Below are 164,473 nucleotides of genomic sequence, written 5' to 3'. Positions count from 1 at the left end.
TAGGCTCGGTGTGCCCTCACTCCGGCATTGCTCCGTGGGCCGCCGCGAAGGGCCATCCATGGCCCAGCGCGGCTACCTCGGCATCCATGCCGAGGTGCCCACTGCGCAATGCCTGCGTTCGGCCAGCGTGGTTAACGGGGCGCCCGAGATCAACGTCCGAAACGAGGCGGCCTGATAGCCGACCTGGTTCTTAGTGGTATCGCGTTTTTTCTGTGGGAGCGGGCTTGCTCGCGAAGGCGGTATTGCTGTCGACGAGGATGTTGAATGTGCTGGCTTCTTTGCGAGCAAGCCCACTCCCACAAAGGAACTCCGGGTGCACACGAATATCGTGTCTGCTGAAGATCCAATGTGGGAGCGGGCTTGCTCGCGAAGGCGGGGTTACAGTCAACGAAGAGGCTGGATGTACTGGCCTCTTCGCGAGCAAGCTCCCACAGAAGGACTCCGGGTGCACACGGATATTGTGGCTGCTGAAGATCCAATGTGGGAGCGGGCTTGCTCGCGAAGGCGGGGTTACAGTCAACGACGATGTTGGATGTGCTGGCCTCATCGCGAGCAAGCTCGCACAGAAGGACTCCGGGTGTACACGGAGTTTGTGGCTGCTGAAGATCCAATGTGGGAGCGGGCTTGCTCGCGAAGGCGGGGTTACAGTCGATGAAGAGGGTGGATGTGCCGGCCTCATCGCGAGCAAGCTTTGCTCTCACAGGGGGCGCCTACATATCCCGCGCCACCCGAAAACCGATCCAGTCGCCGCGGTCGCCTGGCACCAGTGCGTTGCGGTTGCCGGAGCGGGAGAACACTGGCGCCTCGCCCCAATCATTGCCGCGGATGCGTTTGAATTCGCACTTGCCGGTCAGCCAGGCGCTGCCGTCGCTCGGGGCGCCCACGTAGTTTTCGTTGTAGCAATCGGCAGTCCATTCGTAGATGTTGCCGTGCATGTCATACACGCCGAAGGCGTTGGGTGCGAAGCTGCCGGCCGGGGCGGTGAAGTTGTAGCCGTCGGCCGCGCCGTAGGTGTTGGCGTGCTGGGCGATGCTGTATTCCTTGCCCTCGTCAAACGGGAAGGGGAACGGCCCGGTGCTGCCGCCGCGTGCTGCGTACTCGCGCAGGGATTCGCTGACCAGTCGGTAGTGTTTGCCGGTCTTTTTCGACAACCACGCGACGTAGGCATTGGCCTCGGCGAAGTCCATGCACACCGCCGGGTGCCGGTCGGTGTATTGCTTGCGCGGGTCGCTGCCCTGGTAGTCGGGGATGCCGGCCTTGCAGGCCCGGCCGGGGCGCTCATCGCCGTCGGGCATTGTGTAGCCGGTGTCGCGCAGGTAGGCGAACCATTCGCCCTTGAGCACCTGGAAGCGACTGATCGCCAGCGGTTTGGCGAACGTCACCGGGTGCATCGGGCCTTCGTCGGGCTCGCGGCCTACTTCGTCTTCCGGGGTGCCCATCTGGAAGGTACCGGTGGGCAGCACGACCATTTCCGGGCAGTCCTTGCAGTCGCGAAAGACCTGGCCCGCTTGAGACGCCTGGGCGCCGGAGGGCAGCAGGGCGGCGACGGCCAGTGCCGGGAATAGCTTCAACAAAAAACTGTTCATCCATCTCTCTCGATAAGTCAGGTTCAGAGTGTCTTGCCCAGCAAGCCCATGAAGCGATCGATCTCGGCTTCGGTGTTGAGCAGCCCCGGCGCGGTGCGGACCACCGGCCCCGCATCGCGATGCACGGCATCGGCGATCACGCGGTTCTTCATCAGGTAAGCGGCGACCTCGTCGCTGTCGCGGTCCTTGACCCGGAAGAAGGTGAAACCGGCGGACAGGTCTGGGCTCAGCGGGGTGACCAGTTCGATCTGCGGCTGTGCCAGCAGCTGTTTTTTCAAATAGCTATTGAGGGCATGGATGCGCGCCTGCACCTCGGCCTTGCCCAATTGCAGGTGCAACTTGAACGCTTCGTCCGCCGCCCAGCGATGCTCGAAAGCGTGATAACCGCCTGGGGTCATGGTGGTGGAAAACGCCGTGGCTTCGGAGAAGGTCGGGATGATTGGCGTGACGTACTTGAGCTCTTCGCTGCGGCTGCACACCAGGCCCGTGCCGCGTGGGCCGAACATCCACTTGTGGGTGCCGGCGATGAAAAAGTCGCAATTCATGGCGGGGAAGCTGAGGTCTTCGACGCCGAAACCGTGCACGCCGTCCACCACATAAATGATCCGCTGCTCATCGCTGCGGCCCTGGTTGTGCTTGTCCACCAGGGCGCCGATCTTGTCGATCGGCAGCTTCACGCCGCTGCCCGAGTGCACCCAGGTCATGCCCAGCACCCGGGTTTCGGGGCGGATGTTGCGGTCGATGGCCGTGAGGATCTGTTCATGGCTGGCGTCGTGGGCGTTGTCGAACAGCTTGATCTTGCGCACCCGTGTGCCAGTCCGTTGGGTGCGCAGGTCGAGAATGGTGTGGGTGGCGTAGTGTTCGTGGACGGTGGTGAGGATTTCCTGGTCGGCCGCGACATGGGCGCCGCCGTAAATCATCGACAGGCCTTCGGTGGTGCTGCCGGTGAGGGCGATCTGCTTCGGGCTCGCTTGCAGGTAACAGCCGGCCCAGGTGCGGACGTTTTCCTCGCGTTCTTCGGTGACACCCAGGTCCCAGTCCATCAACAGCCCCGGGTTTTTATCCAGGGCGGCGCGGTGCCAGTCGATGGCCTCGCGCACCGGGCGCGGGTGGGTGGTGACCAGGAAATTGGAGAAGTGCAGGTAGTCCGGGTCCTGGTTGAACAGCGAGCGCAACTGTACCCATTTGTCCTTGGACAGCGGTGGCAGTGGATCGGCGCTGGCCGTGACGGGCAGGCTGGCAGCGAGCGGCAGGCCGGCGGCGAGGATCCCGGCCTGCTTCAGGAAGGTGCGACGCTCGTTCATGGCTGGACGGCCTTTTGGGTCGAGGCGAGGGCGGGGCGGGCGGCTTTCTGGACCTGGTCCCAGACCCGCAGGAAATTGCCGCCCCACAGTTTGGCGATGTCGGCTTCGGAGTAGCCGCGGGTCAGCAGTTCGGCGGTGACGTTGCGGATGTCGCCGACGTTCTCCCAGCCTTCCACACCGCCGCCTTCGTTGAAGTCCGAGCTGATGCCGACGTGGTCGATGCCGATCTTGCGCACGGTGTAGTCGATGGCATCGCCCAGGTCCTTGAGGCTGGCCTTGGGCTCTTCTTCGAGGATGCCGTAGAGCTGGCCGGCGTATTCGCCGAATTTCTGTTCCGGCCAGGCGGCGATGATCGGGTCGCCGGGCATCAGCGCCATCGCCAGGTTGGGCAGCGGCGGCAGGTCGAAGCGTTCGCGCAGGGCGTTGAGCTTGTCCTGGGTCTTTTGCGTCAGCGGCCGCAGGTATTGGGAGAAACCGACGACCTGCACCACGCCGCCGCTGGCCTTGATCAGTTGCATTTCCTTGTCGCTGAGGTTGCGTGGAATGTCGACCATCGCCCGTGGCGCCGAATGGGAGGCCACCAGCGGCGTGCGGCTCAGTTGCGCGACTTGTTCCAGGGCCTGGGTCGACATCTGCGACACGTCGATGATCACGCCTAGGTCGTTCAGGCGCGTCACCGCTTGCTTGCCGATGTCCGACAGGCCGCCGAGGGCGTCGGGCGAGTCGTTGAAGAACGGCAGCGGGCGCGAGGAGTCGGCCCAGTCGTTGTTGCCGATGTAGCTGAAGCCGAACATGCGCATGCCTCGCGCGGTCCACAGGTCCAGCAGGCTCAGGTCGTGGCCGAGGGGATAGGCGTTGAGCATGCTGATGAAGATCGCGAACTTGCCTTCGCCGTGCAGGCGGCGGAAATCATCCGGGGTGTAGGCGATGGCGACCTGGTTGGGGAAGTCGCGGACCAGGCCGGTGATGATTTTGTAGCGCACTTCCTGCTGGTTGCGCGCTTCCTCGACGAAGCCGGCGGTGGGCTTGTGCGGCGCGTTGGGGCCGTTCCACAACTCCGGCCAGCCAAACACCGTCAGGGCCGCGCCGGACAACTGCCCGCGGTTGGCTTTCACCAGGTCGAACTGGCCGCTGCCGTCCTTGTCGGCTTCATTGCCCGCGGTGCCGAAATCCAGCGGTACGGTGATGTGGCTGTCGAAGGACAGCAGGCGTTCGTGCAGCTCCCTGGCTTCGTTCATGACTTTGACCGGGTAGCCGGGATTGTCCCGCCACCAGTGATCCCAAGCCGCGACGCCAGCACCGACGGCCAACGCCAGGGCCAGGGGCAGGCCGATGAAAAGAGCCTTTTTCGAACGAGGTGTTGTCATTGCCGATCTCAGTCAGGTTCGCCTTGGAAGGACAGGCACGGGGGCCTTTGCTATCTGGGGAGAACGAGTGATCGGCGGGGAAATTTAGGTGTTCTCGAGGCCGCCATCGCGAGCAAGCTTTGCTCCCACAGTGCAACTGCAATGGGCTCCACCTGTGGGAGCAAAGCTTGCTTGAAACCAACCCATTTCTTGCGAATGTATTCAGATCCCCTGTGGGAGCAAAGCTTGCTCGCGATGAGGCCCTCACATCTGCCTATAAATTTGTCAGCCCACCCATCGTTCTAGCTTGGATAAAGCCCGCTCCAGGGCTGGACACAGGTAAGGCAATGACGATTTCTCGACGATGGTTCATGGCAGGCCTGGCGCTGACCGGTGCCGCCGTGCCTGCGGTGTATTACGGGCATCGCGAACTGACCCGGCCGGACCCGACCATTACCCCCGGCGAGGCCTCGTTCGACGTGGCTGACGTAGAGGGCCAGCGCCGGGCCGATACGTTGCGGGGCATCTGGACGATCCGTTTCACCGGCCGTGACGCCGGTCTCGAAGGCTTGCCGCAGGACGATTTGCAACTATTGCTCGATATCGGCCAAAGGGGCCGTGGCCTGGTGGGCTACCTCGACAGCGCCGAAGGCTTGCGCGCTACCGATGAGCCGCGTTATCGGGTGTTGGGCGACCTGACCGGCACCGACCCGAAGCAACTGAGCTGGCGGCTGATGAGTGCTCGCCAGGACGCGCCGGACTACGAATTCATCATGACCCTGGACGAAGTCTGGGCCGGTTTCGGCAATGCCGGCAGCGCCACCCTCAGCGGTCGTGTGTTGCGCCTGGACCGCCCCATGGCACTGCCTGAACAGGACAATCATTTCATCGCCCTCAAGCAGCGCTTCCCCGAGGCCCGGGAGCGCACGCCGCTGAGCCCGCCGTTGCTGGCCTGGCTGGTGTCGCCCGAGCATCGGCTGTTCCACCAGCTCTGGCACGCCACGCGGGACAAATGGCACACCCTGGACGAGGACAAACGCAATGCCCTGCGCGGCATCGGTTGGCAGCCCGGCCCACGGGACCAGGAGCGTGATGCCCGCGGCCCGCGCAAGGATCGCAACGGCTCGGGCGTGGACTTCTTTTTCATGCACCGGCACATGCTCGGCACGGCCCGTTCGTTCCAGCCGCTGCCGTCGTGGCCGCGCTTTCCCTTGCCGCAACCGGAGCTGGAACGCGATCGCCTTGGGTTTGCCCGCTACCTCGATAACCACGATGGCACGGCCTTGCCGCCGACCTGGTTGGCCGATGGCGACGAGCAGTACGCCCAGTGGGTCAGCGACATCAAGACCGCCGAGACCTACCACAGCAATTTCCAGGTCTGGGAATCGCGCTACCGCGACCCGCGCTACCTGTCGAAATTGACCTTGGGCCAGTTCGGTTCGGAAGTGGAATTGGGCCTGCACGACTGGCTGCACATGCGCTGGGCCTCGGTGCCGCGTGACCCGTCCAACGGTCACCCGGTGCCGTTCGCCCGTGACCCGGACGACTTCGCCGCGCGCTGGTACGCCGCGGAAAACGACTTCCTCGGTGATCCGTTTTCCTCCCACGTGAGCCCGGTGTTCTGGGCGTTCCACGGCTGGATCGACGACCGCCTCGAAGACTGGTTCCGCGCCCACGAACGTTTCCACCCGGGCGAAGTGAGCCGGCTCGACGTCAATGGTGTGCCCTGGTACGCCCCGGGCCGCTGGGTCGAAATCGCCGACCCCTGGCTGGGCCCGGACACCCACGGTTGCAGCACCACGCCGGGGTTGCAGGTTGGGCGTTCGGTGGAGATGGACCCGGAAACCATGAAACTGGCCCTGCGCATCACCTTCGGCAGCGATGACAAAAAGCTCTCCGAACTGTTCCGCCGCGTGCCACAACGGCCGTGGTATGCGCGTAATCTCAAATCCAAGCCGGTTTAACCCTTCCTAGCTGGATGAACATCATTGTGGCGAGGGGATTTATTTGTGGGAGCAAGGCTTGCCCGCGATGCAGGCACCTCGGTCCCCCTGAAACCGTGTCGCCTTCATCGCGGGCAAGCCTTGCTCCCACAGGGGATAAGTTTCCCTCTCCTTCATTTGTCACTTGGCTTGAAGGGAGGGGAGCGCTTATCGCGGCGCAGCGATGTCCAGGGCGCGGTTCGCCAGCAACTCACTCAGCTCGACCATCTGCTGAATCCCCAGGGCAAAACTTCGTCGCGCGCCTTCCAAATCAAAGGCCAGTTCGTTGGCCATGGCATTGACCGAGGCGAGGGTTTCGCTGAGGTTGGCCAGCAGGCATTCCAGGTCCGCGTCTTGCGCGACAGTGAACAACTGGCCCGGTGGTGGAGTGGGTTTTTCAGGTTTTGGATCGAGGTAAAAGGCGAGGGCGCGGTCGGCGGCTTCGTCGAGTTTCTTGGATTCGTCTTCGGGGGGATTGGGGGTGATCTTGAACATGGTGTAACTCCTAGTATTCATTTTCAGGAGCCGACACCCTCGCTACCAAACGATTGGGTGGCGGCCGTACGCGGGTTGGTAGACCGGAGCACTAGGAACCCGGCGCGCCCGAAGACGCCCTGCGCACGGCCACCATGACACAGACGCGAGAGAGCATCTGTAGAAGGTGGCGCTTGCGCCTAGTTGACTCGCGGGCTACCAAACCCGATCGCTGAAATCAGCGACCCGGAAACAGTAAAAGCCACGAGCCAAGCGCACAAGCCGGCGGATTCTGGCGTAGTTGTAGGCAATGACGCAAGGCAGCGTAGCCTCGCTCGGGAGTCCTACATGGCCCGATAAACAGAGCCAAAGCCGGACACACAATTTGTGGCTAGGAGATTGATCTGTGGGAGCAAGGCTTGCCCGCGATGCAGGCACCTCGGTCCCCCTGAAACCGTGTCGCCTTCATCGCGGGCAAGCCTTGCTCCCACAGGGGATAAGTTTCCCTCTCCTTCATTTGTCACTTGGCTTGAAGGGAGGGGAGCGCTTATCGCTGCGCAGCGATGTCCAGGGCGCGGTTCGCCAGCAACTCACTCAGCTCGACCATCTGCTGGATCCCCAGGGCAAAACTCCGTCGCGCGCCTTCCAAATCAAAGGCCAGTTCGTTGGCCATGGCATTGACCGAGGCGAGGGTTTCGCTGAGGTTGGCTAGCAGGCATTCCAGGTCCGCGCCTTGCGCCACGGTGAATAACTGTCCGGGGGAGGAGTCGGTTTTTTCAGGCTTTGGATCGAGGTAAAAGGCGAGGGCGCGGTCGGCGGCTTCGTTGAGTTTTTTGGATTCGTCTTCGGGTGGGATTGGGGGTGATCTTGAACATTGTGCAGCTCCTGGTTATTTATGAGGCGCTGCCAGACATCACTTGCAGATGATGGGTGGCAGCTATGCGCGGGTCTGCAAGACCGGGAAACCAGGAACCCGGCAGACCCGAAGGTCTCCCGCACACAGCCGCCATTGAGCGACACGGGTGTGTCGATTGGCTTGTGGCTATGCGCCTGGTATTTCGTCGGGCTTGCAGACCCGATCACTGATGGGCAGTGACGGGAAACAAGTTATCGATGGGGTGCCAAGCGCACAAGCCGGCGGATGCTGGCGTAGCTGTAGGCAATGAAGCAAGGCAGCGTAGCCTCGCTCGGGAGTCCTACATGGCCCGATAAACAGAGCCCAAGCCGGACACCGTTTATGAAGTGTGGGACTTATCTGTGGGAGCAAGGCTTGCCCGCGATGCAGGCACCTCGGTCCCCCTGAAACCGTGTCGCCTTCATCGCGGGCAAGCCTTGCTCCCACAGGGGATAAGTTTCCCTCTCCTTCATTTGTCACTTGGCTTGAAGGGAGGGGAGCGCTTATCGCGGCGCAGCGATGTCCAGGGCGCGGTTCGCCAGCAACTCACTCAGCTCGACCATCTGCTGGATCCCCAGGGCAAAACTTCGTCGCGCGCCTTCCAAATCAAAGGCCAGTTCGTTGGCCATGGCATTGACCGAGGCGAGGGTTTCGCTGAGGCTGGCCAACGGGCATTGTTTGATAGCGCTTTCAAGGGTGGCGCTATTGCGCGTGTAGGTTTGACATGCATACATTGTAAAATCGGTGGATCTGGAGCCCGCTTCGTTTCACAGAAAAACTAGGTCAGGTAGGTAATTGAGCATGCTATGTGGGACGGGGAAACTAGCGGCATGCCGGCAACAGGGAGCAGCCTTGATCTTCGTGCTATGGGCTGTCGCGGTTCTTGGTTTATTGATGGCCGGTGTGTTGTCGGGCGTTCGTATTGAGAATCGCCAGAGCCATAACGAGTTACAACGAAGCAAGGCCCTGATCGCCGCTGAAGGCGGCATAGCGTTAGCCGTAAAAAATTTGTTAAACGACCCTGCTGCTTTCATCGCCGATGGAAGAGAGCATCGATACGATCTTGATGGGATTCGCCTGACATTCTCGGCTCGCAGCGAACATGGCAAGCTGGATCTGAATTTCTGTCAACTGGAGCACTTTTCCAGCTTGCTTCGATTCATGGGGGCTACGCAGCACGAGGCGGTCTCATTCTCAGATCTGCTGTCTCAGCGCCGAATCGAAGGAAAGCCATTAGGCCATTTGGAAGAGCTTTTAGACGTCACATCGATGAATGTCGATCTGTACCAGCGAATTCTGCCACTCGTTACTTTGTGGAGCGGCAGAGGGGTACCGGACGCCGCATTTGCCGCCGAGCCATTGCTCCAAGCACTGCAAAACAAGATATCCCCAGGCGTGGTGAGCAATTCAGGCTCTGTTATCAGTATTGAGTCTTCTGCCGAACTGAGCAACGGCTTCAAGGCAGGCCTTTTTGCCACGATTGCGCTGGATCGTAGTGCAGACGGAAGCGCGCTTTATAGCGTGTATCGCTGGCAGGAGCGCTAGGTAGGTACTCACATTTGGAGTGGTAGTGAAGCTAGGGGCAAACTGATATCATTCGCGTCTTCTAACGTGCTTTCTCCTCGGGAAGCACCCATGTAATCCCTAGTTCAGTGGCGAAATGGATATCACCGCAAGCCTAGTAGAGCGTCTGCTCCAGCAAGGAAGCTTAAGTGCTGATGGGTTAGAGCACCTGGCTCGTTTGCGCAGTTCCCAGTCCGAAACCCCTGTTCCAGACCTGCTTAGTCGGCTCGGACTGGTATCAGAAGGGGACCTTGCTGCTGCATGGTCCAGCTCGCTAGGTTGGCCACTATACAGTGGGCAGCCTTTGACTGAAATTCCTGAAGATATCCCTGCGCTTCCACTGCGCTTTTTAAAACACTACGCCGTGGTCCCCGTTGGGTTCACCTCGGACAACGCGCTAGAAATTGTTAGCTCAAGGCCATTGAATGACTATCCATTCAAGGCCATTGAGTACGCGACGGGCTTTAGTGTTAGACCGCTGGTGGGCTTGCAAAGCGAGGTCGAGCATTTGATCGAGCACTTATATGGGCAGGGTCGAACGGCAATGGGGTCGTTGACTGATCAGTTTGATCATACGGCGCAACTTGACGACATCGACCATCTCAAAGATCTGGCCTCTGAGGCGCCGGTAATTAAGCTGGTGAACCTGATTCTCCAGCGAGCCGTCGAGATGTTCGCCTCTGACGTACATATCGAACCCTTCGAAAATCGTTTGAATGTCCGCTATCGCGTTGACGGTTTATTGCGAGAGTCCGAATCACCTCCGGTCAGTTCCGCAGCGGCGGTCATTTCCCGCATCAAAATTATGGCCAAGCTGGACATCGCCGAGCGGCGTTTACCACAGGACGGTCGAATCGCTTTCAGGGTTCAAGGACGACAACTCGATTTGCGTGTGTCGACTCTGCCAACCAGTTTTGGTGAGTCGGTGGTCATGCGTCTGTTGGACCGGCAAACCATAGCGTTCGAATTCACAAAATTGGGTTTTGATGGCGAGCGCCTTGACCGGTTTCTCGAGGTTCTGCAGCGTCCGCACGGCATCCTGTTGGTCACGGGCCCTACCGGGTCAGGCAAAACTACAACCCTTTATGCTGCGATTTCTCGACTCAATACGGCGGAACGCAAGATCATTACTGTTGAAGATCCCGTGGAGTATCAACTCGAGGGGATCAATCAAATGCAGGTTAAACCGGCAATAGGTTTGGATTTTGCCGGAGCGCTACGCTCCATCGTTCGTCAGGACCCTGATGTGATCATGATTGGCGAAATCCGCGATTTGGAAACTTGCCGTATCGCGATTCAGTCGGCGCTCACCGGGCACTTGGTTCTGTCGACCCTACATACCAACAGTGCCTGTGCCAGTCTGGCTAGGTTGCTGGATATGGGCGTAGAGAGTTACATGTTGGCCTCCACCATCAATGGAGTTTTGGCTCAACGCCTGGTGCGCAGGCTTGATCCGGCTCAGCTTGAGGCCTTTGACGCGCCTGCTGCAGTGATCGCTGAGCACAAACTTGATCAATACACCAACGAGCGCCCAGTCCGGCTATATCGGCCCAGGTCGGGTGCATCGAATGGTGGGTATCAAGGGCGTGTGGCTATTACTGAATTGCTGGTCATGTCCGACGAGATTCGTACACTGCTGATGGAGAAAGCCGACAGCACTACTATCGAGCAGGCTGCGCGCAGAGGCGGCCTGCGTACGCTTTATGACGACGGTCTGCGCCTTGCTTTGGCTGGTGTCACCAGTTTGGAAGAAGTCTTGCGAGTTACGCGGGACGACGGGGCGGTTGTGTCATGACCTTATTTCGCTACCGAGTGTTGGATCGTGACGGCCTGAGTACACGTGGTCAAGTGCAGGCCAAGACCATTGAGCAAGCAATCAGCAAATTGCAAGAATCAGGATTGCTGATCGTGGACATTCGTCCCGCAGTGACGACATTTTTGTCAGGTGGGCTCTTCCAAAAAAAACAGATTCCTGGTGTCGAAATTGTTCGATTCACGCAGCAACTCGCGACACTCCTTGATGCTGGACAGCCTTTAGAAAGTGCTCTGGCACTACTGGCACGCCAATCAGATAAACGACCCGTTGGCGAACTGATCAGTCGATTACGGGAACAGGTAAAAGGTGGGAGCCTGTTGTCGGCAGCGATGGAGGAAGAAAACGGTACGTTTTCGAATTTTTATCTTAGCCTGATCCGAGCGGGTGAAGCGGCTGGTATGTTGGCTCAAACGCTGGTGCAGTTGTCACATTACCTGGAAAGAACTCAAACCCGAAACCGTGAGTTGGTCAGTGCTTTAATTTATCCGGCTTTCTTAATAGTTGGTGTAGTGGGCTCACTGGCTCTTTTGATGGTGTACGTTGTTCCGCAGTTTGTGCCAATTTTTAGAGATCTAAACATTACACTTCCGCTGCTCACCGAGTTAATTCTTGTATCGGGTGACTTTCTCATGCAGTGGGGGCTCTATCTGATATTGCTGGCGGTGATCGGTGCGTGGTGGTTCAGCCGGCACTTGCGTGACCCAATTCGACGCTTACCTCTAGATGCACGTCTGCTGCGAATGAAGGTTTGGGGAACGTTACTGCAGGGCATTGAGACGGCACGCTTTGCGTTGACTCTGGGCACGCTTTTGGAAAGAAAAGTTTCGTTGCTCTCAGGGATGAGCATCACCCGGCAAGTCGTTAGCAATCTTGCTATTCAAGGTGCTTTGGAGCGAGCAACCCTTCTGACTAAAGAAGGTTGTTCATTGTCTACGGCCTTGGAGCAGACAAAAGTTTTCCCCGAGTTGGCCGTGCAGATGATTCGAGTGGGGGAACAGGCCGGGCAATTGAGCGAGATGTTGCTAAAGTTGGCTGATATTTATGATAAAGAAACGCAAAGTACTTTGAAGCGCTTTATGGCCGCGCTGGTTCCCGTTTTGACATTGATTATGACGCTCTTGGTTGCCATCGTCATGTTGGCGATCATGCTGCCGCTGATGAGTTTGACTAGCAATATCTAAGGAAAGAGAAAACAAAATGCGTCAGATCTATCGTATGAAAAGTTTTAGCAACCGTAATAAAGGTTTCACCCTACTGGAAATGCTCGCCGTCATCGTGCTGTTAGGTATTGTTGCGACTCTTGTCGTGCGCCAGATCGGTGGTGGCGTCGACAAGGGTAAATACGGGGCTGGCAAGGCGCAGTTGGCCAGCCTGAGTATGAAAATCGAAAATTACGCCATGGATGTAGGGAGCGCCCCGGCCAGGTTGGAGGATTTGGTAGTTAAACCCGCAAATGCTCAGTCCTGGCAAGGACCGTACGCAAAAAAAAGTGACCTACTTGATCCGTTCGGTCATGCATTCGATTACCTAAACCCGGGTGAGCATGGAAGCTTTGACTTGGTGTTCCGGGGGCGCGATGGGAAGCTTGGCGGAACGGGGCCGGATCTGGATTTGGGGAGCTGGGAATAATTGCGCCAGAGCGGTTTCACTCTCCTCGAGATGTTGGCGGTTCTAGTACTGATCAGTATTGCGTTCATGCTACTGGCGTCGGGGATTACACGTGGCCTGGCTCATGCGCGTGAACGCCAGAGCATCAATGAGTTGCTGCAGAGTTTAAGGCAAGCGCGAACGCAGGCGATAGTTGAAGGGCGTCCTATGTCCCTGCTATTCGACCTAGATAGCACCTGTTATCGCGTCGAGCAGTTTCCACCCCGTTGTTTGAATGCCGGTACACAATTACGAATAGAAACAGCTGAGGGTCTGGGCAAAGACGTTACGATGATTTTTTATCCGGACGGCAGCTCAAGCGGCGGCAACCTCAGCTTGAAAAATGAGTCCCGTGAAGCACGTATCGATGTGGGTTGGCTTACTGGCAACGTCAGCCTTGTCGAGCGTGTTCAATGAGACGTGCTTATAACCCCCAGTCCGGCTTCACCCTTATAGAAATATTGGCAGCGACAGCCCTATTGGCTGTGGCCCTTGGCATTTTCATGAGTAGCATGGGGCAGTCCATGCAGTTGTACACGAAGGACGAGTTAAAAACGCGGATGGGGTTATTGGCCCGATCTTTGATCGTAGACAGAGCCTCCGGCCGACTGGAACCTGGTGTCACCACTGGTCAACAAAGTGGGATTGACTGGCGGCTTGAGTGTACGGAAGGAGAGGTGCAATCGGGCGTTCAGTTGTTCCAGTTAAAACTGATTTTACGCCACGCGGACACTATTGAGAGCTTCAGTACCTTGCGTGTTCAGCCCTTGAATCAAGGGCGATATCCGTGAGGCGAATGAGCGGCTTCACCCTCCTCGAAGTGATGGTGGCGATCAGTCTTCTAGGCATTCTGTTGATGTTAGTGAGCGGAAGTCTTTTGGCCACCCATCGAACCGTCCAAGGTACCGAACGCTATGCCGTGAGGCTTGACGAGGAGAGAGCGGCTCAACGATTTTTACGTCAGGCATTGCAAGAAACAAGACCTATCGCCTTACCTGAAAAGCGTATTCCACAACATCTGTTTGAGGGGGATCCTCAGAAAGTACGTTTTTTTGCACCAGTACCGTTGGGTGTTGGTGGCAAGTTGAAAATTCACCAACTTGAATCGTTCAAAACGGAAACAGGTGATTTACAGCTGCGTATTACGTTTTTCGAATCTGATGGCGTGCAGCCTTGGGGAAGCCCTCAAGTGTTGATGGGTAAGTTGCGTAAGGTCCACTTCAGCTACCGCGGACTCGATGAAAAAAATTTCAGCACCGGATGGTTGGCGCAATGGCCGTGGCCAGAACGCTTACCACAATTTATCCGAGTCGAGCTTGACGCCGATGGACCAGTGCAATGGCCGTCGATGAGCGTGGCGGTGCGTACAAACCAGCAGTTGGGAGCGGCTCTGTGAAGAGGGGAAATGATGATGATTCCTTTATTTAGCTCACTTCGCTATCACCTGCATGAGCGTTGGGAAGGGTCGCCTATACCAGCATTCTTTAAGTGGTGGTTCAACGAGCTCTTGGCATGCGTGCCATCTACATGGCGCCATCGGTTGAGCGATCGGAATTTAACTCCGATCGTTCACTGGCCATTAAAAACCCCCTTGGATCATGAGACCGATAGAGCGGTTGTCTTGCTGCTGGCTGCCGATCAAGTTTTGTTGTGCCAACTGCAGTTGCCCCCTCAGAGTGCACGCAGTCTCAAATCAGTACTGACCTTCGAACTAGATAAATATACGCCTTTCAAGGCAGAGCAGATCTACTTTGATGCATGGTCCCATGCATCTGAAAACCAAGCTCTACTGCAGATATCTCTGGTGCTTATTGAGCGCAGCCGTCTAGATGTGGCGGTACAGTCGGTCGAAGCACAGGGATCGCGAGTGGTTAATGTGGATGTAATGGATGAGACGGGGCGCCCGTACGGGGTCGACCTGCTGCCAAGGCATCATCGCGACATTCGGGCTACGCGTTTACGGTATACCAAATATGCATTCAGTGCAGGCATTGGGTTTCTGGTCCTGCTACTTATGATGACTTGGGTTGGCAATCGCGAAAAAGAGCTCATTGAGATGCGAGAGCAGGTAGTTTCGCTTCGGACTCGAGCAATGGAAGTCGACAGGATGCGCAAGCAGTTGCAGGAACGCACAGAAATAGAAAAAGCCTTAGTTCTGCAAGATAAGCAAAAGCAAACAAGCGTTGCTTTTCTCAATGAGCTTACTAACTGTGTACCTACAGATACCTGGCTGGAGCAACTAGAGATGCACCTTGACGGAACTGTCACTCTCAGCGGGCTGAGCCGTCAGTCAAACTTGTTACCCGCTGAGCTTGTGCGTTGTGCAGGCCTTGAGAAAGCAACCTTTCAGGGCGGAATTCAACCCGATCGTGAAAGTGGCCTGGAGCGTTTCAATATTGTGGCTCATCGTCGGAAAGCGGGAGTGTAACGCGTGTACAGGACTCGACGCGCACAGCGATTCTACGCGATCACCCTGGTTGTCTTGATGGGTATTCTTTTGTATTGGGCACTTCTGCATTGGTGGTTCATCGCGCCGCTACAGCAGATGACCGAGGAAGAGGAAATTCTGCAGGCGTCGTATCAACGTTTTTCAACGCTGGAAGCACAACGTGGATTTATCCAGGCTCAACTTGAATCAGTAACCCGACGTCCTCTCTCTGACGAAGGGTTGTTAACGGCAGGAGAGCCTGAAGTCGCAACCGCTCAACTTATGCAATTGGTTTCGGAGCGGCTATCACTTGAGCCAGCAACAGGGATCGCTTGTACCGTACTGAGTCGTACCCCTCAAACAGCGACCCCGAATGGTCAGCTTCTACAGATCAAGGTCAACGTCGATATGGAATGCGGTATCGAGTCGTTGGCGGGTACCCTTCATAGGCTCGAGAGTGAACAGCCCTATTTAGTCGTGGACACGCTAAGCATTCAACGTGCACCCAATTCAACGGAGGCACAGGATCAGCAGGGTCGTCTAGCGGTGAAGATGCAGGTGAGTGGACTCCTGAGCGCTATGCAGGTTGCTGGACATGAATGAGCGCCAGTATATCTACAGAACGCTGCTGCCCCTGGCTGGCGTCGCAACCACATTACTGGTTCTCTGGATCGTAATGCTTAATGGTGCGGGGGCGACAGTAGAGTGGCGACCTCACGTTACCGTGCCTGCGAAGTTTTCACCGATGGCTGATCAGTCTGAAGTCACGACCTATCGATCCCAACCGACTCTACAGGAATATCTTCAGGTTTGGTCCGCACCACTGTTTAACTTCGAACGCCAACCCGACGCTACAAACGCTGCGCAACTGATTGAGGCGCCAGCGCCTGCACTGGATAACGTGATACTCACCGGTGTGGTGATTGCCCAAGAGTTGAAGGTTGCATTGCTCAGGATAAACAACGAAGCGCTTGCGCTGAGAGAAGGGCAACCTCTTTCCAATGGTTGGCTGGTCGAGCGTATTAGTGAACGACAGATCGAACTAGTGCATGGACAAACCCGGCAAAGCCTGGAGATCGAAAGCCCCAGGTTACCGATGACTCTCCCCTGAATTCATTATTACTCGTTTTTATCAAGGACAGAATTTCGTGGTCAATCGTTTGGCTCTTTCCTGCGTAGCAACAATGTTGCTGCAAGGCTGCATTAACCCTGCTGCTCAACAAGATGATCGCCTCCTTCGCGAAGGTCTCGCCGGAACCGAGGGTGACAATTCGTCGGTTAGACCGCTGGGTAAAGTTGCTCCAATCGACAATGCACAGGTTTCCCCACAGCCTCCAAGACAGCAAATTATTCGCGGAGGCCAGCACTTTGTCAGCAAAGTGGCGGCTCGCCCAGAGCGTAAGTCTGAAGAAGGCCAGAGCAAGGTAACGTTCAATTTTACCAATCAACCTATTGCTGCTGTGATCAACACCATCCTTGGGGATCTGCTAAATGAGGACTTCAGCATCTCCCAAGGTGTCAGCGGTGATGTTTCATTTTCGACAGCAAAGCCTGTAGACAAAGATCAAGCCTTATCGATCCTTGAAACACTGTTGTCTTGGACCAATAACGCGCTGGTACGACAAGGAAATCGTTACTTAGTGGTTCCCGCCAATCAGGCGGTGGCTGGGCAACTGACACCACAATACCGTATGCCAGCTCCAAGCATTGGGTTGAGTGCCAAGTTATTCACCCTTGACTACATCTCTGCCGTGGAAATGCAAAAGCTGCTCAAGCCATTCGCTCGGGAAAATTCATTTCTCCTGATGGATTCTGCTCGCAATATTTTAGTCATGGCCGGTACGGCCGATGAGCTGAATAATTACCAAGACACAATTGATACCTTCGACCTTAACTGGCTCAAAGGAATGTCCATTGGAGTCTACGGTTTGCAGCGCGCCAATGTCGCCGAGCTGATACCTGAGTTGAACCAACTTTTCGGCCCGCGCAGCGGCACGCCCTTGGCTGGGATGGTGCGTTTTCTGCCAATTGAGCGAACCAATGCGATCGTCGCTATTTCCTCCCAGCCGGAGTATCTGGATGAAGTCGGTCGCTGGATCGATACAATCGATCAGGGCGGGGGATATGAGCCCCAAATGTATGTGTACGACGTGCGTAATATGAAAGCCACGGACTTGGCTCACTATCTGCGGCAGATCTACGTCAGCAACGCGGTGGAACATAAAGAACGTGCTCAGATTGCGCCGGGGTTACGCACAATTACTCTGTCATCGAATAAAGATACGGGAGGCCTTGGTAGTCTGTCTTCTACACCTACGAATAGCGATGAACTAGAGCCGAGGGTAGACTCTTTGGAGTCTGAAGAGTTGCAAGAGCAACAGAGTGAGGAGACCCCTGAAGGTAATTCTGCGACCGTAGGTCAAACCGATAACCCCGTACGTATTACAGCTCAGAAAAGCAGTAATCAACTGTTAGTACGCTGTCGTCCGACACAGTGGCAGGAGATTCAGGCCGCGATTCGCAGATTGGATAATCCTCCTTTGCAAGTACAAATTGAGACTCGGATTCTTGAAGTCAGTCTTACAGATGGTATGAATCTCGGCGTGCAGTGGTATCTGGGCCGGTTAGCCGGTAAGTCAGGAACTCCTGGAATTCAGAATGCTTCAGGCAGTCAAGGAGCTCTGGGGGCAGGCGGCGCTGCACTTAAATCCACGGATACGCTTTTCTACTCTTTTGTCAGTGATAATCTGCAAGTTGCACTGCACGCTTTGGAGAGCAACGGTAATACCCGTGTGCTTTCGGCTCCATCTTTAGTGGTAATGAATAATCAGAATGCGCAGATCCAAGTTGGGGATAATATTCCAATCAACCAAACTACAATAAATTTGGATAATACGTCAGTTAGTACTAGCAGTGTTCAATACATACAGACAGGCGTCATTCTTGACGTCGTGCCTCGGATAAATCCTGGTGGCTTGGTATACATGGATATTCAACAGCAGGTTAGCGATGCTAGCAAGATCGTAGATAGTAACGGTAATCCAAGTATTTCCACTCGTTCCGTATCCACTCAGGTTGCTGTGCAGAGTGGGCAGACAGTTTTGCTTGGAGGGCTTATCAAGCAGGACGAATCTCGGCAAGACCGCCGTGTACCGTATCTTGGAGCCATACCGGGACTAGGCTGGTTGTTCAGCGATAAGCAGAGCAGCCATGGCCGAACTGAATTGATCGTATTAATTACTCCAAAGGTCATATCGGATGGTGACGCAGCAAGGGGAGTGACTACTGAATATAGGCAAAAAATGCAGCTAATTCAACCGCTCTAATCACGAAGCTAAATTTAAAAGGAGAGTTTGTGCAGTGATAAAATTGAAATTTTTCTAGTCTTGCAATGGCTGTCAGTTTTATTAAATGGGATTTGCGGGTCGAATTGAGGGTGCAAAGGAATGATTGATATATTTAGTGGTTTTGTTTTTATTAGGTCGTGGGTAGTGTTTGGTTTATGGGGTATGTTGTTTTTTTCGAATTTGGCACTGGCGATGGGAGTGACGGGGGGAGGAGGGAAAGGTGGGGTCGATTTCTTGCCAGAGTTCGCGGATGTTAATAATGGACCAGAGATTCCCGACTCAGTAGATCCCCGGAGCGGTAATTTATGGATTAAACACAAGGATATGATATTGCCAGGAAATGGAGGGTTGGATATTGTTTTGTGGCGGACTTATAGCATGGCGCGTGTTTCTGCTGCCTTGACTGCGACGTTATCAAACTCATATCGTTCGGCTCAATTAGGTCCGGGCTGGTCCATTGATGTAGCCCCTAAGCTCAGTGTGGAAAATGCATGGAATTATGGGTCGGCGTATAATACATTGTTAACTTTTTATAAGCGCAATCTATTGGTGGATCTATGTGCTACGACAACTTCGCATGCCCAGTTTTCGGCTTTGACTGATAAGCTGTCCAATCAAGGACCTTTGCCTGTTATCGAGTTTCCTGATGGGACTGTTGAAAATATATACAGTATAGGGAATCATGAGGCGCGTACAAAGAACAACTGGCGAATTCGCTGTGATAGTAATATAGTCAAAGTCACTTCTCCTGAGGGTGTGATCTACGATTACGGAAATATTTCTGAGCGGCGAATCGGTCAGCGATATTTAAACGATTTTGACTCTTATCCTGCAGATGAGGGATATACCTTCGTAGCGCCACGTACGCAAACCTATATGGTTGCAAAAACCGCTACTGATGCAAACGGTAACAAACTAACTTTTACATATAAAACGTTCGGAACTCCTTTCTCTCTCTGGGCAATGCCCGCAATGGTTGACCTTCCCCCTCATCGGGGCGCGGGGCCTGATTCGAAAGGGGATATATCCTCCGTTGAGAAGCCTGCGACACTATTAACTAAGATCGTTGCTAGCGATGGGCGAATTGTCGATTTTTCTTATGATGATGCATCGGCAAAGTTGACTAAGGTCGCTAGCGGTTCTGGGTTTTCTGTGACTTATGGTTATTTAAAGCCTGATGCTCTTAATTCTCGTGTGCTTAACTCTGTAACATATAGCACTGGTGAAAGCTGGAAGTATAGTTATTATCCGGGTGCTTATAAGCAGTTAGATATCTATAAAAGAGATGTTCCGACGCTGAGCGCAAGAAAAATCAAGTCGATTACCTATCCTGCTGGGGGCGTAGCATCCTACGAGTATACTTATACTGCGCATCGCGTTCGGGCTACCCAAAAGTCGAGCTCTTGGATTTTGGAAAGTATGGGTGAGAAAGTTTTGAGTCGAACTTTGTCTTCGGGTGAGAAGTGGAGCTATAGCTACAAAAAAGGACGGAGCGGGGTGTATGATGTTACTGTGGAGGTTGGCCCAAAAGGCCAGACTACTTTTAAGTACATAGGTGCTTCGTATAAGGTGGCACTAAGCCCCTTGGGCACGGCTCCGGAAGAAACCGTTTGGATGATCGGCAATCTTATGGAAAAGACCGATCCTTTAGGTAATACAGAGGTGTATACTTGGCAACCTCGGACTATTGCTGGGGGTAAAGATGTAGTTGTGGATCTGGGTTATGCAATGGATACAGCGATTCGTGCTGCTGATATGCAGAGTAAAAAAATAGTTATAGGGGGAGCGGTTTATGTTACTCAATACAGCAACTATGATGCATATGGGAACGCACAAAGTAGAGTGGAGACTGGCCCAAATGGTGGCGCTCGTATCACTTCACTTGGCTATTTTAACGATGCTAATAAATGGATTGTTGGGAAGTTAAGGAGCGAGGCTTCCCCAGGCATATCTTTGTCCCGCACCTTCGACACCAATGGTAAGGTCCTGACCGAAACACGTGATGGGGTAACCACAAAGTTTACCTATGACGTTCAAGGCAACATCGCCAGCAAGACGACCCCTGGCGGCGGAGTTTATGCCTACTCAAACTACAAGCGCGGCATTGCACAAACCGAAATTCGCCCCGAGGGTGTCACCCTCACCCGCGTGGTGGACAATGCAGGCAATATTACCTCTGAAACAAATGGTGAAGGTAAAACCACGACTTATACCTATGATGGTCTGAACCGTCGTACATCGTTCACCCCTCCGGTGGGCAACCGCCAAACCATTGCCTACACCTCCACCTCGAAAACCGCCACTCGCGGAGCTTTGGTGGAGAAAACGCTATACGACCCGTTTGGCCGTCCCGCCAGTGTCACGTTGGCAGGTGTCACCAGAACTTTCACTTATGACGGCCTGGGTCGTAGAACCTTTGAGTCCAACCCAGGCGTGGTGACCGGTACGCGCTATCAATATGATGCCTTGGATCGCCTGACTCGCCAGAGCAATGCCGATGGCACTTTCCAATCTCGCAGCTATGGTCCGGCCAATATGTCGGTCGTGGATGAGCGTGGTAAAACCACGACCTACACCTACCGTGCTTATGGTGACCCCGACAAACAGTTGCTGATGGCCATTACCGCTCCCGAAGCGTCCGCTAACGTGAGTATTGAACGCAGCCCTAACGGTCTTATAACGGCGGTCACACAAGGCGGACGAAAGCGCACTTACGGCTATGACGTTCGCAATTACCTGATCAGTGTCACCAACCCTGAAACGGGTGTCACAACTTATGGTCGTGACATCGTCGGCAATATGATTACCAAAAAAGTGGGTGCTTCGGGAATTACAAAGTACACCTATGACGCCTTGGATCGCCTTAAGTCAACCGTCTACCCTGGCGCCACACCTGCGGTTACCAACACCTACAACAAGGACAGCAAACTGGTGACCAGCAATACCAGCGGTGGTAATCGCAGCTTTGCATACGACGCCGCAGGTAACCTGATCCAAGAAAGTCTGGCATTGGACGGCAAAGTGTTCACTGCCAAATATGCTTATAACGGCAATGATCAGTTGAGCAGCATCACCTACCCGCAATCCGGCCGTGTGGTGAGCTATACGCCGGATGCACTGGGACGGCCCACCATGGTTTCAGGCTACGCCACCAATGTGAAGTATTGGCCGTCCGGGTTGATTCAAAGCATCACCTACAGCAACGGTACCGTCTCCACTTATGGCCAGAATGCGCGCCTGTGGCCGACTAGTTTCATCACCCAAAAAAACGCCCCTGCCAGCGTCTACCTCAACAGTAGCTACACCTATGATGGCGTCGGCAACCTAGCCACAATCAGGGACACCGCTGACAGTAGCTTCAACCGCACGCTGGGCTACGACAACATCAACCGCCTGACCAGCGCTGTCGGCTTCTGGGGCCAGGGAAGCATCACCTACGACGGGGGCGGCAATCTCACCAAGCAAACCCTCGGGCAATCCAGTCTTGCCTACGCCTATGACACCAGCAACCGCCTAAGCAGTGTGAGTGGATTGCGAGCCAGTACCTTTGGCTATGATGCCTATGGGAATGTCAGCAGCAGCCTAGGCAACACCTATACCTACAACGACGTGCCAAACCTCACCTGCATCAACTGCTCTGTTCCTGCGAAAAAGGTGGAATACAGCTACGACGGCCTCAATCACCGCAGCGCCGTGACTAAGGCCAGCGGTAAGGTTTACGAGATGCACGATTCCAAAGGTAAACCATTAATCGAGATGAATGCAGGTGTGCTTACCGAATACTTCTATCTGGGTGACAAGCGCATCGCACAGCGGGTCAGCCCATGAGCTGGGATAAAGGAGAGGAACACATGGATGCTCTGAGAACGTTGATCAAGAGACTCGGTGTAGGTCTGCTGGCCTTAATGCTGAACAGCGCTGCTATCGCCGACACTGTCACCTATTTCCACAACGACATTTCCGGCAGTCCGATGGCTGCCACGGATGCTGCGGGCAATCTGCTGTGGAAGGAGAACTACAAGCCCTATGGGGAGAAGCTGAACCGATCAGCACCCAGCAGCAATAACAAGATCGGCTATCACGGTAGGGCCTATGACGATGCCACAGGGTTGTCATACATGGGGGCCAGATATTATGACCCAGTGCTTGGTAGATTTATGGGCGTTGATCCGGTCGACTTCCAAGCAGATAACCTGCATAGCTTCAATCGTTACGCCTATGCTAACAACAACCCCTACAAGTTTGTCGACCCTACCGGTGAGTATGCTGATCTTGCCATCGAAACGATGAGTCTTGCGGCTGGTATGTTTAGTTTCCAACAAAATATACAAAAGGGAAATTATAGTGCAGCGGCTGTTGATGGCGTCGGTATCGCCGCTGACGGCATACTTGCTATGGTTCCTTTAGTACCGGGAGCAGCGGGGCTAGCCATTCAAGGAGCTCGCGGGCTGGAAAAGACCGCGGAGACATCTCTCCAGGTTGAGCGATCTGCGGCTGCCGCACCTGATTTTGTCGTTTCGCCAAACGGTACTACCTTCCCAGTGCCAAAAGGTGCTTCCGGTCCATCACCTGTTATTAACCCCACTGGAAAGACCACGGGCTCTGCTTTCACGAACGGTAAAGGCGGCGATAATCGCCAAGTGAGTACTATGCGCCTTATGCAGCCGACGCCACCGAAGGGTAATAGTCCAGGATATTCTAATGGTTACATTAAGTACGAAAATAAATCAGGCCAGGGTGTCGATCCCTATAGTGGTAAGACGTTACCACAGTCGAAAAGTCATTTTGAAATTAAATAATGGGATTTTTAGTATGAGTATTCTTGAATGTCTTTGTGGAAGCGACGTGCTGCGCACAGTTTGCGATAGTGAATATTTGCAAATTTATTTTTCGAGGGGCGAAATTTTAAATATTTACAACTCCTATTCTCTTGCAGGCGCTAGTTTGGGTTCTCTTGTCGGGAAAAAGCTCCGGAGCGTGACGGAAGATTTAGAAGTGATAGAGCTGAAATTTGATGATTTAGCTGTATTAACCATTGATATGAAACCGGAGGCCTTCAATGGCCCAGAGGCGATGCAATTATTAAGGGACGGGGAAGCTACAGTGATTTGGAGTTAGGTTGGCGAGCTGTGCTAGCGGCAGGCTTGTGCTCATAAAGCACAAGCCTGCCTTGAATGGCACTTACTTAACCTTCTACGGGTGTTCATCCTTCCGTAAGCGCGCCATGAACCCTACATTCAAAGCCACCACCTAACCCCGGATGCCGTACTCCTGATTTCTGGCTGCGAAGCGGCCCCATGGCCACCACCTCGGTGTCAGATGTTTCGAGGGTGCTGGTTTTGGGGCCGCTTCGCAGCCCAGCGGGGATAAATCCCCTCGCCACATGATGTCACTAGGCTTGAGGGTGTGTTTGGGGCCTACATCACCCGCCAACCCCCACCCAACGCCCTGTACAACGCCACACTCGCCTGCACCCGCGCCAATCGCAGTTGCACGTTCATGTCCTGGGCGGCGTACAGCGTGCGTTGGGTTTCCAGCACGGTGAGCAGGTCTTCGGCGCCGGCCTGGTAGCGGCGTTGGGCGAGGTCGAAGGCGGTCTGGGCCTGGTGCAGTTCTTCGCTTTGCCATTGCCGTTGGCGGTCCAGGCCGTTGATGCCGTTCAGGGCTTTTTCGACGTCGGCGAAGCCGTTGATGATGGCTGCGCGATAGAGCTCCAGCAGTTCCTCCTGGCGCGCGGTGGCTCGGTCGCGTTCGGCGCTCAGGCGGCCGTTGTTGAAGATCGGCGCGGCCAGGCCGGCGGTGAGGTTGTAGACGTTGTTGCGCAGCAACTGGTTGGCGATGTCGGCGCCGGTGGCGAGGCTCAGGCCCAGGGTCATGCTGGGCAGCATGGCGGCGCGGGCGACGGTGATGTCGGCCTGGGCGGCGGCGAGGCGGGCTTCGGCGGCGGCGATGTCCGGGCGGCGGCTCAGCAATTGGCTGGGCACGCCAGCGTCGATGGCGGGCCAGTGCAGGCGGTCGAAACTGTCGTCGTCGAGCCTGACCGACTGCACCGGTTGCCCCAGCAGCGTCGCCAGGGTGATCAAGGCTTCGCGGGCCTGTTGCTGCACCTGAGGCAAGCGGCGTTGCTGGGCTGCCACCAGGCTTTTTTGCTGGGACAGTTCCAGGGCTGTGGCACTGCCGGCGTCGTAGCGGGTCTGCACCAGGTCGAGCACGCGTTGGGCGTTGCCCAGGTTCTGTTCGGCGATGCGCTGTTGCTCGCGCAGGGACAAGGCCTGGGTGTAGCTGTTGGCGACGCCGCTGAGCAGGGTCAACTCCACCGTCGCGCGGTCGAACTGGCTGGCCGACAACGTCTTCAACGCACTGTCCCGGGCCGCCCGTTTGCCGCCCCAGAAATCCAGCTCATAAGTGGCACTGAGGTTGGCGTCGTAGTAATCGATGGTGCGGTTGTTCCGATCCACATCCAGCTGGCTGTAGCCCTTACCCCGTAGCAATTCCTGGCGATTGCCGTTGAGCCCGGCCGTGACCGCTGGCAGCAACGGCGCGCCGGCGATCACGGCGCTGGCCTCGGCCTGGCGCACCCGGGCCATGGCGGCGGCCAGGTCGTGGCTGTCCAGGCGCGCTTGCTCGATCAAGCGGTTCAATTGCGGGCTGCCAAAGTGTGTCCACCACTGCTGGTTATCCGCCCGGGCGTTGGGTGTATCGAGGTTCTGCCAGGCCGGTGGCGGTTGGAGGCCGCTGTCCGGGGCCGACGCAGGGGTGGCGCAGGCCGCCAGCAACAGGCTGGCGGCCAGGAGGGTCAGGTGGACTTTCATAGCGTGGGGTTCATTCACTGGTAAGGGCCGCGACCGGGTCGAGGCGGGCGGCCTTGCGGGCCGGCATGAAACCGAAGACAACGCCGGTGACCAGCGCGCAACCGAAGGCGCCGAACACCGCCAACCATTCGAAGGCCACGGCGATCTTGCCCAGCAGCAACGCGCCGCCCACCAGCAGGGCCAGGCCGATACCAGTGACCCCACCGACCACCGAGAGCATCACCGCTTCGGTGAGAAACTGGCGCAGGATGTCGCGCTGGCGGGCGCCGGTGGCCATGCGGATGCCGATCTCGCGGGTCCGTTCACGCACGGTCATGAGCATGATGTTCATCACGCCGATGCCGCCCACCAGCAGCGAAATCGCCGCAATGGCCCCGAGCATCAGCGACAGCGTGCCCTGGGTGCGGGCCTCGGCCTGGATCATCGCGGCGTTGTTGGTCAGCTCGAAATCCTGCTTGCCGTCGTGCAGGCGCAACAGGGTGCGGGAGACCGCCTGTTCGGCCTCCTTGACCTTGCCGGCGTCCCGGGCGGCGATCACCACGTACTCGGGATGGCGCGTGCCGAACAGCCGCACGCTGGCGGCAGAGTAGGGCACCGCGACGCGGTTGTCGGCGTCCGAGTCCCCGGAGCTGGCGCCTTTTTCGGCCAGTACGCCGACCACTTGGAACGGCACGTTCTCGATCAGGATGTAGCGACCGATGGGGTCGGCGACATCCTTGAGCAGTTTCTGTCGGACCCTGTGGCCGATCACCGCCACCGCCGCCGCGCTGCGCTCGTCGGCCTCGCTGAAGTAGCTGCCCTGGGCCACCGGCCAATTGAAGATGATCGGGAAATTAGTGTCGTTGCCGCCGACGTAGCTGGTGTGGTCGAGGTTGCCGAAACGCACGCTGGCCTCGGCACCGTTGACCGGCATGATCCGCTGCACCTCGGGCAGGGTGGCGAGGGCGGCCAGGTCGTATTCGCTGATAATGCCCTTGGTAGCGCGCGGCGTGGGCGCGATGCCGTTGAGGTAGATGATGTTCGAGCCGAAGGCGCCCATCTGGGCCATGACCTGGCGCTTGCTGCCTTCGCCCACGGCCAGCATGACCACCACCGAGGCCACGCCGATGACGATGCCCAGTAGCGTCAGGGCGGTGCGGAAACGGTTGATCCACATCACCCGCCACGCCGCCTGTACCGCGTCCACCAGCTCACCTTTCCAGGCGCCGTTGTGTTCGCTGCCGGCACTCAGGCGCTGGCGCAGGTCCACGGCTTGCAGTGCCTTTGGATTGGCTTGCACGTCAGTTGGCAAAGAAGTGGCGCTGTCGCTGATGATCAGCCCGTCGCGGATTTCGATGATGCGCTTGGCCCGGGCCGCCACTTCGCGGTCGTGGGTGATCAGGATGACCACGTGGCCCTGGCTCGCCAGTTCGTCGAGCAAGGCCATGACCTCGATGCCGCTCTGGCTGTCGAGGGCGCCAGTGGGTTCGTCGGCGAGGATGATGTGGCCGCCGTTCATCAAGGCCCGGGCTATCGACACCCGTTGCTGCTGGCCGCCGGACAATTGATGGGGACGGTTGCCGGTGCGGCTGGCCAGGCCCAGGCGGTCGAGCAGGGCGCTGGCCCGGGCGTGGCGCTCGGCGGCCGAGGTGCCGGCGTAGATGGCTGGCATCTCGACGTTTTCCTGGGCGGTGCCGGAGGGGATCAGGTGATAGCCCTGGAACACGAAGCCGAACGCTTCGCGCCGCAGCCAGGCCAATTCATCGCTGCCCAGATTGGCGACGTCTTCGCCGGCGAAACGGTACTCGCCGCTGGTGGGGCGGTCGAGGCAGCCGAGGATGTTCATCAAGGTGGACTTGCCGGAGCCGGACGCGCCGACAATCGCCAGGAATTCCCCGGCGTGAATGGCCAAGTCGATGCCGCGCAGCACCTCCACCCGAGGACTGTCGCCACCGCCGTAGGCCTTGCGAATGTCCCGCAGTTCGATCAGGGGCGTGTTCATTCAGCCTCCGCTGCCGGTGGCCGGGCCGATCAGCACCCGGTCGCCTTCGCTCAGGCCGTCGACAATCTCGGTGCGCAGCCGATCGCTGACGCCGGTGCGAACGCTGCGCGGCTGGACATCGCCATTGTCGGCCAGCACCCGCACCTGGCTGGCGTCCTGCAAGGCGGCGATGGGCACGGTCAACACGTTCTTGGCCTGGGCGGCGACGAAAAACACCTGGGCGGTCATGTCGGTCATCAGCGCGCGGTCGGCGTTGTCGACGTCGAGTAATACGGTGTAGAGCACCACCCGCTCGCTGCCGCTGCGACCGCCCGTGGGGCTGCCGCCCTGGCTGGCTTCCAGCGGGCGTGGCGGCACCGGGAGGATCTGGCGAACGGTGCTGCTCCAGCGCCGGTTGCCGCCGGACAGGGTGGTGAAATAGGCGGTCATGCCCGGTTTGACGTGGCCGATGTCGGCTTCCGAGACTTCGGCCCAGACCGTCATCGGCGATAGCCGGGCGATGCGCAGGATCAACGGGGTTTGCTGCTGGGCGTTGAGGGTCTGGCCTTCCCGCGCACCGACGGCGACCACGGTGCCGCTCATCGGCGCATAGATGCGCGTGTAGCCCAGCTCGGCCTCGTCGCTGCGCAGGCTGGCCTGGGCCTGGCGGATCTGGGCCTGGAACATGTCGATGCGCGCCTGGGTCGCCCGCACTTCGGCCTGGGCAGTCTGCACGTCTTCCTCGCGGGTGGCGCCGCCGGCCTTGAGTTGCTGCTGGCGACGGGATTTCTGCTGCGCCAGGTCGTGCTGGGCGCGCTGTTCCTGGAGCTGGGCCTTGAGGTTCTCGATGGAAAAGCGTCCGGCGTCGAGCTTGGCTTTTTGCGTGGACGGGTCGATTTCGACCAGCAACTGGCCTTCACGCACCTCGTCGCCGGCTTCCACGTGAATCTTCTGGATCTGCCCGGACGCCTGGGCGCCGACGTCGACATAACGCCGCGGTTGCAGGGTGCCCAGGGCGGTGACGCTGTTTTCTATATCGCCCCGGGTGACGGGTGCGGTGACCAGGGGCGCACGGCTTGGCGCCACCGCTTGCCACGCGGCGAAGGCCACGGCCGGAAGCAGGGCGAAGGTGAGAAGCCAGGCGCGTCGGGTAGGGCGGGGACGTTTCATGCAGGGTTCCGGCCGGTGATATCGGGCCCGTCCGAGGAAGGGCAGGGATGGGAGGCTGTTCTGGTAAACGAGCGTTCCGGGCGGGAATTTACTGGTGTGAAACACTTGGTAGCAGTTGGCGGAAGGGCAACGCAATAACCAAGTCAGGTGATGTGGTGGCGAGGGGATTTATCTGTGGCGAGGGGATTTATCCCCGCTGGGCTGCGCAGCAGCCCCCCATCGCCAAGCACTCGGTGTGCCAGATGGTTCGAGTAACAGGTTTTGGGGCCGCTTCGCAGCCCAGCGGGGATAAATCCCCTCGCCACAACAGCGGTTCTCGGCGCCACTGGAAATGAACGAATCAGCCCGGATACAAACCAAAGCTTTAAATCTATATGAGAATTACTATAAATTACGCGATTGAATCTGCCACTATCGTGCCATTGCCTGTCCCGGGCATGCCGATTGGGCACAGGGATAGCGGTCGCAGTCATTGCGCACGGGAGTCATGTTGGAAAACTACTATCGCGAGCTGGTGTGTTTCCTGAACGCCAGGCTAGGTAACCGCCAGGCGGCCGAGGATGTGGTGCATGACGCCTATGTGCGGGTGCTGGAGCGTGCCAGCGACGTCCCCATCGAGCAACCGCGGGCGTTTCTCTACCGCACGGCGCTGAACCTGGTGATCGACGGGCATCGGCGCAATACCCTGCGCCAGGTCGAATCCCTGGAGGTGCTGGACAACGAAGAACGCTTCTTCACGCCGTCGCCCCACACCAGTCTCGACCATGGCCAGCGCCTGGACATGCTCCAGCGCGCCCTGGCCGAGCTGCCGCCGCTGTGCCGCGAGAGTTTCCTGCTGCGCAAGCTCGAAGGCCTGTCCCATCCGCAAATCGCCGAGCGCCTGGGCATTTCCCGGGCGCTGGTGGAAAAACACATCGTCAACGCCATGAAGCACTGCCGCGTTCGCGTGCGACAGTGGGACGCGCCCTGATTCGGTCGTCACCGGTCACCCGGCGGTAAATTTTTTTTCATTGTCCTCGTTCCTCTCAACAGACGACTTGCCGGCGCCTCGAACGCCGGTCAGGTTCCCCAGGCTTTTCGTGCCCTGTTGAGGGGCTTTTCCAGAGGACACTGGACATGACACAGGCAATTGCATCGCCCATCGTTCACGACTTGATCGGCATTGGCTTCGGCCCTTCGAACCTGGCGTTGGCCATCGCGCTGCAGGAGCGGGGGCCGGTCCAGGGTGAACTGGACGTGCTGTTCCTCGACAAGCAGGCCGACTACCGCTGGCACGGCAACACCCTGGTGACCCAGAGCGAATTGCAGATTTCCTTCCTCAAGGACCTGGTGACCCTGCGCAACCCCACCAGCCCGTATTCGTTCGTCAATTACCTCAAGCACCACGGTCGCCTGGTGGATTTCATCAACCTCGGCACCTTCTACCCGTGCCGCATGGAGTACAACGACTACCTGCGCTGGGTGGCCGCACAGTTCGCCGAACAGAGTCGCTACGGTGAAGAAGTGCTGCGCATCGAGCCGGTGCTGCACAACCAGCAGGTCGAAGCGCTGCGGGTGATTTCCCGTGATGCCCAGGGCGAAGAGTTCGTCCGCACCACCCGTGCGCTGGTGGTCAGTGCTGGCGGTACGGCGCGCATCCCCGAGGCGTTCAAGGCGTTCAAGGATGACGCGCGGGTATTCCACCATTCCCAGTACCTGGAACGCATGGCCGGCCAACCATGTGTGAAGGGCCAACCGATGAACATCGCCATCATCGGCGGTGGGCAGAGCGCGGCGGAGGCCTTCATCGACCTCAACGACAGCTTCCCTTCGGTACAGGTCGACATGATCCTGCGCGGCTCGGCCCTCAAGCCGGCGGATGACAGCCCGTTCGTCAACGAAGTGTTCTCGCCGGAATTCACCGACCTGGTGTTCCAGCAACCCCACAGCGAGCGCGAGCGCCTGGTCAACGAATACCACAACACCAACTATTCGGTGGTGGACATCGACCTGATCGAACGCATCTACGGGATTTTCTATCGCCAGAAAGTCTCTGGCGTCGCCCGTCATGCGTTCCGCACCCTCACGACGGTGGAGAAAGCCACGGCCAGCGACGCCGGCGTGGAGTTGGCAGTGCGCAACAACGCCACGGGAGAGCTGACCGTGCGCCGTTATGACGCCGTGGTGCTGGCCACCGGTTATGAGCGGCAGATGCACCGCACCTTGCTGGAACCCCTGGCGCAATACCTGGGGGATTTCGAGGTGGATCGCAACTACAAGCTGATCACCGACGAGCGCTGCAAGGCGGCGATCTACATGCAGGGCTTTTGCCAGGCCAGCCATGGCCTGAGCGACACCCTGCTGTCGATCCTGCCGGTGCGCGCCGATGAAATCGCCGGCTCGCTGTATGAACACGGGAACCATCGCGGGCAGGCGCGTCCGGTGCCTGATTTGCGGTTGGCCGCTGTGTAGGAGCTGTGTAGGAGCTGTCGAGCGAAGCGAGGCTGCGATCTTTCCCCAAACACTTGAGTCCCAAGTGAAAGATCAAAAGATCAAAAAATCGCAGCCTCGCTTCGCTCGACAGCTCCTACAAAACAACCGCAAGCCAATCAGGAAATTCTTCAGAAATTTCCTACACTCATTTCACAGCCTCCTGCTGTTTGAAAGGCTTGGTTCGCTGTTCCCTCGTATTGGCAGTCTGAACCCCTCAGCCGGTCCACCCTGACTGAACGTGCAGTCGACGGTGCGCCGGGCCGACTACGCCAAACGAAACACCCTGATCAGATGATGCTGCTTCTACGCACAGGCCTGGTGGCGCTGTTGTTGGGCTCATTGAGTGTGGCGCCACCGGTGGGCGCGGCGCCCGAGGCGCTGCAGGTGCTCGGGCGCTCCAATGTGAGCGATTATTCGGTGTCCCTGGACGATGCCGACTGGACCTGGCTGCGCCAAAAGGGCACGTTGCAGCTGGGCGCCTCGGCGCCGGACTACGCGCCGTTCAGCATCACCGGCAATGGTCGCGACTATGAAGGCCTGACCGCCGACTACGCACAATTGCTCGGGCAACTCTTGCACGTCCAGGTGCAGGTCCAGCGCTATCCGTCCCGTGCCGAATCGCTCCAGGCCCTGCGCGGCGGCGAGATCGATATGCTCGGCACCGCCAACGGCTTCGAAGCCGCCGATCCGGACCTGGCGATGTCCCAGGCCTATGCCGATGACCTGCCCACCCTCGTGGCCCGCATCGACGACAGCCAGGATTTGCCCACCGACCTGGCGGGCAAGCGCGTGGCGATGCTGTATCACTACTTGCCGCCGGAGACGGTCGAGGCGTTTTATCCCGAAGCCTCCTTGCAGCTGTTCCCCTCGACCTTGAGCGCCATCGGCGCCGTGGCATTTGGTCAGGCCGACGTTTATCTGGGGGATTCGATCAGTTCCAACTACCTGATCAGCAAGAATTACCTGAACAATATTCAACTGGCCGATTTCTCGCGCATGGAAGTGCAGCCGTTCGCCTTTGCGGTCAGCCGCGATAACGCGCGGCTGTTGCGCATCGTCAATGCCGCGCTGCAAGCCATTCCCGCCAGCGAACACATGAGCATCCTGAGGCGCTGGAGTGCCGGCGGCGCGAGCATGCCGGGTCAGCAGGCGCTGCATTTCAGCGTCAAGGAGCAGCGCTGGCTGGATGCCCACCCACGGATCAAAGTCGCCGCCAACGAAAACTTCCTGCCGCTGACGTTCTTCGATGAACAAGGCCATTTGCGCGGCATCGGCGCCGATGTGCTGGCGAGGATCAGTTTGCGCACCGGTTTGAAATTCGATGTGCAGCGTGGCGGTTCGGTTGACGATTTGATCGGGCAGATCAAGAGCGGCAAGGCCGATGTCCTGGCGACCGCCATACCCAGCACCGAACTTGAAGACGAGTTGCGCTTTACCCGACCGTACCTGACGAACCCGTTCGTGCTGGTGGTGCCCGCTCGGGCCAAGGGCCCGCTAACCCTGGACCAGATGGCCGGCAAGCGCCTGGCGCTGGTGCGCGGCAACGTGTTGCGCGAGTTCCTGCTGGAGCAATTCCCCCGCGTGCAGTTGGTGACGGCACAAACCACCGCCGACGCCATGGCCATGGTCGCCGCCGGCACGGCGGACGCTGCGATCAATCCGCTGATCAGCGCCCGCTACATGATCTCCCGCCAGTACCGCGACACGTTGCAGGTCACCAGTACCGTCGGCACCTTGCCCGCGCGCGTTGCGTTGGCGACGAACCGGGGCGCATTGGAGCTTTACTCGATTCTCGACAAGGCGCTGTTGAGCATTTCTCCCGAAGAGATGGACGAGCTGACCAACCGCTGGCGCAGCGAGGTGGTGATCGACGACAGTTATTGGCTGCGCAACCGCACCACGATTCTGCAAGGGTTCACCGTCGCTGCGCTGCTGTTGCTGGTGACCTTGGGCTGGGTCATTTACTTGCGGCGCCTGCTGGAGCAATTGCGCGTCGCCAAGGAAAGCGCCGACGACGCCAATCGGGCCAAGACCACTTTCGTGGCGACCATGAGCCATGAGATCCGTACGCCGATGAATGCGGTGATCGGCCTGCTGGAACTGGCCCTGAAAAAAGCCGACCAAGGCATCGTGGACCGCTTCGCCATCGAGGTCGCGTCGGGGGCCGCCCATGGCATGCTGGACTTGATCGGCGACATCCTCGACATCGCCCGCATCGAGTCGGGCAAGTTGTCGCTGGCGCCGCAGCGGGCCAATCTGCACGAATTGACCGAGTCGGTGGCGCGGATTTTCGAGGGCCTGGCCCGGCAGAAACACCTGCGCCTGCAACGGGTATTGGATGCCGGGGTCAACCGTGACGTGTTGATCGACCCGTTGCGCTTCAAGCAGATCGTCTCGAACCTGTTGAGCAACGCCATCAAATTCACCGAACAGGGTGAGGTGCGCCTGAGTGTGCGCGGCGAGCTGGACGTTGAACACGGACGCCTGGGCGTTTGCCTGCGCGTCGAGGACACCGGCTGCGGTATTTCGCCTGAGGACCAGCGTCGCCTGTTCAGCCCCTTTACCCAGGCCAGCCACACGACCCAGTCGGCGCGCAGCGGTTCCGGGCTGGGGCTGGTCATCAGCCGCACCTTGTGCGAAATGATGGGCGGCACCCTGACGTTGCGCAGCGTGGTGGGGGCGGGCACGCAGGTCGAGATCCTGCTGGACCTGCCCCTGCTCGACGCTTTGCCGACCGCGCCGCCTGTCGAGGCCGAGGCGCCGGTGCCGGACCGGGCGTTGAGTATCCTGGTGGTCGACGACTACCCGGCCAACCGCTTGCTGCTGTCCCAGCAACTGGGCTACCTGGGCCATCGTGTCCAGGAGGCGCAGAACGGTGTCGAGGGTCTGCAGGCCTGGCGCAGCGAATACTTCGATGTGGTCATCACCGACTGCAACATGCCCTTGATGAGCGGCTACGAACTCGCACGGGCCATTCGCGACGAAGAGCGTGCGCAAAACCTGTCGCCCGGGGTGATCCTGGGCTTCACGGCCAACGCCCAGCCTGAGGAAAAGGACCGCTGCGCCGAGGCCGGGATGGACGATTGCCTGTTCAAACCCATTGGCCTTCGGGAGCTCAATGCGTGCCTGGCTTCGGTCACGCCGCACGCGGCGGCGCCTCAGCCCAGCGATGGCTTTGATTTGACCAGCCTGGAACAACTGACCGGCGGCGACACGACCGCCATCAGGGCGCTGCTGGAGGAACTGGTCAGCAGCAATGCCGACGATCTAGCGCGACTGTTGCACCTGTCCGGCCGACACGACTTGCCGGGCCTGGCGGACCTGGCGCACCGGATCAAGGGCGGGGCGCGGATCGTCCAGGCGCAACGCCTGATCGCCGCCTGCGAGGCGCTGGAAAGCGCTTGTCGGGGCGGCGACACGTTGCTGCTCGCCCAAACCGTGGAAGATATTCGCCAAGCCATCGAGCACCTGGCGGAGCAACTGAAGACCTAACAAGGGCTTCGTCTGGCTTCATTTTAGGAATAGTCCTACATCGTCTTTCAAACGCTTCCTCTAGCCTGACGGCCCTTAATGTTCTGAGCCGGTTTCTACCTGGCGCGTTGCTATTGGAAAGCTTGCCATGCCGAACAAAGCACTCCGTATCCTGATTGCCGACCCACACCACGCTCATCGAATCGTGCTGGAGCGCCTGTTCAATCAACAGGGCTATTTCCGGATTGTCCCCGTGAGCCATGTGCAAGAGTTGCTGACGCTGGTGGAGTACGGCAGCGAGCCCTTCGACCTGATTGTCGTCAATGCCGGGCTGGCAAGCGGGGCGTTGGACTTGCACGATTTTGTTATCTATAACCCACAGGTTCGTCACGGAATGATTTACAACGCGCCACCGGCCAGTCGGTCGTCGGTGCCCGTTGCGCGTCGATCGAGCCTGCACCTGAGCCAGGCGCCACTGCCTGACCTTGCCTCCCTGCGACGCCTGATGGAGCGGGTCGACCCTCATGCCAGTGAGTCGCTGCAACCGTGGCTCCACCCTCTCAGGCAGGGCCATGGACGCTGAGGAAGACCGCTGGTCTGCACTGTCGGATCTGACAGGTGGCAGGGCTTGGGGCTTGTGCAAGAGTCCGGTGCAGTCATGGCGCCGGTGCCGTTTGTAATGACCTGGGGAATTGCCTTGAAAGACGTGTTGATCGTGGATGACCACCCTGTCATACGAGGGGCGCTGCGGCTTATTTGCCAGAATGAGGCATTCACCCATATCCGGGACGCCAGCGGTGTGGCCGATGCCAGGGCCCTCATCAAGGAGTGTGCGCCAGACCTGGTGATCCTGGACCTGGTGATGAACGGTTTCGATGGCCTGGACCTGCTGGTCTGGATCATGGCCCAGTTCCCTGAGTGCAGCGTGCTGGTGTTCACGGCCCAGGATGCGCAGCATTTCTGCAACCGCTGCATCTCGGCCGGTGCGCGGGGCTTTGTGACCAAGAAAAGCGACCTCAAGGAGCTGACCAAGGCCATCCAGGCCTTGAAGTCCGGTTATGCCTATTTTCCGCAGATGTCCGTCAGGCTGGATTTTCAGCAGCGCAGCGAACAACAGGCGCTGGAAAGCCTCTCCACCCGCGAGTTGTCCATCCTGCGCATGCTGGCCATGGGCATGCGCGGCAAGGACATCGCCGAAAGCCTGTTCCTGAGTCCAAAAACCGTCAGCACCTACAAGACTCGGCTGCTGGAAAAGCTTGGCCTGCAATCCTTGGTGGGGCTGTCGGAATTTGCCAAGCGCAATCATATTTGAATGAGTTACACCAAATAATGTGGGAGCGAGCCTGCTCGCGATAGCGGCCTGACAGTCAATCCATCATCGGCAGATGTACCGCTATCGCGAGCAGGCTCGCTCCCACAGTTTTTTGATCGCTGTTCTCCAGATAGAACGCTAAAGCCGATTTTTGCAGTCTAGTGCTGCAAAGGTGTCGGTTCTAAGCTGTCTCCATTAAATCGCAGCACCTGATTTTTGGAGACACAGCATGAAAAACATCATCGGCCTCTACACCAGTCCACGGCCCCATTGGGTCGGCGATGGCTTCCAGGTTCGCACGCTGTTTTCCTATGACAACCTGGGCAAGCACGTCAGCCCGTTCCTGCTGCTGGACCACGCCGCCCCGACTGAATTTACGCCCACCACCGAACGTCGTGGCGTCGGCCAGCACCCGCATCGCGGTTTCGAAACCGTGACCATCGTCTACCAGGGCGAACTGGAGCACCGTGACTCCACCGGCAGCGGCGGCAAGATCGGTCCCGGCGACGTGCAATGGATGACCGCTGCTTCCGGCATCATCCACGAAGAGTTCCACTCCGAAGCCTTCGCCCGGCAGGGCGGGTTCATGGAGATGGTCCAGTTGTGGGTCAACCTGCCCGCCAAGGACAAGATGGCCCCGGCCGGCTACCAGACGATCCTCAAGGGCGACATTCCGAACATCGCCTTGAAGGATAACGCCGGCAGCCTGCGCCTGATTGCCGGGCGCTTCGAAGGGCAGCAAGGCCCCGCCAGGACCTTCACGCCCATCGACGTCTGGGACATCCGCTTGAATGCCGGGAAAAACCTCATCCTTGACCTGCACGAAGGCCACAACACCGCATTGGTGGTGCTGCGAGGCTCGGTCCAGGCCAATGGCCGCGAACGGGTCGAGGCCGGGCAAATGGCCCTGTTCGACCGGGCTGGCGACCAATTGAGCCTGCAAGCCAATAACGATGCCGTGGTGCTGCTGCTCAGTGGCGAGCCGATCGACGAACCCATCGTCGGTCATGGTCCGTTCGTGATGAACAGCGAGCAGGAAATCCACCAGGCCTTCAACGATTTCCACTCGGGGCGTTTTGGCCGGATGGACGATTGAACGCGAAAACAACAGCCACTCCGATCCAAATGTGGGAGCGGGCTTGCTCGCGAAGGCGTTGTGTCAGCAGACATTTACTTCACTGACACTCCGCCTTCGCGAGCAAGCCCGCTCCCACAGGAGTTTTGCGGGGATCTCTACAGCCTGGTCAATCTGTGCCAATCTTCGCCAATCGCCTTCCTGGAGCTGTCCCGATGCTGTCTCTGATCTCCGAGCACCCGCTGCTCTGTGCCCTGGCGCTGCTGGTGCTCGACCTGTTGATGTGGCATTTGGTCAGTGCGGCTCGGATCTATTGGAAAGTCGGCGCAAGGCTGGTGATTTTTTCGTTGTTCAGCGTGCTGCTGTTCAACGAGGGTCTCAACCCCATGGTCCCGGCGCAGTGGGTTGACGATGTGCCGCGGCACCTGGCGGCTACCGGTTTGCAGATCACCTGGTGGCTGTTTGCCGCGCGAACCCTGACGGTGCTGATCGGCGCGGCGATGATGCAACGGGTCGGCCATACCGGGCGGTTGCTGCAGGATTTGCTCGGCGCGGTGATTTTCCTGATCGCCGTCATCGCCGCAATGGCCTACGTACTGGATTTGCCGGTCAAAGGCGTGCTGGCGACGTCCGGCGCGATGGCGATCATCGTCGGCCTGGCCTTGCAGAGCACCCTCAGCGACGTGTTCTCCGGGATCGTGCTCAACACCACCAAGCCTTATCAGCTCGATGACTGGATTTCCATCGACGGCACCGAAGGCCGGGTCACTGACATCGATTGGCGGGCCACGCGCTTGCAGACCGCCCAGGGCAGCATGGCGGTGATTCCCAACTCGTTGGCGGCGAAGGCCAAGGTCATCAACTTCAGTCGACCCAGCGACGTCCATGGTCTGTCCATCAGCATCCAGGTCAGCCCTCATGCGCGGCCACAAACCGTGATCGACGCGTTGGAGCGGGCGATGATCGGCTGTCGTTCCTTGCTCGCCAGCCCGGCCCCCTGCGTGACGCTCAAAAGCAGCGGCAGTGGCGGCGCGGAGTACGAGATCAGCGGGTTCGTTGCCTCCATGGCCCAGAAACGCACGGTGCGCAACCAGCTGTTCGACCTGGCGTTCCGGCATTTGCAGGCGTCGGGCGTGAGCCTGTTGTCCACCAGTGAAAGCGCGGCTCCCCAGGCGGTGTCGCGGCCCCGGGCGTTGCTGGAAAGCTCGAACATTTTCTCTACCCTGCGCCAGGACGAGAAAGACACCTTCAGCCAGAACATGACCCTGCAGACCTTCCGTGCGGGTGACGTGATCCTGGCGGCCGGGGAGGTCAGCGATCATCTGTTCATCATCGAGTCCGGGGTGGTCAGCGTGACCCTCATGCGCAACGGCCAGCCACTCGAGGGCGGGCGCATGGGGCCGGGGGAGGTGATCGGCGAAGCCGGGATCGTCGCCGAGCAGGCGGCGCTGGCGAATTTTTCCGCCAAGACTTTCTGCACCCTGTACCGCATCGAGAACAGCTACCTCAAGCCATGCCTCGAGGCCCGTCGCGACATCAACGACGCGATGAAAAACCTGCTGGACGTACGTATGCACCTGGCCCAGAACCTGACCCGCGAAGCCCCCAAGCCCATCGCCAAGAAACGCTTTTTGCAATGGTTGCGCAGCCGGGCTTGAACCGCGCTCCCTCGCTGTGTGGGAGCAAAGCTTGCTCGCGAAACAGGCGCCTCGATCTCTGAAGGACTGCATCGCACCCATCGCGGGCAAGCCTTGCTCCCACAATTCCCTCGCCACGATAGATTCGTGTTCTTCCCAAAGGATTAGCATCGGTCTGCCATTGGCCACCCGAACTTCCCAACAATTGGCTATTTGTACCGCGTCACTGCACGGCTAACGTAGCGCTACACCCAATTGTTCTGGAGTTCACCATGCAACCGCGTATCGATTTCTACACCGCTTCCCCTGACGCTTTCAAAGCCATGCTGGCCCTGGAAACCGCCGTCTCGAAGCTGGGCCTGGAGAAGTCCCTGCTGGAGCTGGTCAAGCTGCGCTCCTCGCAAATCAATGGCTGCGCTTTCTGCATCGACATGCACACCGCCGATGCCCGCAAGGACGGCGAGACCGAACGTCGGCTGTACGCCGTGACCGCTTGGCGCGAGGCACCGTTCTTCACCGGTCGTGAGCGCGCGGCACTGGCCTGGACCGAAGCCCTGACCCGCCTGAGCGACACCCACGCGCCGGACGCCGACTATGCCTTGCTGAGCGAGCATTTCAGCCCCAAGGAAATGGTCGACCTGACCGTGGCGATCAACGCCATCAACGGCTGGAACCGCTTGGCAGTGGGCTTTCGCAAGATGCCTGAAGCGTAGTCAGCAGAAAAATACCTGTGGGGGTGAGCCTGTGGGAGCACACCTGTGGGAGCAAAGCTTGCTCGCGATAGCGGTCCAATAGTCCATGCCCCATTGACTGACACACCGCCATCGCGAGCAAGCTTTGCTCCCACACGGATTTAATCGGTTTGCTTCACATTAATAGGAAGCATTACTATTCGCGCCTCGTTCCCACAGCGCGCCGTGATGACCCCAAAGCTGCCCCGCAGACCCGGCTTTTTCGAGCATTACGAAGAATTGATCGGCACCTGGACCCGTCGCCTGCGCAATCGCCAGCAGGCCGAGGACCTGGCCCACGACACTTTCGTGCGAGTGCTTGAGTCCGATTCGAGCGCGGTCGAGCAGCCGCGGGCCTACCTGCACCAGACGGCGCGCAACATTGCAGTGGATGGCTATCGGCGCGAAGATCGACGGGGGGCCATGGAAGAGGCTGTCATCGACCCTGGTCAGTCGTTTTCGGGCGACCCGGAGCACTTCATGCACGCGATCCAACTGGCGGACGCCATCGAGCAGGCGCTTGCCGAGCTGCCGGCCAACTGCCGCACGGTGTTCGTCTGGCAGAAGATCGAAGGCCTGACCCAGGCGGAAATCGCCGAGCGCCTGGGCCTGTCAAAGAACATGGTGGAAAAGTATATGATCCGCACCCTGCGGCATCTGCGCGATCGTTTGGACGGGCCTGGCCAATGATCCGTCGCCTTCTTTCACCTGAACCACAGGACCTTCCATGATGGATAGCCGTGAATGCCCGTGCGGGCAGGACAAGGTTCGCGACGCGGCGGCGCAATGGTTCGTGCGTTTGCAAGCGCACGCCATGAGTATCGAGGAGCGCCGGCGTTTCGAAGCCTGGCTGGACGAACATCCCAATCACCGCGACGAAGTCCAATTGCTGCAGGGCATCTGGAGCGCCACCGACCTGTTGCCCAAGGAACGCCTGCAAGCGCTGTGCGAACCGCCAGCCGAACGTCCCAAGCACCGACCGCTGTTGCGCTATACCGTCGCCGCGGGGCTGTTCGCGGTGGCACTGGGATTGGGGCTGTTCAGCGGTTTGAGTTCTTCCACCGACTACCGCGGCGAATACGCCACCGCCCTCGGTGAGCGTCGGCATATCGCCTTGCCGGACGGCTCGGTGATCGACCTCAACAGCCGCAGCCGCCTGCGTATTGAGTTCGCACACCATCAACGCCGGGTGGAACTGGCCGAAGGCGAGGCCTTGTTCACGGTCGAGCATGATGCCGGCCGGCCATTCACCGTCGATGCGGGCAACGGCCAGGTGACGGTGACCGGGACGCGCTTCGACGTGCGTCGCGATGCCGACCAGACCCGGGTGGTGGTGGAGCAGGGCAGCGTCAAGGTCCAGGGCCGCGCCGCGCCCTTGGCTCAATTCGTCAGCCTGACGGTGGGCCTCGGCACCCAGATCGATGCCCAGGGCAAAGTTGCCACACCTTACGCGGTCAACGCCGAGGCGCTCACCGCCTGGCGCAGCGGCAAACTGGTGTTCGACAACGCACCGCTCAAGGAAGTGGCTGAAGAAGTCTCCCGCTATCGCGCCCATCCCCTGCGGGTCGGCAGCGCGGCGGTGGGCAACCTGCGCCTGACCAGCGTGTTCCGCGCCGACGATCCCGAGGCACTGCTCAAGGCGCTGCCGAACATCCTGCCGGTGGCCGTGCGCAGCCTGGATGACGGCAGCCAGGAAATAATTGCGAAATAAATTCAGGTTTTTTCCGAGCTCATCGTCTTCTTGTCCAACTGCAACTGGTTTGCATTAACAGACGCGTATTCTTGCGATCAACAGGACAAGGTTCGACGTGAAAACCCTCGCCAAAAACAACAACCGGACCCCGGCACGCTGGCTGCCACTGGCGCTGACCCTGGCGCTCAGCGCCGCACTGCCCCAGGCGTTCGCCGACCAAGCCGCCACCGCTATTCACATCCAGGCGCAGCCGTTGGGCCAAGCCTTGAGCCAGCTCGGCCAGCAGACCGCGTTGCAGGTGTTCTTCAGCCCCGAGCTGGTGGCCGGCAAGCAAGCGCCAGCGGTGGACGGCAACCTGTCCCCGGAAGCGGCCTTGCGCCAATTGCTGCAGGGCAGCGGCCTGCAATACCAGATCGATGACGGTTCAGCGACCGTGTTGCCGGCGCCCTCGGCCTCCAACGCTGGCCCGCTGGAGCTGGGCGCCACTGAAATCCAGGTGGTTGGCGACTGGCTCGGCGATGCCAACGCCGAGGTGGTGCAGAACCACCCCGGCGCGCGTACGGTGATCCGTCGCGAAGCCATGGTGGAGCAAGGCGCGATGAACGTCGGCGACGTGCTGCGGCGCGTGCCAGGTGTGCAAGTGCAAGAGGCCAACGGCACCGGCGGCAGCGACATTTCCCTGAACGTCGGCGTGCGCGGCCTCACCTCGCGCTTGTCGCCACGCTCCACGGTGTTGATCGACGGCGTGCCGGCAGCGTTCGCGCCCTACGGCCAGCCGCAACTGTCCATGGCACCGATTTCCTCGGGCAACCTGGACAGCATCGACGTGGTGCGCGGTGCCGGGTCCGTACGCTATGGGCCGCAGAACGTCGGCGGGGTGATCAACTTCGTGACCCGCGCGATCCCGGAAAAAGCCACCGGTGAAATCGGCACCACCCTGGAAACTTCCCAGCGCGGCGGTTGGAAGCACATCGACACGGCGTTCCTTGGCGGCACCGCCGACAACGGCCTGGGCGTGGCGCTGCTGTATTCGGGTGTCAACGGCGACGGGTATCGCCGGAGCAACCAGGGCAACGACATCGACGACGTGATTCTCAAGACCCATTGGGCGCCGACCGATGTCGATGACTTCTCGCTGAATTTCCACTACTACGACGCCAAGGCCGACATGCCCGGTGGCCTGACCCAGGCCCAATATGACGCGGACCCTTACCAGTCCGACCGCGACTGGGACAACTTCAGCGGCCGGCGCAAGGACGTGTCGTTCAAGTGGATCCGTGAAATCAACGAGCGCACCCAAGCCGAGGTGCTGACTTATTACTCCGACAGCTACCGTGGCAGCACCATCGCTTCCCGGGACCAGCGCAACCTGGTGTCCTACCCGCGCACCTATTACACCTTCGGCATCGAGCCTCGGGTGTCTCACGTGTTCGACCTGGGCGCCACCACGCAGGAGGCCAGCGTCGGTTATCGCTACCTCAAGGAAGGCATGCACGAAGAGGCCAGCCGCCTGGCGTTGCGTAATAACGAGCCGGTGGTGCGTCCGGGTTCCGACGGTCACGTCTACCAGGATCGCACCGGTGGCACTGAAGCCCACGCGGTGTATATCGATGACAAGATCGATGTCGGCCAGTGGACCATCACCCCGGGTATCCGCTTCGAAAGCATCAGCACCGACTGGCACGACCGCCCGGTGCTCGATACCGCCGGCCGCCCGGTGCAGGAAAAACGCCGCAGCATCGACAGCAACGAACCGCTGCCGGCCCTGAGCGTGATGTATCACCTGTCCGATGCCTGGAAGTTGTTCGCCAACTACGAGACCTCGTTCGGTAGCCTGCAGTATTTCCAGCTCGGCCAGGGCGGCGACGGTAACAACACCGCCAACGGCCTGAGCCCGGAAAAGGCCAGGACCTATGAGATCGGCACGCGCTACAACGATGACGTGTGGGGCGGGGAAGTGACGCTGTTCTACATCGACTTCGACGACGAGTTGCAGTACATCAGCAATGACGTGGGCTGGACCAACATGGGCGCGACCAAGCATCAGGGGCTGGAGGCTTCGGTGCATTACGACATGGCCGCGCTCGACCCACGCCTCGAAGGCCTCACCGCCAACGCCGGTTTCACCTACACCCGGGCGACTTACGAAGGCCAGATCCCGAGCTTCAAGGGCCGTGACCTGCCGTTCTATTCCCGCCAGGTGGCCAACGTGGGACTGCGTTATGACGTCAACCGCTGGACCTACAACCTCGACGCCTTCGCCCAGTCCAAGCAGCGCTCACCGGGCAACAGCGTGAACGCCGATGGCAGCTTCAGCGGCGACTACATCACCGATGGCACCGCCGATGGGCAGTACGGCGACATGCCGGGCTACGTGCTCTGGAACGTGCGCGCCGGCTATGACTTCGGTGCGCAGCTGTCGAACCTGAAAGTCGGTGCCGGGGTGAAGAACCTGTTCGATCATCAGTACTACACCCGCTCGAGCGACAACAACTCAGGCATTTATGTCGGCGCACCGCGCACGTTCTTTGTGCAGGCGAGTGTGGGGTTCTGATCGGGTCAAGGGTTGAGTGAGCTTTACGCTGTGGGAGCAAAGCTTGCTCGCGATGCAGACGCCTCGGTCTCAAAAAGGACCGCGTCATCTTCATCGCGGGCAAGCCTTGCTCCCACAAGGTCTGTAGAGAACTCAGACCTTCAACACCTTCCCACTGGCCGCCACCGCCACCAGCGATAGCGCAATCAGCCCAAAGGCAATGCTCAAGCTGCTGCCATGGGCGACGAAGCCGATCAGCGCCGGGCCGGCAAGGATGCCGGCATAGCCGATGGTGGTGATGGCCGGTACGGCGATCGCTTCCGGCATCAGGGTCTGTTTGCCGACGGCGGTGTACAGCACCGGCACGATGTTCGAACACCCGGCGCCTACCAACGCATAACCCAGTAGTGCGGCTTGCCACATCGGTGCGAGGGTTGCCAACAGGAACCCGGCTGCCGCGATCGATCCGCCATAGATGATCACGCGTTTGGCCCCCAGGCGATGCACCACTGAATCGCCGGTCAGCCGGCCGACGGTCATGGTCAGCGCGAAGGCGGCATAACCCAGCCCGGCATAGGCGGTATCCACCGCGCGCTCGGTGGTCAGGAACACCGCGCTCCAGTCCAGCACCGCGCCCTCGGCCAGGAACACGATGAAACACAGGATGCCGATAAACAGCACCACGCCGTGGGGAATGGCGAACGCCGGTCCCGAGCTTTCACTGCCGTAGGGCAGCAGGTGCGGCGCAGCCTTGAACAACGCCACCAGCAGCACCCCATTGACCACCAGCGTCGCCCCCAGCGGCGAAAGCCCCAGGCCAAGCAGGGCGCTCACACCCGCCGCGCCAATGATCCCGCCGAGACTGAACATGCCGTGGAAACCCGACATCATGGTCTTGCCACTGGCCCGCTCGACGATCACCGCTTGCAGATTCACGGTCGAGTCCACGGTGCCGAGCCCGGCGCCAAACAGGAACAAGGCGGCCACCAGCCAGGGCAGGGAGGTCATTGTCGCCAGCAACGGCAACGCCAGGCAGATCAGAATCGTGCCGCCGCTGAGCACCCGTCGGCAGCCGAACCGCGCCGCCAGCGCACCGGAAATCGGCATCGCCAGGATCGACCCGACGCCAAGGCATAACAGCAGCAAGCCGAGGGTGCCTTCATCCAGGTTCGCCCGCGCCTTGGCATACGGCACCAGCGGCGCCCAGGCGGCGATGCCGATGCCGGCGATGAGGTAGGCGATGCGGGTGGACATCTGTTCCAGGCGTCCGGGGATAAAGGTGGGCGGGGGCGTAATGGCAGTCATGAAACGTCCTTGGCTGTCGTGCGGTGCGGTGCGGCGGGTAGGGGCCTATGCTTGCATATCCACTGACCGCACCGCGACCCCAAGGTGCTGGCTAAAGCGTGGGCTTTGCTCCCTCAGCCTTCGCCAGCATAAAGTACCGGCCCTAGCTGGCTGATTTCGGGTCTGGTCCATGACGCAGTTTTATGATGCACGCGGCAATATCTATGGCGTCGTTTCGCCGAAACAGGTGCGTGACTACGGCATTGATTTGCCGCCGTCAGCCGCCCTGGCTGCACAGCGGCGCGAGTCCTGGGCCTCGGCTGCCGTGCTTGCTTTCTGCAGTTGGGCGCCGGGCGAAGCAGCACCGGACGCCAAGGCCCATCGCAGTGACGGTCTGTTGATCGGCCCGTTCCAGAGCGAACCGCCCTTTGATCTGTTGATCGTCAACACCGACGGGACACTGGCCGAGCGCAGCGGCAATGGCCTGACGATTTTCTCCCAGGCGTTGCAAGCGCAGGGCTTGATGCCGGGCGCGGGTGATTGCGTGCTGCAGGTCCATCACGATAGACCCGACGGCTTGTCACCGCTGCAAACCTCGGTTCGCGCCGCTGAACTTGAAGGGAGCCAAGGTTTTTGGCTGGACTTGGGCAAACCGCTGTTCGGGCCCCAGGTTGTTGGCGCCCAGGAGGTCGAGAGCGTGCTGTTCAACCAGTGCGACGTTAGCCGTGTAGCGGCGCTTGAACGGTTGAACCCGGCATGGGGCAACAGCCAGTTCGTGAACATTGGCAATCCTCATTGCGTGACGCTGGTGGCCGGTGCCGAAGGGTTGCCGAGCAATTCGCAGATGCGTGCTACGGCGCTGTCGCAAAGCTTGACTCGCATCGCTTATGCGACGCCCGTTGGGGCCGGTATTCCGTGCCCGAGGGGGGTGAATCTGCAATGGGCCAGTCTGGAAGCCGAAGGGCGAATCGCGGCGCGGGTGTTTGAGCGGGGCGAGGGGCCCACCGCGTCCTCGGGCACCAGCGCCAGCGCGGTGGCCAGTGCTGCGTGGCGGGTAGGTTGGGTGAAGGCGGGGGCGGTGAGTGTGGTGATGCCGGGGGGGACTGCGCCGATTTTGCTGGAAGAGGAGGCGGGTGAGTTGCTGCGGGTCAGGTTGTTTGGGACGGCGCGGTCTGTGCCCTAGAGCTTTCTGGAAGTTTTGCGGTGTGGCCGATGCCGTCTTCGCGAGCAAGCCCGCTCCCACAGTGGATCGGTGTTGGACACAACATTCATGTCCACTGAGGATCCCCTTGTGGGAGCGGGCTTGCTCGCGAAGGCGGTAGCACATCCAACATCAATGCAACTGACCCGCCGCCATCGCGAGCAAGGGGTTGTGGAAATCAGCCTGGCTGCTGCGCAAACTCCACCACCGGCATCTGCCGTTTCATCAGCACTTCGCCGTTGCGAATCGAGTAGAGCGGCAAGCCCTGGCTGCGGATCACTTCGTAGTCACTGTCCGCCGACAGGATCAGCAGGTTCGCCGGGCGCCCGGGTTCCAGGCCGTAGCGCTCGCCCAGGGCCATGGCCTTGGCGCTGTTGTCGGTGACCAGGTCCAGGGCGCTTTGCAGGTTGCGGTAGCCGAGCATGTGGCAGATATGCAGCCCGGCTTCGAGGACCCGCAGGATATTGCCGTTGCCCAGCGGGTACCACGGGTCGACGATGGAGTCCTGGCCGAAGCACACGTTCATCCCGGCCTCGAGCAGTTCATTGACCCGGGTGACGCCGCGGCGTTTGGGGAAGTTATCGAAGCGCCCTTGCAGGTGAATGCTTTCGGTGGGGCAAGAGACAAAGCTGATGCCCGAGTGCCCGAGCAGGCGAAACAGCTTGGCGCAGTAGGCGTTGTCGTAGGAGCCCATGGCCGTGGTGTGGCTGGCCGTGACGCGCGCGCCCATGTCGCGGCTGCGGGCTTCTTCGGCGAGCACTTCGAGGAACCGTGAGTGCGGGTCATCGGTTTCGTCGCAATGCACATCCACCAGGCAGCCGGTGCGCTCGGCCAGGTCCATGAGGAACTTCACCGAGCTGACGCCCTGGTCGCGGGTGTACTCGAAGTGGGGAATGCCGCCCACCACGTCGGCGCCCATGCGGATGGCTTCTTCCATCAGCTCGCGGCCGTTGCGGTAGGACTCGATGCCTTCTTGGGGAAACGCGACGATTTGCATGTCGATCAGGTGACGGCTTTCCTCGCGCACTTGCAGCAGCGCCTTGAGCGCCGTGAGCTCGGGGTCGGTCACGTCGACGTGGGTGCGCACATGCTGGATGCCATGGGCGGCGAGGGTCTGGATGGTTTTCTTGGCGCGGGTCTTGGTGTCTTCTTCGGTGATGGTGGCCTTGCGTTCGCCCCAGCACTCGATGCCTTCGAACAGCGTGCCGCTCATGTTCCAGCGCGGTTCGCCGGCGGTGAGGGTGGCGTCCAGGTGGATGTGCGGTTCGACGAAGGGTGGGACCACCAGGTTACCGCCGGCATCGAGGTCTTCCGGGCCGAGGCTGGGGGCTTCGGTCTGGCGGGCGATGTTGGTGATCAGGCCGTTTTCCAGGTGCAGTTCATGCAAGCCTTCGCGGTTGCGCAGGCGGGCGTTGATGATGTGCATCGGGCGAATCCTTTAGAGGTCTTGTAGGGGCGCGTCAGCGGTGCGAGCACCCATTACGCCGATCAATAGCACATACGTTAGCGCGCCGGCAGCGATTCCTACCAGTGGCGCGACCCATGGTGAATTGAACGCCGCGACGGTGCCAACCCCATAGGCCAACAGCCCGGGCCAGTTGAACGCCGGCAGTTGCGCCTCGGCCAGGCGCGGGTAACGACCACGCCAGCGGAAGAAGAAATCGGCCATGATCACCCCGCCAATGGGTGGGATCACCGTGCCCAGCAGGATCAGGTACGGCACCAGCAGATCGTACATGCCCAGCAGCGCCAGCAGCGTGCCGATCACCGCGCCGCCCAGGGTCACGGTTTTGCGCCGGCGGGTGCGCAGCAGGTTGCAACCGGCCACGGCGAAATTGTAGATGGTGTTGTCCTGGGTGCTCCAGATGTTGAGCAGCAACATGGCCATCGCCGCCATGGCGAAGCCCTGCAGCAACAACACTTCGACCACGTCCGGTTGTTGATAGACGATGGCTCCGTAGGCGCCGATCAGCACCATCAGGCCGTTGCCGAGGAAGAAGCCGATCAGGCTCGCCAGCACCGCGACCTTCGCCGAGCGGGAGAACCGCGTCCAGTTGGTCGCCTGTGTCGCGCCGCTGACGAAGGTGCCGAACACCAGCGTGATGGCGGTGGACCAGTCGAGGCTGCCCGTCGGCACGATCGCCAGCAAGCCATCGAGACCGCCGACCTTCACCGTCGCGACCCACATCGACAACATCAGCAGCAGCATCATCGCCGGCACGGCGATGTAGGAGAGGATTTCCAAGCCGCGATAGCCGATGTAGGCCGTGGCGCAGAATCCCAGGCCGAACAGCACCATCAACCCCAGCACGGTGCCTTCGCTCAATTCGAAATATTTGCCCAGCACCACCGCGGCCGTCGCCGTGCCCCAGGCGTACCAGCCGATCTGGGTGAACCCGAGGATCAAGTCACTGAGCTTGCTGCCCACCTCGCCGAAACAGAAACGGCCCATGAGCACCGAATTGAGCCCGCTCTTGAAGGCGATGTAACCCAAGCCAGCGGCATACAGGCCCAGCAGCATATTCCCGATGATGATGACCGTGAGCATCTCGGCAAAACCGAACGCCACCCCCAGCTTGCCGCCGGCAAACATCGTGGCGGTGAAAAAGGTGAAACCCAGCAGCACCATGGCCGTGGAGGCCAGGCCTTTGCGAGCGTGCATCGGGACTTCGCTCAAGGGATAGTCATTGCCCGGGTCGTTCTGAGTCATGTGGCGGTCCTTGCGGATGAGGGATGTCGCAAGCGTGCAGCGGCCGTGCCAAGCGAGTGATCGCGAGGTTATTTATAGACAATCCTGGGGATTGGGTGGGCGCAGGGATCGAAAGCGGTGCGGCGGTGGTTCAAGTTGGAACACAGTTCTCACTGCCCTATGCGGTTTCCTTGTGGGAGCGGGCTTGCTCGCGAAGGCGGAGTGTCAGCCAATGTATTCATAACTGATACACCGCCTTCGCGAGCAAGCCCGCTCCCACAGGGGGATGCGGTTTCTTCAGGTGGAGGGAGGCAATGCCAGGAACCGCAACACCGCCGCGACGACGGCTTCCGGCGCATCTTCCTGGACCAGGTGCCCGGCGTTCGGAACGGGGTGAAATTGCGCCCCCGGGATCAGCTTATGCAGGGCCCGCCCGCGCTCGATGGGGATCCACTGGTCATCCTCGCCCCAGAGAATCTGCGTCGGGCAGCGCACGTTTGGATAAAGGTCCTGGACCTCGCGGGTGTAACGCTCGTCCATCTGCGCAATCTGCCGGTAGAACGCCGCCTGGCCCGGTTCGCCAAGCCACGGCTGCACGTAGGGCGCCAGTTCGGCGTCCGGGATGTCCCGTTTGATCGCGCCGCGGATATAGGTTGGCACGATGGCTCGCTGGATGTAGTCGGGCAGGCCGCTGAAGGCGGCTTCATGCTGGCGTACATGCTGCACAAAGGATGAACCCCAGGGCGACAGCGCCACGGGGTCGATCAGGGTCAGGCTGCGGTAGTCCTTGCCATTGAGCAGGTGCGTGCGCAGGGCCGTGGCGCCGCCAAAGTCATGGGCCACCACGTCCGGGCAGTCCAGGCGCCAATGCTCCAGCAGTTGCGCGAGTAGCTGGTTTTGCACGCCCAGGGACACATCGGCATCGGGTTGCGCGGACTGGCCATACCCCAGCAGGTCGAAGTAATGCACTGTGTGGGTGGCGAAGAACAGCGGGGCGATGCGGTGCCACACGTAGGAAGAGAAGGGTGTGCCATGGACAAACACCAGCGGCGGGCCATCGCCGTGGATGGCGTAGCGGATGGAGTGTCCGTTGAAGTCGTATGTTTGATCCAGCGGCCAGTGGGTCATGCTCGATACTCCCCTGAAAATGGCTCAGGGGACCAAGCATAGGCCAATGCTGACGGGGTAGGGTAACCCCAATGGTGGTGCTAGATTTTGTGGGAGCAAGGCTTGCCCGCGATGCAGGCGCCTCGGTTCCAGAGAGACTGTGTCAACTTCATCGCGAGCAAGCTTTGCTCCCACAGGCAAACCCCACAGGTGGGACCCTACAGGCGGATCCCACAGGTTTTACTCGCCGTGGTAGATGCAACCGCTGGTGCAGGTCTCGTGGATGCGGATGGCGCTGAGTTCCGGCAGCAACGGCTTCAATTCATTCCAGATCCACTTGGCCAACACTTCGCTGGTGGGGTTTTCCAGGCCAGGAATGTCGTTGAGGTAGTTGTGGTCCAGGCGCTCGTAGAGCGGCTTGAAGATCGCCTTGATCTCCGAGAAGTCGCGAATCCAGCCGGTGTGCGGATCGATATCGCCGCTCAGGTGGATCGCCACCTTGAACGAGTGGCCGTGAAGGCGGCCGCACTTGTGGCCGTCTGGCACGTGGGGCAGGCGGTGGGCGGATTCGAAGGTAAACTCTTTGAAAATTTCCACAGGTTCGGGCTCTTTAGATAGCGGTCGCGAGGCAGGCGGCGCAGTTTATCAGTTTGATAACGGCGGTGCGCGACCGTGCTGACTAAAGGGTCAGCAAACGCTCGCCCAAGCCGCCGTTGGCCGTCAGCTCCAGGAACTCATCACCGAGCCGGCGGCTCTCGTCCATCGCCGTGCGCCAATACTGGCGGCGGCTCGGGTCATCGCCCATGAAACGCTTGAAGTCGTTGCGGTCCGGCAGTTTGCCGTAGGGCAGGCGCGCCAGGTATTCGCGGGACGGTGCCAGCAGCAACACGTCCTGCAGGCGGTCGACGTTGCCTCGGCGCCACGGCAGGCCCTTGTCGAACCAGCCGGGAATGACCCGGTCGGTGAAGTGCGGATAGAGTACGATGTCCTCGCCGCTGTAGGGCAGGTCGAGGTGATAGTCCAGCAAGCCGCCGTCGCGGTAGGTGCCAGCCCCGGCGCCCGGCAGGTCGCGCACGCCTTCCATGACCATCGGGATCGAGCCCGAGGCCAGCAGGGCCTGGCGCAGGTTGCCGGCCGCCAAGGGAACGAAGCGCGACGGAAAGTCATTCAACGGATGCAGGGGCGGGGCCAGGCGCGGGTCATGGATGATCAACCGTTCGAAATGCCGCGACAGCCGTGCGCGGCCTCGCAGGTTGTCCGCGATCACCGACGACAATCCCAGCCCCAGCCGGCCGCGATGATCCTGGGCCAGCAGGCCGTGGCTCTTGACCACCATGATGTTGAGCCGGTATCGCGGGTTATCGAGGATCGAAGCGTCGCGGCCGTCGAGCAAGTCTTCGAGCATGCGTTGCGAGCTCTGGCTGACCCCGGCCATGGTCACGCCTTTGGCGAAGCTTTGTTCGTTGTACAAACTGCCCAGGCGCCGGATGCCCTCGGCGGCGTCCGGCAGGCAGGCGCTGGCGAAGCGCCAGGCACCCACCGAGGCCCCGATCAGCGAGCGTTCCCGGGGCGCGGCGGGCAGCCACTCGCCGAACAGCGCCAGGTCCAGCCCCTGGATGCCCAAGGCCTTGGGGCCACCGGCGGCGCCCGGCAGGATGCCGACGTCGGCGGCGTTCAAGCCGGCTTGGCGAATCCTTTCGAATGCACGCGGGCCGGCCTTGAGGGTGAGGGCGGGAAACTTGATGTGGATGGCGGTCATACCGGCCTCGAATACGGCTAAGCGGCTGATTATAGCGACACAAAACCCTGTGGGAGCGAGCTTGCTCGCGATGGCGTCAGTTCTGTCACATCGATATCAACGGATAGACCGCTATCGCGAGCAAGCTCGCTCCCACATTGATGTAGCTTCCATGATGGCCATTCAGTTTCAGTTAAGTTCACCCCGATACAGTCCCCCCCCGATGAAGATTATAAAAAGGAGATAACCCATGAACCGCCTGACTGCCTTTATCATCGCGACCCTCATGGCGCTCGGTACGAGCCTGGCTCATGCACGAGACCTGAACGCGGACGAAGCCCGCAAACTGCAAGACGCTGGTACCATCCTGTCCTTCGAAAAACTCAACGCCGCCGCCCTGGCCGAGCACCCTGGTGCCACCTTGACCGATACCGAGCTGGACGAAGAGTACGGCAAGTACATTTACCAGGTGGATCTGCGCGATACGAAGGGCATTGAGTGGGATCTGGAATTGGACGCCACCAACGGCAAGGTGCTCAAGAATCATCAGGATACGTAATGAAGCTTAATCTACGCGCCCATAGTCGATGGACGCTGGCGCTGCTGGCGTTTTGTTCGCTGGCCGTGGCCCGGGACCTGGATCAGGACGAGGCCCTGCAACTGCGCCAGCAGGGTGTGATCTTGCCGCTGGAGCAACTGCTGCAACAGGCGCTGGACCTGCACCCCGGCGCCAAACTGCTGGAAGCCGAGCTGGAGGAGAAACACGGCGTCTATATTTATGAGGTCGAGCTGCTGGACACCGACGGCGTCGTGCGCGAATTGGACCTGGAGGCCGCGACCGGCCGCCTACTCAAAGATAAGGAAGACTGATGCGCCTGCTTCTGGTGGAAGATCACGTGCCCCTGGCCGACGAACTGATGGCCGGGCTTGCGCGCCAAGGTTACGCCGTCGACTGGCTCGCCGACGGTCGCGACGCGGTGTATCAGGGCAGCAGTGAACCCTACGACCTGATCATCCTCGATCTCGGCCTGCCGGGTGTGCCGGGGCTCGAGGTGCTGGCCCAATGGCGTGCCGGTGGCCTGAGCACGCCGGTGCTGATCCTTACCGCACGCGGGTCTTGGGCCGAGCGCATCGAAGGCCTCAAGGCCGGGGCCGACGATTACCTGACCAAGCCTTTTCATCCTGAAGAGCTGCAGTTGCGGATCCAGGCGTTGCTGCGCCGCTCCCACGGCCAGGTCAACCAGCCGACGCTGAAATCGGCCGGGTTGCACCTGGATGAAGGGCGGCAATGCGTGGTTCGCGACGGCACCGACATCCAGCTCACGGCGGCTGAATTTCGCCTGTTGCGCTATTTCATGCTGCATCCCGAGCAGATCCTCTCCAAAAGTCATCTCGCCGAACACCTGTACGACGGTGAAACCGAGCGCGATTCCAACGTGCTGGAAGTCCACGTCAATCACCTGCGGCGCAAGCTGGGCCGCAGCGTGATCGAAACCCGTCGCGGCCAGGGTTACCTGTTCGGCGGGCAGGCGCAGTGAGATCCATCCAGCGGCGCCTGAGCCTGGGCCTGATCGGTGTGATGGTGGTGGTCGGCCTGATCCTGGCACAGACCAGTCTGTGGCTGTTCGAGCTGGGCTTGCAGCGTTACCTGGAAGCCGGGCTGCGTAACGACAGCGAGAACCTGCTGGTGGCCCTGGTGCGCGGTCCACAGGGCTTGCAACTGGATGAGCGACGGCTGTCTCCGGCCTATCAGCGACCGTTTTCCGGGCATTATTTCCGCATCGATTTTGCCGACGTGCACTGGCGCTCCCGTTCCCTGTGGGACCAGGAATTGCCCCGGCTCGACCACCCGGGCCTGCACAGCAACCTGCAACTGGGGCCCGAAGGTCAGAAGCTGCTGGTGCTGCGTACCGACTATCGGCGGTTGGGCCAGGCGATTTCCATCAGCGTGGCCCAGGACTACACGCCGGTGCGCGACAGCTTTCGCCGAATGCAGCAGATCGGCCTCGGGCTGGGGGTGGCGGGGCTGCTGCTGATTCTGTTGCTGCAACGCATCACCGTGCGCCGTGCCTTGCGTCCGCTGGACCGGGCGCGGGAGCAGATTGCCCAGTTGCAGCGCGGGCAACGTTCGCAACTCGACGAACAGGTGCCACGGGAACTGGAACCGCTGGTGACGCAAATCAACCATCTGCTGGCCCACACCGAAGACAGCCTCAAGCGTTCACGCAACGCCCTGGGCAACCTTGGCCATGCCTTGAAAACCCCCCTGGCGGTGCTGCAAAGCCTGGCGTCGAACGAGAAGCTCGCCCCGTATCCCGAGCTGCGCAAACTGTTGCTCGATCAACTGGAGCAGGTCCGCCAGCGCCTGAACCGCGAACTCAACCGCGCCCGCTTGTCCGGCGATGCCTTGCCTGGCGCGCACCTGGACTGCGACGCCGAGCTGCCGGGGCTGCTGGCCACGCTGAACATGATCCACGGCGAACACCTGCACCTGAGCTACGTCGCCCCGCCAGGCCTGCACCTGCCGTGGGACCGTGAAGACCTGCTGGAACTGTTGGGCAACCTGTTGGACAACGCCTGCAAATGGGCCGACGCCGAGGTCCGCCTGACCATGACCGAGACGGCCGAAGGGTTCAGCCTGGTCGTGGAGGACGACGGCCCGGGCATCCCCAAGGATCGCCGCGACCAGGTGTTCAGCCGCGGCACGCGACTGGATGAACAGACCGATGGACACGGCCTGGGCCTGGGCATCGTGCGGGACATCGTCGACACCTGGGGTGGCCTGCTGGCGTTGGACGACAGTGAGTGGGGTGGGTTGAAGGTGGTGATCGAACTGCCCAAACGCTGAAATCTATTTCATGGCACCCCTCTCTGTAGGGCGAGCCTCTGTGGGTGGGGCGGGCCTGTGGGAGCAAAGCTTGCTCGCGATAGCATTTTTAAAGCCGGCACAGATGTTGTAGGTGACGATGTCATCGCGAGCAAGCTTTGCTCCCACAGGCTCGCTCCCACAGGGGGAGTGATGGCTGCAAATATTACGAGACTTGAAAACCCGCCCCACGGCCCTTGCAGCTTGCCGCCGCTTGCTGCAAAGTCGCGACCTTTTTGTCCGGTGGCTTTCCATCGCTGTGCTTTGAGGTAATGATGATAAATGCAGTAATTGCCGCGGTTGGCGTCATGCTGGTGCTCAGCCTGGCCCGCGTGCATGTGGTGATCGCGCTGATTATCGGCGCGTTGGTGGGTGGCCTCACGGGCGGCCTGGGGATCGAAGCGACGCTCAAGGCGTTCAACGCCGGCCTGGGTGGCGGTGCGACGGTGGCGTTGTCCTACGCCTTGCTCGGTGCCTTTGCCGTGGCGATTGCCAAGTCTGGCATGGCCCACGCGCTGGCGGATAAAGCCCTGGCCCTGGTGGATCGCCAGGATGCCGCGGGTGGTTCGGGCGTCAAGTGGGTGCTGATCGGTTTGCTGGGGACGGTCGCGGTCGCTTCCCAGAACATTCTGCCGATCCACATCGCCTTCATTCCGTTGCTGGTGCCGCCGCTTCTGTATGTGCTGACCAAGTTGCAGTTGGATCGCCGGTTGATCGCCTGCGTCATGACCTTCGGCCTGATCACGCCCTACATGTTCCTGCCAGTGGGTTTCGGCAATATCTTCCTCAACGAAATCCTCCTGGCCAACATCGCCCGCAGCGGTGTGGACGTCAGCGGCATCAACGTCACCCACGCCATGGGCATTCCGGCGTTGGGCATGGTGTTTGGTCTGCTGTTGTCGTTGTTCTCCTACCGCAAGAAGCGCGTCTACGACCTGAAGAAAATTGCCCGGGTCGAGCAAGTGGCCGTGCGCTACAACCCGCTGAGCCTGATGGTGGCCGGGTTTGCGGTGGCGGCGGCGTTCGCGGTGCAACTGCTGGTGGACTCGATGATCATCGGCGCTCTGGTCGGGTTCCTGATTTTCTCGCTGTCGGGGGTGGTGCGCTGGCGCGAGACTGACGACCTGTTCACCGAAGGCATGAAGATGATGGCGATGATCGGCTTCATCATGATCGCTGCCTCAGGGTTCGCCGAAGTGATGAAGGCCACCGGTGAAGTCCAGAGCCTGGTGGAGTCTTCGGCGGCCTGGATTGGCCACAACAAGGGCATTGGCGCGCTGATGATGTTGCTGGTGGGGCTGCTGGTGACCATGGGCATCGGCTCGTCGTTTTCCACGGTGCCGATCCTGGCGACGATTTTCGTGCCGCTGTGCCTGCAACTGGGCTTCAGCCCGCTGGCGATCGTCTGCATAGTCGGCACCGCCGGCGCCTTGGGCGATGCCGGTTCACCTGCCTCGGACTCGACCCTGGGCCCGACCTCCGGCCTGAACATCGACGGCCAGCACCATCACATCTGGGACACCGTGGTCCCGACCTTCATCCACTACAACCTGCCGCTGCTGGCGTTTGGTTGGGTGGCGGCGATGGTGTTGTAGTTCAGGACCGCGTCGCCTTCATCGCGAGCAGGCTCGCTCCCACAGGGGATCGGTGTGAACACAAGTGTTGTGGACACCACCGAACCCCTGTGGGAGCGAGCCTGCTCGCGAAGGGGCCCCAAATTCAACCCTTCTTTGAAGCCCTGTTCACCTTGCCCTACAGTTTTGCCGTGCGGTGCCGTTAATACAGCTAACCACGCCAATAACACCTACAAGAGTGAACAGCATGCGCCTGAGCCTGAAGGCTAAAGTCCTGTCCCTTGCGATACTGCCGGTATTGCTGTCCGCCGTGATCATCAGCCTGACCACGGCTTTCATCTTGAAGGAGCAAGCGAGTAAAGAGGTCCAGCAGACCCGTGAACGCTTGCTCAGCGAGGCCAAGGCCACGCTGCAGAACTATGTGGCGGTGGGCCTGACCGCCATCAAGCCGCTCTACGATGCCGCCGCGCCTGGCGATAACGAAGCGCGCGCCCAGGCGATCAAGCTGTTGTCGAATATCAGCTACGGCAAGGACGGCTATTTCTTCGGCTACGACTCCGAGACCATTCGTCTGTTCAAGGCCAACAGTCCCGATGGCGTGGGCAAGAGTTTCAAGGACAACCGCGACCCGAACGGGGTCTACGTCAACCGCGACCTGGTGAAAGTCGCCAAGGACGGGACTCACTACCTCGAATACAGCTCGCCACTGCCCAACAGCAAAGACCTGGTGCCCAAGCTCGGCTACACCGAATACTTGTCCAAGTGGGACCTGGCAGTCGGCAGTTCGGTCAACCTGGACGGCATCGAAGGCCAGGTGGCGTTGGTGGAAGCCAAGGTTCATGAGCGTCTGCAAGGCGTGATCTTGAGCATCGTCGGGATCGCCGCGGTGGTGTTGCTGGTGATCGCGGTGGTGGGCCTGGTGCTCGCCAACACGATCCTGCGTCCCTTGAACCTGATGAAGGACAACCTCGATGACATCGCCGCGGGTGAGGGCGACCTGACCCGTCGCCTGGCCATCACCAGCCAGGACGAGCTTGGCCAGTTGGCCGGTTCATTCAACCGCTTCGTCGACAAGATCCACGGCCTGGTGCGGCAGATCACCGACATGACCTCGCAACTGACCGGCCTGGTGACGCAAGTTTCCGAGCAGGCCCAGCGCTCCGAGCAGGCCATGGAGCGCCAGCGCCACGAAACCGATCAGGTCGCCACGGCGATCAACGAGATGTCCTCGGCGGCCCAGGAAGTCGCCCGCAGCGCCCAGGGCGCCGCCGTCGCGGCCCAGCAGACCGACGAGGAAGGGCAATCGGCCAAGCGCGTGGTGGCCGGCAGCATCCAGCAGATTCATGCGTTGGTGAACGATATTCGCAGCAGTGGTGTGTCCCTGGACAGCCTGCAGCAGGACGTGGCTTCGATTGTCAGTGTGCTCGGGGTGATTCGTTCGATTGCCGAGCAGACCAACCTGCTGGCCCTCAACGCCGCTATCGAGGCTGCGCGTGCTGGCGAGGCAGGGCGTGGGTTTGCGGTGGTGGCCGATGAAGTGCGGGCCCTGGCCAGCCGGACCCAGCAGAGCACCCAGGAAATCCAGGGCATGATCGACCGCCTGCAATCAGGCACCCACGCGGCGGTGGAGGCGATGCGCCGTTCCAGTGAGGCCGGTGACGGCACCTCGGAACGGGCCAATGAGGCGGGAGCCTCCCTGGACACCATGGCGCAACTGATCGGCACCATCAACTCGATGAACGCCCAGATCGCCAGCGCTGCCGAAGAACAGACCGCAGTGGCCGAGGAAATCAACCGCAGCGTGCATCAGATCGCCGTAGCCGTGGACAGCGTCGCCGACGAAACCCAACTCGGCGCCCAGACCTCCCGCAGCCTGGCCGACCTGGGCCAGCGCCTGGGCAAGCTGGTGGGGCAGTTCCGGATCTGATCCCACCGCGGCAGGAGCTGCCGAAGGCTGCGATCTTTCGCTCTCGATCCAGATGTTTTTACCTGGGCAACCGGGTCTTATCGAGAAAGAAGGATCGCAGCCTTCGGCAGTTTCTGCCGGGAGCTAAAGATTTTTGGCATGCTGTATCTTGTGTCCACCACAAGTCCCCTGTGGGAGCGGGCTTGCTCGCGAATGCAGTGTGTCAGCCAATATATTCACTTCTGACACACCGCCTTCGCGAGCAAGCCCGCTCCCACATTTGTTCGGTGGCGACTATGGCTCGCGCACATCGCGCATCAACAACCCAAACCGCAGATCCACCGCATCCGGGATTGGCACGTACACCACGTGCCCATCCCCCGGTGCCACCTCGATGCCCTGGCCTTTGGCGTTCTGCAAGTGATGCAGGTCGAAGTGGAAGTTGCCCTTGGGGGTCATCAGTTCCATGTGATCGCCAAGGCCAAAGCGGTTCTTCACCTTTACTTCGGCCAGGCGTTCGCGCCGTTCGCCGGTCAGTTCGCCGACGAACTGCTGGCGCTCTGATACCGAACTGCCGTTCTGGTAGTTCTGATACTCATCATGCACGTGGCGCCTTAGAAAACCTTCGGTGTAGCCGCGCTGGGCCAGGGACTCCAGGTCGGTCATCAGGCCACGATCAAATTCCCGGCCGGCCACCGCGTCATCGATGGCCTGGCGATACACCTGGGTGGTGCGCGCGCAATAGAAGTGCGACTTGGTCCGGCCTTCGATTTTCAAGGAGTGCACGCCCATGCGCGCCAGACGCTCGACGTGCTGCACGGCGCGCAGGTCCTTGGCATTCATGATGTAGGTGCCGTGCTCGTCCTCGAAGGCCGGCATGGATTCTTCCGGGCGGTTGGCTTCCTGGAGCAAAAACACCTGGCTGGTGGGCGCGCCGAGGCCCAGGGTCGGTTCGGGCTGATAGGTCTGCACAATGTCGCCCACGGCGTTTTCCACCGCCGGCTGCGCCGAGTACTTCCAGCGGCAGGCATTGGTGCAACTGCCCTGGTTGGCGTCGCGCTTGTTCAAATAGCCGGACAACAGGCAGCGCCCGGAATAGGCCATGCACAGCGCGCCGTGGACGAACACTTCCAGCTCCATGGCCGGCACCTGCTCGCGGATCTCGGCGATTTCTTCCAGGGACAGTTCCCGGGACAGGATGATCCGGCTCAAGCCCTGCTGCTGCCAGAACTCGACGCTCGCCCAGTTCACCGTGTTGGCCTGCACCGACAGGTGAATCGGCATCTGGGGGAAATGCCGGCGCACCAGCATGATCAGCCCCGGGTCGGACATGATCAGCGCGTCCGGCGCCATGGCGATCACCGGCTCGAGGTCCTTGAGGAAGGTGCGCAGCTTGGCGTTGTGCGGGGCAATGTTCACCACCACGTAGAAGCGCTTGCCCATGGCCTGGGCCTCGGCAATGCCCAAGGCCAGGTTCGCATGGTCGAACTCGTTGTTGCGCACCCGCAGGCTGTAGCGCGGCTGGCCGGCATACACCGCATCGGCGCCGTAGGCGAAGGCATAGCGCATGTTTTTCAGGGTGCCGGCGGGCGCCAGCAGTTCGGGGGCGGCGAGGGTCATGATGGCGTCGGATCGCAAAAGGCGGCGAGGGTAGCCCATGGTCGGCCAGGCCTCATTGATCTGAATCAATGCACGGCGCAAACGCGAAGGCACTCCGGCGAGTCCTGGCTGACTAATGTTTATCCCGCCTTTGGACATGGAAAGCTGATGAATCGAAAGATGCTGCAAAACAAAGCCCAGATGTTGCTCCTGGTGCTGGTCACCATCGCGTTCATCTGGATTCTGCTGCCGTTCTACGGCGCGGTGTTCTGGGCGGTGATCCTGGGCATCGTCTTTGCACCGATGCAGCGCCGCCTGCAGTTGAAGTTTGGCTGGCACCGCAACGTCACCTCGCTGGTCACGTTGAGCATCTGCGTGGTCAGTGCGATTTTACCGGTGATCATCATCAGCACCTTGCTGGTCCAGGAAGGTGCTGCGTTGTACAAGAGCCTGGAAAGCGGCGAACTGGACATTGCCGATTACCTGGCCCGCTTCAAGGATGCCTTGCCACTGTACTTCCAGAATCTGCTCGACCGCTTTGGCCTGGGCAACCTGAATGGATTGCGCGACACGATCGTCAAGAGCGCGATGCAGGGCAGTGAGTTTTTCGCCACCCAGGCCTTCAGTTTCGGCCAGGGTACCTTCCAGTTCCTGGTCAGCTTCTTCGTGATGATCTATCTGCTGTTCTTCTTTCTGCGCGACGGCGCCGAGCTGGTGCGCAAAGTACGCACGGCCATTCCCTTGGCGGAACACCAAAAGCGTCGGTTGCAGTTGAAGTTCAATCGGGTGGTGCGCGCCACGGTAAAAGGCAACCTGCTGGTCGCCATCAGCCAAGGTGCGCTGGGCGGGTTGATCTTCTGGATCCTGGGAATTCCGACGGTGTTGCCCTGGGCGGTGCTGATGGCGTTCCTGTCGTTGCTGCCAGCGGTGGGGGCGGGCCTCGTCTGGGCACCGGTGGCGGTGTATTTCCTGCTCTCGGGGGCGATCTGGCAAGGCGTGGTGCTGACGCTGTTCGGGGTGTTCGTGATCGGCCTGGTGGATAATTTCCTGCGGCCGATCCTGGTCGGCAAGGACACCAAGATGCCCGACTACATGGTGCTGGTCTCGACACTGGGCGGGCTGGCGGTATTCGGGCTGAACGGTTTCGTGATCGGGCCGCTGATCGCCGCGCTGTTCATGTCATGTTGGGCCTTGTTTGTCGAAAGCACACCGCGGGTGCAGCTGCCTTAGGCGCTCAGCAGATAGGGGCCGATACGTTGCGACAGGGCCTGGGCGGCGGGCAATGAAGTCAGCGGGCCGCTGATGGTCACGCCGTCCTGCACCAGATACCAGCAGGCCAGCAACCCGAGCTCCCGGAGTGGGGCGGGGACGGCGCTGCCAATGACAGACATGATTTGAACCTTGGGCATGGGACACCTCCATCAATCGATGGGGTTACCTTACGACTCAGTGGGGGTAACGAAAAATCAACCGGCTCAATAGTAGGAATCGATGTCGCTCAATCGACGACCAGATCGAGCATGTGCACCACTTCCTGTTCACTGAGCAGGCCCTTGCGCACCAGGTTTTCCGCCAGCAGGGAAAGGAACTTGGCGTTGCGGTGGCCTTCCAGTTGCTTGAGTTCGGTCAGCACGTTGTACACCTTGCTGGAGGTGCACAGGCCGACGATGCGATGGGGATTTTGCGTGGGCATACCTTCGTCCTTGTTTTTATGAAGCTGTTGTTGGCGGACAGAGCCAGTTTGCGGCCCGGTCATGACGCTGACGTGACAGCTTGGGTTGTTGGAAAAAAGAAAGCAGGATCCGGACCATAATGCCTTTTTGGCGCCGGATTATTGTTCCGGCAGCGACCTCGGGCAGGCTTATACGGCCATCCAACGGTTTAGTTACCCACAAAAGAAGGCATGCGTTTGAGCGTCGAGCTTCATGTGTTGCCCTATTTTTTGCTCAGCACATTGGCCAGCCGCCCCATGGCCGCTTCGATTTCATGGGCGGTCAAGGACGAGTACCCCAATAGCCAGCCTTGTTTCTTTTCTTCGCCGGCGTACAGCCGGCTGAGGCCGGGCAGCTGCACCCCCGCGCTGGCCGCTTGGCGGAGGGTCTTCTCTTCCGACCAACCATCGCTCAGCAGGCAGGGAATCTGTAGCCCACCTTGGGGACGCAAGGCCGTAACGATTCCGTCCAGGTGCCTGCCAATGGCATCGAGCAGGGTGGTACGGCGTCCGGCGTAGAGTTTGCGCATGGCCCGGACATGAGCGTTGTAGTGACCGTCTTCCATGAAGCGTGCCAGGGTCAACTGGAGGATCTGCGGTGTGTGGCCGTCCATGATGCTGCGCGCGTAGGTGAAGGCTTTGACCAGCTCGAAAGGCAGCACCATGTAACCCATCCGCAACCCCGGATAGAGCGTTTTGCTGAAGGTGCCGAGGTAGATCGTGCGCTGGTATTTGTCCAGGCCTTGCACGCATGCGGTCGGCAGCCCGTCGTAGTGGAACTCGCTGTCGTAGTCGTCCTCGATGATCCACTTGCCATGTTCGGTCGCCCAGTTGATCAGTTCGAGTCGGCGTTCCAACGGTAAGGTTGCCCCGGTGGGGTATTGATGCGAAGGCGTCACATAGACGCAAGGGGCGCCGCTGCGGTCTGCCCGCAGCAGGTCCGTGCGTATGCCCAGTGCATCGACGTCAATGGGCACGACCTTGGTCTCTGCCGTTTCAAAGGCCTTCCTGGCACCGTAGTAGCCCGGGTTTTCCAGCAGGATCGGTTTGCCGGCATCCACGAGCAACTGCGCGCACAGAAATAGCGATTGGCGAGTGCTGCTCAACACCAGGATCTGCTCGGGGGAGCATTTGGCCCCGCGTTCGAGGTTCAAGTAGGTGGCGATCGCCTTGCGCAGAGGCTCGGCGCCTTGTGGGTCGCCGTGCAGCAGGATGTTACCCCGGTAGTCCTTCATGACCTGGCGTTGCAGGCGTTCCCACAGATCGGTGGGGAAGGTGCGGGTTTCCGGCAGCCCTGTGGCGAAGGCCTTGATGACCTGTTGATCGGCCACGCCACCACTGTCGAAAATCATCCGGCCGCGCTGGCTCAAGCCCGATCCTGGCGTCGCCTCGCTGCGCTGGGTGTCTTGCGATTTCATGCGCCGACGCGCAGCCCCGCGCAATTGGGTGCCAACCGTCTCGGATACATAACTGCCCGAGCCCTCGCGCCGCACGATGAAGCCATCCCGGTGCAATTGCACATAGGCGTTCTCCACCGTGTCACGGGCAACGCCCAGCGTCTTGGCCAGGACCCTGGTTGCCGGCAGCTTCAGGCCAGCGTCAAGGGCGCCATCGAGGATCAGTGCGCGCAGGGCGCGCTGAATCCGCTGATGCAGATCCAGCATCTGAAATTCGGCATCGTTGAGTCGCATCTTCAGTGTTTCGAGCTCGAAGGTTTTTGCCATACGGTCTGCTCTATACGAAAAAACTGGCCTGATTTGGCAGGCCAGTTTATCCGTAGACTTTGTCCGTCGCTATTACCCGCGAAGGAGCCGCCAACTGATGCAAGTCTCTATTGAAGAGGTCACCTATTACTGGCCTACGGCTGATGCCCGGCCGGGCAGTCACGACCAGTCCGAGCCGAAAGAGCCGCTCGGGGCCGACTGATGCCGTCGCTGATCGTCAGGCAGTGAGGCCGTCTCATTTTCCCAATCCACAGGACCCTATCATCATGTACGACTCATCCCTGACCCTTGCAGCATTCGACGCCGAGTTATGCGAGGCGATTCACAACGAAGAGCGCCGCCAGGAAGACCACGTCGAGCTGATCGCTTCCGAGAACTACGCCAGCCCATTGGTGATGGCGATTCAGAACTCGGTATTCACCAACAAGTACGCCGAAGGTTACCCGGGCAAGCGCTACTACAGCGGTTGCGAGTATGTCGATGTGGCTGAGCGCCTGGCCATCGAGCGGGTCAAGGCGCTGTTCGATTGCGATTACGCCAACGTCCAGCCTCATGCTGGTGCCCAGGCCAACGCCGCCGTGTTCCTGGCGCTGCTCAATCCTGGCGACACCGTGATGGGCATGAACCTGGCCCAGGGTGGTCACCTGACCCACGGCAACCCCTCCAATTTCTCCGGCCGCCACTACAAGATCGTTCCCTACGGTCTCGACCCGCAGACGGGGTTGATCGACTATGACGAGATGGAGCGCATCGCCCTTCAAGCCCGACCGAAGATGTTGATCGGTGGTTTTTCCGCTTACTCGCGTTACAAGGACTGGGCGCGGATGCGGGCCATTGCCGACAAGGTCGGGGCGATTTTCTGGGTCGACATGGCCCACGTCGCCGGTCTGGTGGCGGCGGGCGAGTATCCGAACCCGTTGCCCCACGCCCATGTGGTCACCAGTACGACCCACAAGACCCTGCGTGGCCCACGGGGCGGGGTGATCCTGTCCAAGGGGCAGGACGATACGTTTTACAAGAAGCTCGACTCGGCGGTATTTCCTGGTGTCCAGGGCGGTCCGTTGATGCACCAGATCGCCGCCAAGGCCGTTGCCTTCAAGGAAGCGCTGGCGCCCGGGTTCAAGACCTATCAGCAGCAGATCGTCATCAATGCCCGGGCCATGGCTGCCGTGCTGCAGCAGCGTGGTTACAGGATTGTCTCCGGGGGGACCGATAACCACATGATGTTGATCGACCTGTCCGACAAGCCTTACACCGGCAAGGACGCCGATGCCGCCCTGAGTAATGCCTACATCACGGCCAACAAAAACTCGGTGCCCAACGATCCTCGTTCGCCGTTCGTAACCTCAGGGCTGCGCATCGGCACGCCGGCCGTGACCACTCGCGGGTTTGGAGTGCCAGAGTGCGAGCAACTGGCAGGTTGGCTGTGTGACGTGCTGGACGCGCTGGAATCCGGCGGCAGCGAGCAGGTTGCGCATCATGTGCGCGAGCAGGTGGTGGCGCTGTGTCGTCGCCATCCTGTATATCGGCAGCGCTAAAACGAAAAAACCCGCCTGGAGGCGGGTTTTTCGGGGGTGTGCAGAGATTTTGAAAGCTTTCTCTGGACCCTTTGTCTGGCTCCACGACCTGGACTCGAACCAGGGACCCAGTGATTAACAGTCACTTGCTCTACCAACTGAGCTATCGCGGAATGGCGCGTATGTTACTGATTGGAAAAGAGAAGTCAAGCGTCCATTGCCGGACGGCGCATTCCTGGTGCCCTTTGACGGTCAATCAACGATTGGCAGTTACCGCCAGGGCAGGAGAGGACTACCATGGTCATCCGGAAGTGGCAGGACGCGCTGCCGGCCATTCGCCGACATTAAGGTACGCGCCATGAACCACCTGTTACCCCTTCACACTGCCCGCCGCGCCGAGGTGCTCTTGTGAGTACCGCCCAGATCAGCTTGCCCAAGGGCGTGGGGCCTCATGCCGAGAAACTGTACGACGCCATCACCCAGGCCAGCACCGCCGAAGCGTTGAACCGTGCCGGCGGCAAGGCCGAGGGGTTTGTCCTGGGGCTGGAAAGCACCAAGGCGATCAAGAGCCAGGTGGCCGAGTCGTTGTATGTCATTTATGACGATGCGGCTAGCCAGCGGGCGACGGAGTTGTAGCCTCACCGAAAAGTGTTGTGCCTGGTGCTTTTGTGGCCTTGCTTTTGTGGCGAGGGGATTTATCCCCGTTGGGCTGCGTAGCAGCCCCAAGTGGTCGAAGTTAATGAGCCTGTCAAACCGGGTTGCTGATTTCAGGGCTGCTTCGCAGCCCAGCGGGGATAAATCCCCTCGCCACAGGTTGGGGGTCTACCCGACCTGATCGACACACTCAAAAAAAACGGGAAGCCAATGGCTTCCCGTTTTTCATCCAGCGTGAAAGCTTCAGATCACCTGGACGATGGCCTTGGTCACCGCATCGATGTTGTTCTGGTTCAGCGCGGCCACGCAGATGCGACCGGTGTCCAGGGCATAGATGCCGAACTCGGTGCGCAGGCGCGTCACTTGTTCAACGGTCAGGCCGGAGTAGGAGAACATCCCGCTCTGGCGTGCGACGAAGCTGAAGTCGTGATGCGGCGCGGCCTTGGCCAGCATGTCCACCATCTGGACGCGCATGCCGCGAATGCGCAGGCGCATTTCGGCCAGTTCGGCTTCCCACTGGGCCCGTAGCTCCGGGCTGTTGAGCACGGCGGCGACGATGCTGGCGCCGTGGGTCGGCGGGTTGGAGTAGTTGGTGCGGATCACGCGCTTGACCTGGGACAGCACGCGGGCACTTTCTTCTTTCGATTCGCTGACGATCGACAGGGCGCCGACGCGCTCGCCGTACAGCGAGAACGACTTGGAGAACGAGCTGGAGGCAAAGAAGGTCAAGCCCGACTCGGCGAACAGGCGCACGGCCGCCGCGTCTTCGTCGATACCGGTGCCGAAGCCCTGGTAGGCCATGTCCAGGAACGGAACGTGGTTCTTGGCCTTGACCACGGCCAGCACGTTTTTCCAGTCTTCCGGGCTCAGGTCCACGCCGGTCGGGTTGTGGCAGCAGGCGTGCAGTACAACGATCGAGCGGTCGGGCAGGGCGTTGAGGTCTTCCAGCAGGCCGCTGCGGTTCACGTCGTGGGTGGCGGCGTCGTAGTAGCGGTAGTTCTGCACCGGGAAGCCGGCGGTTTCGAACAGGGCGCGGTGGTTTTCCCAGCTTGGGTCGCTGATGGCGACGACGGCGTCAGGCAGCAGTTGCTTGAGGAAGTCGGCACCGATCTTCAGTGCACCGGTGCCGCCCACGGCCTGGGTGGTGATGACGCGACCGGAAGCGATCAGCGGCGAATCCTTGCCGAACAGCAAGGTCTGCACGGCCTGGTCGTAGGCGGCAATGCCGTCGATCGGCAGGTAACCACGGGAAACGTGCTGAGCCACGCGAGCCGTCTCGGCCTCGACAACGGCACGCAGGAGTGGAATACGCCCCTCTTCATTGCAGTAAACACCTACACCCAGGTTGACCTTATTGGTACGGGTGTCGGCGTTGAAAGCTTCGTTGAGGCCCAGGATGGGGTCGCGGGGTGCCAATTCGACAGCGGAAAACAGGCTCATTAGTGCGCGGCTCTGAATGGAGAATGAGGGGACGTGTGGCGCTCCAGCCGAATGCACTAGAGCGGTGCACAAACGGGGAGCTAGTATAGAGGCCATCACCCGGCACGGCGACAGGCGATTCGGTTTTTACGCTAAGTTTTTACGATTTTTTTCGACCGTTAGTCCTCTCGGCGCGTCAAAGTCTTCAAGGCGTGTAGGACGTTCGTCTTGAAAGCGAAGGCATTCACCTCCACATTGTGTGCATTCCAGTTTTTTCCTCGGGCGACATCAGTCGTTTCGGTCTTTCTCGTTCCTGTCGGCTGGCCGACAGGGGTGAATCCAGAGGTTATGTCATGTCTGAATTCCAGCTAGTCACCCGCTTCCAGCCCGCCGGCGATCAGCCGGAAGCCATCCGCCTGATGGTCGAGGGTATCGAGGCCGGGCTGGCGCACCAGACGCTGCTCGGTGTGACCGGCTCAGGCAAGACCTTCAGCATTGCCAACGTGATCGCCCAGATTCAGCGCCCGACCCTGGTACTGGCGCCGAACAAGACCCTGGCGGCGCAGCTGTACGGTGAGTTCAAGGCGTTTTTCCCGAATAACGCCGTGGAGTACTTCGTTTCCTACTACGACTACTACCAGCCCGAGGCCTACGTGCCGTCGTCGGACACCTTCATCGAGAAGGATGCCTCGATCAACGACCACATCGAACAGATGCGACTGTCGGCGACCAAGGCCTTGCTCGAGCGCAAGGACGCGATCATCGTCACCACGGTGTCGTGCATCTACGGCCTGGGCAGCCCGGAAACCTACCTGAAGATGGTGTTGCACGTGGACCGCGGCGACAAACTCGACCAGCGCGCCTTGCTGCGGCGCCTGGCGGACTTGCAGTACACCCGCAACGACATGGATTTCGCCCGGTCGACGTTCCGGGTGCGTGGCGATGTGATCGACATCTACCCGGCGGAATCGGACCTGGAAGCGATCCGCATCGAGCTGTTCGACGATGAAGTGGAGAGTCTCTCGGCGTTCGACCCGCTGACCGGTGAAGTGATCCGCAAGTTGCCGCGCTTCACGTTCTATCCCAAGAGCCACTATGTGACGCCCCGGGAAACCCTGCTGGACGCCATGGAGGGGATCAAGGTCGAGTTGCAGGAGCGCCTGGAATACCTGCGTTCGAACAACAAGCTGGTGGAAGCCCAGCGCCTGGAGCAGCGGACCCGGTTCGACCTGGAGATGATCCTGGAGCTGGGCTACTGCAACGGCATTGAAAACTACTCGCGCTACCTGTCGGGCCGTCCCGCGGGTGCGCCGCCGCCCACGTTGTATGACTACCTGCCGGCCGATGCCTTGCTGGTCATCGACGAATCCCACGTCAGCGTGCCCCAGGTCGGCGCCATGTACAAAGGCGACCGTTCGCGCAAGGAAACCCTGGTGGAGTACGGCTTCCGCCTGCCCTCGGCGCTGGACAACCGACCGATGCGCTTCGACGAATGGGAAAGCGTGAGCCCGCAGACGATTTTTGTCTCGGCCACCCCTGGTAACTACGAGGCCGAGCATGCCGGGCGGGTCATCGAGCAATTGGTGCGGCCGACCGGGCTGGTCGACCCGCAGATTGAAGTGCGTCCGGCGCTGACCCAGGTGGATGATTTGCTCTCGGAAATCACCAAGCGTGTGGCACTGGAAGAGCGGGTGCTGGTCACCACGCTGACCAAGCGCATGGCCGAAGACCTTACCGACTACCTGGCCGACCATGGCGTGCGGGTGCGTTACCTGCACTCGGACATCGACACGGTGGAGCGGGTCGAGATCATCCGCGACCTGCGCCTGGGTACCTTCGACGTGCTGGTGGGCATCAACCTGCTGCGCGAAGGCCTGGACATGCCGGAAGTGTCGCTGGTGGCGATTCTCGACGCCGACAAGGAAGGCTTCCTGCGTTCCGAGCGTTCGTTGATCCAGACCATCGGCCGCGCGGCGCGTAACCTCAATGGCCGGGCGATTCTGTATGCCGACCGCATCACCGGCTCCATGGAGCGGGCCATCGGCGAGACCGAGCGCCGTCGCGACAAGCAGATTGCCTTCAACCTGGCCAACGGCATTACCCCCAAGGGCGTGTTCAAGGACGTCGCCGACATCATGGAAGGCGCCACCGTGCCCGGCTCGCGCAGCAAGAAGCGCAAGGGCATGGCCAAGGCGGCCGAAGAGAGCGCCCGTTACGAGGCCGAACTGCGCTCGCCGAGCGAGATCACCAAGCGCATCCGGCAACTGGAAGAGAAAATGTACCAGCTGGCCCGGGACCTGGAGTTCGAGGCGGCGGCGCAGTTGCGTGATGAGATTGGCAAGTTGCGTGAGCGGTTGCTGACCGTTTGAGTTTTGCGGTGGCTTCAAAGGCCTCTTCGCGAGCAGGCTCGCTCCCACAGGAAACTGAGTCGTCTGGACTGGATGCGGTTTAATGTGGGAGCGAGCCTGCTCGCGATGGGCGCGACTCGGTCTGGCAGGCTCTACTCAAATCAGCCTCTCACTGGAGCCCGCCCGCCATCGCCTGTTACCATTCGCCCCCTGTTCGATCTTCGCTTTTATATTCTTTCCGAGACATGCCATGACCACCGTCCGCACCCGCATCGCGCCTTCGCCCACTGGCGATCCCCATGTCGGCACCGCCTACATCGCTTTGTTCAACTATTGCTTTGCCAAGCAGCATGGCGGCGAGTTCATCCTGCGGATCGAGGACACCGACCAGTTGCGTTCGACCCGCGAGTCCGAACAGCAGATCTTCGACGCCCTGCGCTGGCTGGGGATCGACTGGAGCGAAGGCCCGGACGTCGGCGGCCCGCACGGTCCGTACCGCCAGAGCGAGCGTGGTGACATCTACCAGCAGTATTGCCAGCAACTGGTGGACATGGGCCATGCGTTCCCGTGTTTCTGCACCGCCGAAGAGCTGGACCAGATGCGCGCCGAGCAAATGGCCCGTGGTGAAACCCCGCGCTACGACGGCCGGGCGTTGCTGCTGTCCAAGGAAGAAGTCGCCCGTCGCCTGGCGGCCGGCGAGCCCCATGTGATCCGCATGAAGGTGCCCACCGAAGGCGTCTGCGTGGTGCCGGACATGCTGCGTGGCGATGTCGAGATCCCGTGGGATCGCATGGACATGCAAGTGCTGATGAAGACCGACGGCCTGCCGACGTACTTCCTGGCGAACGTGGTGGACGATCACCTGATGGGCATCACTCACGTGCTGCGCGGTGAAGAATGGCTGCCATCGGCGCCAAAACTGATCCTGCTCTACGAATACTTCGGCTGGGAACAACCACAGTTGTGCTACATGCCGCTGCTGCGTAACCCGGACAAGAGCAAGCTGTCCAAGCGCAAGAACCCGACCTCGGTGACGTTCTACGAGCGCATGGGCTTCATGCCCGAGGCAATGCTCAACTACCTGGGACGCATGGGTTGGTCGATGCCGGACGAGCGCGAGAAGTTCTCGCTGCAGGAAATGGTCGAGCATTTCGATTTGTCGCGGGTGTCCCTGGGTGGGCCGATCTTCGACGTCGAGAAGCTGTCGTGGCTCAACGGCCAGTGGCTGCGCGACCTGCCGGTGGAAGAGTTTGCCGCCCGTGTGCAGAAGTGGGCATTGAACCCAGAGTACATGATGAGGATCGCTCCCCATGTGCAGGGCAGGGTAGAGACCTTCAGCCAGATCGCCCCGCTGGCCGGCTTCTTCTTCGCCGGTGGCGTGACGCCGGATGCGAAGTTGTTCGAATCCAAGAAGCTTTCGGGCGACCAGGTGCGCCAGTTGATGCAACTGATCCTGTGGAAGCTCGAAAGCCTGCGCCAGTGGGAGAAAGACAGCATCACCGCGACCATCCAGGCCGTGGTCGAGTCGCTGGAGTTGAAACTGCGCGATGCCATGCCGCTGATGTTCGCCGCCATTACCGGCCAGGCCAGCTCGGTGTCGGTGCTCGATGCGATGGAAATCCTCGGGCCGGACCTGACCCGTTTCCGCCTGCGCCAGGCCATCGATCTGCTCGGTGGTGTGTCGAAGAAGGAAAACAAGGAGTGGGAAAAACTGCTGGGCGCGATCGCCTAAATGGCCTGTAGGAGCTGTGTAGGAGCTGACGAGCGAAGCGAGGCTGCGATCTTTTGATCTTTCGCTTGAGATTCAAATAGCTGGGGGAAAGATCGCAGCCTCGTTGCACTCGTCAGCTCCTACACAGCTCCTACGGAACAGGCGAGGCCCCAGTTTTATTGGGGAAGGTGGTAAGTGATTGTTATCCCGGCAAAAATTTTTCAAATTTGTTGAAAATAAATTTGACAGCCCTCCGATACGCCCTTAAGATTCGCCCCGTCCTCAGCGATGAGGGGCTATAGCTCAGCTGGGAGAGCGCTTGCATGGCATGCAAGAGGTCGACGGTTCGATCCCGTCTAGCTCCACCAATTTACACTTCAAGGCCTGGCCACACCGGTCTTGAAGCGATCAACACTCAGCGTTGATCAGTTGTACAGAAGGGTTTGCGTCCCCTTCGTCTAGTGGCCTAGGACACCGCCCTTTCACGGCGGTAACAGGGGTTCGAGTCCCCTAGGGGACGCCAGTTTTACAGAAGCGATGTTGCAAGATGTCGCTCCGCCGCGAGGCGAAAAACCTGGGGCTATAGCTCAGCTGGGAGAGCGCTTGCATGGCATGCAAGAGGTCGACGGTTCGATCCCGTCTAGCTCCACCAATTACAGGTTCAAGGTCTGGCCACACCGACTTTGAATCGATCAGTTCTCAGCGCTGATCAAGTCAGAAGGTTTGTGTCCCCTTCGTCTAGTGGCCTAGGACACCGCCCTTTCACGGCGGTAACAGGGGTTCGAGTCCCCTAGGGGACGCCACGATTACCCGCTCTGCGGGATTTTATAAGGGTCATTCAATTCTTGAATGGCCCTTTTGTTTGTCTGGCGTTCGGCCAATTCCCTATCCTTGAAAAAGTCTTCTGACCAGCGGTCAAAATTTCCGCTTGCGGAAAATTATTATAGGAATAATATTTCAATCGTAATATTCGGAGGCGACGATGAGCGATAAAAAGGCACAAACCCGTGAACGCATTCTCAAGGCCGCCAGCGATGCGCTGATCCAGCGTGGGCCGGCTGAGCCGAGCGTGGGCGAGGTGATGGGCGCGGCCGGGCTGACGGTGGGCGGTTTTTATGCCCATTTCGAAAGCAAGGATGCCTTGATGCTGGAGGCATTCAAGCAATTGCTCAATCGGCGCCGCGGCCTGATCGCCGACATGGATGGCGAGCTGACAGGCGAAGAGCGGCGCGCTCTGGTGGCGGCGTTCTATCTGTCCCGCAAGCACCGTGACTCCACCGAACACGCCTGCCCGATCCCTGCGTCGGTCGGCGAGCTCGGCCGGCTGCCGGATGCGTTTCGTGAAGTGCTCAATGAGCATATCGAGTTGATGGTCGCGCAATTGGCGGCCAGCCCGGAGGACGCCGACAAGGCCCTGGCCGACATCGCCTTGATGGTGGGCGGCTTGGCCCTGGCACGAGCCTTGGGCCCTGGAGAGTTATCGGATCGTTTGCTGCGCGCCGCCAAGTCGGCGGTGCGATGAGCTAAGGCGCAAGCCCTGGAGATGAGCGATGAACAGGTTGAGCTGGATTCGTAGCGTCAATGGCACGCTGGGTTGGGTGGCTCCGCGCCTGGTGGCCAAACAGATGCGTTCGCTGTTCATGCGCCCGCGCAACTTGCCGCCGCGGGATTGGGAACTGCCGCTGCTGGCCTCGTCCGAGCGTATCACCTTGCGCTTCGGTCTCTCGGCCTTGCGCTGGGGCAAAGGCCCGGCAGTCTTGCTGATGCATGGCTGGGAAGGGCGGCCGACGCAGTTCGCGGCGCTGATCACGGCCCTGGTGGACGCCGGTTACACGGTGGTGGCGCTGGACGGTCCAGCCCATGGTCGCTCACCGGGTCGCGAGGCGAATGTCCTGTTGTTTGCCAGGGCCATGCTCGAAGCCGCCGCTGAGCTGCCGCCGTTGCAGGCCGTGATCGGGCATTCCATGGGTGGCGCCAGTGCCCTGTTGGCCGTCCAGTTGGGGTTGCGTACCGAGACGCTGGTCAGCATCGCCGCACCCGCCCGCATTCTGGGGGTGCTGCGCGGTTTCTCCCGGATGATGGGCCTGCCGCCCAAGGCGCGTTCGGCGTTCATTCGCCAGGTGGAAAGCGATGTGGGCATGCCCGCTTCGAAGATGGACGTCGCGCATTACCAACTGGACGTGCCGGGGTTGATCGTCCATGCCGAGGACGACACGTCGGTTTCAGTCAAGGAGTCGCAGTTGATCCATGAAGCCTGGTTCGACAGTCGTTTGCTGCGACTGCCACAGGGCGGGCATCAGCGGGTGCTGGCCGATCCTCGTGTCATTGATGGGGTGTTATCACTGCTGGCCGGTCGCAGCCTGCAGGCGCGGCAATCGGCTTGATCTGTGGGAGCAAGGCTTGCCCGCGATGGCGGTCGAGCTAGGATCCGTTACACTGCCCCGATCCAAATTCGACCAGGAGAGGGGCATGGGCTGGGATCGCGCAACACCGTTCATTATTGATCTTCAGGTCAATGCCGAAGACATCGACGGGCTGGGCCACGCCAACAACGCGGTGTACGTTACCTGGCTCGAGCGCTGCGCCTGGCGCCATTCCCAGCGCCTGGGCCTGGATCTGGTGGAATACCGGCGCCTCGACCGGGCCATGGCAGTGGTACGGCATGAAATCGATTACCTGGCGGCCGCCTATGAAGGCGATGAGCTGCAATTGGCGACCTGGATCGTCGACTGGGACCAGCGCCTGAAAATGACCCGGCATTTCCAACTGGTCCGTCCCAGCGACAACACCACGCTGCTGCGGGCCCAGACCACCTTCGTCTGCATCGAATTGTCCACCGGCAGGCCCAAGCGCATGCCGCCGGAATTCATCGAAGGTTATGGTCCCGCGCTGAAGCCATCCGGCATCCTCATCGACTGATCCACCGTCATCGCGAGCAAGCTCGCTCCCACAGGGATTGCTGGTGAATTCCGATGTTGTGGGCAAAATCCGGTAAACTGCCGCACGTTTTTTCGTTTGAGTGTGTGTTTCCATGCAAATTGCCCTGGCGCCCATGGAGGGGTTGGTCGACAACATCCTGCGGGATGTCCTGACCCGTGTTGGCGGGATCGACTGGTGTGTCACCGAGTTCATCCGTGTCAACGACCGTCTGCTCACGCCGGCCTATTTCCATAAGCTCGCCCCTGAACTGCTGACCGGTGCCCAGACGGCTGCCGGTGTGCCGTTGCGGGTGCAGTTGCTCGGTTCCGATCCGGTGTGCCTGGCGGAAAACGCGGCGTTGGCGTGCGAGTTGGGCTCGGAGGTTGTCGACTTGAACTTCGGTTGCCCGGCCAAGACCGTGAACAAATCCCGGGGCGGGGCGGTGTTGCTCAAGGAGCCGGAACTGCTCAACGAAATCGTCGAGCACGTGCGTCGTGCGGTGCCAAAGCACATTCCGGTCACCGCCAAGATGCGCCTGGGTTTCGATAGCCCGGACGGTGCGCTGGTGTGTGCCACGGCACTGGCCGAAGGCGGTGCGGCGCACATCGTGGTGCATGCGCGGACCAAGGTCGATGGCTACAAGCCTCCTGCCCACTGGGAGTGGATTCCCCGGGTGCAGGAAGTGGTCAAGGTGCCGGTGTTCGCCAATGGCGATATCTGGAGCGTTGAGGATTGGCGCCGTTGCCGCGAAATCAGCGGTGTCGAAGACATCATGCTCGGTCGAGGTCTCGTTTCCCGCCCTGACCTGGCCCGGCAGATCGCCGCCGCCCGGGCCGGTGAGGAGGTGGTCGAGATGTCCTGGGCCGAGCTGCAGCCGATGCTCCAGGACTTCTGGGTGCAGGTGGTCGAGCAACTGACACCACGCCAGGCTCCAGGCCGGTTGAAGCAATGGCTGGCGATGCTGACCCGCAATTACCCCGAAGCGGTGGCGCTGTTTACCGCTTTGCGCCGGGAAACCGACCTGGACGCGGTGGGCCATTTGCTGGGTGTGCAGCGCACCGAAGCGGCCTGAAAAAATTTCAGAAAAAGCTCTTGAAAAGTTTTTGGCGGTCCCTAGATAGGGATTACGCGATGCCGAATTCGGGTCGCGGAGACAAAAAAACTTGCTGATTTTTTCAGGAGATTTGAATCATGAGTACTGCATTTTCGCTGGCCCCGCTGTTCCGTTCCTCGGTAGGTTTCGATCGTTTCAACGACTTGTTCGAAACCGCCCTGCGCAACGAACCGGGTAGCAGCTATCCACCCTACAACGTGGAAAAACATGGTGATGACGAGTACCGCATTGTGGTCGCCACCGCCGGGTTCCAGGAAGAAGACCTGGACCTGCAAGTGGAAAAAGGTGTGCTGACCATCAGTGGCGGCAAACGTGAAGCCAGTAACGACAGCGTCACCTACCTGCACCAGGGCATCGCCCAGCGTGCGTTCAAGCTGTCCTTCCGGTTGGCCGATCATATCGAGATCAAGTCCGCCGGCCTGAGCAACGGTCTGTTGAGCATCGACCTGCTGCGGGTGATCCCGGAAGAGGCCAAGGCCAAGCGCATCCCGATCAACGGAGCGCAGCAACAACCCGCGCTGCAAAACTGATGCAGCGCAAATGAAGAAGGGCGCCAAATGGCGCCCTTTTTCATTTTTTGGATATCAGTGGAAGATTTATGTGGCGAGGGGACTGTGGGAGCAAGGCTTGCCCGCGATAAAAGCGATGCGGTCCTTCAGAAACCGAGTCACCTGCAGTCGCGAGCAAGCTTTGCTCCCACATAAAACCCCCTCGCCACAAAAGCCTCGTGCCTGGCTGCACAGGCTAGGGCAACAACCGCTCAAACGCCTCCAGCGGCAACGGCCGGCTATGCAAATAACCCTGGTACAGATGGCAATCGAGCCCTTGAAGAAATTGCAATTGCTCCAGGGTCTCCACGCCTTCGGCAATCATGATCAGGTTGAGGCTACGAGCCATGGCGACGATGGCGCGGATGATTTCGGCGTCGTTGGGGTCGCTGGTGGCGTCGCGCACGAATGACTGGTCGATTTTCAGCGTGTCCACCGGCAGGCGCTTGAGGTAGGTCAGCGACGAATAACCGGTGCCGAAATCATCCATGGCAAAGCTCACCCCCAGTTTCTTGAGCCGGCGCATCTTGGCGATGGTGTCGTCCAGGTTCTGGATCACGATGCCTTCGGTGATCTCCAGTTTCAGCAGGGAGAAGGGCAGGCCGTGAGAGAGGAGACTGTTTTCGATGCGTTCGACAAAGTCGCTCTGGCGGAATTGCCGTGGGCTGATGTTCACGCACAGGCTGAATTGCTGGGGATCGATCTTGCCCTTGGCGATCAGTTGCTTGAAGCCGTCGCAAGCTTCATCGAGGATCCAGGTCCCGACTTCCAGGATCAGGCCACTGTCCTCCAGCACTTTGATGAATTCGTTGGGCGATTGGGCGCCCAGGTCCGGGTGATGCCAGCGCACCAGGGCTTCGGCGCCGATGATGCGGTTGTCCCGGGCATCGACCTGGGGCTGGAAATGCACGCTGAACTCGCCACGGGCCAGGGCCAGGCGCAGATCGGTCTCCATGCGCAGCCGTTCGCTGGCGGCTTTTTGCATGGTGGTGTGAAACATCTGCGAGGTGTTGCGCCCTGAGTCCTTGGCGCGGTACAGCGCAATGTCGGCGCGCTTTAGCAAATCGGTGGGTGTGGAGCCGTGGTCGGGAATCAGCGCGATACCGATGCTCGGCGTGACCTGCAGGCGCTGGCCATCGAGAAACATCGGCTCCGAAAGCAGTTCGCGCAGGGTGTCGGCCAGGGTCCGCACTTGCTCGCTGACTTCGTTGCGCGAGCCTTCCAGGCCGCTGAGCAGCACCACGAATTCGTCGCCACCCAGCCGCGCTACGGTGTCTTCCAGGCGCACGCTGGCTTCGAGGCGCGCGGTGATGATCTTCAGCACGGTGTCGCCCACCGGGTGACCGAGGGAGTCGTTGATGTGCTTGAAGTGATCCAGGTCGAGAAACAGCAGGGCGCCGCGCAAGTTGTGGCGCTTGAGCAGGGCGATCTGCTGGCTCAGCCGGTCCATTAGCAAGGCGCGGTTGGGCAGGTTGGTCAGCGAGTCGTGGTAGGCCAGGTGGCGGATCTGGGCTTCGGCATTGCGCAGCAGGCTCACATCCCGGGCGGTCAGCAGCAGGCACGCCGTTTCATTGAGGGTGATGGGCTCGACCGAGACCTCCACCGTCAGGATTTCCCCCTGTTTATTGCGCCCGAGCATCTCCTGGTGGACTACGCGGCCCTTGAGTTTCAGCTCGGCCAGCAAGGCGGCTCGCTGTTTTTCTTCGGCCCAGATCCCCACTTCGTAGACCGTGTGCCCGATCACTTCGTCGGCGCGGTAGCCGGTCAGCCGGCAGAAGCCGTCGTTGACCTCAAGGTAGCGACCGCTTTCGAGTTCGGTGATGGTGATGGCGTCGGGGCTGGAATGAAACGCCTTGGCGAATTTCTCTTCGCTGGCCTTGAGGGCGGCTTCGGAGCGTTGTTGCTGGGTGATGTCGCGCAAGGTCGTGACGATGCAGGGCTGGTTGCCGACGTTGATTTGCCGGCTGGAAATCACACAGGTCAGCGGCTGGCCGTTCTTATGGTGAACGACGATGGCGACATTGTTCAGTGATTGTTCGCGGATCACCCGTTCGATGCGTTGCAGGCTGCTGCCCGAGGCGTCCCAGAGGCCGATTTCGTCAGCGTCGAGGCCGATTACGTCGCTGGCGGTCCAGCCGAAGGTCTGAGTGAAACTGGAGTTGATCTCCAGGAACCGGCCGCTGTCCAGGTGGGTGACGCAGATCGGGTCGGGGCTGACCTGGAACAGCGTGGCGAATTTTTCTTCCGAGGCGGCCAGGCTCTGTTCGCGCTCCACCTGGTCGGTGATGTCGAGCAAGGTGCCGGCCATGCGCAAGGGGCTGCCGTCGTCGTTGCGGTAGAGGCGGGCGCGGCTTTCCAGGTAGCGCGAGCTGCCGTCCGGCAGTTGCACGCGGTAGGTCAACTGATAGTTGCCCGCCGGACCTTCGCGCAGGCTGCGATAGGCGTTGCGCATGTTGTTGCGCTCTTCCATGGGGACGCCTTCGAAAAACGCATCGAACGATTCGTGGAACGGCTTGGGCTCCAGGCCATGGAGCTGCGCGGCCCGGGCCGAGCCGTAGAGCATGCCGCTGGGAATGTGCCAGTCCCAGGTGCCCAGTTGCGCCGAGTCGAGGGCCAGGTCCAGGCGTTCCTGGCTGTCCTTGAGGGCCTGTTCGGCGAGTTTGCGCTCGGTGGTGTCGAGAAAGGCGCTCAACAGGTAGGGTTGGCCCTCCAGCTCGACTTTCTGCGCGCTGAGTAGGCCGGTGTGGATCTGGCCATTGCTCGCCCGCAGTTCCACCTCCATGCTCGCCAGTTCGCCCTTGGCCTTGATGGCTTCCAGCAGTTTTGCCCGTTGTCCGGGGTCAACCCACAAGCCCAGTTCCAGGGTGGTGCGGCCGATCACATCGTGCAGCGGCCAGCCGAACAGGCTTCCGAAATACTGGTTGGCCTCGCTGATCAGCCCGTCCTCCTGGCGGGTCAGCAAAACCATGTTCGGGCACAGGTGAAAGAGCGTGGCGAAGCGTTTTTCCGAGCTGCGCAGCGCCTGTTCCCGCTCGCGCTGATGGGTGATCTCGCGGATCACCCCGATCATGCGTGGGCGACCGTGCTTGTCGGGCAGCACGCTGCCGCTGATCTCCAGCCAATGCAGGCTGCCATCGGGCCAGACGATGCGGTGGTGCATGGCCTGTTCCAGCGGCGCCCCGGCCACTGCCGCGTGAAAGGCGCGCATGGCCCGGTCCCGGTCTTCGGGCAGCAACAGGTCCAGATAATCCACATCCGCTGGCAATGGCTGGCGCGGATCGAAGCCGAACAGTGCCTGGGTGCCCCGGGACCAACTGATCTTCCCAGTCTCGATGTCCCACGACCAGGCCCCCAGTCGCGCACCGTTCAGGGCGGCCAACAACTGCGGCGCGCTGTCCCAGCTTTGCTCGGACCGTTTCGGGTCGAGCGCTTGGATGCGTGGCAAGGGCGGGAGGTGGTCAGCGGGTTTGGGCATTATCTAGCGAGCCTTGAGCGGGTTAGGGCATAAAGCACAGGCGTCAGGCCCTACAGGCGCGGCACAACCTATGCCCTTGTCCCTGGCAAATCGATTTGTGCGTCCAGTAAGGCCATGAAAGCCCGTGCGGCGTTCGACAGCGTCCGTTCGGTGTGCAAGATATAGCCTAGCTGGCGACTGAGTTGTATGCCCGGCAAAGGAATGCGCGCCACCTGTTCGTCGAGCATGGTGCGCGGCAAAACGCTCCAGGCCAGGCCGATGGAGACCATCATTTTTATGGTTTCCAGGTAATTCGTGCTCATGGCGATGTTCGGCGTCAGGCCCTGGGCTTCGAACAGCCGTCGCACGATGTGATGGGTAAACGTGTTGCCCCCCGGGAAAACCGCCGGATGCAAGGCAATGTCCGCCAGGCTGACCGCGCCGTTTTCCAGCAGCGCATGCTCCGGGGCGACCACGAAATCCAGGGGGTCGTCCCACACCGGCGTGGCCCGTACCAACGTGTGGGGTTCGGGGGCGAGGGTGATGACGGCCAGTTCCGCCCGGCCATGGAGGATTTCTTCGTAGGCCACTTCCGAATCCAGGAACTGGATATCCAGCGCCACCTGGGGGTAGCGTCGGGTGAACTCCCGCAATAGCGGTGGCAGGCGGTGCAGGCCGATGTGGTGGCTGGTGGCGAGCGTCAGGCGCCCGGTCACTTCGCCGCTCAGGTTGGTCAGGGCGCGGCGGGTGTCGTCCAGCACGTTGAGGATCTGATAGGCCCGTGGCAACAGGGCTCGGCCGGCTTCGGTCAGGCCCACTTCACGGCCCAGGCGATCGAACAGGCGCACCTTGAGCTGTTGCTCGAGGCCGGCAATGCGCTTGCTGATGGCTGGCTGGGTCAGGTGCAGGCGTTCGCCGGCGCCGGAGAAACTGCCCGTCTCGGCGATGGCTATAAAGGCATTGAGGTTGGCGAGGTCCATGGCGGTTTCGGTCGAATTCCAGTTGGTTATGCAAAGTATGAAAAATATGAATTTGAGTTATTTAATGTAACCCCATAGGATCAGCCTCACAAGCCAAGGGGTTATTGATTCGGTCAAGGCCCGGGGCATAGAAACAAGCTGATGAGGAACCGTCTGATGGCCGGCAAAACGCTCTACGACAAGCTCTGGGATTCGCATTTGGTCAAGCAGCGCGACGATGGCTCGGCGCTGATCTACATCGATCGTCACATCATCCACGAAGTGACTTCGCCGCAAGCCTTCGAAGGCCTGCGCCTGGCCGGGCGCAAGCCGTGGCGTATCGATGCCAACATCGCGACCCCGGACCACAACGTACCGACCACCCCGGAGCGCAAGGGCGGCATCGAAGCCATTGCCGACCAGGTCTCGCGCTTGCAGGTCCAGACCCTCGACGATAACTGTGACGAATACGGCATCGTCGAATTCAAGATGAACGATGTGCGCCAAGGCATCGTCCACGTCATTGGCCCGGAGCAGGGCGCGACCTTGCCCGGCATGACCGTGGTCTGCGGCGACTCGCACACCTCGACCCACGGTGCTTTCGGGGCCCTGGCCCATGGCATCGGCACCTCCGAGGTGGAGCATGTGCTCGCCACCCAGTGCCTGGTCGCCAAGAAAATGAAAAACATGCTGGTGCGCGTCGAAGGCAAGTTGCCGTTCGGCGTGACCGCCAAGGACATCGTCCTGGCGGTGATCGGCAAGATCGGCACCGCCGGCGGTAACGGCCATGCCATCGAGTTCGCTGGCAGCGCGATCCGCGACTTGTCCGTCGAAGGCCGCATGACCATCTGCAACATGTCCATCGAGGCCGGTGCCCGCGTTGGCCTGGTGGCCGCCGATGAAAAAACCGTGGAGTACGTCAAGGGCCGTCCGTTCTCGCCAAAAGGCGTGGAATGGGACATGGCGGTCGAGGCCTGGAAAGACCTGGTGTCGGACGCCGATGCCAAGTTCGACACCGTGGTCGAGCTCGACGCTACGCAGATCAAGCCGCAAGTCAGCTGGGGCACTTCGCCTGAGATGGTGTTGGCGGTGGACCAGAACGTACCGGATCCGGCCAAGGAAATGGACCTGGTCAAGCGCGACTCCATCGTCCGAGCCTTGAAGTACATGGGCTTGAGCGCCAACCAGGCGATCACTGACATTCAGCTTGACCGTGTGTTCATCGGTTCCTGCACCAACTCGCGGATCGAAGACCTGCGCGCCGCTGCGGTGATCGCCAAGGGGCGCAAGGTTGCTTCGACCATCAAGCAAGCCATCGTGGTGCCGGGCTCGGGCCTGGTGAAGGCCCAGGCGGAAGCGGAAGGGCTGGACAAGATTTTCCTCGAAGCCGGTTTCGAATGGCGTGAGCCGGGGTGCTCGATGTGCCTGGCGATGAACCCGGACCGTTTGGAGTCGGGCGAGCATTGCGCCTCCACCTCCAACCGTAACTTCGAAGGCCGTCAGGGCGCCGGTGGCCGTACGCACCTGGTGAGCCCGGCCATGGCCGCGGCGGCGGCTGTCAACGGCCGTTTCGTCGATGTCCGCGAATTGATCTGAAGGAGCGCAGCATGAAAGCTTTTACCCAGCACACCGGTCTTGTCGCGCCTTTGGATCGTGCCAACGTCGACACCGACCAGATCATTCCCAAGCAGTTCTTGAAGTCCATCAAGCGCACCGGTTTCGGCCCGAACCTGTTCGACGAATGGCGTTACCTGGATGTCGGCCAGCCGTACCAGGACAACTCCAAGCGGCCGTTGAACAAGGACTTCGTGCTCAACGCCGAGCGTTACCAAGGCGCCAGCGTGTTGCTGGCCCGTGAGAACTTCGGCTGCGGCTCGAGCCGCGAGCACGCGCCATGGGCCCTGGAAGAGTACGGTTTCCGCAGCATCATTGCGCCGAGCTATGCCGACATCTTCTTCAACAACAGCTTCAAGAACGGCTTGCTGCCGATCATCCTCAGCGATGCTGACGTGGATGAGCTGTTCCAGCAGGTCGAGGCCAACCCCGGCTATCAACTGCAGGTCGACCTGGCCGCCCAGACCGTGACCCGTCCCGACGGCAAGGTGCTGGGTTTCGAGATCGACGCGTTCCGCAAGCATTGCCTGCTCAATGGCCTGGACGATATCGGCCTGACCTTGCAGGACGGCGAGGCGATTGCCGCGTTCGAGGCCAAGCACCGGGCGAGCCAGCCTTGGTTGTTTCGCGATGCTTGATTGATCTGAAATTGATGTAGTCAGTGCTGGCCTCTCGCGAGCAGGCTCGCTCCCACACTGGATTTGCGGCGTTCACAAAACCCCTTGTGGGAGCGGGCTTGCTCGCGAAGACGGCGGCACTGGCAATACAAAGCTAGACCTAAAAAGGAAGTCCCCATGACCAGCACCGCCCACAGTCAGGTTGTACAAAAGCAATTCGGTGAACAGGCCTCGGCCTATCTGAGCAGTGCCGTGCACGCCCAGGGCGCTGAATTCGCGCTGCTACAGGCTGCATTGGCCGGTCGTGGCGATGCCCGGGTGCTGGACCTGGGGTGTGGCGCCGGCCATGTGAGTTTCCACGTGGCGCCGCTGGCCGGTGAAGTGGTGGCCTATGATTTGTCCCAGCAAATGCTCGACGTGGTCGCCACGGCGGCTGCCGAGCGTGGCCTGGGCAATATCAGCACGGTATGCGGCGCCGCTGAGCGCTTGCCGTTCGCCGACGCTGAGTTCGACTTCGTGTTCAGCCGCTATTCGGCGCATCATTGGAGCGACCTGGGCCTGGCGTTGCGGGAAGTGCGCCGGGTGCTCAAGCCGGGCGGGGTGATGGCGTTCATCGACATCCTGTCGCCAGGCACGCCATTGCTGGACACCTACCTGCAAAGCATCGAAGTGCTGCGCGACACCAGCCACGTGCGCGATTATTCTGCCGGCGAGTGGTTGCGCCAGGTCAGCGAAGCGGGGTTGCACACCCGCAGCACCTCGCGCCAGCGCCTGCGCCTGGAATATCGCTCCTGGGTCGAGCGCATGCGCACCCCCGAGGTGATGCGGGCGGCGATTCTCCAGCTGCAGCGTTCGATGGGCGATGAAGTGCGTGAATATTTTGAGATTGAGGCCGATGGTTCGTTCAGTACAGATGTACTGGTGCTGTGGGCCGAGCGATAGCATTTTTCCCGGCCAGGCGTTGGGTACGAAGCCCAGGCATGTGCCGACAGAGCAAACGAGGAAAGCATGAGCAAGCAGATTCTGATTCTCCCAGGTGATGGCATTGGCCCGGAAATCATGGCCGAAGCGGTCAAGGTCCTGGAGCTGGCGAACGACAAGTACGGCCTGGGCTTCGAACTCAGCCACGACGTGATCGGCGGCGCGGCCATCGACAAGCACGGCGTGCCCCTGGCCGATGAAACCCTGGACCGTGCCCGTGCAGCCGATGCCGTGCTGCTGGGCGCCGTGGGCGGCCCGAAATGGGACAAGATCGAACGCGACATCCGCCCCGAGCGCGGCCTGCTGAAGATTCGCGCGCAACTGGGCCTGTTCGGCAACCTGCGTCCGGCGATTCTCTACCCGCAACTGGCCGATGCATCGAGCCTGAAGCCGGAAATCGTCGCGGGCCTGGACATCCTCATCGTCCGCGAGCTGACCGGCGGCATCTACTTCGGCGCCCCACGTGGCACCCGTGAGCTGGATAATGGCGAACGCCAGGCCTACGACACCCTGCCGTACAGCGAAAGCGAAATCCGCCGTATCGCCCGGGTCGGCTTCGACATGGCTCGCGTGCGTGGCAAGAAGCTGTGCTCGGTGGACAAGGCCAACGTACTGGCTTCCAGTCAACTGTGGCGTGAAGTGGTCGAGCAGGTGGCCAAGGATTACCCGGACATCGAGCTGAGCCACATGTACGTCGACAACGCCGCCATGCAACTGGTGCGTGCGCCGAAGCAGTTCGACGTGATCGTCACCGACAACCTGTTCGGCGACATCCTGTCCGACGAAGCGTCGATGCTCACCGGTTCCATCGGCATGCTGCCGTCGGCCTCCCTGGACGCCAACAACAAGGGCATGTACGAGCCGTGCCACGGTTCGGCGCCGGACATCGCCGGGCAGGGCATTGCCAACCCGTTGGCGACCATCCTGTCGGTGTCGATGATGCTGCGTTACAGCTTCAACTTGAACGATGCCGCCGACGCGATCGAAAAAGCCGTCAGTGTGGTCTTGGACCAAGGCTTGCGCACCGGTGATATCTGGTCGCAAGGTTGTACCAAAGTCGGTACGCAGCAAATGGGCGATGCAGTAGTCGCCGCGCTGCGGAATCTGTAATCTTTCGGGCCCACCGCTCCGACGGTGGCCCACTTTTGTATAGGTGTAGTTGCGATGAAACGTGTAGGTCTGATCGGTTGGCGCGGCATGGTCGGTTCCGTGCTCATGCAGCGAATGCTGGAAGAGCAGGATTTCGATCTCATTGAGCCGGTGTTTTTCACCACTTCCAATGTCGGTGGCCAGGGCCCGTCCGTGGGCAAGGACACCGGTGCGCTCAAGGATGCCTACAGCATCGAAGAGCTCAAGACCCTCGACGTGATCCTGACCTGCCAGGGTGGCGACTACACCAGCGAAGTCTTCCCCAAGCTGCGTGAAGCCGGCTGGCAGGGTTACTGGATCGACGCCGCTTCCAGCCTGCGCATGCAGGACGACGCGGTGATCGTCCTCGACCCGGTGAACCGCAAGGTCATCGACCAGCAGCTGGACGCGGGTACCAAGAACTACATCGGCGGCAACTGCACCGTCAGCCTGATGCTGATGGGCCTGGGCGGCCTGTTCGAAGCCGGTCTGGTGGAGTGGATGAGCGCCATGACCTACCAGGCGGCGTCCGGTGCCGGCGCGCAGAACATGCGTGAGCTGATCAAGCAGATGGGCGCCACCCACGCCGCCGTCGCCGATGACCTGGCCAACCCGGCCAGCGCCATCCTCGACATCGACCGCAAGGTCGCCGAGGCGATGCGCAGCGATGCCTACCCGACCGAGAACTTCGGCGTACCACTGGCCGGCAGCCTGATCCCCTGGATCGACAAGGAACTGCCCAACGGCCAGAGCCGCGAAGAGTGGAAGGCCCAGGCCGAAACCAACAAGATCCTGGGCCGCTTCAAGAGCCCGATCCCGGTGGACGGCATCTGCGTGCGCATCGGCGCCATGCGCTGCCACAGCCAGGCGCTGACCATCAAGCTGAACAAAGACGTGCCGATCGCCGACATCGAAGGGTTGATCAGCCAGCACAACCCTTGGGTCAAGCTGGTGCCGAACAACCGCGAAATCAGTATGCAGGAGCTGAGCCCGACCAAGGTCACCGGCACCCTGAACGTACCGGTGGGCCGTCTGCGCAAACTGAACATGGGGTCGCAATTCGTCGGTGCCTTCACCGTCGGCGACCAACTGCTGTGGGGCGCGGCCGAACCGCTGCGTCGCATGCTGCGGATCCTGCTCGAGCGTTGATCGATTGCTGCGGTGAAAGAACCCGTGCCTTGTGAGAGGTGCGGGTTTTTTATTGGGGGCAGTTTTAGTGGGGTCTAGGTGTCTGGACTGGCCTCATCGCGAGCAGGCTCGCTCCCACAGGTCTTGTGTCCACTGAAGATCCATTGTGGGAGCGAGCCTGCTCGCGATGGGGTCGATCCAGTCGCCACAAAAGTTTCAGCCAATTGCCTGCATACCCACCACCCGGTAAAGTGCCGCTCCCCACGTTTTACCTGAGGTAGACCCATGAGCCAGTCCTTTGATATTGCCGTGATCGGCGCCACCGGTACTGTCGGCGAAACCCTCGTCCAGATTCTCGAAGAACGGGACTTCCCGGTCGGTAACCTGCACCTGCTGGCCAGCAGCGAATCGGCAGGCAGCTCGGTGATGTTCCGTGGCAAAAACGTGCGGGTGCGCGAAGTCGACGAATTCGATTTCAGCAAAGTCCAACTGGTGTTCTTCGCCGCCGGCCCGGCGGTGACCCTGAGTTTCGCCCCGCGGGCCACGGCGGCTGGCTGTGCGTTGATTGACCTGTCCGGCGCCTTGCCGCCCGAACAGGCGCCGCAGATTGTGCCGGAAGCCAATGCCCAGGTGCTCGCCGGTTTGAGCAAGCCGTTGCAGGTCAGCAGCCCCAGCGCGTCGGCCACGGCCTTGGCGGTCGTGCTGGCGCCGCTGCGCGAATGCCTGGACTTGCAGCGCATCAGCCTGACCGCCAGCCTCGCCGTGTCGGCCCAGGGCCGCGTGGCCGTGAGCGAATTGGCGCGCCAGACCGCCGAGCTGCTCAACGCCCGTCCGCTGGAGCCTAAATTCTTTGATCGGCAGATGGCGTTCAACCTCCTGGCCCAGGTCGGCACCCCGGACGAGCAGGGCCATACGCAGCTGGAAAAGCGCCTGGTCCGCGAGTTGCGCCAGGTGCTGAATCAACCTTTGTTAAAGATTTCCGTAACTTGCATTCAAGCCCCGGTGTTTTTTGGCGATAGCTTTAGCGTGACTGTGCAGTCTGCGAGCCCCATCGACCTGGCCAAGGTCAACGCGGCGTTGGAAGCGGCACCCGGTATCGAGCTGGTGGAGGCGGGTGATTACCCGACGGCGGTGGGCGATGCGGTGGGGCAGGATGTGGTCTACGTTGGTCGTGTGCGCGGTGGGATCGACGATCCGGCGGAACTAAATATGTGGCTGACGTCAGATAACGTGCGCAAGGGCGCGGCCCTCAATGCCGTGCAGGTGGCTGAGTTGTTGATAAAAGACTTGCTGTAAAAGATACTTGGCATCAATTTGTCGAATGATTCTAGCTGGGCGCTATGCTTGGCCGGAGTGCTGAAGGCGAACATCCCTCTGGGGGACTTTCCCGGGGCATGAGTGAAATGATCGCGCGCACCGTCACATCGGGGCTGCGCGCAATGCCTTACGGCAGCGGCATCAATACCTTCTCGCTGGCCGAGGAATGTTCAAACAAAGGAAGAGGCTATGGTTCAAGTTCGCAAACTGGTGTTAGCAATAGCGGCCGCCTCGGCGCTGTCCTCCGGTATGGCGCAAGCGCTCGGGCTCGGGGAATTGACCCTGAAGTCGACGCCGAACCAGCCTCTGGTCGCCGAGATCGAGTTGCTCGACGTCCAGCAGCTGACCGCCGCCGAAGTCGTGCCGAGCCTGGCCTCGCCCGATGACTTCGCCAAGGCCGGCGTCGACCGCCAGGCCTTTCTCAATGACCTGAGCTTCACCCCGGTGATCAACGCCAATGGCAAGAGCGTCCTGCGGGTAACGTCCAGCCGGCCGCTGTCCGAGCCGATGGTCAAGTTCCTGGTGCAGGTGATGTGGCCCAACGGCCGTCTGCTGCGCGACTACAGCGTATTGCTCGATCCCTCCAAATTTTCGCCACAGGCCGCCGACGCCGCCCGGGCGAAACCGCCTCAGGTCGTGTCCACGCCGGTCACCGGGGTCACCAAGCCTTCGCAATACACCACCACGCCGCGCGATACCCTGTGGGAAATCGCCGCCAAGGCGCGCAACGGTGGGTCGGTCCAGCAAACCATGCTGGCGATCCAGGCGTTGAACCCTGACGCGTTCATCAACGGCAACATCAACCTGCTCAAGACCGGTCAGGTGTTGCGCCTGCCGGACCCGGTGCAAAGCACTGCATTGCCGCAACCCCAGGCCATCGCTGAAGTGGCCGCGCAGAACGCCGCCTGGCGCTCGGGTCGTCGTGGCGTGGCGGGTGCTGGCAAGCAGCAGTTGGATGCCACCAAGCGTGGCCGTGGTGAAGGTGCGCCGGCACAGGCTGCCGGTCGCGACAACTTGAGCCTGGTGTCGGCTGACTCAGCGAAGGCGGGCGGCAAGGGCAAGGGGGCTGCTGGCGATGCCCAGGCGCTCTCCAACAAGCTTGCGGTCACCCAGGAAAGCCTCGATTCGGCTCGCCGGGATAACGAAGAACTGAAAAGCCGCATGGCGGATCTGCAGAGCCAGTTGGACAAACTGCAGCGCCTGATCGAGCTGAAGAACAATCAACTGGCCAAGATGCAGGCCGAAGGTGTCGCCGTTCCGCCTGCTGGCGAGGCGCCTCCTGCAATGTCCGCCGAGCTGACCCCTGCGCCAGCGGCTCAAGCTCCGACGGCTGCACCTGCGCCAGAAGCGACCCCAGAGGCGACGCCGCCTGCCACTGCGGTCGAGCCGGCGCCTGCCGCGTCCAACGCGCAAAAATACAACGACCTGCTGACCAATCCGATCCTGCTGGGGTTGGTGGGTGGCGGCGCGCTGCTCCTGCTGTTGCTGCTGTTGTTGCTTGCCCGTCGCCGCAAGGCCCAACAGGAAGCGGAAAAGCACTTGCGCATGGCGCGGGCCCTCGAGGAGGAGGCTGACTTCTCCCCGGAGCTCGATCTGCCCCCGAGCAGCTTCGAGGGCATTGACGTTCCATCGCCTAGTGTAAAACTCGAGCCAAAACCTGCACCAGCTCCTGCGCCAGTACCCAAGCCGGCTCCGGTGGTCGCGCCTGTGGTGGTCACACCGCCTATCGCGGCGCCATTGGTGGCCCCGGCTGCCGAGCGCTCCGACGACGTGCTGCCCCAGGCCCAGTCCCATATCGATCGCGGCCGCTTGAACCAGGCCGCCGACCTGCTTGAACAAGGCATCAAGGCCGAGCCCCAGCGCAGCGACCTGCGCCTGAAGCTGATGGAAGTCTACGGTCAGCAGGGCGACCGCGACGCCTTTGTCGCCCAGGAACGCCAATTGGTGGCCAATGGCGACAACTTCGCCCAGGTCGAACAGCTGAAAAGCCGTTTCCCGGCCATGGTGGTCGCCACCGCCGCAGGCTTGGCCGCCGCGACAGTGGCAGCAGAGCTGGACGCGCAGTACGTCAAGGACCTGCTGGAAGACAAGTCGCCGACCGACGAGGAGCTGGACAGCGCCTTTGACTTGAGCCTGGATGACCTGGAGGCGGCCCCGGTCGCGCCGACACCAGAGCCTGTCGCTGAGCTGGACGCGTTCCCGGAAGACGACGACCTGAGTTTCGAGTCGGTGCTCAAGCAGCAGACTGAAGCCAACGAAAGCCTGGACGACCTGTCGGAATTCGACCTGGACCTGGGCGCCGATGCGCCGACCCCGATCCCGGCGCTCGACGATGAAGACTTCCTGCTGGACCTCGATGACGACCTCAAGGGCCTGGACTTGCCTGCGGCTGAAACGCCAGCCGTGGCCGACATCCCGGCCGACGATCTTGAGCTGCCGGCGGATTTCGATCTGTCCCTGTCTGACGAAATGGACGCGCACGATGCGCCCAAGGATGCCTTCGAGTCCGAGCTGGACGATGTAAACGCCGAGCTGGATCGCCTGTCCGACACGCTGGGCCAGCCGACGTTTACCGCCGAAGATGCCTTGGTCGGTGCTGAAGACGAGCCGGACTTCGACTTCCTTAGCGGTACCGACGAAGTGGCGACCAAGCTCGATCTGGCCCAGGCCTACATCGACATGGGCGACAACGACGGCGCCCGCGACATCCTCGGCGAAGTCCTCAGCGAAGGCGACGCCACCCAGAAGAGCGAAGCGCAGGAGATGTTGTCGCGCCTGGCGTGAGTCAGCGATTAAACAAAAACGGCAGCCGGTGAGGCTGCCGTTTTTGTTTGCGGCGGGATTTGCGGGTGTTTGGGCTGGAGAATCCCTGTGGGAGCAAAGCTTGCTCGCGATAACCGAGGTACATTCAACATCAATGCAAGCTGACCCACCGCTATCGCGAGCAAGCTCGGCTCCCACAGGGGATTTGCGGTAGGCGTGGAACTCGTGAGCACTGGAGAATCGCTGTGGGAGCAAAGCTTGCTCGCGATGACCGAGGTGCATTCAACATCAATGCAAGCTGACCCACCGCTATCGCGAGCAAGCTCGGCTCCCACAGAGGATTTGCGGTGGGCGCGGAACTCGTGAGCACTGGAGAATCGCTGTGGGAGCAAAGCTTGCTCGCGATGACCGAGGTGCATTCAACATCAATGCAAGCTGACCCACCGCTATCGCGAGCAAGCTCGGCTCCCACAGAGGATTTGCGGTGGGCGTGGAACTCGTGAGCACTGGAGAATCGCTGTGGGAGCAAAGCTTGCTCGCGATGGCGCCAGCCCATTCAACACAGGATCACCCGTCGGACTGGCATCCCAAGCCATCGGCCTTATAATGCCCGCCTTTGCGTACCTCAGCAGGCTGTAATTCCTTGGCAAACATAGACAACCCGGCCGCCGAAATGGCGGCCGACGGCTTTTTCCGGATCGCCTTGGGCGTTGAATACAAAGGCTCGCGCTACCGTGGCTGGCAGCGCCAGGCGTCCGGCGTATTGACGGTGCAGGAAACCCTTGAAAACGCCCTGTCCAAAGTCGCCGACTCGCCCGTGTCGCTGCATTGCGCCGGTCGTACCGATGCCGGCGTGCATGCCTGCGGCCAGGTGGTGCATTTCGACACCCAGGTCGAGCGTTCGATGAAGGCCTGGGTGATGGGTGCCAACATCAACTTGCCCCACGACGTCAGCGTCAGTTGGGCCAAGGTGATGCCGGCGCATTTTCACGCGCGCTTCAAGGCCATTGCCCGGCGTTATCGCTACGTGATCTACAACGATCAGATCCGTCCGGCGCACCTGAACGAAGAGATCACCTGGAATCACCGCCCGCTGGATGTCGAGCGCATGGCCGAGGCCGCGCAATACCTGGTTGGCGTCCATGATTTCAGCGCCTTCCGTGCCGGCCAGTGCCAGGCCAAGTCGCCGATCAAAGAGTTGCATCACCTGCGCGTGACTCGTCACGGCAAGATGATCGTGCTCGACATCCGCGCCAGCGCGTTCCTGCATCACATGGTGCGCAACATTGCCGGCGTGCTGATGACCATTGGTGCTGGCGAACGGCCGGTGGAGTGGATCAAGGAAGTGCTCGACAGTCGTGTCCGCCGCTCCGGTGGCGTCACGGCGCACCCGTTTGGCTTGTACCTGGTGCAGGTCGAGTATCGGGATGAGTTCGAACTGCCGGAGCGTTACATCGGGCCACATTTCCTCACCGGCTTCTCGGAACTCGACGGCTGACGCCCTCCGCAGCATTTGCTACCATCCGGGACTTTCACGGATTTGCCTGAGGTTTTACCCATCATGCCGGTCGTTCGCAGCAAGATTTGCGGGATCACCCGCGTCGAGGACGCGTTGGCGGCGGTCGAGGCCGGGGCCGATGCCATCGGGCTGGTGTTCTACGCCAAGAGCCCGCGCGCGGTGACGGTGCAGCAGGCGAGGGCGATCGTCCAGGCCTTGCCGCCGTTCGTGACGTCCGTGGGCCTGTTCGTCAATGCCAGTCGTTGCGAGCTGGGCGAAATACTCGATGCGGTGCCGCTGGGCTTGTTGCAGTTCCATGGCGATGAGACCCCAGCCGATTGCGAAGGCTGGCATCGTCCGTACATCAAGGCGTTGCGGGTCAAGGCCGGGGATGACATTGCCGCCAGTTGCGCAGCGTTCGCCAGTGCCAGCGGCATTTTGCTGGACACCTATGTGGAAGGCGTTCCCGGAGGGACCGGCGAAGCGTTCGATTGGTCGCTGGTGCCTCAGGGCTTGGACAAACCGATTATCCTGGCCGGTGGCCTGACCGTGGACAACGTGGCTCAGGCCATTCGCCAGGTTCGCCCTTACGCGGTGGACGTGAGCGGCGGGGTGGAGCAGAGCAAGGGCATCAAGGACCCGGCAAAGATTCGTGCATTCATGGCCGCTGTGCGCAGTAGCCAGTCGTCAATGTGACGGCTGGCAGACTGCCGCCGTCCATACCAGCACTGTACAAAACAGGCAGGCGCCGCCTCCGGGTGGGCCGATAGCGAAGTGGTAGCCGCCGTGCGGTTGCCGGGATGGCTGAGGAAGGTTGGGTTGCACGCAGGTCATGTCTTGCACTGACCGTGGCGGCCCCTCGACTCGCCGCACAATGAATTTAGCTCAAGGGCATACGCGGGGCCGCGAACCAGAGCGTTCGGGCCGCCGGTACTGGAGAAAGAAAGCATGAGCAACTGGTTAGTAGACAAACTGATCCCTTCGATCATGCGTTCCGAGGTGAAGAAAAGCTCGGTGCCTGAAGGTCTGTGGCACAAGTGTCCGTCCTGCGAGGCGGTGCTGTACCGTCCCGAGCTGGAAAAGACCCTGGACGTTTGCCCCAAGTGCAACCACCACATGCGCATCGGCGCGCGTGCCCGTATCGATATTTTCCTGGACGCTGAAGGCCGTGTGGAGCTGGGTGCCGACCTGGAACCAGTGGACCGCCTGAAATTCCGTGACGGCAAGAAATACAAGGATCGCCTCACCGCTGCCCAGAAGCAGACCGGCGAAAAAGACGCGCTGATATCCATGACTGGCACCCTGCTGGGCATGCCGGTGGTGGTCTCGGCCTTTGAGTTCTCCTTCATGGGTGGCTCCATGGGCGCCATCGTCGGTGAGCGCTTCGTTCGTGCTGCCAACTACGCTTTGGAAAACCGTTGCCCGATGATCTGCTTTGCCGCTTCCGGCGGTGCGCGGATGCAGGAAGCGCTGATCTCCCTGATGCAAATGGCCAAGACCTCCGCGGTGCTGGCGCGTCTGCGCGAAGAAGGCATTCCGTTCATTTCGGTGCTGACCGACCCGGTCTACGGCGGTGTTTCCGCCAGTCTGGCGATGCTGGGCGACGTGATCGTCGGCGAGCCAAAAGCCCTGATCGGTTTTGCCGGCCCGCGCGTGATCGAGCAGACCGTGCGTGAGAAACTGCCGGAAGGCTTCCAGCGCAGTGAGTTCCTGCTGGAGCACGGCGCCATCGACATGATCATTCATCGCCAGGAGCTGCGTCCGCGCCTGGGCAACCTGCTGGCGCAACTGATGGGTCTGCCGACGCCGAAATTCGTCGCCGCACCGATCGAGCCGATCGTGGTTCCGCCAGTGCCTGCCGGGCTATGACCCAACGCACCCTGGGCGACTGGCTTGCCTACCTCGAGCAGTTGCATCCATCGGCCATCGACATGGGGTTGGAGCGCTCGCAAACGGTAGCGTCCCGCATGGGACTGGCCAAGCCGGCGCCCCGGGTCATCACCGTCACCGGCACCAACGGCAAGGGTTCGACCTGCGCCTTCGTGGCTTCGCTGCTGCGGGCCCAGGGGCTGAGTGTCGGTGTCTACAGCTCGCCGCACCTGCTGCGCTACAACGAGCGGGTGCAAGTGAACGGCGTCGAAGCCACTGACGCCCAGCTGTGCGAAGCCTTTGCCGCGGTGGAAGCCGGGCGAGGCGATACAACCCTCACTTATTTCGAGATGGGCACCCTGGCGGCGTTCTGGTTGTTTGCCCGTGCCGGTCTCGATGCGGTCGTGCTGGAAGTTGGCCTGGGCGGACGGCTGGATACGGTCAACCTGGTGGACGCAGACATTGCACTGGTCACCAGCATTGGCGTGGACCATGCCGATTACCTGGGTGATACCCGCGAATCCGTGGCCTTCGAGAAGGCCGGCATCTTTCGCCAGGGCGCGCCTGCGCTTTGCGGCGATCTCAATCCCCCCCAGCCGCTGTTGGACAAGGTTCGCGAATTGAACTGCCCGTTCTTTCTGCGCGGGCGGGATTTCGACCTGGCGATGACCGAGCAGCACTGGCAATGGCGCGGCAGCGACCTGCAGGGCAATCCGCTGGAGTTGCACGATCTGCCCTTGCTGGACCTGCCGATGGAAAACGCCGCGCTGGCGCTTCAAGCCTATCTGTTGCTGGGTTTGCCATGGGAGGCCGGGCAAATCGTCCAGGCGCTGCAGGCGACCCGCGTGGTCGGGCGCCTCGATCGTCGTCAGTTCGATTGGCAAGGCAAGCGCCTGAGCCTGTTGCTGGATGTCGGCCATAACCCCCACGCGGCGCAGTACCTGGCCGAGCGCCTGGCGCGGCGGCCCGTGGCAGGGCGGCGGCTGGCGGTGTTCGGGCTACTGTCCGACAAGGATCTGGATGGCGTTGTCGAGGCGTTGGGTGCTAGTGTCCAGCATTGGGCGGTGACGCCACTGGATTCGCCGCGCTCGCGTACCGCGGCGCAGTTGCAGGAAGCCTTGCAGCGCCGCGGTGCTTCAGTGCAAGCCTACGCTAGCGTGGCCGACGCGCTTGAAGGGCAGTGCGCCCTGGCGACGGCCGATGATGAAATCCTGCTGTTCGGATCATTTTTTTGTGTTGCCGAGGCCCTTCAATGGTTGGCCCGGCGCTCCACGGAGGAGGCTGCAGATGGCATTGCTGGATAAGGCGTACAAGCAGCGCATGGTCGGGGCCCTGGTGTTGGTGGCCCTGGCGGTGATTTTCCTGCCGATGCTGTTTTCCCGTCAGGACGAGCAGCGTCAGGTCACGGTCGACGCGCCGGCCGCGCCCCAGGCGCCTTCGGTGCCGCCTGTGCAGGTTGAGCCAGTGGTCGTGCCCGAGCCCCAGGCGTTGCCTCAGGAACCTGTGCCAAGCGACGAGGAATTGGCTGAGCAACCTGCGGTGCCTTCTACGCCGATTGCACCTGTACCTGCCACGCCTGCCCCCGCCGCGCCAAGCAAGCCGACTGTCGCGCCGGTGCCTGTTCCAGCAACACCGGCTATCAAGCCGGCCCCGAGCCAGCCGATCACTGCGGCGCCCACCAAGCCGGACACGACCCAGAGTCGTGTGGATGCCAATGGCCTGTCCGTCAGTTGGTCGGTGCAATTGGCCAGCCTGACCAGTCGCGAAAGTGCCGAGAACTTGCAGAAAACCCTGCGTAGCCAGGGCTACAACGCCTACATTCGTTCCGCCGATGGCAAGAATCGAGTGTTTGTCGGGCCGCTGATCGAGCGTGCCGAGGCTGACCGCCTGCGTGACCTGCTCAGCCGCCAGCAGAACCTCAAGGGTTTCGTGGTGCGCTTCCAGCCAGAGCGCGGCTGACAGCGATTTTGCTGATTTGAATCACGCAGCTTACCGACAGCCCTGCGCTCTGCTAAAATGCGCCGCCTTATCCGTCTGTAGGCTGCACCGTGCCATTTACCTGGGTTGACTGGGCGATCGTTGCGATCGTCGCCATCTCCGCATTGATCAGTCTGAGCCGCGGCTTCGTCAAGGAAGCCCTCTCGCTGCTGACCTGGATCATCGCGGGAGTCGTAGCCTGGATGTTTGGTGGTTCGCTGTCCCAGTACCTCGCCGGATACATCGAAACTCCGTCGGCTCGCGTGATCGCGGGCTGTGCCATCTTGTTTATCGCCACCTTGCTGGTTGGCGCAATGATCAATTATCTGATCGGCGAACTGATTCGCGTCACCGGGCTTTCCGGGACGGACCGGTTCCTGGGCATGGCCTTTGGCGCGGCGCGTGGCGCGTTGCTGGTGGTCGTGGCCGTCGGGCTCTTGAGCCTGGGGCCGGTACAGCAGGATACGTGGTGGCAGGAGTCCCGGCTCGTGCCACAATTTCTATTGGTCGCAGACTGGTCCAAAAACCTGATCCTGGGTTGGAGCAGTCAGTGGCTTGCCAGCGGTATCAGCGTACCCGCTGAAATACCGTTCAAGGAACACCTCTTGCCGATGGCCAAAACGCCGCAGTAAGTGTTGTTCAGTTCAGATCCATTAAGTAGGGGTTGCGTCGCATGTGTGGCATCGTCGGTATCGTCGGTAAGTCGAACGTCAATCAGGCGCTGTATGACGCGCTAACCGTGCTCCAGCACCGCGGCCAGGACGCTGCCGGTATCGTGACCAGCCATGACGGCCGGTTATTCCTGCGCAAGGACAACGGCCTGGTGCGTGATGTGTTCCACCAGCGCCATATGCAGCGCCTGGTCGGTCACATGGGTATCGGCCACGTGCGCTACCCGACCGCGGGCAGCTCGACGTCGGCTGAAGCCCAGCCGTTCTACGTCAACTCGCCGTACGGCATCACCTTGGCGCACAACGGCAACCTGACCAACGTCGAACAACTGGCCAAGGAGATCTACGAATCTGACTTGCGCCACGTCAACACCAATTCCGATTCGGAAGTGATGCTCAACGTCTTCGCTCATGAGCTGGCCCAGCGCGGCAAGCTGCAGCCTACCGAAGAAGACGTGTTCGCCGCCGTGACCGACGTGCACAACCGTTGCGTCGGCGGTTATGCGGTGGTGGCGATGATCACCGGCTACGGCATCGTCGGTTTCCGCGATCCCCACGGTATCCGCCCGATCGTGTTCGGCCAGCGCCACACCGACGAGGGCGTCGAATACATGATCGCCTCCGAAAGCGTGTCCCTGGACGTGCTGGGCTTCACCCTGATTCGCGACCTGGCCCCGGGCGAAGCGGTCTACATCACTGAAGACGGCAAGCTGCACACCCGTCAGTGCGCGACCAACCCGTCCTTGACCCCATGCATCTTCGAACACGTCTATCTGGCGCGTCCGGACTCGATCATCGACGGCGTCTCGGTCTACAAGGCCCGCCTGCGCATGGGTGAAAAACTGGCCGACAAGATCCTGCGCGAGCGTCCGGACCATGACATCGACGTGGTCATCCCGATCCCGGACACCAGCCGCACCGCGGCCCTGGAGCTGGCGAACCACCTGGGCGTCAAGTTCCGCGAAGGCTTCGTGAAGAACCGCTACATTGGCCGGACCTTCATCATGCCGGGCCAGGCTGCACGGAAAAAATCCGTACGCCAGAAGCTCAACGCCATCGAACTGGAGTTCCGCGGCAAGAACGTGATGCTGGTGGACGACTCCATCGTGCGTGGCACCACGTGCAAGCAGATCATCCAGATGGCCCGTGAAGCCGGCGCCAAGAACGTGTATTTCTGCTCTGCGGCCCCGGCCGTGCGCTACCCTAACGTCTACGGCATCGACATGCCGAGTGCCCATGAGCTGATCGCTCATAACCGTACCACCCAGGATGTGGCCGACCTTATCGGCGCCGACTGGTTGATCTACCAGGACCTGCCGGACTTGATCGAAGCGGTCGGGGGCGGCAAGATCAAGATCGAGCACTTCGATTGCGCGGTATTCGACGGCAAGTACGTCACCGGCGACATCGACGAGGCCTACCTGAACAAGATCGAGAACGCACGTAACGATGCGTCCAAGGCCAAGACTCAGGCGGTCAGCGCGATCATCGATCTGTACAACAATTGATTAACCAACCGGCCCTGAGGGGCCGGTTTGCGTTTTAACCGATTTCAGGAGTGACAGCATGAGTCAGGATTGGGATGCCGGTCGGCTGGACAGCGACCTTGAAGGCGTAGCGTTCGATACCCTGGCGGTTCGCGCGGGTCAGCACCGTACACCGGAAGCCGAACATGGCGAGCCGATGTTTTTCACCTCCAGCTACGTGTTCCGCACCGCTGCCGATGCAGCCGCACGGTTTGCCGGGGAGGTGCCGGGTAACGTTTACTCGCGCTACACCAACCCGACCGTGCGGGCCTTCGAGGAGCGCATCGCCGCCCTGGAAGGCGCCGAGCAAGCTGTGGCCACTGCCACCGGCATGGCCGCGATCATGGCCGTGGTGATGAGTCTGTGCAGCGCTGGCGACCACGTGCTGGTGTCGCGCAGCGTCTTCGGCTCGACCATCAGCCTGTTCGAAAAGTACTTCAAGCGCTTTGGCGTGGAAGTCGATTACGTGCCCCTGGCGGACCTGTCCGCTTGGGATGCGGCAATCAAGGCCAATACCAAGCTGCTGTTCGTCGAATCGCCTTCCAATCCCCTCGCCGAACTGGTGGACATCGCCGCGCTGGCGGAAATCGCCCACGCCAAGGGCGCCATGCTGGTGGTCGATAACTGCTTCTGTACCCCGGCGCTGCAACAACCGCTGAAGCTGGGTGCGGACGTGGTGGTGCATTCGGCGACCAAGTTCATCGACGGCCAGGGCCGTTGCATGGGTGGCGTGGTGGCCGGTCGTAGCGAGCAGATGAAGGAAGTGGTGGGCTTTTTGCGCACCGCAGGCCCCACCCTCAGCCCGTTCAACGCCTGGATCTTCCTCAAGGGCCTGGAAACCCTCGGCCTGCGCATGAAAGCCCATTGCGCCAATGCCCAGGCCTTGGCCGAGTGGCTGGAGCAGCAGGACGGCATCGAGAAAGTGCATTACGCCGGCCTCAAGAGCCATCCGCAACACGACCTGGCCTTGCGTCAGCAACGCGGTTTCGGCGCGGTGGTGAGCTTTGAGGTCAAGGGGGGCAAGGAGGGCGCCTGGCGCTTCATCGACGCGACCCGGTTGATTTCCATCACCGCCAACCTGGGTGACAGCAAGACCACCATCACCCACCCGAGCACCACGTCCCACGGTCGCCTGTCGCCCCAGGAACGTGAATCGGCGGGTATTCGTGACAGCCTTATCCGCGTTGCGGTCGGTCTGGAAGACGTGGCCGATCTGCAAGCCGACCTGGCCCGCGGGTTGGCGGCCTTGTGATCGAGCTGGCTACGCCGCCGAGCGGCACTCATGGCCGGGTTGCACTGGTTACGGGTGCCGCACGGGGCATCGGCCTGGGCATCGCTGCCTGGTTGATCTGTGAAGGCTGGCAGGTGGTGCTGACCGACCTGGACCGCGAACGCGGTTCCAAGGTGGCGAAGACCCTGGGCGACAATGCCTGGTTCATCGCCATGGACGTGGCGGACGAGGCGCAGGTTGCCACCGGTATCGCCGAGGTGCTCGGGCAGTTCGGGCGGCTCGACGCGCTGGTGTGCAACGCAGCCATCGCCGATCCGCACAACATCACCCTGGAAAGCCTGGATCTGGCTTACTGGAATCGGGTCCTGGCGGTGAACCTGGGTGGGCCGATGCTGCTGGCCAAACACTGCGCGCCGTATCTGCGCGCTCACAACGGCGCCATCGTCAACCTGGCCTCGACCCGCGCTGCGCAATCGGAACCCGACACCGAAGCCTATGCGGCGAGCAAGGGCGGCTTGCTGGCCCTGACCCATGCCCTGGCCATCAGCCTCGGGCCGGAGATCCGGGTCAACGCCGTCAGCCCTGGCTGGATCGACGCGCGCGATCCCTCCCAGCGTCGTGCACAGCCGCTGACCGACGCCGATCACGCCCAGCATCCAGCGGGCAGGGTAGGCACGGTAGAGGACGTGGCGGCGATGGTGGCGTGGCTGTTGTCGCGCAATGCCGGTTTTGTCACGGGGCAGGAGTTCGTGGTGGACGGCGGCATGACCAAGAAAATGATTTATACGTGAGTGCGGTTGCGGGTGCCGTTTGAAACTGTTTTGAAAAAACTTCAACCCTGCTATTGACTTAGCTTCGGTACCTGCGTAAATTTCGCGGCCTCAACGAAGCAAAGGGTGATTAGCTCAGCTGGGAGAGCGTCTGCCTTACAAGCAGAATGTCGGCGGTTCGATCCCGTCATCACCCACCATGTTTTACGAGAGTTTTGCGAAAGCAAGACGGAAGCTGTCAAAAGCCTCCACCGACGCGCAGCGGTAGTTCAGTCGGTTAGAATACCGGCCTGTCACGCCGGGGGTCGCGGGTTCGAGTCCCGTCCGCTGCGCCATATTTTCCGAAGCAGGTTCGCCTGGTTCGAGATTCAAGCCCAAGGGTTTGGATCAGACGAGTTAACTGGACGCAAGTCCATAGCGATACGCAGCGGTAGTTCAGTCGGTTAGAATACCGGCCTGTCACGCCGGGGGTCGCGGGTTCGAGTCCCGTCCGCTGCGCCATATCTGCTTCGAGGCCCACTGAACGCCTTGAAGCTAAGAAGCAAGCTGCAAAGCTACTTCTAGTCGATAGCAAAGACCCTGGTCGAAAGACCGGGGTTTTTTGTTTTTGTGGTTTGGGTTTTTCTATCTCCTCTCACGCGCCCTTTGCCAATCTGACGGCGCGTTTGACGATGCATTCTTATTCAGTATGATTGACTTTAAATCGAATCGCCGAGAGCTGCGTAGAATCAGGCGACCTGAACTCAAGAAGCAGTAACGATTTGGAGCAATCCCGACATGGCTACCACCACGAAAACCCGATCTGTCACGGCTCACGTTCCTGAGCAGTTGGCCCAAAAAGTCGATTTGATGGCGGAGCGTCTGGATCGCTCCAAAAATTGGATCGTTAAACAGGCACTGTCGGCTTGGATTGATCAGGAAGAAGAGCGTAGTCGCTTGACTCATGAGGCCCTGGCTGATGTTGACGCCGGTCGGGTGATTGACCACCAAGCTGTCCAAGCCTGGGCTGATAGCCTTAGTACTGACACTCCGTTGCCGGTGCCGCGCTGATGGAGTTGAAGTGGACGAGCAAGGCGCTCTCTGATATCTCCCGGCTTTACGAGTTTCTGGCGGCAGTGAATCAGCCTGCTGCAGCACGAACGGTGCAGCAGCTCACCGCGGCACCGATCACGTTGCTGACTAACCCGCGTATAGGCGAACGCCTTGAAGAGTTCGAGCCACGGGATGTGCGCCGAATTCAGATCGGCCATTATGAGATGCGTTACGAAATAATACATTCCACCGTTTACCTGCTGCGCCTGTGGCATACCCGCGAGGATCGATAACAGGGTTAGCCGGCAGCGGGTGACGAATCGCGAATCTCAGAACCCAAGCTTATCCCGCAACCCGTAATACCAAGCCCCCATCGCCGCAAACGGCGTACGCATCAACTGACCGCCTGGGAAAGGGTAGTGGGGCAGGTCCGCAAACGCATCAAAACGCTCAGCCTGACCCCGCAGCGCCTCAGCCAGGACCTTGCCCGCCAGGTGCGTATACGTCACGCCATGGCCGCTGCAGCCCTGGGAATAATAAATGTTATCCCCCAGCCGCCCGACCTGCGGAAGACGCGACAGCGTCAGCAGGAAATTTCCGGTCCAGGCGTAATCGATCTTCACATCCTTGAGCTGCGGGAATGCCTTGAGCATCTTCGGACGAATGATCGCCTCAATGTTCGCCGGATCCCTCGCGCCATACACCACGCCGCCGCCGAAGATCAGCCGCTTGTCGCCCGTCAGCCGGTAGTAATCGAGCAGGTAGTTGCAGTCTTCGACGCAATAATCCTGAGGCAGCAGGCTATGCGCCAACTCATCACTCAACGGCTCGGTGGCGATCACTTGTGTACCGCAAGGCATCGACTTGGCCGCCAGCTCTGGCACCAGATTGCCCAGGTAAGCATTGCCCGCCACGATAATGAACTTGGCCCTGACCTTGCCCTGTGGCGTATGCACAACCGGGCTGGCACCACGCTCGATGCGCACCGCTGGCGATTGCTCATAAATCACCCCGCCCAGCGACTCCACAGCCGCCGCTTCGCCCAAGGCCAGGTTGAGCGGATGAATATGCCCGCCGCTCATGTCCAGCATGCCGCCCACATACTCATCGCAAGCCACCACCTCGCGAATACGCCGCTGGTCCAGCAACTCCAACTGGGTATGCCCGAAACGCTCCCATAAACGCTTCTGCGACTCCAGGTGGTCCATCTGTTTAGCGGTGAGGGCGGCGAATACACCGCCGTCCTTCAAATCACACTGAATCTGATACTTCGCCACTCGCTCACGAATGATCCGCCCGCCCTCGAACGCCATGTTGCCCAGCAATTGCGCCTGCTGAGGACCGACGCTGCGTTCGATCACATCAATATCGCGGCTATAACTGTTAACGATCTGGCCGCCGTTGCGACCCGAAGCCCCAAAGCCGACCTTCGCCGCCTCAAGCACCGTTACCTTGAAACCGTTCTCCAGCAAAAACAGCGCAGAGGACAGGCCGGTGTAACCAGCGCCGATCACGCAAACATCCGTCTCGACGTCATCCTGCAGGGCGGGGCGCGGAGGAACCGGGTTGGCCGACGCGGCGTAATAGGACGCTGGATAGGATGTGTTCGCCATTCTGCAACCTCTGTTTTATATTTTTTACGAATGCAGCGATCCTACCCGAGATAAAAATCGGCCGCCAGCCACCGCAAAATCTTCGTTGCCTTGGCGAAATTAAATATTTTGCATATTCATAGGGTTAGGTGAAAAAAAGGTGTTGACACCCCTCCGGAATTCCGTAGAATGCCGCCTCACAGCAGGCACGTAGCTCAGTTGGTTAGAGCACCACCTTGACATGGTGGGGGTCGTTGGTTCGAGTCCAATCGCGCCTACCAAACAAAATCCGCTCTGCTGGGCGGTCTAGAAGGGCTCACCGAAAGGTGGGCCCTTTTTTGTTGTCTGCGATTTGCAAAACTTTTGCAAAACTTTTGCAAAACCCCCACCTCACAATGCCAATTCGGCTCCCACCTCGACGTACTCAATTGTCTTGTTGCCGTGCCCCTCCTGGTAGTGCCTGGTCATCTTCTCGTCCGCATGACCCAGCAGCGCCTGGATATATTCCTGTGGGAAATTCTGCTGCTCGTACAACCATGCGCCCAAAGCGCGGATCTCATGAAAAGTGGGGCGCTCGCCGGCCGGCACATGGTCGTAGGTGTGTGCCGCGTCTCGGGCCTTGCTGAACTCCTTGGTCAGGTAATCCGGTGTCACCGACGTCCAATGGTCCTTTGCGTCGATCTGCTCCCGCCGCCTCGCCTTGGGCTTGTAGTGGATCAGGTAAGGGGAAACCAGAGGCGAACGCAGGCACTCGCCAACTACATCTCGGAGCGCGGCGCCCATCTTGATTTTCAGGTGGACGGGGTTGTCATAACCCTGGGTCTTGCCCGGCGATACCGTCAGAGTGTTTTTCTCCATATCTGCAGCTGATTTCAGCCATGTCACGATATCTTCGCGCCGTTGTAGGCTGGTCATCGCCAGGCGAATTGCTCGCTTCAGCCAGGGTGGCGTGGTCGCCGCGTCGATGATCGACTTCAACCCCTCGAGCGTGTGCCGCTGGCGCTTCTTCTCCGCCTCCTTCTTCACCAGGGTCAGCTCGGCGTTATTTCGCTCGGCCAGGCCCTTGGCCACGGCAAACGCGAATATCTGCACCCACAGTCCCCTGTGCTTGGTGTAGGCGTTGTTGCTGAACTGGTCCAGATACTCGGCCATAGCCAGCACGTCCATCTGCCCGATAAGCCTATCTCCAAGGTCCTGTCGGTAGCGCTCGATCTTGAATTTGATCTCTTCCAAGGTGCGAGCGGCGTAGCCCTTATCCACCAGCCATTCATCGTGGAAGCGCTGGAGCAGGTTACTGACAGTCGGCAGGCGGTCACCAGTCAGCAGGGTGAGCAGCGCGCCATCGTCGACAACGAGTGCCGCCAGTTTCAAATTCGCCGACCGGGCTAGTTTTATTGCCTCCTCTATGGGGCGGTTGATGCTCGTCATCAGTCCGGTGATTGGGTTGCGGTACCGCCAATACTTCCCGTTGGGGTAGAGGTTTGGCGGTAACTTCCTGTTTTTCAGTGTGCGCGGCCGGGCAGCCATCAGCCGATCTCCATCATTTGGGCCAGCAGCGGGTCAGCAGATCCCATCACGGCGGCCTGGACGTCCACAAAATACATCCCGCCTTTCACTTCTCCTGCCACTTCGCCTTCCTCAATCCATTTCTTCAGCTGTTGAACACTCGGCTTTCCCCCGACGTAGCGCAGCTTCCTGTATTCGCTCACCTCCATAAGCCGGGGGAGCTTTATCGTCATTTGTGCAATGACCTTTGCCATGATGATGCTCCGTGCCGCGCCTGGCGGCAGAAAGGGTTACGCGGGGCGCGCCTTCTGGATGATGTAAATGAGGATGCAGCCGGTGGCGGAGAGCCAGACCAGCGAGCCGAAACCGGCGATGATCAGGGCAATATCAGATCCGCGCTCGACCATTTCTGGTACCGCATAGAAAAACCAGAGCAGTGTGATCAGCAGGTAGAGCAGGGTGCTGATCAGGACTTCAAACAGCTTTTTTGCTGGCATAGGAGTTCCTCGCCCGCCGATAACCGGCAGGCTGTAGGTGGATTGGGGTTAGGGGAATGGGTCAGGGGTTCCAGCTTTTGCCAACGCGAAAAACCATCATCAGGTTGTGATGGAGAGGCACCTTGAGCACGTTGTCGAAAAACTCGCCCTTTCCAGAGATGAACCCGGTGGGCACCTTGCTTCCAGCGGTCCCGAATTCACGCCAGCATTCTTCGCCGCCGTTCTCGTCCCAGTAGGCCCGTTCGCGTTTCGGAATCTCATCGTAGGTTTTCATGAGCACGGAGTGATCCGGGATATCGCAGATCCGGCGCCATGCGGGATGGCGCTTACACCAGTCGGCGGCATGCTGAAAAGCTTGCTCGGCAGAGTAAAATTCTTTGGTGTTTTGTTCGGTCATGGCCTCGGCCCCGAATAGATGAGCCAGGCCATGTAGAGCAGGGGGAGGATCATGGCGTCACCTCGGGCCAGCGCAACAGTGGATGATCGCCTCGGACATAAAGCGGGTGCCGAGGATGGCCGTCCTTTGTCGTGCCGAGGCACCACAACCGGGCACCGGCACCCAGCAGAAGCCGTGTAACGATCTCGGCTCGTTCAGCCTGTGCGTTGGCGCCCCAGGCACATACGACATCGGTATGCTCGCGAGCTAGGTGTCTCAGGTACTGGTCATTCTCTGGCCCGACAGGGTCAAAGGATTTCCACAGGTCCGCAGGGTTGGTTGCCCGCAGCGCGTACAGGTTGGCGACGGTGATGCCGTTGCAGCCCCAGGCGCGAGCGAACGCTCGGCATCGCCGAATGGTAGGGTCGTCAAGGGTGGCATCGGCGGTGCTCGGGTTGAGCATGAGGAACAGCGCCGCGCCTTTGTCTGCGTGCATGTCGCCAGGTCTGGTGAGTTGATAGCGGTAGGTGCCGCACTCGCTGATGATGGCGGTCATGGCGTCACTCCCACGCAAATGAGTTTTGGATGTAGTCGCTCGGGATAACGGCCTCGCTGGGAGGGTCCGTCACAGTCGAGTCGCCGAAGTAACCTATGGCGGCCTTGGCGCGCTCCAGCGAGAGTGTGGAGTGGCGGATCTGCCACTCTTTTCGGCATTTGTACGAGTTCAGCGCTCGCTCTTTGTCAGTGTAGGCAAAGCACCTTGAAGAGAAATACTGGTGCTTGAGCACGCGTTTCCGCGCTTTCTTTGCCCCTGCTTCGCTCAGCCAGCCACGCGTTAAGCGGTCGTGTTCTGGCTCGCTCAGCAGATACCAACACATTGGGGTTTCGGCGTATGCCACCCAGGTCTGCATCGTCACGGTCAGGCCGTCCGGCCCGATGGTGTCGACGTAGCGGAAGTGGTTAGGGCCAGCCTTTTTGTTTTCCATGGGCGAGTTCGTCCTTGCCGCTATAGCGGCTGACTTTGAAGGGGGAGGTGTTACGTGTAGTTCTTGCTGATGCGGTTGGCGATGGCTTCCAGCTTTTCGGCCATAGCCCACATGTCGTTGTTGTCGCGGCGGGATGTCACTGGAGCGCGGTGGACGTTGCGGCCAATCAGGATCCCGGCTGCCAGCAGGATCAGCCATGCCTCAAGCTTTCGTCGCAGGGCGTGCCTCATGGTTGCGCCGCCGGGTGTGTCGCGTTCCAGCGCTCGAAGGCTTCTTGCGTGGTCGCTGCTTCGATCTTCTCGTCGCAGGTGTAGCAGTGCGCAACGCCGCCCGCCGCGCCGACGTCGCGGTGACCTTGTTTGCATGGGTTCATGCGCCAGTCGCTATCCGTCGCCTGCCTTGGATTGTCGACCTCGTCGGCTGCATTTATGGCGGCGTCGATGAATTGATTGATGCTTTCAATGCCCTCCAAATCTGCGCACCGCAGCATGTTTTCCCAGTGCATCAAATCCGCATTGGCTAGCAGCCATAGGTAGCGCTCGGCATGCTTCTCTGCCGCCTGGCACGCCTGCTGTTCTGCCTGGCGCCGCTGCTCCAGGCTGTGGTTCTGCTCGTCGCGCTGGTTCAGCAGGAGCTGCAGGGCGTCACGCTCGGCGCGGAATTGATTGATCTCGTCCTGTGCTTGGTCAACGACCTTTTGCGCTTCGTGCACATCGATCCAGTTGCCCATGGCCTGGTCTTCGAACTTCTGCACCGACTTGCCCGATGGCGAAAGCAGGAAGGCGAAGCGCGGTAGCGCGTTCAGCTTGTCCCAGAACTCAAACCCTTCCCGTGTTTTTATGTTGCGCATGATGCAACCTCCCGTTAATTATCAGTGCCGGTGTAGGTGCGCCATGGCACCTACACGCCGTTTACGAGGAATCCCCAGTCACCACGCCACTTGCTGGTGATGAATAGAGTGATGACGCCGCCGGGGGATACCTGGTCGATGCGGTGGTATTCGCCGTGGTTCAGGCGGGCGGTGCCGCCCGGGCTGCGCGTGACCGTGGCCAGCTTGCAAACCTCGTCATTTGGCAACCACAAGAGTGGAAGGCCGGGTTTCAGCCAGTCGGCGGTCGATGCAAGCACGGGCCGCTCTTCGGTGTACCAGCCATGCAGGATTATGGTCCGGGCGTTCCAGGGATGGTCATGCAGATCCCGGTCAGCGTCCGGCCGCATGATGTGGTGGATGCGGAAAGACCACGGGCACCACCACGACGCTGGCCTGTGCGTCTCCCGGCTGTACGGGTTGAACAGCCACCAGCGGCCCATGTACATCTCGGTGCCGTCGGCGGACATGATGTGCTGGTACGGGGTGCGCTGGGCCCGGGCGATGAGCCAGGCGGCAACCGCCGGGCGCGCAAGCAGCTTGGCGACCAGGCGCCAGAACAGGTTGGTCACGGGGAGTCCTTGCCGGGGCATGCCCGGGCGGTGGAGTGGGGATGAGGTCAGGCGATTGCGGATAGGGCGAGAGTGTCTTCGCCGCCGCGTGCGATGCCGGCATGCAGCTCTACCTTGCTCCCGGCGAGCATGCCGGCGATTTGGGCGTTCATATCCAACTCAACGCCTTTACTTTTCCGCGACTCTTTGATGTCTTGAGCGGCCAGGTACTCGCTGATCAAGGCCTTGTCTTGCGCCTGAATTGCGACGAGGCCTTGGCCAGCGGAGGGCTGACCGAGCGAATCATCGTCGCCTTGGGGCACAAGCGCTTTCAGCTTCGACTGGACCTCCCAAACCCACGCCAGTGCAAAGTGGTCGCCGGCGGTTTCTGCCGAATACTCACTGCGCCGAACTCCAGACCTGACTGCTGAGCAGTACTCCTTCCGCGCCTGTGTGAGCTTGGTGTGCAGGGCCTCATACGCATACAGCGCGATGTTCTGGGCCGGAGAAACGCCGACGAATATCGCGCACTCGATGACCTGGCCTTTTGCTGGACTCCACTTCCTACGCCGCAGGGTCGTGCAGCTGAATGCTTCCGCTACGGCGATGCTCAGTTGTTGGTCCCAAGCCGGCCGTCGCTTGGCGCGGAAGAGCGCCGACTCGACTTCGCCGACGTTGCTCAACTTCACATCCATCTCGGTGAGGCGGTATTCGCGCATCAATGCCTGTGCCTGCCGCAGCGCCGTTGCTGCTTCGTTCTCGTTGGCGCTTTGGGCCAGTGCCAGGCAGTGCTTGATCTTGCGGATCGCGCGCTCGAGTTTCTTCTCGTCGATCTGTTGTGCGGACATAGGGGATCCTCGCCGGTTGGCGTGATTCGTAGTTAAGGGCTATGACTTGTTCATGCTCACACCGACCGGAGGCCGACATGAGACTGCAAAGCGACATAGATGCACTCGCGGCAATAGAGGAAGACGCGAGGGCGATGCTGAAATGGGGGCTATTCGGATAACTGTGTGTAAACCTCAGCCCAGTCGATGGTGTCTTCCCACTCCATTGACTGTGTAATTGATCTTTCACTGCACTCAGGACAGATGCAGTGTTTTCGATCATCACCTTCCTCGGTGTGCATGCACGATTCCGTTTCATCTTCGAAGAACAGACCGCCACAAGAAACGCAGAACCACTCGGGTGACTGGCCTGCTCTGGCGCTCCTGGAGAAGAGGACGCGAGCCCTGATGATGTCGAAGGTGTAGCCGCGACCATTGCGGTTGATGACCTTGGTCATGCCGTTCAGGGCCTCGGTGTAGCCGTTGGTGATGGGGTAGTCGAAGTAGTTGATGATCTGCTGCCGCCAGTTCTTCAGGGCTGATAGCAGGTCTTTGTAATCGGCTACTACGTCGCTTGCCTTGACCGCTGCCAGCCACAGATCAAGAGCAGGGATGGCTTCATCCTTGGGCAGGTTGTACAGGGCATAGAAGTCCTCCTTGAGCTGATACGACTGACCTATCTCAGCGTCGTTATTCACCCACATATCGAGATTGAAGGCCTGCTTGTCGTTGAGGTTGGCACCGCTCTTGTTGAGCAGTACCTTGCTGCGCTTCCACTCCTTGTTGACCTTGACGCCCTGGGCCTTACCCCGTCGAATGCGGGTCTTGTCCACGGCATAGTTGGCCATCCGCACTACGTGGAACTTGTCGATCACCACTGGAACACCGGGGGTCATCATGTTCACCACGTTGAGGTATGGTCGCCACATGTCGGTGGCCACACCTAGCAGGGTCGAGCGGTCAGAGAAGCCGTGGAGCCAGCGAGCCAGGGTGTCCTGGTCTCGATGGGGGAGAATGTCGATAGGCACGTTACGGCCAACGTCTGTCAGCACGCAGCGCATGTCACCGGCGATCTTGGTCTCGTCGATACCCAGCCAATTTGGCAGGTACGGTTTGAACTGGGTGTTCATGTAGTGGACGTAGTCGTTCGCGATATTGCGGATCGTCTTCTCGTCGCAGCCAATGTGCTCTGCCAGCCTGGTGAAGGTGTCACGCAGGCACTGGGTCTTGATGTAGTCGACGCACCGCTTAGTCATGCGCCGATCAACCTCGACGCCTTCCAGTGGCTGCAACGACGTGCCTCCGCACTCCCGGCACTTGTACCGCTGAACCTTGGCGGAAAGCTGGACGTGAGCGCCCCTTATAGGGCTATCGCGGTAGGCCACGACCTTGGGGCCGTGCCGGTACAGCTTTCCGATCAGGCCGCATTTGGTGCATGCCTGAAGAGCAACTTTGTATTCGGCGCTGATCTTGTAGGTGCCATCGCTCAAGGTTGAGCTGATCACCGTCCAGTCAGTGAGATCAAGAATGTCCGTCAAAGTGATTCCTTACTACGGCGGCCAAAGGTGGTGACTTTAGACAAAACACATGCCTGAGTCACACCTGCCAGTAAAGAGATCGTCGCCGGAAGAGAAATCAGCCTCATCTAGGGGCTGCGCGGTATCCACCAGCCAAAGGTCTTCGTCGATCAGGCGAATGTCTTTGTCGAACTGGACGGCCTTTGCGAAGTCAGCGGGGGCGTTCTCTTTCTGCCACCGGCGATCATGCTTGTTCATGTTGGGGCACATCCAGCAGGCAGAACGAGGTGGCTCAGGCCAGCCCATGCGCTTAACAAGAGCTATGCAGTCGCCGCGCGTCATGCGCCGTTCTATCAGCGGGTAGTGGTTCTGCCACTTACCCATTGGCTGGGTGACTCGGCGCATCTCATCAATCGTGAAGCCGATCCATACGTCGGCTTGGAGAACGCCTTTCTCAGATGCCCAGCGCCGCATGACGCGCTGCTTCCATTCATTGCTGCAATAGGTAGGGAGCTTACCTACCGACCCACTTTCAGTGGTGAATGCAGGAATCAGCAGGTCGTCATTGCGCATCAGATCAACCGTGGCGTAGCGGCTCTTGGCAACCCTGTGCAGCTGAACCCCTGCCGCTTGTAAGGCTGGCAACACCCAACGATCCATGTAATCCCAAGTGGTGCTCATCTCGCGCTCGGTATCGACGATGATCGAAAGGTCTGGGCTCAGCTCTCCTTGGCAAATGAGCGCGGCAATCGCACTGCTTTGGGTTCCACCACCACTACTCCAAATCTGGGTTCGCTCAGTCATTTTCGATTACCAATTACACACGATATTCCGGATTTAGATTATAGCTGATTCCTGTGAATTACACACGATTATCCGAATAGCCGAAATGGGTAGGGCTGCCTGACGGCGCTCAGAAACTGGCGATGGTCGTGTTCCTTCGCCAGGTCATTGATCTGGCGATCTACACCGAGTCGGCGGGCCTGCTTTCTGAGGTGCTGGACTTCAGCTGACAATCCGCTCGCGGACGCTTAGGTCGGCTGCTTCTTCGGGTAGGTCTTGGTCAACGCGCCGTTGACGACATGTCCGCGCTTGAGTACAACGCGAGCCAGCGCGGCCCGGTCTTTCTCGCTGTGGCTGGCCTGACTGAGCAGGCCGAAGTAGCTGTTTGCGGTTTCGCGCAGATCCTCGGCGGGCGCCGCGGCTGTTCGCTTCAGCGCCTGGGCCAATGATCGCTTCCGGGTCGTGCGCCGCCAGGGCTTGATGACGTGCCCGACGAAGTCGACGCCGCGATCCGCTGGCTGAAGAATTGTCTTCTTCGGGTTCAGCTTGGCGCCCAGGCTTGGCAAGAAGGCTTCCACCTCTGCCAACCAGGCATTGAGCTGTTGCGGCGACTCGTGCAGGAACACGAAGTCATCGACGTACCGGATGTAGTGCTTGGCGCCGAGCCGGTGCTTGGCGAACTGATCCAGGGCGTTCAAGTACACATTCGCGAAGAACTGCGAGGACAGGTTGCCAATGGGCAGCCCCAGGCGCGCCGGCTGCGCGGTCAGGCGCTTATGCTGCGGCACCCGGTTGAACAGATGAGCCGGGCTGCGCACCTCGTAGTCCTCGCGAGGGTCGTGCATCAGGATCTGCTCAGCCAGGGCCAGCCACCAGGGTTCGGTGATCTTCGCGGCCAGCTGTTGGCGCAGGACCTCTTTATCAATGGCAACGAAAAAGTTCGCTAGGTCGCACTTGAGGTAGAAGATCGGCTTCGACCAGTTCTCGCTGGCGCTGCGGATCTTCGATTCAAGGCGTTGGGCGGCGTATAACGTCCCGCGCCCCGGGATGCACGCGCAACTGTCCGCTATGAAGCTGGCGTAGAAGCGCGGTGCCACATGGTTGTACAGCAGGTGGTGGACGACGCGGTCCCGAAACGCTGCCGCCCAGACTTCCCGGGCTTTCGGTCGGGTGACCACGAAGCAGATGGAGCGGCCTGGCCGGTAAGTGCCGGCGGTCAGGTCGTCGTAAAGCTCCAGCAAGTTGATCTCCATGTCCTTTTCGTACAGCCGTGCACTCGCGGTGTTCCGCTTGTTCCGACGGCAGTCGTAATAGGCCTGGACGAGATCCTCGAACTGGAATGGAGCAACACTTAAATCTGCGGACAGGGCGCACCAGGCGCTCGTTGTTCTTGTCGTTGTTGTTGAGCCAGCCATCTTCAAAGTCCATGTTGTAGGCGTTGTTGGCGGAGAACTGCGACCTATCGAGCTATCTACGTCGCCTTGCCGAAGGCAGAGCCGATCAGCGAGGAAACTGTGCGGGACCTACGCGGACGCTTTAGACCGGCGGTATCCGTTGTGCACATGGCGGCGACCTAAGGGTCAGCGGCTCGACCAGATTTTGCGCACAGACGAGAGGGCCTTGACCCTCACGCAGCGGGCGCGGTTGCTGACTTCTTCCAGGCATTTGCCTGCCGGCCGACAGAGGCCGTCATCTTCATCGCCCTGGCATGCTGTCCCTTGCTGATCAGCCCTCTGTTCGTCAAGGCTCTCAGCAGGTAATTCAGCATCCAGATGCTTTCCAGCAGGAGGTTGAGGTGGGGGAGTTTTTCACGGGCCATGTTGGCGCGCCCGATCAGCACCAGAACCTGCAGGCACTCGTCCCTGACTTTGGCTCCTACCACCTGCTTCAGGTCTCGCGGAATATTCCGCACCAGGTCAAGTGATAGGCCGAGCAGTTCCTCTGCCACCTTGTGGATTTCCAGTTCCGTATGCAGGGCCATCCTGGCCTCCTTGAAAAGCGAGGGCGCTATCGCGCCCAGAAATGAAGAATTGAATGATTAAAGGAATTTCCTGCGGACAGGGCGCACCAGGCGCTCGAAGGTCTTGACGCCGTTGCTGAGCCAGCCATCTTCAAAGTCCATGTCGTAGGCGCTGTCGGCGGAGAACTGCGAACTGGTCCAATGCCAGGGATTCGAGAAAACCCCCGCGACTGTAGTTTCTAGGAATGTCGCCTCTCGGCGGGACATCAGGTAGAAGTCCTTGTGCCCATCACGTTCGAAGTTGGCGCAGAATTGGGCGGCAGGGTGGTCATGCTCTCGGTTGCTGCTTACCAGGTAAGCGGTGTTCGCCTGGCCATCCCATGGGGATTTAGCACCGTCGAGATCCTGGCCGTAGCCACCCCACTCAAGATCGGCCTCGGCATCTTCGCCAGTCGGCACGATCAGGTAGTAGGGGCGGTCACCACCCTGGAACAGGCCGCTGTTCACGCCGCCTTCGCCAGGCCAATATTCGCCAATGGCCGGTACACTAGCCGCACTGCTGACTTGCTTGGCGGAACTGCCGAGCCCCGCGAGCACCTGCAGCGCAAGCTCCTGGCTCGGTGTCGAGAGCGTTGTTGTTCCGTCACTTACGGTTATCAGTTGCATGGAATGCTCCAGGAATCGAAATAGGTGCAGGCTGCCGGCGCTTCCCGGCGCGCTTCTGGTCTGAGCGACATCTAGTCGCCCCCGCGAATCGCCTGCATAAAAAGGAATGAAGGAGTGAATTACTGAATAGGAAGGCTGCGGACAGGGCGCACCAGGCGCTCGTCGTCCTTGACGAAGTCGCCGAGCCAGCCAGCTTCAAAGTCCATGAAGTAGGCGCTGTAGGCGGAGAACTGCGTGCTCAGGTGGTGCCAGCGATCCTCGCGCAGGGTCACCACGCCGTCGGCCTTAGCCGCCATCAACAGAGCGCCTTCGAGGTAGGACGGGATGTGCGCATCCAGCTCCAGAGCCTTGACGGCGATATCGCTACCGGCTTCGGCCATGGCGCGGGTATTGGCGGCGCCGTCACTGAGGCTTTTGGCGCCGGAAATGTCTTCGCCGTACTTGCCCCAGGTGCCGATCAGTTCGTTGTCGAGCAGCACCAAGGCGCGCTCTTCGCCGTTCAGCCAGTAGCGAGTGACGAAGGCGCCGCCGGCGAGAGGTTGGCCGCGCTCTGGCAGGTCGGCGGCGGCTACGGATTGCTGTGCATGTTGAGTCATGGTTTTCTCCGGGTATGCGCCGCCCTCCGTAACCGGATGCGCAGCGTGGGTAGGGGTTATGTTGGAATTTCGATTTCGTCTTCAGGTTCTGGCGGATCGTCGGCGAGCGACTTGCGGCCGGCCTCCCGAATAAGTCGCGACACCTTTTCAGTAATAACGAAAGGTGTCGTTTTGATTTTCAGCATCTTGGCCTGGGTTTCGTAGTCAGCCGCGATCAGGCTCATAAGCAGCCGCTGGTGAACGTCCTGCTGGTTGTTGATGCCGTGGGCTGCCATGACGCGCTTGAGGTCGGGCTTGAAAACGCCGGCGACCTCAACCGTGAACTTCTCGATGCCCAGGGCGGCAGCCTTCGCCGCTGCCTTTTCGCGCTTTCGGCGCTGCTTGAGCGCTTCCGCCGTCGGCTCCAGTGTTTCGGGCATGGCCTACTCCTTCAATTCCACTGGCCGGCATGTCCAGCCAGGTCTGTCGCTTGCGTTGTTGGGTGCGGAAACGTCTCACGCTGCTACCTTCACCTGATGCCAGGCGCCGGCAGCGGCAAACACTTTCGCGGCCTGCGCCTCGTCCAGCGATACCGAGCTTGGAATGGCAATCCAACCGTGCGCTACCAGGTGCTGCGGGTTGCAGCTGTCGCGCACCTGTGTGTAGTACTGCTCGATCGCCTCGGTGAGCTGTCTGGCGAGATACATCCCGTTTGGCGCGATCTCCAGTGACTTCAGATACTCGCTGCCGTCCTGCCTGACGCACATGCCGCTGATGTAGATCGTCCAGTTGTGGGCCACGTCGAAAATCGCATCGCACACCTGACGACTGCGGATGACTCGGCAAGTTTTCCAGTTGAACATCCACTGCCGACCGACCGGGTCGATGTTGACCACGCACACATGGTTGGTGCTGAGGATGGCGCGGCAGGAGCGTTCAATTCTGGCCTTGATGTTGTGGGGCTTTCGCTTGCTCTTGAAGTCACCTGTACATCCCCGCGGATGGGATAGTCGATTTCAAACTTCAGCAGAAGGCGGCTGAATGTTTTGTGGGTGATGCCAATCCGGCTCATAGCCTGATATCGCGAAAGGCCTATCTCCTTGAAGGCCATGATTCGCTCGGCATTCTTCTTGTCATCCGCCTCTGAGGCACGCTGCGGCCTGCGGTTGTTGATCGCCGGCTGAAACTTGAAGCCGCCCTCGACAGCAAGTCGCTGAAGTGTCCGTCGGGCCAGGCCGGTCTGTAGCTCAGCCTGGATATAGGTCGCTGTCTCGGACAGCTTGCGAGCCCTCTCCATCAGTTCGGACTTTTCCAGTTCCCGCTTGGCGGCACGCTCTTCGCGCTCCAGATCGCGCTGCGCCATCTTGTCGAGCCAGTTTTGTTTGGGTGGCTCCCTCTTCGGTTTGGCAGCCTTCATGCTTGGCGGTGGCTCATGCCTTGGCGGTGGCGGCTCGAAGGTCGGCCCCTCCAGCACTTGAATAGTCCCTCCTTTGCTCAAGAAGGCTTCCTGGAGCAACGCCAGCTTGTGGCGCTGCGGGTTGAGCATCTGGATCATGCTGAGCTCGGTGCTGATCATGGAGACCTCACTTGATGCGGATCGAGCTGTCGCCGCGCTCAAGGTGCGCCCAGGCCGGCTCTTCGATCAGTTCATGTTCTGCGTCTTCGCCGGCGGCCAAGCGCTTGCGAACCGCTTCGTTGTGCTCGCGGATTTCCTTGAGCTTGGCGGCGATGGCGACCTTGTCCGGCGCGATGCTGGTGCTCACCGCCGTCAGCTCGTCCGGCACCGCGTCCTCGTTGTCCACGATGACCTTCTCTTTGCCCTGGGCCAGGGTGATGGTGAACAGAGGCCGCCTGATCGTCTTGAGGTTGGCCGCCTCCATGTTTCGGCGAAGGTAGTCGTTGAGCTCCGCCACGCTGTTCGACTTGATGCGCTTGAGTTCTTCCAGGCGCTCGATCTCGTTTTTAATCGCAGTGACGTCGCTTTCGATATTCCGGCGCAACATGACGATGTTGTCGGCCTTCACTTCGAACTCGCCTTGGATCTCATCCATGGCGTATTGCAGGGCCTCTTTAAGGCCCTCGTCGTCGGTGTCAGCCATGCCTTGAAGCTCGGCCAGCTTGCCGGTGAGTGCATAGAGCTGGGTCATGCTGCATCCTCCTTGCTTGGTTCAAGAGCCGCTTTGCGCTCTTCAAAGGCGCGGGTGATGCGGGCGATAAACGTCGGCTCGTTGCGGCGGGTCGCCTCGCGGATGTATTTGACGTTGAGCATCTTCAGTTCGTGGCTGGTCACGGCCTTGCCGATCGTCTCGACGGCTGAGTTGAGCCAATCAAGGCGCTCCTGCTTCTGGCGCAGGATCTCGGCGTCTTTATCCACGGCCTGTTCAATGGCTTGTTCTTCCTTGAGCTGATCGACGTAGGTCTGATCGTCGAACAAGCCAAGGAAGACGTCCGCGCTGAAGCCAAGCATCGACAAGGCCTTCTTGATGGCGTCAGTGAGGGACTTCTTCGGCGCCTCGCCATCAGTAGTCATGCCGTAGCTGGTCTTGTATTGGTAACGGGTGCAGCCGTATTGCTCGATCTCGCCGCGCTGGCCGTCCTGGGTGAACCAGAGGGCGATCTTCAACGTGTGGCCGATCTCGCGACCAATGCAGGAACGCTTGTCGCCCTCGCCGATGTAGATTTCGTGGCCTTCATCGAAGCGCTCCTCGATGATCTTCCAGCCCCAGCCGATGCCGACCGGGCCGAACAGCTCGGTCGCCTTCATCACCATCGCGGTGCCGCTCAGGCTGGTGATGTCCTGGCCGTTGACCTTGGCTTTTTTGGTGAACCGGGTGTCGGTCTTCTCGACCTGCGCCCAAATCTGCATGTTTTTATCGGACATGACTGTTCTCCGCGCCACCGGAGAGGGGCGCTGTGTGGAAGGTTGGCGTTATTGAGTGATGCGGTCAGCCAATGCGCTCATCAGCATCAGGAAGGTCCAGAAGGTGATGGCCGAGAACGACCCGCGCCAGATCAGGATGCGCCTGGCGCGCTGATGGCCGGTCACCGGAACACCTGCGAAAGCTGAGGAACACTGCAGTTCGAATGCCTTTCCTTCACTACGGTGTAGGCGAGCAGGGCCGAAAGGATGGCGGCGGAGAGGATCCAGGTGAGTGCTTTCATGGCGCCACCTGCTGCCAGCCGGCGTCAATGGCCTTTCGGAACGTTTCACGCATTGCTTCAGGTACGTGATCCCAGCTCTCTTCCGACACGGCGAAGTAGACCGACAGATACATTTCCTTGGCTTTGGCTTCGCGCTCTTCCGCAGCGATCTGCTCTGGCGTGCGGATGTGGCGGAACTCAATCTTGTCTAGCCGAAGGCTCTGCTCGGTGCCGTCTGCATTTTGAAAAAATGCTCGCTTTTCGCCGTAGCAAAGAACTTTCACTTTGCTCCATGTGTCCCCCCATGCTATCCGGCGAACCTCGCACACTGCCCCAATATGGGGAAGGCCTTCGCCGGTCCATTGTTCCTTGATCAGGGCAGATTCGTCTTCTGGAGGGTGGCAGAATGTCCAGCCAATCAACACTTCCTCATGGGTACGCCCAAACGGCGACCATGACAGCCACGTGCAATGCCCGCCCTGTTTAAGCCATGTTTTCCTGATCGGACAGTAATGAGTGGCGCCTTTCGGCGCCTTGCTCCAATCTATATTCATGCCCTCACCTCGTAAGCGACAGTCCATTCACCACACATGCAGGCCCGGCCGCACCAGGCATGCACATTCGGGATTCCGGCGTCATGCGCCAGCGATAGGGCACCCAGCCACTTGGTGTGGGTGAAGGCCAGGATCATGCGGTCGGCGGGCAGCTCTTCGATTTGCTCGTCGATCAGGGATTTAACCGGTGCAGTGCTCATGACGACTCCTTGCGCCGGTCAACGATCTTGTTGAGGCGCCCGCAGTAGTGGTTGAATTCTTCGATGGTGATTCGATTGTCGAGCATCATTTCGGACAGCGTTTTCTGGATCATCACCGACCAGCTGACCGGTGTTTCCGGATCCTCGAGGGTGTCCAGCTCCTGGCCGATCAGGACGTGCGGACTCATGGTCACAATGCGTCGTCCTCTGCCTGGGCGATCAGTGCGTCATCAGCCAGCGCGCGCAGAAGTCTGCGGGCGATGATGCGCACCTGCTCCCTCGGGTCAGGCCCGGCCATCAGGTCTATTGCGCCGTCACGGGCCAGCGACTTGTCGCCGAACAGGCCACCGATGATCATTTCGCCAATGGCGCACGGGCTCTTGCAGGCGCTGGCTATAGCGTATTGCTCAACCTCAGCCGCGAAGTACTTGAAGGTGATGCCCTGGGCCGCATAGAGCCGGCGCTTGAATCTCACGTCGCTGCGACGATCGACAAGCTGCTCGACGGCGTTCTCGATCCATTCAGCCCGGGCCAGTTCCAGCGCCTCACCGTCATCCGGAGGCAGTCGGTTATCGTGGCGCCACTGGGCGTCCTGCATTGCCTGTAATGCGTTCATGGTTGCCTCCAGGGTGGCGGGTCAGTCAGTGGGCGGGGTGATAAAGGGCTGCCAATGGGTTACGCGATGCTCGAAACGAGAGCCGTCCGGGTAGCGCCAGTCGATGCCGTTCCAGTAGAGGAAGCGCGAGCCATTGGCGAACCGCTGTGCTGCTCTGGCGGGCGTATAGGCGATGACGTGGTGCTTGCCGCCGCCTTTCGGCAGGTCAGGCAGTCGATCACTGCACTTGATCCAATCGCTCATGGCGACCTCCAGTGTTTGGGGTTAGGCGGTGGCTGGAACGGCTTCACGAAAGCGTGAGGGGCTCCAGTCGCACGACTCGTCAGCCGGGATATGGCCGAACATCAGCGTGCAACGGCGGCAATGCACACAATCACCACAGGTCTTGCCCTCGGGCAGGTTCATCTGGTCAGCGTTGTCCGCTGACCGTGGATACGGCGCTCGTTGCTCGCTCATAACTCTCTCCATCTGGTTGATCCAACAAATTCCGGCTGCACACGATCCTTCCGCTGGTTGCCGTTGGGCGCGGTGTCATGTGCATGCGGGATTGGTCGGTTGTCTGTGGGAGCGAGAAGGGTGTTTCTCGCGTTGATTCTTTGGCCAGGGCCCGGAATAGAGCGGTTAACCTGTGGGAGCGAACTTGGTTCCGCATGTGCGGGCAGTGACGGGCAAACTTCTGGAGACTTGCCATGCTTTCACGGTCTGCCGGTTACGTCTCCGGCGCCGAGTTCCACGGCCGTGTCCATTTCACCCCGCCGTAAGACGTCCTCCAGCGGTTGATTTGATGCAGGTGGGCGGTTATAGGCCGCAGTTTCGTCCGCATCCGTCTGCCCACTCGTTGGAATGGACAGAGGTGATGCTTTACATGTCGTAGGGCGGCAACTCACCAATGCGCTTTTGCTTTTCGGCCTGAAAAGCCAGGGCCAAATCAAACGAGCGAGTGGCGACTTCCTGCGCGCCCAGCTCATCACCCCTTGAGAGAAGCCCAATCATTGCTGCTACCGCAAAGGCCTTCGTGTCTTCGAATTCATCACGCGTCATGGTCTTGCTCCTGGTTGATTTCCCGTCTGGCCCTGTCGCCAAGGCCAGCCAGTGAAATCTTCATGCCGCGAACAGCTCTTGCTGTGCTGGCTGTGGGGCGCAGCGTTGGAGCCCAGCACGAATGGCTGACTCCAGAAGCTCGGCGTCTTGCTCAAGCTCAGAGAAGGCCCCGGCGAACTCGCTCACCGCACCGCGAATTGCTGTCGCTTCACGCTGCAGTGTTGGGATCACGATGCTGCGCATGTTGCCGATGGTGCTGATGTCGTGGCTGCATTCCCGGCAAAGCCGGATGTAGTCGAGCATGTACTTAGGCATGTGCTCCTCCTTCTATCGAGATACTGCGCGGATGGTGGATAGCGGCACCTTGGCGTCGATCATCCGCGAAAGGCTGTAAGGCACCGTGCTGCCGTTCTTCTTTGCCAGCCGACATTGCCTGCGGCACTCCTTGTCGGCTGCCTCCTGATTGTTTGCACATCCGAATTTCTGCATTTGGTTTCTCCGGTCGTCATCCCAAAGCCCGCTCATTGAACGGGCTTCAGTGATGCTTTCCGCTTTGGGCGCTTCGTCTCGCCATTGATCCAGGCCTCCCAGGCTTTCTTGTCGATCAACTGACCTTCGTATTCATGGCCGCCGCAAACGTGGCAGTAGATGTGCTGGGTCTGCATCCCGAAGGACGACGTGTTGTTTGCGCCGCAGAGCTTGCAGCTCACGTCCGCCTTGCCAGCCAGCGGTGGGCGCCGGCCTCGGTCTTGAAGTTCTTGCTCGCGCTGAACGTCAGCGCCGTGAAGGTGCCGTCGGTCTCGCGAATCACACCGCGGCTGATCGTTTCGTTGTTACCCAGGTTCAAGGTCATCATTTCCGTGTCTCCGGTTGTTTTCCCAATGCACCCGGTTGCCCAGGTGCATCAGTGAAAAATTCCGTTCTCCACCACGCGCATCGCCGGATTCATATCTCTGGCCAGGTCACACATTTCGTGTCCGGTGTTCTTCCTGGCTGGCTTGCGTGGTTTCGCGTACTCACATCTGGTGAGCACGGCCAGTTCCAGAGCTGGCATGGCATCGACTATTTCTTGCTCGCACTTACCGGATGAAACCCGGGGTAGTCGATGGCGAGGATCCTGAGCTGTTAAAGAGCGGACGGACTGTTTAGGCCCTGGCGCCTTGTTGCTTGGCGTTGAGGTAAATTTAGAAAACTTAACAAGATTGGTCAAGCCTTATTTTTAGGAAACTTAACAAAAAGTTTAGAGACCTGAATTCCAGGCACAAAAAAGCCCGCACGATGGCGGGCTGATTGAAGGGGAGAGGTTACGAAGGGCTTCGGGAATACATCGCCCACCAGAACACGTGGCCGAGGATCACGATCTGCTGATCCTGGATGTCCTGAAAGGTGTAGTCCTCATCAGGGTGCTCATCGCGGTTGAAGCTGCGCAGGCGAATCCCGGTCGGGAGCCGATAAAGCTGCTTCACGCGGAGTTGGCCGTTGTGGTTGATGGCGTACATCTCGCCGTCTACTACGTCGCGCAAGGAGTTCTTGCCGACGTTGATGCCAACGGTGGCGCCGTCGCGCAGGACCGGAACCATGCTGTTGCCGCTGACCATGACGCATTTGGCGTTGCTGAACTGCACGTTGTTGTTGCGCAAGTCCTTCTTATAGAAACGCAGTCTGGCGCTGTCGCTCTCCTCAATCGCGAAGCGGCCAGAGCCTGCAGCCAGTTCGACCTCCTCAAGAAATGGTACGTAGACCTCGTCGTCATCGAGCGGGGTTTCGTCATCCCACGCAGCTATAGAGGACAGGCTGACTTGCCTCCCGGCTTGCACCGGCTCCGCTCCACTCGATAACCACTCCGGCGAGCAGTCCAAGGCCTTAGCCAGGGACAAAAGGTTCTTCCCCTTCGCCCCATTCGTTCCAGACAGCCAAAAGGAGACGGTCGTCCGAGAGACGCCTGTCCGTTCGCTTATGTCGGTCGCACGTAGCCCCAGGGCCGCCATGCGCTCTTTAACTCGTTCGCTGAAATTCATGGTTAAGGATTCTAAACATTGGGCAGTTTAGATAACTTGCCTTTTCTTGTTAATATTTCTAAACTCCGGTGCAGTGAAGTGGAGAAACCTTAAATGACCTATGACCAAGCCCTGCAATTCTTCGGTACGCCCGGCGCCATCGCTGATGCATTGATCGTCACCCGGAGCCGCGTCTCGCAGTGCCGATCCGCCGGCGGCTTCTCCTACCCAATGCAATGCGTGTTGGAGAAGGAATCCGCTGGGAAGCTCACCGCGAGCCGCCTGGATGACCCTGCCAACTCGACTAAAAAATCTGCCGCGTAACCCACCTTGCATGCTCAAAGGAGCAATAAATGTACGACTTCCGCAAACACCTGAATCACAACGAAACAAAGGTTCGGCTCAACGACGAGTACGACGAATACCTGCGCTCCCTGGCAAAGATCCATGGCACTCAGAAGGCTGTCATTGCCCGCGAAATTCTCAAGGCTGCGATTCAGCAGATGAGGGAAGAGCTTACCCGTACTCAAGACATGGCCTGAAGGCCCTTATGGAGGCTTTATGCCTGAAACAAATTGCGAGTTGTCCTTGAGGCAAATCGCTGATGACGAAGACCTCCAATTCCTGGTTGAGGCCGCCGCCCAGCTTGGGATTCCTGTTGAGCAACTGACCAAGGAGGCTATTGAAAAGCACATCGCTGATCGCACAAGACCAAAAACGATGAAAGGGACTGTTCAGGCCTTTCGGCTCCCATACCGGCCATCAAAGGCCAGGACTGATAAGGGCCTCAAAGATGAAAAACGGTAAATCGGACGCACAAAAAAGCCACCGGGCAAGGGTGGCTTTTCGTGCAGCACATACAACAACGTTCTGGAGCTGATTATGCACAGTTCAATCAATACCGGCAATACCCCGGCCAATGTCGCGACACGTTTCGCCGGATCTGAAAACGTGTCGCGCACTATGTCATCGGTGGAAATATCAAAGCTGACCAAGAAGCGTCACGACAACGTGAAGCGGCTCATCGAAGACTTGGCCCAGGGTGGATTGGTCCACCCTCAATCTGAGGATGAATGGTCCACGGACAAACTGGGCCGGCCTCGCGCCACCAGGATCTACAACGTGGGTGAGCGTGACAGCTACGTCATCGTCGCCCAGCTCTCGCCAGAGTTCACCGGAAAGTTGGTTGATCGCTGGCAGCACCTTGAAAAGCAGACTCAAAAGCCCGAGCTGCCCGCCAGCGTGAAGGTCGTCGGTGAGCTGGCGATCATGGAGTGCTTCACCAGACTGCTGAAGCCCGCACCATCAAGCCAAATGATGATGCTGACCAAGATCGCACAGAACAACGGCCTCGACCCTAAATTCCTCCCAGGCTACGCCATCGACGCCGCTCCAGACGCGACTGGCGGATCTTCGATGGAAACCAAGCCCATCACCGACCTCATCAAAGAAAACGGGATAGCCAGCACGGCCGCTGCGTTCAACCGCTTGTTGGCTGCCAATGGCTTTATCAAGAGGTGCCAGCGCAACAGCACCAAGCGCGGCGTCGTCGATTTCTGGTCGGTGACTGATAAGGGCCTTCGCTACGGCAAGAACCTGACCAGCCCCAACAATCCACGCGAGACCGCACCCCACTGGTACGTCGATCGCTTCCTTGAGCTTGCCGGCCTGGTCGGCAAAGGCAGCAAGTAATGGCCGGAGATTGGATCAAAATGCGAATCGACCTTCAGACGCATCCGAAAGTGTTCCGCATGGTGTCCGCATTGCAAGCGGACAGGTTGCGGATTATCGGCGGACTGCATGTTGCCTGGAGCATCTTCGACACCCATTCGAGCGATGGTGTTTTGGTGGGTTACACCGTGGATGCGATGGATGCTGTGGTGGGCTGGCCGGGCTTTACCCAGGCCATGATCGACGTTGAGTGGGCCGCCGTCGAAGACGATGGGAGCCTTGTAATGCCTCGCTTTGACGAGCACAACGGGGCCAGTGCCAAGCGCCGCGCCAACGACGCCGAACGTAAGCGCAACGACCGGAAAAACCCTGTCCGCAATTTGTCCGCTTCAGATGCGGACAGTTTGCGGACCAGAGAAGAGAAGAGAAGAGAAGAGAAGAAAGAGCAAAATCAAAAGCAAGGTGCTGGCGCACCGGCGAAATCTTCGAAGTTCGATCCCCTGACTGCCAAGCCCGAGAACGTTTCCGAAAAGGCCTGGGCCGACTGGTGCCAGCACCGCAAGGAAATCCGCAAGCCGCTAACCGCCAAGAGCTGTGAGCAACAGGCCAAGTCGCTGGTGGGCCATTCAGCCCCGGACCAGGTGCTTGCAATCTCAATTGCCAACGGCTGGACCGGGATATTTCCGGAAAAGGCCATCGGCAACGTCCACCCGTTTCCGGCATCCCGCCACACCGGTTTCGAGAATCGCAACTACACGGCGGGCCTTACGCCTCGTGGGGATGGCACCTATGACTTCTAGCCCGAAGCAGGTCGACCTGACCATCAACGACATCGAGAAGCGCTTTGGCGTAATCGGCAAGCAGCCGGCCACCTGTCCACACCACGGTGAATACGCCTCGGTCATCCGCAAGAACGCGGATAGGGCGTCTGGATGCCCGGATTGCGCCGACAAAGCTCGCCAGGAGCGCGACGAGGAAGAACAGCGGGCAACGTATGCCCGGATCGTCGAACAGCGCCTGGAGCGCAAGCTGGGGGCCTCCCTGATCCCGAAACGGTTCATGGGGAAGAACTTTGCCGACTTCCGTGCCGAGACGGCGGCCCAGAAAGCCAACCTCGCCATGTGCATCGAGTACGCCGAGACGTTCCCGCAGCACCTGGAAGAGGGCCGTTGCATCGTCATGACCGGCACGCCCGGCACTGGCAAAACCCACCTGGCCGCCGCCATCGCCGGCTTCGTGATCGTCAACCACAACGCCACAGCCGTGTACCGCACCGTTGGCGGACTGCTGCAGTTCATCAAGGGCAGCTATGGCGACCGCGCCGAATACACCGAGGCTGAGGCATTCGCCAGCCTGGTCGAGCCATCCCTGCTGATCATCGACGAGGTTGGAGCCACCAAGCCATCCGAGTTCGAGCTGGCGACCCTGTTCTCCGTGATCAATGGCCGGTACGAGGCGCAACTGCCAACCATCGTGATTTCCAACATTGACGCCAAGGAGTTGGGCGCCGTGCTGGGTGATCGCAGCGTGGATCGGCTGAGGGAAGGCCGAGGCATTGGCCTGGTATTCGAAGGCGCCTCAGAGCGCAGCAAGCGGAGGGCTTCCTGATGAAACGAGCATCCCCAGTACAGCTACGCCAATCCCTTGAGGTAGCCAACACCCTGGTCAAGCACGGTATCCAGTTCGTTTGCGTGCCAGTAATCGACGAGGCGGACGCCATGAACCTTGCCGGCCAGGCTGCCCAGCGGCTGGAGCGGTTGGCGTATATCGCGGAAGCGCAGGAGAAGCGGACATGACCGACAAGATGCGTGAAGAGTTTGAAGCCGCAGTGCTGAGTGAGTACCCGAATCAAAACATGGGCAAGTTCGCCACTGGTGAGTACCAGAGCACCACGATTGAGCATTGCTGGTGGGCATGGCAGCAATCCCGCAAGGCGCTGGTGGTCGAGCTGCCTGAGCACTACCAATACGACAGCCCGGGAGAAGTAATTCCAGTCCTTAAGGATTGCCGCGCAGCCATTGAAGCCGCTGGCGTGAAGGTGTCCCAATGAATCTCTTGGCAGAAAACATCGGGCAAATCCGCGAGCTGGTGCGCAGTGGCTATCCGCTCAAAGCGCGTGACGCCAAGGACTTGCTGGGGCACAACGACCACCTGGTCGAACTGCTGGAAGCTCGAGGCCGTTTGATGCTCGGCGTAGAGATCGAGCGCGACCAGCTCAAGGCCGAAAACGCCGGCCTCAAGACCGGCTACCAAGCCTACGAGCGGGTGAATGCTGAGCTGAAGGCTGAGGTTGAGGGCCTGCGCACAGCGCTGACCTACATCCGCGACAGCTCGGATGACTGGCATGTGTGCGAGAAGGCCGCCGATGCGCTGGCTGACGCCTCCATGGGCAAGGGAGAGCAGTCATGACTCCCGAGTACACGCTTCGCGACCAGCGCGACGTCAACCGACTGACCGGCGTGCTGCACGCCATCGACCTGACCAAACCGAAGGTGGTGGTGATCCGCGACGAGAAGCGCCCGGACGTCTGCAATCGGAAGATGTGGGCAATGCTCAAGGACGTCTCCAGCCAGGTTGAGTGGTACGGCAAGAAGCTCAGCGACGAGGACTGGAAGCACGTCTTCAGCTCTGCGCTCCAGAAGCAGGACGTGGTACCAGGCATCGACGGCGGCTATGTCGTCCTGGGCGTCTCCACCCGCAAGCAATCTCAGAAGTGGTTCGGCGACCTTTTTGAACTGATGCACGCCTTCGGCGCCGAGCATGGTGTCCGCTGGACGGAGCAGGACAAGTGGGGAGGGCGCTACTGATGCTCGTCGCCAAACAACCCCGCGCCAAGAAGTGCCGAGTCGCCGAATGCGGTGCCCCATTCGTCCCTCAGCGCCTCGGGCAGCGTGTATGCAGCCCGGCCTGCGCAATCCTCGATGCGCCAACCAACCATGCGAACCAGGAAAAGGCCCGCAAGTCCCTGGCCCAGGTCGAGCGCCGGGAGATCAAGGTTCGCAAGGAGAATCTGAAGAGCAGGGCGGATCACCTGCGCGAAGCCCAGGCTGCGGTGAACGAGTACGTCCGCCTGCGCGATGCGCATCTGCCTTGCATCAGCTGCGACTCGCAGCCCAACGACAACGACCTGATGACTGGCAGCCGGTGGGACGCCGGACACTACCGATCCGTCGGCGCTTGTCCGGAGCTGCGCTTCGAGCCACTGAACATCCACCGCCAGTGCGTGAAGTGCAACCGCAACCTTTCCGGCAACGCGGTCGAGTACCGCATCCGCCTGGTGCTGCGCATCGGCGCCGACAAGGTGGCCTGGCTGGAGGGGGCTCACCCGGTCCGCAAGTACACCGTGGAAGAAATCAAGGCCATCAAGGCTGACTACCGGGCCAAGACCCGCGAACTGAAGAAGGGGCACGCAGCATGAAAATCAACTCAGCGCGCCAGGCTTGGCATGACTGCAATTACAACCCGGCCCCGGGCCAGACATCCGACGTGGTGCAGCTCGGTGTGGTGGTACAGAACACGGAGCGCGGGCCCACGGCAAACCATGCCGTCCATGGCGCCCTGGCCGGTCACATCCAGTCGGCAATAGCTCGGCTCCACCCGCAGATCCGCGTGTTCGGGGATTACATGTACGCCGCTGCCCAGTGCGACGACATCCGGGAGGCAGCAGAGGAGGTGGTGTTCCTGCTGGTGCAGAATAGGTCGCCACGGATGACGGCCGCCAAGCGCGAGAAGCTGGAGTATGTGGTGAAAGGAGTGCTGCGCCGGTACCGCCATATGCACCAGGGCGGACAGTCAGCCAACGAAGATCCGCTCGCCAACGCCGAGAAGTTTCGGGCCTGGATGTGGCAGGTCTACGAGGTGCGCCTGGAGTCGTGCAATTGGGAGCGAGATTGGGGCGGTGTTCTGCAGTTGATCTTCGAGTGCTGCGAGGATCTGGACCGGCGAGCGCTGAGCCCGATAGCCGCGGTGATTTACGAAATGCGCGAGGCCGCTTGAGGGCCTATTGCGTTCCCGTGCGGCTCATGGCATGATTTCGCCACTGTTAGAGTTTTGCCTTCGGCAACTTACTCAAATCCCCATGGAAACCCGGCCCTTGCGCCGGGTTTTTGCGTTTTCGGCTCCACCACACCCATTGCCCCGAGCTGGGAGTGCTGCTGGAGCTGATCTATTCCTCGCTGCTCCCCAGCGCTTGGCCGATCACACCGGCCCTTTTATTCCGGTACCGCCCATGACTGAAGTATCGCGCATTGCAGACAGCACGACGTTCAAGGTCGCTGTTCCGATCCTGCAAACGATCTTGTCGGCCGGTGCCATTGGAGCGTTCGTCTACGTGGTCGGTTCGCTCGGATCACTCCAGATGCAGCTCGCCGCCTACCAGACCAATCAAGCCCTGATCGGGCAGAGGGTTGACTCTTTGGAGCGCTCCCGGGAGTCGACGGACAAGTTGGTCGACTCCCTTCGCGTGAGCACCCAGCGCCAGGAGTTCAAAATCGACCAGGTAGGGGAGAGCCTGAAGGCCCTCGTCCAAACAGGTAGACCCAAGTGAGTCGCCTGCTGATCGTCCTCATTCTGCTCACAGGCTGTGTGCACAAGGAAGCGATCCAGGAGCCGCCGAAGGTTCAGCGCATCACCGTACACCGCTATGTCAGCGAACAATGCCAGCCAGGCCAAGAAGAGCGCCTACGCGAGGCCCTGAAAAGTGCCAGAGAGTGGAGGCGCTATGCCGAAAGCCTGGAGAAATTGCCCGAAGCGAAGACGACCCATGAAATTAATCCCTGAGTGGCGAAAGGCCTGGCGCATGACCAGCGTGCAGTTGGCGATTGTTGGTGTGGCGCTCAATGCTGCGGCAACTGGGTGGTCATCGTTCCAGGGCCAGGTTGACCCGATGGTCTACGCCATCGTGAACATGGTGCTCGGCATCTCGGTTGCAGTGTCGCGGGTAATCAAGCAGCCGAAGCTGGCTGACCAGCCTGAGCAGCCCGAGTAAAGCGCGACACGTTTCGCGCATCAGCAAATTGTGTCGCGACACTGGAGAGCACGCCATGGCGAAGATAAGCATAAGCATTGTCGTCAAGCGCTCCTGGTGGGTGGACCCATACCTATCGGCAGTAGCGGCATTCAGTCATCTGACGGGCTTCGAGCCTGATTACGACAAGGTCGTCTCCATGGCAATGCGCGGGATCAGCATAAAAATGGTTGACAATCAATGACCACATCATTACCGCGAATTAAGATCCGTGGCGGCCAGGTCGTATCGACTGACAGTCTTTCCAACATGGTCGCTAACATCGGAACCAATCGAGACAAGCGCACCCACAACGCATTCGGCTTTGAGTTCGTCAACCAGATCGAACTGGAGGCGGCGTATCAGTCCAACTGGATCGCCCGCCGGATCGTGGATAAGCCGAACGAAGACGCGCTGCGTGAGTGGCGTGCATTCAGCGGCAAGCAGGCCAAGGATATCGCGAACGAAGAGCGGCGCCTGGGCGTGCAACAGGCCTACCTCGACACCTGCTGCTGGGCCGACCTGTACGGCGGCGCTGCCATGCTCATGGTGACCGGCCAGGACCTGAGCCGTCCGCTCGACCTGGACAAGATCAAGAAAGGTGGCTTGAAGAACCTGGTGGTCCTCGACCGCTGGGACATTCAGCCCACTGAATTCAACCTGACTGACCCGCTCAAGCCGAACTGGATGCTCCCCGAGTACTACATGATGGTGAACGGCGAGCAGAAGATTCACTACAGCCACATCATCCGCCGCACCGGGGCCCGCCTGCCGCGCCGCATGCGCATGTTCGATCAAGGCTGGGGTGACAGTCGCCTGCGCCGCTGTATGTCCGACCTGCGCGATGTGGTGGCGACCAAGAGTGGTATTGCGTCCCTGGTGCTCGAGGCGAACGTCGACACGATTAGCGTTAAGGGTCTGAAAGGTGCTTTGGCGAGCGCTCAATGCGACAGTGTCACCGAGCGTTACCGCTTGTTCGGCATGATGAAGTCGATCGTTAACTTGGGCCTCCTGGATGCCGAGAGCGAAGAGTACGACCGCAAGAGCGTGGCCTTCTCGGGTCTGAGCCAAATCATGGAGCAGTTCATGGTATGGACGGCCGGTGCCGCTGAAATGCCAGTGACTGAACTTTGGGGCCAGTCGGCCGCCGGGCTCAGCTCCACCGGTGAAGGTGACCTGAAGACCTACCACGGCACCATCAAGGGCAAGCAGGACGGTCAGATGCGCCTGGACCTGGAAGCCCTGGATCAAGTGTTGATCCGCTCCGCCCTGGGCACGTACCCGGATGACATTGAGTTCGAGTGGAATCCACTGGCCCAGACCTCCGGCATCGAGCAGGCGCAGGAAGACCTGGCAGACGCTCAGGCCGACTCGCTCCACATCGAGAATCGTGTGATTCGCCCAAGCCACGCCATGCGCCGCGCTCAGGCGAAAGGCACCTACGCCATCACCGACGAGCAGATCGCTGCTCAAGAGAAGATTGAGAAGGATCAGGACAATGGAGAATTCGACGACGGCAAAGGCCTCCCGGGTTTCTCCCTTGATGAGCCTGATAGAAGCAAACAAGAAGCTGATGGAGCTCCGACCAAAGAAACCCCGAGGGCCTAAACCGGTCCTTCCGAGCCAGGAAGCTGAGCGCTACTACCGTGGTCAGCTTCGGGGCTTGGTGCGGCTGATGGCTGCCGAGCTGGTCAAGGCTGTTGAGCCTGAGCTGAAACGCCTGAAGCGTGACTACATCGGCGATGCCATGCCGACATTGGACGGCTGGACCGACGAGATCCTGGCAGCAATACGTGGGGTGTCTCGCCGGTTCAACTCGTCCCTGTTCGAGGCGCAGATTCAGCGTGTGGCCGCCAGCACGGTGAGTCGCGCAGAAGCCGACAACGCGGAGGACTTCCGCAAGTCGGTCAACCAGGCCGTTGGTGTGGACTTCGACCTGATCGCCCGGCCGAAGGGAATGCAGGACTACCTGGAAGCCTCCACGGCTGAAAACGTCAACCTGATCAAGTCCATCCCTACTGAGTACTTCCAGAAGGTGGAGACGATCGTGCTGGGCGGTATGAAGGATGGGCTTGCTCCGTCGGCCATCGCCAAGCAGATCCAGGAAGAGACCGGTGTCAGCGCCAGGCGGGCCAAGCTCATCGCGCGGGATCAGGTGTCACAGCTCAATGCTGACCTGACGGAGAAGCGCCAGGCCGCTGCCGGCATCGAGTTCTACAAGTCCGAGGATGCCGGCGATCAGCGTGTCTCTGGCGCGCCAGGTGGCAAGTACCCCAACGCCAAGATCAGTTGCTACGGCATCGCCCGTCAGGACATCGGCTACGGCCCTGGTATCTACAAGGTCGGCGTTGGTGCGTCGTGGGGTGGCAAGACTGGATTAAAGCCAGGCAAGCACCACCCGCTCTGCCGCTGCATCGCCATCGCCATGATCCCGGGCGTGAACTACTTCCCCGATAAGGGCTGACCATGAAACGAATGACCATCGACGAGGCCTTCAAGCCCACGTCGCGAACACTCACGCCCGAGGGTTTCCTCTGCGTGAAGGGCATTGCGGCCCGGACAGGTGTTTATCAGTACCTGTCGAGCGAACTGGATCTGGACGGGCCCGAGCGCATCGTCAACGTCTACCGGTCCCCCGAGGAAGTGTTCTCGCCTGAATCCATGGCGACCTACCTCGACAAAGACGTGACCAACGACCACCCGGACGACTTGGTCGATTCGACCACCTTCAAGGAAGTGTCGGTCGGCCATGTCCGCGGTGTCGAGCGTGACGGCGACAACCTCATCGTGGACATGATCATCAAGGATCAGTCGGCCATCGACGACATCCAGTCCGGCAAGGCCGAACTTTCCCCTGGCTACCTCGCTGAATACGTGGAAGCCCCCGGCATCGCCCCCGACGGCACCGCCTACGAATACGAGCAGCGTGACATTCAAATCAATCACAACGCCGTTGTAGAAGCAGCGCGGGCCGGAAAGGTCGCCCGCATTTTTGACCACAAACCGAAAGGTATTACCCATATGGCGACCCGGAAAGTCTTTCTGGACTCCAAGAAAAGCCGCTCCATCATCCTGGACGAAGAGGCCGCAACGGTAGTCGAAGACGCCGTGTCTGCCTTGCAAAAGTTCGCAGATGAAGAGTCGGAACGCGCAGACAAAGCTGAAGCCACCAAGGACGAAGCCGAAGAGAAGCTGGAAGAGGCCAAGAAGGAAACTTCCGACGCCGCTATCGGCCTGCGTGTCAAAGCCACCCTCGACACCATTGCTCTGGCCTCCAAGGTCGTGAAGTCCTTCGACGCCAAAGGCCTGGTCTCCCCCCTGGAGATCAAGCGCGCCGCAATGGCTCAACTCAAGCCGACCCGCGATTGGGCTGCCAAGTCCGAGGCCTACGTGACTGCCGCGTTCGACGCTGCCGCTGATGAGGCGGACGAAGAAGACGAGGACGACAGCACCAAGACCAACGACAGCCTGAAGCAGTTCGCCCAGGACGCTGCCAAGCGCGGCCTGAAGCCGACCACTGACGGCTCGGACTCCTACAACAAGTTCCTGCGGGGTGAGAAGTAATGGGCACTGCAATTGATACCTTCGGCCAGTACGCCGGCAAGGCCTACGAAGGCCAAATCAATGACCTGAGCATGGCGGATGTGACCACCGCTGTTGCCACGGTCGCCATTCCGTTCGGTCGCGTCGTCGTGTCGGACACTGCTGATCGCTCGGGCAAGCTGCCTGCCGCCGGCGCCGGTTTCTTCCTCGGTATCTCGGTTCGCAAGCCTGTGGGCGTGAGCGGTAGCTACCTGACCGGCCAGGTCTCTGACAGCGGCAATGCCGTCGGCGGCTACCGCGCTGGTGAAGAGGTCAGTCTGCTGGCCCACGGCCGCATCTGGGTCAAGACCCTGGCCGGTGCCGTCAAAGGCGCCCAGGTCTACGCGCTGCCGACTACCGGCGAGATCACCAACGCCGCGACCGCTGGCAACCACGTCCTTGCCGGCTGCACGTTCCTGACGGCCGCCGCCGCCGGTGAACTGGTGCTGGTAAAGATCAAAGCCATCGCGCCTACCACCATCGCCGCTTAAGGATCAGATCGAATGAAGACTTTCGACGCTTCCCCCCAGGCGCAACTGGGCTTCCTGATTGGTCAACTGACCTACGTTGAACAGGAAGTCCTGCGCCAGCCATACCCGGAAATCAAATACCCATCGATCCTGTCGGTGGACACCTCGGCCCCTGACTACGTTGAATCGATCGCCTTCAAGGTGCTCGACTACAAGGGTGAGCCGGCGCCAATCGGTGACACCTCGCACGACTTCCCTCTGGCCGAGATCGCGGCCAAGGTCGGCGGTGTGGACGTGGTCCAGGCTGGCCTGGGCTATGCCTACAGCCAGATCGAAGTCGGCAAGGCCCAGGAGATGGCGAATACCGTCGGCTTCGGCGGTGCCATCAACTATCTGGCCGAGAAGCCAATCGCGACCCGCACCCTGACCGAGCAGTGGCTTGACCGCGTTGCTTTCGTAGGTGATGCGCGCTGGCCTTCGCTGGCTACCGGTGGACTGCTGAAGTACCCAGGCGTCCCCGTCGTGGCTACCGGCACCCTGCTGGGCGGCGCGAACAAGACCATCGCGGCAATCCTGGCTGGCGGCGGTGAAACGGCGGCAAACGAGATCCTGACCCTGCTGAACAACGCGATCCTTCGCGTGTACAGCACTCAGACCAACTCGATCTTCCGCCCGACGCATATCCTGCTGCCGCTGACCGAGTACGGCCTGTTGGTCACCTTCCGTATCCCGAACACTGCGGAAACTCTGATCAGCTACCTGGAGCGGGTGCTGAACATCACCATCGAGCCAATCCTGCAGGCGGCCACCGCCGGCGTGGGCGGCGTCAACCGGATGATGGTCTACACCAAGAATGCCCAGTTCGCCAAGTTTCACCTGCCGATGCCGTTCACCCTGAACGCACCGATCCCGACGCATGGCGGCCTGAAGTTCGAGGCTGCTGGCGTGGTGCGCACTGCTGGTACCGAGCTGCGTGTTCCGATGTCCCACCTGTACGTTGACGGCGTTTAAGGAGGTCACATGGCTGCGAAGAAAAAGCAAACCAGTGAATCCTCTTCGTCGGAAGCGACGGTCTGGACCAACGTCAGCAAGAACCCGGTGATCCTGGGCGACGGCAGCACTGTTGGGGCTGGTGAGCAAACCACCCCAGAGCAAGCTGATTTCGCCGAGGGCTCGCTGTGGGAGGAGCACGGCATTCTGGTCTCCGGCGCGCCGGCGCTCATGGATGACGGTGCGGACCAGATTGCGGCGCTGTCTGCCGAAGTCGAAACCCTCCGGGCTCAACTGGCTACCTTTGGCAGCGAGAAAGAAGCGCTGCTGGCTCAAGTCGAAGAGCTGAAAAAGCAGATCCCTCCGAAAGAGTGATCTGAGCAAAACCCAAATAGCCCCGCCCAGTGCGGGGTTGTTTCATTCTGGAGTCTGACCCGTGGCCGAACTTACCATTGAAGTGACGCCGGAGATCATTGTGGACTTCCGAGCGTTCTACGAAGAATTTTCCGACAGCGCCGTCTGGTCTGATACCAAGATCACCCGGGCGCTGTACATCGCACGCGGCGAGTTTGGCGGCTGTGCGAACTGGGGCGACTACAAGCCCTACTCATTCTTCCAGCGTGGCTGGTTCGCCCTGGCGGCGCACTACCTGACCTGGAACAAAGCGACAACCGACGCGACGACCGAAGACGGCAGCGCATCGACCCCCTACGCAGTCGCCAGCAAGGGCGTGCGGGATGAGTCGGTGTCCTACGCCATCCCGGCAGCCAACAACAGCCTGACGACGTGGGAAGCGGCCCTGGCCCTTACTCCATACGGAGTCGAGTACCTGCACCTGCGCTCGCGGGCTGGCATGGGAGCGATCTGCGTATGATCGAGCCAACCGTCAGCCTGGTTAACACTCAGCAGGTAGAGCAAGCCCTGAAGGACCTTGCCAAGCGCCTTGAGGGGCACACTCGTGTTCTCGTCGGCGTGCCGAAGGGTGCGGGAACCTACGAGGACGGCCTGACCATCGCGACCGTGGCCGCAGTGAACAACTTCGGATCGGCTGATGGGGTTATCCCCGAGCGGCCCTTCCTGGTGCCGGCCATCACCAAGGGCGCGCCGCAGTACCAGCGCCTGGCCGAGGTGATGATTCCGAAGGTGCTTTCCGGGTCCATGACCATGACCACCTTGCTCGAGCAAATGGGCAACTTGGCCGAAGGGCACGTCAAGCAGGAAATAACCGAACTCCGAACCCCGCCCAACGCCGCATCAACCATCGCGGCCAAGGGGTCGGACAACCCGCTGATAGACACCGGTGCGCTGCGCCAATCCATCCGCTACGTCATCGACGACACCGGCGAACAACTCGAAGAGGGTCTGTGATGAAAGTCAAAATTGGCGATACATGGTATTCCGCCGAGGACCAGCCCATTTCTGTGATGTTCGAAGACGAAGAGTTGGAATGCATCAAGCAGATGGATCGAGATAGCTCGCCAAACCTTCGTTTTACTGCTGGGCGCCTGGATGACCAGGAGCTGCTCGACTGGGCGAAATCCTGATGGGCCTCAACATGCGCGGCCACGTCAGCGGGCCATTCGTCACGCACCCGGGCGTCGTCCTGAACCGCTACACCAGCGAGATCGTCGACTTCGAGCCGGTCCTGACCATCAGCTACACCGACACATTCAACGCCAACGTGCAGCCGGTGAGCGACAAGGAGATCGAATTCCTCCAGATCGGCGCCGAGCGCATCAACGACGTACGGGTGATTCACCGCAATGACGGCAAGGGGATCGAGGTCTCCACCCCGGGCAAGCTGGCCGACATCCTGGTCTTCGCCGAGACGCCCGACAAGCCGGCCACATGGTGGAAGTCCATCGCGACTGATTATCGGCCCTGGCACAACTTCTGCCGCGCCGTTGTCGCCAAACTGGACCCGGCTGAGATCGCACGACTGGAGGGCATCACAGATGCTTGACGTCAAAGCGCTATCGAAGGCCGTGTGCAATGTCGTTGTAGCGGTGACCGGGCTACCGGCAAACAAGGTGATCATCGGCGATAACGGGATCGACGCCCCGACCGGCAGCTACTGCGCCGTGCGCCTGCAAAATCCCGAGCAATGGGGTCAGGCGCTCAACTCGCAAACCAACGTCCCGGCCCTGGATGACCCTCAATACGAGGACATCATCGCCAAGGTCGCCACCCAGTTCACGCTGGGTTTCAGCATCAACTTCTACCGGGCCGGCGCCGTGATGTATGCCGCCGCACTGTGCGAAGCAAACAAGCGCGAGCTGGTGAAAACCATTCTGCGCACCGCAAAGCTTGGGTGGTCCCGCGTGTCACCAATCAACAACCTGACCGGCCTGTATCAGGCGGCCATGGAAGAACGCGCCCAGCTCACCCTCTATCTGTATGGCGAATCCATTGCCGAGGACCGCATCCAGCGGATCTATCGCGCGGGCTTCTCCGTGGAAACCGAACAATCTGGCGCCGTCGCGCAAGGGGAAGTAAATGGCTTATCCGGCTGAAAGCATCATCAACATCGACACGCTGATCAGTTCGGCCGGCCTTGGCACTGCCAACTTCGGCGCGGGCATGATCTTCGCTGACTTCGATTCGTCCAGCGATGTTGGCTTTGTCGAAGGCACCTATCGCGATTACGGCTCAGCCGCTGCGGTGGCCGTGGACTTCGACATTGCGTCCGACCCATACAAGGCGGCCCTGGCCTGGTTCTCGGCCCTGCCAAAGCCTAAATCGCTGCGCATCTACCTGCGCGTCGAGCTGGACACCGCCGTTCAATCCTTCAACGACGCCATCAACAAGCGCATCTGGTTCTACTGGTTCGAGTTCGAAACCTCGATCCGGGCCGTTGATGCGGACGTCCTTGCGCTGGTCGAGGCAGCTGACGCTGCCGGTAAGTTCCTGGCCTTCACCACCAACCAGGCCACTGTGCGCGATCCAGCGGTCACCACGGATATCGTGAGCAAGGCGTTTGTCCAAGGATCGCGCCGGATGTTCATCGTCAGCCATGCCACTGAGCTCTACGCGGGCTTCGAGCTTGCTGCGGTGTTCAGTCGGGTCAACTTCAACGCAGCGAACTCGACCATCACTGGCGAATTCAAGAAGCTGCCAGGTATCGACGCCGAAGACCTGACCCAGACCGCCTACTCTGCGATGAAGCAGAAAGGCGCCGTGTTCTACACGGTGGTGGAGACCGGTGGCGAAAGAGATATGGGCCGGGTTATCAACTCGAAGTCCACGTCGACCTTCGGCGAGTTCATCGACGACGTATTCAACCTCGATGCTTTCGTCAACTACCTGACCATCAACCTGTACAACGCGCTGACCAAGGTGCCGACCAAGCTGCGCCAGACTGCCGCCGGCCAACAAGTGTTGATCGATGCGGCCTCGCAGATCGGCGAGCGCTTCATCGACAACGGCTACCTGGGCGAGCGCTTCTACCCGAGCGATGAAACCGGTGAACAGGTCCTGAGCCGCGGTTATGAAGTACTGACCAAGGCCGAAGACATCCGCAACATCACCGATGCAGAGCGAGCTGATCGCCAGGCCGCGCCGATCATTATGCGTCTGTTCCGTGCCGGCGCCATCCATGCCGTCGACGTGACGGTTCAAGTTGAATAAGGGGCGCTGAAAATGTCTTTAGCTGATCTTTCTGTAGAAAACACCATCGTGGTCATCACTGGCGTTGGCGTTCTGGACGACTGGGGTCGCACTGACCCGCCGTTCACCGTCGAGCACATCGATGATGTGGCGAACCTTAGCCGCGGGCTTGGGGGGAACGCTGTGCGCTTCCACCGCAAGAACCCAGGCCTACGCCTGACGGTGAATCTGATGCCCGGAAGTCCGCAAGCCCTGGCCTTGCAATCGCAGATCACTGCTAAAGCTGAAATCTCCGGGTCCTACGCCTCGATCGCAGGCCTGGAAGGTGCGGTGTTCAGCGAGGGAGTTGCAACTCGCGGCAAGTCAATGGCCCGTGGCGGCCCTGGCATGAATGACGCGACCTTCATCATGGAATTCAACAAAGGCGTGATCGTATGAGTTCGGCAGAAGCCTACATTCGCACCGTCGAGCACGAGGGTGTGACCTACCGGTTCGCCATGCCTAGCGCGGAGAAGCAGCGCGCGATCCTGTTCCGTCTGGGAAAGTACGGCGTGGAGCCGATGATTCGCGGCCTGGCCTTGGCCGAGATCGGTGCTAATTCTTCGGTGGCGGTCGCCGGCGGCATCGTTGGCAGCATGCTGGCCCGGATGCCCGAGGATGACTTCAACTTCATCTGCGACTCGCTGCTGGGCAAGCTGTTCAAGGAAGGATCCTCTACGCCGCTGACCCTTGAAGATTTCTCCGGACGGCTGAAGACCTACTTCACCATCGTGGTGCTGGCTCTCGGGGTCACCTTCGAGGATTTTTCCGGACTCCTGACCCTCTTCCAGAAATCTACCGCTTCAGCCGAGGCGCCGGATTCGAGTCAGGAGAACGAATCAACCCAGCCGTCGACTGGGAGCTCTGGCGTCCCTGCGTAGGGATTCCGGGCCTGTGCCCGCCGCTCTGCACGTATCGAGACCTCACGGACGGCACCTATTCGCTCGGCTGGGTCAAGCGGGCGAACCTGGTCATGGATGAAATGATCTACGCGCGCCACCTGGCTACCGCAAACAATCAGAAATAGCCCTGCTCATGCGGGGCTTTTTGTTTTTCAAGGAGCCGGCCCGTGAAGGTGCTCGAATCGTTTCTTATAGCCCTGGGCATGAAGGTTGACGAAAAGTCTTTTCAGAAGGCTGACGCGGCTTTCGGCGGCCTGACCAAATCGGCTTTACAGCTCGGCGCCGCCCTGGCGGGCAAGCTTGCCATCGACAAGGTGGTGGGCGACTTCAAAAGCGCTGGCACCGAGTTGAATAACTTCAACAAGCTGACCGGCATGAGCACGCAGAATGTGCAGATGCTCGGTCAGGCGCTCAAAGCTCAGGGCGGCAACGCCTCGGACGCCTTCGCGGCAATGAAGAAGATCCAGGACCTGATGGCGTCCCCCATCACCGGCGACACGGGGTGGTTCGGCGATGTCGCAAAGCTTGGCCTCAACCCTGATGTGATCATTGGTGCACAGAGCACTGCCGAGGCCCTGGCCGGGATTGCTGGCGAGTTCGAGCACATGAGCGCCCTCAACCAGCGCCTGGCAGGCCAAGCCCTTGGCCTGGACGATTCCACCGTGCGGCTGCTGATGCGTGGCCGCGACGAAGTAGAGAAGCAATTGGACTCGCGCGGCAAGCTCGCCCTGATGACCCAGAAGCAGATCGAGGACGCCGCCCGGCTGACGCACGCCACCAGCGAGCTTGACCAGGTGTTCACCGACATCGGCAATACCATCGCCGGCGAGCTGACCCCTGCCTTCGCGGAAATGGCCGAGGACTTCGTGGCCTTCTACCGCGACAACAAGGATTTGATCGACTCTGGCCTGAAGGAGTTCTTCGGAGGTCTGGCCGACAATATCGAGCTGGTTTCGGCGGCACTGATCCTCATGGGCGGAGCCGGGGCACTGAAAGGCTTGGCAGCCCTGCGCGCCGTGGTTGGTCTCGGCGCGGCAAGTGCTGGTGCTGCTGGCGGCGCTGCGGCTGCCGGTGCCGGTGCCGGTGTCTCCATGGCCGGCGTGGCCGGAGTAGGCGCTGCGGCCCTTCTGTACTCGAGCAGCCTCAACGTCGGCGAAGACACCGACCTGCTGAACAGCCGCCTGAAGAAAGGCGGCGGTGAGGCGGTTGCTGCGGTAGTCGACTACTTCATGTCGAAAGGCTGGACTCAGGACCAGGCTGAAGGGATTGCCGCCAACCTGGAGCAGGAAAGCGGGTTCAAGGCGAACGCATCAGGTGACGGCGGCCAGGCCTACGGTCTCGCCCAGTGGCACCCGGACCGGCAAGCGGAGTTCGCCAAGCAGTACGGCAAGGACATCCGCAACTCTACCGGCGCCGAGCAGCTTGAGTTCATCCAACACGAACTCACCAAGGGCAATGAGCGCGCTGCCGGCAAGAGCCTGCGCACTGCCACCAGCTCCTACGACGCTGCAGCAATCGTGTCTCGAGAGTATGAGCGGCCAGGGATTGACGACGTGGCGAGGGACCGCGAGGCGGCAAGCCGTGGCGATCGTGCCGCCGGCTACACCGACAACCGCGTGTATCACATCAATGGCGCGGACACCGAAAAGGTCAAGCAGGTGCTCAACGAGCAAATGGGCATGATGACCGAGCAGACCATGCAGGATTTCAAGAGCCCTGAACTATGAGCCTGATGAGCATCTTCACCAAGACGCTGCCAAAGATCGGGCCGCTGGAGTTCGACGCAAAGCTCGAAGGAATCACCAGCAAGGCAATCAGTCTGACGCAGTACCCGGTCGAGTTCGGCGCCAACACCAATGACCACGCAATCCTCCTGCCGAATCGCTACCTGCTGACTGGAGCGGTTTCCAACAGCCCTCTCGGCCTTGGCCTGGATGACATCGGGATGATGGGCGCCGGCGCGCTGGCAACAGTCGTGGGTGGCGTTGGTGGGGCGGCGATCAGCGCCGTGTCCGCTTACCTGCTCTCTGGCGGCGACGATACCAGGGCCTCTACGGCCTGGGCGTCACTGACCGCGCTCCTGGAGGCCCGCGCCAGGTTCGACCTGGACACCGGCAAGGAGATCATGCGCGACATGCTGCTCGTCCGTCTGGATGAGCGTACGAGGCCCGAGAACGAGGATGGCCTGGTGTTTATCGCCGAGCTTCAACAGGTTCGAATCGTGCGCTCCACGGTTGGTCGTGGGGTCGCATCGGCTGACCAGCTCATGCAGAACGATACCGTGTCCACCCAAGGCGCGCCGATGGTCTCCACCGGTGATGCAGCAGTAGAGGTAATGCCATGAGCCGTTACAGCGTAGCCGTACAGGCACTTCCGGCCCAGACCTTCACCGCGCGCCTTGGGAAAAACACCGTGACGATTGAGCTGCAGTGGATGGCAAGGCTTGAAGTGTTCCGCGTGAACATCCTGACCGCCCTGGGCGCGCCTCTCACGATGGGTAGGTTCCTTCTGCCAAACGTCAACCTTCTGGCTGGAATTTACCCGCCGCCGGCCGTTGCCTACGGGTCGCTGGTCCTGGAGGGCGACCTTGCCACGCCTGAGAACCTGGGCATCGATAACGTTTTGGTGTGGTCCGATGAGTGATGAAATCTTCCTGCGCAGCTACCGGCTCAAGCTGGGGCGCGATACCGGAACTCGCATCTACCAGATGCGGGTCGGTGAGATTGTTCCCGGAGATAACGACGGCCTGCGCATCACGTTTCAGGCCACCCACTTCGCTGGCGGCGCGTTCAGCGTGGCCGAGATCACCATCTACAACGTATCGCTCCAGGCTCAACGGCAAATGCTCGGCGACGGAATCAGCAAGCGCTACCAGTTCATTTCGCTGGAGGCTGGCTACGGTGACCTGTTCGGCGCGGTCTTTGTCGGGCAGATCGTCAACGTGCAGCGGCACCTGGAAGACGGTGGCGCCACCAAGGGCATTCGCTTTTTCTGCAAATCCTCCGCCAAGGAGCGCGACCAGAACCTGATCAACCTCACCCTGTCGCCGGAAACCGATCCCGTCCAGATCATCGAGGAATGCGCTTCGGTGTTCGGTGCCGAGATCCAGTTCTACGGGGATTTCTCGGAATTGAAGCGCCGGTCGCGCGGAACGGTTTTGCAGGGCAGCCCCACCGCCTGCATGAACGAACTGGGCGAGACCTTCGCCTTCGACTGGATGGTCGAGAACGGCGCGATCAAGATCATCAAGCGCGACTTCGCACTGGATAACCAGGTCTACGTCATCAGCGCCGGCACTGGGATGATCGGCTCCCCGGTGGTCAGCGACACCGAGGTCGGCATCCGCTACACCCTGAACCCAAAGATAAAGCTGGGCGACACGATCAAGCTTGAGTCCATGGCGCCGCGCTTCGAGTTCTCCGGGGCGTTCTTCTACGACGTGCCACGCACGATCGGTGAGGGCTACTACAAGATCAACTCGCTGGTGTTCGCCGGGGACTCTCACGGCGACCAGTGGGAAAGCCAGATCAGTTGCCTACGCCTCAGTGCGGCGGCCCAGGCCGGTATTTCACAAAGGGCAACCCGATGAGTGATCCGCTCTCCTCAAGAACGCAGGCCGAGTACTCCAAAATGCTGCGCGGGATATTCGGTGAGTACCTGAAAGACAACATGCGCACCAGCGTTCCCGGGCATGTCCTGAGCTTCGACCCTGCCACGCAGATGGCTGAAGTGCAGATCGGCCTGATGCTGGAAGACCGCCTAGGCGTGCAGCAGCCCCGCCGGCCAATCATCCATGTCCCGGTTCAATTCTGGGGCGCCGCCGGCGGCACGCTGGAATGCCGAGTTGCCAATAACACCGAGGGCGTTCTGTTCTTCTCCCAAGAATGCATCGACTCCTGGGTCGACCAGGGTGGTGTGGCGGTGAAGTCGGAGCCGCGGCGGTTCTCGATCAATGACGCCTACTTCATCCCGGGCGTGCGATCGATCCCCGGCGCGATCGCTGATTTCTCCAACGACGGCATCCGCCTGCGCAGCAATGACGGCTCGGCCTATTTCTGGATTCACGACGACAAGTCTCTGGAAATCGGCGGCGTCGCGCTGAACGTAAAGTGCCCCGTAAACTTTGAACAGGCCGTCACCACCATGACCACCATCCACAACCAGGGCGTGAACATCGGCAAGACCCACACCCACAACGGCGTCCAGTCGGGCAGCGGAAACTCTGGAGTGGTGAACCCATGACGGTACGAAAACTGGACGCTGATGGCGACCTGGCGATGGGCGGCGAAGAGTTCCTAACCGGCTACACCGCTGAAGAGGTGGCGCAAAACGTACTGACCAGGCTGAAGTTCTTCCTGGGCGAATGGTTCCTGGACACCACGGACGGCACGGACTGGTTTGGGAGCGTGCTTGGCAAAGGATCGGTACTTGCGTCGAGAGAGTCGGTGATCCGCCGTCGAATCCTGCTTGCCCCCGGGTGCGCCGGCATGACGGCCTTCAGCCTGACCACAGACATCGCCACGCGCGAGCTCACCGTGAACGCGTCAATCGTCAGCACTTCTGGCGATAGCATCGAAATCAACTACGTCCAGGCGATCGTCTAATGGCACAAATCACTGATCAAGGCATCACCGGCCGCTCGCTGAACGAATACCTGGCCGATATCGAGGAAAAAACGCTCGCGATTGATCCCGAGTGGAATATCGACGCAGACAGCCCGGACGGCCAGCGCATCGGTATCGAAGCCGAGCTGCTCACCAACCTGGACGAAGCGGTGGTTGCGGCGTATCGCAGCAAGGACCCGGACAGCGCCACCGGCGAGGCTCTCCGCAACATCGGAAAAATCTCAGGCATACCGATCCGTGACGCCACCTACTCGGTCGCTCCGATCACTGTTACAGGCCAAACCAGCGCTACTATCCCGGCAGGATCCCAGGTCCGCAGCCGGATCGACAACACCCTCTGGCTGACAACGGCAACGATCGTTATCGGCATCGGGCAGACCGCGAACGGCTTTGTTACCTGCACCACGTCAGGCCGGGTCCTGGCCTCACCAGGCGAGCTAACCATAATCGGCACGCCGATCAGCGGCTGGGCCTCTGTCACGAATGGAGAAGCGGCGGCCGGGGTCCCGGCAGAGAGCGACGAAGACTTCAGGATTCGAAGGGCTGACGGGGTTTCCCGGGCCGGCAGCAACATGCGCGACAACATGCACGCGAACATCGCAAGCGTGTCTGGAGTGACTGATGTCATGGTCCTGGAGAACAGCAGCGTCTCACCTTTCGACTCTGATGGCGTGCCCTACACCGGGATCGCCGTGATTGTGAACGGCGGATCGGATGCCGACATCGGCCTGGCCATGTACCAGAAGCACAACCCTGGCACGCCAATGCTGCCGCGCTACGACGCAAAGACTGACACCTGGGTAGATGCGCCTGGCGCCAATGGCGTGAAGGTCGATGTGGTATCTCCCGTCACCGGGAACAAGAGCGTGATGACCTTTCAACGCGCCACCGGGCTTCCCATTTTCGCGGAAATCACGATTCAAAAAGAGGGCGATCTTCCGTCGAACATCGAAGACCTTGTGAGGGAGGCGGTTATTGCCGACTCGACGCGCAGCCTCTTCAGTGGCGAGACAACCACAGGATTCAACCGTGGGGGCTATGACATCGGTGAGAAGGTTCCGCCTGGGCGCCTGTACACGCCGGTCAACAAGGTGCTCGGCCTGTATGGCGACAGCTACATCACCTCGCTGACGATTGGCCTTACCGCTCTGGCGCAGGGTCTCACGCCGATCCAGCCAACCATTTCACAAATCGCCACCTTCGACGCTGAAAACATTGCGATAACGGTGCTTCCATGATCATGGACCACGTAGAGCGCGCCAAGTCGCGCATCATCAATGAGTACCGCGATAAGCAGCGGATGGTTCGGTGGTTGACCATAACGCCGGAAATTGCCAATGACCATCTTGAGGGCGCTCTTGATCAGGTCTACGGCAGCTACGACGTGGACACGGTTTCCGGCGAAATGCTTGATGTGATCGGGCGGATTGTTGGTGTCGCACGACCAATACTGCGCGCGGCTGAGTTTGATGTTTTTGGCTATTCCGGGAATGACAGCTACACAAACTACAACGTTGCCCCCTATATCGGAGATGGCGGATCATCTGATTTACCGTTAAATAATGATCTCTACCGGAAACTGATCAAGGCGAAGATCGCCAGGAATATCAGCGACGGTACGGCCGACAGCATTATCCAGCTCCTGGAGATCATTATCGGAGTAAAGGTCACGGCACTGGCCAGCAACGGCGACAAGTCGTTTGATATCGGTGTCGCCTCGGAACTGGACAATACCACCCTGTACCTGATTGAGAACTTCGACATTATCCCGCGACCGCAAGGGACGAGGATTGGCGAGATTTTTGTTCTTCCAATCAGCATCGACGAAATCGAAGCTTCTTCTTCGCACATTTATGAATACGCGAACTTCACCCTTCCTGGAGATTTAGCCTGATGTCAAGACAGCCCTTCAATACACGGTGGGCTCAAGGCGTTGAGTCCGAAGACAATCTGAACTCCTTCAAGGCCCCTGGCGATGTGCGTATCAGCACTGGATGGGAGGGTGGACAGGACAAAGATGCGCCGCCAGCCGGCCAAGAAAACTGGTGGCATAACCGTGTCGATAGCGCACTTCAGGACATCGAGCGAAAAGGTGCAATGGCTTGGCACCCGCAGGCCATCTATGGTCTTGGAGCCCCATGCTACGCGACAGATGGTTATTACTATGAGTCGACAGAAGATAACAACGCAAATAACAACCCGGTTTCAAGTACGGGCTATTGGCGTCAAATCGGACAATTTCTGTATTCGGCATTCAGTGTTGGCGAATACAAGGATGTCGCCCATAACGGAAGCCCTGACCCTGGCTGGCTGAAGTGTAACGGAAGCCTGTTGTTGCGTTCGGCTTACCCAAAATTGTTTGACAAAATTGGCACAACCTATAACACGGGCGGCGAACTGAGCACGCAGTTCCGGCTTCCTGACTGGCGCGGCGTTTTCCCAAGATGCCTTGATGAAGGTCGCGGGATCAACAGTGGTCGCATGCTTGGCAATGCTGTCGAGCAGAGCCAGAACAAGAGCCACACCCACAATATCGAGTCTTGGGGTTCTACTGGGTTCGATAATACTGGTGGGGCATACGCCGTAACTGCGGACGTTCAGGGCAGCAGGACGGGCGACATTTCCACGCAGAGCTCGGGCGGTGACGAAGCCCGGCCGATCAACTTGGCGCAAGTTCGCTGGATTCGATACTTATGAGACAGAAGACCGTTTACCAATACGACGAAGAAGGCTGGTACATAGGCAAAACCCTGGCCGATGCCGATCCGGTGGTGGTTGATAACTGGCTGTTGCCAGCTCGCACCACCGAAGTAAAGCCGCCGCTGTTCACTGCCGGAAAGATCCCGAAATGGGTCGGCTACAAGTGGAAACTCATCAACACGTAGGTGAAATATGGAACGCAAGCGCAAGCGTCACTTCAGCGACAAGATGGAAAAGTTCTGTCTTGCCTATGTTGAGACAGCCAATGCTGCTGAGTCCTATCGAATCGCCTACAACACGGAAAACATGGCCACGGCAACCATCGGTCGCGAAGGCTACAACACTCTGCAGAAGCCCCAGGTTCAAGCCAGGCTAGAAGAATTAAGGAAGCAGGTCATGGAGCGTCACGAAATCACCGTCGACACGCTTCTGGCCGAACTGGAAGAGGCTAGGAAGGCGGCGCTGGGCGCCGAGACCCCTCAAACATCTGCCGCGGTCTCGGCAACCATGGGCAAGGCCAAGTTGCTGGGCCTGGACAAGAAGATCGTGGAGCTTACCGGGAAAAATGGCGCGGCCATTGAAACCAATTCAACAGTCACGGTTGACCAGAAGGCCTTGAACTCCGTGCTGGGCTGCCTATGAGCAAGCTGCTCGACTGGGATGTAATGAGCAGCGCGGAACGACAAGCAGCAAAACTCATCAGCGAGCACTCGCCGCTGTCGTTCATGCGCGTATTTTTCCAGTTGAACCAGGGCATGAAGATGCTCTGCAACTGGCACCACCGCTACATGGACCACACGGCCCTGAGGGTGCTGTCCGGTGATCTGAAAAACGTCGTTTTCAACATGCCGCCTGGCGGCACCAAGACTGAGTTCTGGTCGATCCATGTGCCGTCATACGCCATGACCATGTACGACCGGACGCGCACGCTCAACGTCTCCTACTCCAAGGCTCTGGTGGAGGAGAACTCGAACCGCATCAAGTCGATCATCACCAGTGATGAATATCAGAATTTGTGGCCGTGCGAATTGGGCAAGGCCGACGTGGCCAACTGGGTCATCACCGACGAGCGCGGGCGCAACAAGCACCAGATCTTCAGCCGATCCACCGGCGGCCAGATCACCGGCGTGCGTGGCGGCTATATATCCGAAGGCTTCACTGGCTTCATCAACCTGGATGACCCGGAGAAGGCCGACAGCGCCTTCAGCGCAACAATGCGGGCGAAGGCCCAGCGCATCGTTACAAACACCCTGCGCAGCCGGCGGGCATCCCCAGACACGCCCGTCATCTGCACGCAGCAGCGCCTGCACACCGATGACGTGTCGGGCTTCCTGCTCAAGGGTGGCATGGGCCTGGACTTCGCGCACATCAAGGTGCCGGCCCTGGTCACGCGCGATTACATCGCCAGCCTGCCTGATGAGATCCGTGAGCACGCTGAGCGGGACGTTTTCGGAAGCCCTTCGATCACCCGCGGCGGCGTCGAATACTGGTCTTACTGGCCCGCCAAGGAGACGGTTGACGACCTGATGGCGCTATGGGATCGCGACCCTTACACCATGGTCAGCCAGTACCAGCAGGAGCCGGTAGCGCTGACTGGCGGCATGATCGACGCTGACTGGTTCAAGACCTACGAGCAGTTGCCGTTTCTGGTGTGGCGCGGCGTGTACGTCGACACCGCGCAGAAGACCGGCGAGCAGCACGACTTTTCGGTCTTCAATCACTGCGGCCTGGGCGTGGACGGAAACCTCTACCTGATCGATGTGCATCGCGGTAAATGGGACGCAGGTGATCTTGAGGCTGAAGCTCTGCGCGTGTGGCAAAAGTGGAAGGACTGGGACCAGTTCCGACCTGCCGCCCTTAGATACATGCGCGTCGAGGACAAGTCGTCTGGCACCGGCCTGATCCAGACCATCAGCAAGAAGGGCGCGATACCGATAGAGTCTCAGCCGCGCGGCCCGGCTGCCAACAAGGTCACCCGCTGCATGGACGCTGTTCCGTGGCTTAAGTCGGGCCGAGTGTTCGTGCCGGCCATTTACGACGATCAGGGTCGTAAGATCGAGCACGTCAAGGATCACCGCGGTGAGATTGTTGCTTCAACGGATTGGGTAACGCCGTTTCTCACCGAGGCATCGGCCTTCACCGCTGACGACACCCACGACTTCGACGACCAGGTGGACACCCTGTTCGACGCGGTCGCGGACATGCTCATCAGCAACAACGGCGACTTCTTCTCAGGCAACTGGCTTTAACCCCAACCAACAAATACCCCGACTTTCGTTGGCCGAATCCGGCCGCGCTCATTAAACACGCCCCAAGGAAACGATATGACTGACCAGACTCAGCGGCTTGAGATCGCTACGGTTCGAGCAGAGGTGGGTAGCAATATCCTCAGCCGGTTCTCGAATGACGCTATCGGTGCGGGCGGAATTCCAACCGAATCAGGCGACATCAAAAATCTGAAGCTGATCATCAAGGAGATCGAGGACAAGGCCAGCGTCTCTTCTTCGATCTATCCAACCGTGGCGGCTGGTCTTGCGGAAACGGTAGAGGGCGGGATTTTCCTGGTCGCCTCCGCTGAGGATGACGAAATCTACGCTGTGTGGAAAAAAGTCGGCGGAGTGGCCGTGGACACCGGGAAGCGCACCCTGTCCTCCCAGGCGGTGGAAGACGCGACAGAAGCCGCGCAGGCGAGCGCTACTGCATCTGCTGCGTCCGCGCTTGCCGCTCAATCCGCAGCAGCGAATGCCGCCGAGGACTTCCAGGAGATATTCGACGCTGATCAAGCTGCCCGCGAGATTGAGTTCAACGACTTCATGAACTCGATCGGCTTTGAGTCCATATATTTGCTCTACGGAGCCGGCATTGTTGTTGAGCGACAAACCCAGCTAGTGCAGCGCGATGGCGAGCTTTACCGCGTCATGAATGCGTCTGATATTCCTCTTACCTTGACCGGGACGTGGGCGACTGATGCGCCGAAGCTTGAGGCGATGGGCGATGCCGTGCTGAGGCAGGATCTGATAAATGGCGACGGAAGCCTGGTCGGCATGGATGGCGGTACGAATCTAAAGGCTTGGGGATCGCATCTTAGATTCCCCGAACAGTTCGCCAGCCTGCAGGCTTGGGCGGCTAGCGGCGGATCGCTCGGGATCAAAGGTGGAACCTACTCGGTATCCAGTGAAATCGCGTTCCCGTTTGGTACTCAACTGCACACTTTTGGAGACGTCATCCTTGACGCAAGCGCGGCGGTTACCCTGGGAAATTTCCCGAATAGCTGCGCGGTGCGTCTTGGCGGCGGAAGTTTTTCGGCCATGCCCGCGCTGAGCATCAACTACCTGAAAGGCGCCATCTTTCTGACGTTCATCGCTCCGCATGGATTGGGGGTCGGCTCCGTCTTCAGCATCTACAACCCGACAGACTTCAGCTTTTGCAGCTTCCGCAGTTACTACCGGGCGGGCGAGTTTTGCCGAGTTGCGGCAGTTATCAGCCCCACCCAGGTGAGATTGACCAAGCCGCTTTACACCGGCTATACCGCTGCCGCTGTGAATCTGTACAAAATGAACGGCGGTTCTTTCGCCCTGCATGGGTCGTTGAAGGTCATTGCGCCTGAAGCCCTGGCATCGGTAATGGCTGTTCGGGCTCAACGCCTGATCGACTTCAATATCACGGGGCTCAAGGGGTACAGCAAGCAGTCGTCAGCCGCCATCGAACTGGAAAAATGCTTCAATGGCGAAGGGCATAGCCTGGTGGCTGAACAGGGGCTGCTTTCTGGCACTGGCAACGATTACGGACTGATCTTCTCCAACTGCCAACATATGCGAATGGAGGGCTACTTCTCGGCCTCTCGCCACGGCATTACGACTGGCGGTTACGGCGACATCGGTAGCGTTCCATGCAGAGAGATAGAGTGCAGTGGCACTGCCACAACTACCTTCGAAGGATCTGCCCACGCGGTGGATACGCACGGCAATACCGAATACTTCACTTTTAAGGGTAATATCTACGGTGGTTTTGATGGTGGTGGAAACCACATCACGGTGAAAGGCAATGTGTTTGCGGCCGACGACGGCATTGCATTTTATCATGCCGAAATGACGGGTTATGACCGGGATTACTCCGGGGTTAGGGTTTATTCCGATACCGACCCGGCGGCGGCGTCCAGGGGGGTTATCGACCTTGGCGGGAACAACACATCTAGCGCTGCAGCCGACACCGTTGGCGGTGTATTTGACTGTTCAGGAATGGTCGTTTACGCCCCTGCGGCGATGTCGATCTTCAAGCTGATTCAGCGAAACTCCGTGGCTTCCAACATACGGGTGAAATTGGATGGCGCGCAGGTGGCGCAGGCCGCCGCAGGCTATGAGTCTGTCCGAGCAACACACTCTGGCGGCACGGCATTTGCCAGAACCAGTATGGCCGGCTTCGAAGCCCCTGGCGAGGCTGCCCAGGTGCACACGGCATCCGAGTTGACCGGCGTATTTGCCAGTGGGTTTGTTGATATTTCTGTTACTACCGCGCAGGCCTCAGCGAATGCTGTAGTGAATTTTCCCGTCGGGATATTCAAAGATGCGCCGAATGTGACGGCCAGCGCTAACACCACTTCGCTTGGGTCAACGTCAGTCAGCGCTAACACTAACACCCCAACCGTTTCCAGCGTGACGGTTACGGTTAAAACTGGCAGCTTGGGTAACTTTGGTGCGGCTGGAACTGTCCGTGTGTTCTGGCGCGCCTCCACAGCGAGATAATTATGAAATATAAGATGCTTCAAGACAGCGTTATAAACCCGGACGTAAAGCTGGGCTCACTCGTATACGACTGCGTAGAGGAGGACTTTGGGTGTGCGAAAGCCGAGTCTGACTTTACCGGACTACCTCATATCTCGGTCACTCTGGACCCAGATGGTGGCTATCCATGTTTCGTGGCTCCGCTGGGCATTCTCGAAGTAGCTTAAGTTTCAGGCAGCCCACTGCTTCCAGTGGGCTGTGCTGGTTACTTAGCCGAGGTAGTGATGGACTGAATTTCGTGCGCCACACGCTTAAATTCAATCATGGCGTACTTTGCATTAACTCGCACACGTTCGCCTGATTGAATTGGAATGGTTTTTACTTTCTTCCATTTCTTCATGTCCCAGCTTTCAAGAACTGTGAACTCTGCGCTTTTGTCGCCGTTTGCAGTGGCGCGGATATAAGGCTTTCCCTTTTCCATAGGCATAAGCACCCAACCGTCGCAACGTATTTCCATTTTTGTCTCTGGATTGCCATCAATCGCACTGTTAAGCACATAGATGATCTCGTTCGTGCCAGGCTCCCTGCGATGGTTACACTCATCGGCTATTGGCGCCAACTCAATGTCTTTCCGGATCGCCATGAGGGAGGTGATAGCCGTTATTCTGTCACCTTTCTTAAACTCTACTTCCAGCTTGTCAGCCTCGACAGGCCACTTAAAATTTGCATCAAGCCAGAGCTTGTCGTTATTTCTAACTTCTTTGAGCGCGACAACTTTGCCTCGGCGGTATGCCTTGACGTCAAAATCTATAGGGCGCCTTGCCAGATCTAGAGCGTCAATAGCAACACCCTTAAAGCGTGTTGGCTTTTGAGGCGTTATTGTAAAAGTCGTTGGGAATTCGTTAGTTGTCCATGATGCCCCGAATAGAAGCGCCTTCGCTCGCTCTGGGCCATTTGTCTTGCTGTTTACAGAATAGGAAGCCTCATATTTGTCCGAGTTCATTTCGTATGACTGGAAATGTGAGGCCCATTTCAGGAAATCCGAGTCCCCGAAATATTGGTACATCCATAGAAGCTGGCTGACATGCAAAGAGTTGTATCCGCCGCGCTCTGCTGTTCGTCTCGTTGGTGCGGGCCAGTCTACGGAGTAATATGAAATAAACCCTCCATCAAATTTTGGGAGGTCGCGTTTAACTGCGGCGACCCCTTTCTTGATCAGCTCGCTCCATCGAGGATCTTTAGTGATGTCGTAAATGTCCGCTAAGCCCATGAGCGCAGTGATATGCCCATTTAGCACTTTATAACTGCGGCCATTTGGGTCTGGTGCTTCCTCGACCCACGTAACGCCATTGTCAAAAGTGACGACACCTCCGCTCTTGAGGTCGTGAAGGTATGTCTCCATCGCTGCATCAGCAGCAGTCTTATATTTTGGATCTCCAGTAACCGCGTTCGCTCTGTAGAGAATCCCCGCAATACGAGCTTGGCCGATTCCAGAAATCCACCCAGGCGCCAAATCAAAGTATTGATTGTGGAATGGGTAGGTCCATATAGCCATGCCGTTCTTTGTCTCCGCTTGCTCCAAATACCAATCAGCAACGCGTAGAAATTGAGATTTTAATTTTTCATCAGTGCACTTTGTATCCATCCAGTCGCGATAAAGAGCGTTGGCGAAGTTTGAGTTAAAGTAAGGGTTGGCCCACTTTCCAAGGTTGTTGTAGTTCGTTCCATAATCGAAAAGTGTTATTCCGTCTTCCCTTAAAGAAAATTTCCCGTGCGTTGCGTAGTATTGACCTGATGCGCGCAAGGTTCGTGGAGCTACGCCTACGCTCGGACATATATCAGTTTTTGATGTCGGCGCACTTTCCGCATAAGCTGTGTCAATTAACGCAGTTGGGAAAATAAATAAAAATGATGCTGCTAGTTTTAATGTCGTGCTCTTCATGTGCAGTATTGTATATCCGACGTTAAGTGCGTGCATTTTACGATCCGTGTTTTATGGAACGCAGAAAGGTGGGCATGATAGCCATGCTCGCCCATGGTGCCAACCATGCGATGTGGCGCGATGCTATCTAGGTGCGTCTGCCGAAAAGTTTGGAAACATAAAGATCCACATCCAAAAACAGCGCCCGCTGAACGCGGGCTTTTTTCGCCTGGAGAAAAGTCATGACACCAACCGAAAAGGACCGCGACATCCTCGCGCGCACGCTGTGGGGAGAGGCCCGTGGCGAGAGTTTCGCCGGCCAGGTGGCCGTGGCCTGCGTGATCCGCAACCGCGTGAACGACGGCAAGGCCCGGTCCTGGTGGGGCGAGGGCTATGCCGGCGTCTGCCTGAAGCCGTACCAGTTCAGTTGCTGGAACAAGAACGACCCGAACTATCCGTACCTGAGCGGTGCCAAGCCGATCCCGCCGAAGCAGTTCGCCCAGGCGCAGCGGGCGGCCGACCTTGTGATCTCCGGCCAGGAGCCTGACATCACCCGTGGCGCGACCCACTACTACGCCACGACCATGCCGAAGGCGCCGGCCTGGGCCAAGGATGCCACCCAGACCCTGCGCCTGGGCAATCACGTTTTCTTTAAGGATGTGCCATGAGTCCCCTGGGGCTGAAGGCCTGGGCTGTTGGCGTTCTGGCGCTGCTGGCTCTGGCCGTGGGCGCGACGTGGAAGGTCCAGGACTGGCGCTACGGGAAGCGGCTGGCGGAGCAGGCCGGCCTGCATCAGTCGGATCTGGCCGAGATCAGCAGGGCCGCCGCCGCCCAGGTCCAGACGGAACTGGGCAAACGCCTGTTGCTCGAGCAGAACCTTGCCACCAGCGAACAAACCCACCATCAGGTACTGACCAATGAAGAGGAAAAACAGGCTCGCCTTCGCGATCGCCTTGCCACTGCTGATTTGCGGCTGTCAGTCCTCCTTGCCGAGGATCCAGCCAGTGGCTGCGCAGTGCCTTCCGCCTCCGGCGCCGTCGGCGTGGTTCATGGAGCTCGTCGAGCCCAACTTGACCCAGCGCATGCTCAAAGAATTATCGCCATCACCGACGCCGGCGACCGGGGGCTGATCGCGCTGCAGGCGTGCCAGGCGTATGTGCGAGAGCTGAATAAATAGGGATTGTGTTCGGTCGGCAGGACGCCGGGGGAGGGAGGTACCACTGTAGGAATATACAACGCTAAGTTATTGATTCTTATAGGATGGTAACGCTGTTTTTTCTAACGCGCCGTGCAGGTGTTTTCCTTTAATTTTCATAGTGTTACACTCGATTCACGGTCACCTTGACATGGTGGGGGTCGTTGGTTCGAGTCCAATCGCGCCTACCAAACAAAATCCGCTCTGCTGGGCGGTCTAGAAGGGCTCACCGAAAGGTGGGCCCTTTTTTGTTGGCGCACACATAAGGACATGGTCATGCGGGTTGTCACTTCCCTAACTTTTCTTGCTTTAGCACTTGCTGGTTGCTCTGGAATACCTTCAGTTCCATACGAAGAGCCTGCTCAATCAGAGGGAATGGCGCGTGTTCGCGTTATCACGAACGCTGACGTGTATGGCGATAGCATCGTCGGCAGTTGTGCTCCTGCTACCCGGCATAAAATGGCTGAAGCCGGACGTTTCGGGCAGGACGGTACGGCGAGCATCAACTATCCGCAGTATCCCCTGAAGTCGGCGAGCGTTGGCGTACCGAAAAGAGTTTGGCCCAGCCTTATCCAGTACATCCCTGCAATTCGGATGGGGGAAGGGGCTTACAAAGAGGTCGTAACCGAGTATCGCGTCAGGGCGGATCTGCCATTCCAAATTGCAACCCGGGGCGCGACCATTGCGGGCAACGGCAGCTCTTACCGGACCTGTGGTGGCCAGGCGCTCGTTTACAAGCTCGAACCAGGGAAAGACTACGAAGCGGTGGTAGGGGTGGATGGCAGACCAAGCAAAGATGGCGAGCCAGCGCTAATTTGCATGTTGGCGGTTCTCGAACTTACCACTTTGCCTGGCACTTCGATTGTGATTCCCCAAAAGCTGACGCATGCTGCGGCTCCGCAGGTGGTCTGCAAAAACTGATAAGCACAGCCCGCCGTCGAGCGGGTTTTGCGAGAAAATAAATCCGTCCCCTTTTCCATTTCCATCAGACGTCAGTTCAGGATCGAAAACTGCTTGCCCCGCTATTGCAGCGGAACATACACATCAGTTTGCCAGTGATCCTGCGGTGTCTCGGGATAGACGCTCAGGTAATGGAAGAACAGCGGCTGGTCACGAAGTTCCTCTCCACTGGCAGGAAGCCAATCGCGGTAAATCGGATAGATCGTTTCGCCGATGTGATCCGGTGACCCCACATGTCGTACCACGACGCAGCGACCGCCGGGAATGACGATTTCGCGCACGCCGAACTCATTCGGCGCCACGGCCTCGTGAATCTCGCCGCAGATTGCGAAGCGGAATGCTTGCGCAGGTGTCGTATCGGGGTTGCCATAGGGAATGCCGAAGCTGCGACTCGACGCCACCGGCGACTGTCCGCTCTGCTTACGCCACTCGATGAATTTTCGCACGCTCTCATTGACGAGCCCGGCGGGCCCGCAGTGTTCAAATGCAGCGACCCTGACTTCAGGGAATTGCACGATTCGTATTTGCATGATGATAGTCCTGGAAAAATGAGGGATTGCGAACACCGCATTCCAGACCTGCCAGTTCGGCTCTTTCCTGAACGCACTCGGCGTCATACCGAACGCCCGCCTGAACGCCCTGCAAAATGCCTCCGGGCTTTCGAAGCCGGCACCGAGTGCGGCCTCCAGTACCGAGTGATCAGCGACGGCGGCTAGGCGATGCGCCGCGCGTCGTAATCGCATCAGTTGCACATAACGTGAAACAGGCACGCCTACGAACGCGGTGAATTGTCGATGGAAGTGAAATGCCGAAAAGTTCGCCACATGGCTCAACGTATTCACCGACAGATCACCTTCGAGATTCTCATCAATGTAGGCGAGGACGGCGTTGAAGCGTTTTGTGTAAGCGAAGTTGGTCGACATGTCAGACACTGGGAAAAGGCTCCTGGAAGTACGGTCGGCAATAGAGTCGACTATAGCGACGTGAACGCGCCTAGCCGCGTTTGCTGATTCCATTACGCCCTCCTGAAAACAGATCAGGAGGTGTAAACCTTATTCAGGACGGGACACCTACGAGATCGTTTTTAGCAACGCTGATGGCGCTGGCTCCTGATGGGCTGACAGCTGACGTCACCAAAGAGCAGCTTCAGGCCGATTCTGTTGAAAAAGTCGGTCATCAAAAACTGCCTGATCATCGACCCGTGAAATCTGCCTCTGGACACCTCAGCCGAAAGTAGAGATTTCAATGTCGGACGCGTACTTTTCAGCTGCGCAAACCATGGCCGACTTTTTCAACAGAATCGGCCCAAAACGGCTCTTCAGGAACGGTAGCTTTCACCAAGGACAATCATTACGAATGTGAGCTTAGTACTGACACAGGTAATGAACTGTAGACTAGCTTTTCGTTTTTATGGCGCGATGATTGGTCCTGATAAACGGCGTATTAGCTAGCTTAGTGAAGTGTACGAGGTATCGAGGCTGGCTACGGTCAATCTGGAATCATTTGTCATGCTACTAAGATTGTCCCATAAAATCTCAGCATTCGCGCCTAGCTTTTCTTTACGACGATAAATATTAATTTCTAAGGCTATATCAAATTCTGTGTTGCCTGCACGAACCAAATCTTTCCTTTCCAGATCGTTCCGAACGATCTCCAAAGGAAGCCATGCAACGCCTAACCCAGCTATCGCCATAGAGCGAAGACCGTCGGCCAGAGAGCTATCATGAATTTTACGAAGTACTGGCAAACTTGGATTGACCTTTAGAGATTTTTCAAGCGCCCAACCTAAAGAACAATCCTGGCGGTAATGAAGGTACGAGATTTCACCTCTAGGTGAACCAATGCTATTTAAAGGTTCTCCCAGCAAATTAGGTGCGCTCACAGGAACTAGCCACTCGCGGCCAATTTTCAAACACTCAAGTTCCCCTGGGGAAAATATTTTATTAAGATGTTCATTAATGCCATTATGGTTGTCTTCAAAAGCGATAACAAAATCCACTGAGCGATTAGTTAGATGCTTGAAGCATTCAGGAAGGTTAGCGAAGTCTATGGAGAAGCGAGTTGCCTCTAATTGCTTACTCGCCCGCGGTAACCAAGCCGGAAAAAACGCTCTCGACATGATATGTGGCGCAACAATAGAAATTTGCCGCCTGAATTTCTCTTGGGTACGGATAACCGAGTTTCTCGTTTTTTCTAACAGCTCTACGATTTCGACAGCAGCAACATGGAACTCGGCACCCGCATCGGTAAGCTCTAGCTGGTGGCGTGCACGATCAAACAACGAAGCACCTAACCATTCCTCTAAAGCGGTGATCCTACGGCTCAAGCCAGAGGTTGTCACATTGCAATGTATCGAGGCTTGGGAAAAGCTTCGAACGCGGGCCAGCACGATAAAATCCTTTAAGGTTCGAAAATCCGTCATCTTGCTGATCTCGCAATTTTGTGGTGGTCGTATCATGACATGCGCAACCAAGGGTCTGAAAGTCAAAAAAACCGCTATGACATGAGGTTTTGTCAAAAAAACTTGCTTAATCCGCAACGTGCGAAATTGGCAAACTGATAAAACGTCAAAGCCCAGCCGACACCGATATTGACAAGGTACTAGTCAGCGTACCGGCACAGTCGATTAAAGGGTATTTAACCATTTGACAGGGAAGTAATATGAGTAATCCACAGAACACTCTTATCTTAGGGTGCGCGTCCACGGGTGCAAAATTTACCCCCCGCAACCATTATCTCACTGGGGATAAGCTTCTCGATTCGATTTGTACAGGCGCGACTATTAAGGGAGACCAAGACGCCATCGTTAAAGAAGCAATCGAACTTTACGATCTCGGATGCCGTTACTATCACTATCATGCGCGAAACCCGATAACGCAGGAACAAACAACCGACAATGACATCTACCAAGCGGTGAGCCGAAATATACAGCGCTCCTGCAAAGACGTTCTATTGAGTTTCGGGGCTAGTCGGAACGGTAAAGAGGTTCAAGAAAACATTAGGGCGTTTGGTGAATGGGAGCGGGTTAGCCAATGCGCTTTACCTTTACATTTCGGCGGAGCTCACTTTGTCACCATTCAAGCCGCGATAGAGCTACAGATCATATGCGAGTTGGAAAAGAAAACGCAAAAACTCGATTTTGAGTATATGCACAGCTCTGCTTTTCTCGAAGACATAAACAAATACGTGCCGTCTGCACGTGTTGCGCAGGCCACCATGGAAACAAATTCCACGAGTAAAGGCGCCGACTATGGTAGTACTTCACCGTCGATACAGTTCCAGGTATACAGGAGTGCGATTTCAGCTCGCAGACAACTAGGGCTGTTTCATGAGGTAGAATGGGTTCAACTTGCTCGAAGCTACGGCATGACGCGGTTCGCCGTTGAGCATCCATCTTTGCAGCTGGGCAGCTCCGGCCAGCTAAATATCATCCTATTATTCGGGTTCTCCAGTCGTCTTCCGTTTCCGTCATCATATGACGAATTTTGCAACATAATTAACGTGGCCAAGAGCTTGGAATCTGATATTTCCAATCCGGATTATAAGAAGCGTAAGATAACCATCACTGTCGGTGCCGCGATTATTCCCCAGCAAGCACATCTGCATTACCAGGCGGTGGACGTTGGTCCACGGAAAGGAACAGAAATGTGTGCTTTAAGGAGACTTGCTACATACGCCTGCCAGCCGGGAAGCGGCGTAGATATTCTACGTGTAGGCATGGAAGATACACCCTACGGTGTGGGCGCGGGGGGAGAAGTGCATATGTGTGACAACCGACAACTCATGGAGTATGTGCTTGAAGAAATTAGCTATAATAATGTAGCGCCTGAGCTTAATCCAGAAGCTATCATTAACCGTATGGGGCTCGATATTGTCAGGGATGAACATCTCATCGCACAACGTCAAAGACCTCTTGGCATATCAGAAAGTGCTGGAGCTTTTCAATGACTGATGTAAGCAGTTTGCGCCAAGAATCCAATTATCGCTGGATTATTCTTTTAATCGCCACGGTGGCCCAAGCGAGCGCCTGTTTCTTTGTACAAGGTATCGGTGCTATTGCTATTTTCATCCAACAGGATTGGAACCTGTCCACCATGCAAATAGGATTATTGGTCTCAGCTGCCCAATTAGTCCCTATCCTCGGCTTGCTAGTTGCTGGCGAGTTACTAGATCGATTTGAAGAGCGCATAGTTGTTGGTATGGGGACGCTAATCGTTGCAGTCGCACTTTGCGCTTCAACGCTTGCTAACAGTTACCTATCATTGCTTATGTTTTTGATCGTGGTCGGTGCTGGCTACAGCACTGCGCAACCTGGCGGCAGCAAATCTGTTTCTAGCTGGTTTCCAAAAAAACAGTTAGGATTTGCAATGGGTATCCGCCAGGCGGGCTTGCCTTTGGGAGGTGCGCTCTCAGCGGCGATACTCCCCTACATTGCCACCCGTTGGGGGTGGCAGTACTCCTTTTTAGCGGGCGGACTTGTCGCATTGTTTGGGGCTCTAACTTTTTTAAGTTTTTATCGCTCTGCCAATCCTAACAAGCCCCGTCCGGTGAAATCTGATAAAAAGCAACTAAAAGCCGTTTTGGCTTCAAGATTATCCATGCTCAGCGACCCCGCGATGAAGAATATTATATTCTCGGGTGTTAGCCTGGTTTCGGTCCAGTATGGGATTTTGATATTCACAGCACTTTATCTTTATGATCTGCTCGATTTGAGCATCACTGCCGCTGCCACATTACTGTTGATTGCCCAAGGAGCGGGCATAGCCGGGCGAATCATCTTGGCCGCTTGGAGTGATCGCTGTAAATCGGGTCGGTATTTCCCTGTGTTGATCTGTATGCTCGCCGTTATTTTCGGCTTAATCATTCTCGCTTGGTCTCCTTTGCGTTCTTTCTGGATGTTGAGCATATTAGTTGGCTGGCTCGGATTCTTCGGTTTTGGCTGGTATGGTCCATGGGTAGCCTACGTTGCTGATTCCGCGCCACCGGATAAGACTGGATTCGCACTAGGTTTAGCCATGGCAATTAATCAAGTTGCGATTGTCATAATGCCACCCGCATTGGGTTTCCTGAAGGACTGGTCTCATAGTTATTTGCCAGGATGGAGCGTGTTGATAATCATGACTCTAACTGCGCTGGTTTGCACAGCCTGGAGCACACTGGGTATCTCAAAATCACCGTCGCTGAGTAATAAATAGCCGTTGGCTTTTTGAACCATTGCTAGGAAAGGGTCGACCTTGAATACTCTCAAATATCTAAGTCATTCAGAGCTTTATGCGTTAGCAGAACGCTCCCATTCCGTTCGTGATGTCTGCGTTTGCACGAAAAAGATACTGGTAGGGTGGGAAAGTCCTCTGATTTCCCTGCCAGAGACCCTGTTAGTCGATATTGGCACGCTCATGTATGACGTCGAGGAAGTGATGACGCTCACCGAGTATCATCCGAGTGATACTAATTACTGGTCGTTGGATGCTCCGATTGCACCGCTCTACTTTCCCTACAATCTATGCAAGATTTCTGAGTGCTCTATTTGCGGTCGCTGTTTCTTACGCTACACCGAGAGCGGTGCCTACCATATGGAGAATAGGATTCGTAGCCTGGACCCCTCCTTAATCATTAGTGCTCCTCTACCTCAGATAGTTGAAGCGTCCTCATCAACTGTGACATGACCCTTGATGGCGCGAATGGCTGCCATGTAAGCGCTGGTTTCGATGCCGACCTGACCCCAGACTTCGCGGCTTTCTCCTCCTTGGCGGTCATATTGTTCATCCGCATCCCATAGCGTCAGGATTTGGTTTGGAAACATAAGAAAAAGGGGATTTATTTTTGCTTCGCTGTGCTGCGAACTTCCATCGAATGGATTCGCTTGGATCAACTGGCAGCCGGCTCGAAAATAAATCCCCTTTTTTCCATAAATGGGCAGAGAATCAGATCCGGCCGTGGGCTCTTGAACGCAAGAACTGGCTCTTCGCTGGGTCGCTACGCAGCGGACAACGGGCCGCGGCGATCATGAACTTAATCCAATCTGCGCGGCTCAACGGGCATGAACCGTATGCTTATTTGAATGACGTCCTTACGTGTCTGCCGACGCAGCGAGCAAGTGAGATTACGCAACCGCCGCCATAGCTGGAGTCCCCCCGAATAACGTAAGCTGGGATGTACGGATACTCACGTTGAAACTCCACATGGAAGACTTGGAATGACTCGAATTATTGAAATCTTGATGTACACCTTAAAGCCAGGATCGGGATTGGGCTTTCATCAAATAATGCAGACTGTAAGTGTTCCGCTTCACCTAGAAGCTGGCATAGATGTCGTTTCTTATGGCAACTCATTACATGATTGTGACAGCTATCACCTGATTCGTTCCTATGAAAGCGAGAGCCATCGCCAAGTATCTCAAGATGCTTTTTACGCAAGCGCTGCCTGGAAACAAGGCCCGAGAGAAGACATTATCAGTCGGATTGAAATCAGTACAACGACAGTTATGACGCTCGCTCAAGACGCAATTGATGCCATCAGAGCTTCCGTAGATCTATCTAGAGTCGAAGCTTGATCCGCGTAGCTGACATCGACAAAGGCAGACCCCGTAGCCTATGGGGATCAGGAAGATGTGTTGGCCGGACGGTTACGTCCAGGCAGCAGCAAGGAGACGTTTTAACGAAAATTCTCTCGGAGTGGATCGGTAACATGGAAGCCTCTGCGGAAGCGCTCGAAGCTCTTCGTATGGCGGCACCTCGACACTTGCCTGCCGATTATTACCAGCTATTAGCGTTCAGCGATGGAGGAGAGTGCCCGTGTTCGGCCCCTCCCTTCAATTTCTGCCTTGATTCGGCGGACACTGCCTCGGACGCTGAGCAGATAGCTGTTCTCGATAGAATCGCGCCTAGTCTATTTGTTTTTGGAAGCGATGGCGGAGAACAATTGTTCGCTTTCGATCTGCGTGGGTCGGAGCCCTGGCCGATAGTTACGTTTGATGGCGTGGATCCAGATGCAAGCATAGAAATCGTGGCAAGCAACTTTACTGAGTTTCTGAAATGGGTCGACTAAGTGAACCCTCACGCGCATTATGGGCCAAGTCCTATAAGTTAACGCTCTGTGAGTGATAACCTACGAGCTCTTCTATAAATGATATTGGATACAGTTATGACAGGCTGTTTGAGGACGCTCGGAGCTAGCCTCGCTAACAGAGTAGTGATCCCCGCCGCTTGGGTATCGGGGCTTGCGACGATAGGATTCTTGTGGGGCATGATAGAGTTTTCGTCCGGTAAGCTTACAGTCGAAGGACGTCAGCTCTTCCTGGCTTCTGTTTCTATTTTTTGCCTCGCCATATGGCACTTGATACGGCGCAAGAGACGAGCAAAAGCACTTGTAGCATCCATCAACCTAAAAGAAGGCCTGAGCCTTGACGATACTCAGTTGCTCGGCTATCCAAGCCCCATGTTTCTTGCCTTTGACCTCTCCAACAAGAAATTCGCTCAATGCCAAAGCGCCACCGGCGACTATCAAATTCGAGACTTCACGTGGGTAACAGGCTGGCAGTGTGAGTGGCAACGGATTGACAGCAGGGTGTCGGGCGGGGTTCTTCAAATAGTCGATGGGGCGGGCATGAGCGTTCCAGCCGACGAGATTCGGCGTAGATTCATAGGATTCTCACTGGTTTTGACGGTTGCCGATACAAGTCATCCTCCCCTCCGTTTTCCAATGAACCGGAGCGCAGCTGAAGGGTGGTGTAGCCGGTGCAATGAGCTTTTTAAGTGCTAAACACGAAGTATCGCACCAGAAGATAATTATCTTTAGAACTCGCGGCAGCGTTGATGCTAAAGAGAAAAGAGGGGAGAGATTTATTTTTTTGCTGCGCTGCGAGCTTCCATCGAATGGATTCGCTTGGATCAACTGGCAGCCGGCTCAAAAATAAATCTGTCTCCTTTTTAGTCGGTCCCTTCGTTGAAGGAGGTAAGGGACTAGCGGTGGTCGGGTTGCGTTTACCTTGGGCCGGTTAGGTGGTGTTTAATCGTGCGCTTGCATTTGTCAGCCACTCTAGTGAGTTGTCTGAGCAATGTGGTAGGAGGTCCAAATGCGTATATGCAATATTTGCAAGCGACCACTCGATACTGCGCCAGAACTCCAAGATTGTGGCGGTGATTGTCTTGAATGCATGGCTGAATGCGGGGACCCTGATGCACAGCTGGCAATGCAAGAGGTCCTTTTAAAACGCAGTCAGGAAAATAAGTCAGGCAAAGACAACGACGAATTGAGGGATTAGTGTGGAAACGGACGAAAAACGGACAGATTTATTTTTTGCTTCGCTGCGCTGAGCTGAGAGCTCCCACCGAATGGATTCGCTTGGATCAACTGGCAACCGGCTAGAAAATAAATCTGTCCCCTTTTTCCTTTTCCGCTTTTCATTTCTGGATTGGCCCACGCTTCAGGTCGCTGGTGCACTGGCGGTGGGAGGCGGAAGGCCAGCTAGGAACATCGGGGCGGTTCTCGACGCGACGCTCAACCATCTCCAGTAGGGTCTTGGCCGCCTTGGCGACGATGAATGACAGTCCTGCCGCCGCAGCTTGATCGCGAGCCAACTCCATCGCGCCAAGGGAGGCGTGCACCACGACGACTTGAGACGCCGGGATCTGCTCCAGAACTCGTATCAGCTGTGCCTGCGAGTCCTTCCCGTCTGAATGGTTGGCGACAAAAAGCGCGCCAGAGGCCACCAGGGCCTCAACGTGTTCATTGAGTTTCATGGGCACCTGCCGGTTGGCGTGATTCGAGTTTGTAGGCTATTGGTTGATGGCCCGGCATGAGGCCGGATCAAGGAGTTCGCGATGGCGACCGATTACAGTAAGGGGTGTTACAACGTGCTTGGCCCTGACCGCTCACCCGTTGGGCGCATCGACAAGGATGAATTCATCCGCAGCGATAAGAACGTCCTTCTTTACCGGATAGACGGCGACGAGATTTATTCAATGAAAGGCGCTTACCTTGGCTTTATCGACGACGGCTTCGCTCGCAGCTCAAACGGACAACTACTTTTCACGATAGAGAAAGAATAACGCCGCTGCATGTAAGACTAAAACCTAGACGTGTCATGCTTCGTGACTGGATGCGATGTAATGGCAATTTGGCTGTGGGTGGACTATAAGGTTAAAGGCTTTGCAGTTTGCAATTGAGGTGAATATGTCCGTCTGGCTAAAGCTTTCAAATTGTCAAGGTGGAACTATCAGAGGACATTCTGATGGTGAGTTCGACACGTCAGTAGAACTGACGAACTCGCGAGCAATCCATTTCGATGACTATTCTGCCGAGCCAAAAAAGTTCCAAGGCTTTGGGCGCAAGGTACAGCGCAATGAGCGTTGCCCTTGCGGTTCGGGGATAAAATACAAAAAATGTCACGGGGTTTCTAAAATGTCTACCGGAATAAAGTCAGACAACAGCAGCTTTACGGCTGGCAAGGCCACTATCATTGCAGATGTCGGAGTTGATCTCGCTAATAAGAGTGTTGCTCACATAGATGAGTTTGTTCATATAGCGCCAGATACCCAAAAGTTGGTAGAGATATTATCCAATATGAAGTTGGCTCCTCCACCTGAGTTGGTCGAGGAGGCGATTGCCTCTGTTAAACAAGCTGGATCGAAAGAGGTTTTGGAGAAGTCCAGAATTAAAAAATGGTGCACAGAGCAGGGGGTAAACGCAGCTATGTGGGTTCAACTTGCAACGAGTATTGGGATTGCGGCGTTGGGTGGCTGACCCGCCTCATTGTGGCCCCGGGAGTTTAATTCCATTTTCGCGGGCTATAGCGGAAAAGGGCGAAAAAGGGGACAGATTTATTTTTTTGCTTCGCTGCGCTGCGAGCTTCCATCGAATGGATTCGCTTGGATCAACTGGCAGCCGGCTCAAAAATAAATCTGTCTCCTTTTTAGTCGGTCCTTAGCCTCCACACTGTTCTTAATTAATAGGTGGAAGTACCTTGAAATTTGCGATTAAAAGATCGTCTACCCCGGTCCTCATTCGGTGCCAGCCTCGGTTCGACTTTATTCGGCATTGGACGTCAAATGACTCACCAACGTGGGGCTCGCAAATAGTAAGTACTAGCTTAGTCTTATCCAAGACGCCGTTCAGCGGTTTTGTCGAGCTCCACGCAATAGTATAGCTACCCGGCTCGTAAGCCGGATCCACCTCTATTTCCAAGGTTAAGATGTCACCAGGGCGTAGGTTGTGGTCTGCAGTACCTGTATACGATAGGGATATACCTCCTTGATGCGTTTGTCTTAACTGTTCGCGGGTAAAGGTTTGGCCAAAGGAGTCAGTAATCCGGAGGATTAGCGGTACGTCGTACTCTTGTTGCATGTTTAGACTCTTGTAGTGCTCTCGGAGTGATTCAATCACGTCATTGCTGTAACAGATTATTTGCTCAGCAGCTCGGGCGCTGATTGAGTTCGCGTGAGCAAGGTTGTTGCGGGGAGCCTGTATTCTATTGAGAAACGTTTTTGCCTCTTCTCTACCGTCGGGGAAAGCTAGTAGAAGCGGATCGCGAAAATGGTTTTTGTAGAGATCAGGTTTGCACAGGATTTCGATTGCGTCGTCGATAAGGACGGCATCAATCTTTCGGGGATACCTTGACGGCTCACGCTGCTGCCGCTCGGCGACTTGCTTTGCGAGTGCGCTCTTTATCAGCCGATTCCCGGCAGTGTCTTCATGGGTAAAGTAGTCGCCATAGATGGGGCGTAGCGTGTCATCAATCAGGCGCCGAAGCCAGTGTTCCAGCGACTCGATCTTCTGCTTGCAGATGGAGCGAGTTTCAGAGTCAGGAAGCGAGGAAAGCAATATTGTCATCGGTCGTATACCGGATCGTGTGATGGATTTCAGCCACCAAAGAGATTCATTGGGGCTGTGGCCAAGCCCTCAAAATAAATCTTTCTACCCGGATAAACACCTGTTTTCAGGGCGGGGAAAACGGGGGCAGATTTATTTTTTGCTTCGCTGTGCTGCGAGCTTTCAACGAATGGATTCGCTTGGATCAACTAGCTGCCGGCTAGAAAATAAATCAGTCCCCTTTTCCGCGGCCTCACTGAATAGCCCGGCCTGCGCTGGGCTTCTTGTATCTGCCTATCTGCTCTTGGCCGAATCGTAGACGCTGCTTCGTTCCCGCTTGCCGACGGCCAGCACCAGGATGACAATCCGTCCATCCTCAACGCGGTACACGAGTCGGTAGCCGGCGCCGCGCAATTTGATTTTGTAGCAGTCCTTCATGCTGTGAAGCGCATCTCCTGGCACTCGTGGCCCGGCCTGCCGTTCTTGGAGCTTTCGCAAAAACTGGAGGCGGATGGTGCCGTCTAGCTTCCGCAGTTCCTTCAGCGCTTTCGGATCCCACTCGACTCCGTACTCAACGGCCATTGGCGATATCTGCCTCGGCCTCACCGATGAGATCGTCGAGAGATACTCGAACAGGTGTTTCGCTGGCATCGAGCCGTGCCTTGACCAAGTGAACCAGTTCCAGTTCGTCCAGGCGCTCAACCATTGCCTCATACACGTTTGCAGGGACCATGTAGCCCATAACGCGGTTGTGATTCAGCACGGCCACGGGCAAGCCGTTGGCGCCGCTCAGGACGGCAGAGGGGTTCTTCTTGAGTTCGGATACGCTAACGGCCACATCGGCCAGGATATTTTGCATAGATAAGACTCCTATTTAGGTCGTTATTCTGGTCTTTTGCTGCTGTGTAGGCAAGCGTTCAACGTTCCATCCCTCGTTCAAAGGGGTAAAAGGGGACAGATTTATTTCGCCGCGCTGAAAGTCTCTTTTTGGCTGATTTGGAAAAAAACTGCCCTATTTTCCGTCTCCTTTCCCCACGTCCCTTCGCTGTGGCTTATGAGGGCTCAAACGAGCACCGCGAGAGGCATTGACGCAAATTCCTACACAAACTTCGGAAACCAGCGCATTGCCGCATCTGGATGTGCAACTTATTGTCTCTCTGTCGTCCAGATGGCGATTCGGGTTTGGCGACTCGATTGAATGAAGCGCAGAAGCTCCTGCTCCTAAATCAATTGAATGAAGGTACTGCTCATGACCCGATACATGCCCATCACCGGCATCGACTGCATCCCCGCAACCCTGCTCATCGACACTGAGGCCCCTCTAGACGTCCTGTTCGAAACCGCCGATTACCGCATCCGCACGGTGACCCAAGTCTTGGAAAATATCGCGTTTCGCTCGGACATCAGCTCAGACACGGTAGTGCTGACTGATTTTTGTAAATTGCTGACCACATCGTTACGCGATGGCTGTGATGTCATGGATGTGATCGGGCGACGATTGCGGGCACAGGTGGCGGAATAATGAAAACGGGCGACTAATCAGTCGCCCGTTTCATAAAGCTTGGGAGAAAATTCAAGAGGGTAGGGCATGTGTGTCCCGATTGAC

174 protein-coding genes, 9 tRNA genes and 4 pseudogenes are annotated in these 164,473 nt (G+C 59.3%); 124 read left to right on the top strand and 63 right to left on the bottom strand.

The window, feature by feature from the left end; genetic code table 11:
* Positions 1-710: 710 nt before the first annotated feature.
* The 3 genes from B0E42_RS13770 to pvdM are packed head-to-tail and all read right to left on the bottom strand — an operon-like array spanning position 711 to position 4,257.
* Positions 711-1,586, bottom strand: coding sequence for a formylglycine-generating enzyme family protein (locus B0E42_RS13770; protein WP_077506641.1), 876 nt, complete (start codon positions 1,584-1,586; stop codon positions 711-713).
* A gap of 23 nt (positions 1,587-1,609) precedes the next feature.
* The gene (locus tag B0E42_RS13765) at positions 1,610-2,890 is read right to left on the bottom strand and encodes an aminotransferase class V-fold PLP-dependent enzyme (protein ID WP_077506640.1); all 1,281 of its coding nucleotides are present in this window, start codon (positions 2,888-2,890) and stop codon (positions 1,610-1,612) included.
* Positions 2,887-4,257 carry a pyoverdine-tailoring dipeptidase-like protein PvdM gene (gene pvdM, locus B0E42_RS13760; protein ID WP_018613065.1) on the bottom strand — a complete coding sequence of 457 codons (1,371 nt, stop codon included), beginning with the start codon at positions 4,255-4,257 and terminating at the stop codon, positions 2,887-2,889. The genes B0E42_RS13765 and pvdM overlap by 4 nt, the downstream gene beginning before the upstream one ends.
* 326 nt (positions 4,258-4,583) lie before the next feature.
* Here pvdM and B0E42_RS13755 point away from each other — a divergent pair, with 326 nt between their 5' ends.
* Positions 4,584-6,200 carry a PvdJ/PvdD/PvdP-like protein gene (locus B0E42_RS13755; RefSeq protein ID WP_077506639.1) on the top strand — a complete coding sequence of 539 codons (1,617 nt, stop codon included), beginning with the start codon at positions 4,584-4,586 and terminating at the stop codon, positions 6,198-6,200.
* Between the two features lie 186 nt (positions 6,201-6,386).
* Here the strand turns inward: B0E42_RS13755 and B0E42_RS13750 are convergent, their stop codons facing one another.
* The 3 genes and pseudogenes from B0E42_RS13750 to B0E42_RS13740 all read right to left on the bottom strand — a co-directional run.
* Complete coding sequence (locus B0E42_RS13750) at positions 6,387-6,713, bottom strand: DUF6124 family protein (RefSeq protein WP_077506638.1); 327 nt, start codon at positions 6,711-6,713, stop codon at positions 6,387-6,389.
* A gap of 526 nt (positions 6,714-7,239) precedes the next feature.
* Positions 7,240-7,567, bottom strand: a pseudogene (locus tag B0E42_RS31140) (DUF6124 family protein).
* Between the two features lie 523 nt (positions 7,568-8,090).
* Positions 8,091-8,264: pseudogene (locus B0E42_RS13740) on the bottom strand (DUF6124 family protein); the annotation flags it as partial.
* A gap of 184 nt (positions 8,265-8,448) precedes the next feature.
* On the opposite strand from B0E42_RS13740, the gene B0E42_RS13735 reads away from it, so the two are divergent.
* The 14 genes from B0E42_RS13735 (at position 8,449) to B0E42_RS30185 (ending at position 23,506) form a co-directional block, all read left to right on the top strand.
* Complete coding sequence (locus B0E42_RS13735; protein ID WP_256211746.1) at positions 8,449-9,132, top strand: type II secretion system protein GspK; 684 nt, start codon at positions 8,449-8,451, stop codon at positions 9,130-9,132.
* A 115-nt stretch (positions 9,133-9,247) separates the two neighbouring features.
* Positions 9,248-10,945: a type II secretion system ATPase GspE gene (gene gspE, locus B0E42_RS13730; protein ID WP_033062865.1), complete on the top strand. Its 1,698-nt coding sequence runs from the start codon at positions 9,248-9,250 to the stop codon at positions 10,943-10,945.
* Positions 10,942-12,147: a type II secretion system F family protein gene (locus B0E42_RS13725; protein WP_018612301.1), complete on the top strand. Its 1,206-nt coding sequence runs from the start codon at positions 10,942-10,944 to the stop codon at positions 12,145-12,147. The genes gspE and B0E42_RS13725 overlap by 4 nt, the downstream gene beginning before the upstream one ends.
* 16 nt (positions 12,148-12,163) lie before the next feature.
* Positions 12,164-12,595 (top strand): type II secretion system major pseudopilin GspG, encoded by a 432-nt coding sequence (gene gspG / locus B0E42_RS13720; RefSeq protein WP_018612302.1) that lies wholly within the window; start codon positions 12,164-12,166, stop codon positions 12,593-12,595.
* Positions 12,596-13,030, top strand: a complete 435-nt coding sequence (locus B0E42_RS13715) for a GspH/FimT family pseudopilin (protein WP_018612304.1) — start codon at positions 12,596-12,598, stop codon at positions 13,028-13,030.
* Positions 13,027-13,404 (top strand): prepilin-type N-terminal cleavage/methylation domain-containing protein, encoded by a 378-nt coding sequence (locus B0E42_RS13710; RefSeq protein WP_018612306.1) that lies wholly within the window; start codon positions 13,027-13,029, stop codon positions 13,402-13,404. The genes B0E42_RS13715 and B0E42_RS13710 overlap by 4 nt, the downstream gene beginning before the upstream one ends.
* Positions 13,405-13,409: 5 nt before the next feature.
* Complete coding sequence (locus B0E42_RS13705) at positions 13,410-14,009, top strand: prepilin-type N-terminal cleavage/methylation domain-containing protein (protein WP_018612307.1); 600 nt, start codon at positions 13,410-13,412, stop codon at positions 14,007-14,009.
* Positions 14,010-14,018: 9 nt separating this feature from the next.
* Positions 14,019-15,041 (top strand): type II secretion system protein GspL, encoded by a 1,023-nt coding sequence (locus B0E42_RS13700; protein ID WP_077506636.1) that lies wholly within the window; start codon positions 14,019-14,021, stop codon positions 15,039-15,041.
* Between the two features lie 3 nt (positions 15,042-15,044).
* A complete protein-coding gene (gspM, locus tag B0E42_RS13695) occupies positions 15,045-15,644 on the top strand; it encodes a type II secretion system protein GspM (RefSeq protein ID WP_018612309.1) in 600 nt (199 codons plus the stop codon).
* The gene (locus B0E42_RS13690) at positions 15,637-16,152 is read left to right on the top strand and encodes a hypothetical protein (protein WP_018612310.1); all 516 of its coding nucleotides are present in this window, start codon (positions 15,637-15,639) and stop codon (positions 16,150-16,152) included. Before gspM ends, B0E42_RS13690 begins: the two co-directional genes overlap by 8 nt.
* Before the next feature lie 73 nt (positions 16,153-16,225).
* Positions 16,226-18,367 (top strand): type II secretion system secretin GspD, encoded by a 2,142-nt coding sequence (gene gspD, locus B0E42_RS13685; protein ID WP_139353154.1) that lies wholly within the window; start codon positions 16,226-16,228, stop codon positions 18,365-18,367.
* A gap of 120 nt (positions 18,368-18,487) precedes the next feature.
* Positions 18,488-22,216 (top strand): hypothetical protein, encoded by a 3,729-nt coding sequence (locus B0E42_RS31480; protein WP_256578298.1) that lies wholly within the window; start codon positions 18,488-18,490, stop codon positions 22,214-22,216.
* Positions 22,217-22,239: 23 nt separating this feature from the next.
* Complete coding sequence (locus B0E42_RS13675) at positions 22,240-23,187, top strand: RHS repeat domain-containing protein (RefSeq protein WP_018612313.1); 948 nt, start codon at positions 22,240-22,242, stop codon at positions 23,185-23,187.
* A 13-nt stretch (positions 23,188-23,200) separates the two neighbouring features.
* Positions 23,201-23,506: a hypothetical protein gene (locus B0E42_RS30185; protein ID WP_018612314.1), complete on the top strand. Its 306-nt coding sequence runs from the start codon at positions 23,201-23,203 to the stop codon at positions 23,504-23,506.
* 299 nt (positions 23,507-23,805) lie between these two features.
* On the opposite strand, the gene B0E42_RS13670 is transcribed toward B0E42_RS30185, so the two are convergent.
* The 3 genes from B0E42_RS13670 to B0E42_RS13660 are packed head-to-tail and all read right to left on the bottom strand — an operon-like array spanning position 23,806 to position 28,330.
* Positions 23,806-25,200 (bottom strand): efflux transporter outer membrane subunit, encoded by a 1,395-nt coding sequence (locus B0E42_RS13670; protein WP_077506634.1) that lies wholly within the window; start codon positions 25,198-25,200, stop codon positions 23,806-23,808.
* 10 nt (positions 25,201-25,210) lie between these two features.
* Positions 25,211-27,181: a MacB family efflux pump subunit gene (locus B0E42_RS13665; protein WP_077506633.1), complete on the bottom strand. Its 1,971-nt coding sequence runs from the start codon at positions 27,179-27,181 to the stop codon at positions 25,211-25,213.
* Positions 27,182-28,330 (bottom strand): efflux RND transporter periplasmic adaptor subunit, encoded by a 1,149-nt coding sequence (locus tag B0E42_RS13660; RefSeq protein ID WP_077506632.1) that lies wholly within the window; start codon positions 28,328-28,330, stop codon positions 27,182-27,184.
* A gap of 487 nt (positions 28,331-28,817) precedes the next feature.
* On the opposite strand from B0E42_RS13660, the gene B0E42_RS13655 reads away from it, so the two are divergent.
* From B0E42_RS13655 to B0E42_RS13605, 11 genes are all read left to right on the top strand, one after another.
* The gene (locus B0E42_RS13655; protein ID WP_033062455.1) at positions 28,818-29,300 is read left to right on the top strand and encodes a sigma-70 family RNA polymerase sigma factor; all 483 of its coding nucleotides are present in this window, start codon (positions 28,818-28,820) and stop codon (positions 29,298-29,300) included.
* A gap of 146 nt (positions 29,301-29,446) precedes the next feature.
* A complete protein-coding gene (locus tag B0E42_RS13650) occupies positions 29,447-30,781 on the top strand; it encodes a lysine N(6)-hydroxylase/L-ornithine N(5)-oxygenase family protein (protein ID WP_053180708.1) in 1,335 nt (444 codons plus the stop codon).
* A 312-nt stretch (positions 30,782-31,093) separates the two neighbouring features.
* Positions 31,094-34,294, top strand: a complete 3,201-nt coding sequence (locus B0E42_RS13645; RefSeq protein ID WP_077506631.1) for a transporter substrate-binding domain-containing protein — start codon at positions 31,094-31,096, stop codon at positions 34,292-34,294.
* 127 nt (positions 34,295-34,421) lie between these two features.
* A complete protein-coding gene (locus tag B0E42_RS13640; RefSeq protein ID WP_053180703.1) occupies positions 34,422-34,856 on the top strand; it encodes a response regulator in 435 nt (144 codons plus the stop codon).
* Between the two features lie 75 nt (positions 34,857-34,931).
* The gene (locus B0E42_RS13635) at positions 34,932-35,585 is read left to right on the top strand and encodes a response regulator transcription factor (protein WP_018602867.1); all 654 of its coding nucleotides are present in this window, start codon (positions 34,932-34,934) and stop codon (positions 35,583-35,585) included.
* A 229-nt stretch (positions 35,586-35,814) separates the two neighbouring features.
* Positions 35,815-36,681 carry a pirin family protein gene (locus B0E42_RS13630; RefSeq protein ID WP_018602869.1) on the top strand — a complete coding sequence of 289 codons (867 nt, stop codon included), beginning with the start codon at positions 35,815-35,817 and terminating at the stop codon, positions 36,679-36,681.
* Between the two features lie 194 nt (positions 36,682-36,875).
* Positions 36,876-38,318 carry a mechanosensitive ion channel family protein gene (locus B0E42_RS13625; RefSeq protein WP_018602871.1) on the top strand — a complete coding sequence of 481 codons (1,443 nt, stop codon included), beginning with the start codon at positions 36,876-36,878 and terminating at the stop codon, positions 38,316-38,318.
* Positions 38,319-38,569: 251 nt separating this feature from the next.
* Positions 38,570-39,010, top strand: coding sequence for a carboxymuconolactone decarboxylase family protein (locus tag B0E42_RS13620; protein ID WP_003203930.1), 441 nt, complete (start codon positions 38,570-38,572; stop codon positions 39,008-39,010).
* Between the two features lie 207 nt (positions 39,011-39,217).
* Entirely contained in the window at positions 39,218-39,718 is a 501-nt protein-coding gene (locus B0E42_RS13615) for a sigma-70 family RNA polymerase sigma factor (protein WP_018602875.1), read from the top strand.
* A gap of 37 nt (positions 39,719-39,755) precedes the next feature.
* On the top strand, positions 39,756-40,739 hold the full coding sequence (locus tag B0E42_RS13610; RefSeq protein WP_077506630.1) for a FecR family protein: 984 nt from the start codon (positions 39,756-39,758) through the stop codon (positions 40,737-40,739).
* A gap of 97 nt (positions 40,740-40,836) precedes the next feature.
* The gene (locus tag B0E42_RS13605) at positions 40,837-43,275 is read left to right on the top strand and encodes a TonB-dependent receptor (protein WP_077506629.1); all 2,439 of its coding nucleotides are present in this window, start codon (positions 40,837-40,839) and stop codon (positions 43,273-43,275) included.
* A 132-nt stretch (positions 43,276-43,407) separates the two neighbouring features.
* On the opposite strand, the gene B0E42_RS13600 is transcribed toward B0E42_RS13605, so the two are convergent.
* On the bottom strand, positions 43,408-44,559 hold the full coding sequence (locus tag B0E42_RS13600; RefSeq protein WP_018602881.1) for an MFS transporter: 1,152 nt from the start codon (positions 44,557-44,559) through the stop codon (positions 43,408-43,410).
* A gap of 169 nt (positions 44,560-44,728) precedes the next feature.
* Here B0E42_RS13600 and B0E42_RS13595 point away from each other — a divergent pair, with 169 nt between their 5' ends.
* Entirely contained in the window at positions 44,729-45,721 is a 993-nt protein-coding gene (locus B0E42_RS13595) for a diaminopimelate epimerase (RefSeq protein WP_077506628.1), read from the top strand.
* Between the two features lie 196 nt (positions 45,722-45,917).
* On the opposite strand, the gene codA is transcribed toward B0E42_RS13595, so the two are convergent.
* The 5 genes from codA to B0E42_RS13570 all read right to left on the bottom strand — a co-directional run bounded on the left by codA (position 45,918) and on the right by B0E42_RS13570 (position 51,294).
* A complete protein-coding gene (gene codA / locus B0E42_RS13590; protein ID WP_077506627.1) occupies positions 45,918-47,165 on the bottom strand; it encodes a cytosine deaminase in 1,248 nt (415 codons plus the stop codon).
* A gap of 12 nt (positions 47,166-47,177) precedes the next feature.
* Entirely contained in the window at positions 47,178-48,449 is a 1,272-nt protein-coding gene (gene codB / locus B0E42_RS13585) for a cytosine permease (protein ID WP_077506626.1), read from the bottom strand.
* Between the two features lie 276 nt (positions 48,450-48,725).
* Entirely contained in the window at positions 48,726-49,556 is an 831-nt protein-coding gene (locus tag B0E42_RS13580; RefSeq protein ID WP_077506625.1) for an alpha/beta fold hydrolase, read from the bottom strand.
* Positions 49,557-49,775: 219 nt separating this feature from the next.
* Positions 49,776-50,132, bottom strand: coding sequence for a 6-carboxytetrahydropterin synthase QueD (queD, locus tag B0E42_RS13575; protein ID WP_003203918.1), 357 nt, complete (start codon positions 50,130-50,132; stop codon positions 49,776-49,778).
* An 82-nt stretch (positions 50,133-50,214) separates the two neighbouring features.
* Positions 50,215-51,294, bottom strand: a complete 1,080-nt coding sequence (locus B0E42_RS13570; RefSeq protein WP_024619822.1) for a hypothetical protein — start codon at positions 51,292-51,294, stop codon at positions 50,215-50,217.
* A 229-nt stretch (positions 51,295-51,523) separates the two neighbouring features.
* Here B0E42_RS13570 and B0E42_RS13565 point away from each other — a divergent pair, with 229 nt between their 5' ends.
* From B0E42_RS13565 to B0E42_RS31750, 7 genes and pseudogenes are all read left to right on the top strand, one after another.
* Entirely contained in the window at positions 51,524-51,832 is a 309-nt protein-coding gene (locus B0E42_RS13565) for a PepSY domain-containing protein (protein WP_024619823.1), read from the top strand.
* A complete protein-coding gene (locus tag B0E42_RS13560) occupies positions 51,832-52,143 on the top strand; it encodes a PepSY domain-containing protein (RefSeq protein ID WP_053180689.1) in 312 nt (103 codons plus the stop codon). Before B0E42_RS13565 ends, B0E42_RS13560 begins: the two co-directional genes overlap by 1 nt.
* Entirely contained in the window at positions 52,143-52,811 is a 669-nt protein-coding gene (locus tag B0E42_RS13555; RefSeq protein WP_014337435.1) for a response regulator transcription factor, read from the top strand. The genes B0E42_RS13560 and B0E42_RS13555 overlap by 1 nt, the downstream gene beginning before the upstream one ends.
* Positions 52,808-54,121, top strand: a complete 1,314-nt coding sequence (locus B0E42_RS13550) for a sensor histidine kinase (RefSeq protein ID WP_053180687.1) — start codon at positions 52,808-52,810, stop codon at positions 54,119-54,121. Before B0E42_RS13555 ends, B0E42_RS13550 begins: the two co-directional genes overlap by 4 nt.
* 296 nt (positions 54,122-54,417) lie before the next feature.
* Positions 54,418-55,734, top strand: coding sequence for a Na+/H+ antiporter family protein (locus B0E42_RS13545; RefSeq protein WP_162493999.1), 1,317 nt, complete (start codon positions 54,418-54,420; stop codon positions 55,732-55,734).
* Positions 55,735-55,960: 226 nt separating this feature from the next.
* A pseudogene (locus B0E42_RS31755) lies at positions 55,961-56,734 on the top strand (cache domain-containing protein); the annotation flags it as partial.
* An 84-nt stretch (positions 56,735-56,818) separates the two neighbouring features.
* Positions 56,819-57,640, top strand: a complete 822-nt coding sequence (locus tag B0E42_RS31750) for a methyl-accepting chemotaxis protein (protein WP_371914218.1) — start codon at positions 56,819-56,821, stop codon at positions 57,638-57,640.
* A 273-nt stretch (positions 57,641-57,913) separates the two neighbouring features.
* On the opposite strand, the gene yegQ is transcribed toward B0E42_RS31750, so the two are convergent.
* Entirely contained in the window at positions 57,914-59,239 is a 1,326-nt protein-coding gene (gene yegQ / locus B0E42_RS13535; RefSeq protein ID WP_077506647.1) for a tRNA 5-hydroxyuridine modification protein YegQ, read from the bottom strand.
* Between the two features lie 147 nt (positions 59,240-59,386).
* Between yegQ and B0E42_RS13530 the strand changes: the two genes are divergently transcribed.
* The gene (locus B0E42_RS13530) at positions 59,387-60,448 is read left to right on the top strand and encodes an AI-2E family transporter (RefSeq protein ID WP_046063463.1); all 1,062 of its coding nucleotides are present in this window, start codon (positions 59,387-59,389) and stop codon (positions 60,446-60,448) included.
* Here the strand turns inward: B0E42_RS13530 and B0E42_RS13525 are convergent.
* The 3 genes from B0E42_RS13525 to B0E42_RS13515 all read right to left on the bottom strand — a co-directional run bounded on the left by B0E42_RS13525 (position 60,445) and on the right by B0E42_RS13515 (position 62,653).
* Positions 60,445-60,627, bottom strand: a complete 183-nt coding sequence (locus tag B0E42_RS13525; RefSeq protein ID WP_003203898.1) for a hypothetical protein — start codon at positions 60,625-60,627, stop codon at positions 60,445-60,447. The genes B0E42_RS13530 and B0E42_RS13525 overlap by 4 nt on opposite strands.
* A gap of 89 nt (positions 60,628-60,716) precedes the next feature.
* Positions 60,717-60,911: a hypothetical protein gene (locus B0E42_RS13520; RefSeq protein ID WP_014337442.1), complete on the bottom strand. Its 195-nt coding sequence runs from the start codon at positions 60,909-60,911 to the stop codon at positions 60,717-60,719.
* 242 nt (positions 60,912-61,153) lie between these two features.
* Positions 61,154-62,653: a PLP-dependent aminotransferase family protein gene (locus B0E42_RS13515; protein WP_077506624.1), complete on the bottom strand. Its 1,500-nt coding sequence runs from the start codon at positions 62,651-62,653 to the stop codon at positions 61,154-61,156.
* 266 nt (positions 62,654-62,919) lie between these two features.
* On the opposite strand from B0E42_RS13515, the gene glyA reads away from it, so the two are divergent.
* Complete coding sequence (gene glyA, locus B0E42_RS13510; protein WP_053180679.1) at positions 62,920-64,191, top strand: serine hydroxymethyltransferase; 1,272 nt, start codon at positions 62,920-62,922, stop codon at positions 64,189-64,191.
* 76 nt (positions 64,192-64,267) lie between these two features.
* Here the strand turns inward: glyA and B0E42_RS13505 are convergent.
* Positions 64,268-64,343 (bottom strand) — tRNA-Asn (locus B0E42_RS13505).
* Positions 64,344-64,578: 235 nt separating this feature from the next.
* Between B0E42_RS13505 and B0E42_RS13500 the strand changes: the two genes are divergently transcribed.
* Entirely contained in the window at positions 64,579-64,806 is a 228-nt protein-coding gene (locus tag B0E42_RS13500; protein WP_014337443.1) for a hypothetical protein, read from the top strand.
* A gap of 261 nt (positions 64,807-65,067) precedes the next feature.
* Here B0E42_RS13500 and B0E42_RS13495 read toward each other — a convergent pair whose 3' ends face one another.
* Positions 65,068-66,264: an amino acid aminotransferase gene (locus B0E42_RS13495; RefSeq protein WP_018612407.1), complete on the bottom strand. Its 1,197-nt coding sequence runs from the start codon at positions 66,262-66,264 to the stop codon at positions 65,068-65,070.
* A 332-nt stretch (positions 66,265-66,596) separates the two neighbouring features.
* Between B0E42_RS13495 and uvrB the strand changes: the two genes are divergently transcribed.
* The 11 genes from uvrB (at position 66,597) to B0E42_RS13440 (ending at position 74,865) form a co-directional block, all read left to right on the top strand.
* Positions 66,597-68,612 (top strand): excinuclease ABC subunit UvrB, encoded by a 2,016-nt coding sequence (uvrB, locus tag B0E42_RS13490; RefSeq protein ID WP_053180675.1) that lies wholly within the window; start codon positions 66,597-66,599, stop codon positions 68,610-68,612.
* A 229-nt stretch (positions 68,613-68,841) separates the two neighbouring features.
* On the top strand, positions 68,842-70,323 hold the full coding sequence (gene gltX, locus B0E42_RS13485; RefSeq protein WP_077506623.1) for a glutamate--tRNA ligase: 1,482 nt from the start codon (positions 68,842-68,844) through the stop codon (positions 70,321-70,323).
* Positions 70,324-70,594: 271 nt separating this feature from the next.
* Positions 70,595-70,670, top strand: a tRNA-Ala gene (locus tag B0E42_RS13480).
* Between the two features lie 79 nt (positions 70,671-70,749).
* Positions 70,750-70,825 (top strand) — tRNA-Glu (locus tag B0E42_RS13475).
* A 53-nt stretch (positions 70,826-70,878) separates the two neighbouring features.
* Positions 70,879-70,954, top strand: a tRNA-Ala gene (locus B0E42_RS13470).
* Between the two features lie 75 nt (positions 70,955-71,029).
* Positions 71,030-71,105, top strand: a tRNA-Glu gene (locus B0E42_RS13465).
* Positions 71,106-71,284: 179 nt separating this feature from the next.
* Positions 71,285-71,824 (top strand): TetR/AcrR family transcriptional regulator, encoded by a 540-nt coding sequence (locus B0E42_RS13460; RefSeq protein ID WP_003203880.1) that lies wholly within the window; start codon positions 71,285-71,287, stop codon positions 71,822-71,824.
* Positions 71,825-71,852: 28 nt separating this feature from the next.
* Positions 71,853-72,686 carry an alpha/beta fold hydrolase gene (locus B0E42_RS13455; protein ID WP_014337447.1) on the top strand — a complete coding sequence of 278 codons (834 nt, stop codon included), beginning with the start codon at positions 71,853-71,855 and terminating at the stop codon, positions 72,684-72,686.
* An 85-nt stretch (positions 72,687-72,771) separates the two neighbouring features.
* On the top strand, positions 72,772-73,221 hold the full coding sequence (locus B0E42_RS13450) for a thioesterase family protein (RefSeq protein ID WP_018612412.1): 450 nt from the start codon (positions 72,772-72,774) through the stop codon (positions 73,219-73,221).
* A gap of 112 nt (positions 73,222-73,333) precedes the next feature.
* The gene (locus B0E42_RS13445) at positions 73,334-74,293 is read left to right on the top strand and encodes a tRNA-dihydrouridine synthase (RefSeq protein ID WP_018612414.1); all 960 of its coding nucleotides are present in this window, start codon (positions 73,334-73,336) and stop codon (positions 74,291-74,293) included.
* A 119-nt stretch (positions 74,294-74,412) separates the two neighbouring features.
* The gene (locus B0E42_RS13440) at positions 74,413-74,865 is read left to right on the top strand and encodes an Hsp20 family protein (RefSeq protein ID WP_018612416.1); all 453 of its coding nucleotides are present in this window, start codon (positions 74,413-74,415) and stop codon (positions 74,863-74,865) included.
* A 214-nt stretch (positions 74,866-75,079) separates the two neighbouring features.
* On the opposite strand, the gene B0E42_RS13435 is transcribed toward B0E42_RS13440, so the two are convergent.
* A complete protein-coding gene (locus tag B0E42_RS13435) occupies positions 75,080-78,358 on the bottom strand; it encodes an EAL domain-containing protein (RefSeq protein ID WP_077506622.1) in 3,279 nt (1,092 codons plus the stop codon).
* Between the two features lie 68 nt (positions 78,359-78,426).
* Entirely contained in the window at positions 78,427-79,317 is an 891-nt protein-coding gene (locus B0E42_RS13430) for a LysR family transcriptional regulator (RefSeq protein WP_003203868.1), read from the bottom strand.
* A 156-nt stretch (positions 79,318-79,473) separates the two neighbouring features.
* Here B0E42_RS13430 and leuC point away from each other — a divergent pair, with 156 nt between their 5' ends.
* From leuC to B0E42_RS13325, 21 genes are all read left to right on the top strand, one after another.
* On the top strand, positions 79,474-80,892 hold the full coding sequence (leuC, locus tag B0E42_RS13425; RefSeq protein WP_018612421.1) for a 3-isopropylmalate dehydratase large subunit: 1,419 nt from the start codon (positions 79,474-79,476) through the stop codon (positions 80,890-80,892).
* An 11-nt stretch (positions 80,893-80,903) separates the two neighbouring features.
* Entirely contained in the window at positions 80,904-81,548 is a 645-nt protein-coding gene (leuD, locus tag B0E42_RS13420; RefSeq protein ID WP_018612423.1) for a 3-isopropylmalate dehydratase small subunit, read from the top strand.
* Positions 81,549-81,704: 156 nt separating this feature from the next.
* Positions 81,705-82,469 carry a class I SAM-dependent methyltransferase gene (locus B0E42_RS13415; RefSeq protein ID WP_018612425.1) on the top strand — a complete coding sequence of 255 codons (765 nt, stop codon included), beginning with the start codon at positions 81,705-81,707 and terminating at the stop codon, positions 82,467-82,469.
* Positions 82,470-82,535: 66 nt separating this feature from the next.
* Positions 82,536-83,618: a 3-isopropylmalate dehydrogenase gene (gene leuB, locus B0E42_RS13410; RefSeq protein ID WP_018612426.1), complete on the top strand. Its 1,083-nt coding sequence runs from the start codon at positions 82,536-82,538 to the stop codon at positions 83,616-83,618.
* A 54-nt stretch (positions 83,619-83,672) separates the two neighbouring features.
* Entirely contained in the window at positions 83,673-84,785 is a 1,113-nt protein-coding gene (gene asd / locus B0E42_RS13405) for an aspartate-semialdehyde dehydrogenase (RefSeq protein WP_003203857.1), read from the top strand.
* Between the two features lie 264 nt (positions 84,786-85,049).
* Complete coding sequence (locus B0E42_RS13400; RefSeq protein WP_077506621.1) at positions 85,050-86,060, top strand: aspartate-semialdehyde dehydrogenase; 1,011 nt, start codon at positions 85,050-85,052, stop codon at positions 86,058-86,060.
* A gap of 210 nt (positions 86,061-86,270) precedes the next feature.
* Entirely contained in the window at positions 86,271-88,865 is a 2,595-nt protein-coding gene (locus tag B0E42_RS13395) for a FimV/HubP family polar landmark protein (RefSeq protein ID WP_077506620.1), read from the top strand.
* A gap of 652 nt (positions 88,866-89,517) precedes the next feature.
* Positions 89,518-90,342, top strand: a complete 825-nt coding sequence (truA, locus tag B0E42_RS13390; protein ID WP_018610821.1) for a tRNA pseudouridine(38-40) synthase TruA — start codon at positions 89,518-89,520, stop codon at positions 90,340-90,342.
* A 63-nt stretch (positions 90,343-90,405) separates the two neighbouring features.
* On the top strand, positions 90,406-91,038 hold the full coding sequence (locus B0E42_RS13385; RefSeq protein ID WP_018610822.1) for a phosphoribosylanthranilate isomerase: 633 nt from the start codon (positions 90,406-90,408) through the stop codon (positions 91,036-91,038).
* A gap of 252 nt (positions 91,039-91,290) precedes the next feature.
* Entirely contained in the window at positions 91,291-92,211 is a 921-nt protein-coding gene (gene accD / locus B0E42_RS13380) for an acetyl-CoA carboxylase, carboxyltransferase subunit beta (RefSeq protein WP_018610823.1), read from the top strand.
* Complete coding sequence (folC, locus tag B0E42_RS13375; RefSeq protein WP_077506619.1) at positions 92,208-93,515, top strand: bifunctional tetrahydrofolate synthase/dihydrofolate synthase; 1,308 nt, start codon at positions 92,208-92,210, stop codon at positions 93,513-93,515. Before accD ends, folC begins: the two co-directional genes overlap by 4 nt.
* Positions 93,499-94,170 (top strand): SPOR domain-containing protein, encoded by a 672-nt coding sequence (locus B0E42_RS13370; RefSeq protein ID WP_077506618.1) that lies wholly within the window; start codon positions 93,499-93,501, stop codon positions 94,168-94,170. Before folC ends, B0E42_RS13370 begins: the two co-directional genes overlap by 17 nt.
* Positions 94,171-94,259: 89 nt before the next feature.
* The gene (locus tag B0E42_RS13365; protein WP_003179770.1) at positions 94,260-94,820 is read left to right on the top strand and encodes a CvpA family protein; all 561 of its coding nucleotides are present in this window, start codon (positions 94,260-94,262) and stop codon (positions 94,818-94,820) included.
* 41 nt (positions 94,821-94,861) lie between these two features.
* On the top strand, positions 94,862-96,367 hold the full coding sequence (purF, locus tag B0E42_RS13360; RefSeq protein WP_003203840.1) for an amidophosphoribosyltransferase: 1,506 nt from the start codon (positions 94,862-94,864) through the stop codon (positions 96,365-96,367).
* A gap of 58 nt (positions 96,368-96,425) precedes the next feature.
* The gene (locus B0E42_RS13355) at positions 96,426-97,637 is read left to right on the top strand and encodes an O-succinylhomoserine sulfhydrylase (protein ID WP_018610828.1); all 1,212 of its coding nucleotides are present in this window, start codon (positions 96,426-96,428) and stop codon (positions 97,635-97,637) included.
* Entirely contained in the window at positions 97,634-98,407 is a 774-nt protein-coding gene (locus tag B0E42_RS13350; RefSeq protein WP_003203835.1) for an SDR family oxidoreductase, read from the top strand. The genes B0E42_RS13355 and B0E42_RS13350 overlap by 4 nt, the downstream gene beginning before the upstream one ends.
* Before the next feature lie 103 nt (positions 98,408-98,510).
* Positions 98,511-98,586 (top strand) — tRNA-Val (locus B0E42_RS13345).
* A gap of 58 nt (positions 98,587-98,644) precedes the next feature.
* Positions 98,645-98,721: transfer RNA gene (locus B0E42_RS13340), tRNA-Asp, on the top strand.
* Between the two features lie 89 nt (positions 98,722-98,810).
* Positions 98,811-98,887 (top strand) — tRNA-Asp (locus B0E42_RS13335).
* A 276-nt stretch (positions 98,888-99,163) separates the two neighbouring features.
* Positions 99,164-99,436: a CopG family ribbon-helix-helix protein gene (locus tag B0E42_RS13330; RefSeq protein ID WP_077506617.1), complete on the top strand. Its 273-nt coding sequence runs from the start codon at positions 99,164-99,166 to the stop codon at positions 99,434-99,436.
* The gene (locus tag B0E42_RS13325; RefSeq protein ID WP_077506616.1) at positions 99,436-99,711 is read left to right on the top strand and encodes a type II toxin-antitoxin system RelE/ParE family toxin; all 276 of its coding nucleotides are present in this window, start codon (positions 99,436-99,438) and stop codon (positions 99,709-99,711) included. Before B0E42_RS13330 ends, B0E42_RS13325 begins: the two co-directional genes overlap by 1 nt.
* A gap of 36 nt (positions 99,712-99,747) precedes the next feature.
* Here B0E42_RS13325 and B0E42_RS13320 read toward each other — a convergent pair whose 3' ends face one another.
* Positions 99,748-101,031, bottom strand: a complete 1,284-nt coding sequence (locus tag B0E42_RS13320) for an FAD-binding oxidoreductase (protein WP_077506615.1) — start codon at positions 101,029-101,031, stop codon at positions 99,748-99,750.
* Positions 101,032-101,214: 183 nt separating this feature from the next.
* Between B0E42_RS13320 and B0E42_RS13315 the strand changes: the two genes are divergently transcribed.
* Positions 101,215-101,291 (top strand) — tRNA-Val (locus B0E42_RS13315).
* A gap of 109 nt (positions 101,292-101,400) precedes the next feature.
* Here B0E42_RS13315 and B0E42_RS13310 read toward each other — a convergent pair.
* The 31 genes from B0E42_RS13310 to B0E42_RS13150 form a co-directional block, all read right to left on the bottom strand.
* Positions 101,401-102,537: a tyrosine-type recombinase/integrase gene (locus B0E42_RS13310; RefSeq protein ID WP_077506614.1), complete on the bottom strand. Its 1,137-nt coding sequence runs from the start codon at positions 102,535-102,537 to the stop codon at positions 101,401-101,403.
* Positions 102,537-102,770 (bottom strand): hypothetical protein, encoded by a 234-nt coding sequence (locus B0E42_RS13305; protein ID WP_013693914.1) that lies wholly within the window; start codon positions 102,768-102,770, stop codon positions 102,537-102,539. Before B0E42_RS13305 ends, B0E42_RS13310 begins: the two co-directional genes overlap by 1 nt.
* A 36-nt stretch (positions 102,771-102,806) precedes the next feature.
* Entirely contained in the window at positions 102,807-103,013 is a 207-nt protein-coding gene (locus tag B0E42_RS13300; RefSeq protein WP_077506613.1) for a hypothetical protein, read from the bottom strand.
* Between the two features lie 61 nt (positions 103,014-103,074).
* Positions 103,075-103,410 (bottom strand): hypothetical protein, encoded by a 336-nt coding sequence (locus B0E42_RS13295; RefSeq protein WP_077506612.1) that lies wholly within the window; start codon positions 103,408-103,410, stop codon positions 103,075-103,077.
* A gap of 49 nt (positions 103,411-103,459) precedes the next feature.
* Positions 103,460-103,945 (bottom strand): DUF1643 domain-containing protein, encoded by a 486-nt coding sequence (locus tag B0E42_RS13290; protein WP_077506611.1) that lies wholly within the window; start codon positions 103,943-103,945, stop codon positions 103,460-103,462.
* 4 nt (positions 103,946-103,949) lie between these two features.
* Positions 103,950-104,375 carry a hypothetical protein gene (locus tag B0E42_RS13285; RefSeq protein ID WP_077506610.1) on the bottom strand — a complete coding sequence of 142 codons (426 nt, stop codon included), beginning with the start codon at positions 104,373-104,375 and terminating at the stop codon, positions 103,950-103,952.
* Positions 104,376-104,425: 50 nt separating this feature from the next.
* On the bottom strand, positions 104,426-104,605 hold the full coding sequence (locus B0E42_RS13280) for a hypothetical protein (protein ID WP_077506609.1): 180 nt from the start codon (positions 104,603-104,605) through the stop codon (positions 104,426-104,428).
* Positions 104,602-105,225, bottom strand: coding sequence for a hypothetical protein (locus tag B0E42_RS13275; RefSeq protein ID WP_077506608.1), 624 nt, complete (start codon positions 105,223-105,225; stop codon positions 104,602-104,604). The genes B0E42_RS13280 and B0E42_RS13275 overlap by 4 nt, the downstream gene beginning before the upstream one ends.
* Before the next feature lie 50 nt (positions 105,226-105,275).
* Positions 105,276-105,815: a hypothetical protein gene (locus tag B0E42_RS13270; protein ID WP_077506607.1), complete on the bottom strand. Its 540-nt coding sequence runs from the start codon at positions 105,813-105,815 to the stop codon at positions 105,276-105,278.
* A 47-nt stretch (positions 105,816-105,862) separates the two neighbouring features.
* On the bottom strand, positions 105,863-106,642 hold the full coding sequence (locus B0E42_RS13265; protein ID WP_077506606.1) for a DUF2786 domain-containing protein: 780 nt from the start codon (positions 106,640-106,642) through the stop codon (positions 105,863-105,865).
* 149 nt (positions 106,643-106,791) lie between these two features.
* A complete protein-coding gene (locus B0E42_RS13260; RefSeq protein WP_077506605.1) occupies positions 106,792-108,159 on the bottom strand; it encodes an ISL3 family transposase in 1,368 nt (455 codons plus the stop codon).
* A 36-nt stretch (positions 108,160-108,195) separates the two neighbouring features.
* Positions 108,196-108,942, bottom strand: a complete 747-nt coding sequence (locus B0E42_RS13255; RefSeq protein WP_077506604.1) for a hypothetical protein — start codon at positions 108,940-108,942, stop codon at positions 108,196-108,198.
* A gap of 227 nt (positions 108,943-109,169) precedes the next feature.
* Positions 109,170-110,174 carry an RNA-directed DNA polymerase gene (locus B0E42_RS13250; RefSeq protein WP_077506603.1) on the bottom strand — a complete coding sequence of 335 codons (1,005 nt, stop codon included), beginning with the start codon at positions 110,172-110,174 and terminating at the stop codon, positions 109,170-109,172.
* Positions 110,175-110,548: 374 nt separating this feature from the next.
* Entirely contained in the window at positions 110,549-110,902 is a 354-nt protein-coding gene (locus tag B0E42_RS13245; RefSeq protein ID WP_077506602.1) for a four helix bundle protein, read from the bottom strand.
* 57 nt (positions 110,903-110,959) lie between these two features.
* A complete protein-coding gene (locus tag B0E42_RS13240) occupies positions 110,960-111,547 on the bottom strand; it encodes a DUF1566 domain-containing protein (protein WP_077506601.1) in 588 nt (195 codons plus the stop codon).
* 119 nt (positions 111,548-111,666) lie between these two features.
* On the bottom strand, positions 111,667-112,143 hold the full coding sequence (locus B0E42_RS13235) for a hypothetical protein (RefSeq protein ID WP_077506600.1): 477 nt from the start codon (positions 112,141-112,143) through the stop codon (positions 111,667-111,669).
* 56 nt (positions 112,144-112,199) lie between these two features.
* Positions 112,200-112,562, bottom strand: a complete 363-nt coding sequence (locus B0E42_RS13230) for a hypothetical protein (RefSeq protein ID WP_077506599.1) — start codon at positions 112,560-112,562, stop codon at positions 112,200-112,202.
* A gap of 75 nt (positions 112,563-112,637) precedes the next feature.
* Complete coding sequence (locus B0E42_RS13225; protein ID WP_077506598.1) at positions 112,638-113,075, bottom strand: hypothetical protein; 438 nt, start codon at positions 113,073-113,075, stop codon at positions 112,638-112,640.
* A 630-nt stretch (positions 113,076-113,705) separates the two neighbouring features.
* Positions 113,706-114,269, bottom strand: coding sequence for a siphovirus Gp157 family protein (locus tag B0E42_RS13215; protein ID WP_077506597.1), 564 nt, complete (start codon positions 114,267-114,269; stop codon positions 113,706-113,708).
* Positions 114,266-115,003, bottom strand: coding sequence for a hypothetical protein (locus B0E42_RS13210; protein ID WP_077506596.1), 738 nt, complete (start codon positions 115,001-115,003; stop codon positions 114,266-114,268). The genes B0E42_RS13215 and B0E42_RS13210 overlap by 4 nt, the downstream gene beginning before the upstream one ends.
* A 277-nt stretch (positions 115,004-115,280) precedes the next feature.
* On the bottom strand, positions 115,281-115,817 hold the full coding sequence (locus B0E42_RS13205) for a hypothetical protein (RefSeq protein WP_139353148.1): 537 nt from the start codon (positions 115,815-115,817) through the stop codon (positions 115,281-115,283).
* Complete coding sequence (locus B0E42_RS13200) at positions 115,814-116,017, bottom strand: hypothetical protein (protein WP_077506594.1); 204 nt, start codon at positions 116,015-116,017, stop codon at positions 115,814-115,816. The genes B0E42_RS13205 and B0E42_RS13200 overlap by 4 nt, the downstream gene beginning before the upstream one ends.
* Positions 116,014-116,205 (bottom strand): hypothetical protein, encoded by a 192-nt coding sequence (locus B0E42_RS13195; protein WP_077506593.1) that lies wholly within the window; start codon positions 116,203-116,205, stop codon positions 116,014-116,016. Before B0E42_RS13195 ends, B0E42_RS13200 begins: the two co-directional genes overlap by 4 nt.
* 2 nt (positions 116,206-116,207) lie before the next feature.
* The gene (locus tag B0E42_RS13190; RefSeq protein ID WP_077506592.1) at positions 116,208-116,633 is read right to left on the bottom strand and encodes a hypothetical protein; all 426 of its coding nucleotides are present in this window, start codon (positions 116,631-116,633) and stop codon (positions 116,208-116,210) included.
* 21 nt (positions 116,634-116,654) lie between these two features.
* Positions 116,655-116,876, bottom strand: coding sequence for a DUF551 domain-containing protein (locus B0E42_RS13185; protein ID WP_077506591.1), 222 nt, complete (start codon positions 116,874-116,876; stop codon positions 116,655-116,657).
* A gap of 21 nt (positions 116,877-116,897) precedes the next feature.
* The gene (locus tag B0E42_RS13180) at positions 116,898-117,089 is read right to left on the bottom strand and encodes a hypothetical protein (RefSeq protein WP_077506590.1); all 192 of its coding nucleotides are present in this window, start codon (positions 117,087-117,089) and stop codon (positions 116,898-116,900) included.
* A 405-nt stretch (positions 117,090-117,494) separates the two neighbouring features.
* Complete coding sequence (locus tag B0E42_RS13175) at positions 117,495-117,674, bottom strand: hypothetical protein (RefSeq protein WP_077506589.1); 180 nt, start codon at positions 117,672-117,674, stop codon at positions 117,495-117,497.
* A 60-nt stretch (positions 117,675-117,734) separates the two neighbouring features.
* Positions 117,735-117,989 carry a hypothetical protein gene (locus tag B0E42_RS13170; RefSeq protein WP_077506588.1) on the bottom strand — a complete coding sequence of 85 codons (255 nt, stop codon included), beginning with the start codon at positions 117,987-117,989 and terminating at the stop codon, positions 117,735-117,737.
* A 12-nt stretch (positions 117,990-118,001) separates the two neighbouring features.
* Positions 118,002-118,163 carry a hypothetical protein gene (locus tag B0E42_RS31135; RefSeq protein ID WP_168188517.1) on the bottom strand — a complete coding sequence of 54 codons (162 nt, stop codon included), beginning with the start codon at positions 118,161-118,163 and terminating at the stop codon, positions 118,002-118,004.
* A 217-nt stretch (positions 118,164-118,380) separates the two neighbouring features.
* On the bottom strand, positions 118,381-118,530 hold the full coding sequence (locus B0E42_RS13155) for a DUF1391 family protein (protein ID WP_077506585.1): 150 nt from the start codon (positions 118,528-118,530) through the stop codon (positions 118,381-118,383).
* A 448-nt stretch (positions 118,531-118,978) separates the two neighbouring features.
* Entirely contained in the window at positions 118,979-119,692 is a 714-nt protein-coding gene (locus B0E42_RS13150; protein ID WP_077506584.1) for a S24 family peptidase, read from the bottom strand.
* Positions 119,693-119,785: 93 nt separating this feature from the next.
* Between B0E42_RS13150 and B0E42_RS13145 the strand changes: the two genes are divergently transcribed.
* From B0E42_RS13145 to B0E42_RS12940, 43 genes are all read left to right on the top strand, one after another.
* Positions 119,786-119,995: a hypothetical protein gene (locus B0E42_RS13145; RefSeq protein ID WP_077506583.1), complete on the top strand. Its 210-nt coding sequence runs from the start codon at positions 119,786-119,788 to the stop codon at positions 119,993-119,995.
* 29 nt (positions 119,996-120,024) lie between these two features.
* The gene (locus B0E42_RS13140; protein ID WP_077506582.1) at positions 120,025-120,213 is read left to right on the top strand and encodes a hypothetical protein; all 189 of its coding nucleotides are present in this window, start codon (positions 120,025-120,027) and stop codon (positions 120,211-120,213) included.
* A gap of 19 nt (positions 120,214-120,232) precedes the next feature.
* The gene (locus tag B0E42_RS13135) at positions 120,233-120,478 is read left to right on the top strand and encodes a hypothetical protein (RefSeq protein ID WP_077506581.1); all 246 of its coding nucleotides are present in this window, start codon (positions 120,233-120,235) and stop codon (positions 120,476-120,478) included.
* A 75-nt stretch (positions 120,479-120,553) separates the two neighbouring features.
* Positions 120,554-121,363, top strand: a complete 810-nt coding sequence (locus B0E42_RS13130) for a Rha family transcriptional regulator (RefSeq protein WP_077506580.1) — start codon at positions 120,554-120,556, stop codon at positions 121,361-121,363.
* A complete protein-coding gene (locus tag B0E42_RS31475) occupies positions 121,363-122,142 on the top strand; it encodes a hypothetical protein (protein ID WP_077506579.1) in 780 nt (259 codons plus the stop codon). Before B0E42_RS13130 ends, B0E42_RS31475 begins: the two co-directional genes overlap by 1 nt.
* Positions 122,132-122,950, top strand: a complete 819-nt coding sequence (locus B0E42_RS13120) for an ATP-binding protein (protein ID WP_077506578.1) — start codon at positions 122,132-122,134, stop codon at positions 122,948-122,950. Before B0E42_RS31475 ends, B0E42_RS13120 begins: the two co-directional genes overlap by 11 nt.
* Positions 122,950-123,138 carry a DUF1382 family protein gene (locus B0E42_RS13115; protein ID WP_077506577.1) on the top strand — a complete coding sequence of 63 codons (189 nt, stop codon included), beginning with the start codon at positions 122,950-122,952 and terminating at the stop codon, positions 123,136-123,138. The genes B0E42_RS13120 and B0E42_RS13115 overlap by 1 nt, the downstream gene beginning before the upstream one ends.
* Complete coding sequence (locus B0E42_RS13110; RefSeq protein WP_077506576.1) at positions 123,135-123,392, top strand: hypothetical protein; 258 nt, start codon at positions 123,135-123,137, stop codon at positions 123,390-123,392. Before B0E42_RS13115 ends, B0E42_RS13110 begins: the two co-directional genes overlap by 4 nt.
* Complete coding sequence (locus B0E42_RS13105; RefSeq protein WP_077506575.1) at positions 123,389-123,751, top strand: hypothetical protein; 363 nt, start codon at positions 123,389-123,391, stop codon at positions 123,749-123,751. Before B0E42_RS13110 ends, B0E42_RS13105 begins: the two co-directional genes overlap by 4 nt.
* Positions 123,748-124,149 carry a recombination protein NinB gene (locus B0E42_RS13100; RefSeq protein ID WP_077506574.1) on the top strand — a complete coding sequence of 134 codons (402 nt, stop codon included), beginning with the start codon at positions 123,748-123,750 and terminating at the stop codon, positions 124,147-124,149. The genes B0E42_RS13105 and B0E42_RS13100 overlap by 4 nt, the downstream gene beginning before the upstream one ends.
* A complete protein-coding gene (locus tag B0E42_RS13095) occupies positions 124,149-124,760 on the top strand; it encodes a recombination protein NinG (RefSeq protein ID WP_077506573.1) in 612 nt (203 codons plus the stop codon). The genes B0E42_RS13100 and B0E42_RS13095 overlap by 1 nt, the downstream gene beginning before the upstream one ends.
* Complete coding sequence (locus B0E42_RS13090; RefSeq protein ID WP_077506572.1) at positions 124,757-125,338, top strand: hypothetical protein; 582 nt, start codon at positions 124,757-124,759, stop codon at positions 125,336-125,338. Before B0E42_RS13095 ends, B0E42_RS13090 begins: the two co-directional genes overlap by 4 nt.
* 232 nt (positions 125,339-125,570) lie before the next feature.
* Positions 125,571-125,888 carry a hypothetical protein gene (locus B0E42_RS13085; protein ID WP_077506571.1) on the top strand — a complete coding sequence of 106 codons (318 nt, stop codon included), beginning with the start codon at positions 125,571-125,573 and terminating at the stop codon, positions 125,886-125,888.
* Positions 125,885-126,121: a hypothetical protein gene (locus B0E42_RS13080; protein WP_077506570.1), complete on the top strand. Its 237-nt coding sequence runs from the start codon at positions 125,885-125,887 to the stop codon at positions 126,119-126,121. Before B0E42_RS13085 ends, B0E42_RS13080 begins: the two co-directional genes overlap by 4 nt.
* 19 nt (positions 126,122-126,140) lie before the next feature.
* A complete protein-coding gene (locus B0E42_RS13075; RefSeq protein WP_256578296.1) occupies positions 126,141-126,329 on the top strand; it encodes a hypothetical protein in 189 nt (62 codons plus the stop codon).
* 55 nt (positions 126,330-126,384) lie between these two features.
* Entirely contained in the window at positions 126,385-126,552 is a 168-nt protein-coding gene (locus tag B0E42_RS31130) for a hypothetical protein (protein WP_168188516.1), read from the top strand.
* Positions 126,549-127,955 carry a DUF1073 domain-containing protein gene (locus B0E42_RS13070; protein ID WP_077506568.1) on the top strand — a complete coding sequence of 469 codons (1,407 nt, stop codon included), beginning with the start codon at positions 126,549-126,551 and terminating at the stop codon, positions 127,953-127,955. Before B0E42_RS31130 ends, B0E42_RS13070 begins: the two co-directional genes overlap by 4 nt.
* A gap of 67 nt (positions 127,956-128,022) precedes the next feature.
* Entirely contained in the window at positions 128,023-128,811 is a 789-nt protein-coding gene (locus B0E42_RS13065; protein ID WP_077506646.1) for a phage head morphogenesis protein, read from the top strand.
* Positions 128,812-128,813: 2 nt separating this feature from the next.
* A complete protein-coding gene (locus tag B0E42_RS13060; RefSeq protein ID WP_077506567.1) occupies positions 128,814-129,911 on the top strand; it encodes a DUF2213 domain-containing protein in 1,098 nt (365 codons plus the stop codon).
* The gene (locus B0E42_RS13055) at positions 129,911-130,420 is read left to right on the top strand and encodes a hypothetical protein (RefSeq protein ID WP_077506566.1); all 510 of its coding nucleotides are present in this window, start codon (positions 129,911-129,913) and stop codon (positions 130,418-130,420) included. The genes B0E42_RS13060 and B0E42_RS13055 overlap by 1 nt, the downstream gene beginning before the upstream one ends.
* Before the next feature lie 12 nt (positions 130,421-130,432).
* A complete protein-coding gene (locus B0E42_RS13050) occupies positions 130,433-131,410 on the top strand; it encodes a major capsid family protein (RefSeq protein ID WP_077506565.1) in 978 nt (325 codons plus the stop codon).
* A 9-nt stretch (positions 131,411-131,419) separates the two neighbouring features.
* Positions 131,420-131,764: a hypothetical protein gene (locus B0E42_RS13045; protein WP_077506564.1), complete on the top strand. Its 345-nt coding sequence runs from the start codon at positions 131,420-131,422 to the stop codon at positions 131,762-131,764.
* A 61-nt stretch (positions 131,765-131,825) separates the two neighbouring features.
* Positions 131,826-132,263, top strand: a complete 438-nt coding sequence (locus B0E42_RS13040; RefSeq protein WP_077506563.1) for a DUF4054 domain-containing protein — start codon at positions 131,826-131,828, stop codon at positions 132,261-132,263.
* Positions 132,260-132,757: a hypothetical protein gene (locus B0E42_RS13035; protein WP_077506562.1), complete on the top strand. Its 498-nt coding sequence runs from the start codon at positions 132,260-132,262 to the stop codon at positions 132,755-132,757. Before B0E42_RS13040 ends, B0E42_RS13035 begins: the two co-directional genes overlap by 4 nt.
* Complete coding sequence (locus B0E42_RS31125) at positions 132,757-132,933, top strand: hypothetical protein (protein ID WP_168188515.1); 177 nt, start codon at positions 132,757-132,759, stop codon at positions 132,931-132,933. The genes B0E42_RS13035 and B0E42_RS31125 overlap by 1 nt, the downstream gene beginning before the upstream one ends.
* Positions 132,933-133,352 (top strand): hypothetical protein, encoded by a 420-nt coding sequence (locus B0E42_RS13030; RefSeq protein WP_077506561.1) that lies wholly within the window; start codon positions 132,933-132,935, stop codon positions 133,350-133,352. The genes B0E42_RS31125 and B0E42_RS13030 overlap by 1 nt, the downstream gene beginning before the upstream one ends.
* Positions 133,345-133,902, top strand: coding sequence for a hypothetical protein (locus B0E42_RS13025; RefSeq protein WP_077506560.1), 558 nt, complete (start codon positions 133,345-133,347; stop codon positions 133,900-133,902). Before B0E42_RS13030 ends, B0E42_RS13025 begins: the two co-directional genes overlap by 8 nt.
* Positions 133,886-135,016 carry a DUF3383 family protein gene (locus B0E42_RS13020; RefSeq protein WP_077506559.1) on the top strand — a complete coding sequence of 377 codons (1,131 nt, stop codon included), beginning with the start codon at positions 133,886-133,888 and terminating at the stop codon, positions 135,014-135,016. The genes B0E42_RS13025 and B0E42_RS13020 overlap by 17 nt, the downstream gene beginning before the upstream one ends.
* A gap of 12 nt (positions 135,017-135,028) precedes the next feature.
* Positions 135,029-135,433: a hypothetical protein gene (locus tag B0E42_RS13015; protein ID WP_077506558.1), complete on the top strand. Its 405-nt coding sequence runs from the start codon at positions 135,029-135,031 to the stop codon at positions 135,431-135,433.
* Positions 135,430-135,915 (top strand): phage tail assembly chaperone, encoded by a 486-nt coding sequence (locus tag B0E42_RS13010; RefSeq protein ID WP_077506557.1) that lies wholly within the window; start codon positions 135,430-135,432, stop codon positions 135,913-135,915. Before B0E42_RS13015 ends, B0E42_RS13010 begins: the two co-directional genes overlap by 4 nt.
* Before the next feature lie 188 nt (positions 135,916-136,103).
* The gene (locus tag B0E42_RS31295) at positions 136,104-137,663 is read left to right on the top strand and encodes a phage tail tip lysozyme (protein WP_077506556.1); all 1,560 of its coding nucleotides are present in this window, start codon (positions 136,104-136,106) and stop codon (positions 137,661-137,663) included.
* Positions 137,660-138,280 (top strand): phage baseplate protein, encoded by a 621-nt coding sequence (locus tag B0E42_RS12995; protein WP_077506555.1) that lies wholly within the window; start codon positions 137,660-137,662, stop codon positions 138,278-138,280. The genes B0E42_RS31295 and B0E42_RS12995 overlap by 4 nt, the downstream gene beginning before the upstream one ends.
* Positions 138,277-138,579 carry a hypothetical protein gene (locus B0E42_RS12990; protein WP_077506554.1) on the top strand — a complete coding sequence of 101 codons (303 nt, stop codon included), beginning with the start codon at positions 138,277-138,279 and terminating at the stop codon, positions 138,577-138,579. The genes B0E42_RS12995 and B0E42_RS12990 overlap by 4 nt, the downstream gene beginning before the upstream one ends.
* Positions 138,572-139,525, top strand: coding sequence for a hypothetical protein (locus B0E42_RS12985; RefSeq protein ID WP_077506553.1), 954 nt, complete (start codon positions 138,572-138,574; stop codon positions 139,523-139,525). Before B0E42_RS12990 ends, B0E42_RS12985 begins: the two co-directional genes overlap by 8 nt.
* Positions 139,522-140,178, top strand: a complete 657-nt coding sequence (locus B0E42_RS12980) for a Gp138 family membrane-puncturing spike protein (protein WP_139353147.1) — start codon at positions 139,522-139,524, stop codon at positions 140,176-140,178. Before B0E42_RS12985 ends, B0E42_RS12980 begins: the two co-directional genes overlap by 4 nt.
* Entirely contained in the window at positions 140,175-140,540 is a 366-nt protein-coding gene (locus tag B0E42_RS12975) for a hypothetical protein (protein WP_077506551.1), read from the top strand. The genes B0E42_RS12980 and B0E42_RS12975 overlap by 4 nt, the downstream gene beginning before the upstream one ends.
* A complete protein-coding gene (locus tag B0E42_RS12970; RefSeq protein WP_077506550.1) occupies positions 140,540-141,799 on the top strand; it encodes a baseplate J/gp47 family protein in 1,260 nt (419 codons plus the stop codon). Before B0E42_RS12975 ends, B0E42_RS12970 begins: the two co-directional genes overlap by 1 nt.
* Positions 141,796-142,455: a DUF2612 domain-containing protein gene (locus B0E42_RS12965; RefSeq protein ID WP_077506549.1), complete on the top strand. Its 660-nt coding sequence runs from the start codon at positions 141,796-141,798 to the stop codon at positions 142,453-142,455. Before B0E42_RS12970 ends, B0E42_RS12965 begins: the two co-directional genes overlap by 4 nt.
* Positions 142,455-143,258 carry a phage tail protein gene (locus B0E42_RS12960; protein WP_077506548.1) on the top strand — a complete coding sequence of 268 codons (804 nt, stop codon included), beginning with the start codon at positions 142,455-142,457 and terminating at the stop codon, positions 143,256-143,258. The genes B0E42_RS12965 and B0E42_RS12960 overlap by 1 nt, the downstream gene beginning before the upstream one ends.
* Positions 143,255-143,446: a hypothetical protein gene (locus B0E42_RS12955; RefSeq protein WP_077506547.1), complete on the top strand. Its 192-nt coding sequence runs from the start codon at positions 143,255-143,257 to the stop codon at positions 143,444-143,446. The genes B0E42_RS12960 and B0E42_RS12955 overlap by 4 nt, the downstream gene beginning before the upstream one ends.
* A gap of 7 nt (positions 143,447-143,453) precedes the next feature.
* Positions 143,454-143,903 carry a terminase small subunit gene (locus B0E42_RS12950; RefSeq protein ID WP_077506546.1) on the top strand — a complete coding sequence of 150 codons (450 nt, stop codon included), beginning with the start codon at positions 143,454-143,456 and terminating at the stop codon, positions 143,901-143,903.
* A complete protein-coding gene (gene terL, locus B0E42_RS12945) occupies positions 143,900-145,510 on the top strand; it encodes a phage terminase large subunit (protein WP_077506545.1) in 1,611 nt (536 codons plus the stop codon). Before B0E42_RS12950 ends, terL begins: the two co-directional genes overlap by 4 nt.
* A 75-nt stretch (positions 145,511-145,585) precedes the next feature.
* Entirely contained in the window at positions 145,586-148,003 is a 2,418-nt protein-coding gene (locus B0E42_RS12940) for a hypothetical protein (protein WP_077506544.1), read from the top strand.
* Between the two features lie 244 nt (positions 148,004-148,247).
* On the opposite strand, the gene B0E42_RS12930 is transcribed toward B0E42_RS12940, so the two are convergent.
* Positions 148,248-149,960 (bottom strand): D-glucuronyl C5-epimerase family protein, encoded by a 1,713-nt coding sequence (locus tag B0E42_RS12930; protein ID WP_077506542.1) that lies wholly within the window; start codon positions 149,958-149,960, stop codon positions 148,248-148,250.
* Positions 149,961-150,145: 185 nt separating this feature from the next.
* On the opposite strand from B0E42_RS12930, the gene B0E42_RS12925 reads away from it, so the two are divergent.
* The 3 genes from B0E42_RS12925 to B0E42_RS12915 all read left to right on the top strand — a co-directional run bounded on the left by B0E42_RS12925 (position 150,146) and on the right by B0E42_RS12915 (position 152,019).
* Positions 150,146-150,571, top strand: a complete 426-nt coding sequence (locus tag B0E42_RS12925) for a cell wall hydrolase (RefSeq protein WP_077506541.1) — start codon at positions 150,146-150,148, stop codon at positions 150,569-150,571.
* Positions 150,568-151,080 carry a lysis system i-spanin subunit Rz gene (locus B0E42_RS12920; RefSeq protein ID WP_077506540.1) on the top strand — a complete coding sequence of 171 codons (513 nt, stop codon included), beginning with the start codon at positions 150,568-150,570 and terminating at the stop codon, positions 151,078-151,080. Before B0E42_RS12925 ends, B0E42_RS12920 begins: the two co-directional genes overlap by 4 nt.
* Before the next feature lie 294 nt (positions 151,081-151,374).
* The gene (locus tag B0E42_RS12915) at positions 151,375-152,019 is read left to right on the top strand and encodes a hypothetical protein (protein ID WP_053189513.1); all 645 of its coding nucleotides are present in this window, start codon (positions 151,375-151,377) and stop codon (positions 152,017-152,019) included.
* 101 nt (positions 152,020-152,120) lie between these two features.
* Here the strand turns inward: B0E42_RS12915 and B0E42_RS12910 are convergent, their stop codons facing one another.
* The gene (locus B0E42_RS12910; RefSeq protein WP_077506644.1) at positions 152,121-152,990 is read right to left on the bottom strand and encodes a GyrI-like domain-containing protein; all 870 of its coding nucleotides are present in this window, start codon (positions 152,988-152,990) and stop codon (positions 152,121-152,123) included.
* 515 nt (positions 152,991-153,505) lie between these two features.
* On the bottom strand, positions 153,506-154,480 hold the full coding sequence (locus B0E42_RS12905; protein WP_256578295.1) for a LysR family transcriptional regulator: 975 nt from the start codon (positions 154,478-154,480) through the stop codon (positions 153,506-153,508).
* A 239-nt stretch (positions 154,481-154,719) separates the two neighbouring features.
* On the opposite strand from B0E42_RS12905, the gene B0E42_RS12900 reads away from it, so the two are divergent.
* Together B0E42_RS12900 and B0E42_RS12895 are read left to right on the top strand one after the other, a co-directional pair.
* Positions 154,720-156,006 carry a 3-keto-5-aminohexanoate cleavage protein gene (locus B0E42_RS12900; RefSeq protein ID WP_077506538.1) on the top strand — a complete coding sequence of 429 codons (1,287 nt, stop codon included), beginning with the start codon at positions 154,720-154,722 and terminating at the stop codon, positions 156,004-156,006.
* On the top strand, positions 156,003-157,253 hold the full coding sequence (locus B0E42_RS12895; protein WP_018610843.1) for an MFS transporter: 1,251 nt from the start codon (positions 156,003-156,005) through the stop codon (positions 157,251-157,253). The genes B0E42_RS12900 and B0E42_RS12895 overlap by 4 nt, the downstream gene beginning before the upstream one ends.
* 434 nt (positions 157,254-157,687) lie before the next feature.
* Here B0E42_RS12895 and B0E42_RS30155 read toward each other — a convergent pair whose 3' ends face one another.
* A complete protein-coding gene (locus B0E42_RS30155) occupies positions 157,688-157,930 on the bottom strand; it encodes a hypothetical protein (protein ID WP_139353146.1) in 243 nt (80 codons plus the stop codon).
* A gap of 44 nt (positions 157,931-157,974) precedes the next feature.
* Here B0E42_RS30155 and B0E42_RS12885 point away from each other — a divergent pair.
* The 3 genes and pseudogenes from B0E42_RS12885 to B0E42_RS12875 form a co-directional block, all read left to right on the top strand.
* Positions 157,975-158,181, top strand: a pseudogene (locus B0E42_RS12885) (transposase domain-containing protein); the annotation flags it as partial.
* Between the two features lie 73 nt (positions 158,182-158,254).
* The gene (locus B0E42_RS12880; RefSeq protein WP_077506536.1) at positions 158,255-158,611 is read left to right on the top strand and encodes an NIPSNAP family protein; all 357 of its coding nucleotides are present in this window, start codon (positions 158,255-158,257) and stop codon (positions 158,609-158,611) included.
* Positions 158,612-158,745: 134 nt separating this feature from the next.
* Complete coding sequence (locus tag B0E42_RS12875) at positions 158,746-159,105, top strand: SMI1/KNR4 family protein (RefSeq protein ID WP_077506535.1); 360 nt, start codon at positions 158,746-158,748, stop codon at positions 159,103-159,105.
* Between the two features lie 1,355 nt (positions 159,106-160,460).
* Here B0E42_RS12875 and B0E42_RS12865 read toward each other — a convergent pair.
* Complete coding sequence (locus tag B0E42_RS12865) at positions 160,461-160,799, bottom strand: hypothetical protein (protein ID WP_256578294.1); 339 nt, start codon at positions 160,797-160,799, stop codon at positions 160,461-160,463.
* 81 nt (positions 160,800-160,880) lie between these two features.
* On the opposite strand from B0E42_RS12865, the gene B0E42_RS12860 reads away from it, so the two are divergent.
* Both B0E42_RS12860 and B0E42_RS12855 read left to right on the top strand, forming a co-directional pair.
* Positions 160,881-161,108, top strand: coding sequence for a hypothetical protein (locus B0E42_RS12860; RefSeq protein WP_077506533.1), 228 nt, complete (start codon positions 160,881-160,883; stop codon positions 161,106-161,108).
* A gap of 124 nt (positions 161,109-161,232) precedes the next feature.
* Entirely contained in the window at positions 161,233-161,802 is a 570-nt protein-coding gene (locus B0E42_RS12855; RefSeq protein ID WP_077506532.1) for an SEC-C metal-binding domain-containing protein, read from the top strand.
* 198 nt (positions 161,803-162,000) lie between these two features.
* On the opposite strand, the gene B0E42_RS12850 is transcribed toward B0E42_RS12855, so the two are convergent.
* The 3 genes from B0E42_RS12850 to B0E42_RS12840 form a co-directional block, all read right to left on the bottom strand.
* Positions 162,001-162,888: a hypothetical protein gene (locus tag B0E42_RS12850; RefSeq protein ID WP_024619453.1), complete on the bottom strand. Its 888-nt coding sequence runs from the start codon at positions 162,886-162,888 to the stop codon at positions 162,001-162,003.
* A 273-nt stretch (positions 162,889-163,161) separates the two neighbouring features.
* Positions 163,162-163,449: a type II toxin-antitoxin system RelE/ParE family toxin gene (locus tag B0E42_RS12845; RefSeq protein WP_077506531.1), complete on the bottom strand. Its 288-nt coding sequence runs from the start codon at positions 163,447-163,449 to the stop codon at positions 163,162-163,164.
* Entirely contained in the window at positions 163,439-163,726 is a 288-nt protein-coding gene (locus tag B0E42_RS12840; protein WP_024619455.1) for a type II toxin-antitoxin system Phd/YefM family antitoxin, read from the bottom strand. The genes B0E42_RS12845 and B0E42_RS12840 overlap by 11 nt, the downstream gene beginning before the upstream one ends.
* Positions 163,727-164,116: 390 nt before the next feature.
* On the opposite strand from B0E42_RS12840, the gene B0E42_RS12835 reads away from it, so the two are divergent.
* Positions 164,117-164,389 carry a hypothetical protein gene (locus B0E42_RS12835; protein WP_018610855.1) on the top strand — a complete coding sequence of 91 codons (273 nt, stop codon included), beginning with the start codon at positions 164,117-164,119 and terminating at the stop codon, positions 164,387-164,389.
* Positions 164,390-164,473: the final 84 nt, after the last annotated feature.

It is taken from the genome of Pseudomonas sp. A25(2017), assembly GCF_002001065.1.
Lineage (GTDB): Bacteria > Pseudomonadota > Gammaproteobacteria > Pseudomonadales > Pseudomonadaceae > Aquipseudomonas > Aquipseudomonas kilonensis.
Note: the sequence above shows the minus strand (reverse complement) of the source record. Positions and strands in the feature narration are given on the sequence as shown.

Coding starts and splice junctions, on each gene's coding strand:
- B0E42_RS13770 (WP_077506641.1), bottom strand. CDS start 1,586: ATGAACAGTTTTTTGTTGAAGCTATTCCCGGCACTGGCCGTCGCCGCC.
- B0E42_RS13765 (WP_077506640.1), bottom strand. CDS start 2,890: ATGAACGAGCGTCGCACCTTCCTGAAGCAGGCCGGGATCCTCGCCGCC.
- pvdM (WP_018613065.1), bottom strand. CDS start 4,257: ATGACAACACCTCGTTCGAAAAAGGCTCTTTTCATCGGCCTGCCCCTG.
- B0E42_RS13755 (WP_077506639.1), top strand. CDS start 4,584: ATGACGATTTCTCGACGATGGTTCATGGCAGGCCTGGCGCTGACCGGT.
- B0E42_RS13750 (WP_077506638.1), bottom strand. CDS start 6,713: ATGTTCAAGATCACCCCCAATCCCCCCGAAGACGAATCCAAGAAACTC.
- gspE (WP_033062865.1), top strand. CDS start 9,248: ATGGATATCACCGCAAGCCTAGTAGAGCGTCTGCTCCAGCAAGGAAGC.
- B0E42_RS13725 (WP_018612301.1), top strand. CDS start 10,942: ATGACCTTATTTCGCTACCGAGTGTTGGATCGTGACGGCCTGAGTACA.
- gspG (WP_018612302.1), top strand. CDS start 12,164: ATGCGTCAGATCTATCGTATGAAAAGTTTTAGCAACCGTAATAAAGGT.
- B0E42_RS13710 (WP_018612306.1), top strand. CDS start 13,027: ATGAGACGTGCTTATAACCCCCAGTCCGGCTTCACCCTTATAGAAATA.
- B0E42_RS13705 (WP_018612307.1), top strand. CDS start 13,410: ATGAGCGGCTTCACCCTCCTCGAAGTGATGGTGGCGATCAGTCTTCTA.
- B0E42_RS13700 (WP_077506636.1), top strand. CDS start 14,019: ATGATGATGATTCCTTTATTTAGCTCACTTCGCTATCACCTGCATGAG.
- B0E42_RS13690 (WP_018612310.1), top strand. CDS start 15,637: ATGAATGAGCGCCAGTATATCTACAGAACGCTGCTGCCCCTGGCTGGC.
- gspD (WP_139353154.1), top strand. CDS start 16,226: ATGTTGCTGCAAGGCTGCATTAACCCTGCTGCTCAACAAGATGATCGC.
- B0E42_RS31480 (WP_256578298.1), top strand. CDS start 18,488: ATGATTGATATATTTAGTGGTTTTGTTTTTATTAGGTCGTGGGTAGTG.
- B0E42_RS13675 (WP_018612313.1), top strand. CDS start 22,240: ATGGATGCTCTGAGAACGTTGATCAAGAGACTCGGTGTAGGTCTGCTG.
- B0E42_RS30185 (WP_018612314.1), top strand. CDS start 23,201: ATGAGTATTCTTGAATGTCTTTGTGGAAGCGACGTGCTGCGCACAGTT.
- B0E42_RS13670 (WP_077506634.1), bottom strand. CDS start 25,200: ATGAAAGTCCACCTGACCCTCCTGGCCGCCAGCCTGTTGCTGGCGGCC.
- B0E42_RS13665 (WP_077506633.1), bottom strand. CDS start 27,181: ATGAACACGCCCCTGATCGAACTGCGGGACATTCGCAAGGCCTACGGC.
- B0E42_RS13660 (WP_077506632.1), bottom strand. CDS start 28,330: ATGAAACGTCCCCGCCCTACCCGACGCGCCTGGCTTCTCACCTTCGCC.
- B0E42_RS13655 (WP_033062455.1), top strand. CDS start 28,818: ATGTTGGAAAACTACTATCGCGAGCTGGTGTGTTTCCTGAACGCCAGG.
- B0E42_RS13650 (WP_053180708.1), top strand. CDS start 29,447: ATGACACAGGCAATTGCATCGCCCATCGTTCACGACTTGATCGGCATT.
- B0E42_RS13645 (WP_077506631.1), top strand. CDS start 31,094: ATGATGCTGCTTCTACGCACAGGCCTGGTGGCGCTGTTGTTGGGCTCA.
- B0E42_RS13640 (WP_053180703.1), top strand. CDS start 34,422: ATGCCGAACAAAGCACTCCGTATCCTGATTGCCGACCCACACCACGCT.
- B0E42_RS13635 (WP_018602867.1), top strand. CDS start 34,932: ATGGCGCCGGTGCCGTTTGTAATGACCTGGGGAATTGCCTTGAAAGAC.
- B0E42_RS13630 (WP_018602869.1), top strand. CDS start 35,815: ATGAAAAACATCATCGGCCTCTACACCAGTCCACGGCCCCATTGGGTC.
- B0E42_RS13625 (WP_018602871.1), top strand. CDS start 36,876: ATGCTGTCTCTGATCTCCGAGCACCCGCTGCTCTGTGCCCTGGCGCTG.
- B0E42_RS13620 (WP_003203930.1), top strand. CDS start 38,570: ATGCAACCGCGTATCGATTTCTACACCGCTTCCCCTGACGCTTTCAAA.
- B0E42_RS13615 (WP_018602875.1), top strand. CDS start 39,218: ATGACCCCAAAGCTGCCCCGCAGACCCGGCTTTTTCGAGCATTACGAA.
- B0E42_RS13610 (WP_077506630.1), top strand. CDS start 39,756: ATGATGGATAGCCGTGAATGCCCGTGCGGGCAGGACAAGGTTCGCGAC.
- B0E42_RS13600 (WP_018602881.1), bottom strand. CDS start 44,559: ATGACTGCCATTACGCCCCCGCCCACCTTTATCCCCGGACGCCTGGAA.
- B0E42_RS13595 (WP_077506628.1), top strand. CDS start 44,729: ATGACGCAGTTTTATGATGCACGCGGCAATATCTATGGCGTCGTTTCG.
- codA (WP_077506627.1), bottom strand. CDS start 47,165: ATGCACATCATCAACGCCCGCCTGCGCAACCGCGAAGGCTTGCATGAA.
- codB (WP_077506626.1), bottom strand. CDS start 48,449: ATGACTCAGAACGACCCGGGCAATGACTATCCCTTGAGCGAAGTCCCG.
- B0E42_RS13580 (WP_077506625.1), bottom strand. CDS start 49,556: ATGACCCACTGGCCGCTGGATCAAACATACGACTTCAACGGACACTCC.
- B0E42_RS13570 (WP_024619822.1), bottom strand. CDS start 51,294: ATGACCGCCATCCACATCAAGTTTCCCGCCCTCACCCTCAAGGCCGGC.
- B0E42_RS13565 (WP_024619823.1), top strand. CDS start 51,524: ATGAACCGCCTGACTGCCTTTATCATCGCGACCCTCATGGCGCTCGGT.
- B0E42_RS13560 (WP_053180689.1), top strand. CDS start 51,832: ATGAAGCTTAATCTACGCGCCCATAGTCGATGGACGCTGGCGCTGCTG.
- B0E42_RS13555 (WP_014337435.1), top strand. CDS start 52,143: ATGCGCCTGCTTCTGGTGGAAGATCACGTGCCCCTGGCCGACGAACTG.
- B0E42_RS31750 (WP_371914218.1), top strand. CDS start 56,819: ATGACCTCGCAACTGACCGGCCTGGTGACGCAAGTTTCCGAGCAGGCC.
- yegQ (WP_077506647.1), bottom strand. CDS start 59,239: ATGACCCTCGCCGCCCCCGAACTGCTGGCGCCCGCCGGCACCCTGAAA.
- B0E42_RS13530 (WP_046063463.1), top strand. CDS start 59,387: ATGAATCGAAAGATGCTGCAAAACAAAGCCCAGATGTTGCTCCTGGTG.
- B0E42_RS13525 (WP_003203898.1), bottom strand. CDS start 60,627: ATGCCCAAGGTTCAAATCATGTCTGTCATTGGCAGCGCCGTCCCCGCC.
- B0E42_RS13520 (WP_014337442.1), bottom strand. CDS start 60,911: ATGCCCACGCAAAATCCCCATCGCATCGTCGGCCTGTGCACCTCCAGC.
- B0E42_RS13515 (WP_077506624.1), bottom strand. CDS start 62,653: ATGGCAAAAACCTTCGAGCTCGAAACACTGAAGATGCGACTCAACGAT.
- glyA (WP_053180679.1), top strand. CDS start 62,920: ATGTACGACTCATCCCTGACCCTTGCAGCATTCGACGCCGAGTTATGC.
- B0E42_RS13495 (WP_018612407.1), bottom strand. CDS start 66,264: ATGAGCCTGTTTTCCGCTGTCGAATTGGCACCCCGCGACCCCATCCTG.
- uvrB (WP_053180675.1), top strand. CDS start 66,597: ATGTCTGAATTCCAGCTAGTCACCCGCTTCCAGCCCGCCGGCGATCAG.
- gltX (WP_077506623.1), top strand. CDS start 68,842: ATGACCACCGTCCGCACCCGCATCGCGCCTTCGCCCACTGGCGATCCC.
- B0E42_RS13460 (WP_003203880.1), top strand. CDS start 71,285: ATGAGCGATAAAAAGGCACAAACCCGTGAACGCATTCTCAAGGCCGCC.
- B0E42_RS13455 (WP_014337447.1), top strand. CDS start 71,853: ATGAACAGGTTGAGCTGGATTCGTAGCGTCAATGGCACGCTGGGTTGG.
- B0E42_RS13450 (WP_018612412.1), top strand. CDS start 72,772: ATGGGCTGGGATCGCGCAACACCGTTCATTATTGATCTTCAGGTCAAT.
- B0E42_RS13445 (WP_018612414.1), top strand. CDS start 73,334: ATGCAAATTGCCCTGGCGCCCATGGAGGGGTTGGTCGACAACATCCTG.
- B0E42_RS13440 (WP_018612416.1), top strand. CDS start 74,413: ATGAGTACTGCATTTTCGCTGGCCCCGCTGTTCCGTTCCTCGGTAGGT.
- B0E42_RS13435 (WP_077506622.1), bottom strand. CDS start 78,358: ATGCCCAAACCCGCTGACCACCTCCCGCCCTTGCCACGCATCCAAGCG.
- B0E42_RS13430 (WP_003203868.1), bottom strand. CDS start 79,317: ATGGACCTCGCCAACCTCAATGCCTTTATAGCCATCGCCGAGACGGGC.
- leuC (WP_018612421.1), top strand. CDS start 79,474: ATGGCCGGCAAAACGCTCTACGACAAGCTCTGGGATTCGCATTTGGTC.
- leuD (WP_018612423.1), top strand. CDS start 80,904: ATGAAAGCTTTTACCCAGCACACCGGTCTTGTCGCGCCTTTGGATCGT.
- B0E42_RS13415 (WP_018612425.1), top strand. CDS start 81,705: ATGACCAGCACCGCCCACAGTCAGGTTGTACAAAAGCAATTCGGTGAA.
- leuB (WP_018612426.1), top strand. CDS start 82,536: ATGAGCAAGCAGATTCTGATTCTCCCAGGTGATGGCATTGGCCCGGAA.
- asd (WP_003203857.1), top strand. CDS start 83,673: ATGAAACGTGTAGGTCTGATCGGTTGGCGCGGCATGGTCGGTTCCGTG.
- B0E42_RS13400 (WP_077506621.1), top strand. CDS start 85,050: ATGAGCCAGTCCTTTGATATTGCCGTGATCGGCGCCACCGGTACTGTC.
- B0E42_RS13395 (WP_077506620.1), top strand. CDS start 86,271: ATGGTTCAAGTTCGCAAACTGGTGTTAGCAATAGCGGCCGCCTCGGCG.
- truA (WP_018610821.1), top strand. CDS start 89,518: ATGGCGGCCGACGGCTTTTTCCGGATCGCCTTGGGCGTTGAATACAAA.
- B0E42_RS13385 (WP_018610822.1), top strand. CDS start 90,406: ATGCCGGTCGTTCGCAGCAAGATTTGCGGGATCACCCGCGTCGAGGAC.
- accD (WP_018610823.1), top strand. CDS start 91,291: ATGAGCAACTGGTTAGTAGACAAACTGATCCCTTCGATCATGCGTTCC.
- folC (WP_077506619.1), top strand. CDS start 92,208: ATGACCCAACGCACCCTGGGCGACTGGCTTGCCTACCTCGAGCAGTTG.
- B0E42_RS13370 (WP_077506618.1), top strand. CDS start 93,499: ATGGCATTGCTGGATAAGGCGTACAAGCAGCGCATGGTCGGGGCCCTG.
- purF (WP_003203840.1), top strand. CDS start 94,862: ATGTGTGGCATCGTCGGTATCGTCGGTAAGTCGAACGTCAATCAGGCG.
- B0E42_RS13355 (WP_018610828.1), top strand. CDS start 96,426: ATGAGTCAGGATTGGGATGCCGGTCGGCTGGACAGCGACCTTGAAGGC.
- B0E42_RS13330 (WP_077506617.1), top strand. CDS start 99,164: ATGGCTACCACCACGAAAACCCGATCTGTCACGGCTCACGTTCCTGAG.
- B0E42_RS13325 (WP_077506616.1), top strand. CDS start 99,436: ATGGAGTTGAAGTGGACGAGCAAGGCGCTCTCTGATATCTCCCGGCTT.
- B0E42_RS13320 (WP_077506615.1), bottom strand. CDS start 101,031: ATGGCGAACACATCCTATCCAGCGTCCTATTACGCCGCGTCGGCCAAC.
- B0E42_RS13310 (WP_077506614.1), bottom strand. CDS start 102,537: ATGGCTGCCCGGCCGCGCACACTGAAAAACAGGAAGTTACCGCCAAAC.
- B0E42_RS13305 (WP_013693914.1), bottom strand. CDS start 102,770: ATGGCAAAGGTCATTGCACAAATGACGATAAAGCTCCCCCGGCTTATG.
- B0E42_RS13300 (WP_077506613.1), bottom strand. CDS start 103,013: ATGCCAGCAAAAAAGCTGTTTGAAGTCCTGATCAGCACCCTGCTCTAC.
- B0E42_RS13295 (WP_077506612.1), bottom strand. CDS start 103,410: ATGACCGAACAAAACACCAAAGAATTTTACTCTGCCGAGCAAGCTTTT.
- B0E42_RS13290 (WP_077506611.1), bottom strand. CDS start 103,945: ATGACCGCCATCATCAGCGAGTGCGGCACCTACCGCTATCAACTCACC.
- B0E42_RS13285 (WP_077506610.1), bottom strand. CDS start 104,375: ATGGAAAACAAAAAGGCTGGCCCTAACCACTTCCGCTACGTCGACACC.
- B0E42_RS13280 (WP_077506609.1), bottom strand. CDS start 104,605: ATGAGGCACGCCCTGCGACGAAAGCTTGAGGCATGGCTGATCCTGCTG.
- B0E42_RS13275 (WP_077506608.1), bottom strand. CDS start 105,225: ATGCGCAACATAAAAACACGGGAAGGGTTTGAGTTCTGGGACAAGCTG.
- B0E42_RS13265 (WP_077506606.1), bottom strand. CDS start 106,642: ATGTCCGCACAACAGATCGACGAGAAGAAACTCGAGCGCGCGATCCGC.
- B0E42_RS13255 (WP_077506604.1), bottom strand. CDS start 108,942: ATGACTGAGCGAACCCAGATTTGGAGTAGTGGTGGTGGAACCCAAAGC.
- B0E42_RS13250 (WP_077506603.1), bottom strand. CDS start 110,174: ATGGAGATCAACTTGCTGGAGCTTTACGACGACCTGACCGCCGGCACT.
- B0E42_RS13245 (WP_077506602.1), bottom strand. CDS start 110,902: ATGGCCCTGCATACGGAACTGGAAATCCACAAGGTGGCAGAGGAACTG.
- B0E42_RS13240 (WP_077506601.1), bottom strand. CDS start 111,547: ATGCAACTGATAACCGTAAGTGACGGAACAACAACGCTCTCGACACCG.
- B0E42_RS13235 (WP_077506600.1), bottom strand. CDS start 112,143: ATGACTCAACATGCACAGCAATCCGTAGCCGCCGCCGACCTGCCAGAG.
- B0E42_RS13230 (WP_077506599.1), bottom strand. CDS start 112,562: ATGCCCGAAACACTGGAGCCGACGGCGGAAGCGCTCAAGCAGCGCCGA.
- B0E42_RS13215 (WP_077506597.1), bottom strand. CDS start 114,269: ATGACCCAGCTCTATGCACTCACCGGCAAGCTGGCCGAGCTTCAAGGC.
- B0E42_RS13210 (WP_077506596.1), bottom strand. CDS start 115,003: ATGTCCGATAAAAACATGCAGATTTGGGCGCAGGTCGAGAAGACCGAC.
- B0E42_RS13205 (WP_139353148.1), bottom strand. CDS start 115,817: ATGAATATAGATTGGAGCAAGGCGCCGAAAGGCGCCACTCATTACTGT.
- B0E42_RS13200 (WP_077506594.1), bottom strand. CDS start 116,017: ATGAGCACTGCACCGGTTAAATCCCTGATCGACGAGCAAATCGAAGAG.
- B0E42_RS13195 (WP_077506593.1), bottom strand. CDS start 116,205: ATGAGTCCGCACGTCCTGATCGGCCAGGAGCTGGACACCCTCGAGGAT.
- B0E42_RS13190 (WP_077506592.1), bottom strand. CDS start 116,633: ATGAACGCATTACAGGCAATGCAGGACGCCCAGTGGCGCCACGATAAC.
- B0E42_RS13185 (WP_077506591.1), bottom strand. CDS start 116,876: ATGAGCGATTGGATCAAGTGCAGTGATCGACTGCCTGACCTGCCGAAA.
- B0E42_RS13180 (WP_077506590.1), bottom strand. CDS start 117,089: ATGAGCGAGCAACGAGCGCCGTATCCACGGTCAGCGGACAACGCTGAC.
- B0E42_RS13175 (WP_077506589.1), bottom strand. CDS start 117,674: ATGACGCGTGATGAATTCGAAGACACGAAGGCCTTTGCGGTAGCAGCA.
- B0E42_RS13170 (WP_077506588.1), bottom strand. CDS start 117,989: ATGCCTAAGTACATGCTCGACTACATCCGGCTTTGCCGGGAATGCAGC.
- B0E42_RS31135 (WP_168188517.1), bottom strand. CDS start 118,163: ATGCAGAAATTCGGATGTGCAAACAATCAGGAGGCAGCCGACAAGGAG.
- B0E42_RS13155 (WP_077506585.1), bottom strand. CDS start 118,530: ATGATGACCTTGAACCTGGGTAACAACGAAACGATCAGCCGCGGTGTG.
- B0E42_RS13150 (WP_077506584.1), bottom strand. CDS start 119,692: ATGAATTTCAGCGAACGAGTTAAAGAGCGCATGGCGGCCCTGGGGCTA.
- B0E42_RS13145 (WP_077506583.1), top strand. CDS start 119,786: ATGACCTATGACCAAGCCCTGCAATTCTTCGGTACGCCCGGCGCCATC.
- B0E42_RS13140 (WP_077506582.1), top strand. CDS start 120,025: ATGTACGACTTCCGCAAACACCTGAATCACAACGAAACAAAGGTTCGG.
- B0E42_RS13135 (WP_077506581.1), top strand. CDS start 120,233: ATGCCTGAAACAAATTGCGAGTTGTCCTTGAGGCAAATCGCTGATGAC.
- B0E42_RS13130 (WP_077506580.1), top strand. CDS start 120,554: ATGCACAGTTCAATCAATACCGGCAATACCCCGGCCAATGTCGCGACA.
- B0E42_RS31475 (WP_077506579.1), top strand. CDS start 121,363: ATGGCCGGAGATTGGATCAAAATGCGAATCGACCTTCAGACGCATCCG.
- B0E42_RS13120 (WP_077506578.1), top strand. CDS start 122,132: ATGACTTCTAGCCCGAAGCAGGTCGACCTGACCATCAACGACATCGAG.
- B0E42_RS13115 (WP_077506577.1), top strand. CDS start 122,950: ATGAAACGAGCATCCCCAGTACAGCTACGCCAATCCCTTGAGGTAGCC.
- B0E42_RS13110 (WP_077506576.1), top strand. CDS start 123,135: ATGACCGACAAGATGCGTGAAGAGTTTGAAGCCGCAGTGCTGAGTGAG.
- B0E42_RS13105 (WP_077506575.1), top strand. CDS start 123,389: ATGAATCTCTTGGCAGAAAACATCGGGCAAATCCGCGAGCTGGTGCGC.
- B0E42_RS13100 (WP_077506574.1), top strand. CDS start 123,748: ATGACTCCCGAGTACACGCTTCGCGACCAGCGCGACGTCAACCGACTG.
- B0E42_RS13095 (WP_077506573.1), top strand. CDS start 124,149: ATGCTCGTCGCCAAACAACCCCGCGCCAAGAAGTGCCGAGTCGCCGAA.
- B0E42_RS13090 (WP_077506572.1), top strand. CDS start 124,757: ATGAAAATCAACTCAGCGCGCCAGGCTTGGCATGACTGCAATTACAAC.
- B0E42_RS13085 (WP_077506571.1), top strand. CDS start 125,571: ATGACTGAAGTATCGCGCATTGCAGACAGCACGACGTTCAAGGTCGCT.
- B0E42_RS13075 (WP_256578296.1), top strand. CDS start 126,141: ATGACCAGCGTGCAGTTGGCGATTGTTGGTGTGGCGCTCAATGCTGCG.
- B0E42_RS31130 (WP_168188516.1), top strand. CDS start 126,385: ATGGCGAAGATAAGCATAAGCATTGTCGTCAAGCGCTCCTGGTGGGTG.
- B0E42_RS13070 (WP_077506568.1), top strand. CDS start 126,549: ATGACCACATCATTACCGCGAATTAAGATCCGTGGCGGCCAGGTCGTA.
- B0E42_RS13065 (WP_077506646.1), top strand. CDS start 128,023: ATGGCTGCCGAGCTGGTCAAGGCTGTTGAGCCTGAGCTGAAACGCCTG.
- B0E42_RS13060 (WP_077506567.1), top strand. CDS start 128,814: ATGAAACGAATGACCATCGACGAGGCCTTCAAGCCCACGTCGCGAACA.
- B0E42_RS13055 (WP_077506566.1), top strand. CDS start 129,911: ATGGGCACTGCAATTGATACCTTCGGCCAGTACGCCGGCAAGGCCTAC.
- B0E42_RS13050 (WP_077506565.1), top strand. CDS start 130,433: ATGAAGACTTTCGACGCTTCCCCCCAGGCGCAACTGGGCTTCCTGATT.
- B0E42_RS13045 (WP_077506564.1), top strand. CDS start 131,420: ATGGCTGCGAAGAAAAAGCAAACCAGTGAATCCTCTTCGTCGGAAGCG.
- B0E42_RS13035 (WP_077506562.1), top strand. CDS start 132,260: ATGATCGAGCCAACCGTCAGCCTGGTTAACACTCAGCAGGTAGAGCAA.
- B0E42_RS31125 (WP_168188515.1), top strand. CDS start 132,757: ATGAAAGTCAAAATTGGCGATACATGGTATTCCGCCGAGGACCAGCCC.
- B0E42_RS13030 (WP_077506561.1), top strand. CDS start 132,933: ATGGGCCTCAACATGCGCGGCCACGTCAGCGGGCCATTCGTCACGCAC.
- B0E42_RS13025 (WP_077506560.1), top strand. CDS start 133,345: ATGCTTGACGTCAAAGCGCTATCGAAGGCCGTGTGCAATGTCGTTGTA.
- B0E42_RS13020 (WP_077506559.1), top strand. CDS start 133,886: ATGGCTTATCCGGCTGAAAGCATCATCAACATCGACACGCTGATCAGT.
- B0E42_RS13015 (WP_077506558.1), top strand. CDS start 135,029: ATGTCTTTAGCTGATCTTTCTGTAGAAAACACCATCGTGGTCATCACT.
- B0E42_RS13010 (WP_077506557.1), top strand. CDS start 135,430: ATGAGTTCGGCAGAAGCCTACATTCGCACCGTCGAGCACGAGGGTGTG.
- B0E42_RS12995 (WP_077506555.1), top strand. CDS start 137,660: ATGAGCCTGATGAGCATCTTCACCAAGACGCTGCCAAAGATCGGGCCG.
- B0E42_RS12990 (WP_077506554.1), top strand. CDS start 138,277: ATGAGCCGTTACAGCGTAGCCGTACAGGCACTTCCGGCCCAGACCTTC.
- B0E42_RS12985 (WP_077506553.1), top strand. CDS start 138,572: ATGAGTGATGAAATCTTCCTGCGCAGCTACCGGCTCAAGCTGGGGCGC.
- B0E42_RS12980 (WP_139353147.1), top strand. CDS start 139,522: ATGAGTGATCCGCTCTCCTCAAGAACGCAGGCCGAGTACTCCAAAATG.
- B0E42_RS12975 (WP_077506551.1), top strand. CDS start 140,175: ATGACGGTACGAAAACTGGACGCTGATGGCGACCTGGCGATGGGCGGC.
- B0E42_RS12970 (WP_077506550.1), top strand. CDS start 140,540: ATGGCACAAATCACTGATCAAGGCATCACCGGCCGCTCGCTGAACGAA.
- B0E42_RS12965 (WP_077506549.1), top strand. CDS start 141,796: ATGATCATGGACCACGTAGAGCGCGCCAAGTCGCGCATCATCAATGAG.
- B0E42_RS12960 (WP_077506548.1), top strand. CDS start 142,455: ATGTCAAGACAGCCCTTCAATACACGGTGGGCTCAAGGCGTTGAGTCC.
- B0E42_RS12955 (WP_077506547.1), top strand. CDS start 143,255: ATGAGACAGAAGACCGTTTACCAATACGACGAAGAAGGCTGGTACATA.
- B0E42_RS12950 (WP_077506546.1), top strand. CDS start 143,454: ATGGAACGCAAGCGCAAGCGTCACTTCAGCGACAAGATGGAAAAGTTC.
- terL (WP_077506545.1), top strand. CDS start 143,900: ATGAGCAAGCTGCTCGACTGGGATGTAATGAGCAGCGCGGAACGACAA.
- B0E42_RS12940 (WP_077506544.1), top strand. CDS start 145,586: ATGACTGACCAGACTCAGCGGCTTGAGATCGCTACGGTTCGAGCAGAG.
- B0E42_RS12930 (WP_077506542.1), bottom strand. CDS start 149,960: ATGCACGCACTTAACGTCGGATATACAATACTGCACATGAAGAGCACG.
- B0E42_RS12925 (WP_077506541.1), top strand. CDS start 150,146: ATGACACCAACCGAAAAGGACCGCGACATCCTCGCGCGCACGCTGTGG.
- B0E42_RS12920 (WP_077506540.1), top strand. CDS start 150,568: ATGAGTCCCCTGGGGCTGAAGGCCTGGGCTGTTGGCGTTCTGGCGCTG.
- B0E42_RS12915 (WP_053189513.1), top strand. CDS start 151,375: ATGCGGGTTGTCACTTCCCTAACTTTTCTTGCTTTAGCACTTGCTGGT.
- B0E42_RS12905 (WP_256578295.1), bottom strand. CDS start 154,480: ATGACGGATTTTCGAACCTTAAAGGATTTTATCGTGCTGGCCCGCGTT.
- B0E42_RS12900 (WP_077506538.1), top strand. CDS start 154,720: ATGAGTAATCCACAGAACACTCTTATCTTAGGGTGCGCGTCCACGGGT.
- B0E42_RS12895 (WP_018610843.1), top strand. CDS start 156,003: ATGACTGATGTAAGCAGTTTGCGCCAAGAATCCAATTATCGCTGGATT.
- B0E42_RS12880 (WP_077506536.1), top strand. CDS start 158,255: ATGACTCGAATTATTGAAATCTTGATGTACACCTTAAAGCCAGGATCG.
- B0E42_RS12875 (WP_077506535.1), top strand. CDS start 158,746: ATGGAAGCCTCTGCGGAAGCGCTCGAAGCTCTTCGTATGGCGGCACCT.
- B0E42_RS12865 (WP_256578294.1), bottom strand. CDS start 160,799: ATGAAACTCAATGAACACGTTGAGGCCCTGGTGGCCTCTGGCGCGCTT.
- B0E42_RS12860 (WP_077506533.1), top strand. CDS start 160,881: ATGGCGACCGATTACAGTAAGGGGTGTTACAACGTGCTTGGCCCTGAC.
- B0E42_RS12855 (WP_077506532.1), top strand. CDS start 161,233: ATGTCCGTCTGGCTAAAGCTTTCAAATTGTCAAGGTGGAACTATCAGA.
- B0E42_RS12850 (WP_024619453.1), bottom strand. CDS start 162,888: ATGACAATATTGCTTTCCTCGCTTCCTGACTCTGAAACTCGCTCCATC.
- B0E42_RS12845 (WP_077506531.1), bottom strand. CDS start 163,449: ATGGCCGTTGAGTACGGAGTCGAGTGGGATCCGAAAGCGCTGAAGGAA.
- B0E42_RS12840 (WP_024619455.1), bottom strand. CDS start 163,726: ATGCAAAATATCCTGGCCGATGTGGCCGTTAGCGTATCCGAACTCAAG.
- B0E42_RS12835 (WP_018610855.1), top strand. CDS start 164,117: ATGACCCGATACATGCCCATCACCGGCATCGACTGCATCCCCGCAACC.